Below are 230,686 nucleotides of genomic sequence, written 5' to 3' on the forward strand. Positions count from 1 at the left end.
CGCGGAAGGTCTCCGACAGATAGGCGCCGAAGATGAAGCCCATGGTGAACACACCGGCGATGAACGGGTTGATGTCGATGTACTCGTCGTAGCCGAGCATCGGCGCGACCCGGTTCACCATGTCCTGGCCGCCGTAGAAGATCAGCAGGATCAGCACCAGGTCGGGAATGCCGCGGATCACCGTCGAATAGGTTTCCCCCAGCACCGCCAGCCAGCGCACCGGCGACAGCCGGAACGCCGCGCCGATCAGGCCGAGCACGATCGCCACCGCCATCGAGGTCAGGGCCAGAATCAGGGTGAGCCAGGCGCCCTCGATAATGGACGAGCCGTAGCCGTTGAGCATCCGCTTACCTCATGCGTGCGCCCTGGGGCGCCGGAAATGCAACGCAAAGGTGGCACACGCCAAGCGTCGGCGTGTGCCACCCTTCAACAAGAAATCACGATCTTGCGAGCCAAAGCCTGTTTGAACAGCGCAGACTCACCCGCAGCAGATCGCGGACTTACTTGCCGTAGACGTCGAAGCTGAAGTACTTGTCCTGAATGGCCTTGTACTTGCCGTTCTCGCGGATCGCCAGGATCGCGGCGCTGATCTTGTCGGCCAGCGCCTTGTCGCCCTTGCGCACGGCGATGCCCTGGCCTTCGCCGAAGTACTTCTCTTCGGTGAAATCCGGGCCCACGAAGGCGAAGCCCTTGCCGGCCTCGGTTTTCAGGAAGCCGTCTTCGATGTTCACCGAGTCGGCGATGGTGCCATCCAGGCGGCCGGCACTGAGGTCCAGGAACACTTCGTTCTGCGAGCTGTAACGCACGATCTCGGCACCGGCCGGGGCGAAGACGTCGGTGGCATAGCGGTCATACACGGAAGAGCGCTGCACGCCGATCTTCTTGCCCTTTAGGTCGCTGGCCACGTCGTTCATCACCGCGCCGCTCTTCATCGCCAGCTTGGCGGGGGTGGCGTAGTACTTGCCGGTGAAGTCCACGGCGCGCTTGCGCTCTTCGGTGATCGACATCGACGACAGCACGGCGTCGAACTTGCGCACTTTCAGGGCCGGGATCAGGCCATCGAACTCCTGCTCGATCCACTTGCACTCGACCTTCATTTGTTCACACAGGGCCACACCGATGTCGTAGTCGAAGCCGGTGATGTTGCCGTCGGGAGTCTTGTAGGCGAACGGCGGGTAGGCCGCTTCGATACCGATACGCAGCGCCTTGGCCTCCTGGGCCATGGTCAGCGGCGACAGCAGGGATAGTGCCAGCGCGCCGAGCAGTGCGATCTTCTTCATGGGGAAACTCCTGACTGGGATGGGGTTTCACTGGCCGCAAGGCGGGTAAGCCGGGCCATGGAAGGGTGACGCCGCCAGCGTAACGCAGGGCTGCGGGCGGCGCACGGAAGTGCGGCATTCTAGCGATAGCGCGGCAGGCGATATTTCCCAGATGCGACAACTAATTACAGAAGTCGCAGTGGCACCCTGCAGGCATCTTGACAGAACAAAAAACAGCCAATTACGACTCGCGAGTCCCACTGCCGACAGCCCAACGCAAACGCCCCACGCGGCCAGGCCAGCGTGGGGCGTCCGCAACGGCGCGGTCAGATCAGGCGCAGGCGCTCTGCATCGCCTTGTGGGTGTCGATCAGGTGCTGCACCACGCCCGGGTCGGCCAGGGTGGAGATGTCGCCAAGGCTGTCGTACTCGGCCGTGGCGATCTTGCGCAGGATGCGGCGCATGATCTTGCCCGAACGGGTTTTCGGCAGCCCAGGCGCCCACTGGATCACGTCCGGGGTGGCGATCGGGCCGATTTCCTTGCGGACCCAGGCCTTGAGTTCCTGGCGCAGCTGCTCGGACGGCTCCTGGCCCTGGTTCAGGGTCACGTAGACGTAGATGCCCTGCCCCTTGATGTCGTGCGGTACGCCGACCACCGCCGCTTCGGCGACCTTCGGGTGAGCGACCATGGCGCTTTCCACCTCGGCGGTGCCCATGCGGTGACCCGACACGTTGAGCACGTCGTCGACGCGGCCGGTGATCCACCAGTAGCCGTCTTCGTCGCGGCGTGCGCCGTCGCCGGTGAAGTACATGCCCTTGAAGGTCTTGAAGTAGGTGTCGACGAAACGGTCGTGATCGCCGTACAGGCTGCGCGACTGGCCCGGCCAGGAATCGAGGATCACCAGGTTGCCTTCGGCGGCGCCTTCGATGAGATTGCCCAGGTTGTCGACCAGCGCCGGCACCACGCCGAAGAACGGACGGGTCGCCGAGCCCGGCTTCAGCGCAGTGGCGCCCGGCAACGGGCTGATCAGGATGCCGCCGGTCTCGGTCTGCCACCAGGTGTCGACGATCGGGCAACGCTCCTTGCCGACGTTGCGGTAGTACCAGTCCCAGGCTTCCGGGTTGATCGGTTCACCCACCGAGCCCAGCAGGCGCAAGCTGGAGCCGTCGGCGCCGGCCACGGCCGCCTCGCCCTGGGCCATCATGGCGCGGATCGCGGTCGGTGCGGTGTAGAGGATGTTGACCTTGTGCTTGTCGATGATCTTCGACACACGGGTCACGTCCGGGTAGTTGGGGATGCCTTCGAACAGCAGGGTGGTCGCGCCGTTGGCCAGCGGGCCGTAGACGATGTAGCTGTGGCCGGTGACCCAACCGACGTCGGCGGTGCACCAGTAGACGTCGCCCGGCTTGTAGTCGAACACCCGCTCGTGGGTCAGCGCCGCGTACAGCAGGTAGCCGCCGGTGGTATGCAGCACGCCCTTGGGCTTGCCGGTGGAACCGGAGGTGTAGAGGATGAACAGCGCTTCCTCGGCGCCCATTTCCTTCGGTGCGCAGACGCTGCCGGCGACCTTCATCAGGTCCTCGAACCAGATGTCGCGGTGCTGGTTCCACTTGATGTCGGAGCCGGTGCGCTGCACCACGATGACCTTCTGGATGCTGCGGGTCTCGGGGTTGGTCAGGGCGTCGTCGACGTTGGCCTTGAGCGGGATCTTCTTGCCGCCGCGCAGGCCTTCGTCCGCGGTGATCACCACCTTGGACTGGCAGTCGATGATGCGCCCGGCCAGGGCCTCGGGCGAGAAGCCGCCGAACACCACGGAGTGGATGGCGCCGATGCGTGCACAGGCCAGCATGGCCACCACCGCTTCGGGGATCATCGGCATGTAGATGGTCACCACGTCGCCACGGTGCACGTCCTGGCCACGCAGGGCGTTGGCGAACTTGCACACCTGCTCGTGCAGCTGGCGGTAGGTGATTTCCTTGTGCTCGGACGGGTCGTCGCCTTCCCAGATGATCGCGATCTGATCGCCACGCTCTTCCAGGTGACGGTCCAGGCAGTTGTAGGAGACGTTCAGGGTGCCGTCGGCGAACCATTTGATGTCGACGTGGTGGTCGTCGAAGGAGGTCTGCTTGACCTTGGTGAACGGCTTGATCCAGTCGAGGCGCTGCGCCTGCTCGCGCCAGAAGCCATCGGGGTTGATCACCGACTGCTGGTACATGGCCTTGTAGGTGGCCTCGTCAGTCATCGTATTGGCCGCCACCTCGGGGCGCACGGGATACAGGGACGCAGCACTCATTGAATCACCTCGGCTTTATTAATGTTGTTTTTCTATGCCCACATTTGTAACCATCGCCCTCCCGCTCAACCATTCGACCATGGTCTTAACGCTGCCAGACCTTGGTCGCAGCCCCAGCGGCGGGGCCGTGATAACTCGCGAACTCCACGATAATAGGCGTTTGGCACCAATTGCGAGACGCAGCGAGCATTCTTGTCGGGCGTCTTTCGCTAAGCTCTGCATAGCCATCCTGGACCCCGTAACGCCATGCCCTTCTCCACCCTGCGCACCCGTGGACGCGCCCGGCGCCTGAGCACCTCGCTGGCGGTGGCGGCGCTGCCGCTGCTGCTCGGCATACCGCTGATGTACTGGCAGGCCGCCACGCTGCTGGAAAGCCGCGCCGCCAAAAGCGCAGCCGATGCCCGGAAACAGCTCGACGCCATGCTCGACGATGCAGCCCGCGCCGCTGGCGTGGTGCTGCCGCTCGCCGGGCACCCCTGTGAGGACGTCGCCCAGACCCTGCGCAGCCAGGTGGCCGTCAGCCCCTTCTCGCGCTCGGTCAATCTGGTCGCCGACGGCCTGATCTATTGCACCTCGCTAATGGGCGCCTACGACCGCAACGAGGACACCACCAGCTACGTCAACGGCCAGCTGCGGCTGATGGCCGGCAACGCGGTCACGCCCGATCGCGCCGTGCTGGTCTACCGGCAGGCCGAAGGCGACCGCGGCGTGTTGATCGGCATCGATGGCCAGCACCTGATCAACCTGTTGCAGATCAACGGTCAGGAGGTGTCGCTGCAGATCGCCGTGGGCCAGAGCTGGCTCGCTGCCGATGGCCAGGTAAGCAATGCACCGGCCAACGGCAAGGCCGAATACGCCATTCAGGTCCGCTCCTCGCGCTACCCCTTCCAGGTTGCCGGCGGTTACCCGCCCGGCGCCACCGTACAGTACATGCAGGATCACTATCAGCCGCAGTGGTTGCTGTTCCTGGTCCTGGGCGCCCTGGCGGGCGCCGGCAGCTACCGCCTCAGCCTGCGCGCTACCTCCCCCGGCACGGCGCTCAAGCGCGCCATGGAAGCCGACGAATTCATTCCCCATTACCAGCCGGTGGTGGATGCCGAGACCCGGCAATGGTGCGGCGTCGAGACACTGATGCGCTGGCAGCACCCCAGCGAAGGCCTGGTGCCGCCGAACCAGTTCATCCCCCTGGCCGAACGCCTGGGTTTGATCGTGCCGATGACCCGCACGCTGATGCGCCACATCCGCGAAGACTTCGCCAGCCGCGCCGAACAGCTGCCCATGGGCTTTCATGTCGGCGTCAATATCACCGCGGCGCATTGCCAGGATCTGCAACTGATCGATGAATGCCGCGATTTCCTCGCCGCCTTCACCCCCGGACGGATCACCCTGGTTCTCGAGCTGACCGAACGGCAGATGATCACCCCGACCGCGACCACCGAGCAGTTGTTCGCCGAGCTGCGCCAGCTGGGCGTGCGCATCGCCATCGACGACTTCGGCACCGGCCATTCGAGCCTGGCCTACCTGCGCGAATTTCGGGTCGACGTGCTGAAGATCGATCGCAGCTTCATCTCGATGGTCGACTCACACTCGTTGTCCCGGCACCTGCTCGACAACATCCTCGACCTGGCCACCCGTCTGCAGCTAGACCTGGTCGCCGAGGGCGTGGAAAGCGCCGAACAGGGCCGGTACCTGACGCAACGTGGGGTGCGCTTTCTGCAAGGCTTTCACTTCGCGCGACCGATGCCTGCCGCCCCGCTGTTCGATACGCTGCGCACGCCACCGACACAGCTATAGGAAGAAGAAACCCGGCACTGGGCCGGGTTTCTGGGTCACGGGATGAACCTCAGGACAGTTCCGCTTACATCCCCAGCCAGTTCGGCAGGCCCAGGGAAATGAACGGCACGTAGGTCACCAGGATCAGGAACGCCAGCATCACCAAGAGCCACGGCGACACGGCGCGCACCGTGCGGGTCAGCGGCATGCCGGTGACCGCCGAGGTGACGAACAGGTTGAGCCCGGTCGGCGGGGTAATCAGGCCGATCTCCATGTTCACCACCATGATGATGCCCAGGTGGATCGGGTCGATGCCCAGCTGCATGGCGATCGGAAACAGGATCGGCGCCAGGATCAGGATGATCGCCGACGGCTCCATGAAGGTGCCGGCGACCAGCAGCACGATGTTCACCACGATCAGGAACTCGATGGGGCTGAAGCCCTGATCCACGACCCAGGCGGTGATCGACTGTGGGATCTGCTCGGTGGTCAGCACGTGGGCGAACAGCATGGCGTTGGCGATGATGAACATCAGCACCACGCTGAGCTTGCCGGCCTCGATGAACACCTTCGGGCACTCGCGAACGGTCATGTCCTTGTAGATGAAGATCGCCACGAACGCCGCGTACACCGCCGCCACTGCAGCGGCTTCGGTCGGCGTGAACATGCCCGAGTAGATGCCGCCGAGGATGATCACGATCAGCGCCAGGCCCCAGCCGGCCTTGCGCCCGGCGGTGAGGATCTCGGCCAGCGAGGCGCGCGGCAGCGACGGCATGTTCTTCACTCGGGCGATGATGTAGATGGTGATCATCAGGAACACGCCCAGCAGCAGGCCCGGCACCACGCCGGCCATGAACAGCTTGCCCACCGAGGTCTCGGTCGCGGTGGCGTAGACCACCATGACGATCGACGGCGGAATCAGGATGCCCAGGGTCCCGGCGTTACAGACGATGCCGGCAGCGAACTCCTTCTTGTAGCCCGAGCGCACCATACCGGCGATGACGATCGAGCCGACCGCCGCCACGGTGGCCGGCGACGAACCGCTCAGCGCGGCGAACAGCATGCACGCCAGGATCGCGGCGATGGCCAGGCCGCCCTTGATATGGCCGACGCAGGCGTTGGCGAAATCGATCAATCGGCGGGCCACGCCGCCGCTGGTCATGAACGCGCCGGACAGCAGGAAGAACGGAATGGCCAGCAGCGTGTAGTGCTCGCTGGTCTCGAACAGCTTGATCGCCAGCGAACGCACCGAGTCGTTGCTGAAGAACAGGATGGTCATGGCCCCGGACAAACCCAGGGAAATCGCCACCGGAATGCCGATGAACATCAGCGCGAACAGGGCGACGAACAGAAATGCGATGGTCATCGTTTGGCCTCCGTCTCTTCGGCGAGTTTGATGGCGTCTTCGACTTCGCCGTGACCACCAAAACCAATCTGCTTGTCCTGGATCACCCGCACCAGCACCTGGGCGAAACGCAGGAACATCAACGAGAAGCCAATCGGCACGATCATCACGATGTGCCACTGCTGCACGCCGAAACGGTCCAGGTCCTCGGCACCGGTGCCGAGGGTGAACAGCAGCGCCACCCACTGCTCGCTGGAGTAGGCCATCAGCGCGCAGTAACCCAGGCAGATCACCAGGGCGAAAATCGCCACGGCCTTCTGCAGGGCGGGCTGGAACATGCGCACCAGCAGGTCGACGCCGATGTGCGCACCGATGCGCACACCCCAGGCCAGGCCGACGAAGATCAGCCAGCCGAACATGGCCTTGGTCAGGGCCACGCTCCAGGTCATTTCCTGGGCGACATAGAGGATGCCGTCACCGATGGCGAACAGCGCATCGTTGCCGAACGGCAGGGCATCACCCAGGGCGTAGAAAACACCGTAGAGGTTGTTGAATACCACGTACGAGAAGGTGACCAGGGTCATCGCCGCGAGCAGGAACGCCACGGCGATCTCCTCGAGCTGATCCCACAGGCGCTGCAACGCATTCATCAGCGGTCTCCCAGAGAGAGTTGTTGTAATTGTTTTGCCAAGCCGACTCTAACCCCGGCGTCTGGCGGGCCGTTATTCACGATTGGTAAACGCGGCCTTCGGCCCCGGTGAATAGCTCACGCCGGACGGCGCTCAGTGCTGTCGACACGCCAGGATCGGCAAGATCAAGGCGTAAGCGGCCATTTGTAGGGTGGACGACGCTTGATCCGTCCACCGCTCTGCGATCGCGATGGTGGATGAAAAGAGCGTCATCCACCCTACGTCTCCATCCGCGCTCTAACAGCCGTCGAACATTGCAAAACTCACACCTGTTCGGAGATTTCAATCAGGTTCAGATCCGGATCACGCAGGTACACCGACCTGATCGGGCCCGTGGCGCCGGTGCGCATCACCGGCCCCTCGATGATCGGCCAGCCGACCCGCTGCAAGTGCGCGATCACCTCGTCCAGGGGCTGACTGGCGATAAAGCACAGGTCCAGCGCACCCGGCACCGGCAGGTGAGCCTTGGGCTCGAACTCCTGGCCGCGCACGTGCAGGTTGACCTTCTGGTTGCCGAAGCAGAACGCCTTGCGGCCATTGCCGAAGGTTTCCAGGCGCATGCCCAGCACCTCGACATAGAAATGCGTGGTCGCGTCGGCATCGGTAGCGGTCAGTACCAGATGATCAAGATGATCGAGCATGGCGATCTCCGTTCTAGTTTGCGGCAGCATTGGCCGCCTGGGCCGCCTCGATCAGGTCGCTGCCGATCTTGTCTTCGTACTCCTTCCAGATCGGCTGCATCACCTCGCGCCACTGCTTGCGCTCCTCATCCGTGAGCACGATCAGCTCATGCTTGCCGCCGGCGAGAATCTGCTGCTTGTCCTTCTCGTTGAGCGCCAGCGCCTGGCGATTCACCTCGGCGGTGACTTCGTCGATGATGGTCTTCAGCTCGCCACGTACGTCCTCGGGCAGGCCGTTCCAGAATTTGGCGTTGGTGATCAGCATGTAATTGCCGACCGCGTGGTTGGACTCGATCATGTACTGCTGCACCTCGAAGTGGCGCTGGCTGTAGATGTTCGACCAGGGGTTGTCGGAGGCATTGATCACCCCGGTCTGCAGGCCCTGATAGATCTCGGCGAAAGCCATCTTGCGCGGTACCGCACGCAGGGCGCTGATCTGCGCGGCCTGCAGGTCCGATGGCTGCACGCGGAATTTCAGGCCGCGGGCGTCGCTCGGCAGGTGCAACGGCTTGTTGGCGGTGAACTGGCGCATGCCGTTGAGCCAGTAGGCCAGGCCGAGAATGCCGCTGTTCTCCAGGCTGTGCAGCAGCTCCTGGCCCTTGGGCGATTGCTCGAAACGCTGGGACGCGGCGGCATTGTCGAACAGGAACATCAGGTCGAAGATCTGCACCCGCGGCTGGTATTTCTCCAGCTTCACCGGGGCGGGGGCCAACAGCTGCACGTCACCGAGCAGCAGCGCCTCCATCTCCTTGCCATCGCCGAACAGCGAGGAGTTCGGGTACACCTCCACCCGCGCCTTGCCGGCCAGGCGCTCCTTGACCAGTTTCTGCAGCATGCGCGCGCCCTGCCCCTTGGGCGTCTGGTCGGACGCGACGTGGGCGAACTTGATGACGATTTCCTCGGCCTGAACGGCTGCGCCGAAGGCCATGGCGGTGGACAGCAGCACGCAGGACAGGCTGCGGCAGAGCAAGCGGGACATGAGGCGATCTCCTGTTGTTATTGGTACGGGGGCCTGCGCCCACCGGATGCCTTTGTTCGCGACGAACTCTACTGCAGCCTCGGAGCCGACTAAATTCTTGATTGGCCAAGCCTGCCTTCGCCATTGCCGAAGGCAGAACCGCCGGCCAAGTGATCGACCATCTGCCGGGCGATCAGCGACAGGTTGTCGTAGTGGCGCACGCAGATGTTCAGCTCGCGCACCGCCCAGGCGTCCTCGATCGCCACCGCCCGTACCGCCATGCTCGGCAGATAGGTGCGCACCGCCTGCTCGGGCAGCACGCCGATGCCCAGGCCGGTATGGATCATCCGGCAGATGGCCTCGAAACTGCGCACCTGGATGCGCACCCGCAGATGCACACCGGCCTGCTGCGCGGCCTCGCTGAGCAGGCTGTGCAGCGAGGCCTCCTTTTGCAGGCCGATAAAGTCGTAACCGACGGTTTCCGACAGCGTCACCCGCTCGCGGGCCGCCAGCGGATGCCCGCTGGGTACCACCAGCACCAGGCGGTCGTGACGGTAGGGAAACACCTGCACGCCAGCGGCCGGCACATGGCCGGCGAAGATGCCGATATCGGTCAGCCCTTCGCGCACCGCGTGGATAATCTCGCTGCTGACCCGCTCTTCCAGGTCGATGCGAATCTGCGGGTGCTCGGCGCTGAAGGCCGCCAAGTCCTCGGGCAGAAAGGCGATCACCGCCGAGGTATTGGCGTGGATGCGCACGTGGCCGTTGATCCCCTCGCTGAACTCGCTGAGGTCGGCCTGCATGTGCTGGATGTTGTCCAGCAGGTTGCGCGCATGGTGCAGCAGCGCATCACCGGCCGGCGTCAGCGCCACCCCCTTGGGCTGGCGATACAGCAAGGGCGTGCGCAGGTGCGCCTCGAGGTCGCTGATGCGCTTGCTCACCGCCGCCAGCGCCAGGTGCTCGCGCTCGGCGGCGCGGGTCAGGCTGCGCTCGTCGGCGATGGCGACGAACAATTTGAGGGTGGTGAAATCCACGCGCATGGCAGGCTCCGCTTCGTGGCTGGCGAAAGATCGATGCCCATGGTGAGGGCACTGGACCGCAGTCGGCACCATAAGCCTTCGTGTAGCACGAAGCCAGACTTGGCGATTGACTGATTGCGGTGGGCCGCGCCCTGGGCGATGCTCGGCGCCATCAGACCCCAAGTCATCGGGAAGCCGCACATGCCTGCCAACACAACCGTTGCACCCATGGCCCTGGCCGGCCTCAAGGTCATCGAAATGGGCCAGCTGATCGCCGGGCCGTTCGCCAGCAAGCTGCTCGGCGAATTCGGCGCCGAGGTGATCAAGATCGAGCCGCCGGGCGTCGGCGACCCGCTGCGCAAGTGGCGCAAGATCAAGGACGGCACCTCGCTCTGGTGGCACGTGCAGTCGCGCAACAAGCGCTCACTGACCCTCGACCTGAAGCAGGCCGAAGCCCAGGACATCGTCCGCCAGCTGGTGGCCGAGGCCGACGTCCTGGTGGAGAATTTCCGCCCCGGTACGCTGGAAGGCTGGGGCCTGGGCTACGAGGCGCTGAAGGCGATCAACCCGCGACTGATCATGCTGCGCATCTCCGGCTACGGGCAGACCGGCCCCTACCGCGACCTGCCCGGTTTCGGGGTGATCGGCGAAGCCATGGGTGGCCTGCGCCACCTCTCCGGCTATGCCGGCCAGGCGCCGGTGCGGGTCGGGGTGAGCATCGGTGATTCGCTGTCCTCGCTGTACGGGGTGATTGGCGTGCTGCTGGCCCTGCAGGAGCGGGGGCGCAGCGGCGAAGGCCAGGAGATCGACGTGGCGCTGTACGAGTCGGTGTTCGCCATGATGGAAAGCCTGGTGCCCGAATACGACGCCTTCGGCTACGTCCGCGAACCGGCTGGCAGCGCCCTGCCCGGCATCACGCCGTCCAACTCCTACCCCTGCAACGACGGCCGCTACGTGCTGATCGCCGGCAACGGCGACAGCATCTACAAACGCCTGATGACCCTGATCGGCCGTGACGACCTGGGCAACGACCCACGCCTGGCGCACAACGACGGGCGCAGCCGGCACGCCGAGCTGATCGATACCGCCATCGGCGAATGGACCGCTCAGCGCGGCCGCGACGAGGTGATCGAAGCGCTCAAGGGCGCCCGGGTGCCGGCGGGCTATCCCTACACCGCCGCCGATATCGTCAGCGACCCCCATTACCTGGCGCGGCAGATGATCGAGACGGTGCAGACGCCCGTCGGCCCGCTCAAGGTGCCAGGCGTACTACCCAAACTCAGCCGCACGCCAGGGCGCATCGGTGCAGGCGGCCCGCAGCTCGGCGAGCACAGCGAAGACATCCTCGCCGGGCTCGGCCTGAGCGCCGAACAGGTCGCCGGCCTGCGTGAGCGCGGGATTATCTAGTACTAGCCAGACGCGTAGGGTGGACAACGCGAAGCTTGTCCACCGCCTCTTGCGCCTGCCACAGACCGTAGGCACTGCTCCCAGGTGTCGCCGCGCTCGACCCGGTCTACACCCGACACAATCAGGACCTCCCCATGACCAAACGCCTTTATATCCAGGACGTCGCCACCCGCGACGGCTTCCAGATCGAAGCCAGCTTCGTGCCCACCGACGCCAAGATCGCCTTGATCGACAGGCTGTCGCAAACCGGCCTGGCAAAGATCGAGGTCACCTCCTTCACCTCGCCCAAGGCGATTCCCAATCTGCGCGATGCCGAAGACGTGATGCGCGGCATCAAGCGCGTCGACGGCGTGGAATACACCGTGCTGGTGCCCAACGTGCGCGGCTGCGAGCGGGCGTTGTCCTGCGAAGTGGACGAGATCAACCTGGTGATGTCGGCCAGCGACACCCACGGCCTGGCCAACCTGCGCATGACGCCGGAGCAGTCGCTTGCGCAGTTTCGCGAGATCATCGAGGTCAGCCGTGGTAGCGGCGTGTTTATCAACGCCTCGCTGTCGACCACCTTTGGCTGCCCGTTCGAAGGCGAGGTGGCGGAAACCCGCGTGCATGAGTTGACCGAGCGCTTGCTGGAGATCGGCGTGCAGGGCGTGACCCTGTGCGACACCACCGGCATGGCCGACCCGGCCCAGGTCGAACGCATCTGCCGCGCGTCGCTGCAGCGCTGGCCCGAAGCGGTGTTCACCGCGCACTTTCACAACACCCGCGGCATGGGCCTGGCCAATGCCCTGGCGGCGCTGAACGCCGGCATCGAGCGCTTCGATGCCTCCCTCGGCGGCCTCGGCGGCTGCCCCTATGCGCCAGGCGCCAGCGGCAATATCTGCACCGAGGACCTAGTGCACATGTTCCAGCGCATGGGCCTGCAGACGGGGGTGAATCTGGATCTGCTGCTGGCCGCGGCAGCCACCCTGCCCGAGCTGATCGGCCACGAGGTGCCGGGCGCGATCCTCAAGGCCGGCACTTCAGAACGCCGTTATCCCAAACCGAAATGGATGAGCGAGGCGCAAGCCTGATCGCTCGACCCTAGCCTGCGGTTGAGCGATGCGATACCCAGGACGCTGTTCCCGGGTATCGCTTGGCTCAATACCGGGCTACCTCAATGCCCGCCGCCCGACTCCGCAGCGCCCTTGGCCGAGAACGGCGGCTTGGCCAGGTAGATGATCAGGATCAGGCCGAAGAACAGCCAGCCCATCAGGGTGAAATAGTCCACCGTGGAGAGCATGTAGGCCTGGCTTTCCACCACCTGGTCGATCTGCAGGTAGGCCGATTGCGACGCACCGCCAAGCTGCTCCAGGTACTGATGGGTGGCCGGGTCGTAGGGCGTGACGTGCTCGGTGAGCTGGGCGTGGTGGTAGATCTCCCGGCGGTGCCAGATCCAGGTGGTCAGCGACGAGGCGAAGCTGCCGCCCAGCACGCGCAGGAAGGTGGCCAGGCCCGAGCCGTCGGCGATGTCCTTGGGCGGCAGGCTGGAGAGCAGGATGCTGGTGGTCGGCATGAAGAACAGCGCGATACCCAGGCCCATGAATACCTGCACCTCGGCGATATGCCGGTAGTCCACCTCGGTGTTGAACGAGGCGCGCATGAAGCACGAGGCGCCGATCACCAGGAACGAGCCGCCGGCCAGCAGGCGCAAATCGAACTTGTGGGCGTACTTGCCCACCAGTGGCGACAGGAACAGCGGCAGGATGCCGATCGGCGCAGCCGCCAACCCTGCCCAGATCGGCGTATAGCCCAGCTGGGTCTGCAGCCACTGGGGCAGCAGCAGATTGATGCCGAAGAAGCCCGAGTAGCCGAGCACCAGCGCCAGGGTGCCGAAGGTGAAGTTGCGGTACATGAACAGGCGCAGGTTGATGATCGGATGCTGGTCGGTCAGCTCCCAGATCACCAGGGCCACCAGTGCGATCACCGAGATGGCGGTACCGATCTGGATAAAGGTCGACTCGAACCAGTCCAGGTCGTTGCCCTTGTCGAGCACTACCTGCAGCACGCCGACGCCCAGCACCAGCAGCATCAGCCCCACGTAGTCGATGGGCTGGTGCTCGGTGGTTTCCGGGCGGTTGCGCATCTGCGTCCACACCACCAGGGTGGCGAGGATGCCGATGGGCACGTTGATGAAGAAGATCCACGGCCAGCTGTAGCTGTCGGTGATCCAGCCGCCGGCAATCGGCCCGATGATCGGCGCCACCACCGTGACCATGGCCAGCAGCGCCAGGGCCATGCCCCGCTTGGCGCTGGGAAAGATCGCCAGCAGCAGCGTCTGCGCCATGGGGTACAGCGGCCCGGCGACCAGCCCCTGCAGGGCGCGGAACACCACCAGCTCGGGCATCGAACGGGCGATGCCACACAGGAACGAGGTGATCACGAACAGCACCACCGCGGCGAGGAACAGCTTCACCTCGCCGAAACGCCGCGCCAGCCAGCCGGTCAGCGGCAAGGCGATGGCGTTGCACACGGCGAACGAGGTGATCACCCAGGTGCCCTGCTCCGAGCTGACGCCCAGGTTGCCGGAAATGGTCGGCAGGGCGACGTTGGCGATGGTGGTGTCGAGCACCTGCATGAAGGTCGCCAGGGAGATGCCGATGGTGGCCAGCAGCATGCTGGCCGGGCGGAAATTGGCGTCGCTCATGTCAGCCCTGCTTCGCCTGGGCAGCGCTGGCGTTCTGCGGGCCATTGGCGTGGATGATCCGCTCGATCAGCGCGTCGGCCTCGCCCAGCGGTGCGTCGTAAACGGCGGTGCTGAAGCGCGCGTCCTTGGGCATCTGGGTGGTGAGCTGGGCGCCACTCTGGTCATGCAGGTCGACGGTCACCGTGGTGGACAGGCCGATGCGCAGCGGGTGTTTGTCCAGCGCCTCGTCGTCCAGGCGGATACGCACCGGCAGGCGCTGCACGATCTTGATCCAGTTGCCGCTGGCGTTCTGCGCCGGCAGCAGCGAGAAGGCACTGCCGGTGCCCACGCCGAGGCTTTCCACGTGGCCCTGGTAGGTCACGTCATCGCCGTACAGATCGGCCTCCACGGTCACCGGCTGGCCGATGCGCATCTCGCGCAGCTGGGTTTCCTTGAAGTTGGCGTCGATCCACACCTCGTGCAGCGGCACCACCGCCATCAGCGCCGCGCCGGGCTGGATGCGGCTGCCGACCTGCACCGAGCGACGCGCCACGTAACCGCTGACCGGCGCCACCAGGGTGCTGCGGGCATTGTTGAGAAAGGCCTGGCGCAGCTGCGCGGCGGCGCTCTTCACGTCCGGGTGGGAGGCGATCACGGTGTCGTCGACCAGCGCCTGGTTGGTGTCCAGTTGCTGCTGGGCGGATGTCAGGGCGCTCTGCGCGCTGTTCAGGGTGTCCTGGGCGTGGGCCAGCTCCTCGCGGGAGATCGCGCCTTTGCCGGCCAGGGTCACGCGGCGCTGGTAGTCGGCCTTGGCCCGCTGCACGTCGATCTTGCGCGAGGCCACCTGGGCCTTGTAGCTGTCGACGTTGCTGTACAGCCCACGCACCTGGCGCACCGTACGCGCCAGGTTGGCCTCGGCGCTCTGCTGGGCCACCTGGGTATCGGCCGGGTCGAGCCACACCAGCGGCTGGCCGGCTTCGACGTAGTCGCCGTCGTCCACGGCGATGCGGGTGACGGTGCCGGTGATCTGCGGGGTGATCTGCACCAAGTTGCCGCCCACGTAGGCATCGTCGGTCTCTTCATAGAAGCGCCCGTAGAGTTCGTGGTAGGCGAAGACGGCCGCGCTGCACAGCACGACGATGACGCCGAGGCCAATCAGCAGGCGTTTGCGCTTGCCCGAATTCGGGTTGGCGGAGGTGGCTTGAGAGTCGGTCATGACGAGTACTCAGCGTGCGGAAGTGGATGATTGGGCGGGCGCTTCGAAGCCGCCACCGAGGGCCTGCATCAGCAGCACCGAGGCATCGATACGCTCGGCGCGCAGATCGGCCAGTTGCCGTTCGCTCTGCAGCAACTGCTGCTCGACGCTCAGGGCATCGAGGTAGTTGCCGATGCCATCGGCGTAGCGCTGCATGGCGATGTCGTAGGAACTGCGGGCGATGTCGCGGGCCCGCTGCTGCTGCGCGATCTGCTGCTCGAGAGAACGGATGCGGCTGATGCCGTCAGCGATATCACCAAGGGCGCCGACCAGGGTCTGGTTGTACTGGGCCACGGCCACGTCGTAGTCGGCGTTGCGCCCGGCCAGGGCGGCACGCCGCGCACCGCCGTCGAAGATCGGCAGGCTCAGCGCCGGGCCGACGTTGAAGAAGCGGCTGGCACCGCCGAACACGGCATCACCGAGCAGCGACTTGCTGCCGGCGGCCACGCTCAGGTTGAGGTTGGGATAGAAATCCGCCTTGCTGGCAGCGATGTCGCGGGTGGCGGCTTCGACGCGCCAGCGGGCGGCAACCAGGTCGGGGCGGCGACCAAGCAGTTCGGCCGGTACGTCGGCCGGCAGGCTCACCGCCGCCGGGGCGATCAGTTGTGGGCGGGGCAATGTGGCGCCACGGTCCGGGCCCTGGCCGAGCATCACCGCCAGGCGAATGCGCGCGCTGTCCACCTGCTGGGTGGCGGCGGTCAGGCTGGCTTCGGCGGCGGCTTCCAGGCTCTGGGTCTGTTGCAACTGGTATTCGCTGTCCAGGCCGGCATCGACCCGGCTGCGGGCCAGGTCGAGCATGTCGCGGCTGCGCTTGAGGTCCTGCTCGGCCAGATCCCGGGTGGCGTAGGCGAGGCCAAGGTCGTTGTAGGCGCGGGTGACCTCGGCGGCCAGGGTAAGGCGCGCGCCCTGGCGGTCCACCTCACTGGCGCGGGAACGGCCCAGCGCCGCTTCCCAGGCCGCCCGCTCGCCACCCCACAGGTCGAAACGGTAGCCACCGTCGAGCGACAGGCTGCGCAGGGTGCCGTAACGGCCGCCCTGCCCGCTGGGGTCATCGACCCGCGCCGAACGGGAACGGGTGATAGCGGCATTGGCATCCAGGGTCGGCTGGCGCTGCGCATCGGCGGCCAGCACCGCGGCATTGGCCTGGCGGGCACGGGCATCGGCGACCTGCAGATCCGGGTTGCTGCGCAGCGCTTCTTCGATCAGCGCATCGAGCTGCGGATCGTCCAGGCGGTTCCACCAGTCGCTGGCCGGCCAGGCGGCCGGCGACAGGTTGCCGGTGAAGGTCTGGCCTTGCAGGCTGGCGGCGTCGAGGGTGTGGCCTCTGGTATGCAGGCCGTCCTGGGAGGCGCAGGCAGCCAGCAACAGGGCGCTGAAAATCAGCGACAAGGGGGTACGCAACGGCATGGTGTTCATCATTCTCCTGGCAGCTCTGGCAAGGCGTCGGCGGCCATCAGCATTTTTTTCAGCAGGCGTTGGAATTCCTCGAGTTCGGCGCGGCTCAGGCAGCCGGTCAGCTCGTTGGTGGCGTCGGCGGCGATCTGCGGCACCCGCACGCCAAGGGCATTGCCCGCCTCGGTGAGGGTGAGGCGCACCTGGCGGCGGTCCTCATGGCTGCGCTCGCGGGTCAGCAGGCCCTTCTGTTCCAGGCGGTCGAGCATGCGGGTCATCGCCCCGCTGTCGAGGCTGAGCAGGCGCACCAGGTCGGCGGGCGTGCTGGCGCGGCTCTGGCTGATCAGCAGCACCACCTTGAACTGCGCGGCCGTCACGCCGTGGTCCACCAGATGGCGCTCGAGCATGCGGTCCTTGAGCTGATTGATCAGCGCGATCAGGTGGCCGGGTGAGTGCTGCAGCGAGAATCGCTCGCGGTCGAAATGCGGCATGAGATTTACCTGCCCAGGCAGTGAATGCCCTGCAGATTACTGCCCAGGCAGCGATCAGCCCAATTACATTTCGTAATACTTGTTATCAATTTCGGAAATACTTTGAAATATTCAGGGGTTCTGAAATGACTGGCCAGGGCGGACCGGGTTCAGGGGATTTATGCGGGGAGATTGGAAACGGGAGCCTTTTGCGGGATGCGCTCAAGTCGAGCGAGGTGATGGCAAGGCAGTCGAATAGCCGGCCCTGACCAGCTGATCTATGCGCATAAGAAAGCCGCACCCCGGAGGATGCGGCTTTGATGTTGTGAGCCCCAGGGCGATCACTGCGCCTGGTTGGACGCCTCGGCCGCCTTGATCAGGTCGGCGCCAATATCGCTTTCGAATTTCTTCCACACCGGGCGCATGGCTTCGCGCCATTGCTCGCGCTGCTCGGGGGTCAGCTCGATGATCTCGCTGGTGCCGGCCTTGAGAATGGCCGCACGGGCCTCCTTGTTGAGGTCATCGGCCTGGCGGTTCACCTCGGCGGTGACCTCGACCATGATCTTGTCCAGTTCGCTGCGCACGTCTTCCGGCAGGCCGCTCCAGAACTTGGTGTTGGTGATCACCATGTAGTCGATCAGGCCGTGGTTGGACTCGGTGAAGAACGGCTGCACCTCATGGACCTTCTGGCTGTAGTAGTTCGACCAGGTGTTCTCGGTGCCGTTGACCACGCCGGTCTGCAGGCCCTGGTAGACCTCGGCGAAGCTCATCTTGCGCGGCGCGGCGCGCAGCACCTTGAACTGCTCGTCGAGCACCGCCGACGCCTGCACGCGGAACTTCAGGCCGCGGGCATCCTTGGGCTCGTGCATCGCCTTGTTCGACGACAGCTGCTTGAGGCCGTTGTGCCAGTAGGCCAGGCCGGTGATGCCCTTGCCTTCCATGCTGGTCAGCAGCGCCTTGCCCTGCTCGCTGGCCTGGAAGCGGTCGACCGCCTCCATGTTGTCGAACAGGAACGGCAGATCAAAGATCTGGATGGGCTTGGCGTAGTGCTCGAACTTGGCCAGCGACGGCGCCAGCAACTGCACGTCGCCGAGCAGCAGCGCTTCCATCTCCTTGCCATCGCCGAACAGCGAAGAGTTCGGGTACACCTCGACCTTGACCCGGCCCGGCAAACGCTCCTCGGCGAGCTTCTTGAACATCAACGCGCCCTGCCCCTTGGGCGTGTGTTCGGCGACCACATGGGCGAACTTGATGCTGATGGGCGCCGAGTCGGCGGCGTGCGCACCCCCGGCCACGGAGACGGCGACAGCGCAGACCAGCGCCTTGAGAGAGAGCTTGAGCATGGGTGTACCTCATCTTGTTTTTGTAAGTAGGTAGTGAACGTGCTTATTGCCTGTTTACAACGCGCCGCAGGGGCGCGGAATTCGTGATTGTGCAAAGGCGCGTTCGGCAGTGCCGAACGCGCCCGAGGGATCAGCCCATGCCGCCGGCCCGCGCGACAATGCGTCGGGCGCGCCCGACCACTGGCGCGTCGACCATCTGGCCATCGACCACGAACACCCCGTCACCGCCCTCGCCGGCCTGCAGCACCCGGCGCGCCCAGTCGAGCTCTTCGGCCGAGGGCGCCAGTGCCCCGTGCACCACGGCGACCTGGCTGGGATGGATGCACAGCAGCCCACCAAAGCCCATGTCGCGGGCATCACGGCTGGCGCGGTCAAGGCCGGTCTGGTCCTGAATCGCCGGAAACACGCTATCGAGCGGCGCAGCCAGATTGGCCAGGCGGCTGTGCAGCAGGATTGCGTAGCGGGCCTGATCGAGCAGGCGCTCGGCCGCCGCGGTGCCGCTGTTGAGACCGAGGTCGAGGCCCAGGTCCAGGCCGCCGAAGGACAACCGTTCGACGCCTGGAGCCGCGGCGATGGCCGGCAGTTCGTGCAGGCCACGGGCGCTTTCGATGATCGGCCAGACCGGCTTGCCGGCCGCGGCGACGCGGGCCACTTGCGCGGCACTTTCCACCTTGGGCAGCAACACGCCGATCACCCCGCCATGGCGCTGGCACAGCGCAATATCGGCGGCGTGGCCGACGTGTTCGGGTGAATTGATGCGTACCAGCAGGCGCGCCTCCGGGTTACCCGTCAGAAAGCGCTCGAGGTTGTCCCGCGCTTCGCCCTTGAGGCTTTCCTGCACCGCGTCCTCGAGGTCGACGATGACCACGTCGGCGCTGCTGGCGAGGGCCTTGGGGATGCGCTCGGGTCGCGAGGCGGGAACGAACAATGCGGTACGGATGATTTGTGTGGTCATGGAAGCGGATCCCTGACGTGAATGTGAATGAACAAGGAGGAATGCTGGGCGATAGCCGGCGGTTGTAAGGTAGAAGCGAACGCTCCCTGCGTAGGATGGACAACGCTCTTTTTGTCCACCATTACGATCGCAGAGCGGTGGACGGGTCGGGCCGCGTAGGTGAAGCGTCGGCTACGCGCCCCGGTCCACCCTACGAAAGGCCGCATTCACTAGATACCGACCAACGTCAAATCGCGCCGCTGACCTTCAGGCCCGCTATCGCGGCATCGCCGTAGCCCAACTCTGCCAACAACGCTTCGGTGTGCTCGCCGAGCGCGGGCACGGGGTCCATTCGCGGCGTGAAGGCGCTGTTGCTGCCCGGCGGCAGCAGCGCGGGCAAGCTGCCGGCGGGGCTGTCGACCTGGCGCCAGCGGTCGCGGGCCTTGAGTTGCGGGTGGGCCCAGACGCCGGCCATGTCGTTGACGTGGGCGTTGGCGATCTGCGCCTGTTCCAGCCGTTCGATCACCTGTTCGGCGCTCAGCGCGGCGAAGGTTTCATTGATAATCGAGCGCAGCGTCTCCCGATTGGCCGAGCGTTTGAAGTTGGCCGAGAAGCGCTCGTCCGTAGCCAATTCCGGCTGCAGCAATACCCGCTCGCAGAATGCCTGCCACTCGCGCTCGTTCTGCAGGCCGAGCATCACCGTGCCGCCGTCGCCAGCGGGGAACGGGCCGTAGGGATAGATGGTCGAGTGGGCGGCCCCGGCACGCGGCGGCGGCGTGGCACCGTCGTACGCGTAATACAGGGGATAGCCCATCCACTCGACCAGGCTCTCGAGCATGCTCACGTCGATGCGGCTGCCCAGGCCGGTCCTGCCGCGCAACAGCAGGGCGGTCAGAATGTTGCTGTAGGCGTACATGCCCGCGGCGATATCGGCGATGGAGCAACCGGCCTTGGCCAACTGATCCTCACCCGCGCCGCCGGTCACCGACAGAAAACCGCCCTCGCTCTGGATCAGCAGGTCGTAGGCCTTCTTCTTCTCGTAGCTGCCACCCTCGCCGTAGCCGGAGATGTCGCAGACGATCAGCTTCGGGAAGCGCCCATGCAGCGCCTCGAACGACAGGCCCATGCGCGCCGCCGCGCCCGGTGCCAGGTTCTGTACCAGCACGTCGGCCCTGGCCAGCAGGTTGTCGAGCACCTCGGCGGCATCGTCCTGCTTGAGATCCAGGGTCAGGCTTTCCTTGGAGCGGTTGGTCCACACGAAATGCGAGGCCAGGCCATTGACGCGCTCGTCGTAACCGCGGGCAAAGTCGCCGCTGCCGGGGCGCTCGACCTTGATCACCCGGGCGCCCATGTCGGCAAGCTGACGGGTGCAGAACGGCGCGGCGATGGCGTGTTCGAGGCTGACCACGGTGATGCCATCCAATGGCCGGGGCTGCGTGTTGTTGTTATTCATGACGGTGTTCCCGTTTCAATCGTCCAGATCCGCAGGCTGGGTTGCGTATCGTCGACCCAGCGCAGTATGTCGCTGCCGTCAGGCCAGCTCGCTCAGGTCATCGGTTTGCCGCAGGCGCCAGACCCTGGCGATCAGCTCGCCGGCTTCGTCAGTGCTGCGCTTGCCGGCAAAGGCCAGCAGGCGGCGGAACTTGTCTTCCAGCTCGCCGCGGCTGAGGCTGTTGCCCGGATCGCCCTTGGGCTCGTCGATGGCACCATGCAGCGTGCGACCGTCGGTGGTGAGCACCTCGACCCGGCCCAGCCAGCGCGCCGGATAGGCACCGTCCACCTCGGGGTCCAGACGCATGCTGACCTTATCGCGAAAGGCGGTGACGTCCGCATCGGTCAACGACAGGCTCTCGAATTCGGTGAGCTGCGCCTTGCCATGTACGGCGATCAGGCCGAGCACCGTGCCCATGGAGAACTTGGCCTGGTGCACGGTCTGCGGCACCACCACGCGGCCAAGTACATCGATGGCCCCCTGGTGCACATGGGCGACGACCTGGGTGATATCGCCATGGCGCAGGCCCTCGCGCCCCATCAGGTCGAGCAGCGCATCGGCGGCCGGATGGGTATGCCGGCACGAGGCGTGGAACTTGAACGAGGTTTCCGCCAGCGCCCAGCGGCTGCCGAGACGATCCGACAGCTTGCTCGGGTCGGCGTCGCTGGACATGCCAGCGGCCATGCCCTGCTCGCCCTCGAGAATGTTCTGCGCGCCGGTCAGGCCCTGTTCGGTGAGGTAGGCAGCCAACAGACCGTCGGCGGCGGCCTTGGCGGTGTGCAGTTGCTTTGAGTCGGTGGCGTCGCGCAGGAACTCCCAGAGTCCGGCGGCCTGGGTGCCGGCATTGCCGAGCAGGTGGACGAATTGCCGCTGGTCGAAGTGCAGCAGCTTGCCCACCGCCACGGCGGCCGCCAGGGTGCCGACCGTGGCGGTGGTGTGGAAGATGCGGTAATGGGAGCGACCGAGGAATTCACCGATGCGGATGCCCGCCTCGTAGCCGGCCACTGAGGCCAGCAACAGCTCGCGGCCGGACTTGCCCAGGTCCTGCGCTGCCGCCAGGGCCGCCGGAAAGACCACGGTGGCCGGGTGCAGCACCGAGCTGTTGTGCAGGTCGTCCTGCTCGACCAGGTGGGACGAAGCGCCGTTGACCAGCGCCGCGAAGTACGCCGAAGTCCCGCGCCCATTGACCAGGATGCGCGCCGGGCCATCGGCCGGACCCATCTTCTGCGCATAGGCTTCGAACAGCGGGATCGGCCGCGCGCCCTCACTGGCCAGGGCCGAACCGAGCCAGTCGAGAAACAGATCTTCGGTGCGATCCAATACGTGCTCGGGAATCTGCTCGTAGGAAAGTTCAGCGAGGAACGCGGCCAGTTGCTGAGTATGTGTGCTCATGGTCGAGACCTCAAAAGCTGCGCGGCAGTTCGAGCAGGTGCTCGGCCACGTAGGACATGATCAGGTTGGTGGAGATCGGCGCCACCTGATACAGGCGGGTCTCGCGGAACTTGCGCTCGACGTCGTATTCGTTGGCGAAGCCGAAGCCGCCGTGGGTCTGCAGGCAGGCGTTGGCCGCTGCCCAGGAGGCTTCCGCCGCCAGGTACTTGGCCATGTTGGCGCTGGCCCCGGCATTCTCGCCGCGGTCGTATTGCTCGCAGGCGCGCCATCGCATCAGGTCGGCGGCCTCCACTTCGATATGGGCCTTGGCGATGGGGAACTGCACGCCCTGGTTCTGGCCGATGGGTCGGCCGAACACCACGCGATCACGGGCGTAGGCGCTGGCCTTCTCGATAAACCAGCGCCCGTCGCCGATGCACTCGGCAGCGATCAGCGTGCGCTCGGCATTCAGGCCATCGAGGATGTAGCGAAAGCCCTTGCCCTCCTCGCCGATCAAACTGCTGGCAGGAATTTGCAGGTTGTCGAAGAACAGCTCGTTGGTCTCGTGGTTGACCATGTTGGCGATCGGCTGCACGGTCAGGCCGTTGCCGATGGCCTCGCGCAGATCGACCAGGAAGATCGACATGCCCTCGGATTTCTTCTTCACCTCGGCCAGCGGCGTGGTGCGTGCCAGCAGGATCATCAGGTCGGAGTGCTGGATGCGCGAGATCCATACCTTCTGCCCGTTGATCACGTACGTGTCGCCCTGGCGCACGGCGGTGGTCTTGATCTTGGTGGTGTCGGTGCCGGTGGTCGGCTCGGTCACGCCCATGGATTGCAGGCGCAACTCGCCGCTGGCCAGTTTGGGCAGGTAGTAGCTCTTCTGCTCATCACTGCCGTTACGCAGCAAGGTGAACATGTTGTACATCTGCCCGTGGATGGTGCCGGAGTTGCCACCGCAACGGTTCACTTCCTCGAGGATCACCGAGGCTTCGGCCAGGCCCAGGCCCGAGCCGCCGTACGCTTCCGGAATCATCGCCGACAGCCAACCAGCCTCGGTCATGGCCGCCACGAAGGCTTCCGGAAAGCCCTTCTCCTCATCGATCTTGCGCCAGTATTCGGCGGGGAATTCGGCGCACAGGCCGCGTACGCCCTCACGGATGAAATTCAGTTCTTCATTCTGTTCCGGGGTCATCTCGATTCCTCGATATGTTCTTGTTGTCACGTCCGCAGGCTGCCCGCAAACGCGCTATTCGAATTCCACCTCGGCCTGCTGGGCCATGCCCGCGGCAGTGCCCGCCCACAGCTGGGCCCTGCCCGGTTCACTGATGCGCCCGGCCACCTCGAACGGCTCGGGCGCCACCAGGGGGCGCAACCCTCGATAGGCGAAACGACGCAGCCGCGCCTGGGGCTGGGCACGGCAGAAGGCGCGCAGGTTGAGGGTGGCGATCAGCGGGCCATGCACCACCAGGCCGGCGTAGCCTTCGGTGTCGGTGACATAGGGCCAGTCGTAGTGGATGCGGTGGCCGTTGAAGGTCACCGCGCTGTAGCGAAACAGCAGGGTCGGGCTCGGCACCACGGCCTCGCGCCAGTCACCGGCTGGCAGCGCCTCGCCCGCGCCGCGCTTGGGCGGGCTGGGTTCGCGGTAGACGATGTCCTGCTCCTCGCGGATCGCCAGCTCGCCGTCCTGCAGGTAGTCGTGCTGCACGGTGACGAACAGCAGCGCGCCGGTGCGGCCGTGCTTCTCTTCGATGTGCTTGATGGTCGATACCCGGGTGGCCTCGCCGCCCACGCGCAAGGGCGCAATGAACTCCAGGCGACCGCCGGCCCACATGCGGTTGCGGTTGTCGGCCGGCGGCAGGAAGCCACCGCGTGCCGGATGCCCGTCGCCGCCCAGGCCGCTTTCGGCAATGGGCTCCTGGAAGAACGCCCAGTGCCAGAGTGGCGGCAGGGCTTCGCCATGGGCGGGCGTGTCTTCGCCCAGGGTCGCGGCGATGCGCTTGACCAGGTTGCGGCTCAGTTGATCGTGGGCTTGCTCGGTGCGGCCGATCCAGGCAGAAAAGGCAGAGTCGCTCATCGTGGATTCCAGCTGTCTTGTTATGTGCCGCCAGCATGCAAGCCGATGAATGTTCCGAGAATCCGCATTTATTTAATCCAGCGTTTGGATATGCTGAACGCCGCCTCCAACCCAATGCCGAGCTGCCATGCACTTCGACCTGCCGGATCTGCGCCTCTTCATCCATATCGCCGAATCCCCGAGCCTGACCCAGGGTGCCCGACGTGCCTCGCTGTCGCCGGCGGCGGCCAGTGCGCGCATCAAGGCCCTGGAAGGCCAGCTGGGTACCCGCCTGCTGTACCGCGACAGCCGTGGCGTGGAACTGACCCCGGCCGGCCAGCGCCTGCTGCAGCATGCACGGCTGATCATGCGCCAGGTGGATTACCTGAAAAGCGAATTCACCGAATACGGCAGCGACGCGGCCGGGCATATCCGCATCTTCGCCAACACCACGGCGGTAACCGAATTCCTGCCGGAGGTCCTTGCAGGCTTTCTCGCCGGCCGGCCCGGCGTGACGGTGGACCTGCAGGAGCGCCTGAGCCGCGATATCGTGCGTGGCGTACTCGATGGCGGCGCCGACCTGGGCATCATCGCCGGCCCGGTGGAAGCCGCCGGCCTGCAAGTGCTGCACTTCAGCACCGACCGCCTGGTGCTGGTGGTGCCGGACGGCCACCCGCTGGCCGGCCGCGAACGCGTCAGCCTGCGTGACACCCTGCAGTATCAGCACATCGGCCTGCACGACGGCAGTACCCTGCTGACCTTTTTGCGTGAACACGTGGAAACACTCGGTGGCACCCTGTCGCTGCGCATCCAGATGTCCGGCTTCGAAGCCATCTGCCGCATGGTCGAGGCCAACGTGGGCATCGGCATCATTCCCGAGTCCGCCGCCAGCCGGCACCGCCGCACCATGAAGCTGCGCACCATCGAACTGGAAGAGCCCTGGGCGATCCGCGAGCGCAGCATGTTGGTTCGTGACCTCGAAGCACTGCCCGGCAGCGTCCGGGCGTTGATCGCCACGCTGCTGCCGGAAGCTTGATATCCAGTAGCGTCTTCGCGGCTACGACGCCTTCAGCCTCACTTGCCCACCCCATGCTCACGCAACTTGTTGGCGATGGTGGTGTGGGACACGCCCAGGCGCTTGCCGAGCAGGCGGCTGCTGGGAAACTCGCCGTGCAGGCGTTCCAGTACGGCTTTTTCGAAGCGCCCGACGATGGCGTCCAGTCCGCCTTCCAGCGAGAAGTCGCCCAGCGGCTGCGCCGCGCCGTAGCCTGGTAGGCGGATATGTTCGGGCTTGACCATCGCGCCGTCGCACAGCGACACCGCCTGGAACAGCACGTTCTCCAGCTGCCTGACGTTGCCCGGCCAGTGGTAGCGACCGAGTTTTTCCAACGCAGCCGGCGCCAGACCCGGTAGCGGGCAGCCGATCTGTCGGCTGGCGCGGTCGAGAAAATGCTCGGCCAGGGGCTGCAGGCCATCCAGGCATTCACGCAGCGGCGGGATATGCAGGCTGAGCACGTTGAGGCGATGATAAAGGTCTTCGCGAAACTCGCCACGGGCGCACAGCTCGGAAAGGTCGACCTGGGTGGCGCAGGTCACCCGCACGTCGAGGTACACCTCCTCGTCGCTGCCAACCCGCCGAAAGCAGCCATCCTGCAGGAAGCGCAGCAGCTTGGCCTGCAGGCGCGGGCTCATTTCACCGACGCCATCGAGAAACAGCGTACCGCCCGCGGTCAGCTCCAGCAGGCCCAGCTTGCCTTCGGCGCGGGCGCCCTCGAAGGCGCCGGGGCCGTAGCCGAACAGCTCGGTCTCGGCCATTGACTCGGGCAGGCCGGCGCAATTGAGCGCCATGAATGGCGACTGACCGCGCGGGCTGGCCAGGTGGCAGGCGCGGGCCAGCAGCTCCTTGCCGGTACCGGTTTCGCCTTCGATCAGCAGCGGCGCATCCAGCGGCGCCATACGCCGCGCCTCGCGCACCACGGCCGCCATCACCTTAGAGCTCTGGAAGATGCTGTCGAAGCCACGCAACTCCTGCTTGCGCACCTGATAGATACGCTCGCCGACGCGGTCGGCGCGGTGCAGGGTCAGCACCGCGCCTGCCATGGCTTCGCTGTCATCGTGTTCGCTCTGCAGCGGTGCGATATCGGCGAGAAACACGTCGCCGCAGACCTTCACCCGCAGCCCGTTGATGCGCGAACGATTGGCGCGCACCAGCTCCGGCAGATCGAAATCCTCGATGTAGCGCGACAGCGCGATGCCCGGCACCTCGTCCACCCGCACGCCAAGCAGACCAGCCGCAGCCCGGTTGGCGGCGACGATGCTGCCGCCCATGTCCACGGACAGCACCGGAAACTCCAGGGCGCCGAGCAAGGCATTGAGCTCCAGGTGGCGGCGCTCGCTGGGCATCAGCCCCACGCGCTTGACGCCGAACACGCCGGTGATGGCCTCGAACCTGGCGCGCAGGGCCTGGAACTGCAGGTTGATCAGGTTGGGGCAATGCAGGTAGATGGCGTTGCCCTGCTCGCCGCCGACCTCGCCGCGGGCGACGTTGATGCCGTAGTCGACCAGCAGTTCGAGGATGTCGCGCAGGATGCCCACACGGTTCTGGCAGTGAATCTTGATACGCATGACGGCCGCTCTTGTTATTTTCGTCAAGGTTTCTTGCCAGTCTAGAGGAAGCCGCCCAACCAGGAACAGGCTTTCGCCCATGACGTAATGCTTTCTTTACGAAAACGGCTTCCTATCAGCCCTCGAAACACTGCCCGCGCTCGCCCAAAGCGTGCCCGCCTGGGGCATGCTCGGACCAGCCATGACCCGAACGGATGTGCAGGGAGATCGCCAGATGAAAGCCAGCCAGTACGTTGCCAGGCAGCCTGACGCGAACGGCTTTATCGACTACAGCGAGGTCGAGCATCGCACCTGGCAGACGCTGATCGAGCGTCAGTTGAAGGTGATCGAGCCGCGGGCCTGCCAGGCGTACCTGGACGGCATCGACAAGCTCGCCCTGCCCCGCGACCGCATTCCCCAACTGCCCGATATCAACCGTGTGCTGCAGGCCAGCACCGGCTGGCAGGTCGCCCAGGTGCCGGCGCTGATTCCCTTCCAGCGTTTTTTCGAGCTGCTCGCCAACAAGCAGTTTCCGGTGGCCACCTTTATCCGTACGGTGGAGGATCTCGACTACCTGCAGGAGCCGGATATCTTTCACGAAATCTTCGGCCACTGCCCGCTGCTGACCAATTCCTGGTTCGCCGAATTCACCCATACCTACGGCCGCCTGGGCCTGGCCGCCAGCCCTCAGGAGCGGGTGTTCCTGGCGCGCCTGTACTGGATGACCATCGAGTTCGGCCTGGTGGATACACCGGCCGGTAGGCGCATCTACGGCGGCGGCATTCTCTCCTCGCCCAGGGAGGCGGTGTATTGTCTGTCCAACGAGCCAGAGCACCAGCCGTTCGACCCCGTGGAGGCCATGCGCACGCCCTATCGCATCGACATCCTGCAGCCGCTGTACTTCGTGCTGCCGGACCTGCAACGGCTGTTCGCCCTGGCGCAACAGGACATCATGAGCCTGGTGCAGCAGACCATGGCGCTGGGCCTGCATGCGCCGAAATTTCCACCTAAAGCGGCCTAAGAACCGGCCGTGACGATCAACGTCTAGAGGAACCCTCATGACCGCACTGTCCCAAGCCACCTGCGAAGCCTGCAGCGCCGATGCACCCAAAGTCAGCGAGGCCGAACTGGCGCAGCTGATCAAGGAAATCCCGGACTGGAACATCGAGGTTCGTGACGGCGTGATGCAACTCGAGCGGGCCTACGCCTTCCGCACCTTCAAGCATGCGTTGGCCTTTACCAACGCCGTGGGCGAGATCGCCGAGAGCGAGAACCATCATCCGTCGCTGCTCACCGAATGGGGCAAGGTCACCGTGACCTGGTGGAGCCACTCGATCAAGGGTTTGCACCGCAACGACTTCGTCATGGCCGCGCGCACCGACGAGCTGGCCAAGGCGGCCGAAGGGCGCAAGTGAGATGCCCCGCAAACGGGAAAAACTCGCTCGCCTACGCACCGTGCTGGAGCCTTTCACTGGCCCCGAAAATCGATAGACCGTTCGTCGGTAAAAATAATCCTTTAGTATCATATAGATAGAAAACAACCCCGGAGATCATTGGCGCGCTTCCTGCTTGCCATCGCCGGCATAGTTCCCTAGGGTTGTTCGCCATGTGGTCCTTGATTGCCCCTATCAGCTCGTTGCTGGGTGGGGTTGCATTACTCCTCCTCGGCAATGGTCTGCTCAACACCCTACTGACCCTGCGTGGCGTCGCCGAAGGCTACTCCACCGGGATGCTCGGCCTGATCATGTCCGGGTACTTCGTCGGTTTTCTCCTCGGTACCTGGCTGGCGATTCCGCTGGTGCGCCGCGTTGGGCATATCCGTGCCTTCTCCTTCTGCGCCGCCCTCGCCGCCATCACCGCACTGCTCCATGTGCTGCTCGTCGATCCCTGGGTCTGGCTCGGCCTGCGGGTACTCTACGGCCTGGCGCTGGTCAGCCTGTACATGGTCATCGAGAGCTGGCTCAACGCCCAGGTGCCCAACGACAAACGCGGGCAGATGTTCGCCGTGTACATGGCGGTCAACCTCGGCGCCCTGGCGGCCGCCCAGCAACTGCTGAACCTCGCCGAGCCGACCGACTTCCTGCTGTTCGCCCTGGCGGCCATGCTGATCAGCGCAGCGCTGATGCCCATCACCCTGACCCGCCAGCCCCAGCCCAGCGTGCCGGACACCCTGCACACCAACCTGCGCGCCATCCTCGGCATCGCGCCACTGTCGATTGCCGCAGCCGGCCTTTCCGGCCTGGCCCTGGGTGCGTTCTGGGGCATGGCGCCGGTGTATGCCAGCCTCAACGGCTTCGATGCCCCCGGGGTCGGGCTGATGATGAGCGCCACCATTCTCGGTGGCGCGCTACTGCAATGGCCGATCGGCCGTTTCTCCGACAATCATGACCGGCGCTGGGTGCTGTTCTGGGTGGTCAGCGCGGCGGTGGCCGTCGCTCTGGCAATGAGCCTGTTACCCGCGGGCCGCCCGCTGCTGGGGCTGATGTTCCTGTTCGGTGGGCTGTCGTTCGCCATCTACCCCATCGCCGTGGCGCAGCTGATCGACCAGTTGCACAGCGACGAGATTCTTTCCGGTTCCAGCAGCCTGCTGATGGTCAACGGCGTCGGCTCGGTGTGCGGCCCGCTGCTCGCCGGCCTGTTGATGCAGCACCTGGGCGCCGCCGCACTGCCGCTGTACTTCGCCGCCACCCTGGGGCTGCTGGCGGCCTACACCTTCTATCGCCTGCGTCACGTCAGCGACCTGGTCGCTGGTGAGCAGGCGCATTTCGTGCCGATGTTGCGCACCAGCCACACCGTGCTGGAGCTGATGCCCGATGCACCGCCACCGGCGGACGACATCGACTCGGACAACGATCACCCGGGTGACGAGCGGGAGCCCGTCACCACTTCGTCGTAGGCACATGTCCGCCTACAGAACAGAGGCACCAGCAAGGTGCCCGCTTTACCCGTCGGCTGCTGCCGGCGCTTTGACAGGGAGACTACGCATGCTACTTGCAACCGATCTCGATGGAACCTTTCTCGCCGGTGATCCCGAGGACCGCCTGAGCCTCTACCAGACCATCGCCGCCCACCCGGAAATCCAGCTGGCCTACGTCACCGGGCGCAGCCTCGAAGCGGTCCTGCCGCTGCTGGCCGATCCCACCCTGCCGCAACCGGACTTCATCATCGCCGATGTCGGCGCTACCTTCGTACATGGCGATACCCTGCAACCCATTCAACAGCTGCAGAGCCAGGTCGATGCCCGCTGGCCGGGTGAGAGCCAGGTGGCCCAGGCCCTGGAGGGTTTCGGCCTGGAACGCCAGGACGTGCCCCAGGCGCGCCGCTGCTCGTACTTCTGCACGCCTGAACAGGCCGCCAACCCGGCTCTGGCCGAGGTCGCAGAAACGCTAGGTTGCGATCTGCTGTATTCCGCGGATCGCTACCTCGACTTTCTGCCCAAGGGCGTCAACAAGGGCACCAGCCTCAAGGCGCTGGTCGGCTGGCTGGGGCTCGACGACGGCGAGGTGCTGGCCTGTGGCGACACCCTCAATGACCTGAACATGCTCGACGGCACCTACAAGGGCGTTTGCGTGGGTGAGTCCGAGCCCAACTTAATCAAGGCCACCGAGCATCAATCGTGGATCCTGCAGGCGGACCGCCCGGGCTGCGGCGGCATCCTGCAGGCCTTCGTGCATTTCGGCTTTCTTGGCGAGCACGGCATCGCTGCCGAAAAACGCACCGCTACCAAGCCAGGACGCGCCGAGCTGGTGATGGTCTATCATCGCCTGCCCTACGAGGAACATCGCGGCGCGGACGGCAAGGTGCAGCGCCGCCGCCCGACCTCGCCCAACGGCATCATCCCCACCCTGATGAGTTTCTTCGGCGACGCGCGCCCAGGCTCCTGGGTCGCCTGGGCCGTCGACGAAGGCGGCGACGAGCCCTTCGAAACCCACACCACGGTGGACGCCGAACGCTATCCGAAACTCACCGCCGCCCGGGTGGCGCTGAGCAAGCGGGAAGTCGACATCTTCTACAAGCGTTTCTCCAAGGAAGCCTTCTGGCCGACGCTGCACACCTTCTGGGAGCGCGCCCGCTTCGACGAGGACGACTGGCAGGTGTTTCTCAAGGTCAACCGCGCCTTCGCCGAGCGTACCGCCAAGGAAGCCGCCATCGGTGCCGTGGTCTGGCTGCACGACTACAACCTGTGGATGGTGCCCGGCTACCTGCGCGAACTGCGCCCGGACCTGCGCATCGCCTTCTTTCACCACACCTACTTCCCCTCGGCGGACGTGTTCAACGTGTTGCCGTGGCGCCGGCAGATCATCGGCAGCCTGTTGCAGTGCGATTACATCGGCTTTCATATCCCCCGTCAGGTGGAGAACTTCGTCGACGTGGCCCGGGGCGTCACGCCGCTGCAGACCGTCAGTCGACAGAACTGCGCACCGCGTTTCGTCACCTACGGCTGCGCGGTGGGCCTGGAGCGCATGACCACCGCCGTGGACACCGGCAGCCGGGTGGTCAAGCTCGGCGCCCACCCGGTCGGCCTGGATATCGACCGGGTGCGCAACGCCCTGGCCCAGGACAAGACCCGCGAGCAGATGGCCAACCTGCGCAAGGAACTGAGCGGCATCAAGCTGGTGCTGTCGGTGGAACGCCTGGATTACACCAAGGGCATCCTGGAAAAACTGCAGGCCTACGAGCGCCTGCTGGCCGACAACCCGGAGCTGCACAAGAAGATCACCCTGGTCAGCATCTGCGTGCCGGCCGCCCGGGAGATGACCATCTACGACGAACTGCAGTCGCAGATCGAACAGGCGGTCGGGCGCATCAACGGCCGCTTCGCACGAATCGGCTGGACGCCGGTGCAGTTCTTCTTCCGCAGCTTCCCGTTCGACGAGGTGGTGGCCTGGTACGCCATGGCCGACGTGATGTGGATCACCCCGCTGCGCGACGGCCTCAACCTGGTGGCCAAGGAATTCGTCGCCACCCAGGGGCTGACCGATGGCCAGGGCGTGCTGGCCCTGTCGGAATTCGCCGGCGCCGCCGCCGAGCTCAAGGGCGCGCTGCTGACCAACCCCCACGACACCGCCGACCTGGCGCAAACCTGCTACCTGGCGCTGAACATGCCCAAGGCAGAGGCCAAGGCGCGGCTGCGCGAGCTGTTCGATATCGTCAGCTACAACGACATCCGCCGCTGGGGCGACGAGTTCCTGGCCGGTGTCGCCGAGCCGGAGCCGGTATTGAAGCTGGCGGCGGGCTGAGCCAAGGGAATGGATCTGTGGGAGCGGGCGGGGACGCCCGCTCTCACAAGCTGTGTTCTGCCCTGCTCCATGGCTCGCACCTGATATGCTGCGCGCCACCGCGAGAACGAGACACGCAGCATGAACGACATTCTGATCATCGGTATCGGTGCCGGTGACCCCGACTACCTCACCACCCAGGCGATCAAGGCGCTCAACCGCGCCGACGTGTTCTTCATCCTCGACAAGGGTGAAGCCAAGGACAAACTGATCGCCCTGCGCCGCCTGATCCTCGACCGCTATATAGCGCCGGAGCGCCACTACCGCGTGCTGGAGACGACCAACCCGGAACGCGAGCGCAATGTCGCGGACTACGACGCCAGCATCGACAGCCTCAACCGCGACAAGCAGGCGGTGTTCGAGCAGTTGCTCGGCCAGTTGCAGGACGGTGAAACCGGCGCCTTTCTGGTCTGGGGCGACCCGTCGCTGTACGACAGCACCATCCGCATACTCGACGGGGTGATCGCCAGTGGCATGCCCCTCGACTATGAAGTGATACCCGGCATCACCAGCGTCCAGGCCCTTACCGCCCGCCATCGTATTCCCCTGAACCAGATCGGCCGCGCCGTGCAGATCACCACCGGCCGCCGCCTGCGCGAAGGCTGGCCAGAGGGCGTGGACAGCGTGGTGGTGATGCTCGATGCCGGGGACAGCTATCGCCACCTGATCGACGAAGATCTGCACATCTATTGGGGCGCCTATGTCGGCACGCCGGACGAGATCCTGATCGCCGGCAAGCTGGCCGAGGTGGCCGAGCGGATCGCCACGACCCGCGCTGCAGCGCGCGAGGCCAATGGCTGGATCATGGACAGCTACCTGCTGCGCCGTGGTGGCCGCGAGGCCTGAGCCCAAGCCGACCGCGCCAGGCTGTGATCGCCTATGCGCTCGGCTGCGGCCACGCCCGTGACTTTTCGCGGGCATGGCCCGCTCTCACAGGCAATACACCATTACCACTTGCGTTCGCGTAGCGGGCGTAGGGTGGATGAAGCTTCACCCATCCACCGCTCTGCAATCGCAATGGTGGACAAAAAGAGCGTTGTCCACCCTACGGGAGCGACTGGCTGCTTGCGCGATATGGCAGCCTGCCAAGGTGCCATGATTGGCGCTGATAGATAGGAGATTCGCCTCAGAGACGCTCGCGAAACAACGCCTGGTGCTCGCGGCACTGCTCGGCCGAGAGCATGAACACGCCATGCCCGCCGCGGGAGAAATCCAGCCAGGCGAAATCCACTTCGGGGTACAGCGCCTCGACGTGTACCTGGCTGTTGCCCACCTCGACGATCAGCAGGCCTTTCTCGGTCAGGTGATCGGCCGCTTCGGCCAGCATCCGCCGTACCAGGTCCAGCCCATCGTCACCGCAGGCCAGGCCCATTTCCGGCTCGTGCTGGTACTCGGCCGGCATATCGGCGAAATCCTCGGCATCCACATAGGGCGGGTTGGACAGGATCAGATCGAAGCGCTGGCCTGGCAGCCCGGCAAAACCGTCACCCTGCACGGTGTAGACGCGCTCCTCGAGGCCGTGACGCTCGATATTGCGGTTGGCCACCTCCAGCGCCTCGAAGGACAGGTCACCCAGCACCACTTCGGCGTCGAGGAACTCGTAGGCGCAGGCGATCCCGATGCAGCCCGAGCCGGTGCACAGGTCGAGGATCCGCGCCGGCTCGCCGGCCAGCCAGGGGCTGAAGCGCTGCTCGATCAACTCGCCTATCGGGGAACGGGGCACCAGCACGCGCTCGTCGACGATGAATGGCAAGCCGCAGAACCATGCCTCGCCAAGCAGGTAGGCGGTGGGTACGCGGTCCTCGATGCGGCGCTTGAGCAAGCGCTGCAGGTGCAGGTGTTCATCGTCTTCGAGGCGGCAATCCAGGTAGCCGTCGGCGATTTCCCAGGGCAGATGCAGGGCGCCGAGCACCAGTTGCCGGGCCTCGTCCCAGGCGTTGTCGGTGCCGTGCCCGAAGAACAGCTCCTCGGCCTGAAAACGGCTCACCGCCCAACGAATGTAGTCACGCAGGGTGCGCAGGCGAGTATTCAGGGCTGGGCGGGCATCGGTCACAACAGGGCTCCGGGCAAAAGACGTTAGTCTAGCAGGCCGGCACCGGCATTCCAGCGCCCCGGGGGGAGATTGTCACGGCACTGCGCCGGTGAGCTGAAACGATTCTCCTGGCACCGCTGCGCTGCAACGCAGCAATACCACCAACAGAGAGGTTCACAGCGGCGTCATAGAGGCGGACAATGTGCACCGTTAACCGCGCCAGCAAGGAGTCGTACATGTCGTCCCACCCGCAAACGTTCTATCAGCTCACCGGCCGTGGCCATGCCCCCGCCAGCCTGAGCAATGCGACCCTGCTGGTCATCGATGCCCAGGAAGAGTACCGCAGCGGTGTGGTGCAACTGCCCGGCCTCGACGCGGCGCTGGTGGAGATCGCCAAGCTGCTCGACGCGGTGCGCGCCCAGGGCGGTGCCATCGTGCACATCAAGCACCTGGGCATTCCCGGTGGCCTGCTCGATCCGCGCGGCCCCCGTGGCGATCACTTGCCGGAGGTGGCCCCGCTGCCCGGCGAGATCGTCGTCGAGAAGCGCATGCCGAACGCCTTTTCCGGCACCGAGCTGCACGAGAAGCTGCAGTCGCTCGGCCATCTGGACCTGATCGTGTGCGGTTTCATGACCCACTCGAGCATCAGCACCACCATTCGCGCCACCAAGGACTACGGCTACCGCTGCACCGTGGTCGACGCTGCCTGTGCCACCCGCGACCTGCCGACGCCGGATGGCAAGGTGATCAGCGCCGCCGACATGCACCGCGTGGAAATGATCGCCCTGGCCGACAACTTCGCCGCCTGGGTGCCGGACGCCAACGCCCTGCTGTAATAGCCCGAGCCAAGCTGGATTGCCAGCCCGGTCGAAACGCCGCTCGGGCTGACGCGCTTGGCGCCCCACAGAGGCGAGCCAAGCGCGTATTGCGGGCGAGTGCAGTCTCTTCGTCGATCGTTCCTGCGATGGCGTCCAGCCCTGTATCGCTCTCGATGGCGAGATCCTCGCCGGCTACAGGCCCATGGACGCCGCGTTGTTGTGAACCCGCTACTACACTGCCAGTCATAGCGAGAAGACCCATCGAGGAATTAGCGCATGAAGCAAACAGACGGTTTCAATGCCAGCCACCTGCGCCCTAGACGCCCGGGCAGCTTGCGCTTGCGCTTCGCCGCCTACCTGACGGCGCTGGTCGCGGTGTTCGGCATTCTGCTGATGATGGCCGGCGCGTCGACCCTGCTGGGCCGCCCACCGGCTCTGGGCAGCCTCAACGATTCGACCACCGATGCCAGCGTGCTGCTGGTGCTCGGGCTGGTGCTGTTCTGGGGCGGCGTGCTGGGCTGGCGCAAATCACGGCGCCGCATGCGCCAGCGCAAGGCCGACCTGGCAATGTCGCCACACCTGATGAAGAAACGCGACTGACCCGTCCTGCGCTGCTTGGTAAACTGGGTGCCCGCGCGGAGGCCCCCATGCAAGACGACGACCTTTCCCTGTTCAAAGCCCAGCTGCACGGCGTCAAGCCGATCAAGCACGACCGTGCCGACACCGGTAAGCCGAAGAGCGACCGTGCACGCCTGGCCACCCTGCGCCAGGCCGCGACACAGCGTACCGATACCCTCAAGGTCGATGGCCTGTCCGACCAGTTCGTCATCGATGTCGGCGCCGAGGACGCCCTTTTCTGGGCCGGCAACGGGGTTCAGGACGGCCAGATGCGCAAACTCAAGCTCGGCCAGATTCCCTTCGACGGCAGCCTGGACCTGCATGGCATGAGTGTCGAGAAGGCCCGTGACACCCTCTGGGAATTTCTCGCCGAAGCCACCAAGCTGGAAATCCGCTGCGTGCGGGTCACCCACGGCAAGGCGGTACGCACCGATGGCCGCAAACCGATGATCAAGAGCCACGTGAATACCTGGCTGCGCCAGCATCCGCAGGTGCTGGGGTTCTCCTCATGCATCGCCAAGCACGGCGGTACCGGCGCGGTCTACGTGATGCTCAAGCGCACGATGATGGATGGCCGCGACGAGTGAGGCTGCGCTTGCGGCCACATACGCACGCATAAAAAAACCCGGCCTCGAGCCGGGTTTTTCACATCGCAAGCCTGACGATCAGACCGGCGCCTTGGCGCGGGACTTGTACTCGCCGGTGCGGGTATCGATCTCGATCCAGTCGCCGATTTCGCAGAAGTCGGCAACCTTCACTTCGGTACCGTTGTTCAGCTTGGCAGGCTTCATCACCTTGCCGGACGTGTCGCCACGGGCAGAACCTTCGGTGTAGGCCAGCTGACGCACGATGGTGGTCGGCAGGTCGACGGAGATGACCTTGCCTTCGAAGAACACGGCTTCGCAGACGTCGTTCATGCCTTCTTCGATGAACGGCAGGACGCTTTCCAGGTCTTCGGCGCGCAGCTCGTAGGAGTTGTACTCCGGATCCATGAACACGTAGTCGTCGCCGCTGATGTAGGACAGGTTCACTTCCTTGCGCTCAAGGATGACCGGCTCCATCTTGTCGTCGGCTTTGTAGACGGTTTCGGTCTTGGAGCCGTTGATCAGGTTCTTCAGCTTCATCTTGACGATGGCGCTGTTACGACCGGACTTGGTGAACTCGGCCTTCTGGATCAGCCATGGCTGGCCGTCGATCAGGGCCACGCTGTTAGGCTTCATTTCTTGTGCGGTTTTCATACGAATATCCGGATCTGAATGGATTTACAAAATTCGAGGCCGCGTATCATAGCCAATTTCGGTAAAACTGCACCAGCGCCGCGGCAAGATCTGCACGTACCGCCTGGCGCCTGGCCCAGGCCTGGGCATGGGCGGCCAGTTCATCGGCATGTTGCCGCCAGGCAGTCCAGGCCGGCGCCATCGCCTCACCCGTGTTCCAGGCGTGCCACAGGGCACGCAGCGCGGCCTGGGCCTCGCCTGAAAGCGCCTGGCAGTACAGGGCCATGAAGGCGTCGAGCTTTTCCAGGTGCGCGTCGTCCTGCTGTGCATAGATCTGCCAGACCAGCGGCCGGGCGGCCCACTGCGCCCGCACGAAGGAGTCCTCACCGCGCACCAGGTTGAGATCGCAGCACCAGAGCAGCGCGTCGTATCGATCCTGCTGCATGAACGGCAGCACCTGAACGCTCAAGGCACCGCGCTGCAGCACCCTGCCGGCTTCGAGCGAGTGCCCCGCCCAGCGCTGCAAATCGCCGAGAATCCGCCCTTCCGGCACCAGCAGGTGGGTGGGCAGGTCATCGCCGGCCAAGGCATCCAGCCAGCCGGCCAGCGCGGCGTTCTCATAGGCGAACAGGGAAACCACCCGGGCATTGGCGGCCGGCGTGATGCCCAGGGAGGCGAGGAACCCTGCGCGGGCCGCGCTATCGCCCTGCAGCCTGTCCCGCGCCGCGAGCAGCCCGCGCTCACGCAGCAGCCCGCCGGTGCCGGCGGTGAATCCGGGAAAGAAGAAGAACTTCTGCAAGCCATTGCCCTGCATCGACGGCAGGCCGTGGCATCCTTCGACCCAGCGCTCGGCGCTCAGGTATTCCAGATTCAGCCAGAGCACCGGCGTCTCGCGTGTCGACATCGCCGCCACGTAGTCGGCAGGTAACTCGCAGGCAAAGGCCTCGATCACCACATCGGCCGGCTCGACCGCCTGCCAGGCCGGCGCCCAGTGGCGTACCTCGACCCCGCTCAATCGCTGACAGCCGGCCCCGGCATCGGCCTGCGGGCAGATACGCGCCAGCGCCGCCAGGTCATCGACCCACAGGCGTACATCAGCTCCGTGCTCGGCCACCAGTTGTCGCGCCAGGCGCCAGGTCACGCCGATGTCGCCATAGTTGTCGACGACGCAGCAGAATATGTCCCACTTCATAGCCGCCCCTCCCTTACCGGCCGCTTCAGGCCTGCAACCCGCCTTCACGCTGCTGGGCGTCCATGCTCGTATCGACCACCGGCTCGGCAACCTCGATGCCGGGCACCACATCGGAGAGGTCTTCCTGGCGCTCGTGTTCGAGCGCGCCCTGCACCAGGTCCTCGGTCACCCGCAGCTCCGCGCCGACCATCGAAGCGGGCGTCGCCGGCTCGAATGGTGCCACAGGCTGGGGTGCCGGGCGCAGCTTGCGGCGCCAGAAGAACAGCATCACCAGGCAGCCGTTGAGCAGGCTGAAGGCCAGGAACAACCCGGCGTCGCCGTCGTGCTCCATCAGCGGGGAAATCATCAGCGGGCTGATCGCCGAGCCCAGGGAGTTGATCAACAGCAGCCCTTGCACCATGCGTACCAGCGCCCCGGCCGGGGCGCGGTCCGCCGCATGGCTGACCGCCACCGGGTAGACGGCGAAGACCCCGCCACCGAGCAGGAACAGCAAGACCATCAGCAACAGCGGCGAGGACGGCAGGATCATGATCGCCAGGGAGATCAGCAGGCAGAACAGGCTGAGCACGATCAGCACGCTCTGCCGATCATGCTGGTCGGACCATCGCCCCACCGGGTACTGCAGCAGCATGGCGCCGAGGATCACGCTGGCCATCATCTGCCCGACCTCGCTGACGCTCATGCCCACCCGCTGCAGGTACAGCGGCAGCAGCGAGTAGACCGCGGCGATGGCGATGCCCGAACCGAAGCAGCCGATCACCCCGGTCGGGGTCATGCGGATCAACTGATGCGGCAGCAGCGGCTCGACCTTCTCGACCAATGGCGTCACCCGCGGGATGATGCCCATCGGCAGCACCGACAACGAAGCCAGCAGCCCGGCCACCATAAAGGGCGCGGTGTCACCCCAGGCGTCGATGGCGCCCAGTTGCAGCTGGCCGAGCATGCCGGAGCCGTAGAGCGCCATCATGTACAGCGCCAGCAGACGGCCACGCACCTTCTGGTCGCCGGCCAGCAGCATCCAGCTTTCCACCACCAGGAACACGCCCAGAATCGACCAGCCGGCGATCAGGCGGAAAACGAACCAGGCCCAGGGATCGAAGAACAGCCCCTGCAACAATACGCTGACCGCGGTCAGCGAGGCGAAGCTGCTGTAGGCGCGGATATGGCCGATGCGCAGGATCAGCCGGTCGTTGAACAGCGCGCCCAGGGTCAGGCCGATGAAGTAGGACGCCGAGACGATACCGATCACCGTTGCCGACACCCCCGCCGCATCCAGGCGCAGCGTGGTCAACGACGAAATGAAGCCGTTACCGATACTGATGATGAACAGACCGAGCAGGGGCCCCAGCGCCATGCCAAGCAATTGCGACATAAAAACCTCGGAACGATAACGCCACGGAGCGCATCGAGAACAGTGATATAACCGTTACAGACAACCTAAACCGCACACACAGCTGCGCTCGAGGACAAGCAATGCTTGGCCAATGGGGATGCTTCAGGGAAAGACGCCGTGACAGAAACGCGGACGCTAAAACCCAAATGCCCGAGTGGCTTTTGGTTTTTGTTTGAAGGTGGGGAGCTGAAACGATAGAACCTGACGGGCGCAGGATGCTCCATCAGAGGCCGCGGACGATACACGAGCCGGTGGATGCGGACAATCAGGATGCTTCGCAACTCACCCATGAGCGATGAAAAGCCCTTAACACGACGTACGACTTAGCGTACGATTCAAGCATCCCTAAGAGGCCAATCATCATGCAAATACTTACCGCCAGCGAAGCACGCACCAACCTATATCGTCTGATGGATCAATCCGCCGAATCCCATCAGCCGATTATGATCTCGGGCAAGCGCACCAACTCCGTCCTGGTCTCGGCCGAGGACTGGGAAGCCATCCAGGAAACGCTGTACCTGTTGTCCGTTCCAGGCATGCGCGAATCCATCAAAGAAGGCATGGAAGAGCCGGTAGAGAACTGCGCTAAGGAACTGGACTGGTGACTTGGCAGCTCGCCTTCACGAAACAGGCTCAAAAAGATGCCAAGAAGCTTGCTGCACCAGGCTTGAAGGACAAGGCCAAGGCTTTGCTGAACTTGATACAGGAAAACCCCTTTCAGAACCCACCGCCCTACGAAAAGCTGGTGGGCGATCTGTCCGGCGCCTACTCACGGCGCATCAACATCCAGCACAGGCTCGTTTATCAGGTGCTGCAGGATGAGCACGTGGTCAAGGTGCTACGGCTCTGGACGCATTACGAATAAAGCGCTTTCGACAGTTACCTGGCCTGGAATGCAAAAAGCCCCGAAAACGGTAACGTTTTCAGGGCTCTAAGTATTGCGAAAGTGGCGGTGAAGAAGGGATTCGAACCCTTGATACGGTTTCCCGTATACACACTTTCCAGGCGTGCTCCTTCAACCGCTCGGACACTTCACCGGATCTCGCCAGACATGCTGTCTGTCGAGGCGCGCTAATGTAATCGAAGGTTTGCCCAAAGGCAAAACTTTTTTCAGAAGATTCATGCATTTAAGACAGCGGTAGAAGACCTGAAAGCCATACCCGCGTGAAAAGCCGACTGATCAGGCACTCGCCAGCGCTCTCGATGGCGCTCACGCACTGACAACAAGGGTGATCGGCGCAACCCTTCACCGGTGTCACACTAGAATTCGGCGGGCTCACCTGCAGCCCCAGCACCCAAGCCAGCCACCCTGACTTGCCGGTCACCCTTGGTGCTTTACCAGAGCAGGCCGGATGGGTAACGTCAGCCGCACTTTCACAACAAGGAGTCGACCATGAGCGACCTGATCAGCTACCAACTCGATGACGGCGTCGCCACGCTGACGCTCAACAACGGCAAGGTGAATGCGATCTCGCCAGCGGTGATCGAGGCCTTCAATGCGGCCCTGGATCGCGCAACCCAGGACAAGGCCATCGTCATCCTTACCGGCCAGCCGGGCATTCTCTCCGGCGGCTATGACCTCAAGGTGATGACCTCCGGCCCGCAGAACGCCATCGACCTGGTCGCCGCCGGCTCGACCCTGGCCAGGCGCATGCTCGCCCACCCCTACCCGATCATCGCTGCCTGCCCCGGCCATGCGGTGGCCAAGGGTGCCTTCCTGCTGCTCTCCAGCGATTACCGCATCGGCGTCGAAGGCCCCTTCACCATCGGCCTCAACGAAGTGCAGATCGGCATGACCATGCACCACGTGGGTATCGAGCTGGCCCGCGACCGCCTGCGCAAATCGGCTTTCCATCGTTCGGTGATCAATGGCGAGATGTTCGACCCGCAAAGCGCCATCGACGCCGGCTTCCTCGACAAGGTGGTGCCGGCCGAGCAGTTGCTGGCCGCCGCCCTGGCCGTCGCGGCACAGTTCAAGAAGATCAACATGAACGCCCACCGCAAGACCAAGCTCAAGGTGCGCGCCGCCCTGCTGGAAACCCTCGATAAATCCATCGAGCTGGACAAGCAGCAGTCGCTGTAACGCCCCCAGGCTGGCGTGCGGCCTCCCTGCACGCCAGCCTCTTCGCCGCCCCAGCCGTGCAGATCGGTCACGTGACTGCTGAGCGCGCCGGGATAAGCAGGTAAGCTGCCGCCAACAATCATGCACGGGGCACACCATGGGCGAAGTGGTCGCAGCAGCGGTTTACAGCAAGGGCCGCAAGGTCAGCGATATCCACCTCGACGAAGGCCGGGAATGGGCCTGCAAGCCCGAGCACTTCGTGTGGATCGGCCTGCACGATCCCGGCAGCCAGGAACTCGGCAACCTGCAGCGCCAGTTCAACCTGCATGAACTGGCCCTGGAGGATGCGCTGCAGCGCCACACCCGCCCCAAGCTGGAGATATTCGGCGACGCACTGTTTCTAGTGCTCTATTCGCCCGTGCAGGTCGGCGGTGAACTGACCTTCGTGGAAACCCAGCTGTTCGCCGGCAAGGGCTACGTGATCAGCGCCCGTTACGGCGATTCCGCGCCCTACTCCAAGGTGCGCCAGCGCTGCGAGGCCAGGCCGCTGCTGCTCGAGCACGGCGAGGACTTCGTGCTCTACGCGCTGATCAGCTTCATCATCGAGAACTACCGGCCGCTGATGGACGCCTACTACGCCGAGCTGGAACAGCTCGAGCAGACGGTGCTCGAATGCGCCATGACCCACGGCGAGGTGGTGCGCATCCAGCAGCTGCGTCGTGACCTGCTGCGCCTGCGCCGCAATATCGGCCCGCTGGCGGAGATCTGCCAGGAGCTGCAGCACCTGGACTTCCCCTTTATCGACAAGAATATGCGGCCGTACTTTCGCGACGTGGCGATCCACGTCAATCGCCTGCTCGAAGACCTGACCAACCTGCGGGAAATGGCCGACCACGCCATCGAGATCGGCCTGCTGCTGGAGTCGTCCCGGCAGAGCGTGGTGCAGCGCAAGTTCGCCGCCTGGGCGGCGATCCTGGCCTTCCCCACCGCCGTGGCCGGCATCTACGGCATGAACTTTCACAACATGCCGGAGCTGAGCTGGCAGTACGGCTACTTCGCCGTACTGGGCGTGATCGGCGCAGGCTGCGCGGGCCTGTACGCCAGCTTCCGGCATTACGGCTGGCTGTAGAACCCAGCCGCCGCCTGCCGCGCGATGGCGCTTACTGGCGCATCCCGCGGCCGCTGACCAGCAGGCGCACGCACAGCACATAGAGCAGCGCCGTGGCAACGAGCATAAAGCCGATGGCGGTGCCGATGCTGATGTCCGATACGCCGAGAATGCCGTAGCGGAAGGCATTGACCATGTGCAGCACCGGGTTGGCCAGCGACACCGTCTGCCAGAACGGCGGCAGCAGGCTGATCGAATAGAACACCCCGCCCAGGTAGGTCAGCGGCGTCAGCACGAAGGTCGGGATGATCGAGATATCGTCGAAGTTGCGTGCGAACACCGCGTTGACGAAGCCGCCGAGGGAGAAGATGGTCGCCGTCAGCAGCACCACCAGCACGGTGAGCCCCAGGTGGTGCACCTGCAGGTGGGTGAAGAACAGCGACAGGATGGTGACGATGATGCCGACCGCCAGCCCGCGCAGCACGCCGCCGGTGACGTAGCCGATGAGGATGGTGTGCGGCGACACCGGCGACACCATCAGCTCCTCCACCGAGCGCTGGAACTTGCTGCCGAAGAAGCTCGACACCACGTTGCCGTAGGCGTTGGTGATCACCGACATCATGATCAGCCCCGGCACGATGTACTCCATGTAGGTGAAACCATCCATATCACCGATCTGCCGACCGATCAGGTTGCCGAAGATCACGAAGTACAGAACCATGGTGATCGCCGGCGGCAGCAGGGTCTGCGGCCAGATGCGCATGAAACGGCGGACTTCCCGGTAGACGATGGTGCGCAGGGCCACCAGGTTGGCGCTGAACTCGGACTGCTGGTTCATACCGCCACCTTCGACAGGTTCTTCTCGACCAGGGACACGAACAGCTCCTCCAGGCGGTTGTTCTTGTTACGCAGGCTCAGCACTTCGATATCGTGCGCCGCCAGTTGACGGAACAGCTCGGTGACCCCCTGGCTCTTGTCGACCTGCACCTCCAGGGTGTGGCGATCGACCAGCTTGGCGGGATAGCCCACGAGCGCCGGCACGGCTGCCAGATCGTTCTTCAGGTCCAGCAGGAAGGTCTCGACGTGGAGCTTGCCCAGCAGCGCCTTCATGCTGGTGTTCTCGACGATCCGCCCGTGGTCGATGATGCCGATGTTGCGGCACAGCTGCTCGGCCTCTTCCAGGTAGTGGGTGGTGAGGATGATGGTGATGCCCTGCCCGTTGAGCTCGGTGAGAAAGCTCCACATCGAACGGCGCAGTTCGATGTCGACACCGGCGGTGGGTTCGTCGAGGATCAGCAGGCGCGGCTGGTGCACCAGGGCGCGGGCGATCATCAGCCGGCGCTTCATGCCCCCGGACAGCTCACGAGATGCCACGCCGCGCTTGTCCCACAGCCCCAGCTGGGTGAGGTACTGCTCGGCGCGCTCCTTGGCCAGGCGCGCGGGAATACCGTAGTAGCCGGCCTGGGTCACGACGATGTCAAAGACCTTCTCGAACTGGTTGAAGTTGAATTCCTGGGGCACCACGCCGATGCAGCGCTTGAGCGCCGCGGGCTGGGCATCCAGGTCATGGCCGAACACGCTGACCGTGCCGCTGGATTTGTTCACCAGGGTGGAGAGGATGCCGATGGTGGTGGACTTGCCGGCGCCGTTGGGGCCCAGCAAGGCGAAGAAGTCACCTTCGGCCACATCGAGATCGAGGCCGTGCAAGGCGGTGAAGCCGTTGCCGTAGGTTTTGGTCAGCTGTCGGATCGACAGAGCAGTACTCATAAAGGATATGCACCCATTAAAAAGACAGGGTTTAGAGGGGAATGCCGGGCAAACATTGCAACGTAATTGCCATTCAGGGCGCCTCTAAAAACGTAGGCGAGGCAGTCATCGCAAGGCCTAGGCGGCCCCACAAAAACAGGCGAAAAAGCGGAGTTTACAGCTTGTAAATGAGCATTTTGCGCCTGTTTTCAACGCGGCGATGAAAACGCAGGTAGTTTTTAAAGGTGCCCTCAGGTCAGCTCGGTCATCACCGCACGTTGATAGGCCGGGCGCTCGCGCAAGCGCGCGTACCAGGCCTGCAGGTTGGGCTGCGGCGGGCGCTCGATGGGCATCTCGAACCAGGCGTAGATGAAGCTGCCCAGCGGGATGTCACCCATGGCGAAGCTGTCGCCAGACAGGTAGGGCTGCTCGCCCAGCGCCCGCTCGGGCATTGCCAGCAGATCGCTGCAGCGCTGCCGGGCGGCTTCGATCAGCGCCGTGTTGCGCTGCTCGACCGGGGTTCGCAGCGTGCCCCAGAACAGATCGCGAAATTCGCCGGCAAAGCTGGAGGTCGTCCAGTCCATCCACTTGTCACCGCACGCGCGGCTGGCAGGATCCTCAAGGTACAGACTGCCCGGCCCATAGGCCGCAGCCAGGTAGCGCACGATGGCATTGGATTCCCACAACACCAGGTCGCCGTCCTCGAGCATCGGCACGCGGCCATTGGGATTGCGGGCCAGGTACCCGGGTTGGTCGACCACCCCGAACGCGCCACCGGCCTCGACTCGCTCATAGGCGACGCCGGCCTCTTCGGCACACCACAGCGCCTTGCGTACGTTGCTGGAATTCTTGCGGCCCCATATTTTCAGCATCACCCATCGTCCTTATCAGCGTCCTGCCAGCCAGGAGGCTGACCACCCTACCACTGTGCCGCCAAGAAGAAAGCCAGCCGCGGTGATGTTGGCTATCGACCGGGTTCATAACGCAGGCACCGGCACCACTCGGCGGCTGACCGACAGGTCATCCGCGCAGGCAATTTGTTATACGAACTCGCCGGCCTGCAACGGGGTCACTATCGGGAACGTGACGGGCCACCCCCTGCAGGAAGCGCCCTGTTACGCCCTTGTCGGCAGCTTTCACCCGGGCCGACTACGATTATGGCGGCACACGCCGTTCTGCTGTCGCCATCACGGAGGATTCTGCATGCTCGCTGTCTGGTTGCTCGTTCTGGTCATCGGTACGGCCTATCTGGCCCACCGCCGCACGGCTCCCCTGCCCGCCCTGGCAATCGTTGCCGCCTACCTGCTGATCATGGGCGCCTACAGCCATGCGCCGGGCTGGCTGCTGGCGATCTTCTGGCTGCTGTGGCTGGCGGTCGCCATTCCACTCGCCCTGCCGGAACTGCGCCGCAAGCACTTCACCGCGCCGTTGTTCGCCTGGTTCCAGAAAGTGCTGCCGCCGATGTCCAACACCGAAAAGGACGCCATCGAAGCCGGTACCGTCTGGTGGGACGGCGAGCTGTTCAGCGGCCGCCCGGACTGGGACAAGCTGCTGGCTTACCCGAAAGCTCGGCTGACCGAGGAAGAGCAGGCCTTTATCGACGGCCCCACCGAAGAGCTGTGCGCCATGGTCAGCGAGTGGCAGATCGGCCAGCGCATGGACTTGCCGCCCGAGGCCTGGGCGCACATCAAGCAGCACGGTTTCTTCGCCCTGATCATTCCCAAGGAATACGGCGGCAAGGGGTTCTCCGCCTACGCCCACTCCCAGGTGGCGATGAAGCTGGCGACCCGCAGCGGCGACCTGGCCTCCACCGTGATGGTGCCCAACTCCCTCGGCCCGGCCGAACTGTTGCTGCACTACGGCACCGAACAGCAGCGCAACCACTACCTGCCGCGCCTGGCTCGCGGCGAGGACATTCCCTGCTTCGCCCTCACCGGCCCGCTGGCCGGCTCCGATGCCGGCGCCATGCCCGACAGCGGGGTGATCTGCAAAGGCCAGTGGAACGGCGAGGAAGTCGTCGGCCTGCGCCTGAACTGGGAAAAGCGCTACATCACCCTCGGCCCGGTGGCGACCCTGCTGGGCGTGGCGTTCAAGGCCTATGACCCGGATCACCTGCTCGGTGACAAGGATGAACTGGGCATCAGCCTGGCGCTGATTCCCACCGACACCCCCGGCGTGGACATCGGCCGTCGCCATATACCGCTGGGCGCCGCCTTCATGAACGGGCCCAACTCCGGCAAGGACGTGTTCATCCCGCTGGACTACCTGATCGGCGGCCCCGAGTACCTGGGCAAGGGCTGGATGATGCTGATGAACTGCCTGTCGGTAGGCCGTTCGATTTCTCTGCCGGCGGTGGGCACCGGCGCCGCCAAGTTCACCAGCCTGGTCACCGGCCAGTACAGCCAGGTGCGGGAGCAGTTCAACGTGCCGCTGTCGGCCTTCGAAGGCATTCAGGAGGCCCTGGCACGCATCGGCGGCAACGCCTGGCTGATGGACAGCGCACGCATCCTTACCGCCAACGCGGTGGACCTGGGCGAGAAGCCCTCGGTGCTGTCGGCGATCCTCAAGTACCACCTCACCGAGCGCGGTCGCGAGTGCATCACCCACGCCATGGACGTGCACGGCGGCAAGGGCATCATCATGGGCCCGAGCAACTACCTGGGCCGCTCCTGGCAAGGCGCGCCGATCTTCATCACCGTCGAGGGTGCCAACATCCTCTCGCGCAACCTGATGATCTTCGGCCAGGGCGCCATTCGCTGCCATCCCTACGTGCTCAAGGAAATGGCCCTGGCCGGTCGTGAAGACCGCGACCAGGCGCTACTGGAGTTCGACGACCTGCTGATGCAGCACATCGGCTTCGCCGTCAGCAACGCCGCCAGCACGCTGATCCTGAGCCTCAGCCTGGGCCTGCTCGGCAAAGTGCCGGGGGACCGTATCAGCCGCCCCTACTTCCGCGCCCTCAATCGCCTGAGCGCCGCCTTCGCCATGCTCGCGGACCTGAGCATGATGCTGCTGGGCGGTGAGCTGAAGCGCCGCGAGCGCCTGTCGGCACGCCTCGGTGACGTGCTCAGCCACCTGTACCTGGCCTCGGCGGCGCTCAAGCGCTACCACGACCAGGATTACCCGGAGCACGTCCGTCCGCTGCTGCACTGGGCACTGGAAGAAAGCCTGGGCAAGGCCGAAAGCGCCATCGACGCGTTGCTCAGCAACTTCCCCAACCGTCTGCTCGGCAGTGCCCTGCGGGTGCTGGTATTCCCCTTCGGCCGCCGTCACCAGGGCCCGGACGATCACCTCGACGCCCAGGTCGCGGCGATCATCGGTCGCAACGCCGGCGATCCGGCGCTCGAAGAACTGCTCGAAGGTTGCTTCCGCCCCACCGCCACCGACGATCCGGTCGGCGCCCTGCAACATGCCCTCGACCTGCTGCAGGAAGTCGCGCCCTTGCAGAAGAAGCTGTACAAGGCGGTCAAGGCCGGGCAGGTGCGTGAAACTCCCGGGCAGAGCGAGATCGAGACGGCAGTGGCCGCCGGCGTGCTCAGTGCCGAGGAAGGCCAGCAGCTGCAGCGCGCCGAACAGGCCCGGCGAGTGGTGATCGATGTCGACGACTTCGGCAAGGAGGAGCTGCTGCCCAGCGACGGCAAGGTCAGGTAATCGCAAGGCAGAGACGACAGCGGGCGCCATGGACCTTATACTCCGGCGCCCGTTTCACTTTCAGGATCACCCGGACATGGCCAATCCCCACCTCGACCACCACATCGTCCTGCTCAATCACCTGCGCACCATCCTGGTCGCCCTGGGTGAAGCCGAGCAGATTCTCGATGCCAGCCATGCCAATTTCCTCGAGCGCTACGACGAGCTGCTCGCCGAGCTGCCCGAGGACATGGAGCGCAGCCTGTACCTGGGCCAGGAGCTGATCAGCCAGATCTTCCAGCGCTACCCGCAGATCGCCCACCTGGTGCCGCGCGACCTGCTGTGGTTCTTTGGCGGTGACTGCCTGCACTTCATGCCGGACGAAGAGATCGACCTGTACCAGCAGCTCGACGAGCGCCGCTTCCATGCCGAGGAAAACGACGAGCCGTTCGACTGGAACCAGGAAAAGCAGCTCCTGGCCATGCCGGTCCCTGGCAGCCGCCACTGAAGGGCGGCTAGCCCGCGGCGCAGCCGGCCGCTGATTCACAGCCGCCCGGCCAGCAACCTGCGGCATTCCCCGCTTCAGCTCGCGACGGCGACGTTCTCCACGCTCTGCGCCGCCTGGTAGAGAATCTGCCCGACCAGATCGACCTCCGCCTCGCTGATGATCAGCGGCGGCAGGAACCTGACGGTTGCGCCGTGCCGGCCGCCTAGCTCGACGATCAGGCCACGTTCCAGGCAGGCACGCTGCAACCTGCGCGCCCGCTCGCCATCGGCAGCCGGCTGGTTCAGGCCATCCTGGCTGGCAGGGTCGATGATCTCCATGCCGAGCATCAGACCACGACCGCGCACGTCGCCGATCCAGGCGAACTCGGCCTGCAGCCCATCCAGCAGGCCCTGCAGGCGTGCGCCGACGTTGCCCACATGGCTGCAGATGCCTTCGCGCCGGATGAAGCGCAGGGTGGCATCGCCCGCGGCCATGGCCAGCTGATTGCCACGGAAGGTACCGGCATGGGCGCCGGGCTGCCATTGATCCAGCTCGCCACGGTAGACCACCACCGACAGCGGCAGGCCACCGCCGATGGCCTTCGACAGCGTCACCACATCGGGGGTGATGGCGCTGCGCTCGAAGGCGAACAGATCGCCGGTGCGCCCGATGCCGCACTGGATCTCGTCGAGGATCAGCGGAACAGCGTGCTCACGGGTGATCGCCCGCAGCCCCTGCAGCCAGCGATCGGGGGCGGGAATCACCCCGCCTTCGCCCTGCACCGTTTCCAGGATCATGGCCGCCGGCTGGGTCACGCCGCTTTCCGGGTCGGCGAGCAGGTGGCGAATGTAATGCAGGCTGGCGTCGATCGCCTGCTCGCCGCGCAGGCCGAACGGGCAACGGTAGTCATGGGGATACGGCAGGAACTGCGTACCCGCCAGGAGGCCGCCCAGTGCATTCTTCGGCCCCAGGTTGCCGCTTAGCGACAGGGTGCCGAGGGTCATGCCGTGATAGGCACCGTGGAACGCCAGGATGCTCTGCCGCCCGGTTGCCGTGCGCGACAGCTTGACCGCCGCCTCCACCGCGTCCGCCCCGGTCGGGCCGCAGAACTGGATGCGCGCGTCGCGGCCGAAGTCGCCAGGCAGCAGCCCGAACAGCGTGTCTACGAAGGCATCCTTGATCGGCGTGTTCAGGTCGAGGGTATGCAGCGGGATGCCCGAAGCCAGGGTCTTCTGGATCGCCTCCACGGTCACCGGGTGATTGTGCCCCAGCGCCAGGGTACCGGCCCCGGCCAGGCAATCGACGTACACCTGCCCGCGCGAATCCTCGACATACACCCCCTGGGCCCGCTTGAGCTCCAGCGGTATGCGCCGCGGGTAGCTGCGCGCATTCGACTCACGCTGCATTTGCCGCTGCAGTGCCGGCGTGCTGTCCAGGCAGTAACGCTGGCTGAGTCCGCTGTGCCGGTGCTGGAGTTCGGCCAGGGTGTTGGTCATGTCGGTGATTGCATTCATGCGTGCATCCTCGTGTCGCGCGGATAGCGCGTTATCCGATGCCTGCGGCGGACCCCGCCCAGGCAGAACCAGACAACGAGCCTTGAATGAGTTGCAGGTGGTGGCGCGTGGGCCACCACCTCCCTTCCCTGGCACCGGCCTCCCTTAGAAGTCGTAGCGAGCCGCTACGCCGAGAGTCATCGGAGCACCTACGTCGAGCAGGGTGTCACCCTGGTTGTTGGTGATGTATCGCTCGTCGAACAGATTGCGCACGTAGCCACTGAGCGTCAGATCGCCGATCGGGTATTCGGCGTTCAGGTTCACCAGCGTGACACTGTCGTTGCGACGTACCTTGGTGATCTCACGTGCGCTGTTGGTATCGAAGTTGGAGATGCTCTGCCCCTGATAAACTACGTCGCCGCCGATCATCAGGCCGTTGCCGAAGGTGTAGTTGGCGCCCACGTTGGCCATCTTCTCCGGCGCATTGACGAACTCGTAGCCACTCAGATCCACACCGTCACTCACGAAGGACTTGTACTTGGTGTCGTTGTAGGCGAAGCCTGCATTGACCAGCAGTTGCGAGGTCACCAGGTATTCGGCGGAGAACTCCAGACCGATCATGCGGCTATCGGCGGCGTTGGAAACCTGGGTCGTGTTGTCGGCAATATTGCGGAACGACACCTGCTGGTCTTTCCAGGTGGTGTGATAGAGGTTGGCGGTGGTGCGCAGACGACGATCCAGCCAGTTGCCGCGCCAGGCCAGCTCGTAGGTGCTGGTGAACTCGGGGTCGTAGGTATCGTGGCGGGAACGGGTGCGAATATTGACACCACCACTGCGGTAGCCACGCTGCCAGGTCAGGCCAAGCACCTGGTTCTCGGTGAGGTCATGGCTGATGCCGACTTTCGGCAGCAGCACGCTGGAACTGAGATCCCTGTCTACGATGGGATCGGGAACGGCAACCAAGCGGACCGGGTAGTCGATCTTGGTGTTGTTCTTCTCGTGATCCCAACGCAGGCCGGTGATCAACTGCCAGTCGTCCACGAACTCCCAGTTGAGCTCACCGAAAACGGCATGACTGTCGATTTTGGTCTCGCCCTTCTGGTTCAGCGCGACCGTAGACCCGCTGACCAGCTTGTCGTCGATCTCGCCTTTCGAGCGCCCCAGGTACAGGCCCATGACACCACTGACCCGGTCTGCTGCGTACCCCAGGCGCAACTCCTGGCTACCCAAGGTCTGCTCGTTATGCCGAGGTGCGGTTTGCGTAACGGTCGTGGTGCGGTCGAAATCGAGAATGGAGTCGTACTTGGACCAGGTACCGGAGGTCACGCTGGTCAGGGTCCAGAAGTCGTCCAGGCGATAGTCGACCTTGGCCGTGGCGGTGTTCTGAGCCAGCGTATGCAGGGTTTCGGTATTCTCGTAGAGCTTGTAATAATCGGGTCTGGCATCGCTTGCGGCAACCGCGTTGATGCCACTGCGCTGCTTGGTACGGCTGAAGGTCAGCAGCACGTCCATGTCATCGGATGGCAGGATAAGGAACTTGCCGCGGATATTGGATGAACGGAGTTGATTGGCATCCATGTCCAGAAAGTCGTTCTCGATGTAGCCGTCGGACGTCTGGTAATCGACCGCCAGGCGCCCTGCTACGACACCGTCGATCAAGGAGCCGTTGGCCATGGCCGAGGTCCCGCGCTCGCCATACTTGCCGATATTGCTTCTTACCGAAAAGGCCGGCTCGAAGGTCGGATCCTTGCTTCGCATGATGATGGCACCAGCCAGGGAGTTACGCCCCTGGGTGGTCGACTGGGCACCGCGATAGACCTCAACCTGCTCCATGTCCCAGAGCGCCATGGGATTGAGGGTCAGCAGCCGATTGACCTGGAGCGCATCGTCGACATACACCGAAACCGCGCCGTTCATCGCGGCTGGGCCCTGGTCATCGAAACCACTCACCGGAATGCCGCGAATCCCCCAATTCTCGTTGCCTGACTGGGCATAGACACCCGGCGTGCGATCCAGCACGGCCTGCAGATCCTGGTCACCGTGGCTGCGAATGTCATCCGCGGTCACCACCGCGACACTGGACAGGGTCTTCTCCTCGCTGCGCTGGATCTTCTCCCCCGTGATCATCACCTCCTTGAGTTGAAGCGCTTGCCCACCCTCGCGCTCCTCAGCCGCCAATACCGAGGTCGCGGCCATCAGGCCGGACGCGACGGCAACCGCCAGTGTGCTTTTCCTGAAATTACCCATCTGCCCTAGCTCCTTTGCCCTTGCTTATTTTTGAAGCGAGCGATGCTCGCTCCATCGTCCTCCCCAAGCTTCGGCAGCAGAAGCCAGAAGCTCACAGGTACGAAATATTATTGATTACAAGATAATTTGCAATCCTTACGATAGTCATTATCATTTGATACCTATTCACAAGTAGCCTGGCCGGTGCGCCGCTGCATCGACCTTTGACATAAACCTCTTGATTGGAGGGATGGGCCATGGCCCCTCGTCTACATGGAAGCGCAACGCACACCGCTCTTTTCATCGGCTGCCCTGCGCGACGCATCGCGCGCCCTCTTCGCTCCCTCCTCCACGCTCAGCCCTTGGAGCCGCTGCCACCTGCCGTAAGGACTTTACGCTCATGAATCAGGTTGCCAACATGCGCCCCGCCGCCGCGCCCCTCGCACCTCATGAACTCGACGATTGCATCGTCGCCCCCTTGCTGGACGACAATCCGCTTCCCCTGCTGATCGCCAGCCAGCAAGGCCAGTCGATCCATACCCTGAGCGATGCATTGCGCACGCTTGCCCAGCAGACGCTGAGCACCACCGGCGGCGTCCTGTTTCGCAATTTCAAGGTGCCGACGCCACTGGACTTCAAGCGCTTCGCAGCCAGTTTCGGCATGCCGCTGGGCACCTACGAGTTCGGTTCCACGCCCCGTAGCAAGGTGTTCGCCGGCGTCTATAGCTCGACCGAATACCCGGCTCACCAGAACATCCCCCTGCATAACGAGCAGTCCTATACACGCCAGTGGCCATCGCGCATCTGGTTCCATTGCATGAGGCCGAGCCAGACCGGCGGGGAAACCCCCATCGCCGACAGCCGCCAGGTGTACCAGGCGATCGATCCGGCCATTCGCGAGGAATTCATCGCCAAGGGACTGCTTTACGTACGCAACTACAGCCGTGCCCTCGATCTGCCCTGGCAACAGGTGTTCAACACCGATGAGCGCAGCAAGGTCGAACAGTATTGCCAGTCCCAGGGCATCGACTGGAGCTGGTCGGAGGCCGGCGAACTAAGCACCCGGCAATTGTGCCAGGCCGCTGTCCGCCACCCCCTCAGCCAGGAGTGGGTATGGTTCAACCAGGCCCACCTGTTCCATATCTCCGCCATGGCGCAGGATCTACGTCAGGCCCTGATCGACGCGGTCGGTGAAACGCAATTGCCGCGCAATGTCTATTTTGGCGACGGCACGCCGATTCCCGATGCCACCCTGGATGCCATTCGCGGCGTCTATGCCGATACCTGCGTCGCCTTCCCCTGGCAGAGCGGTGATGTGCTGATGCTCGACAACGTGCTGGTCGCCCATGGCCGCAACCCGTTCAGCGGTGACCGCAAGGTCATCGTGGCGATGGCCTAGGAGCGGACATGGACACTCCAACTCCGCCGCTGCTGCCCCTGAGCGAGCTGGCTGCTCGCTGCGTACGTCAGTCCTTCGCCCAGAGCCGCCTGTGGTTCCTGCACCAGCTAGAGCCCGAACGTGCCCAGCACAACATCCTGATACGCATGGGGCTGCAAGGGCCGCGCCTGCAGCGCGCCCGTCTCAAGGGGGCACTCGACGCACTCTGTCTACGCCACCCGATACTACGCGCCTGTTACCGCACGGCCGAGACCGGCCCCGAGCAGTGGCTCGCCGCCCCACCGTCCATCGACCTCGAACGCCACGATCTCAGCGGCCTGAGCGCCAGCGCGCGCCACACCGTGCTCGAGCGCCTGTTGCACGACCAGCAGAACACGCCCTTCGACCTCGAAGCGGGTCCGGTCATGCGCGCCTGCCTGCTCGATCTCGACGCAGCTTCGCAGGAGCTGATCATCGTCATCCATCACATCGCCTTCGATGGTCGTTCGGGCGAAATCCTCCTGCAGGATCTGGCTCACTACTACGACAGCGAAGAGCCGGGTGCGCCACTGCCCGGAAGCCTGCAATACGCCGATTTCGCGGCCTGGGAACCTGCCTACGTGACCGCACAGCTGATCGAAAGCGAAATCGCTTTCTGGCGCGGCTACCTGGCCGGTATACCGCTGCAGCTGGAGTTCGACCGCCGCGTGCGTAGCGCAGGGCCGGCCCAGGGCGGCCGCTTCGCATTCACCATCCAGGCAGAACAGGTCGAACGGCTCAAGCAGGTCTCTCGGCGCCTGCGCCTGCCCCTGTTCGTGACGCTGACCGGTCTGTTCCAGACCTGGCTGCATTACCTCAGTGGTCAGCATCGCTTTCTCGTCGGCACCGATGTACACGGCCGCGACCTGCCTGTCCTGCAAGACATCTTCGGCTTCTTCGTCAATCAGCTCGCGCTCAAGTGCGAGCTGGAGGATGAGCTGAGCCTGGGCGAGTTGCTGGCACGCACTCGCCAGGCCATTCGCGTGGCCCATGCCCATCGGCAGTTGCCATTCGACCTGCTGGTGTCCCATCTGGCGCCCCAACGCAAGACGGATCGCTCGCCATTGTTCCAGGCCAAGTTCAACTACCAGCGTGACCGCTTCAGCATCGAGGGGCTGGGCCAAGCCCGCCTCGTCAGTACCCAGGTGATCCAGGATCTGGCGGGCTTCGATCTGGTGCTCGACCTGATGCATCGCCACGCCGGTATCGAAGCCACGCTGGAATATGACCGCCGCCTGTTCAGCAGCGACGAGATCGAGCGTTTCGCCAGCCTCTGGCAGGAACTGCTAAGCCAGGTCGACGACCTGATCGAACAACCGCTCGGCGACCTGCGCGCTCGACTGCAACAGTGGGACGACGCCCACCTGCTACGGCAGCAGCACGCACACCACGACCAGGGGCGCGCCCGCCTGGGCAATACCCGCCGCCGCGCCATCAGCCTGTAGCGACAAGGAGCCCGCATGACCGCCATTCCTCCGTCCGGCAACCGTCCCGTCGCCGGTATCCCGCGCCGCAAACCCATCATGGTTTCGCAGCAGAGCATCGTCAGCGAAGACCTCCTGGCACCGGACTGGGACCTGCCCTGGCGGGTCGAACCGAGCCTGCCCGGCGTCGACCTGGTGCAATGGGCCACGCAGAACCGCGAACATCTGGAGCGCATGCTGCTGCAGCACGGCGCCATTCTGCTGCGCGGCTTCGACGTACAGACCACCCGGCACTTCAATGCCGTCATCGACGCCCTGTCGAGCGGCGCCCTGGAGTACATGTTCCGTGCCTCGCCGCGCACCCGGGTAGGCGGCAACATCTATACCTCGACCGACTACCCGGCCGACCAGGTGATCTTCCCGCACAACGAGCACTCCTACTCGCCACGTTTTCCGCTGCGTCTGTTCTTCTACTGCCACCTGCCATCGGAAACCGGTGGGGAAACCCCGATCGGCTCGGTACGCCGGGTCAAGTCACTGATCCCGCAGGAGATCGTCGACACCTTCAGACGCAAGAAGATCCTCTATGTACGCAACTATGGCGACGGCTTCGGCCTGCCCTGGCAGTCGGTGTTCCAGACCGACGACCGCGGCGAAGTGGAGGCCTACTGCGCCTCGGTGGGTATCGAGGTGGAATGGAAGGACGGCAACCGTCTGCGCACCCGTCAGGTCGGCGCCGCCCTGGCTCGCCACCCGCGCACTGGTGAGGAGGTCTGGTTCAACCATGGCACCTTCTTTCACGTCAGCACCCTGCCCGCCGCCATCCGCGACTCACTCGGCGCCGGCTTCTCGGCGATGGACCTGCCCACCAACACCTTCTACGGCGACGGCAGCCCCATCGAGCCGGATGTACTGGAAACCCTGCGCGCTGCCTATCTGGGATCGCTGGTGAAGTTCCACTGGCAGCGCGGCGATGTCCTGCTGCTCGACAACATGCTCGCGGTACATGGCCGGGAACCTTACGGCGGCCCCCGCAAGATCTACACCGGCATGGCCGAAGCCATCGTCGGCAGCGACGTACAGCTCTGATACGTCTCGTCTCCACTTTCGCTCACGAGGAAACGCCATGTCGGCTCTGACAGGTTTTCGCATCTCTCCACAACAGGCCCGGGCCTGGCGCGACGCCCGGCACACCGCAGCGGCCACTGCCGGCAGCTGCCTGGTCGTCGAGGTGGCCCAGGCTCCGTCGGCCGCCGAGATCGACGCACGGCTGCACGCCATGGCCGAGCGCGAGGAGATCCTGCGCACCGTGCTGCATGCCGTGCCCGGCATGGCCCTGCCGATTCAGGTGATTGAGGAGCAGCCGCGCGTCACCTTCGCCGCCGAAGACTGGCGCGACGCAGATGCGGCGCAACGTGCTGCCCGCCTGAGCAAGAGCACGCTGCAAGCGGGCAGCGTGCTCTCGGTGCACTACGTCCGTATTGGGGATGAGCGCTGGTGGCTGTGCCTCGAGGGCGCCGCCAGCGCCCTGGATCTGTCCAGCCTGGCCCTGATCGCCGGCGAACTGCTTGGCGCGGCCCAGGCGGAACGTCTCCAGTACGTCGACTACGCGGAATGGAAGAACGGCCTGCTGGAGGATGAAGCCGACGGCCAGGCCATGCGCTTCTGGCAGCAGATGCGCACGGAGAGCGCCCCCCTGCAACTGCACGGCCTGCAGGCGGCCGGCAATGGCCAGGCGTGCCAGCCGGCATTGCACACCCTCGCCGGATTGCCGGCGCACGCCGAACTGCAGGCGCTGGCATCCCGTGTCGAGCTGAACCTGGACGAGCTGTTGTTCGCCGCCTGGTGCGTGCTGCTGGCTCGGCTGAGCGGGCAGCAACGCATCCAGCTCGGCTGGCACGATGCCGGCCGTGGAGAGGGCCTGGAGCAGGCCCTGGGCCTGTTCGAGCAGTGCCTGCCGGTGCAGGTGGAGGTCGATCTGCAAACGCCATTGGCCTCCCAGGCCGCCGCCCTGCTCGCCCCCCTTCACCAGGCCAGGGGTTGGCGCGATCATTACGACAGCGAGCAATCCTGTGCGCTGTATTTCGCCTGGCGCGAACTCAAAGTATCCGGAAACCTCGGCACGCCGGTCATCGCCACCAGCTTCCAGCCACCCTTCGCGCTCGGTCTGGAATGCCATGCGGGCAGCGACGCAACGCTGGAGCTGCGCCTGGCCTATGACCGCACATGCTTCGATGCCACGGCCATCGCCTGCCTGGAAGAACAATGGACCCGACTGCTGCAGGGGTTGTGTACGCAAGACTCCACTCTCGGGGCCCTGCCCCTGCTCGGCCCCCACCAGGAACAGAGCCTGCAAGCCAGCGCCACATCGGCAGAGGTACGCGATGCAAGCGTGCTCGCGCTGCTCGAAGAACGTGCCCAGGCCAATCCCGATGCCCCGGCACTGGTCGATGGTGGAGGTCTGACCCGCTATGGCGAGCTGCTGGCCCAGGTCGACACCCTGGCTCGGCGCCTGCGCGCCGCGGGCGTGCAAAGCGGCGACGTGGTCGGCATCCTCATGCGGCGCGAGCGCCAGGCCATCGTCGCCATGCTGGCCGCCCTGAAGGCCGGCGCAGCCTACCTGCCCCTCGACCCGGCCTACCCCGGCGAGCGCCTGAGCTACATGCTCGACAACAGTTCGGCGGGCCTGCTGCTCACCACCCAAGCGCTGCAGGACAGCGTCACCAGCAGCGTGCCCACCTTGCTGCTGGACGCTGCCAGCGAGATGGCAGGCGCCGATGCCGAGCCACTGCCGGCTGTCAGCGGCGAGCAAACCGCCTACCTGATCTACACCTCGGGCTCTTCCGGTCAACCCAAGGGCGTGCCGATCAGCCATGCTGCCCTGAGCCGTTCGACCCAGGTGCGCATGGCCTTCTACCCCGAGCCGGTGCAGGCCTACCTGCTGCTTTCGTCGTTGTCCTTCGACAGCTCCGTGGCCGGTATCTACTGGACGCTGTGCCAGGGCGGTCTGCTGGTGCTGCCGGCCAGCGGCGAGGAACTGGATCTGGAAGTGCTGGCCGCCCTGATCGAGCGCCATCGCGTCAGCCACAGCCTGTCGTTGCCGTCGCTTTACGAGACGCTGCTGGACTATTGCGACGCCGCCACCCTGGCCCATCTGCGCACCTGGATCGTGGCCGGAGAACCCTGCATACCACGCGTGCTCGACAAGCACCGCAACAAGGTGGGGCACGCACAACTGGTCAACGAATACGGGCCGACCGAAGCCACCGTCTGGGCCACCGCCGAGGTACTCAGCGATGCAGCACCCGGCGCGGCCACCATCAGCATCGGTCGGCCCATTCCCGGCATGGGCCTGTGGCTGCTGAAAGAACACGGCCAGCCGGCCGCCATCGGCGAGCCCGGCGAGATCCACCTCGGCGGCCCGACCCTGACCAGCGGCTACCTGGGTCTGCCCGAGCAGACCGCCAGCGCCTTCGTGCATTACCCGCACATCGCGTCTGGGCAACGCCTGTACCGCACCGGTGACCTGGCCCGACGCCATGTCGACGGCCGCCTGGACTTCCTCGGGCGCCGTGACCAGCAGATCAAGATTCGCGGCCACCGCGTCGAACGCGGCGAGATCGAGCGCGTGCTGCAGAGCCATTCGGAGGTGCGCGAAGCGGTGGTGATCGCCCAGGTTCAAGAAGGCAGCGCCCGCCTGATCGCCTACTTCACCGACCGCCACGGCTATGTTCCCGAGGCCCAGGCGCTGAGCAGTTTCATCAACGATCGCCTGCCCAGCTACATGGTGCCGGCCGCCTTCGTGCATCTCTCGGCCATGCCGCACACGCCCAACGGCAAGCTCGACCTCAACGCCCTGCCCGACCCGGACGACCTGGTCGCGGCCAGCGCCGCCTACGTGGCGCCGCGCGACGAAATGGAAACAGCGCTGGCCGCTATCTGCCAGCAGGTGCTCAAGCGCGAACGCATCGGCGTACAGGACAACTTCTTCCAGATCGGCGGCGACTCGATCCTCAGCCTGCAGATCGTCTCGCGCGCCAACCAGCAAGGCATCCGCCTCAGCGCCAAGCAGATATTCGAGAGCGAGACCATCGAGCGCATGGCTCAGGTCGCCACCCGTGGCGCACCCGAGAGCGAAGCGCCAGTGACTGCCACAGCCGAGGGCGCCAGGGCAGCCGGCACGGCTGCCGACTTCCCCCTGGCCGACCTCGACGATGCCGCCTTTGGCGACCTGCTCGCGGAACTCAATTCGACCGACTGAACCGGGGCCCTGCCTGGCTGCCCCCTTCACCCATTCAAGTAGCGAAGGTCATCTGGATGACGAACAAGACCGCACACCACCTCGAAGATGTCTACCCACTGTCACCGCTGCAGCAGGGCATGCTGTTCCAGAGCCTGCTGCACCAGGAATCCGGGGTGTACCTGATGCAGGATCGCTACCGTATCGGCGGCGAGCTGTCGGTGGAGGCGTTCCTCGAGGCCTGGCGGCAAGTGATCGGTGCCCACCCGGCACTGCGCACCAGCTTCCTGTGGAAGACCCAGAAACAGCCATTGCAGGTGGTTCATCGCCAGATCGCCGACCCGGTCGAATACATCGATCTCGAAGGCCTCGCCCCCGAGCAGCAGGAGGCCCATATCCAGGCCCTGCTGGAACAGGAGCAGCGCAACGGTTTCAACCTGGCCAAACCACCGCTAATCCGCATGCGCCTGGTACGCCTGGGCGCCGGGCGCCACGAAATGATCCGCAGCTTCCATCACATCCTGATGGACGCCTGGTGCATCTCGCTGATCATGGTCGACTTCATCGACGCCTACGCGGCCTTGCGCCAGGGGCGGGCAGCGAGCGTGCGCAAGCCGCGTCCGTACCGTGACTACATCGCCTGGCTGCAGCAACAGAGCCTGCCCGAAGCGCAGGCCTTCTGGCAGCAGCAACTGCAGGGCCTCGACGCACCGACGCCATTGGTGATCGAACGCCACACCCGGCAGAGCCAGTACCGCGAAGCGGTGCTGGTCGACGACACCCTGATCCGTTTCGACGCCCAGCAGACCCGCGAGCTGACGCACTTCTGCCAATCCCGGCGGATCACCCCCAATACCCTGTTCCAGGGCGCCTGGGCCTTGCTGCTGAGCCGCTACAGCGGCCTGCGCGACGTGCTCTTCGGCGTCACCGTGTCCGGTCGCCCGCCGCAACTGGCCGGCGTCGAGGACATGATCGGGCTGTTCATCAACACCCTGCCTTTGCGCGTGCGCATCGACGAGCAGCAAGACCGCACCTCCTGGTTGCAGGCTCTGCAACGCCATAACCTGGCATTGCGCGAGTTCGAGCACAGCGCCCTGGTGGACATCCAGGGCTGGAGCGATTTCCCGCGCGGCGAGGAGCTGTTCGACAGCATCCTGGTCTACGAGAACGCGCCCATCGACGACAAGCTGTTCAGCGGCGAGCTGAGCTTCAGCCTGGACGACATGGAGCACAGCGTGCACACCCACTACGGCCTCACCGTCGTGGTCATGCCCGGCGAGCGCCTGGCCGTGCGCATCTCCTATGATCGCCGGCGCTTCGCCCTTGACAGCATCGAGCGTCTGCTCGGCCACCTGCGCCAGATCGTTCTCGGCATTCTCGCCGAGCCCACCGCCAGCCTGGCCTCGCTGCAGGTGCTGAGCACAGAGGAGCGCCAGACGCTGCTGGTGGACTGGAACGACACCGCACAGAGGTTCCCGCTGGATCGCACCTACGCCAGCCTGTTCGCCGAACAGGTGGCGCGCCAGCCGCACAAGGCCGCCGTGGTCTGCGCGGGCGAGTCGCTCAGCTATGCCGAGCTGGACGCCCGCGCCAGCCGCCTCGCCGCCGCGCTGATCGAGGCCGGCGCCGGCCCCGACCTCCCCGTGGCGCTGCTGGCCGAACGCGGCCTGGCCCATCTCACCGCGCTGATCGCCATTCTCAAGGCCGGCGCCTGCTACCTGCCGCTGGAGGTCAAGCACCCGGCGCAGCGCCTGACGGAAATCCTCGCACTGAGCCAGGCACCACTGATGCTGGTCGGTGACAGTCAGGGAGCGCTGGCCGACGCGCTGTGCACCAACCTCGGCCAGGCTGCGCCGCAGTGCATCGGCATCGAAGCCCGCTGGCTGCAAGGTGAGGCTCCCATCCTCGCGCCGCGCGGCACGCCGGACGACCTCGCCTACGTGATCTTCACCTCAGGCTCCACCGGCACGCCCAAGGGCGCCCTGGTGGAACAGCGCGGCATGCTCAACAACATGCTCGGCAAGGTGCCGACCCTCGGCCTCGGCGAGCATGACCGCATTGCCCAGACCGCCTCGGTGGCCTTCGACATCTCGGTCTGGCAGTTGCTCGCCGCGCCGCTGGTCGGTGCCACCGTGCATATCCTCCCGGATGCCGTCAGCCATGATCCCGAGCGCCTGCTGCAAGCCCTGCAGGACGAGCGCCTGACGCTGTGGGAGGCAGTGCCGGCGGTGATTCGCGGCGTGCTCGCCGCCAGCACGCCGACCACCCATCTCGAGAGCCTGCGCTGGTTGCTGCCCACCGGCGAGGCCCTGCCGCCGGCCCTGTGCCGCGACTGGTTCGCCCGTTTTCCCCACGTGCCGTTGATGAATGCCTACGGCCCGGCAGAGTGCGCTGACGACGTGGCGTTCCACGCCATCACCGCCGCGTCCGACGAACAGGCCCAGGCCATGCCCATCGGCCGGCCGACGCCGAACACCGAGCTGTACGTGCTCGACGATGCCCTGCGCCCGGTGCCGGTAGGCGTTCCTGGCGAAATCTGCGTGGCCGGCGCCGGTGTCGGCCGCGGTTATCTCAATGACGCCGAGCGCACCCGTGCCGTCTTCGTCGACCACCCGCTGCGCCCCGGCGCACGCTTCTACCGCACCGGCGACCTCGGCCGCTACCGTGCCGACGGCGTGATCGAATTCCTCGGCCGCCGCGACCAGCAGGTGAAGATCCGCGGCCATCGCATCGAACTGGGCGAGATCGAGGCCAAACTGCAGCAGCACCCGTCCGTGAAAGCCGCCGCCGTGGTGGTGCATGCCGATGCCCGTGGCGAGGCGCAACTGGTGGGCTACTGGGTCGCGCATGAAGGCCATGACCTCGATGCCACAGCGCTGAAACAGGCGCTCGACGGCCAGCTACCGACCTACATGGTGCCGCAGCACCTCGTCCAGCTCGACGCTCTGCCCCTCAACGCCAACGGCAAGGTCGACCGCAAACACCTGGCGCAACGCGAACTGGATTGCAGCGCGGGAGCTGGCGATGCCACGCCACCGGCCACTGCCACCGAGCAGGCGCTGCACGGCATCTGGCGGGACGTTCTGGCACTGGAGCACTTCGGCGTCACCGACAGTTTCTTCGCCCTCGGTGGCCACTCGCTGCTGGCCACCCAGGTGCTGTCGCGCATCCGCGCCACCTTCGCCGTCGAGCTACCGCTCAAGGCCCTGTTCGAGTCCCCCAGCGTGCGCCAGTTGGCGCAGGCCATCGACCAGCAGAAGCGCCTCCAGGACGGCGAACAGCCAGCATCCGAAGACATCGTGGCGGCGCCGCGGCCCGAGCGTCTGCCGCTGTCCTTCGCCCAGCAGCGCCTGTGGTTCGTCGAGCAACTGAACCCCGGCAGTGCCCATTTCAACATCCCCTTCGCCCTGCGCCTGAGCGGTGATCTCGATGTCGAGGCCCTGCGCGCTAGCTTCCAGTGGCTGATCGAACGCCACGAAGTGCTGCGCACCGCCTTCCCCAGCAATGGCGGGCAACCCTGCCAGCGCATCGTCGAGACATCGACCTTCGAGCTGCCACTCGCCGATTTCGCAGAGGCCAGCGAAGCTGCCGTACAACGCGAACTGCAAGCCTGGTTCGCCCGGCCCTTCGACCTGCTGCAGCCGCCGTTGCTGCGCGCCCGCCTGTTGCGCCTGGGCGCACGCGAGCATGTACTGGCCATCACCCTGCACCATCTGGTGTCCGATGCCTGGTCGGCCACCCTGGCCCTGCGCGAGCTGACCCAGTTCTATGCCGCCCTGCACGCCGGCCAGGCGCCGCAACTGGCGCCGCTGACGATCCAGTACGCCGACTACAGCTTGTGGCAACAGCAACGCCTGCAACCGGCGGCGCTGCAACCGCACCTGGACTACTGGCAGAAGCAACTGGCCCGCGATGACGACAGCGACTACCTGCTGGAGCTGCCCACCGACCGGCCGCGCCCGACCGCCCAGTCGCACCGCAGCGGCATGCTCGCCACCCGCCTGTCGCCGCAGGCCAGCGAGCGTGCCCGCGCACTGGCGGCCCGCCTGCAGCAATCCACCTACAGCCTGGTGTTCGCCGCCTTCGCCACCTTCCTGCACCGCATGAGCGGCCAGGACGACCTGATCCTCGGTACCCCGGTGTCCAATCGCGACCGCGAGCAAACCCAGTCGCTGCTCGGCATCCTGCTCAACAACCTGCCGATCCGCGTGCGCTTCCAGGGCCAGTCGAGCTTCGCCGAACTGGCCCGACAGGTCAGCGAAACCCTGCTCGAGGCCCAGCGTCACCAAGACCTGCCCTTCGAGCGCCTGGTCGACCACCTGGCGTTGCCACGCCGCCTCAGCCATGCCCCGCTGTTCCAGGTGATGATCGCCCAGCAACTGCCGATGGAGCGCCGGGTACGCTTCCCCGACCTCGATTTCGAGGTGCTGGACACCCCACTGAGTCATTCGGAATACGACCTCGACCTGCACATCGTCGCGCCAGCGCAGGGCGCCATCGAACTCAACCTGATGTTCGCCCTCGACCTGTTCGAGCCGGCCACCGCCGAGCGCTGGCTGCAGCGCTTCGTGCAGCTATTCGAGAACATGCTGGAAGCACCCGAGCGGCCGCTGGGCGAGCATCGCCTGCTCGATGCGCGGGAATGGCAGCGCACCCTGCACGAGTGGAATGACAGTGCCTGCGAACTGCCGTCCATGCCGAGCATCCTCGATGCCTTTGAGGCGCAGGTGGCACGTTCGCCGCAGGCAGTGGCGGTGCAACAGCGCACGCTCAGCCTCAGCTACGCCGAGCTCGATGCCCAGGCCAACCGCCTGGCCCACCATCTGCGTGGGCAAGGCATAGGCAGCGGCCACTGGGTCGCCCTGTGCCTGGACAAGACCCCGGAGCTGGCGGTGGCCATACTCGCGGTGCTCAAGTGCGGCGCAGCCTACGTGCCGATCGACAGCGCCTATCCGCTAGAACGTATCCGCTACATCCTTGAGGACTGCGCAAGCAGCCTGCTGCTCACCGATGCCGAGCTGGCGGCCCGCCACGCCGACCTGCCGATACGCCAACTGGTGCTGGAGCACCTGCAAGCGGAGCTGGCCCGGCAACCGAGCAGCGCCCCCACGCGCAGCCTCGACGGCACCGCGCCCTTCTATGCCATCTACACCTCCGGTTCCACCGGCCAACCCAAGGGCGCGGTGGTCACCCATGGCGGCGTGCGCAACCTGCAGCACTGGTACCTGCGCACACTGGGCTGGCGCCAGGGCGACAAGGTGCTGCTGGCCAGCGCTACCGGCTTCGACCTGACCCAGAAGAATATCTTCGCGCCCCTGCTGTCCGGCGCCACGCTGGTCATGCCCAGCGCCCGGGGTTACGAGCTGCAGGCGCTGCTGCAGGACATCCGCGAGCAGCACATCACCCTGCTCAACGGCGCCCCCAGCGCGTTCTACCCGCTGCTGGATCTCGCCGCCGCCGAGCACTGGCGCGACCTGGCCAGCCTGCGTGCGCTGGTACTGGGTGGCGAGCCGATCCGCATGGAACGCCTGCGGCCCTGGCTCGACAGCGGCAATGGTCACTGCCGGGTGCTCAACAGCTACGGCCCCACCGAATGCACCGACGTGGTCGCCTGGCACGAGGTGGACGGCGAGGCGGCGGATGCCGCGCTGCCCATTGGCCGCCCGGTGGACAACACCCAGCTCTACGTCCTCGACCGCTACGACCAGCCGCTACCGGTGGGCGTGCCCGGTGAGATCTGCGTGGCCGGCGCTGGCGTCGGCCCAGGCTACCTGCACCGTGAGGCGCTGACCGCTGCCACCTTCGTCGCCAACCCCTTCGGCCCTGGGCGCTTGTACCGCACCGGCGACCTGGGCCGTTACCGGGCCAATGGCGAACTCGAATTCCTCGGCCGCAAGGACTTCCAGATCAAGCTGCGCGGCCTGCGCATCGAACCTGGCGAGATCGAACAGGCACTGCTGCGTCTGGACGGCGTGCGCGACAGCCTGGTGCTGGTGCGTGACGAGCGCCTGCTGGCCTACGTGCTCACCGATGGCGGCGCGGCTGTACAGCATGACTGGCGTGAACGGCTGGCACGCTTCATCCCCACCTACATGCTGCCGCAGGCGCTGCTGGCCCTGGCCGAGTGGCCATTGAGCGCCAACGGCAAGATCGACCGCCGCGCCCTGCCACAGCCCGAAGCCGAGCATGACGCGCTGCTGCAGGCGCCCCAGGGCGAGCACGAGCAACGCCTGGCCACGCTGTGGGCCGAGACCCTGCAAGTGCCTGTGGAGCAGATCGGCCGGCAGTCCAACTTCTTCCACCTGGGCGGGCACTCCCTGCTCGCCACCGTGCTGCTGACCCGTATCGCCGAGGCCTTCGCCAGCGCGCCGAGGTTGCGCGACCTGTTCGAACGGGCGACCCTGGCCGAGCAGGCACAGTTGATCGCGGCCGCGAGCGAGCAGCCGGCCTCGGCCTTGCCGACACTGCAGGCCGGGCCACATCCGCAGCGCCTGCCGCTGTCGTTCGAGCAGCAGCGCCTGTGGTTCCTCGAGCAACTGGCGCCCGGTTCGGGCGAATACAGCATCAACACGGCGCTGACCCTCACCGGCGAGCTCGATGTCGAGGCCTTGCGCCAGGCCTTCGAGACGCTGGTAGAACGCCATGCCATCCTGCGCAGCCGCCTGCTGGACGACGACCAGGGCGGCCAGTTGCTGATCGATGCGCCAAGCCGTTTCGAGCTGGCCGTGGAGGACTATGCCGGCGAACCAGCCGATTGGGCCGAGTACCAGCGCCAGGCCGCCGAGGCCGAGTCCGCACGCGCCTTCGACCTGACCCAGGAGCACCCGTTGCGGGTGCGTCTGCTGTGGCATGCTGGTGCCAACCAGGCCCTGCTACTGCTCGGCCTGCACCACTGCGCCGCCGACGGCTGGTCGGTGCAGGTCCTGCTCGACGAACTGGCCGCCAGCTACCACGCCGCACGGGAAGGCCGGCACGCGGAGCTGCCGGCGTTGCCGGTGCAATACATCGACTATGCCCTGTGGCAACGCAGCGAGGCGCGTCAGCAGGTCTATCGCCAGCAACTGGAGTACTGGCAGAACCGCCTGGAAAACGGCGACTACCGCCTCGAACTGCCCACCGACCTGCCGCGCCCGGCGCACCTGGACAACCGCGCCGGCACCTGCTTCGCCCAGGTACCGGCAGCCCTGGCCGAGCGCCTGCGGCGCTTCGCCCAGGAGCGCCAGGTCACCCCGTTCGTGCTGCTGCTGGCCGGCCTCAAGCTGTTCCTCGGGCGCTACAGCGGGCAGCAGGATCTGCGCATCGGCACGCCGGTGGCCAACCGCCGCCTGCAAGCCGTGCAGCCGTTGATCGGCTGCTTCGTCAATACCCTGGTGATCCGCTCCGAGCTCACCCCCACGCAGCGCTTCGGCGACTACCTGGCCCAGCTCAGGCAAACCGTGCTGGACGCTCAGGAACATCAGGACGTGCCCTTCGAGCAGGTGGTCGAACACCTGGCACCGGAACGCGACCTGGCGCACACGCCGCTGTTCCAGGTGGCCTTCGTCATGCAGAACAGCACGCGCGCCTCGCTCGACTGGCCAGACCTGCGTCTGCAGCCCCTGGATATCCGCTCGCCTGCGGCCAAGTTCGACCAGAACTGGGAAGTGCACGACGACGGCGAACACCTCTCGGTGATGCTGGAATACCGCGCCAGCCTGTTCCACGAATCGACCATGCAGGCCTGGCTGGGCCAGTGGCTGGCCTTCCTGGAACAGTTGCCGCAAGCCGTGGACACGCCGCTCGCCCAACTCACGCCCTTGAGCGAAGCGGATCGCCAGCGCCAGTTGCAGCACTGGAACGACACCACGCGCCACTACCCTGGCCCCGCCACCCTGAGCGAGGCCCTGGCCCGCCAGGTACGGAACAGCCCGGAGGCGCCAGCGCTGGTCTACGAGGGCGAAACCCTCAGCTACGCCACCCTGCACCAGCGCGCCGACCAGTTGGCACAGGCCCTGGTGGCCCAGGGCATCGGCCGCGAACAGGTGGTCGCCGTATGCATGGAGCGCAGCATCGATCTGGTGGTAGCCCTGCTGGGCATCGTCAAGGCCGGCGCCGCCTACCTGCCGCTGGATCCGCACCTGCCAGCAACGCGGTTGGCCTTCCTGCTGGAAGATGCCGCCTGCCCGCTGGTGCTGACCCACGCCACCTGGCGTGAACGCCTGCCCGAGCCGGTGCCGGCCTGGTGTCTGGAGCAGCCGCTGCCGGTGCAGGCGTCCACCGCCAGGCCACCGGCCAACCAGCCCGACGACCTGCTGTACCTGCTCTACACCTCCGGCTCCACCGGCCAGCCCAAGGGTGTGCTCAACGAGCACGGCGCCCTGATGAACCGCCTGCACTGGATGCAGGACGCCTTCGCCATTGGCGCAGGTGACCGGGTGCTGCAGAAGACCCCTTACGGCTTCGACGTGTCGGTGTGGGAATTCTTCTGGCCGCTGATCACCGGCGCCTGTCTGGTACTGGCACGTCCCGGCGGCCATCAGGACAGCGGCTACCTGATGGAGCTGATCCAGCGCGAGCGCATCACCACCCTGCACTTCGTGCCCTCGATGCTGCAGGCTTTCGTCAGCGAGCCAGGCCTGGAAGATTGCACCTCGTTGCGTCAGGTCTTCGCCAGTGGCGAGGCCTTGCCGCTGGCCCTGCAACAACGCTTCCAGGCGCGCCATCCGGCACGCCTGATCAACCTCTACGGCCCCACCGAAGCCGCCATCGACGTCAGTTGCTGGATCTGCGACCCGGCCTCGACCCTGGGCTTCGTGCCCATCGGCAAGCCCATCGCCAACCTCAGGCTGTACATCCTCGATGCGCAGCTCAACCCGCTGCCGGTGGGCGCGGTCGGTGAGCTGTACATTGGGGGCGTCGGCCTGGCCCGTGGCTACCTGAACCGCCCGGAGCTGACCGCGGCGGCCTTCGTCGACAGCCCCTTCGCGCCCGGCCAGCGCCTGTACCGCACCGGCGACCGCTGCCGCTTCCTGGCCGACGGCAACATCCAGTACCTGGGTCGCCTCGACCACCAGGTCAAGCTGCGCGGCCAGCGCATCGAACTGGGTGAGATCGACGCCACCCTGCTCGCCCAACCCGGCGTACGCGAGGCCGTGACCGTGCTGCGCGACGACCTCGCCACGCCCCAACTGGTGGCCTACCTGGTGGCAGGCGAAAGCGGACTGGACGTCGCCCGGCTGCAGGCCGAGCTGGCGCAGGCGCTGCCGGCGCACATGCTGCCGAGCGTGCTGGTGGAGCTGGCGGCATTGCCGCTCAACGCGAACGGCAAGCTGGATCGCAAGCAACTGCCACGACCCCAGCTGGAGCAGGCCGAGGCGGCGCTCGAAGCGCCGCAAGGCGAGGTCGAGCGGCGCATGGCAGCACGCTGGGCGGAGTTGCTGGAAGTGCCGGTCGAACTGATCGGCCGCGACAGCCACTTCTTCCGCCTGGGTGGGCATTCGCTGCTGGCCACCCTGCTGCTCGCCCGGCTGCGCCAGGAATACGGCCAGGCGCCGGCCCTGCGGCAGTTGTTCGAGCAGCCGACGCTGCGCTCCTTCAGCGCCCTGCTCGGCACCTCGACGACCCGCGCGGCCGCCGAGCTGACGCCACAGCCACGCCCCGAGCGCCTGCCGCTGTCCTATGCCCAGCAACGCCTGTGGTTCCTCGAACAGCTCAACCCGCACGCCGCCGAGTACAACATCACCTCGGCGGTGGAACTCAGCGGTCCGGTACGCCTCGACTGGCTGCAGCAGGGGCTGGCCGAGATCATCGCCCGTCACGAGGTGCTGCGCGGTCGCCTGCTGGAGCGCGGCCAGGGCGCCGAGCTGTTGATTGATACGCACAGCCGCACGCAACTGGCCATCGAAACGCTGGACGAAGCGGACTGGGATGCCCAGGTCGCTCGGCGTATCGACGAGGAATCCCGGCAACCCTTCGACCTGGCCACCGGCCCGCTGATTCGCGGCTGCCTGCTGCACACCGAACGCCGCACCCTGTTGCTCCTGACTTTGCATCACACGGTGGCCGACGACTGGTCGATGCAATGCCTGATCGACGAGCTGGCCGAACTCTATCGCGCCCGCAGCGAGCAGCGCGAGGCACGCTTGCCGGCCCTGCCGGTGCAGTACGTCGACTACGCGCTCTGGCAGCGCCTGCCGGAGCAGGCCGAGCGCTACCGCCAGCAGTTGCAGTACTGGCAGAGCACCCTCGGCGATGGCGACTATCAACTGGAGCTGCCCACCGACCATCCGCGCCGTGCCGAGCCCGACAGCGCCAGCGGCTTCCATGCCCTGGTGCTGCCCGATGCCCTCGTCCAGCGCCTGCGGCAGACCGCTCGGCAGCAGGGCGTGACGCTCTACGTGCTGTTGCTGGCAGCGACCCAGGTATTGCTCGGTCGCCTGGCCGGTCAACGCGACGTGCGTATCGGTACCGCCGTGGCCAACCGCTACCTGGCCCAGACCCAGGCGCTGATCGGCTGCTTCGTCAACACCCTGGTGATCCGCGCCGAGGTCGACCCGCACCAGGCGTTCGAGCACTTCCTGAAACAGGTCGGCGAACGCGTGCTCGCTGCCCAGGAGCATCAGGAGGTGCCGTTCGAGCAGGTGGTCGATGCTCTCGTCAGCGAACGCGACATGACCCGCACGCCGCTGTTCCAGGTGCTGTTCGCCATGCAGAACGCGCGCCTGCGCAGCGACGCCTGGGCACCGCTGCGGTTGCGCGAAAGGGAGGTGCCCTCCAACGCGTCGAGTTTCGACCTGAGTTGGGAAGTGCACGATGACGGCCAACGCCTGTCGCTGCGCCTGAAGTACAAGCGCCAGTTGTTCGAGGCCGACACCATCATGCGCTGGGCCGATACCTGGCAGCAGTTGCTGGGCGAAATCAGCAGCCGCCCCCTGGCGAAGCTGGGCGAGCTGGATCTGCTCGGCGGCGCCGAGCGCGACCAGCAGTTGCAGCAGTGGAATGCCACCGCCAAGACCTACAGCGGCCCCCATAGCCTGGCCCAGGCCCTGGCCGAGCAGGCCATGCGTAGCCCGGATGCGCCAGCGCTGGTCTACGCCGAGCAGCGACTCAGCTATGCCCAGCTGCACGCCCGCAGCGGTGCCGTGGCCCGCGCGCTACGCGAACGCGGCGTGGGCCGCGAGCAGGTGGTCGCGGTGTGCATGCAGCGCTCGGTGGAAATGGTCGTCGCCCTGCTCGGCATCGTCCGTGCCGGTGCCGCCTACCTGCCGTTCGACCCGGAGTTGCCGCCAGCACGCCTGGCGCTGATGCTGGACGATGCCAGCCCGGCCCTGACCCTGGTGCAAGCGGGCACGGCGTCCTGCCTGCCGGCCGGCACGCCACACTGGTGCCTGGATGTCTCGACGCTGGAAGACGGCCCGCAGCCCGAGCCGATCAACCAGCCCGGCGACCTCGCCTACGTCATCTACACCTCGGGCTCCACCGGCCAGCCCAAGGGTGTGCTCAACGAGCATGGCGCGCTGATGAACCGCCTGTACTGGATGCAGGACGCCTTCCCCATCGGCGCCGACGACCGCGTGCTGCAGAAGACCCCCTACAGCTTCGACGTGTCGGTGTGGGAGTTCTTCTGGCCGCTGATCACCGGCGCCTGCCTGGTGGTCGCCAAGCCCGACGGCCATCGTGACAGCCATTACCTGGCCGAACTGATCCAGCGCGAACGCATCACCACCCTGCACTTCGTACCCTCGATGCTGCAGGCCTTCGTCGGCGAGCCGCAGCTGCCACGCTGCACCTCGCTGCGCCAGGTGTTCGCCAGCGGCGAAGCCTTGCCGCTGGAGTTGCAGCAACGCTTCCAGGCGCGTCATCCGGCACGCCTGATCAACCTCTACGGCCCCACCGAGGCGGCCATCGACGTCAGTTGCTGGATCTGCGATCCGACCTCGACCCTGGGCTTCGTGCCCATCGGCAAGCCCATCGCCAACCTCAGGCTGTACATCCTCGACGAGGCGCTTGCGCCGCTGCCGATCGGCGCGGTGGGCGAGCTGTACATCGGCGGTGCCGGCCTGGCCCGTGGCTACCTGAACCGGCCGCAGCTGACCGCCGAGCGCTTCGTGGACAGCCCGTTCGACGCCGGCCAGCGCCTGTATCGCACCGGCGACCGCTGCCGCTTCCTGGCCGACGGCAACATCCAGTACCTGGGTCGTCTCGACCATCAGGTCAAGCTGCGCGGCCTGCGCATCGAGCTGGGCGAGATCGATGCCGCCCTGCTCGACCAACCCGGCATCGAGGCAGCGGTCACCGTGCTGCGCGAGGACCTGGCCACGCCGCAACTGGTCGCCTACCTCTGCAGCCCCGAGGCCCTGGATGTCGAAGCACTCAAGCAGGTCCTGAGTCAGAACCTGCCGGCGCATATGGTGCCGGCGTTCATGGTGCAGTTGCCGGCCCTGCCCCTGAGCAGCAACGGCAAGATCGACCGCAAGGCCCTGCCCAAGCCGCAAGTGGAACACCAGGCCCGTCAGCAGCGGGCACCGAGCAATACCACCGAAGAGGTGCTGTGCCGCCTGCTCGGCGAACTGCTCGGCATCGAAGCCCCGAGCGTCGACGACAACTTCTTCGCCCTCGGCGGCGATTCCATCCTGGGTTTGCAGTTCATCGCCCAGGCCCGCGCCCAGGGTATCGGCCTGACGCCGCGTCAGTTGTTCCAGCAGCGCACCCTGGCCGACCTCGCCCTGGTCGCCACCCCGGTCGAGCAGTGCCAGGCCGAGCAAGGCGTGCTGGAAGGCGAGGCGCCCCTGCTGCCGATCCAGCACTGGCTGCTGGCCCCCCCCCTGGCCGAGCCTGGCCACTGGAACCAGTCGGTCCTGCTCAAGCCCAGCCGCCCCCTGCAGGCCGAGGCGCTGCAGCGCACCTTGCAACTGCTGGTCGAGCAGCACGACGCGCTGCGCCTGCGCTTCACCCGTGCAGGCGGTCAGTGGCGCCAGCACTATGCCGATGCTCGGCAGGCCGTGGGCTTCGCTCAGGTTCGCCTGGCCGAGCCCTGCACGGCGCAGGCCCTGCGTGATTGCATCGCCGAACGGGTCGAGGCGACCTTCGACCTGGCCAATGGCCCGCTGATCCGCGCCTTGCTGATCGACCTGGCCGACGGCCAGCAGCGTCTCTATCTGGTCGCTCATCACCTGGTGGTGGATGCGGTGTCCTGGCGCCTGCTGCTGGAAGACTTCAGCCAGCTCTACCCGCGCCTGGCTGCCGGCCAGAGCGCCGAGCTGCCGGCCAAGACCAGTTCCTACCGGCAGTGGGGCCAGCGCCTCTGGCAACAGGCCGTCAGCCCGACGGTGCAGGCGCAGCGCGACTACTGGCTGCAACAGATACGCCCCGGGCAATTGCCGGCCGATCAGCCGCAGGCCGACAACCGCGTGGCCGACGAAGTGAGCCTGAGCGCCCTGCTGAGCGTCGAGGAAACCCAGGCGCTGCAACAGGCACAGGGCAGCTACCGCACCCAGGGCCATGAACTGCTGCTCGCCGCCCTGGCCGGCGCGCTGCACCAATGCTCGGGCGCCACGGCCATCGGCATCGACCTGGAAGGCCATGGCCGCGATGCCGCCTTCACTGAGCTGGATGTCAGCCGCACGGTGGGTTGGTTCACCCAGCTCTACCCGGTGCGCCTGGAGCTGCCACAGGGCGGCGACACCGGCGCCCTGATCGTCGCGGTCAAGGAGCAGTTGCGCGCCGCCGCCGACCAGGCCATGGGCTATGGCCTGCTGCGCCACCAGGCCGAGACGCCGCTGCCGGCGCACCGCCATTCGCTGCTGTTCAACTACCTGGGCCAGCTCGACGGCGTCGAGGGCGGCGGTCTGCTGCAACTGAGCGACGAACCGCTGCCGCCGACCGTCGCCGCCGACTCGCCGCGCAGCCACGACCTGGAAGTGGTGCTGGCGATCATCGGCGGGCGTCTGCAGGTGGAGATGAAGTTCGCCGGCCTGCGTTATGCAGAGGCCAGCCGCGAGCGCCTGCTGCAGGCCTACCTCGCGCACCTGCGCACGGTCATCGGCCACTGCCAGGGCAACCAGACGGGGCAATTGTCGCCAACCGACTTCCCGCTGGCCAAGGCGCTGAACCAGAAGAACCTGGACACCCTGCTGAGCAAACTCAAGAGCAAACCGATCTCGCAGAGCTAGCAGGCGTTGCGCCGGCAGCCTTAGGGCACCGGCGCCCGCCCTGCACTCCACACGTTTTCACGGCCTACGGACTGGAACCAGAATCATGAGCAACATCGAGGACATCTACTCCCTCTCGCCCACCCAGCACGGTCTGCTGTTCCACAGCGTCTATGAACCGGATTCGCGCGTGTACTACCAGCAGCTCAGTCTGGACATGACCGGGCCGCTCGACACCGACGCCTTCCGCCGTGCCTGGCAGGCGCTCATGCAGCGCCATGCGGTACTGCGCACCGCCTTTCTCTGGGAGGACCTGGACGACGCCTACCAGGTGGTGCAGCACGAAGTCCCCCTGCCGCTGAGCGAGCTGGACTGGCGCGACCGCGACGAGGCCGACGAGGCGCTGCGCCAGTGCGCACAGCAGGAGCGCGACCAGGCGCTGGAACTCAACGACGCACCGCTGATGCGCCTGTGCCTGGTGCGCCTGCCGGAACAGCGCTGGCATCTGATCTGGACCTTCCACCATATCCTCATGGACGGCTGGAGCGTCGGCGTCGCCATCCAGGAATGGCTGGCCCTCTACTACCAGCAGGTGCGCGGCGACAACGCCGGCCTGCCGCCAAGCCGCAGCTACCGCGACTACATCGCCTGGCTCGCCGAACAGGACGTCCAGGCCACCGAGCACTTCTGGCGCGAACAACTGCAGGACTTCAGCGAACCCACGCCCCTGCCGAGCTTCGCCGCGCCGCCCGAGGCGCCGCAGGCGCACCCCTACGCCGAGCGCGAAACCCGCCTGGACGCCGCCGAGACCGAACGGCTGAACCAGTTCGCGCGCAGCCAGCACCTGACCGTCAACACATTGATCCAGGGCGCCTGGGCGCTGCTGCTGGGGCAACACGCCGGGCGTGACGAGGTGGTCTACGGCGTCACCGTCGCCGGTCGCCCGGACGGCTTGGCCGGTGTCGACAGCATGGTCGGCCTGTTCATCAACACCCTGCCGCTGCGTGTGCGCCTGGACGACGACCGCACCCTCGGCGACTGGCTGCAGGATCTGCAGCGTTGCAACAGCGACCTGCGCCAGCACGCTTACCTGCCGCTGAGCCGCCTCAAACCGCTGAGCCAGGTGCCGGCCGAGCGCGCCCTGTTCGATTCGATCCTGGTGTTCGAGAACTTCCCCGTCACCGATGCGCTCAACCAGGATGCCGAGGGCCTGCGCTTCAGCGCCCCGCCAGAGCAGCGCCGGGCCGATGGCATCCGCCTGACCCAGGGCCGCAACCATTTCCCGCTGTCGCTGATCGTGGTGCCGGGTGAGCGCCTTCAATACCTGTTCAGCTACGACCGCAGCCGCTTCAGCGATGCCGAGATCGCCCTGCTCAGCGCCCAGTTGCGTGCGCTGCTGCTGGCCATGGCCAAGCAACCGCAAGCCAAGGTGCAGGCGCTGGACTGGCTGAGCGCGGAAGAACGTCTGCGCCTGGAAGCCCACGGCCAGGGCGCGCACCTGGCGGTCGCCGCCAGCACCCTGCAGCAACGCTTCGTCGACGCTGCAAAACGCCATCCCGAGCGCCTGGCCGTGCAGGATCGTTCCCGTGCCCTGAGCTATGCCGAACTGGATGCCGAGGCCAACCGCCTGGCCCATCGCCTGCACGCTCAGGGGATCGGCAGCGGCCAGTTGCTCGCCCTGGCTCTGGAGCGCAGCGTCGACTTCGTGGTGGCGCTGCTGGCCACCCTCAAGTGCGGCGCCGCCTACCTGCCGCTGGATCTCAAGCAACCCGCCGGGCGCCTGGCGGACATTCTCCAGGACAGCCGCGCCGATCTGCTGATCAGCCAGCGCGCCCTGGAGCCGCGCCTGCCCCGCAGCGAAAGCCCGGCCCGGCTGTGGCTGGACGATGAGGCAGACGCCATCGCCGCCCTGCCCAGCACGGCGGTACAGGCGGGCGACGATGCGGACGCCCCGGCCTACGTCATCTACACCTCCGGCTCCACCGGCACGCCCAAGGGCGTGGTGGTCGAGCACCGCGCCATCGTCGGCTACCTCGCCGCCGTCGCCGAGCTGCTCGATCCGCCTCCAGCGGCGCGCTATGGCCTGCTTTCGACGGTGGCGGCCGACCTCGGCCATACCCAACTGTTCGGCGCGCTGTGCAACGGCGGCAGCCTGATCCTGGTCGACGAAGACACCAGCTTCGATCCGCTGGCCCTGGCCGACTTCCTCGGCGAGCACCCGGTGGATGTGTTGAAGATCACCCCCGGCCATCTGCAGGGCCTGCTCCAGGCCCACCCCGACCCACGCCTGCTGCCGCGCGAACGCCTGGTATTCGGTGGCGACGCGCTCAAGCCCGAGCTGCTGCGCCAGGTAGGCGCCCTGGCGCCGACCTTGCGCCTGTTCAACCACTATGGCCCGAGCGAGGCCACGGTGGGGGCCCTGGCCACCCCGCTGGCAGCCGACATCGGGCTGGTCCCCCTCGGTCGTCCCCTGGCCAACCGCCGCCTGCGGGTGGTCGACGGCAATGGCCGCCAAGTGGCCATCGGCGTTCCCGGCGAGCTGTGGATCGCCGGCGATCTGGCCCGCGGCTATCTGCACCGCGCCGACCTCACCGCCGAGCGCTTCGTCGACAGCGACGGGCAACGCTGGTACCGCACCGGCGACCGTGTGCGCTGGCTGGCCGACGGCCAGTTGGCCTTCCTTGGTCGCGTCGACAACCAGGTCAAGATCCGTGGCAACCGCATCGAGCTGGGTGAGGTGGAGGCGCAGATCCGCCGTCTCTCGCCGCTGATTGAACAGGTGCTGGTGCGCGTGCTGGAGGTGGACGCCACACCGCGCCTGGTGGCCTACGTGGTGGCCAGCCAGTCGCTGTCGGCCAGCAAGCTGTGCGACGACCTGGGCCGCCGCGTGCCGGACTACATGGTGCCGGCCCACGTCATCACCCTCGACGCCATCCCCCTGACCGCCAACGGCAAGCCGGACCTGCGTCAACTGCCGCTGCCCAGTGCACCGGCTGCGGACGCCGCCAGCCACGTCGCACCACGCAATGAGGTCGAGGCGCTGCTCGCGCGTATCTGGCAGGAGGTGCTGAAGGTCGAACAGGTCGGGGTGCACGATAACTTCTTCAGCCTCGGCGGCGACTCGATTCTCAACCTGCAGATCATCGCCCGTGCCAACCAGCAGGGCTTGAAACTGACCCCCAAGCAACTGTTCGAGAACCGCACCATCGCCGACATCGCCCAAGTGCTCGGTGCCGGCGCCGAAAGCGCCGCCGCCCGGCAACAGGGCGACGGTTTCGCCATCCCCCTGAGCGCCGGCCAACGTGCGCGCCTGGAAAGTGCGCTGCAGCCTAGCTGGCGTTGCCTGAGCATCGACGGCGAGCTGCCTGCCGCCCACCTGGCCCAGGCCCTGACGGCGCTGCAAGGCCATCACCAGGCGTTGCGCCTGGCCCTGCAACGCAGCGCCGATGGCGAGTGGCAACAGCGGGTACTGAGCACGCCCGCCACCATCGAAGTCAGCGAGTGCACGTACCATGACGAGCCCCTGCAAACGCTGGCCGAGGCCACCTTCACTCGCCTCGACCTGGCCGCCGGGCAGGGCCTGCACGCCAGCCTGCTGCACGGCGCGGCAGGCGCTCGGCTGCTGCTGGTCGCTCACCCGCTGTGCCTCGACGAAGCGGCCTGGCCCCTGCTGCTCGCCGACCTCAACCTGGCACTCACACAACTGCGCTACCAACGGCCGCTGCGCCTGTCCTACAGCGGCGGCGAACTCGGCGCCTGGTGCGAACACCAGCAGCAGGACGCCAGCAGCGAGCGCCTGGACGAAGTCTGGGAACACTGGCTGCAATTCGCCGGGCTGGAGCTGCCCGTCCTCGATCTCTCCGGCCAGCAGGATGGACAGGCACAAGAGCGCCTGGACGCGGACACCTCGGCACGCCTCAAGCGCCTGGTCGACACCCTGCAACTGGACTGGGAGGTGCTGCTGGCCAGCAGCCTGGTCGACCGTCTGGGTGCTGAAAGTGGTGCACCGCTGGCCCTGACCGTGCAGGCCGGGCGCCCGGACGCCAACCGCCTGCCGCTGCAGGCGCCGATCGCCCTGGCGGACCTGGACCCGGCGCGGATGCTGGGCACGCTGACCCTGCCAGTGCCCTTCTACCTGCAGGCCCCGAGCGGTGACGCACTGGCTCGTCTGCAAGACCTGGCCGCGCAGTTGCACTCCTATCCGCAGTTCGGCGCGGACTATGCCACCCTGCGCCACCTGGCGGACAACCCCTACCTGCTGGAACCCCTGCGCGAGCTGCCGACGCCGGCCCTCGCCCTGCGCTGGCTCGGCGATTGGGACGCGCACCGCGAGGCACAGGCGGTGCTCGCCGACATCCAGGCCGCCAGCCATGAACCGACCCTGGCCGAAGGGCTGACCCTCGACGCGTGCTGGCATGAGAACAGCCTGCACCTGCGCGGCGAAGGGCCATTGGCCTGCACCTGGCTGCCTGGCCTGGTGGCACATCTGCGGGCCCTTGCAGCGCTGGCCGACAGCGCCGAGCTGCGTCCCGCCAGTTCGGCCTTCCCGCTGTGCCATGGGCAGGCCGCCACCCTGGCCAGCGAGCCGCTGCCCTGGGAACGCCTGGAAGATCTCTACCCGCTCTCGCCCATGCAGCAGGGCATGCTGCTGCACACCTTGCTGCAACCGCACAGCGGCATCTACCTGATGCAGCAGCGCTACAGCTGGGACGGCGAGTTGCAGCGGCCGGCCATGGAGCGTGCCTGGAAGCTGTTCCTCGAACGCCACCCGATGCTGCGCACGGCGTTCTGGTGGCAGGAAGACCATGAGCCGTTGCAGTGCGTCTATCGCGATACCGAGCTGGCCTTCGAGTGGTATGACTGGCGTCACCTCGATGCCGAGCGTCAGCGCGAAGCGATGGATGCCGTACTGGCCGACGAACGCCAACGCGGCTTCGACATGAGCCGCGCGCCACTCACCTACCTGCGTGTGTTCCAGTTGGCCGAGCAGCGCTTCAGCATGGTGCGCAGCTTCCACCACATCCTCACCGATGCCTGGTGCTTCGGCCTGTTGATGGAAGACCTGCTGGCCATCTATCAGGCCCTGGCGCGTGGCGAAGCGGTGGCGCGTCCACGCTGGCGCCCGTTCCGTGGCTACATGAGCTGGCTCACCCGCCAGGACATGGACGCTGCGCAATCCTTCTGGCGGAGCGAACTGGCGGGTTTCGAGGCGCCCACGCCGCTGCAGGTCGATCTGCCCGTGGCCCAGCCGGATCGTGCGCCGGACGTGGTCGGCGACTGCAACACCACGCTCAGCGTGGCGAGCACCCAGCGCCTGCAGCAACTCTGCCAGACGCACCAGCTCACTCCCAACACCTGGATCCAGGGCGCCTGGGCCTTGCTGCTGTCGCGCTACAGCGGCAACCGCGACGTGCTCTTCGGCGTCACCGTGGCCGGGCGCCCCACCGCGCTGGCCGGGGTCGAGGAAATGGTCGGCCTGTTCATCAACAGCCTGCCGCTGCGGGTCGACGTCGACCCCGAGCGCCCGGTGATCGACTGGCTGCAGGCGCTGCTGTCACACAACGCCGAGCTGCGCGACCATGAATACGCGCCGCTGGTGGAGATCCAGCGGGGCAGCGAGATTCCCCGTGGGCAACAGTTGTTCGACAGCCTGGTGGTGTTCGAGAACGCCCCGCTGGACGTCGCCAGCGTGCGGCTCGACGGCTTCAGCATCGACATCTACGAAGACCGCGTGCACACCAACTTCCCGATGACGGTGGTGCTCTATCCGGGCGACCGCCTGGGTATCCGCCTGTCCTATGATCAGGGCCGCTTCAGTGCGGACACCGTGCAGCGCATGCTCGGCCATCTGGTGCACCTGCTCGGTGAGATGCTCGAGCAACCCGAGGCGCCGCTCGGCCACCTGCAGATGCTGCCCGCGGCCGAGCGCCGGCAACTGCTGGTGGAGTGGAACGACAGCGCCGTCGACTTCCCGCTGCAGCGCAGCTACGCCGCCCTGTTCGCCGATCAGGTGCGCGCCCATCCGCAACGCCTGGCTGCAGTCTGCGCCGGAGAAACGCTCAGCTACGCCGAACTGGACCGGCGCAGCAACGCCATCGCCCACGCCCTGCAGCAGGCCGGTGCCGGCCCGGATACCCTGGTTGCCCTGGCCGCCGAGCGGGGCCTGGCGCTGCTGTGCATGATGATCGCCACACTCAGGGCCGGCGCCGCCTTCCAGGCACTGGACATCCAGCACCCGCCGCAGCGACTGGGCGAACTGCTGGAGCTGAGCGGCGCGCCGCTGCTGCTGGTGGACGAGAAGGCCAGCGGGCTGCTCGACCGGGTACTGGCAGGCGTCGCACGGCAGCCTGGCTGCCTGGTGGTGCAGGAGCTGTGGCAAGGCGACGCGGCGCCAGTGCAGTACGCCCATCGTCCCGACCAGCTCGCCTACGTGATCTTCACCTCCGGCTCCACCGGTACGCCCAAGGGCGCCCTGGTGGAGCAACGCGGCATGCTCAACAACATCTTCGGCAAGGTGCCGACCCTGGGCCTGTGCAGCGAGGATCGCATCGCCCAGACCGCCTCGCCGGCCTTCGATATCTCGATCTGGCAGTTCCTCGCCGCGCCTATCGTCGGCGCCACCGTGCACATCCTGCCGGATGCCGTCGCCCAGGATCCGGCCGCCCTGCTCGATGCCATCGAGACCCAGCGCCTGAACCTGCTCGAGGCGGTGCCCGCGCTGATTCGCGGCCTGCTGCAGGAAGCCGGCCCGCAGCACCAGCTCGGCAGCCTGCGCTGGCTGTTGCCGACCGGTGAGGCGCTGCCACCGGCACTGGCCCGCGACTGGCGCAACCGCTTCCCCGGCACCCCGCTGATGAATGCCTACGGCCCGGCCGAGTGCTCCGACGACGTGGCCTTCCACGCCATACACGAGGCGTCGGAAAGCGACTGCGCGCACATGCCGATCGGCCGGCCGACCGCCAACAACCAGCTCTATATCCTCGATGCCGACCTGCGCCCGCAGCCCATCGGCGTGCCGGGCGAGCTGTGCGTCGCCGGCGTGGGTGTCGGCCGCGGCTACCTGGGCGATGCCGAGCGCACCCGCGCGGCCTTCGTCGAGCATCCGTTCGAGCCCGGCGCGCGCTTCTACCGCACCGGTGATATCGGCCGCTACCGCGCCGACGGTGTGATCGAATATCTCGGCCGCCGCGACCAGCAGGTGAAGATCCGTGGCCACCGCATCGAACTGGGCGAGATCGAGAACCGCCTGATGCGCCACCCGCAGGTCGACAGCGCTGTGGTACTGGCCCTGCCGGACGCCCGCGGCGACCTGCAACTGCTGGCCTGCTACGTGCCCCGCGACGCCGCGCTGGACGCTGCCACGGCGCAGGCACTGCTGGTCGAGCACCTGCGCGGGCAACTGGCGAGCTACATGGTTCCTGGCCACTGGCGTCACCTGGAAAGCCTGCCGCTGAATGCCAACGGCAAGGTCGACCGCCGTGCACTGGCCGCCCTGGGCCTGCCCAGCGAGGCATCCGCCCAGGCCCAGGTAGCCCCACGCACGCCCACCGAGCAGGCCCTGGCCGAACTCTGGCAGGACCTGCTCGGCCTGACCTCGCTGGGCGTCGACGACGACTTCTTCGCCCTCGGCGGTCATTCGCTGCTGGCCACCCAGGTGGTCGCACGCATCCGTCGCCGACTCGCCGTCGAACTGCCGCTGCGCGCCCTGTTCGAGCATCGCACCGTGGCCGAGCTGGCCAAGGTGGTGGATGCCCAGACGCCCAATGCGGCCGCCACCGTCGAGGAGATCGTGGCGGTGTCTCGCAGCCAGGCGCTGCCGCTGTCCTACGCGCAGCAGCGCCTGTGGTTCCTCGACAGGCTGGAAGGCCCCAGCGCGGCCTACAACCTCTCCACCGCGGTACGCCTGGAGGGCGAGCTGGATGTCGAGGCGCTGCACGCCGCCCTGCAGCATGTACTGGATCGCCACGAGTCGCTGCGCACCGGCTTCATCCTCGACGGCGACACGCCGCGCCAGGTCATAGCCGACGCGGTGCGCCTGGAACTGCCATTGCAATCGCTGGCAGCGAGTGACCACGCGCAGTTGCAGCAATGCATCGACGAGGAAGCCGCGCGCCCCTTCGACCTCCAGCGCCCACCCATGCTGCGCGCACGCCTGCTGCGCCTGGGCGAGAAACGCCATGTGCTGCAGTTCACCCTGCACCATATCGCCACCGATGCCTGGTCCATGGGCATCCTGGTCGAAGAAGCCATCGCCGCCTACAGCGCTTACCGCAGCGGACAGGCACCGGCACTGGCGGCACTGCCCATCCAGTACGCCGACTATGCCCATTGGCAGCGCAGCCCCGCGCAGCAGCAGCGCCTGGCGCGCGACGTCGACTTCTGGCGCAGCCAGTTGCAGGGCGCACCGATGCTGCTGCGCCTGCCGCTGGACAAGCCGCGCCCGGCGCAGGCCGACTATCAGGGTGCAGCACTGCGCCAGACCCTGCCCAGGGCCCAGGCCGAACGCCTGCAAGCCTATGCACAGACGCAGCGCGCCACGCTGTTCATGGTGCTGCTCAATGCCTTCAACTGCCTGCTGCAACGGGTCACCGGCGACGACGACTTCCTGGTCGGCACCGATCTGGCCAACCGTGAGCAGCCCGCCCTGGAGCGCTTGATCGGCTTCTTCGTCAACGTGCTGCCACTGCGCGCGCGGCTCGACCCGGCGCAGGATTTCAACGCCCGCCTGCAACGCCTGCGCGACGATACCCTGGCCGCCTTCCAGCACCAGCAGGTGCCGTTCGACAAGCTGGTCGAGACCCTGCAGCCACCGCGCCAGGCCGGCGTCAACCCGCTGGTGCAGGCGCTGTTCGTCCTGCAGAACACGCCCCGCTCATCCGCCGAACTGCCCGGCCTGCACGTCGAGCACCTGGCCCCGCGCCAGGAAACCAGCAAGTTCGACCTGGCCCTGTTCGCCGAGGAAGACCAACAGGGCCTGACCCTGCGCTGGGTGTACCGCACCAGCCTGTTCCAGGCAGACACCATCGAGCAATTGCAGCGGGGCTTCGATGCGTTGCTGCAACGGCTCATCGAGGCCCCCGAACACGCCCTGCAAGGCTGGGACTGGCACCTGCACAGCCCGGCCGTCACGGAGAACACTGCCATGTACGATGCATCCACCCAGGACGAGGCAAGCCGCGCCTCGCGCAAGCTGTCCAAACTGAGCAAGCTCAAGCAAACCCGTGCCACTGCCGTCAGCCAGCGCCCCGAGGAACAGGTTCGCAGCGCGCCACTGGCAGCCGAACGCGCCCTGCCGCTGCTGATCGAGCCACGCCTCGGCGAGCTGGACCCAGTGATCTGGGCGCAGCAGGCCCGTGGCTGGATCGGCGAACAACTGCGGCGCCACGGCGGCCTGTTGTTCCGTGGCTTCGACCTGCCGGACGCCAGCGCCTTCGAGCAGTTCGCCCAGGCCATCGAACCCGATCTCTACGGCACCTACGGCGACCTGCCGAAGAACAACTCGGGCAAGAACATCTACCACTCCACGCCCTACCCGGAGCAGCACATGATCCTGTTCCACAACGAGAGCTCGCACCTCGCACAGTGGCCGCGCAAGCAATGGTTCTACTGCGACAAACCCGCACCGCAGGGCGGCTGCACCCCCATCGTCGACTGCCGCGAGGTGCTCGCCCGCCTGCCGCAACCGATCGTCGAGAAGCTGCACACCCAGGGCCTGCTCTACGTTCGTCACTTCACCGACAAGCTCGATGTGCGTTGGCAGGACTTCTTCAAGACCGAACACCGCGATGAGGTCGAGCAGCGTTGCCGCGAGGCCGGCACCCAGTGGCATTGGCTCGGCGAGGATGGCCTACGCATCGCCCAGCGCTGCCCGGCCATCGTCCACCACCCGGACACCGGCGAGGCATCCTTCTTCAACCAGGTACAACTGCATCACCCGGCCTGCCTGGAGCCGGAGGTACGCAGCAACCTGCTGGAACTGTTCGGCCCCGAGCACCTGCCACGCAACGTCTGCTATGGCGATGGCAGCCCCATCGAGGACGAGGTGATGGCCGAGATCGGCCGGGTCTACGAGGCCTGCGCCGTGCGCTTCGCCTGGCAGAAGGGCGATGTGGTGATGCTCGACAACATGCTGGTCGCCCATGCCCGCGACCCCTTCGAGGGCGAACGCAAGATCTGCGTCGCCATGGGCCAGATGATGCGCCGCGAGGAACTCGATGCGCTCGCGAAAAACACCACGCGTGCTGAGCTGGCGCTGGAGGAGAGTCGCTGATGGAACAATTCCAGCTTTCACCGCAACAGCGCCTGCGCTGGCAGTCGGGCCTGCCTGCCGCCTCGCTGACACTCGATCTGCACGGTGCGGTCGACCTGTCGGAGCTGCATGGCCGCCTGCAGGCCCTGGTGGCACGCCATGAGGCACTGCGCCTGCGGCTGTGCCCCTCGCCGGGGCTGCGCGTGCCCCTGCAACGGATCGTGCCGCCGAGCGAGGCGGTACATGCCGAAACCGGCGTGCGCCTGGAGTGCCAGGTGCTGGGCAGCGAGCACCAGCGCCTGCACCTGCAGTTGCCGGCACTGAGCGCCGACCGGGGTACCCTGCTGCGTCTGGCCAGGGCGCTGGCGTGCGAGGCGCAGGCGGACGACGAGGACATGAGCTACACCCAGTACAGCGCCTGGCTGTACGAACTGCAGGACGAGGAAGACGCCGAGCTGGGTCGCCGCTACTGGCGTGAGCAAGCCTTGGGCGAGCATGAGTCGGGCGAACTGCCCTATCGTCAGGTGCACCTGCAAGCCACGGCAGGCCATCTGATCGCTCAACTGGAGGGTACGCCGGAACTGACGACGCGGCTCGAAACCTTCTGCCGTCAGCACCAGGTGACTCCCGCCGAGGTCCTGCTGACGGCCTGGTGCGCCCTGCTGCAACGTCTGACGCCGGGCGACGCGCCGGCCCTGACGATGAACTGGGTGCACGACTGCCGCGACGATTACGACGAACTGGCCGGCTGCTGGGGCGCGTTCGCCAAGTCCCTGCCCCTGGCCTGGCGCTTTTCGCTGCACACCCGCTTCGCCGAGGCACTCGACGGCGTGCAGCGGCTGTGCGACCGCGCACGCGAATGGCAGGAGTACTGCGACATCACCAGCGATCCCTCGCCAGATGCCAGGCGCTACGGCTTCGAGTGGGGCGGCCAGCTACCCCAGGCGCTGCCGATGGCGGGCAAGTCGGGCGTGCAGCTCTCGGTGCTGGAACTGAACTCACCGGCCCAGGCCTTCGACCTGTTGCTCACCCCGGAGGCCTTTCGCGACAGGCAAGGCGCCATCGTCTACCGCTTCAATCTCGCCTTCGCCAACACCGGCTACAGCCTGCAGAGCGCCCGGGTGCTGCTGGAGCAATACCGCTCCTTGCTGCTCGCCGCCCTCGACGATCCTGAACAACGGCTACAGGCGCTGCCGCTGCACAGCCCGAGTTTCGACGCCACCCTGGCCGCTGTGCAGGGCCAGCGCAGCGAACTACCCGACCCGGCCTTCATGGCCTTCCCCCTGCGTTTCAGCCAGCAAGCATCACGCTTCGCCGAACGCCTGGCGCTGTGCGACGCCCGCCAGCAGTTGACCTATGCGCAACTGGAGGCGCGCAGCAACCAACTGGCGCGTTTTCTCAACGCACGCGGCATCGGTGCGGAGGATCGCGTGGCCCTGCACCTGGAGCGCAATGCCGACGCCATCGTCGCCATGCTCGGCGTGCTCAAGAGTGGCGCGGCCTTCCTGCCCTTGGACAACCAGCAGCCGCTGGCCCGCAGCCAGGCGATCCTGGCCGCCGCCCAGCCGGCCTTCCTGCTCATCGACGGCAGTGCCCCGGCACCGGCGCAAGCCGGCCTGGAGAGCCTCGACCTGGGTGACCTGCCACGCTGGCAGCACCTGCCGGACGGCCCGCTGGAGCTGTCCGTTGTCGCCCACAGCGCCGCCTACGTGCTGCACACCTCCGGCAGCACCGGCACGCCCAAGGGCGTGGTGATCGAACATCGCCAGCTCGGCAGCTACGTGGACAGCCTGCTCCGGCGCCTGGCGCTGGCTCCCGGCGAGCGCAGCGCACTGGTCACCTCGCTGGCCGCCGACCTCAGCTATACCCTGCTGTTCCCGGCCTTGCTCAGCGGCGGTGAGCTGCACGTGGTGGACAAGGCCACCAGCCTCGATGCGGCAACCTGGGCGGCCTACCAGGCACGTCATCCGATCGATCACCTGAAAACCGTGCCCTCGTTGCTAGACGCCTGGCTCGCCCACAGTGCGGCCGCCGCCACCCTGCCGCGCAGGCAACTGATCCTGGGCGGCGAGCACAGCCCGCAACGCCTGCTGCAGAGCCTGCGGCGCCTCGCCCCCACACTGACGGTGTACAACCACTACGGCCCGACCGAAACCACCATCGGCGTGCTCATGCATCGCCTCGACCCGGCCATCGACTACCGCCACCTGCCCCTCGACGACCGCCTGGACGGCATGCGCACCTATCTGCTCGACGAGCAGGGCAACCACGCTGCGCCCGGCCAGGCCGCCGAGCTCTATCTCGCCGGGCCGCAACTGGCACGCGGCTACCTGGACGAACAGCAGACCCGGGAGCGCTTCGGCGACCACCCGCAGCTACCCGGTGAGCGCCTCTATCGCACCGGTGATCGCGCGCGCTACCGCCCGGACGGCAGCCTGGAGATCATCGGTCGCGTCGACCGCCAGGTGAAGATCCGTGGCTTTCGCGTCGAACTCGACGATATCGAGGCACAGCTCGCCCGCCTGCCCGGTGTGGCCCAGGCCGCCGTCACCTGCGTGGCACGTGGCCCCTTCGATCAGCAGTTGTTCGCCTTCCTCACCCTCGAACACGGCCAGGCCAGCACGCTCGCCCAGCTTCAGCACCAGGCGCAGGAGCGTCTGCTGGAGCACATGCAGCCGGCCTTGCGCCTGGTCGATGGCCTGCCACTGCTGGGCAACGGCAAGCTGGATCGCAAGACCCTCGCCCAGTGGGCCGAACAGACGCTCGACCAGGTCGGCGACAGCCTGCCGCGCACACCGCTGGAGCAGTTGCTGGCAGAGATCTGGGCCGGAGTGCTGGGTCTGGAACGGGTCGGCATCGAGGACGATTTCTTCGCCCTCGGCGGCCACTCGCTGGCGGCGGTGAAGCTGGCCAGCCGCCTGCAGAATGCGCTGGGCACGGCGGTGCCGGTCAATGCCGTGTTCAATGCGCCGAGCGTGGCGCGTTTCGCCGAACTGGTGCAGGCACAGATGCAACTCTCGCCACTGGTATCGCTGTCGCGAGCCGATGAAGCGAAAGGCGACCTGTTCTGCTTCCACCCGTCCACCGGCCATGTGCAGGACTACCGCGTTCTGAGCGACGTATTGGTCGATTGGAACCTCTGGGGCCTGCAGGCCACCTATCTGGCCGAGGGCAGCCCGCAGCCAGGGCGCGACACGCTCGAGGCCCTGGCCGCGGTGTACGTCGAGCAGTTGCGCCGGCAGCAGCCTCACGGCCCGTACCATCTGCTCGGCTGGTCGCTCGGCGGCCTGCTGGCCTTCTGCGCGGCGGCGCAACTGGAGCAGGCCGGCGAGGAAGTCGCGTTTCTCGCCATCGTCGACTCGCAGACCCAGCGCAGCACAGCGACGCAAAGCCTGGAGGCGTTGTTGCAAGCGGCCGCCGAACGACTCGACGCCGGGAGCCAGCAGCGGCTGTCGGCGTTGACCGAGGCGGCGCGCGCTCACCTGCTCGAGCGCACGCCAGACGAATGGCCACTGGCCCTTGCGCAGTGGGCTCGCCAGCAGGGCCTGCACCTGGCAGGCGACAGTTGGGAGCAACTGGAATACCGTTTGCGCCAGCATGCCCACACCCAGATGCTGATCGGCACCTTCCGGCCTGCCACGCTACGCTGCCCGCTGCACCTCTGGTGGGCCAGCGCGACCCTGCAGGCCGAAGACTTCAGCGCGCCGGACTGGCGCAACCTCAGCCAAGGCCCGAGCTGCGAGCAGACCGTTGCCGCGCAACACCTGGACATTCTGCGTCAGGAAGCCTGGCAACGGGCCCTGGTCGAGCGCCTGGCCAACCTGGGTACGCCACGGCGTGAACCTCTAGACCACGAGATGACTTGAGATGGATCTGTTACTGCTACTGGCGCGACGTTCCTGGCGCACCCTGCTGATCGCCACCGCCACCGGCCTGGCCTGCGGCCTGGCAGCCGCCGGTCTGATCGCCAACATCAACCACTCCCTGGCCGGCTTCAGCCAGTTGCGCCCGGCCGATGGGCTGCTGTTCGCCGGCCTGGTGGTGCTGGTCGTCAGCGGACGCATCGTCTCCGACGTGAGCCTGTTGCGCCTCGGGCAGACGGCGGTCAGCGACATGCGCCTGCACCTGAGCGGCAAGCTGATCGATACCCCCTACCCACGCCTGCAACGCCTGGGCAAGCACCGCCTGCTGGCGATGCTCACCGACGATACGCAGACCATCAGCCAGGCGGTAGAGCTGGTGCCCATCCTCCTGGTCAACAGCGGCATCGTGCTGGCCTGCCTGGGTTACTTGGGCTGGCTCAGCCTGCCGTTGCTGGGGCTGACCACGGCACTGATCCTGCTCGGCGCGGCAAGTTTCCACTGGCCGCAGCGCAAGGCGCTGACCTCCATCGGCAAGGCGCGGGAGCTGAAGGATCAGCTGTTCGACCAGTACCGCCTGCTCACCGACGGCAGCAAGGAACTGCAGCTCAACCACTCGCGGCGCCTGCAGTTCTTCGAGCGCCTGCTCTACCCCATCAGCCAGCAGTACCGCCGCGACTTCGTGCGCGGCATGAGCATCTACGCCCTGGTGCTCAACTGGGGTAACGGCATCTTCTACCTGCTGATCGGCACGGTGCTGTTCCTGGCACCACAGTTCATCGATCTTGGTGCGACCCTGGTGACCGGTTATATCCTCACCCTGCTGTACATGATCACGCCGCTGTCCGAGCTGATGAATGCCCTGCCCACCCTGGGCCGGGCCAGCGTCTCGCTGCGCAAGATCCGCGCACTAGAAGGACAGCTGGAAGTCGCCGGCACACCGGCGGATACCCTGTCGCCGGCCCGACACGTGGCACGCTTGCAATGCCGCGAGGTGCGCCACAGCTATTACCGCGAGGGGGAGGACGGCCGTTTCACCCTCGGCCCGTTCGACCTCGAGCTGCGCGCTGGCGAGGTGGTCTTCATCACCGGTGGCAACGGCAGCGGCAAGACCACCCTGGCCCTGCTGCTGACCGGCCTCTATCAACCCGAAGGCGGCGACTTGCTGCTCGACGAGCAGGTATCCGCGAGCACCCAGAATCATCTCTACCGCCAGCATTTCTCGGCGATCTTCACCGACTTCTGCCTGTTCGAGCACCTGCTCGACGGCGATAACCCACACCTGATGCAGCAAGCCCGTGACTACCTGGCGCACCTGCAACTGGCGCACAAGGTCAATATCGAAGGCGGTCGCCTGTCCACCCTCGACCTCTCCACCGGCCAGCGCAAGCGCCTGGCCCTGCTGGCTGCCTACCTCGACGACCGCCCCTGCTACCTGTTCGACGAATGGGCGGCGGACCAGGACCCGGTGTTCAAGCGCTTCTTCTACACCAGGATCCTTCCCGATCTGCGCCAGCGTGGAAAACTGGTGATCGTGATCTCCCACGACGACGCCTACTTCCACCTGGCCGACCGGCTGATCAAGGTGAACCAGGGCTGCGTGTCCGAAACCGGCACCGAGCCGCTCGCGGCTGCGGCCTACTGAGGAGGCAGGTCATGCATGCCCAGGTTCTGTCCGAGCAACGCCTTCCTGACTCGTCATGGATCCAGACCCGCCCGCTGCCCAGCGCGCGCCTGCGCCTGTTCTGCTTCCCCTTCGCCGGTGGCAGCGCCGGCAGCTTCATCCCCTGGTTCGCGAAACTGGCGCCGAGCATCCAGCTTTGCGCCATTCAGCTACCAGGACGTGGCGCACGCTTCGGCGAGCCGCCGCTGGATGACTTCGCCCAGTTGCTCGAGCAACTGGGCCAGGTCATCGCCCGGCACGACGACCGCCCCTATGCCTTCTTCGGCCACAGCCTCGGCGCCCTGGTCGCCTTCGAGCTGGCCCACCACTGCGTCAGACGCGGCCTGGCCTCTCCCCGCCATCTGTTCGTCTCGGCCAGCGGCGCGCCGCGCCACCGCGTCGGGGCACCGCGCTACCACCTGCTCAGTGACGGTGAACTGCTGGGCAAGCTGCGTGACTACGCCGGCACCCCGCCCGAAGTGCTGGCCAATCAGGAACTGATGACCTTGCTGCTACCGGCCATCCGCGCCGATTTCGCCCTGCTGAGCCGCTACCGCTACCAGCAGCGCCCACGCCTCGACGTACCCATGAGCGTGCTGGCCGGGCATGACGATGCCCATGTGGGTCGGGAAACGCTGCACGACTGGCAGATGGAAACCAGAGCCGGCTGCGAATTGCACGGCTTCGAGGGCGGGCATTTCTTCGCCTTCGAGCAGCCGGAACAGGTAGTGGAACTGGTGAAGCGTCGGTTGGGAGTTGCCGAGACGATTGCGTAGCCCGAGCGAGCTAGCCCTCGGCCCCGTAGATATAACGCAGATAGCTCGCCTGCTCCGCCTGGGGCAGGCGATGCAGCTTCGGGCAGGACTCGCACAGCACCTGCGGCTTGCCGGCTACTGGAGCATGCAACTGGTAGTGCAGGCAGCAATGGCGGCGCAAGGGGATGCGAGCACAGACCTCGGGCGCCGGCGAGTCGACCATCCACTGCAGGCTTCTGGGCTTCAGCCGTCCGTCAGCGACCACGGCACGCTCCAGCCAGCGGTGAGCCTCGGCGAATCCCTCACGCTCGAGGTTGGGGTCGATGCGGGCGAAGGCGCCATCCCAGATGGCGGCGAAGTTGCCCCATAGCACCTTCGGTGCCAGCCCACCCCAGGCGGCAATGCTGGTGAACAGCGGTTCCAGGTGCTCATGCAGCAGACGCGCCCAGTAGTCATCACGCTGCCGGGCGGCAAGTGAGGCCTGTGGCGTCGGCAGCCACAAAGCGCGGGGCTGGCCCGCGTCATGCAACAAGGCGACTTCCCGCTCCCAGAAGGCGATGGTCAGGTCACGCGTCAACACGGCCGCCAGCGTGGCCGGCAGCATGACGCTGAAGTAATTCATCGACCACTGGGAGGCGACTGGGGGGCGCTTGATGCCGGGATAGAGTTCGGCGAAACGTTCGAGCATAGGGTGCAGCACCCTGGGGTCTGCAAGGTCGGCCAGCGGCACCGAAGTGCGCCCTTGGCTTTCCACCTGGATCACGCGCTGGATGGGCGGCCATGCTTGGCACAGCCAGTCCGGTAGTTCGATGGCCTGCCTCCGCCACGCTGGGTCAAACCGATGAGAACGATTAGCGTTGATGGTATAGCCGCCCCTCTATAAACTCAACGCGTTTCACGCCGGGCAACTCGAGGCCACATGCAGACATTACGTGATTTCTGGTTGCTCGCCCGGCCGTTCTGGTCGTCTGCCGAAAAACGCCCCGCCCTCCTGCTGTTGTTCGGCACGATCCTGATGAACCTGTGCCTGGTCGGGGTCAACCTGCTGTACAACTTCTGGAACCTGCATTTCTACAATGCGCTGCAGGCCCTCGATTACGACGCCTTCCTGATCGGTGGCATACAGTTTCTCTTCCTGCAGATGGGCCTGGCCGTCTTCACCGTGGCCGCCTTCCATTTCCAGCAGAAACTCACCCTGCGCTGGCGCCGCTGGGCCACCGAGAACACCTTGCAACTCTGGCTGCAGCGCCAGCGTTACCTCAAGCTGCAGTTGACGGCCCCGGAAACGGACAACCCCGATCAGCGCATCGCCGACGACATCAACCTGTTCATCACCATGTCGCTGAAACTCAGCCTGGGCCTGATGACCGCCCTGCTGTCGCTGTTCTCCTTCCTGCACATTCTCTGGCAGGCATCGAGTCTTGTGCGTATCCCCATCGCGGGGGAGGAACTGGTGATTCCCGGCCTGCTGGTATGGGCCGCGCTGCTCTATTCCATCCTCGGTACTGGCGGCGCCTTCTGGCTGGGGCGCGCATTGCCACGCCTGAATTTCATCCAGCAGCGTCGTGAGGCGGATTTTCGCTTCGCCATGATGCGCCTGCGGGAAAACGCCGAAGCCGTTGCCCAGTATCGGGGCGAAAGCGAAGAGCACGCTCGTTTCAGCCAGCGCCTGGGGGCGGCACTGGAGAATTTCTGGTCCCTGGTAAAACAGCAGAAGATCGTGCTCGGCTACTCCACCTTCTACATGCGCAGCGCCATGATCATTCCCATGTTCATCATGGCGCCCCAGTTCTTCGCCGGTGCCTTCCCCCTGGGCCGCCTGACCCAGCTCAGCGCCGCCTTTGGCGAGGTTCACGAGGCCATGGCCTATCTGGTCAAGGTATTTCCCGAGCTTGCCGAATGGAAATCGGTGGTCGACCGCCTGATCGGTTTCCAGCAACGCCTGGATGGTATCGGCAACGAGAACGGCCTAGACCTTGAATACCAGGCGGAGGGCTTCGACGTGCAGGATCTGTCGCTGTGGCTGCCCAATGGCAGGCGGCTGCTCAAAGGTTTCGACCTGCACCTGCAACCCGGTGAGCGCCTGCTGATCCAGGCACCGTCCGGCTTCGGCAAATCCACGCTGATCCGCGCCCTGACCGGCATCTGGAACCATGCCAGCGGCGTGGTGCGCTACGACCTGGGCAGCACCCTTACCCTGGCGCAGAAGCCCTACCTGCCCCTCGGCACCCTGCGCGACATGCTCTGGTATCCGTCAGCGCCACACCCTGAAGAAGATCCGCGACTGCTGGCGGCGATGCATCAATGCGACATCGGCCACCTGAGCGAACGGCTTGATGCCGAACTCGACTGGTCACAGACCCTGAGCATTGGCGAACAGCAGCGTTGTGCCTTCGTGCGCGCCCTGCTGCTCCAACCAAAGGTACTGTTCCTGGATGAAAGCAGCTCGGCACTGGACGAAGCGAGCGAAAGGAACTGTTATCAGCAATTGCGCCATGCCTTGCCGGACGCCATCGTGATCAGCGTCGGGCATCGGGCATCGCTGGCCGCCCTGCATGGCAAGACCCTGGACCTCGACCACGACGCGAAAAGTGGCGACGGGGCTCGCCAGCACATCGCCAATAGCCCAACACCCTGCCGACAGGCGCACAGTTCCACCTCGTGATGGCCTCGGTAAGCAGCGCGGTGTACGACATCGACAGGCACGGCGACGCCGAGACGCCCAGACAAAGATCGGTGCCTGATTCGTAACTTGGAGGGCGATAAACGCAAAACCGCCAATCATCCCAGCCATAACAGGGCTGGTTTGATCGGCGGTTAGCTTTTTCTGGACATCCAGCAGAACGGCATCGACCTGCTGAGCGACAGACTACAGACCTTGGATCGTCCGTAGTGAAGAATTGGAGCGGGAAACGAGACTCGAACTCGCGACCCCGACCTTGGCAAGGTCGTGCTCTACCAACTGAGCTATTCCCGCATTTACAACAAATTGGCGTCCCCTAGGGGACTCGAACCCCTGTTACCGCCGTGAAAGGGCGGTGTCCTAGGCCACTAGACGAAGGGGACCTGGAACTTCTTACCGCGATCCAGCTGCCAGGCTGGATCCAGAATCTGGAGCGGGAAACGAGACTCGAACTCGCGACCCCGACCTTGGCAAGGTCGTGCTCTACCAACTGAGCTATTCCCGCAATCTTTTGCTGCTCCACTTCTTTTGGAAGTGGCGTCCCCTAGGGGACTCGAACCCCTGTTACCGCCGTGAAAGGGCGGTGTCCTAGGCCACTAGACGAAGGGGACGTTGCCCGAAATTTCCGGCTTCCCCGCTGTGCTTTTCAGCATTACCGTGGAAGTGGCGCGCATTCTATGGAGCCTTTCAACACTCGTCAACCTCTCATATAAAATTTTTTAAAATCAACGACTTCACCCGGATTCCGGCATCGCGCGCGCAGTACAAACCAATGCTGCCTGCTTTAATGCAGCAGGCCGGCGTCGCGCGCCCTCGCCTAATGCGCGCAATGATGGCAGAACGCGAGTAAACTGGTCGGCATTGACAGGCAGCCCCGGCTCGCGGGTCGCTGCGCCCTGCACAACGGCATTCGAGAGGTTAAGACGATGTCCTCGCTCGTGATCACCATGGCGATAATCGGCGGTATCACGCTGTTGGTGCTGCTGGCCTACCTGAATCAACTGGCCGAAAACAACAAGCGCAAGAAATCGCGCCTGAAAGCTGACCTGGCCGAACGCTATCGACGTGTTGCCGACCTCAACGAACAGTTCGCCGGCCAGTTCATGAGCCCCGAGCTCAAGTTGTTGCTGTGCCGCCTGCAGCTGCAGTTCGCCGAACGCATCCTGGAAGTCGACAAGCAGGACAGCGTCTACCTGACCATGGCCGAGGAACTGCGCAAGATGATCGCCCTGGGCCAGGACATTCCGGTACGCAATGCGCCTTTCCATGTGACCGATGATGCCAAGGCCACTCAGGTACGCGCACAGCTGGAGGCGCTGCACGGTCAGGTCGGCAAACTGGCGCAGACCGGCATGCTGCCCGTGGAGGAAGCCAAGCAGTGGGCCAAGGACATTCGCCACATGCTGGTGCAGCTGTATATAGACCTGTACGGCAACCAGGCCAAACAGGCGCTGCAGCAGCAACAGGCCGGGCACGCGCGGCTGGCCTTGGAGCGCGGCGTGCAGTTTCTGCAGAAGCAGGCCGACACTGCGCGCTACCAGGCGGTCCTGGCGCAATTCCAGAAGCAGCTCGAGCGTGTCAATGCCATGCTGGTCAGCTCACAGGCACCTGGCGACGACGCCAACAGCGAGCTGACCGAGGGGCTCAAGTCGATGGAAGACGACGGCGACTGGAAGAAGAAGGCACTGTACGACTGAGAGGCCTGCGCCTCTCAGCCCTCAGCAATCACTGGCGCGCAGCAGCACGGCGGCCAAGCCTTCGATACCGCGCTGATCCGCCTCGCTGAAACGCCCTACCCGCGGGCTGTCCAGATCCAGCACACCGATCAACCGGCCCTCCTTGATCAAGGGCACCACCAGCTCGCTGTTCGAGGCGCTGTCGCAGGCGATATGGCCCGGGAACGCATGCACATCCGCCACCCGCTGGGTTTGCCGCGATGCCGCCGCAGCGCCGCACACGCCGCGGCCAAAGGCGATGCGCACGCAGGCCACCTTGCCCTGGAACGGGCCGAGCACCAGCTCGTCATCCTTCACTAGATAGAAACCGGCCCAGTTCAGCCCCTCCAGCTCGTGATAGACGAAAGCGCTGAACTGCGCGGCATTGGCGATGAAATCCCGCTCGCCAGACAGCAGGGCCTCCAGCTGGGCGGTCATCAGGGCGTAACCGTCCAGACCGGAACCGGTCTGACTCAAATCGATCATTGCGAAGTCTCCAGTAACTGCAGCCCGACCCATTGGCGGGCGAACTGATAGGCGCAGCGGCCATTACGATTACCACGGCCGGTGGCCCAGCGCACGGCGAGCTTTTCCAGCTCCTCGCTCCACTGCCACTGCAGGCCGGCCTGCTGCGCCTGGACCTCGATCCAGTGGCGCACCACATCCAGGTAATGCTGCTGGGTGAAGGGGTAGAAGGAAAGCCACAGGCCGAAGCGGTCCGACAGGGCGATCTTGTCCTCGACGGCCTCGTTGGGGTGCAGCTCGCCGTCGACCATCCTGGTATTGGCGTTGTCGCTCTCGCGCTCCGGCACCAGATGCCGGCGGTTGGACGTGGCATACAGCAGCACGTTTTCCGGCGAACGCTCCAGCGAACCGTCGAGCACGCTCTTGAGCACCCGGTAATCACCCTCGCCCGCCTCGAACGACAGGTCGTCGCAGAACAGAACGAAGCGCTGCGGCAGCTTCATCAGTTGCTCGACCACCCGCGGCAAATCAGCCAGGTGATCACGCTCGATCTCGATCAAGCGCAGCCCGGCGCCGGCATGCTCGGCCAGCAGGGCACGGACCAGCGACGACTTGCCGGTGCCACGCGCGCCCCACAGCAACGCATGGTTGGCCGGCATGCCCTGCACGAACTGCCGGGTGTTGCGCGCCAGCTGCTCGCGCTGGGTATCGACGCCGATAAGGTCGGACAGCTTCATGTCCAGGCTCACCTTGAGCGGCTGCAGGTAGCCCGAGCGGCCCTCGCGCTGCCAGCGCGCGGCCAGGGTATGACGCCAGTCCAGCGGCTCGCGAACAGCCGGCAACAGCGGTTCGAGGCGGGTCAGCACGCTTTCGGCGCGGCCCAGAAAATCGGTAATACGGGAATCCACGTAGCAGCTCCTCGAGTATTCAGTCTGTGAGGCAGGTGTGCCGAAAAACAGGCCAGATCGTCTATGCTTGGGCAGCGATCGGAACGAGACAGCGCCACCCAATATGGAAATACCACTCAGACAGCGACTGTCATTCAAGCAGGCAGGCCTCACCGTTCTCGTCGCGTTCATTCTGGGCGCATTGCTCAGCCTGGTGCAGATCGGCGTCGATTATGCCAGTGAAGACGCGGCCATCAACCGCGAGATTCGTGCGCTGATGGAGATCAGCCATAACCCGGCCGCCAGAATCGCCTACAACATCGATGCCGAACTCGCCCAGGAGCTGGTGGTGGGCTTGCGCCGCTCGCCCGCGGTAATCGGTGCGCGCATCGTCGACAGCAACGGCGAAGTGCTGGCCAGTGCCACCCAGCCATCCATGCAGAGCCGCTACCGGCTGTTCAGCGATTTCCTGTTCGGCAGCAGCCGCCATTTCGAGACCAAGCTCTCGGTCGATCACGCGCCGGACGAACAGCTCGGCATGCTGCAACTGGACATCGACACCTATGCCTTCGGCAGCAACTTTCTCAAGCGTTCGGTGCTCACCATGGTCAACGGTTTCACCCGCAGCCTACTGCTGTCGGTGATCCTGCTGGTGCTGTTCTATTTCATGCTGACCAAGCCGCTCACCCAGGTGATCCAGGCGCTCGCCGGCCGCGACTTGCGCACGCCCGACCGCACCCAGCTGCCCTGCCCGCCCGGCCACGAAAGCGACGAGATCGGCGTACTGGTCAAGGTCGCCAACCGCCAGTTCGCCAGCATCGCCACCGAGATCGAGCACCGGCGCACCGCCGAGGATCGCCTGACCGACTACCTGGGGGAACTGGAGGCCATCGTTTCGGCGCGCACCGTCGAGCTGAAGGCGGCCAACAGCCGCCTCAGCCGCTCCAACCACGAGCTGGAGCAGGCCCGCCGCGACGCCCTGGCCATGGCCCAGGCGCGCTCGATCTTCCTGGCCAACATGAGCCACGAAATCCGCACCCCGCTCAATGGCTTGCTGGGCATGCTCGCCCTGTCGCTGGAAGGGCCGCTGAACAGCGAACAACGCCAGCAGCTGTCCATCGCCCACGACTCGGGCAAGGTGCTGGTGGACCTGCTCAACGATATCCTCGACCTGTCGAAATTCGAGGCCGGCCAGCTGGAACTCGAACGTATCGCCTTCGACCTCGGCGCCCTGGTGGAAGGCACCGCCAGCCTGCTGTCGCAAAATGCCCAGAGCGGCGTGGAGCTGACCTGCCTGATCGATCCCCGGCTACCTGCCCAGGTGCTCGGCGACCCGACCCGTGTCCGACAGATCGTCAGCAATCTGCTGTCCAACGCCCTGAAATTCACCCGCGAGGGCCGGGTCGACATCCGTATCGGCGCTGAAGGCGAACGCATCCGTATCGAGGTCTGCGACACCGGCATCGGTATCGCCGAGGATGCCCAGGCGCGCATCTTCCAGCCGTTCACCCAGGCCGGCGCCAACATCACCCGGCAGTTCGGCGGCACCGGGCTGGGGCTGGCACTGACCCGCCGCCTCTGCGAGGCGATGCAGGGCACCCTCGAGTTGCAGTCCACACCGGGCAGCGGCAGTCGCTTCAGCGCCATTCTGCCGCTGCCAAGCCTGGAAGCGCCGCTGCCGGCGCCGCAGTTGCGCGGGCGCGTGCTGGCGATCTGCGCTGCCGACACCGGTCTGGCCGAATTGCTGCCGCTGCTGATCGGCAGCTGGGGGCTGGACTACCGCCGCCTGGACAGCGCCCGGGATGCCGAGGATATCCCCGCCGACGTGATCATCAGCGACTGCCCCAGCTGCATGGAAAGGCTGCGCCAGCAGACGGCGACCCCCATCATCCTGGTCACCGCCTATGGCAGCTTCCTGGACAGCGCCCAGGCTGCAGCGCTCGCGCCCCTGGAACAGGTCGCCAGGCCGCTGACCCGGCAGCACCTGCTGCAGGCGCTGAATCACGCGCTGAAGCGGCCATCCGACGACTCGGCTGGCGCGCCCAAGCCGATCCCCAGCGACCGCAAACCGGCGCGCGTGTTGCTGGTCGAGGACAATCCGGTCAACCAGCTGGTCGCCAAGGGCATGCTGGCCAAACAGGGCCTCGAGGTGGTGCTGGCCAACAACGGCCAGCAGGCCCTGGAGCGGCTGCAGGAAGAAGCCTTCGAGCTGGTGCTGATGGACTGCAACATGCCGGTCATGGATGGCTACGAGGCCAGCCGCCGCATTCGGCAAAACCCGGCCTGGCAGCAGCTGCCGATCATCGCGCTGACCGCCAATGCCCTGTCGGACGAGCGCGAGCGCTGCCTGGCAGCAGGCATGAGCGATTACCTGGCCAAGCCGTTCCGCCGTGAAGAGCTGCTCGCCCTGCTCGACCAGTGGCTGCCCGCCTGAGCGGCGGCCGGCTACTAGGGTAACGGCTCGGCCAAGCGCTGCAGCAGCATGTCCAGCTGGGCGCGCAGGGGCTCCAGCTGCCTGGTATCGACGCCATGCTCGCAGAGCAACTGCTGCTTGAGAACCGGCACGCGGCGGCGTAGCTCGCGCCCTTGCGTGCTGAGGCAAAGGTGCATCTCGCGCTCGTCCACGGCGCTACGCCGGCGCTCCACCAGGCCTGCCGCCTGCAGGCGCTTGAGCAGTGGGGTCAAAGTGCCCGAATCGAGCAGCAGGCGTTCGCCCAGGGCCTTGACCGTCGGCTGCGCCGGCGCTGCCTCGTCCCATTCCCAGAGCACCAACATCACCAGGTACTGCGGGTAGGTCAGTTGCAGGCCGTCGAGCATCGGCTTGTAGGCACGTATCACCTGGCGGGACGCCGCGTACAGCTTGAAGCACAGCTGCCGGTCGAGGGCCAGATCATCCATCGGTGAGCGCGTCGATAGCCGCCTGCAGCGCCTCAGGCTTGGTGGTCGGTGCGTAACGGCTGACCTGACGACCATCGCCGCTGATCAGGAACTTGGTGAAATTCCACTTGATCCGCTGGGTGCCGAGCAAGCCAGGCGCCTGGCGCTTGAGCTGCACGAACAGGGGATGCGCCGCCGGGCCATTGACCTCCACCTTGCGAAACAGCGGGAAGCTCACGCCAAAATTCAGCTCGCAGAAACTGGAGATCGCCTGCTCGTCGCCCGGCTCCTGCTTGCCGAACTGGTTGCAGGGAAAGCCCAGCACCACCAGCCCCTTGTCGCGGTAGCGCTGCCAGAGCGCTTCGAGCCCCTGGTACTGCGGCGTAAAACCGCACTGGCTGGCGGTATTGACCACCAGGATGGCCTTGGCGCCGAAATCGCCCAGGCGCTTCTGTTCGCCGCTGATGGTGGTGCAAGGTATGGCCAGCAGGTCTTGGCTCATGGCGTCAGCGCTCTTCTCGAGAATGGAGCGAAAAGAGTAGCTAGCAATTGAATTGCACACAATCTGACTCACCCAAGAACAGGCCCGCCATCAGCGCAGCTGATGGCGAGCCTGCCGCTTACGCCTCGCGCGGCACGTGCTTGAGCGACACCGAATTGATGCAGTAGCGCAACCCGGTCGGCCGCGGGCCGTCGGGAAACACGTGGCCCAGGTGGGCTTCACAGTTGCTGCAGCGCACTTCGATGCGGTGCATGCCATGGCTGAAGTCGTCCAGTTCGGTGATCACCTGGTCGTCGAGCGGCTGGAAGTAACTCGGCCAGCCGCAGCCGGAGTCGAACTTGGCGTCCGAGTCGAACAGCGGCGTGCCGCAGCACACGCACTGATAGACGCCCGGCACCTTGCTGTCGTGGTACTCACCGGTGAACGGCCGTTCGGTGCCGCCCAGGCGGCAGACGTTGAACTGTGCGTCCGTCAGCTCCTCGCGCCAGGTTTCCAGGGGTTTTTCGAGCTTGCTCACAGGCCGTCCTCCTCGGGATAAAAAAGCCCTATCTGTATCTTTGCCCGATCCAGGCTGACACGTATGATTCGACACCTCAACCCGCCACGGCTCGCCGCCGCCTCGGCCCCTTGCAGGCCGCCTTTCTTCGATTCGGGATTCTTCACCATGCAGGTCAGCAAATCCAACAAGCTCGCCAACGTCTGCTACGACATTCGCGGCCCGGTGCTCAAGCACGCCAAGCGTCTGGAAGAGGAAGGCCAGCGCATCCTCAAGCTGAACATCGGCAACCCGGCGCCGTTCGGTTTCGAAGCCCCCGAGGAAATCCTCCAGGACGTGATTCGCAACCTGCCCACGGCCCAAGGCTACAGCGATTCCAAGGGCCTGTTCAGCGCGCGCAAGGCAGTGATGCAGTACTGCCAGCAGAAGCAGATCGAAGGCGTCGGCATCGAGGACATCTACCTGGGCAACGGTGTGTCCGAGCTGATCGTCATGGCCATGCAGGCGCTGCTCAACAACGCTGACGAAGTGCTGATCCCGGCGCCCGACTACCCCCTGTGGACCGCTGCCGTGGCGCTCTCCGGTGGCAAGCCGGTGCATTACCTGTGCGACGAGCAGGCCGGCTGGTTCCCGGACATCGCCGACATGCGCGCCAAGATCACCCCGAACACCAAGGCGCTGGTGCTGATCAACCCGAACAACCCCACCGGCGCCGTGTATTCGCGCGAGGTGCTGCAGGACATCGTCGAACTGGCCCGCCAGCACAACCTGGTGATCTTCTCCGACGAGATCTACGACAAGATCCTCTATGACGAAGCCCAGCACATCTCCACCGCCTCCCTGGCGCCGGACGTGCTGTGCCTGACCTTCAACGGCCTGTCCAAGTCCTACCGGGTGGCCGGCTTCCGCTCCGGCTGGGTGATCATTTCCGGTCCCAAGCATCAGGCCAAGAGTTATATCGAAGGCATCGACATCCTGGCCAACATGCGCCTGTGCGCCAACGTGCCCAGCCAGCATGCGATCCAGACCGCACTGGGGGGCTACCAGAGCATCAACGACCTGGTGCTGCCCAATGGCCGCCTGCTGGAACAGCGCAACCGCACCTGGGAGCTGCTCAACGACATTCCCGGCGTCAGTTGCGTGAAACCCATGGGCGCCCTGTACGCCTTTCCGAAGATCGACCCCAAGGTCTGCCCGATCCACAACGACGAGAAGTTTGTCCTCGACCTGCTGCTCTCCGAGAAGCTGCTGGTCGTCCAGGGCACCGCGTTCAACTGGCCGTGGCCGGACCACTTCCGGGTGGTCACCCTGCCCCGCGTCGACGACCTGGAACAGGCGATCGGTCGTATCGGCAGCTTCCTCAAGACCTACCGCCAGTAACCCGCGCCAGCGCGGATGCCGGCCCGGGCATCCGCCTCCACCGTTGCTAGAGCACGAGCCCATGGACCTGCAGATAGACGACTTCTACAAGGATGCCGCCAGCGGCTTGCTGATGCTCTACCAGGCCTTTCCGCGCAAGGCCTCGCTGTACGTGGAAGACCTGATCGGCCGCGAGGAGCCGGACGAGTTCGGCTTACCGAGCAAGCGCCACCAGGCCTGCCTGGGCGCGCTGTTGTGGCTGGCGGAAGAAGGCTACCTGCGCTACGAATCCACCATCGGCTATGACGCCCTCGATCAGGCGGTGCTGAGCGAGAAGGGCTTCCTGCGCCTGTCGCGCGGCATCCCGCGGGCGGTCAACGAGGGTGAAGCCGTGCCGCCTGCGGTGGATCGGGTGCAGGCGACCCTGGCCTTTCAACTGCGCGACGCGCTCGCCCAGCAACATGGTGAACGGATTGCACGACTGACTCGCCAGCTGTTCGAACAGCGCCCGGCTGCGTCTGGCTGAGGGCCGTCGGCCCGCCGGCCACGCCTGGCAAGCGGCGGTTTTTCTCGGCCGCGATTGAAATAATCGCGAAAAAGCCCATCTAAGCATTGTCGCCCATGCACGACCGTTTGCAGCGGACGGGCCAGGCGACACAGTTTGAAATAGTGACTCGGTTGAATCGCCATAGGGCGCGCCCTTATATAGCCGCCGTAATGAGCCTGTCTTTACTCGTGAGGAGTCGTTTCACACCATGATGCGCATTATGTTGTTCCTGGCTACCAACTTGGCGGTACTGGTTATCGCCAGCATCACCCTCAAACTGCTGGGGGTTGATCGCTTCACCGGCCAGAACCACGGCAGCCTGCTGATATTCTGCGCCGTCTTTGGTTTTGCCGGCTCGCTGGTCTCGCTGTTCCTGTCCAAATGGATGGCGAAGATGAGCACCGGTACCGAAATCATCACTCAACCGCGTACCCGCCACGAGCAGTGGCTGCTGCAGACCGTCGAAGAATTGTCGCGCGATGCCGGTATCAAGATGCCGGAAGTGGGTATCTTCCCGGCCTACGAGTCCAACGCCTTCGCCACCGGCTGGAACAAGAACGACGCACTGGTCGCCGTCAGCCAGGGCCTGCTCGAGCGCTTCTCGCCCGATGAGGTGCGCGCCGTGCTGGCCCACGAGATCGGCCACGTGGCCAATGGCGACATGGTGACCCTGGCGCTGATCCAGGGCGTGGTGAACACCTTCGTGATGTTCTTCGCACGTATCTTCGGCAACTTCGTCGACAAGGCGATTCTGAAGAACGAAGACGGCCATGGCATCGGCTACTTCGTGGCGACCATCTTCGCCGAACTGGTACTCGGTATCCTGGCCAGCATCATCGTCATGTGGTTCTCGCGCAAACGCGAGTACAAGGCCGACGAAGCCGGTGCACGACTGGCCGGCAAGGGCGCGATGATCGCCGCCCTGCAGCGCCTGCGTGCCGAACAGGGTGTGCCGGTGCAGATGCCCGACAGCCTGACCGCCTTCGGTATCAACGGTGGCCTGAAGAACGGCCTGGCGGGCCTGCTGATGACCCACCCGCCGCTGGAAGAGCGTATCGAAGCCCTGCGTCGCCTGGGCTGATCGAAGCGCGAAGAAAAGGCGACCCGAGGGTCGCCTTTTTCATGTCCGCGATTCGCCTCAGAGCAGGCGCAGGTGGTAAGCCCGCTCATCCATGCGCGACAGGCCCCGAGCCCTGAAACGGTCTTCCAGGGCATCCTGGCTTTCCAGCAATTCGCTCTCCCATACTTTGCCGCTCCAGCTGCGCACCTCGGCGTCACTTACCGAGAACGGCGGGCCGTCCATCAGCGCCTGATCGTAATCCAGGGTCACCAGCAGGCCGTGGCTTTCCGGCAGCAGGATCTGCTGCAGGTGGCGCACGTAGCGCTCACGCATCTCGGCCGGCAACGCAATCAGCGCCGCACGGTCATAGAAAAGCGCGCAGCCGGGCATATGGCGCGCTTCGAAGGCGAAGAAATCGCCACAGAACAGTTCGACCCGGCCATGCCGATACACCTTGAAGGCATCCTCCTGGGTGATCAGCGGCTCGACGCCCTGCTCGGCGAAGAACGCCGCGACCGCCACTTCGGCCAATTCCACGCCCACCACCCGATGCCCCCGCGCCGCCAGCCAGGCGATGTCCAGACTCTTGCCGCATAGCGGCACCAGCACCGGCGCGTCGCTCGCTGCGGCCACCGTGGGCCAGTGGCGCTGTAGCAAGCCATTGACCTGCCGGGCGTGAAAGCCGATCTGATCGGCGTGCCAGCGTTGCAGCCAGAATGATTCCTGCATGTTTTATCCTCAAGCCATCAAGAAAACAGATAACACCGAGCAGACTTTAGCCGTTGTTAGGCCAACTTGGCTGATGGATCATGATGACGCCACTAGGAGACCACCATGCAGCCCAGCCTGTTCATTTCCCACGGTTCGCCCATGCTTGCCCTGCAACCCGGCGCCAGCGGCCCCGCCCTTACTCGCCTCGCCGCCCAGCTGCAACGCCCGGAGGCGATCGTGGTGGTATCGGCCCATTGGGAAAGCGAGGCGTTGCAGGTGATGAGCAATGCGCAACCGCCAACCTGGCATGACTTCGGCGGCTTTCCTGCCGAGCTCTACCAGGTGCAGTACCCGGCGCCCGGCAATCCACAGCTGGCCGAGGACATCGTCCAGCGCCTGCGGGCAGCCGGCCTGGCCGCGCAGACCGATGAGCGCCGGCCTTTCGATCATGGCAGCTGGGTGCCGCTGTCGCTGCTCTATCCCGAGGCGAACATTCCAGTGCTGCAGGTTTCCCTGCCCAGCCGCCAGGGTCCGGCGCTGCAACTGCGGGTCGGCGAAGCGCTGGCCGGGCTGCGCGAGCGCAACGTGCTGCTGATCGGCTCGGGCAGCATCACCCACAACCTGGGCGAGCTGGACTGGCGCTCCACCGGGGACGAGGCAGCGCCCTGGGCCCTGGCGTTTCGCGACTGGATGGTCGAACGGTTGCGCGAAGACGATCTGGCGGCACTGCTCGACTACCGTCGTCAGGCCCCCCACGCGCGGCGCAACCACCCCAGCGACGAACACCTGCTGCCGCTGTTCTTCGCCCGCGGTGCCGGCGGCACCTTCGCCATCGAGCACCAGGGCTTCACCCTGGGCGCCCTGGGCATGGATATCTACAGCTTTGCCTGAAGGCAGCTCTGCTCCAGGGTACTGAGCAGCACCTGCACCTTGGTGATCGACTCCTGATACTCGGCCTGCCAGGCCGAGTCGGCGACGATACCGCCGCCGCCCCAGCAACTGATCACGCCGTCCTTGGCCAGCAGGCTGCGGATGGCGATGGAGCTGTCCATCTCGCCGCGCACGTCCAGGTACAGCAGCGAGCCGCAATAAGGTCCACGGCGCGTCGGTTCGAGCTCGTCGATGATCTGCATAGCGCGGATCTTCGGTGCACCGGTGATGGAGCCCCCCGGAAAGGCGCCCAGCAGCAGGTCCAGGGCGTCCTTGGCAGCGGCCAGCTCACCGGTCACCGCGCTGACCAGGTGGTGCACGTTGGGGTAGCTCTCCAGGGCGAACAGTTCGGGCACGCGCACCGAGCCGATACGGCAGCTACGCCCGAGGTCGTTGCGCAGCAGATCGACGATCATCAGGTTCTCGGCGCGATCCTTGCTGCTGGCGAGCAGCGCCTGGGCATTGCTGGCATCCTCCTGAGCATCACGGCCGCGGGGCTGGGTGCCCTTGATCGGCCGCGTTTCCACTAGCCCTCCATTGACCCGGATGAAACGCTCCGGCGACAGGCTCAGCAAGGCGCCGCCACCGGGCAGGCTCAGATAGCCGGCGAACGGCGTTGGGCAGACAGCCCGCAATGCGCCATAGGCCTGCCAGGGAGCGCCCTGATAGCGGGCCTGGAAGCGCTGCGCATAGTTGACCTGATAGCAGTCACCGGAGGCGATATAGGCCTGGATCCTGCCGATGGCCTCGGCGTAGCGCTGCGGATCGATATTCGCCTGAAACGGCGCCAGCAGCGCGAAGGCGGGCTGCTCCGGGACCTCAGCGGGGGGATGCTCGAACAGCGCCAGCAGGCGCGCCTGCTCGCCCGCCGGTAGCGAGGGATGTAACACCAGTTGGCTGGTACCCGCCTGGTGGTCGCTGATCAGCGCCCAGCCATACAGGCCGAACAGCGCATCGCCAAAGCCCAGGTCATCACCGGCCTGCACAGGCAGCGCTTCGATACGGCGGCCGAAATCGTAGGCCAGGTAACCGAGCAGGCCGCCAGCGAACGGCAGCTCGACACCTGGCGGCATTTCGGCGGGCCCCAGTGCTGCGAGCTGCTCGCGCAGGCGCGCGAAGAACGCAGCGCCCGACTCACCCTGCCCTGGCGCCAGCTGGGCCAGCGGCCAGGCACTGAGCAGATCATAGCGCCCACGGGTCGCCACCGGCCGACCGGCATCCAGCAACACAGCGCCCGGCGCCTGGCGCACGGCCTGGAAATAGACGGCTGGGTCGGCCTGATAGGGCAGCGGATGGACAAGACAGGTAGGCATTTAGGGCATCACGAAAACAGGGACGGCCGATTGTAGAGCCGCTGGCAGGTTCGTCCTAGGCCCGGCAAGCGACGGTTCAGGTTCCAGAAACGACTCGGGGGAGCCATTGGCTCCCCCGAATCAGTGCTGCATGACCGGATCAGTCTTCGCGGTAGCGACGCAGCTTCAGCGGCTTGCCGGCAACGCGGGTGTCCTTGAGCTTGGTCAGCAGACGCTCGAGGCCATCTTCCGGCAGCTCCACCAGGCTGAAGCTCTCGCGGATCTGGATGCGGCCGATGGCTTCACGGGCCAGGCCACCCTCGTTGAGGATCGCGCCCAGCAGGTTCTTGGCGGCGATACCGTCACGGGCACCCAGGGCGGTACGGCAGCGCGCACGGCCTTCGGCCAGCGGCATCGGCGCACGACGCTCGCGCGGCTCACCGCTGCGCTCGCCATCACGCTCACGACGCTCGCGGGGAGCACCACCGACGCCCGGCACCAGCGGCTGCTCGCGCTCGACGCTGGCCAGATCCAGGGCCTGGCCGTTGGTGGCCTTCTTCAGCAGCGCAGCGGCCAGGGCACGCGGGCTGCAGCCGATATCGGCGGTCAGGCGGTCGAGCAGATCGCCATGGCTGGCTTCGGCGTCGGCAACCAGCGGCGCCAGGCTGTTGGTGAGTTTCTTGATGCGCGCATCCAGCACCTGCTGGGCGTTGGGCAGCTTGACCTCGCCAACCTTCTGGCCGGTGACGCGCTCGATCACCTGCAGCATGCGGCGCTCACGCGGCGTGACCAGCAGCAGCGCACGGCCATCGCGACCGGCGCGGCCGGTACGGCCGATACGGTGCACGTAGGACTCGGGGTCGTACGGCATGTCCACGTTGAACACGTGGGTGATGCGCGGCACGTCGATACCACGGGCGGCGACGTCGGTGGCCACGACGATGTCCAGACGGCCATCCTTGAGCGACTCGATGACACGCTCACGCTGGTTCTGGGCGATGTCGCCGTTCAGTGCAGCGGCCTTGAAACCCTTGGCTTCCAGCGCGGCGGCCAGGTCCAGGGTGGCTTGCTTGGTGCGCACGAAGGCGATCAGCGCGTCGAACTCCTCGACTTCCAGCAAACGCAGTACGGCGTTGGTCTTCTGATCGGCGTGGATCATCAGGTGCGCCTGCTCGATGCGCGACACGGTCTGGGTCTTGGCAGCGATCTTGATGTGCTGCGGCTCGCGCAGGTGCTTCTCGGCGATGGCGCGGATCGAGTGCGGCAGGGTCGCGGAGAACAGCACGCTCTGGCGGCTCTCGGGCATGGCCTCGAAGATCACTTCGAGGTCATCCATGAAGCCCAGCTTGAGCATTTCGTCCGCTTCGTCGAGTACCAGGTACTGGATGGTCGACAGTACTTTCTCGTCGCGACGCAGATGGTCGACCAGACGGCCCGGGGTGGCGACGATGACCTGCGCGCCCTGGCGAATGGCTTTGAGCTGCGGGCCCATCGGTGCGCCACCGTAGACGGCGACCACGTTAAGGCCAGGCATCTGCTTGGAGTAGGTTTCGAAGGCGGTGGCAACCTGCAGAGCGAGTTCGCGCGTCGGGGCGAGGATCAGCGCCTGGGGCTCACGCTTGGCCGGGTCGATCTTCGACAGGATCGGCAATGCGAAGGCGGCGGTCTTGCCGGTGCCGGTCTGCGCCTGGCCGATCATGTCCTGGCCGGAGAGGATCACCGGGATGGCCTGCGACTGAATGGGCGACGGCTCTTCGTAACCGACGGCGGTCAGCGCGGCGAGAATATTGGAATGAAGTCCGAGTGCGGCGAAGCCGCCGATTTCCTGGGTCATGGGTCTGCCTCTGAGTGCATCCGCAAAGACCCATGTTCCAAAGCTGCGCATGCCATGTAGGACCTTGTGGGTCACCCTGGCAGCCTGGTCGGCGGGGATTTGCGAAAACGTGGTGAAAAGTGAATCGTCAAGATAGCCCGCTTGGCGGACTGGCTGCCGGAAAGCTTCCGGGCGAGTTGCACTACTTGAACGTGGCCATGAATTGGCCGGCGCGTACTATACCGGAATTCATACAGACGTGTGCGCTTTTTCACACAATAAAACAGGTGTTCGGCAGGCAGCGCACGGCTCGCGACAGTATGTCGCAGCCGTGCCGATGCTGATCGAGCGGTCAGGCTCTGCCGGTGAGCTGCGCTTCGATCGCCGCCTTGTCGACGACCGACCAGACTTCGCCGACCTTGCCGTCACGAAAGGCATAGAACACGTTCTCGCTGAAGGCCACCTTGCGGCCATTGACCGGCACATCGAGAAACCGGCCTTTCGGGGTGCAGTGAAAATCCAGGCGGCAGGCGATCATCGCTTCCTCGCAGGTCAACAGGCGGATGTTGAACTGCAGATCGGGTATCTCCTGGTAGTCACGCTCGAGCATCTCGCGGTAGCCATCGAGGCCCAGGCGCCGCCCGTTATGCACCACATCGTGGTGAACGAACTGCCCCAGGTTCGCCCAGTCCTGCCGGTTGAGGCAGTCGATATAGGCGCGATACACCGTGGGAAGATCTTGATCGCTCATGACAGGGCTCCGTCGCGAAGACTTGGGGGGATTCGCCTGCGCAGGCGACGGTGGGCGGCGCGCTGAGCAGGCGAGGCCCTAAAGGGACAGCGCCGCTGACGGTTAATTCCTGCCTTGGCTGAGGCGACCTTGGAACCTATTCATAATCTTTCAGCCCAGGCTCCCCCGATTCTGGCAGCCAAGTGTGGCAAAAGCAGACGGTGAATGCGTGGTTTTGTGGGAGGGGCTTTAGCCCCGAGCTCTTTGCTTACATTAATAAAAACTCGCGGCTAAAGCCGCTCCCACGCGGTCGCTGGGCGACCGCCTCTGCCTTGTAGTTGCCGCTTCACGAGCATGAAGATCGTGAACAGGCTCTTAGGTCGCCATGCGGACGGCATCGATCAACGGCTGCAGCGAATAGCCGAGCTGTGCCTGCAGGGTCTGGGCGCGCCGGCTCACCGCCTCGCGGTCGAACTGCTGGTCCAGCTCGGCCGGCACCAGCACCACCACGTTGCCCTCCACCACCGGGCATTCCCAGTAGTGGCGATGATAAAGGCCGCGCAGCAGCGCAGCGCCCAACGGCTTGCCGTCGTCGCCGGCCCACTGGTTGATGATCAGCCAGCCGCCCGGATTGAGCTTGGCCCGGCAGTCATCGAGAAAACGCCAGGCCAGGTGGCCGACGCCGGGGCCGGTGTCGGTATACAGGTCGACGAAGATCAGGTCCGCGGTTTCCGCGCTGGGCAGCAACTGCATGGCATCGCCGATGCGCACCGTCAGGCGCTCATCGTCTTCGAGCCCCAGGTACTGTATGGCCAGGCGCGGCACGTCGGGGCGCAATTCGATGGTCTCGACATCGTTCAGAGGCAGAAAGCGCAGGCAGGCCTGAGTCAGGGTGCCGGCGCCCAGCCCCAGAAACAGCGCGCTTTCCGGCGCCTCATGGCACAGCGCACCGACGAACATGGCGCGGGTGTAGTCGTACTCCAGCCAGCTCGGGTCGGCGGTGAACACGCAGCTCTGCTCGATCGACTCACCGAACTCGAGAAACCGGTACTCGCCGACCTCGACCACGCGGATCACCCCGAAGGCATCGTGCACCTCGGCCAGCACCACTTCGTCCTTCATCTCCTCCACCGGAGGCAAGCCAGGCATGCGCAGATTCTCCACCGTCGCGTTCCCCGGCTGAGGCCGGGCTAGAAGGCGATTGTCGGCGATGGGGCGCGGTCAGGTCACGCGCTAAATGCCATCGGTTTTTGCCGGGCGCCATGCTCGGAGCCGGTCAGCGATCGGTTACCATGCCCCATCGCCAACAAGAGAAGCCGCCATGAGTCAGCCCTGGAGCCCCGACAGCTGGAGAAGCCGCCCCATCCAGCAACAACCTCAGTACCCGGACGCCGCCAAGCTCGCCCAGGTCGAGCAGACCCTGGCGAGCTTCCCGCCCCTGGTATTCGCCGGCGAGGCGCGCGAGCTGCGCAAGCAGTTCGCCGAGGTGACCCAGGGCCGCGCCTTCCTGCTGCAGGGCGGCGACTGCGCCGAGAGTTTCGCCGAATTCAGCGCCGCGAAGATCCGCGACACCTTCAAGGTGCTGCTGCAGATGGCCATCGTCATGACCTTCGCCGCCGGTTGCCCGGTGGTGAAGGTCGGGCGCATGGCCGGTCAGTTCGCCAAGCCGCGCTCGGCCAACGACGAGACCCTCGACGGGGTCACCCTGCCCGCCTACCGCGGCGATATCGTCAACGGCATCGGCTTCGACGCGGCCAGCCGCACGCCCGACCCGCAGCGCCTGCTGCAGGCCTACCACCAGTCCACCGCCTCGCTGAACCTGTTGCGCGCCTTCGCCCAGGGCGGTTTCGCCGACCTGCACCAGGTGCACGGCTGGAACCTGGACTTCATCGCCAACTCGGCGCTGGCGCAGAAATACCACCAACTGGCCGACCGCATCGACGAGACCCTGGCCTTCATGCGCGCCTGCGGGATGGACAGCGCGGCCCAGGTGCGCGAGACCAGTTTCTTCACCGCCCACGAAGCCCTGCTGCTCAACTACGAGGAAGCCTTCGTGCGCCGCGACAGCCTGACCGGCGACTTCTACGACTGCTCGGCGCACATGCTGTGGATCGGCGACCGCACCCGCCAGGTGGACGGTGCCCATGTGGAATTCCTGCGCGGCGTCGGCAACCCGATCGGCGTCAAGGTCGGCCCGAGCATGACCGACGAGGACCTGATTCGCCTGATCGACATCCTCAACCCGGACAACGACCCGGGCCGCCTCAACCTGATCGTGCGCATGGGTGCCGACAAGGTCGAGGCCGGCCTGCCGAGGCTGATCCGTACCGTGCAGCGCGAAGGCCGCCAGGTACTGTGGAGCAGCGACCCGATGCACGGCAACACCATCAAGGCCTCGAGCGGCTACAAGACCCGGGATTTCGCGCAGATACTCGCCGAGGTGCGGCAGTTCTTCGCCGTCCACCACGCCGAGGGCAGCTATGCCGGCGGCATCCATATCGAGATGACCGGCCAGGACGTGACCGAGTGCATCGGTGGCGCCAAACCGATCACCGAGGCCGGTCTGTCGGACCGTTATCACACCCACTGCGACCCACGAATGAACGCCGATCAGTCCCTGGAACTGGCGTTCATGATCGCCGAGACGCTCAAGCAGGTGCGCCGCTGAACCGCGCGTTAACCTGAACCAAGCGCAGCGACGGGCGGTCTTCAGCACAAGGCCTCGATACCTCGATCGACGCGAGGCCCATCACTCGATAGAAGGAGTCGCACATGCCCTGGTATGCCTGGTTGATCCTGATTCTGGCGATCGGCTCCATCGTCGGTGGCCTGCTGATGCTGCGCGACAGTGCCAAGAAGCTGCCGCTCAGCGACGAGCAGCTCAAACGCATCCACGAACGCGAAATCGAGCAGAACGCCAAGGACGCGCAAGATCGTTGATCACCTGCACAAGCTGACCCCGCGACCCGGTAAACTGCGCCTCCACCCCGGAGGCGCAATGCCGTTATTACCCCGCCTGTTACTGCCCTGCTGCCCGTTATCGGCGGGTGTGCTCATGGGTCATATCCAGCCCATCGGCCTGCTGTGGGCCCTGCTGTTCATTGCGCTGGTGCTGCTGCCCACGCGCCTGCCCAACGGGCTGTGGAGCATGCTGGTGGCAGTCGCCAGCGTACTGCTGGCAGCCCACCTGCTGCCTGGCTTTCGGCCTTGGGAAATTGCCCAGCCGCAGCGCATCAGCGCGGACGCCGCGCCTTACCAGCTGAGGCTGTCATGGGACAAGTTGCTGGTGGGCTGCACCCTGCTCGCCTGGTGGCTGGGCCTGCCACCGAGGCCGGGGCCACGGCCCGCTTTCGTGGTGCCGATATTCATCGTCACCCTACTGGCGGTTCCGGGCCTTGCGCTGCTGCTGGGCGTGGTCGCCTGGCAACCGAAGTGGCCGGAGCTGCTCGGCGCCTGGCTGGCGGTCAACCTGGTCGTCGCGGTACTGGCCGAAGAATTGCTGTTTCGCGGTTTGCTGCAGGCGCGCCTGGTGAGCAGGCTGGGGACATGGCCGGGATTACTGGTGACGGCGCTGCTGTTCGGCGCCGTGCATATCCCCTTCAGCCCGACCTTTGCAATGGTGGCTGCGGTAGCGGGGTTGGGTTATGGCCTGGTCATGCAGGTCAGCGGCCGGTTGAGCCTGGCCATCGCCCTGCACGGGCTGGTCAATCTGGTGCATTTCACCTTGCTGAGCTACCCGCTGCGTATCGTCTAGGCAAACCCGCTAGCGGCGAAACTCGAACTGCAGTTCGGCACCCTCGACGGCATTCCAGTATTCGGAGCCCAGTTCGCCAGTCAACAGCTTGCCGCTGACCTGGAAGGGGTTGAGCGCGGATTTACGCTCTTCGAAGAACGCCGGCAGGATCGGCGGCGCACCGTCGGTCGCGGCCTTGTCTTCGGCATCCAGCGCGGCAGCCAGCTCGGGCGGCAGGCTGAGGTCCAGCTTGGTCTTGGGCGGCGTCTGGACGACCTTCTGCGCAGCCTTCTCGGGCTTGGCACGCTGGGCGATCTTCTTCGGCTCGGCAGGTACCGGTTTCTGCACCACCTCAGGCTGCGGCTGGGCCGGCGGCTGGACAGGCGGTGCCTCGACCTGTGCGGCCGGTGGCTCGTGCTTCCCGACCGGCTGAGCCGGCTTGGCGGGCTCGACGGCCACTGCCGGCTCACTGTCCTTGCGCGGCACGTCCTTGCCCTGCTCATCGGATCCACAGGCACTGAGCAGCACGGCAAGACACAGCGGCAACAACAGATAGCGCATCGAAATCCTCGCATCGGTTCGTATAACGATAGTCCTGCATTCTAAAACGACTGGACGATAACGCCAGCCAGTCTGCCGAATGGCAGTGCCACCCGTCGCTCGCGCGCCATCATTCCCTGGATAGACGGCGCAGCTCGGCCTCCACATCCAGGGTCGGATGCTCCGCCTGCAGGCGGTCGACGCGCTGCTGCGCCTGCTCTGCCTCACCCCGCTCACGCAGCTCGGCGATCTCGCGCAGTGCGGCCAGCACGTGCGCAGGCAGCGGCGCCGCCTCCGCCGCCATGCGTGCCATGATTCGAGGGGCTTCACTCATCTCGGCCATCGGTGCCGGGCTGGCAGGGGCCTGCAAGGCCATGGGTGCCTGCCGCTGCATCGAGGCCGGCGGTGCGTCGTAGCGACTTGGCGCTTGCTCGAGGGTCTGCAGGCTCAGCCCGAGCCCCATGCCCAGCAGCGCCAGGCAACCAAAGGCGGCTGACCAGCGTCCCCGCGCCGAAGCCCCCCCTAGTGCGCGACGCAGTCGTGCCCAGAAGCCCTCCGGCGGGTGCCGCCTGGCCGCGGCCGCTTCGCCAGCTGCCGCCAGGATCCGTGCGTCCAGCGCCGGCCCTGGCCGCTCGCCGCTGTGCTCTCGGACGTGACGCAGCAAGCGCTCATCGTGATCATTCATGGTGCTACCTCTTCGGCCGTGCTGAGCAGGCGGCGCATTTTCTGCAGCGCATAACGCAGGCGGCTTTTTACCGTTTCTGCCGGTGTGCGGGTCAGCTCGGCGATCTCGTGCAGCTCCAGGTCGCCGTGGGCGCGCAACAGGAACACCTCGCGCTGCTCGGCCGGCAAGTCGGCAAGCGCCGCCTGGATGCGCGCCTGATCCTGGCTGAGGCTGAGCTGCCGCTCAGGGTCCGGCTCGGCCATGGCCTGGTCGTGCAGTTGCTCGTCGAACGCCTCTTCGCGCTGTTGGCGCTTGCCCTGCTTGCGCCAGTGGTCGATCAGGCGATTGCGCGCGATCTGGTACAGCCAGGTCTTGAACAGCACCGCCGCTTCACGCTGCAACGACTCGCTGCGAATCAGGCTCATCCAGGTCTCCTGAAACACCTCCTCGGCGACCGCCTGATCGCCGCACAAGCCCATGAGGAAGCGAAACAGCCCCAGGCGATGGCGCTCATAGAGTTGCGTGAAGGCTGCAGCGTCGCCGGCTCGGTAGCGCCGCAAGAGGTCGGCGTCGGCGGGCTCGGCGCTGGGAGGTTGGGCAGTCACACTTACTCGGCTCCAGAGGTGCGGGAGTCGACAGTTTGCAGGCTTTGCGCCAGTTCCACCAGTTGCAGGAACTCGTTGCGCAGGCCGAATGGATCATCGCCACGGCTGCCCCGCGCCAGCGCCGCAGTGGCCGCCCAGTCGAAATGGCCGGTGTACTGGCCCCCGCTCAGTTGCTGGGCGAACGCGGCGACGGCGGCGGCGAAACGCAGGTCCTCACTGGCGTCGCTGATCGGCGTGAAGGACCCGGGCGCCTGAATGGCGGTTTCCAGCAGCCGACTGCGGTTCTGCTCGGGCGTCTTGTAACGGATGCGCAGCCAGGCCAGTTCGCTATGGTCCGCAGGTGTTTGCGCCGCTTGCCGATAGCGCAGCGGCTCCAGCCAACCCGGGTTGCCGACCGGCACGATTTCGTACAGCGCGGTCACGCTGTGCCCGGCGCCGATATCCCCCGCATCGACCTTGTCGTTGCTGAAGTCCTCGCGCTTCAAGGCGCGATTCTCGTAGCCGAGCAGGCGATATTCGCTGACCTGGGCCGGGTTGAACTCGACCTGGACCTTCACGTCCCGCGCCACCGTGGCCAGGGTCGAACTGAGCTGCTCGACCAGCACCTTGCGCGCCTCACGCAGGTTGTCGATATAGGCGTAGTTGCCGTCGCCGGCGTCGGCCAGCTGCTCCATCAGGTGCTCGTTGTAGTTGCCGGTGCCGAAGCCCAGGGTGGTCAGCGAGATGCCGGTCTTGCGCTTGGCGGCCGCCAGCGCCTTGAGGCTGTCGAAATCGCTGACACCGACATTGAAGTCACCATCGGTGGCCAGCAGGATGCGGTTGATACCGCCCTTGATGAAGCCCTGCTGCGCCTGCCGATAGGCCAGCTGGATGCCCGACTCCCCCGCCGTCGAACCGCCGGCGCGCAGTTGCTCGATCGCCCCACGGATCTGCGCCTTTTGCGAGCCAGCCGTCGGCTCCAGCACTACGCTGGAGTCCCCGGCGTAGACCACCAGCGAAACACGGTCCTGGGCACGCAACTGGTCCACCAGCAGCTTCAGGGTGCTCTGCACCAGCGGCAGGCCGTCGGGGCGATCCATGGAGCCGGACACATCGACCAGAAACACCAGGTTGGCGGCCGGCAGTTGGGCAACCTGCATGTCGGAGGCTTTTATGGCGATGCGCAGCAGGCGGCTCTGGGAATTCCAGGGTGTTACAGCCAGCTCCGTGCCGACCCCGAACGGCGCGTTGCCTGTGGGCAAGGGATAGGCATAGGGGAAGTAGTTGACCAGCTCCTCCAGACGCACGGCCTCGGCGGGCGGCAGGCGGCCTTCGTTGAGGAAGCGGCGCACGTTGGCGTAGCTGCCGGTGTCCACATCGATGCTGAAGGTCGACACCGGCGCCTCGGCAACCGACCGAACGGGGTTGGCAGCCAGGCGCTGATATTGTTCGCGGCTGGCTTCTGGCTGCGGCCAATACGCGTACTCGCGCGCAGCCGGTGCAGCCAGGCGGGTGGTCATCGGCGCCGGGACGATGGCTGGCGCGATGGGAGGCGTTTCAGCGCTCTGTGCCGGCTTGGCTAGCGACTCTTGCGAAGGGTTCTGCCCGGCACTGCAGGCGGTCAGCGACAGCACGATGCTGCCGGCGATGCTGTACGACACGAAGCGGGAACGGCTGCCCATGGTGTTTCTCCTGGATCGAAAGAGCGCTCTGATCCAGTAGACGCAGGGGGCCGGCCATTCGGGTTAACGCGATGCGGGTTGCCTCAGCCCGCTTCCTGACACAGCTGGGTGGCCAGCATGCCCAGGGTCATCAGCGCGCGCTCCGCCTCGCGGTTCCACGGAATGCCGCAGTTGATGCGCACGCAGTGGTTGAACTGCTCGGTATTGCTGAAGATCAGCCCCGGGGCGATGCTGATGCCCTGCTGCAGCGCGCTGATGTGCAGGTCCTTGGTATTGACCCGCGCCGGCAGGCTGACCCAGAGGATGAAGCCACCGTTGGGCCGGGTAATCTGCGTGCCTTCGGGGAAATACTGCTGGATGGCCAGCTGGAAGGCGCTGAGATTCTTGCGGTACTCCTGGCGGATATGCCGCAGATGACGGTCATAGCCGCCGTTCTCCAGGTAGGCGGCAACGGCCATCTGGGTGACGCTGCACGCCGAATGGGTGGTGAACATCTGCAGGCGCTGCACCTCGTCCTGGTACTTGCCGGCGATGATCCAGCCGATCCGCACACCGGGCGACAGGGTTTTCGAGAAGCTCGAGCAATACACCACGCGCCCTTCCAGATCGCCGGCCTTGAGCGCCTTGGTACGGCCCTGTTCGAACATCAGCTCGCCGTAGATATCGTCCTCGATGATCTGGATGTCGAAATCGCTGGCCAGGCGCAGCAGCTGCTTCTGCCGCGCTTCGGGAATGGTGCCACCCAAGGGGTTGCTCAGGCGCGCGGTCAGCACCAGCGCCTTGATCGGCCATTGGCTGGCCGCCAGTTGCAATGCCTCGACGCTGATCCCGGTGGTCGGGTCGCTGGGGATTTCGATGACCTTGAGGCCCAGCAGGTCGGCCAGTTGCAGCAGGCCGTAGTAGGTCGGCGACTCGGTGGCGATCAGGTCGCCCGGTTGCGTCAGCACCCGCAGGCTCATCTGCAGGGCATCGACGCAACCATGGGTGATCACCACTTCGGAAGGGTCGACCAGCACACCGGCATCGCGCATGCGAATCGCCACCTGACGGCGCAGCGGCTCGAATCCCGGGCTGAACATGTAGCTGAACGCCCGCGGGCTCTGGAAACGGGTGACCTTGGCGAGCTGCTGGTGCAGCGCACGCACCGGCAGGTAATCGACATGAGGCACCGCTGCACCGAGCGGAAACACGCCTTCGCGACGTGCTTCGCCGAGCACCTGGTTGATGATGCTGCTGCGCGTCACCAGGCCAGGCCGCTCGACCCGGGCGATATCCGGCGTGTCGGCGGTCAGCGCCGGCGTCTGGTGCACGTAGAAGCCGGATTGCGGCCGGGCGCGGATCAGGCCGAGATCCTCCAGGTTGGCATAGGCCTGCAGCACCGTGGCATGGCTGACGCTGAGCTGCGCGCTCATCTTGCGTACCGAGGGCACCCGCTCGCCAGGCTGATAGACGCCGCGGCGGATGTCATCCGCCAGCTGTTGAGCGATACGCTGATAAAGCAACAGATTGGTCATGGCCGTTTCTTCCCGGTACTGAACCATAACAGTAGTTCATCAAAATGTTTCTGTACCGGTACAGCCTTGAAATATCTGGACGATACACTCACGCCACGGGCAATAAAAAACCCCGCCCTGTTATCCAGTGGCGGGGTTTCGCGACAACCGACTCAGCGCGTGGCGCCCAGACGCCCCTGCTCATCGGAGAACAGGATCTCCACCCGCCTGTTCTGCGCGCGCCCCTTGGCCGAGGCGTTTTCCGCCACCGGGAAGCTCTCGCCGAAGCCCTGCACCTCGATACGCTTGGCATCGATGCCCAGGTCGATCAGCGCATCGGCGACGGTTTGCGCCCGGGCTCGGGACAGCGCCAGGTTCTCTTCACGCTTGCCGCTGCTGTCGCTATAGCCTTCGATGCGCACGGTACGCCGCCCATTGAGCTGGAGAAACTGCACCAGCTTGAGCACGGTGCGGTTGGCACTGGCCTTGAGACGCGCTTCGCCGGCATCGAACAGCACGTCACCCAGGGTCATCACCAGGCCACGATCGGTTTGCGCCGTGGCCAGGTTGACGATCTGCTCTTCCAGCCAGGCGTTCTGCTCCTGCACGCTGACCAGCTTGGCCTCGCGCAACGCCAGTTGCAGACGCTGTCGCTCCAGTTCCAGGCGCGCCGCTCGCTCCTGATCCAGGGCCAGCTTGGCATGCTCGCGGGCGATCTCGCTGTAGCGCTGGCTCAGGTAGGCGTAGTGGGCGACATCGTCGGCGCTGCCCCAGTAGCCCGCAAGCCGCTCGGCCCGGCCCAGGGACTCGCCGGCGCGAATCACGTCCTTGGGCGCGCTGCGCAGTACCTGCGGATCCTCCTTCACGGCCTGAAAGCTGGCACGGGCCGCGTCCAGCTCGGCCGTGTGCTCGTCCCCGAGGCCGGCACAACCGGCCATGGCCAGGCTCATCAGCGCCAGCGCGCCAACACGTAGCGGGCTCATGGCATGGCTCCCAGCTGATCACGCAAACGCCCGATACGGCGGTTGAGTTCGGTCAACTGCACCTGGCTGCGCAGCGTCAGCACCCGGGCTTCGGCCAAGCGTGCATCCAGCTCGGCCTGTTCGGCCTGCACCCGCGCCGTGCGGTAGGCGCCCGCTGCCATGGCGGCCTGGGCCTGGGCGAGTTTTTCTTCGGCCTGGCTCAACTCGGCAACGGTGTCGCCGGCGGCCACGGTACGCGCCTGCTCGACCACCTGTTCGGTCAGACGCATCTGCTCGGTCGGTGCGGGGTCGCTGGCACAGCCCTGAAGCAACAGCAGCGCCAGAGCGGCGCCGGTATATCGATAGATCACGGGTACGTCCTACTGATTCGGAACACTGGCAGCCGCTGCGGGCTGTTGCTCCTTCCAGCGCTGCAAGTTGCGCTGCAGAAGGGTTTGCGGCATGCCGGCGGCGGTGAATTCTGTCATTTTTTTGGCCAGCTGTCCGCGCAGCCAGGCGTCATTGCACGCCGAGTTGTGCGACAGCGCCAGGTGCAGGCCTTCGCTGGACACCGGCGGGTCGAGCACCTGCAGGTCGTCCTGCAGGCCCAGGGTCGAGGCCAGCGCCTGCCCCGGGTAGCGCTCGTAGAGCACGTAATCGGTACGCTCGAGCAACAGTTTCTGGAACGCCTGGCTGAGGCTGGAAACGCCTTCCAGGGTCAGGTTATCGCGGGCGTAGGCATCGAAGGCCTGACCGAAGCTGTTGTTGACCAGGGTGTCGCCGGTACGCCCCTGCAGGTCGGCCCAGCTGGCGTATGGGAATTCCTGCCCCTTGCGCACCCACACCACGCTCGGCGTGGACAGAAAAGCCGGGTGCACGAAGTCCATGGTCTCCAGGCGCGGCACGGTTAGAAAAGCGCCGGCCAGCATGTCGACGCGCCCGGTGCGCACCTCCTCCTGGGCCCGCGACCAGGGCCCGGCATAGATCACCTCGATGCCGACGCCAAGATCCTCGGCCACCGCCTTGAGCAGATCGACCGTGGCGCCGATCAGCTTTTCCGGATTCTGCGGGTCACGCCACAGGTAGGGCGGATACTCGGGGTTGCCCGTGGCCACCAGCCGCTCGCACTTGCCGGCGGCCTGGGCGCCGCCAGCCAGCAACATGGCGGCGCCCACCCATAGCCCAGCCCAGCCAAAACCTCGCTTACCCATTGGCACACTCTCGATTCCGATGCAGCCGGCCATCCACCAGCCGGAGATTCATGACATGCTAGCTCATACGATCTCGATAATCAGCGATAAGACGCCGCATGAAGAAATTGATCCCTGCCCTGTTCGTTCTCCTGGCCGTTGCTGCCGGCACCCTTGTGTACCTCTCGCCAGCGGCGCAGTTGACGGTCTACCAGGGCGTCGAACAGTGGCGCGCGGGGCTGCACGAGCGCAGCGTCAGCGCAGGCGATCTCAAGCTCAGCTACTACGAAGGCGGCCCCCAGGGCGCCGAGACCGTGCTGCTGGTGCATGGCTTTGGCGCGGACAAGAGCACCTGGCTATGGTTCGCCCGGGCGCTGACCGAGCGCTATCACGTGGTTGCCGTCGACCTGCCCGGCTTCGGCGCCAGCGACCGGCCCCATGGCAGCTATGACGTCGGCACCCAGACCGAGCGCCTGGCGGCGTTCGTCGATGCCCTGGGCATCCGCCGCCTGCACCTGGCCGGCCACTCCATGGGCGGGCATATCGCCGCGCTGTATGCGGCCCGCTACCCCGCACAGGTGACCAGCCTGGCGCTGATCGCCAATGCCGGGGTCAGTGCGCCGAGACGCAGCGCGTTTTTCCAGCGCCTCGAAGAACAGGGCGACAATCCGCTGCTGGTGGCCAGCGCACCGCAATTCGACGAGTTGCTCGACTGGCTGTTCGTCGCACCGCCGCAACTGCCCGAGCGTCTTCATCAGTACCTCGCACAACGCGCCGTTGCCGACAGCGCCCACCAGCGAGAAATATTCGAGCACCTGCAGCAGCGCTATCTGCCGCTGGAGCCCGAATTACCGAGGATCACCGCCCCGACGCTGCTGCTGTGGGGCGACCAGGACCGAATCCTCGATGTGTCGAGCATCGAGACGATGAAACCGCTGCTCAAGGATGCGAGCGTGGTGATCATAAAAGACTGCGGCCACGCGCCCATACTCGAGCGCCCGGAAGAAAGCGCTGCTGCTTATCTGAAGTTCATCGACCAGGCGAGCCAGCGTGCCGCTCAAGCACGACAGGCAGCGACCACAAATCAATAGACGGTCGCTTTCCGACAGCCAATAAAAAACCCGCTCGATGAGCGGGTTTTTCGTTGCGGGGAAAGCGGATCAGACCAGCTTTTCCAGCTCCGGTACGGCTTCGAACAGGTCGGCCACCAGGCCATAATCGGCCACCTGGAAGATCGGCGCCTCTTCGTCCTTGTTGATCGCCACGATCACCTTGGAGTCCTTCATGCCCGCCAGGTGCTGGATGGCACCACTGATGCCGACCGCGATGTACAGCTGCGGCGCGACGATCTTGCCGGTCTGGCCGACCTGCATGTCGTTGGGCACGAAGCCGGCGTCCACGGCAGCGCGGGAAGCACCCACTGCCGCGCCGAGCTTGTCGGCCAGGGTGTACAGGTGCTTGAAGTTGTCACCGTTCTGCATGCCGCGGCCGCCGGACACGACGATCTTGGCAGCGGTCAGCTCCGGACGGTCGGACTTGGCCAGCTCTTCACCGACGAATGCCGACTTGCCGGCGTCGCCACCGGCCGACACGTTCTCGATGGCAGCGGAGCCGCCTTCGGCCGCCACGGCGTCGAAGCCGGTGGCACGCACGGTGATCACTTTCACCGCAGCCGAGGACTGCACGGTGGCGATGGCGTTGCCGGCATAGATCGGCCGCTTGAAGGTGTCCGGGCTTTCCACGGAAACGATCTCGGAGATCTGGTCGACGTCCAGCTGCGCGGCGACGCGGGGCAGGATGTTCTTGCCGTTGCTGGTAGCGGCAGCCAGTACGTGGCTGTAGCTCTTGCCCAGCTCGGCCACCAGCGGCGCGACGTTTTCCGGCAGCTGATGAGCGAACGCAGCGTTGTCGGCGACCAGCACCTTGGCCACGCCAGCGATCTTGGCAGCGGCTTCGGCAACGGCGCCAACGCCCTGGCCGGCGACCAGTACGTGGATGTCGCCACCGATCTTCTGGGCAGCGGCAACGGTGTTCAGGGTGGCAGGTGCCAACACGGAATTGGTATTTTCAGCGATTACCAGGATAGTCATCAGATCACCTTCGCTTCGGTTTTCAGTTTCTCGACCAGTTCGGCGACCGACTTGACCTTGATACCGGCGCCACGTGCCGCAGGCGCCTCGACCTTGATGGTCTTGACGGTGGACGCGGTGGAAACGCCCAGCGCGTCGGGGGTCAGGGTTTCCAGCGGCTTCTTCTTGGCCTTCATGATGTTGGGCAGCGAGGCGTAGCGCGGCTCGTTCAGGCGCAGGTCGGTAGTGACGATGGCCGGCAGGTTCAGGGCCACGGTCTGCAGACCGCCATCGATCTCACGGGTCACGTTGGCCTTGTCGCCATTGACTTCCACCTTGGAGGCGAAGGTGCCCTGGGCGTAGCCGGTCAGCGCGGCGAGCATCTGGCCGGTCTGGTTGTTGTCGCTGTCGATGGCCTGCTTGCCGAGAATGACCAGCTGCGGCTGCTCCTTGTCGACCACGGCCTTGAGCAGCTTGGCGACGGCCAGGGAGTTCAGCTCGTCGGCGGACTCGACCAGGATGGCACGATCGGCACCCAGCGCCAGGGCGGTACGCAGTTGCTCCTGGGCCTGGGTCGGGCCGATGGAAACCACCACGATCTCACTGGCCACACCCTTCTCTTTCAGGCGCACGGCTTCTTCAACGGCGATTTCACAGAAAGGGTTCATCGACATCTTGACGTTGGCAAGATCGACGCCACTGTTGTCCGGTTTGACGCGAACCTTGACGTTGTAATCGACCACTCGTTTGACAGCTACAAGAACCTTCATGGATTCCTCGTTACTCTCCGGTGAATAGGAATGTCGCCAGAAGCGAGCATGCGGGTGATGCAGACAAGCAGGACGCGAGCGACCTTCAGCCCAGACGGCGAGCGCAAAACCGCCCGTATCTTGACCGTACGACCCAACTCGGTCAATACGACTGGCTGCGAGCCATTCGTGTTGTAGCCGGATTCTAGCAGGCCTACAGAAAATTCAAACAAACGTTTGTATTGGCCCTGATCCGGGCTCGCTATATACTGCGCGGGCGCGCCTCGGGAAGGATGCCGGCCCGCCATGAAAATTAGAGAGCCCAGATGAGGAGATAGCCCGTGGAACGCGAATTTATGGAGTTCGACGTCGTCATCGTCGGCGCCGGCCCTGCCGGTCTGTCCGCCGCTTGTCGCCTGAAGCAGAAGGCCGCCGAGGCTGGCCAGGAAATCAGCGTCTGCGTGGTCGAGAAAGGCTCCGAGGTGGGTGCCCACATCCTCTCCGGCGCGGTATTCGAACCGCGTGCCCTCGACGAGCTGTTTCCCGACTGGAAAGCGCTGGGCGCCCCGCTCAACACCCCGGTCAAGGGTGACGACATCTACGTGCTCAAGGATGCCGACAGCGCCGTCAAGGTGCCGGGCTTCTTCGTGCCCAAGACCATGCACAACGAAGGCAACTATATCATCTCGCTGGCCAACCTGTGCCGCTGGCTGGCCCAGCAGGCCGAGAACCTCGGGGTGGAAATCTACCCGGGTTTCGCCGCTCAGGAGGCACTGATCGACGAGAACGGCGTGGTGCGCGGCATCGTCACCGGCGACCTGGGTGTCGACCGTGAAGGCAATCCGAAGGAAGGCTACTACACCCCCGGCATGGAACTGCGTGGCAAGTACACGCTGTTCGCCGAAGGCTGCCGCGGCCATATCGGCAAGCAGCTGATCAAGAAGTACAACCTGGACAGCGAAGCCGACGCCCAACACTACGGCATCGGCATCAAGGAAATCTGGGACATCGACCCGAGCAAGCACCAACAGGGCCTGGTGGTGCACACCGCCGGCTGGCCGATGGACATCATGGGCACCGAGAACACCGGTGGCTCCTTCCTCTATCACCTGGAAAACAACCAGGTGGTGGTCGGCCTGATCGTCGACCTGTCCTACGCCAACCCGCACCTGTCGCCGTTCGACGAATTCCAGCGCCTCAAGCATCACCCGGTGCTCAAGCAGTACCTGGAAGGCGGCAAGCGCGTCGCCTATGGCGCCCGCGCCATCGCCAAGGGCGGCCTGAATTCGCTGCCGAAGATGGTCTTCCCGGGCGGTGCGCTGATCGGCTGCGACCTGGGCACCCTCAACTTCGCCAAGATCAAGGGCAGCCACACCGCCATGAAGTCCGGCATGCTGGCCGCCGAGGCCATCGCCGAAGCCCTGGCCGCCGGCCGCGAGGGCGGCGACGAACTGCGCAGCTACGTAGACGGCTTCAAGGCCAGCTGGCTGTACGACGAATTGTTCCGCAGCCGCAACTTCGGTGCGGCGATCCACAAGTACGGCGCGGTGATCGGCGGCGGCATCAACTGGGTCGACCAGAATCTGTTCGGCGGCAAGGCGCCCTTCACCCTGCACGACAACAAGCCGGACTACGCCTGCCTCAAGCTGGCTGCCGACTGCAAGAAGATCGACTACCCGAAACCGGATGGCAAACTCAGCTTCGACAAGCTCAGCTCGGTGTTCCTCTCCAACACCAACCATGAAGAAGAGCAGCCTTGTCACCTGAAGCTCAGCGACCCGAGCATCCCGATCGACAAGAACCTGCCGCTGTACGACGAACCGGCGCAGCGCTACTGCCCGGCCGGCGTGTACGAGGTGGTGGCCAACGACGATGGCGGCAAGCGCTTCCAGATCAACGCGCAGAACTGCGTGCACTGCAAGACCTGCGATATCAAGGATCCGGCCCAGAACATCACCTGGGTGGCGCCGGAAGGCACCGGTGGCCCCAACTATCCGAATATGTAGTACAAAAAAGGCTCCCTCGGGAGCCTTTTTCTTGCTGCTACTCCAGCGGCCCGATGGGAAAGAACACCCCGCCACTCCACACGCCCAGCCAGGGCTGGCCATCGATTTCGCGGGTCTGCGCCAGCTCCACCAACTGATAGAACACGTTGCGGTGGATCAGCGCTTCCAGGTTGGCGCGGATATGCACATAGGGCGATGGTTCCTGAGTTCGCCCATCGAGCTCGACGCGCAGCGGATGCTCGCCCCCCGCCTCCACCTCGTCGCCAACATTGGTGACGAACTTCAGCATCTGGGCTTCGCCCTGCCCGCTCACCTGCAGCGACACCGCCACGAAGGGGGCGTCGTCGACGGTGATACCGACCTTCTCCACCGGCGTGACCAGAAAGTAGTCATCGCCATCGCGGCGAATGATGGTCGAGAACAGCCGCACCATCGCCGGCCGGCCGATTGGCGTGCCCATGTAGAACCATGAGCCGTCGCGGGCGATACGCATGTCGATATCGCCACAGAAATCGGGGTTCCACAGGTGCACCGGGGGCATGCCCTTGCTGCCTGCGGGCGGAATCTGCGCCAGCAGATCGCCGGCCTTGTCGCCCTCGCTCATGACCTCTCCCGGTTAACGGCTGAAACCCAGCAGTGTACGCGCATAATCCTCGAGCGGCGCCCGGATCAGGTCTTCGGGGCGGGCGTCGTAAAAGGTCAGGAACCCGCCGCGGCTACGGATGCGCGCGGTGTCCACCAGAAAACGGGTGTTGGTTTCGATCAGCATCAGCTGCAGCACGCTGCGGTCGGTGCCCAGCCGCTCGAACTCTTCCTGGTCTTCCCATTCTTCCAGGGTGCCGATGCGGTCATCGGCGTAGGCGAAACGGGTGTAGAGCAGATAATGAGCGCCGGCGGCACGGGCCTCACCCAGCGCCTCGTCGAGGCCGACCGGCGCTCTGGCCCGACGAACCATGGGGAAGTACTCGACGAAGCCGCGAAACGCTTCCTCGGCCACCACGTTGGGCCGCGGATAGGCATGCTTGCCGTTGGGGGTGAACGGCCCCTGGGCGATGTAGATGAACGAATCGGGCTGCAAGCGCCAGGATGCCGAGCGGCGGATCTTGCTGTAGTCCAGCACGCCGGCATCGCGCAGGTGGTAGGTGGCGCCATCGGCCATGTCGCTGACGTTCATGCAGCCGGTCAGGCTGAGCAGCAGGGCCAGGGCGAGCAGGTTACGCATAAGAAATCTCCCGACACCGGCGACGGAAAACCGGCGAATGACTGCTCCAAGCAGGTTTCGCGCCAGGAGAGGCGCGCGACCGGGGCAGGTCGCGCAGCAACTCAGGCGGGAGGCGTTTCGCTGTCGCGCTTGCGCTTGTTGCCCATGCGCACGCCGATGTCCATCAGGAACTGGAAGAAGCCTTCCTGATCCTCGAGCACGTTGCTCCAGAACGGCGAGTGGTAGAGCGCCACGGCACCATGCACCAGCGCCCAGGCCGCGCAGTAGTGGAAGTACGGCGGCACGTCTTCGAGCTTGCCCTCGGCGATGCGCCCCTTGATCAGCTGGGTCAGGCGTTCGAAATTCGATGCGCGGATGGCGTGCAACTGCTCCACCAGTTCGGGCACCTGGTTGCCCTTGACCACCTTCTCTTCCAGGCGGTCGAACAGGCGGTAGCGCTGCGGGTCGCGCATGCGGAATTCGAAGTAGGCGCGCGACAGCGCTTCCTTGTCGCGATCGATATCGGACGAATGCAGCAGCTCGTTCAGGTCACGCTCGTAGTCGAGCATCAGGCGCAGGTAGATTTCCGCCTTGGATTTGAAATGCTTGTAGATGGTGCCCTTGCCGATGCCCACGGCGTCGGCAATCATCTCCACGGTCACGCTGTCCTCACCCTGCTCGAGGAAGAGTTTCAGAGCGATATCGAGAATCTCCTGCTCGCGGCGGCGAAACTCACGGATCTTGCGGGGTTCTTTCTGCATAGGGAAATGACAAGGTCGGAATTCAAGTCCGCTATTATGCCCAACTAACGCCAAATTGCACGGATCACGCGACATGAATGCCATCATCGACGAGTTTCCCCAGCCGGCCGATCTGTACTACCTGAATCATGCTGCGGTCGCCCCCTGGCCGGCGCGTAGTGCGCGGGCCGTGGAGCGTTTTGCCCGGGAGAATATCGCTACCGGCGCCCGCGACTATTCGCAATGGCTGGTTACCGAACGCACCCTGCGCGAGCGCCTGGCGCGCTTGCTCAACGCGGCCTCGCGCGCCGATATCGCACTGGTCAAGAACACCTCCGAAGCCCTGTCGTTCGTGGCCTTCGGCCTGGACTGGCACGACGGCGACCAGGTCATCATCAGCAGCGAAGAATTCCCCTCCAACCGCATCGTCTGGGAAGCGCTGCGCCCACGGGGCGTGGAAGTGGTGCAGGTCGATCTGCAGGGTGGCGATGCCGAAGGCGCCCTGCTCGCCGCCTGCACACCGCGCACCCGCCTGATGGCCATCAGCGCCGTGCAGTACGCCAGCGGCCTGCGCCTGGACCTGGAGCGCCTGGGCATCGGCTGTGAACAGCGCGGCGTGCTGCTGTGCATCGATGCCATCCAGCAACTGGGCGCCCTGGCCATGGACGTGCAGCGCAGCCGCTGCGCCTTCGCCATGGCCGACGGCCACAAGTGGATGCTCGGCCCGGAAGGCCTGGGCGTGTTCTATTGCCGCCAGGATCTGCGTGAGCGGCTGGCCCTGCACGAATACGGCTGGCACATGCTGGAAAACGCCGGCGACTATGACCGCGACGACTGGGCGCCGGCCCGCAGCGCCCGCCGCTTCGAGTGCGGCAGCCCCAACATGCTCGGTGCCATGGCCCTGGAGGCCAGCCTGTCGCTGCTCGAGGAAGTGGGCATGACGCAGGTCGAACGGGCGCTGCACGAGCGCGTGCAGTGGCTGCTCGATGGCCTGAACGAAATGCCGGGCGTGCGCCTGCTCAGCGCCCAGGCACCTGACCGGCGCGCCGGCATCGTCACCTTCACCGCAGACGCCTGGGACAATCGCCAATTGCACGAACGCCTCAAGGGCGAACAGATCATCTGCGCCCAGCGCGGCGGCGGCATTCGCCTGTCACCGCATTTCTATACCGAAGCACGGGTGATCGAACAGAGTCTGCAGCGCCTGCGGGCGATCCTCAGCGAATAGGCACTCAGAGTCGGCAGGAGTATTCCAAATCCGTTTAAAGACGCCATGGACGATGGCCGCGGATGACCAATACTCAATCGTACCGGTGCGGCATATTCCCCCAAGTGTCGCAGCGGCCGAAGTGCCGAGGACCGCGCACTTCGTTCGACTCCTAATGGTCTTGACCCGGATTCCGTCCCGAAGCCGGGTTTTTTTGGCTCTTCGCATAGTTTGGGAAAGTTAGGGTTGCTACCGGACTGGCAAGTTTGTGTGAGCTGTCGATAACTCGGCACCTTCCATTAGCGCGCCGCCTGGCCGGATGGGTTTCGCCCCTTACGGGCGAGTCACTTTCTCTTGCTTGCCCAAGAGAAAGTAACCAAAGAGAAGGGCACCCCACCATCCGGCCCCGGCTGCGCCGCGGTTCCCTCGCTCCATCACCACTCCAGGGGCACGCTGCGAAGGGCCATCCCTGGCCCATCGCAGCTCTCGCGACATCCATGTCGCTCAACCCCTTACGTGGCGATTCCACTCGGCCTCCTGAAGGGGATTTAGGCGTCGTCTGTGAGATCGGGCTTCAAGAGCAAAAGCCAAACGCTACCGAATTTGATCTTGCGCAGATATCACAGGCTCGCGACATGGTCCCCGTCAGGAGGCCGAGTGGAGGTGTTGCGTAGGGGAGCGAGCCGCATGGATGCGGCGAGAGGCTTAATGGGCCAGGGATGGCCCATGTAAGCCGGCCCCCGGAGCGGCGCCGGAGCGAGGGAAGTTTCGCGCAGCGAAACCCGGATGTCGGGGTGCCCTTCTTTGGCACACCTTTCTTGGGCAAGCAAGAAAGGTGTGGCGCCCGTAGGGGGCGCAACAAAGAGGCTCAGTAAACGCGGTAATGGATAGTGTGATGCCAGTAAGTGATACGCACACAGACTTGCCAGTCCGGCGTCAAGCCTATCCTCCCCGCGAAAATGCGGAGAACCTCTTTTGCCCACTCTCTGGCGGCCGGCCTTGCATCGGCGCAAACGACGGCAGAGCCGCTCGCGGTTTTCCTGGCTGCCTCAGGCGCCAGGAGCGACTCGTGCCAGCGGGAACAACCGCCTGAAGTTGTCCCCGGTCTGCTGCGCCAGGGTTTCGTAGCTGACGCCACGCAGGGTTGCCAGGTACTCGGCGACGTCACGCACGTACGCCGGCAGGTTCGGCTTGCCACGGTGCGGCACCGGCGCCAGGTACGGCGAATCGGTCTCCACCAGCAGGCGGTCGGCCGGCACCTGGCGGGCGACCTCGCGCAGCGCCTCGGCGTTGCGGAAGGTGACGATGCCGGACAGCGAAATGTAGAAACCGATGTCCAGCGCCGCCCTGGCCATTTCCCAGTCCTCGGTGAAGCAGTGCAGCACGCCGCCCTGGGGCAGCGCGGCTTCGCGCAGCAGACTCAGGGTATCGGCACGCGCTTCGCGGGTATGCACGATTACCGGCTTGCCGGTGATCTGCGCGGCCTGCAGGTGCAGGCGAAACGCCTCCTGCTGCAGCTCGGCCGCTTCGGGCTCGTAGTGATAGTCCAGACCGGTCTCGCCGATGGCCACCACACCGGGATGGTCGAGTTCAGCGAGCAGCCAGTCGAGCGCCGGCGCGCTGCCGGGCTCGAGATCCAGCGGGTGGATGCCGACGGAGCAGTCGACATCGGCGTAGCGCCCCGCCAGTTCACGCACGGCAGCGGCATTGTCGGCGCTCACGCCGATGCACAGGAAGTGGCCGACGCCACGGGCACGGGCGGCCGCCAGCGCGTCGTCCAGAGAACCGCCATGGGCGGCCAGGTCGAGACGATCGAGGTGGCAGTGGGAATCGATGAGCATAAATCAGAACCTTGAGCGGCAGGCGGGATGCGCAGGGGGCGCGGCAGGCAAACAGGCCCGCCAGAGCTGCGCGAATGGGCCGCTATTACATCGTATGGGTGGGGCGATCGGACTTGAGGGCGCCGGCCAGGTAGGTCTCGATCTTGTTGCGAGCGGTGTTGTCGCCTTCGTTGAACTGCACGCCTACGCCAGCGGCGCGGTTGCCCTGGGCGCCTTTCGGGGTGATCCACACCACTTTGCCAGCCACCGGGATCTTTTCCGGCTCGTCCATCAGGTTGAGCAGCATGAACACTTCATCACCGAGCTTGTAGCTCTTGTTGGTGGGAATGAACAGGCCGCCATTCTTGATGAAGGGCATGTAGGCGGCATACAGCACGGACTTGTCCTTGATGGTCAGGGACAGGATGCCGTTACGGGGTCCCAGATTAGGTGGCAAGTTCATGCGTGATTCCTGAAGTCATGACGTGAGCCCGATTCTAGCCCGGTCCAGGCAGGCTTGCCCACTGCACCAGCAAGGCTTCGAGAAGCAGCACACGGTTGAGGTTGGCTTTGCCCAACACTTTCTGGCGCTGCTGCAGCAGCCACTCCTGGATGGCCAGCACCTTGGCCTGGGAAGACTTCTGCGCCAGGTACTGCACCACCTTGGCCATGTCCGCCGGGCCAAGGCCCTGCTCGTCCTGGGCCAGCTGATAACGCAGGGTCAGGTGGGCCCAGTCGCAGAACCAGTCGAACAACAGCGGCAGTGGCACGTCCTTCCAGGCTTCGGCCAACTGGCTGGCCGAGGCCTGCTGCTTGTGCAGCTTCTTGACGCCGTCGACCACCAGGGCGCGCTGCTCGCGTACGCCCTGCTCCTGCAGCCTGGCAGCGGCCAGCGGAGAGCCCGCCGCCAGGTACAGCAGCTCGCGGATGTCCTGTTCGCTGCTACCGGGCAGGGTTTCGCTCAACCAGTGCAGGCTCATCGCCTCGCTGGGCAACGGGCAGGCCTGCTGCACGCAGCGGCTCTTGATGGTCGGCAGCAGGCGGCTCGGCTGGTGGCTGATCAACAGCAGCACGGTATCGCCGGACGGCTCTTCGAGGCTTTTCAGCAGCGCGTTGGCAGCATTGAGGTTCATCGCCTCGGTGGGTTCGAGCAGCACCACCTTGCGCCCGCCCAGTTGCGCGGTCTGCACCACGAAGTTGACCAGCGCACGCACCTGGTCGACCTTGATCGGCTTGTCGGCCTCCTCCGGCTCGAGCACGTAGTTGTCCGGGTGGCTGCCAGCGGCCAGCAGGTGGCACGACTTGCATTGCCCGCACGGTTGCAGATCCACCGGCGACTTGCACAGCAGCAAGGCCATCAGGCGCTCGGCCAGGGCGCGCTTGCCGATACCGGCCGGGCCATGCAGCAGATAGGCGTGGGCATGCTGGGTGCGCCCGGCCAGTTGCTGCCAGAGCGCCGCCTGCCAGGGGTAGACGTCAGCCACGCTGCAACTCCAGCAGCTGCGGCAGCAACGCATCCAGGTCCCGCTGCACGGCATCCAGGGACTGCGACGCATCGACAATGCGGTAACGCGCAGGCGCCGCCTGGGCACGCTGCAGGTAGGTGGCACGTACCGCTTCGAAGAAGGCGCGGCCTTCCTGCTCGAAGCGATCCAGGCGACCGCGCGCGGCGGCGCGGGACAGGCCCACCGCCACCGGCAGATCGAACACCAGGGTCAGGTCCGGGCGCAGCGCACCCTGGACGAAATCCTCCAGCTGGGCGATGCGCTGCACATCCAGGCCGCGGCCACCACCCTGGTAGGCATAAGTGGCATCGGTGAAACGATCGCAGAGCACCACCGCGCCGCGCTGCAGGGCGGGCACTATGACCTGGGCCAGGTGCTGGGCACGGGCGGCGAACACCAGCAGCAGCTCGGTATCGCTGGCCATGGTTTCATCACTGGGCGCCAGCAGCAGTTCGCGCACCCGCTCGGCCAGCGGCGTGCCACCCGGCTCGCGGGTCAGCAGCACGTCGATCCCTTGCTCGCGCAAACGCGCTGCCAGGTACTCGCGATTGGTGCTCTTGCCGGCGCCCTCGGGGCCTTCCAGGGTGATAAACAAGCCGCTCACGGGGTGTCCTTTTCGCTGGTCTGGGGAATCGGCGCGGGGCTGGACCGGTAGTCCGCGCGGCGCTTCAACTGATACTCGCGCACGGCGCGATTGTGCTCTTCGAGGGTTTCCGAGAACACGTGGCTGCCGTCGCCACGCGCCACGAAATACAGGGTCTTGCCATCGACCGGGTGCAGGGCCGCATGGATCGCCTCACGGCCGACCAGGGCGATCGGCGTCGGTGGCATGCCATCGATGGTGTAGGTGTTGTAAGGCGTGGGTTCGCGCAGGTGAGCACGGGTAATGCGCCCCTGATAGCGCTCGCCGAGGCCGAAGATCACCGTCGGGTCGGTCTGCAGGCGCATGCCGATGGCCAGGCGCCGCACGAACACCCCGGCGATCTCGCCACGCTCCTCGGGCACCCCGGTTTCCTTCTCGATCATCGAGGCCATGATCAGCGCCTCGTAGGCGTCCTTGTAGGGCAGCCCGTCGGCACGTTTCTGCCACTCCTCGTCGAGCACCACCTGCAGGCGCTTGTGGGCCTGCTTGAGCAGGTCCAGGTCGCTCATGCCGCGCACGTAGCGGTAGGTATCGGGGAAGAAGCGCCCTTCGGGGTTCTGATCAGGCTGGCCAAGCCTGGCCATGATCTCGGCGTCGCTCAGATCGCTCAGGGTCAATTGCAGCTTGTCCTGGCGTGCCAGGGCGGCGCGTACCTGGCGGAAGGTCCAGCCCTCCACCAGCGTCAGGCTGTACTGCACCACCTCGCCACGGCGCCACAGGTCGAGCATGTCGCGCACCCGCAGGTCGGGGGTCAGGCGGTACTCGCCGCTATGCAGCGGCTGGCCCTGCAGGTTGAAGCGCCAGTACAGGCGCAGCCAGAAGGCGCCGTCGATCACGCCGTCGGCCTCCAGGCGATTGAGCACGCCACCGGGCGTAGCCCCGGCCGGCACTTCGATCAGGCGCTCTTCGCCAAGGGTCAGCGGCTGCTCCAGTGCGCGATGCTGCTGCCAGGCGACCAGGCCGAGGGTCAGGCCGGCCAGCACCACGACGATTTCGAGCATCAACAGTAGTTTGCGAATCACGAATCAGCGGTCCAGTAGATGACGGGCAAGGGCCTGCAGTTTACGGGTGAGCGGGCCCACCGGCCAGTGACGCGCTTGCAGCTGCCGCACTGGCCACACGCCGTACAGGCTGTTGCAGAGAAAGACTTCATCGGCGCCCAGCAGTTCGTCCAGTTCGATGTCGCGGACCTGGCAGGCGATGCCCAGCGCCTGTGCCTGTTCGAGCAGCTCGGCACGCATCACCCCAGCCACCCCGCAACGCTGCAGGTCAGGCGTGACCAGCACGCCGCCCGTGACCAGAAACAGGTTGCTGAACACCCCTTCGATCACCCGCCCTGACACATCGCGCATCAATCCTTCGGCGTGCCCGGCATCCTGCCACTCGGCGCGTGCCAGTACCTGCTCCAGGCGATTGAGGTGCTTGAGACCGGCAAGCAGCGGCTGCTCGGCCAGGCGTGTGGTGCAGGGATACAGGCACACGCCCTGCTCGGCGTGCTGCCCGGGATAGGCCGGCATGGCGGCGGACTGCAGGACATGCCGCGGCGAACCCGTCGACGGCGCATAGCCGCGCTGGCCATCACCCCGGGTGACGATCAACTTGGCGACGCCCTGCCCCAGCTCGGCACAGAAGGCCGCCAGCTCGCTGCGCAGCCGATCGGCATCCAGCCTGATATGCAAGCGTTCGCAACCGGCCGTGACCCGCGCCAGATGCCGCTCCAGCAGCACCGGACGGCCACCGCGCACGGCCATGGTTTCGAACAGGCCGTCACCGTAGGCCAGGCCGCGGTCCACCAGCGGCAGCGACGCCGCTGGCTGACCGTCGACCCAGTGCGGCATCAGTCGGCGTACCGACGGAATACCAGGGAGCCGTTGGTGCCACCGAACCCGAAGGAGTTGGACAGCACCACGTCCATCGGCATCTTGCGCGCTTCATGAGGCACGAAGTCCAGGTCGCAGCCTTCGTCCGGCTGGTCCAGGTTGATGGTCGGCGGCGCGATCTGGTCACGCAGCGCCAGCACGCTGAAGATCGCCTCCACCGCACCGGCGGCGCCCAGCAGGTGGCCGGTCATGGACTTGGTCGAACTGACCGCCAGCTTGTGTGCGTGCTCGCCGAACACGGTCTTGATCGCTGCCACTTCCGCCTTGTCGCCCGCCGAGGTCGAGGTGCCGTGGGCGTTGATGTACTGCACCGCGGACGGTTCGATACCGGCATCGCGCAGGGCGTTGGCCATGCAGCGCGCGGCACCGGCGCCATCTTCGGGTGGCGAGGTCATGTGGAAGGCGTCGCCGCTCATACCGAAGCCGATCAGCTCGGCATAAATGGTCGCGCCGCGGGCCTTGGCATGCTCGAGCTCTTCGAGCACCAGAGCGCCGGCGCCGTCGGAGAGCACGAAGCCGTCACGGTCCTTGTCCCACGGACGGCTTGCCTTGGTCGGCTCGTCGTTGCGGGTGGACATCGCCCGCGCTGCGCCGAAGCCGCCCAGCCCAAGGCCACAGGCGGCCATTTCGGCGCCACCGGCGATCATCACGTCCGCCTCGCCATAGGCGATGTTGCGCGCGGCCATGCCGATGCAGTGGGTGCCGGTGGTGCACGCCGTGGAAATGGCGTAGTTGGGGCCCTGCAGACCCAGGTGGATCGACAGGAAACCGGAAATCATGTTGATGATCGAGCCTGGCACGAAGAACGGCGAAATGCGCCGTGGCCCCTGCTCGTGCAGCGATTTGCAGTTGTTCTCGATGTTGGTCAGGCCGCCGATGCCGGAGCCCATGGCCACACCGATACGGTCACGGTTGGCGTCCGTGACTTCCAGGCCGGAATCGCGGGCGGCCTGGAAGCAGGCGGCCAGGCCGTACTGGATGAACAGGTCGAGCTTGCGCGCCTCTTTGGGCGACAGATAGGGCTCGACATCGAAATTCTTCACCGAGCCGCCGATGCGGGTCGAAAAAGCGGAAAGATCCATGTGTTCGATCAGGCCGATACCACTGCGGCCGGCCAGAATGCCCTGCCAGCTGCTCGGCACATCGTTACCCAGCGGCGACAACATGCCCATACCGGTAACCACGACGCGTCTACGCGACACAGCAATCTCCTCTTATCAGGTTTTTCGACGCCGCGATGCACCTGGCAAACCGTTGCCCAGGCCGTCGATCATCCGGCGATTGGCTCAGGGTAGTCGGTACCCGAGCGGGAAGACGCCCAAGGGCGCTCTTGCAAACTTTTTACAGCGAGCCTTCAAAGAAAAGCCGCACGCCTTTGCAGACGTGCGGCTTTTCCGATTCGGGAAGCGACGAACTGCTTACTGAGCGTGAGCAGTAACGTAGTCGATGGCTTCCTGAACAGTGGTGATCTTCTCGGCTTGTTCGTCCGGGATCTCGGTCTCGAATTCTTCCTCGAGAGCCATCACCAGCTCAACGGTGTCAAGCGAGTCGGCACCCAGGTCTTCAACGAAGGAAGCGCTGTTGGTTACTTCTTCTTCCTTCACGCCCAGTTGCTCGGCAACGATTTTCTTGACGCGTTCTTCGATGGTGCTCACGTGTTATCACTCCTATTGGACAAATCCAGCCAGCTGGTTGTGCCGGCAAGTGTATAGAAAGGGTTTTCAGCTTTTCAAGCTGAAAGCCGGTGGCGCCCACGGAAATACGCCAACGATTCGATCTGCAAACTGACTGCTTTACCACCAGGTTCGCATCGAATCGTCGACGATCGCCGACGACGCGCCTTTATTCAGCTCATGTACATCCCGCCGTTCACAGGGATAGTAGCCCCTGTGACGTAAGCTGCACCATCGGAAGCAAGGAAAGAAACCACGTTGGCGATTTCCTGCGCCTGCCCCAGACGGCCCAGCGGAATCTGTGTCAGCAGCGCCTCACGTTGCGCTTCGGGCAATTCACGGGTCATGTCGGTATCGATGAAACCCGGTGCCACGGCGTTCACCGTGATCGAGCGCGAGCCCACTTCACGGGCCAGCGCCCGGCCAAAACCTTCCAGGCCGGCCTTGGCGGCTGCATAGTTCACCTGCCCGGCGTTGCCCATGGCACCCACCACCGAACCGATGTTGATGATACGCCCGAAACGGGCCTTGGTCATGCCGCGCAGCACGGCCTTCGACAGGCGATACAGGCTGTTGAGGTTGGTATCGATCACGTCGTACCACTCGTCGTCCTTCATGCGCAGCATCAGGTTGTCGCGGGTGATACCGGCGTTGTTGACCAACACCAGCACCTGGCCGAAATCCTTCTGGATCTTCTCCAGGGTCGCCGCAACGGATTCGTCGTTGCTGACGTTGAGCATCAGGCCGGTGCCTTCAATGCCGTTTTCCTTGAGGGTCGCGGCGATGCGCTCGGCACCCGCCTCGGACGTGGCGGTACCGATCACCACGGCGCCCTGGCGGCCCAACTCCAGGGCGATGGCCTGGCCAATACCACGGCTGGCACCGGTGACCAGTGCAACCTTACCTTGCAGACTCATAGCATTCTCCCTTGTTCAGGACTGTACGGCGGCCAGTGCGGCACGCGCAGCGGCAAAGCTTTCGGGGGTGTCGAGGTTATGGGTGTTGACGCCCTTGACACACCGCTTGTTGAGGCCCGAGAGCACTTTGCCCGGGCCACATTCGACCAGATCGGTAACGCCCTGCTCGCCGAGGCGAACGATGGACTCGACCCAACGCACCGGGCTGTACAGCTGAGCCAGCAGGTCGCGCTTGAGGGTATCCAGGTCCGCCACCACGGCCGCGCTGACGTTCTGTACCAGCGGAATCTGCGGCGCCTGCCAGGCGCTGGCGTTGACCGCCTCGGCAAAGCGCTCGGCAGCCGGGCGCATCAGCTCGCAGTGCGACGGCACACTGACCGGCAGTGGCAGCGCACGCTTGGCGCCACGGGCCTTGCAGGCCTCGACGGCACGAGCGACAGCGGCCGCGGAGCCGGCGATGACCACCTGCCCCGGTGCGTTGTAGTTCACCGCGCTGACCACATCGCCCTGGGCCGCTTCGGCGCAGGCTGCCTGCACGTCGGCATCTTCCAGGCCGATGATCGCCGCCATGCCGCCCTGCCCGGCCGGTACGGCCTGCTGCATCAGCTGGCCACGCAGCTCGACCAGCTTGACCGCTTCGGCAAAGCCGACGGCGCCCGCGGCGACCAGCGCGCTGTATTCACCCAGGCTGTGACCGGCGACGAATGCCGGGCGCGCGCCACCTTCGGCCAGCCACAGGCGCCACAGGGCGATGGAGGCGGCGAGGATCGCGGGCTGGGTCTTGTCGGTCTGGTTGAGCTGCTCTTCCGGGCCCTGCTGGGTCAATGCCCACAGGTCATAACCCAGGGCACTAGAAGCTTCGCCGAAGGTATCGAGGACCAGCGCGTGCTCGGCGCCGTGTCCGGCCAACATGGTCAGCGCTTGCGAGCCCTGACCGGGAAAGACGAATGCGAGGGATGCAGACATGGAACGGTTCCCTTAGTGATCTTCTCGTCGAAAAATTTACGCCCGCCACTCGCGAGCGCTGGAAAACTGACACCTTGGATGGCTGGCCATCCCGAGCGGTCACATATTACGGATCAAGTGCTCGATTCGACCACCCAGTCGCGCCGGCAAATTCTCCTGCACATCAGTCATCGCCCGGCGAATGGCGCTCTTTATACCATCCGGCCCGGCACTGCCGTGGCTCTTCACCACGATGCCCTGCAAGCCGAGAAAACTGGCGCCATTGTGACGCGCCGGCGCCAGTTCGCCCCGCAAACGGCGCAGCAGCGGCAAAGCCAGAAGGCCGGCGACACGCCCCAACAAAGTGCTGCGAAACAGCGCCTCGAGCCGTGACACGATCATGGTCACCAGCCCTTCACTGGACTTGAGCAGGGCATTGCCGACGAAACCGTCGCACACCAGCACATCGGCCTCGCCGCCATACAGGCCATCGCCTTCGACGAAACCGACGTAGTTGAGGCCGTCGACGCCCTCGAGCAGCGCCGCGGCCTGCTTGACCTGCTGGTTACCCTTGGTCTCTTCGCTGCCCACGTTGAGCAAACCGACACGCGGCGCCTGGGCACCCTGTACCTCGGCGGCCACCGCGCCCATGATCGCGAACTGGCACAGCTGCTCGGCCGTGCAATCGACGTTGGCGCCCAGGTCCAGCAACAGGCACACGCCGTTGCGGCTGGGAATGGCGGCGATCATCGCCGGCCGATCGATACCCGGCAGGGTTTTCAGCACGTGCCGCGACAACGCCATCAGCGCACCGGTATTACCCGCACTCACGCAGGCATGGGCCCGCCCGTCGCGCACCGCCTCCAGCGCCACGCGCATCGAGGAATCCGGCTTGCCGCGCAGGGCCTGCCCGGGGCGCTCGCCCATCTCGATGCTTTGCGCCGCGTGCTCGACGCGCAGGCGTGCGCGATCGACGCCGGGGATACCAGCGAGCAGTTCTTCGATCAGGGGGGCTTGGCCGACGAGGACCAGGTGCAGCGAGGGGAATTCGGCCAGACAGGCGACGCTGGCTGGAACAATGCAGTGGGGACCGAAGTCCCCACCCATTGCATCAATCGCGATGATCGGAGCGGACAAGATTTACTCGTCAGCGCCCTTGTCGATCACTTTGCGACCACGGTAAACGCCTTCCGGCGATACGTGGTGACGCAGGTGAACTTCACCGGTGCTCTTCTCAACGGACAGAGCGTTACCCTCGAGCGCGTCATGCGAACGACGCATGTCACGGGCGGAACGGGATTTTTTGTTCTGCTGAACAGCCATACTAGTTAACTCCTAAACGTTTGGGTCACGCTTTAACTGTGCCAATACACTGAACGGGTTGGACCGCGTCACCTCGTCCTCGCTCGGCTCGGGCTCATCGAGGCCCGCCGGCTGCTGGCAATCTTTCGGGTCATGCATCGGCACGATGGGCAAGGCGAGCAACAGCTCATCCTCGACCAAGGCCAACAGATCCAGAGGATCTTCACCCATTTCCAGTACGTCATAGCCTTGCGGCACGGACTGGGTATTCGCGCCTTCCTTCACCACAGCGTAATCACACTCGCTGAGGATCGGTAAGGTGACCTGATCCAGACACCGCTGGCAAACCATCTTGACTTCGACCTCAAGCTGGCTGTGGATGACCACAGCATGGCGCTCGTCACGCTCGAAGCTGAGCTTCACGCGAACGTTGCCGCCATTATCGGCGAGAGGGTCGCAGAGCCTCGACAAATCGGCTAACGGCAATTCACCCTGGAGGGTGGCGCCGCGGTCAGCGAGTTTGCGTGGATCAACGTGAGGTGGAATCGGGCCATTTGACATAGGCGCCGCATTCTATGGATGCAACCGTGCGCTGTCAAAGGAAATTCCGCCTGTCCAGCACCTTGGCCGACGACTAGAATCGGCGCTCCGTTCCGCACGAGGTCAATGCCCATGCCGCCCCTGATTCTCGCCTCCAGTTCCCCCTACCGCCGCGAGCTGCTGAGCCGCCTGCGCCAGCCCTTCGAATGGGCCGCGCCGAGTATCGACGAGTCGCGCCAGGCTGGCGAGCCAGCCGAGGATCTGGTGCGCCGCCTGGCCCGGGAAAAGGCCGCAGCATTGGCCGAGCGATTCCCCACCCACCTGATCATCGGTTCCGACCAGGTGGCCGTGCTCGACGGCCAGGTGCTCGGCAAGCCCCACGGCTTCGAACGCGCCCACGCCCAGCTCAGCGCCGCCAGCGGCAAGAGCGTGACCTTCCTGACCGGCCTGGCGCTGCTCGACAGCAGCAGCGGCGCCTGCCAGGTCGATTGCGTGCCTTATACGGTGCATTTTCGCACCTTGAGCAGCGAACAGATCGCCCGCTACCTGAATGCCGAGGAGCCCTACGACTGCGCCGGCAGCTTCAAGGCCGAAGGCCTGGGCATCAGCCTGTTTCGCAGTACCGAAGGCAGTGACGTCAACAGCCTGATCGGCCTGCCGCTGATTCGCCTGGTCGAAATGCTCGACCAGGCCGGCATCGAGATACCCTGAAACGCTTTCTTACAACTGCTGAAGATGCCGGACAACGGGGCCTGCCTGATACCGGCATTGAGCCAGCGCAAGGCTTTCAGGGCTTTGTCAGGGCCGATGCCCCCGATCATCGGCAGATGCATCTAAGCTAATGCCGTTAAATTATTGGCTTGGCTTTTTTTAGATCATCTAGCTTGCCTCTACCGGATCACCGGACACCCTGCTGACCCCAGACCATTGTCCCGTGACCCGCCTCATCCCAGGCTGGCACGCCCTGATGAGGCTTTCTTGTATGTCACCCATTCCCCTGCGCATCCCTACCCGCTTCCCGTCTTCCGTGCGGCCGCGGCCTGCCGGAACCTGTGCCCCGCAGACAGCAGCCGGCCTCTTCGATTGCCCGGTGAGCTGATCGGTATTCGCCGCCGAGTCGAAGCTCGCCGACAAAAACCCACTTCACCAGCCTTCAAGCCCCTGCAGCCAGCACAAGACAACCACTGAAAGATCCTCACGACGCCAATTGCATCAGATGAAAAGGAGCCTCACATGCACATTCGTTCCCTGTTCAGCGCCGGCGTGATCGCCGTCGCCAGCCTGTTGTCCGCGCCCGCCTGGGCGGCGAGCGAATTCCTGGTCACCACCGACTGGCTGGAGCAGAATCTCGACAACCCCAAGGTGCGCATCATCGAAGTCAGCGTAGTACCGGGTCTCTATGAGCGCGGTCATATTCCCGGCGCGGTCAACCTGGCCTGGCACAGCGACCTGGTCGACCCGGTCAAGCGCGATATCGCCAGCCAGCCAGCCCTGCAGGACCTGCTGCGCAAATCCGGCGTGTCGGACGACACCACTACCATCCTCTACGGCGACAACAACAACTGGTTCGCCGCCTGGGGCGCCTGGGTGTTCGATGTCTACGGTGTGGAGAACGTCAAGCTGCTCGACGGCGGACGGGGCAAGTGGGAAGCGGAGAACCGTGCCCTGAGCAACCGCGCCAGCAGCCCGGGCAACGGCAACGTCACCCTCAAGGCTGCCAACAAGGAGCTGCGCGCCTTCCTGCCGGACGTGCTCGCCGCTGCCGAGAAACGCAGCGATGACCAGTTGGTGGATATCCGTTCCGCCGATGAATACAACGGCAAGGTCTTCGCGCCCCAGGGCGTCCAGGAGCTGGCCGTGCGCGCCGGTCACGTACCCGGCGCCGTCAACGTTCCATGGGGCCAGGCTGTCGCCGCCGATGGCACCTTCAAGTCTGCCGAGGAGTTGAAGAAGGTCTACGCCGCCGTGGGCATCGACGGCAGCAAACCGATCATCACCTACTGCCGGATCGGCGAGCGCTCCAGCCACACCTGGTTCGCCCTGAAGAAGATTCTTGGTTACGAGGTGCGCAATTACGACGGCTCCTGGACCGAATACGGCAATGCCGTTGGGGTTCCCGTGGTCAACGTCGCCGGCACAGTCTGGGGTGGCAAGTAACCCACGGGAGACACCCTTTAACGGGGCGGACGCGCCAGGCATGGCGCCCGCCCCTTTGTTTATGGGCGCCCTGCTCCGGGAGTTGCCCGACTCGACATTCGCCCCACTCCCTCAGAGCCTGTTCAAAGTCTTGCGAGCTAGAGCAATGCAAGGCCTAGGCGGCCCCACAAAAACAGGCGAGGACGCGGAGTTTACGAGCTGTAAATGAGCAGTCCGAGCCTGTTTTTAACGCCGCAGTGCCGACGCGCAGCAGACTTTGAACAGGTTCTCAGCGGACAACCGTCAATGGAGCAACCTTGCATGCTTACCTTGCGTACCGGCAGCGCTACCCTGATTCTGGTCGCTCTGGCCGTAGCCGCCTGGTTGCTGGCTACGCCGAGCAACGAAGGGCGCGCCCTGAGCTTTTCCCTGCTGGCGGGCGGCTTGTTTGGCGTGCTGCTACAGCGTTCGCGCTTCTGTTTCTTCTGCGTCAGCCGTGACTTCATCGAACGCCGGGACCCGCGCGGGCTGCTCGGCATTCTCGCCGCGCTGGCGGTCGGCACCCTGGGGTATCACGCGGCCTTTGGCGCTTTTCTACCGGATCCGGCCAACGGCCGCCTGCCGCCAGACGCCCATATCGGCCCACTGAGCTGGGTGCTGGCGCTGGGCGCCAGCCTGTTTGGCCTGGGCATGGCGATTTCCGGCTCGTGCATCAGTGCCCACCTGTATCGCCTGGGCGAAGGTGCACTGGCCTCGGTACTCGCCCTGTTCGGCGCACTGTTTGGCTTCTTTCTGGGGTTCCTGAGCTGGAACACCCTGTACCTGGCGAGTATCCAGGAGGCACCGGTGATCTGGCTGCCGGCCAGGCTCGACTATGGCGGCTCGTTGCTGCTGCAATTGGCGCTGCTTGGCGGCCTGGCGCATCTGCTGCTGCGCTACCGCAAGGGTGAAGAGCCCGGACAACCGGGCAGCAGCCTGCGCCAGTTGTTATTAGGCGCACGCTGGCCGACCTGGATTGGTGGCATCCTGATCGGCACGCTGGCCCTGGCGGCCTATCTGCGCGTCGGCCCGCTGGGGGTAACCGCCGAGCTCGGCAGCCTGTCGCGCACCGCTGCCAACGGCCTGGGCTGGCTGCCCGAGCGCCTGGAAGGTCTGGACGGTTTTTCCGGTTGCGCCACCGCGGTTAAGGAGACCCTGCTGTCGAACAACGGCCTGTTCATCATCGGCCTGGTCTTCGCCGCCTGGGCGTGCGCCCTGCTCGCTGGCGATTGCGCGCCGCGCTGGCCAGGGATACGGGAAGCGCTACGCAACTTCATCGGCGGCATACTGCTCGGCCTAGGCGGCATGCTCGCCCTGGGCTGCACCGTCGGTACCCTGCTCTCCGGCATCATGGCCGGCGCCGCCTCTGGCTGGCTGTTCGCGGTGTTCTGTTTCATCGGCCTGATCGCCGGGCTGCGCCTGCGCAGGGTGATTGGCTAGAGACGACTCGTGGAGCATGAACCGCAGGGTGGAAAACGCTTTACCCCTCCACCGTTCAATCGCAACGGTGGACAAAAAGAGCGTTGTCCACCCTACGGTCTGCAGTTTGAGGTCGAACGCCTATTCTGTGGGAGGGCGCCATGCGCCCGATTCGCGGGCATGGCCCGCTCCCACAGGGCGGGATGAGTCAAGCAAATAGGCAGGTAGCCGCTACGGCGCACCGGCAACCAACCGCTCCCACAGCCCGCTGCGCCGTTCCACGCGGCGCCCGATGGCCGCCTCGAAAATACCAGCGCGGCTTTCGATCAGGCTGAAGCAATCCCGGGCGCGGGTGATGCCGGTGTACACCAGCTCCTTGGTCAGCACCGGGTTGAGGGTATCCGGCAGCACCAGGGCGCAGTGGGCGAACTCAGAGCCCTGGGATTTGTGCACGGTCATGGCGAACACGGTTTCCACCGCACCCAGGCGGCTGGGCAGGATCGAGCGCAGCTCGCCCGAGCCATCGTTGCGCGGAAACACCACGCGCAGCGCCGAGCGCAACAGCCCGCCCGCCTCCAGGGCCGGCTCGGGCAAGCGCAGGGCGATGCCGATATCGCCGTTCATCAGGCCCAGGCCGTAGTCGTTGCGGGTGACCAGCACCGGGCGGCCTTCGTACCAGCCGTGCTCCTGTTCGATCAGCCCGCGTTGCAGCAGTGCATGGGCGATGCGCCCGTTGAGCGCCTCGACGCCCCAGGGGCCCTTGCGCACCGCACACAACAACTGGAACTGGTCGAATGCCGCCAGCACCGCGGCTGCCCAGGCATTCCAGCGCTCCTCGCCATCCTGCAAACCCGGCCGCTGCTCACGCAGAACGCCCAGGTAATCGGCATAGCCCAGCGGGCGCCCTTGGCCGCCGGGCAAGCCATCGAGCAGCAGGCGTTCGAAGGCACGGTCCTGCTCGCCCGTCAGACGCAACTGATGCAGGTCCGTCCCGCCGGCGGCCAGCACCTCGCGGGCCTCCAGGGCCGCACCACGATTCACCGCCAGGGCCAGGCGGCCGATGCCGGAGCCCCCGGCGAAGCGCCGGGAGTGGCGGAGCATGACGATATGCTGCGACAGCGCCTGCTCACCCGGCCGCAGCCCGGCCCCTTCGAGATGCTCGCCGGTCTGCTGCGCCAGCCAGGCACGGGTGGCCTCGCTGTAGCCGCCGGCTTCGGCATCGCGGCACAGATCACCGAGCACCGCGCCGGCCTCCACCGAGGCCAGCTGATCCTTGTCGCCGAGCAGGATCAGCCGCGCATGCATCGGCAGCGCGTCGAGCAGGTTGGCCATCATTTCCAGGTCGATCATCGACGCTTCGTCGACCACAAGCACGTCCAGTGGCAGCGGGTTGGCCGCGTGGTGACGGAAGTGCCGGCTATCCGGCCGGCTGCCCAGCAGGCGGTGCAGCGTGGTGACGGTATTGGGAATCTGCCCGCGCACCGCCTCGCTGACCGGCAGGGTCGCCACCTGGGCGCCGATGGATTCGGTCAGCCGCGCAGCGGCCTTGCCGGTCGGCGCGGCCAGGCTCAGGCGCAAGGGTGCACCGCGGTCCAGGGCGGCAGCCTGCAGCAGCGCCAGCAGGCGCACCACGGTGGTGGTCTTGCCGGTGCCGGGGCCGCCGGTGATCAGGGTGAAGCGCCCCCGCGCCGCCAGGGCGCAGGCCAGCTTCTGCCAGTCGGTGAGGCGCTGACCGCCCAGCTGCAACGGCTCGGGGAACAGTACCGCCAGGCGCTGAGCGAGATCGGCCGGTGCATCCGCCGGGGCCTGCAGGCGCTCGCCGATATCCTCGGCAACGCCGCGCTCGTAATCCCAGTAACGGCGCAGGTACAGGCAGCTGCCGCGCAGCACCAGCGGCGCGACTTCATCCTCGGCATCGTGCAGCAGGGCACTGCTGGCACAGGCCGCCAGCCAGGCGTCGACGCCCAGGCCGGCCAGCACCTCGGAAGGCAGCAGGCTGACGCCCTCGGCATCCTCGCCCTCCGGCGGCAGCGATAACGCCGAATCCGGATCGGCCAGGGTGGTCTGCAGGTCGAGGCACACATGGCCCTGGCCCAGTTGATGGCTGGCCAGCGCCGCCGCCAGCAACAGCAACGGCGACGCCTGGGGGTCCAGCTCGGCGAAGAAATGCGCCAGGGTACGGTCCAGCTCGCGCAGCCAGCCCCGCTCGCTCCAGGCGGCGAGCAGTTCGAACAGCGCGTCGCGGTTTTCCAGCATCGGCGTCATGCCGGCTCCTCCACCGGCTCGCCGAGAAACAGCGCATCCAGCCTTTCGATCAACGCCCGCTGCGGGCGCGCCAGGTATTGGCCCGCGCCCGGCGCCCGCAGGAACAGGTACAGCGCGCCGCCCATATGGATGTCGTAGTCGTAATCGGTCAGGCGTAGCCGCAGGTGGCGATGCAGGGCCAGCACGTAGAGCACGTACTGCAGGTCATAGCGATGGCTGGCCACGGCGGCGCTCATGGCCTCGGGGGTATAGGCCTGTTCGTCGGCGCCCAGCCAGTTGGACTTGTAGTCGACCACGTAGTAACGCCCCTCATGCTCGAACACCAGGTCGATAAAGCCCTTGAACATGCCGTTGAGGGTATCGGGGCTCAATACCGGGCGCGCCACGCCAGGCATCTCGAAATGCCGCACCAGGGCATCCAGGCGCAGCACGTCGACCCGCCGCGCCTCGAACCAGAACTCCAGCTCTGCCTGGTATTCGTGCAGTTGCGCCAGGCTTACCGCATTTCCGCTGCCGAGCGCCATAGGCTGCACCAGCAGGCCCTGCAGCCACAGCCACAGGGGCTCGATCCAGGTTTGCAGGCCGCGCCGCTGGCAACGTCGCGCCAGGTGCTCACGCAGCACCTCAGGCGCTGCCGCCATGGCCGCGAAGCCTTCGGCGGCGGCGATTTCCAGCAGGCCATGGAGAAAGGTGCCGGGGTTCGGCCCACGGGGAAAGCGGTGCAGGCCCTGGGCCGAAAGCGGAATCTGCTCCAGCGCCAGGGCCGGATTCTCATCGTCGCTGGCGATCTGCACGGCCGAGCTGTCCGGCGAGACGTCGTCGTGGCGATCCACTGAACTGGCCTCGCCCTCCTCCATGCGCAAGGCGCTGTAGGAGGCGATCCACCAGTGTTCGGCGGCGCGGCGCGACGGCGTACGCCACTGCGGCTCGAAGACGTCGGCATCCTGGGCACGGTACGTCTGGTCACTGGCTTCGGGGGCCGGCAATGCCACGCAGCGCGGTGGATCGGCCAGCGGGCTCAGCCAATCGATCAGTTGCACACTCTGAGCCAGGGGCTGACCCGCGCCGAGCAGGTAACCCAGGGCGCTCTGGTGCAGGCGCGAGGTCTTGGCGGTGCCGATCTTCAGGTCCGCCACCCCCAACCAGCAGGCGTGCCGCGCCCGGGTCAGCGCCACGTAGAGCAGGCGCAGGTCTTCACCCAGGCGCTCGCGCTCGGCCTGTTCCAGGCTCTCTTCATCAGGCTTGAGCAGCAAGCGGCGGCGCTCGCCGTCGTGCACCTGCACCGGTTTCTTGTCGTCCAGCGGGCGGAAGGAACAGATAAAGGGCAGGAACACCAGCGGGTATTCCAGGCCCTTGGATTTGTGGATGGTCACCACGCGCACCAGGGCATCGTCGCTTTCCAGGCGCAGCACCTGCTCCTCGGCCGCCTGGCCGCGCCCGGCCAGCGATTCGCCCAGATGGCGGATCAACGCCAGCTCGCCGTCCAGCTCGGCGGCGGCCAGCTGCAGCAACTCGGCCAGGTGCAGCAGGTTGGTCAACACCCGTTCGCCGTCAGGGCGGCTCATCAGCCGTTGCGGCAGGCCGAAATCCTGCAACAACTGGCGCAGCATCGGCAGTACGCCCTGGCGTTGCCAGCGCTGGCGGTAACCCCGAAACTGCATGACCCGCGCCTCCCAGAAGCGCTCGTCGAGGTTCAACTGCTCCAGCTCGCTGAGGCTCAGGCCCAGGGTCGCACTGGCCAGCGCCGCGCGCAGCGGGCGGTCCTGATCGGGCTCGGCGCAGGCGCGCAGCCACAGCAACAGGTCATGGGCTTCCACGGTGGCGTACACCGAATCCTTGTCGGATAGGTACACGCTGCGCACGCCGCGGGCTGCCAACTCGCCACGAATCGCCTGGGCTTCCTTGAAATCACGCACCAACACGGCGATATCGCTGGGTCGCAGGGCGGTCAGCGTATCGCCCTGGAGAAAGCCGGCGCGCTGCTGTTGGCCAAGCACCAGCAGGCGGACGATCTCGCTTGCCGCGCTGGCGGCCAGGGCGTCCAGATAGCGGCCCTTGGCGATGGCTTCGTCGCTGGGCAGGTGCCAGAGGTTGAGGGCTGGCTGGGCATGCCCCTCGACGGTCCAGACTTCCTTGCGGCCCTGGGCGCCGACCGGAATGAACGGCAGGTCATCGCGCAGCAGAAAGGCGCCCTGCCCGTCTTCACGGGATTCGGCCAGCCCGAACAAGCCGTTGACCGCCGCCACCATGGGCTCGCTGGAGCGGAAGTTGGTGTCCAGGTTGTAATGCCGCCCGGCGGTGGCGCGGCGGGCGCGCAGGTAGGTGTGGATGTCGGCACCACGGAACGAATAGATGGCCTGCTTGGGGTCGCCGATCATAAACAGGCCGCAGTCGTCGCGATTGGCCTCGACCTGATACAGCGTGTCGAAGATGCGGTACTGCAGCGGATCGGTGTCCTGGAATTCGTCGATCAGCGCCACCGGGAACTGCTGGCGAATCACCTCGGCCAGGCGCGGGCCGCTGTCGCCCTGCAGCGCGTCGTCCAGGCGGGTGAGCATGTCGTCGAAGCCCATCTCGGCGCGCTGGCGTTTCTCGCGGTCGAAGCGCTGGCGGATCCAGGCGGCGGCGTGGCGCAGCGCGGCATCGTTCGGTGCAGGCAAGGCGTCGAGTTCGGCCTTGAGCGTGGCCATGGCGTCCAAGGCCGGATGCGCGGGCGGCGCGCCGACCTTCCAGGCTTCGGCCAGGCCCTCCGGGGTCAGGCGGCTAAAACCGGTGCCGATATCCAGCACCTCGTCATCGCCATGGGCCCAGGTACGCAGCTTGTCGAGCCAGGGTTTGTAGTAGCGTGCCTGCAGCTTGCGGGCATCGACCTGCTTGTCGGCCGCGGCCTGATCGAGCAGGCCCTGCAGGGCATCCGCCCAAGCGCCCCAGGGCTGCTTCAGAGCGAGCAGCGCGCGCTGGCGGTCCTGCAAGGTGGCGTCCAGCAGATCGCCCAGCGCCAGCGCAACACCGACATCGTGCTCGCCGAGCAGCGGGCGGATGCGCTGGCCGAGCACGTCCGGCTCGCCCCAGTTCTCCGCCACCCAGTCGAGGGCCAGGCCCTGCAGCGGATAGCAATGCTGACGCCAATAGTCGCGCACCACTTCGGCGAGCAGTTCACTGTGGTCGGTTTCCAGGGTCTGGCTGAACAGGCTGCCGCTGTCGAAGGCGTGCTCGCGCAGCATGCGCTGGCACCAGCCGTGGATGGTCGACACCGCTGCCTCGTCCATCCACTGCGCGGCCAGCTCCAGGCGCCGGGCGCACTCGGGCCATTCGGCCGAAGCGAAGTCGGCCTTGAGGGTCGCCAGCAAGGCGTCGCCTCCGGCATCGCCGCGAAATACCGTGGCCGCCTCCACCAGGCGCGCGCGAATGCGGTCACGCAGTTCGCGGGTGGCGGCGTCGGTAAAGGTCACCACGAGAATCTGCGGTGGCAGCAGCGGCTCGCGAAAGGCCGCCTCGCCGCCATGACGCAGGATCAGGCGCAGGTACAGCGCCGAGATGGTGTAGGTCTTGCCGGTGCCGGCGCTGGCCTCGATCAGGCGGCTGCCGTGCAGGGGAAAGCTGAGCGCCAAGGGGCGTACTGGCTGACTCATGGCTGATCGTCCTGAAGTTCGCTGATCGCCGCCTCGAACAGCGACTGGTAAAGCGCGGCGCCCCACTGGGCGAACCGGCCATCGCCCAGCAAGGCGTCGAAGTCCGGGTACTGGCGGGCCAGGCTGGCGCTCTGCTGCACTTCGCCGGTGGTGCTGTGGCCATCGCCTTCGTAGACCTTGCGGGCAGCCTCCGCGGCCTTGTCTTCATCCCCGCTCTTGTCGAGCTGGGCGAACCAGGCTGCGACCGTTCCGATCGCCACCGGCAGCGGTACCTGCATGCCAACGGCGTAGGCATCGAGCCACTGGCGCAGCAGCTGTTCAGCCTCGGCCTGGGTCAACGGCGCGAAGGCCAGGCGCACGTCCTCGGCGACCAGCAGCGTGGTCAGCGGATGGCCGCAGGCGGCGGCCGCCACATGGCTGACCCAGGGCCTGAGCAGACGGTGCCACTTGTAGGAGCGGTCCTTGCGCTTCAGCCCGCCGGGCTGCAGCTCCAGGCGTGCCAGAGCGTCGCCGTTCGCGTGCAGATCGCCGAGCCAGTCCTCCAGTGCCAGGCCAGCGTGGGCGAAGCTCAGGCGCACCGGCGACGGCAACCGCTCGGGCCAGCGCGCCAGCAGCGCGGCGTACCCCTGCAGCTGCGCCGGCAAGGGTTCGAGCAACTGGGCGCCCAGGCGCTTACCGAACCCGGCCACCGGCAACCGACCACTTCGCTGGATGCGCCGCGCGGCCCGCTGCAGTGCCGCGTCGACGCCTTGGTCTTCCTGCAGCGCCAGGGCGGCGGCCTGCAGCAGCGCCTGCTGGATCTGGTGGCGCTGCAAGCCATCCAGGGCGAACGGCTCGGCATCCAGCTCGGCCTGCTCGGCTTCGTCCAGGTGCACCTTGAGACGCCCGGTGAAGAACTGCTTGACCGGGTCGCGCAGGAAACGCTGCAGGGTTTCCAGGCTCAGCGCGTCGTCCGCCACATAGGCGCCCAGCGGCTGCTCGCTGGCCGGCGCCAGCGGCGCCCGGTGGGAGGCGGCCCATTCGTGCACGTAGCTGAACAGCGGCCCATCTGCGCAGAAGTAGCGGCGGCTGAAGGGCTGCAGCGGGTGCTCGGTGGTCAGGGCGTGGAGCAGATCGCCGCCATCGGCCAGGCGCCAGGCGCTGGCCAGGTGATCGCGCAACTGGCCGACCAGCACCGACGGCGGGCGCTCGGTGTTGTCACGAATGCTGCGCCCTACCCAGCTGATGGTCAGGCGCTCGCGCACCGCCAGCAGCGCTTCGAGCAGCAGGTAACGGTCGTCCTCGCGACGCGAGCGGTCGCCGGGGCGGTAGTCGCCGCCCATCAGGTCGAAGTCCAGCGGCGCCTGGCTGCGCGGGTAATCACCATCGTTCATGCCCAGCAGGCACAGGTGCCGGAACGGAATGGCGCGCATCGGCATCAGCGTGCAGACGTTCACCGCACCGGCCAGGAAGCGCTGGCTGAGGCCGCCCTGGTCCAGCCCGCCCAGCCAGGCCTCGCGCACCACGGCCAGCGGCAGGGCTTCCTCCAGGCTGGCCGCTTCGCACAGCTCCAGCCAACCCTCCAGGGCATCCTGGGCCTGGTTGCGCAGCACCTCGTCGCGCTCGTCCTGGGGCAGGAAGAAGGCCTCCAGCAGCGCCCGCAGGCGCTCGCCCCAGGCCACCGGCAGCAGGGTTTCGGCGAGGCGCTGGCCGTGCAGCTCCAGCGCATCGAGCAGCCGGGTCAGCGGGCCGATCAGCGCGGCATCCAGACCGCCGATCTCGTCGAAGGGCTCGATGCCCGCCCGCGCCCCGGCCCCGCCCACGGCGTAGCCGAGCAGCATGCGGCGCAGGCCGAAGCGCCAGCTGTTCTGCTCCAGGCCGGCGCCCAGGCCGAGGCCTTCGCGCTGCTCGGCATCCAGGCCCCAGCGCACGCCGGCGCCTTCCAGCCAGCGGCGCAGCAGCGGCAGTTGCTCGTCGGCGATGGCGAAGCGCGCCCGCACTGCCGCCACGTCGAGCAGGTCGAGGATCTCGCTGACGCTGAAGCGGCTGTCGGGCAGGCGCAGCAGGTGTTCCAGGGCGATCACCAGGGGCTCCTTGCCGCGCAGGCCCTGGTCGGCCAGGGTGAAGGGAATGAAGCGCGGATCGTCGCCCGCGAACTGGCCGAACACCGCGCGGATATGCGCGGCGTAGGTGTTGACGTCCGGCACCATGACGATGATGTCCCGCGGGCGCAGGGTCGGGTCTGCGCTGAACGCCGCCAGGAGCTGATCGTGCAGCACCTCGACCTCGCGTTGGGCGCTGTGGGCGACATGAAAGCGCAGCGAATGGTCCCTGGCCGGGTCGACTGCCGGCCAGTGGGTGCGGCTCTCCTCGACCGGGCGCAGGTCGAGGATGTCGTTGTGCAGCTGGCCGAGCAGTGTGTCTTCGCTCATCGCGCTGAACAGGTCGATGCGCTCGAACTGTTCGCGGTAGCGCCGCGGCTCGTCGTACTGGTCGAGCAGGTTGATGTAGTCGCGGCCCTGCTTGCCCCAGGAGGCCAGCAGCGGCTGGCCATGCTGGTGCAGCGTATCGACGTCGAACAGGCCAAGCTGGCCGACCGGCCCCGCCTGGCCGCCGGCCTTGCGCTTCTGGCGGCGGTACTCGTGGCGCAGCAGGTCCTTGTCCTCGACGATATCGCCCCAGTGGTGCTGGGACGGGTTGTGCACGTAGAGCATCACCTGGCTGAAGCGCGCCATGGCCGCCAGCGCCTCGAGCATCTGCGCCGGCAACGAGGAAATACCGAATACCGTGACCCGCCGTGGCAGGCCGCGGGGCGGCGCATCCAGCTCGGCCAGCTTGGCGACGAAGCGCGGGTGCACCCCGGCGCGGCTCTGGGACAGATGCTCCTCACCGACATCGGCCAACAGCGTGCGCCATAGCAGCGGCTGCCACAGCGCGCTTTCATCGAGGGGCTTCACGCCGCCACGGGCGTTGCGCAATTGATCGTGCCCCTGGGCCCAGTCCGCCAGCCAGTCGGCGCGGTACACCTGGTACTGGTCGAACAGGTCGGCCAGGCGCTCGGCCAGCTGGTGGCGCTTGCGCAGGTCGGCGTCATCCGCCAGAAAGCGCCGCAGCGGCGCGAAGCAGGGCTCGTCGAGCAGGCCCGGCAGCATGCGCATCAGCCGCCAGGTCAGCGGCGCCTTGTCCAGCGGCGACTGCTGGGGAATCGCCTCGCTGCCCAGCACCGTACGGTAGGCCTGCCAGAGAAAGCGCGCCGGCAGGCTGACGTCGGTGGCCGCGGCGATGCCGCAGCCGTCCTGCTCGGCCAGCGCCAGCTTCAGCCACTGGGCGATGCCGTTGCTCTGCACCAGCAGCACTTCGTTCTCCAGCGGGCGCAGCGGGTACCGACGCATCCACTCCACCGCCAGGGCGCGCAGCTCCTCGAGGCGGTTGCCATGGATAACGATCAGACCGGGGTTAAGCGCCGACATGCAGGGTTCCTGGGTGCAGAATCACACCGCGAATGATGACAGAGCATGGCGACGAGGTGTGATGCCGCGGTGGATTTTAGCGCCCAGGACGTTTTGATACGGGCACCCTGCCCTCAGCCCACATCCTTGCGCGTAGTGCGCTCGTTGCTGATCCGCGCGCGGCGGAAATTCCAGCCCAGGAACAGGCGCGAGGCCAGGTTGTCGCGGCTGTGGGGTTCGCCGTAGTGCAGCAGCACGGTGGAGCGCAGCGCCTTGGGGTCGCAGGGCTCGTTGGCGTGCAGCGAGCGATAGCCCCAGAAGAAGTAGGCATTGCCGGGCACGATCTTGATGGTAACGGGGTTCAGCCAGCCGCGCTTGACCGCGAAGGTGATCAGCTTCTGGGTCAGGGTGTTCTGCATCAGCGCCTTTTCCAGAATGTTGACATACAGGTTGGAGCGGATGGCGCGCAGGTTCGGAAAGAAGATGAAGTCGCCGCAGTAGCGGCCCTCGGTGGGCGTGACCAGTGGAATCAGGGCCGTCAGCGCTGCGGCGTCATAGTGGAAGTAGTAGGACTCGCGCTTGCCCGTGAGCCCCTGCAAACAGCGCAACGCGGGAAAGATGTCGGGCGAGCGCGGTGGCTGGCCAATGCCGCCCTGGTACAGCTGCCGGAACAGGTCCTTGACCTGGGGCGAGACGCTCATCTGCTCGAAGATGCTGCCCTTCACGGCAGCCTGGCCCTGCAGGGCGAAGTATTCGTGCTCATGGCGCTCCACCTCGTGGTTCACATGGGCACGGGCGGCCTGGAGCTGCTCGTCGGTGAGAAACCCTTCGATAACGGCATACCCCTGCTGCTCCATCTCCTGGAGCAGGCGGGGCACCACCTGCGGGTCGGCTTTGGCGAAGTCGGGCATCGGTGCGGCGTCCTTAGCTGATGGCGGCAGTCAGGCTAATGGCAACTCGGCGCGAGGCGCTTGTTGAGTCACCTGCAGTTGATACAGGTTCTCACTTTGTAGCCGTTTGAATGCTGCTCACCCGCTTTGGCGCGCGCTTTCTGACGAATGGGTACTGGCCAGAAGATGGCCAGGGCGCTTCGCTCAGGGCTGTCTGGCCGACCAGCGCGTGCGTATTTCGCCGCTATCCAGGCCCTGTACCGAATTGCCGAAAGCGTCCCTGGCGTTCAGGTCGGCGCCCTTCTTCGCCAGGTCATCGAGCATGTCCTTGCGCTGGAACAGTGCCGCGTACATGGCCGCCGTCTGGCCGCTGTCGTTGCGCTGGTCCGGGCTGCAGTCGGCCTCGAGCAGGCGTTTGGCGATGCGTACCTCGCCCTTGAAGATCGCCCCCATCAGCGCGGTGTTGCCACGCCGATCCTGGGCACAGGCGTCCGCCCCTGCGCCCAGCAGGCGCTCCACCGCCTGGCGATGGCCGTGATAGGCCGCCAGGATCAGTGCGGTGTAGCCCTTCTCGTCGGCGCTATCGAGGTTGTAACCGGCAGCGATGAACTCATCGAGCATCGCCACGTTGCCCTCGCGGGCGGCCTGGAAGTAGTAGTCGCGCAATTGCGCCTGGACGCGCTCGGCATCCGCCGCTGGCGTGGCGGCCAGCAATGGGGCTGCAACGCTCAGCGCCAGGGCGAAACAGAGGGGTCGCAACATGATGTCCTCCCGTACGGCCTGGGGCCGCTTCCGGTTCGCAAGTCGCGACGCACGGCCCGGGACGGGGCCGCGCGTCACGCCCTGAGGGCTCAGTCCTGCAGCTTGGCAGCCAGCGCCTTGACCCGCGCCAGGTCGCCACCGGCCACCTCTGTCAGGCCTTCGCCATACTGCGCATCGGCCTTGTAGAAGAACGACAGCATGATGTGCTTGCTCTCGTCTTCGGCCTCGGCCAGGGCGCCGCCCAGGCTGGCGATCAGGTCGCCCTGCATCTTCTTGTCGTAGGAGCGGTACAGCTCGCCGGCCTGCTTGAAGTTCTGCTCACGCTGGATCTTCTTCTGCTCGGTGCTGCCGCTCAGTGGCAGGTTGCTGTAGCGCGCATGCTCGCTGGCCGGCCGCGGATTGATGCGGCTGGGCTCGTAGTTCACCTCGGTGGTGGTGTGGCCGATGTTCGCCGCGCCATCCTGGTTGCCGTTGTTGACCGGCACCTTGGCCTGGTTGATCGGCAGGAAGGCGTGGTTGGCGCCCAGGCGATACATCTGCGTATCGGCATAGGAGAACAGCCGGCCCTGCAGCAGGCGATCCTCGGAAGGCTCGATGCCCGGCACCAGGTTGGACGGCGCCATGGCCACCTGCTCGGTTTCCTGGAACACGTTGTCCGGGTTCCTGTTGAGGACCATCTGGCCGATTTTCCGGTAGGGCACGTCCGGCCAGATCTTGGTGGCGTCCAGCGGATCGAAGTCGTACTTGGCCAGGTCAGCCGGTTCGAGCATCTGGATGTACAGGTCCCACTTGGGGTAGTCGCCGGCGTTGATCGTGGTGATCAGGTCGCGGCTCATGTGGTTGAAGTCCTTGCCCTGGATCTGCTCGGTCTGCTTGGGGTCGTTGTTCTTGATGCCTTGCAGGCTGCGCCACTGGAACTTGACGTAGCGGTATTCGTTCTTGGCGTTGACCAGCTTGTAGGCGTGCACGCTGTTGCCGTTCATCTGCCGGTAGTTGGCCGGCGTGCCCTCGTTGGAATACAGCAGGGTCAGGGTGCGGGTGGCTTCCGGTACGTGGCTGAAGAAATCGAACTGGGTGCGGTTGCTGCCGTAGTTGGTATTCGGGTCGGGCTTGAAGGCGTGCACCATGTCCGGGAACTTGATGGCGTCACGGATGAAGAAGGTCGGGAAGTTGTTGCCGACCAGGTCCCAGTTGCCTTCGCTGGTGTAGAACTTGGTGGCGAAGCCGCGCGGGTCCCGCAGGGTTTCCGGCGAATGGTTGCCATGCACCACGCTGGAGAAGCGCACGAACACCGGGGTGGTGGTGCCCTTGCTGAACACCTTGGCGCGGGTCAGGTCGGAGATGTCCGCCGTGGCGGTGAACTCGCCATGGGCACCGGTGCCGCGGGCATGCACCACGCGCTCGGGAATGCGCTCGCGGTCGAAACGCTGCAGTTTCTGGATCAGTTGCACGTCCTGCAGCAGGGTCGGGCCCGTGCTGCCGGCGGTCTGCGAATTCTGGTTATCGCCTACCGGTGCGCCGTTGTCGCGGGTCAACGGCGCCGCCTGGGCCGACAGACTGAACAGCGAAGCGGACAAGGCCGCAGTCATCAAACCAAGGGCGGGCGCCCATGCGGTCGTGGGTTTCATCGGTGAATCCTCGTCGTTTTTATGAGTACTCGCGCGTCATGCGCTCGTACCAAACTACGAGAGGCCCGCCGCTTCGCTAAATTGGAAAAAGGCAGTGCCTTGATAGGCAATGCTTATTACCCGATAGAGCCAGGTCGTGGTAAGCGAAGCGGCGCGTCACCCCACGTATCGGTGTCGACCGCGGCGCAGAGGATGCGACCTTGCCGCCAGCGGCGGCAGAGGTTACTGCGCGGATAGCGGCTAACCCGCTATCCGCCACGCATCACACCCGGAAGTGGCTGACCATGGTCTGCAGCTGATTGCCCAGGCGCGCCAGCTCGACGCTCGAGGCGGCGGTTTCTTCGCTGGCCTCGGCGGTCTGCTCGGAGATATCGCGCACGTTAACCACGCTGCGGCTGATCTCCTCGGCCACCGCGCCCTGCTGCTCGGCAGCGGCGGCGATCTGCTGGTTCATCGCCTGGATATTGGAGACCCGGCTGGTGATCGCGCCCAGCGCCTCACCGGCGCGGCGGGTCAGCGCCACGCTGCTGTCGGTCAGTTCGCGGCTGCCCTGCATGATCACCGCCACCTGCTGGGTGCCGCGCTGCAGACCGGCGATCAGGCCTTCGATCTCCTCGGTGGACTTCTGCGTGCGCTGGGCCAGGCCCCGCACCTCGTCCGCCACCACGGCGAAACCGCGCCCGGCCTCCCCGGCCCGCGCCGCCTCGATGGCCGCGTTGAGGGCCAGCAGATTGGTCTGCTCCGCCACCGTCTTGATCACATCCATCACCCCGCCGATCTTGTCGCTTTCGCTCTGCAGCTCGCCCATGGCCTCGCTGGAGCGGCTCACCTCGGCTGCCAGACGCTCGATCTGGGCCACCGTCTCGGCGACCACGCGATCGCCCTGGCTGGCCTCGCGATCGGCATCCACGGCGGCCTGGGAGGCCTCGGCGGCACTGCGCGCGACCTCCTGCACGGTGGCGGACATTTCCTGCATGGCGGTGGCCACCTGATCGGTTTCCACCTTCTGGCTGTTCACCCCGGCACTGGTCTGTTCGGTCACCGCAGACAGCTGCTCGGCCGCGCTGGCGATCTGGGTAACGCCATCGCGAATGCCGCCGATCAACTCGCGCAAGGTGCTGCCCATACGCTGAATGCCCTGTTGCAGCACGCCCAGTTCGTCGCGACGGCTGACCTGCAGGGTCTGGCTGAGGTCGCCGCCGGCGATGCGTTCGACGGCCTCGAGGGTTTCCTGCAGCGGCCGGGTGATCTGCCGGGTGATCAGCCAGGCCGAGAGAATGCCCACCAGCAGTGCCAGCAGGGTGGCGACGATCATCATCTGGTTGGCCCAGGTGGTGTCGCGATCACGCAGGGTGGCCTGCATGGCCAGCAGCGCATCGCTGCCCCTGACGATCTCCTGCACCTGCTCGGTCATGGCATCGCGCAGCTGCAGACGCTCGGCGGTTGCCGTGCGGTAGGCATCCAGCAGGCTGCGATAGGCGGTGACCGTGGATTGCAGTTGCTGGATCTGCTCACGGTACTCGCCGACAAACACGCTGGTCAGGCCCCCGATGCCCTGATCGACACGTTCGATCTGCTGATTCAGCGCCAGCTCGGTGCGCTCGTTGACATCCGCGGTGTAACCGAGCACGCGGTAGCGCAGGGTCTGCACGTCATCCTTGGTACGGGCGATGGCCTGGTAACGGGCGAAGCCCGCCTCGTCACCGGCCGCATTGCGTGCCACCTCATCCCTGACGCGGTCGATCAACTCGCCCGCGCGATCCGCCATGTCGACCATTTCGGCACGGGTGTTGTTGACGATGGCATAGGTGGCGTTGGTCTTGTCGTAGGCCTTCTGGTACTGCTCGATCAACTCGATCTGCTGCTTGATCAGCCGTACGTTCTCGGGGTTCTGGAAGTGCGGCAGCATTTCCTGCTGCCGTTGGGAGAGCGCACGGATCTCCTGCTGTACCTTGTCGGCTTCCGCTGCCCCACCATTGGAGAGCAGGTACTGCAGGCGCGCCACGCGCAGATCGGTGAGGGTATGGGTGAGTTCGTTGACGTCGGTCATGCGCTCGCTGCGCTGCACCACGCTGCCCAGGCTGCTCCAGCCGACCAGGGCCAGGGCCATGGTCAGAAGCAACACCAGGCCGAAGCCCAGGGCCAGTTTGAGGGTGACGCTGATATTGCCAAACCATGTATTCATGGGTCGCTCCAACTACTCGAATGGATGATCAAGGAAGTGTCCGATGGCCCGACTGCTCGCGGTGCGCAGGATCGCTCGGCCAGCCTGTCGCCGCATGGGTGCCAGCACCGCACGCGTCAACAGGATCACTAGATGGCACATTGATATCACATTGACGCAGGCTGCGTGCCTTGGTTCAAACAATTTGCGGCGCCCCACGTCTAGGACGGGCCTGGCGCCCCTGTTGGGAGGGGACGTGATCGAGGTCGACCCAATCGCCGGCCCGGCGGTCTGAAGCGATAGAGGCCGGTTTTCGGAGTGAAAAAATGACCGCGTTCGATTGGCAGCGCATGCTGCTGGGTGATGTGCCTTTGCTGTTTCTGGGCGAAGTGGCGCTGCGCGCGCTGTTCGCTTTCGTGGTGGTGTTCGTGTTCCTCAAGGTCAGCGGCCGGCGTGGTATTCGCCAGTTGTCGCTGTTCGAGCTGGTGGTGATTCTCACCCTCGGCTCGGCCGCCGGCGACGTGTCGTTCTACGACGACGTGCCCCTGCTACCGGTGGCCATGGTGTTCGTCACCCTGCTGGTGCTGTACCGCGCCACGGTGACGATGATGCGCCGCAGCGAGCGCGTCTCCGACTGGATGGAGGGCAAGCCGGTAACCATCATCAAGGACGGCCTCTACGAGCTGAACAGCCTGGACCACCTGAACATCTCCTCCGACGAATTCTTCATGGAGCTGCGCCAGCAGGGTGTCGAGCACCTCGGCCAGGTGCGCCTGGGCATTCTGGAAACCGATGGTGACATGAGCCTGTACTTCTACCCCGCCGAAGCCGTGAAACCCGGCCTCTCGGTGCTGCCCGGCGAGCACCGCAGCGAGTACCAGCAGGTGCCTCAGGCCGGCACCTATGCCTGCGTGCGCTGCGGCCACACGCAATCGATGACCAGCGGGCAGGAAGCCAGCTGCCCGCGCTGCACGCAACGCACCTGGTCGCCGGCGCTGAGCCACGAGCGGCTGCGCTGACGACGCGGCAGCCCGGCCGAAAAAATCACCTGAACGGATCGCCGCCGCAGTGCCTCTACCGTGCTATCGCGCCGGCATCAGGCGCCTCAAGCAGAAAGGCCCGCACCATGACCTCATTTCTGATCGGCTCGGCAGTGGTATTGCTGGTACTGTTCGTGATCGGCCTGTACTCCGGCGTCACCCTGCTCCACGAACTCGAATGACGCGCTGCCTGCCAAGGCCTCGTGCCGCGGCCACTGCGCCTACCGGAGCCGCTCTTGCCCAGGCGCTGCGGCACCCCGCTTCACCGCCCCGGGTGACACCCCCAGCGCGCGCTTGAAGGCGCGGCTGAAGGCCGCCAGCGAGCCATAACCGAGCGCCTCGGCCACCCGCTCGACCGCCACCTGCTCATCAGCCAGGCGCTGCAGTGCCAGGCGCATTCGCAAATCGGTCAGGTAGCGTAACGGGGCCACACCCAGCCCGCGCACAAAGCGCTGCGCGAACACCGAGCGCGATTGCCCGGCCTCGCTAGCCAGCGTTGCCACGGTCCACGGTCGCTCCGGGTGCCGGTGCATCGCCAGCAGCGCCCTGCTCAAGCGCGGGTCGTGCAAGGCGCCGATGTAACCGCCCGCCTCGGCACCGAGGCCGGTCACCCAACCGCGCACGATCAACGCCGCCACCACTTCGGCCAGCCGCGCCAGGATGCCGCCATGGCCGGCCAGCAGCAGCAGGGACTCGCGCTCCATCGCCTCGAGCAGTGGGCGAATCTCCGGGGCGCTGTCCTGCAGGGTCTCGACGCGCATTACCTCAGGCATGGCCACCACCAGCGGCTGCATGCCGCCCAGCTCCAGCTGCATGCAGCAACTGAAGAGCAGCGTCGCCTGTGGGTCGCACGGCTGATCCTCGGCCGCCAGACACGGGTCGAATGCCTGGATGGCGCCGCTGCCAACCTGCGGCCCGGCCAGCAGCGCGTGCCGGCCACCGCGGGGCAGCAGCACCGCATCACCACTTTGCAGGCAATGCATGTCGCCACCCGGGCTGCGCAGCCAGACTGGCCCACGCGCCACGAAATGAAACTGCCCGCGCCCCGGTTGGTTGCTGAAGCCGAGGCCGCCTGCGGGCGGCAGCGACAGACGGCGGAACTGCACACCACACAGGCGCATGCCGCCCAGCAGCTCGCTGATCAGGTCACTCGCGCTCATGGTGGCTCCCTGGATAATCAGGACGATCGATCAACAATCAAGAATGAAATATCATGGATCGTCCCAGATCAGCGCCCTAGACTCAACGCCATTCGTTCAGCCCAGGAGCGCCCATGCATCCATCACACCTTTCCAGAGCCGTGCGCGGTCTCTGCCTCGCATTGTTGCTTGCAGCGCTTTCCAGTGCCGCTTTCGCCACCGGGAAACACTACCGCGTCACCACGCCCGATGGCCTGCACCTGGCCGTTCAGGAAACCGGCAACCCCGCGGGCCAACCCATAGTGTTCATCCATGGCCTGCTGGGCAGCCGCCTGAACTGGCAACGGCAAATCGACAGCCCACAGCTGCAGGACTACCGGCTGATCACCTACGACCTGCGTGGCCATGGGCTCTCCGACAAACCGGCAGACAGCAGCGCCTACAGCGATGGCCGCCGCTACGCCGATGATCTGGCCGCGGTGCTCGCCGCAACGGGGGCCAATCAGCCGGTGCTGGTGGGCTGGTCCCTGGGCGGGCTGGTGATGTCCGATTACCTGGCCGCGTATGGTGATGGCGCGATCCGCGGCGCGGTCTACGTCAATGCCGTCATCGAACTGAGCGAAGCGCTGATCACCCCGCAGCCCGAGGTATACGCCGGCCTGGCCTCGAGCGACCTGAAAAGCCATCTCGACGCCCTGCGCGCCTTTGTACGCCTGTGCTTCCACACCCAGCCAGACGCCGCCAGCATGGAGGTGCTGATGGCCAATGCGGCGATGGCCTCCTGGCCGATGACCCGCGCCATTCCAGGCATGAGCAGCGCCGCTGCCGAGGGGCTGCCCAAGGCGCAGGTTCCGTTGCTGCTGCTCTATGGCGCCCGGGACCAGCTCGTGCAGGTGCAGCCGAGCATCGCCCGCGCCCAGACGCTCAACCCGCGAGCGCAGTCGAAACGTTATGAGCAGTCGGGGCACGCGCCCTTTCTCGAAGAGGCCGAGCGCTTCAACCGGGACCTGGCGAACTTCGTGAAGGCTGCCGCAGCCGGCCGATAGACGTGAAAAAGCCCGGCCATCCCTGGTCGGGCTTTCACACCGGGCTCGGGACGCGGGCCGGCGGCCCGGAGCTTACTGGGCGAACGGCGCGGGCACGCCGCTGCCGGAGCCCTTGCGCTGGCAATAGGCGGTAGGCTGCATCAGACCGAAGCTGGCGACGGTGAAGGCGCCGCCGCTGGCGCCACTGGCCACCGTGCAGTTGTAGTCGCCGGAGCCGGTGCGCGCCACGTAGTAGGTCTGCATGGAGTCGCTGCGTACGTTGCCGACGCTGCTCACCACCTCGCCGAGATTGGTCTCGGCGAGCGTCTTGAGCTTGTCTTCGGAGGGTTTGATGTTACTGCAACCAGCGAGGGCGACGGACAGGGCGCCGAGCAGCGCGAAGGTGACCGGAGAACGCAGTTTCATGGTGTGCTTCCTTGGGATTGTAGTGGTGCTCCACAACCAACGGTTGCCTCGCCGCAATGGCGCAAGGGCTTGAAAACGTTGGGGATACCACCAGACCTTAACCCTGCCTCGAGGCCCGGTCATTAGCACAGGCGTGCTAATGGCACTATGAGACCGGGCGCCACCCTTGGCTGCACTTCGCACCACTCAAGCCACCGCAGGCTACCCCGCTCAGCTGTCCACCACCTTGTAGTCCTCGGCCTTGAGCGGCTGCACGCCGCCGGCCCGGGTGATGCCGTACAGCACTACGCCGGCCAGCAACAGCGCGCCCGCACGCAGCCAGGTTTGCACATCCTGCTGGGTCATCAGCAGCAGGCACGAGGCCACGCCCAGCACCGGCACCCAGGTCGGCACGCGGAAGTGCTCCTGCGCCACCTTGTCACGGCGCAACACCAGCACCGCCAGGTTGGTGCTGATGAACACGAACAGCAACAGCAGCACCACGGTCTGCGCCAGAGTCGCCAGGGAGCCGGTCAGCGTCAGCACGATGGCCACCAGGGTGGTCGCCGCGATGGCTGCCGCCGGGGTGCGCCGCTGTGCCAGCACGCCGCCCAGCACGCTCGGCAGCAGCCGTTGGTGGGCCATGCCATAGGCCAGGCGGCTGGCCATGATCATGGTCAGCAAGGCACCGTTGGCCACGGCGATCAACGCAATGAAGGCGAACAGCTGCGGCGGGATACCCAGGCCCGACGCCTTCACCACCTCCAGCAGCGGCGCCGTGGAGTTGGCCAGCTGTTCGACGGGCATCACCACCGCCGCACCGATGGATACCGCCATGTAGATGGCGCCGGCGATGATCAGCGCAGCGAACAGCGCCCGGGGGTAGGTCTTGCGTACGTCACGAATCTCTTCGGCGAGGTTGGCCGAGGTCTCGAAACCGACGAATGAATAGAACGCCAGCAGCGCCGCTCCCAGCACCGCAAAGGCCGGGTTGACCCCGGACTTGAATTCCACCACCCGGCTGAAGTCCCCTTCACCGCCGCGCAAGAACCACGCCGCGGCGACTATCACCAGCAGCAGCCCGGACAGCTCGATGGTGGTCATCACCAGGTTGGCCGACAGCGACTCCTTGATGCCCCGCGCATTGAGCAGGCCGATCACCACCAGGAAAATCAGCGCCGCCACATGGGCGGGAATATCGATGAAGGCCGCCAGGTAATCCCCGGCGAACGCCAGGGACAGCCCCGCCGCGCTGGTCACCGCTGCCGCCAGCATGCAGAAGCCCACCAGAAAGGACACCAGTGGCGACTTGTAGGCCCTCGCCGCGAATACCGCCGACGCACCGGCATGGGGGTACTTGGTGACCAGCTCGGCATAGGAGCCCGCGGTGAGCAAGGCAAAACCCAGGGCCACCAGCAAGGCGACCCAGACCGCACCGCCCACCTCGCCGGCAATCACCCCGGCCAGGGCATACACCCCGGCGCCGAGCACGTCCCCGAGGATGAACAAGGTCAGCATCGAGCCGGTGATGGCGCGTTTCAGGGGTGGGCTTGGCGGGGTATTGGCGGTGGGCATCGTTCACGTCCTGTTGGTAGTGCGCAGGGGCGGCGACAGCCGCCTGCAGACCGGTCAAGGCTGACCGTTACATTTTGAAAGATGCCGCCCACCGGCAAAGATTCAACAAGCCAGCCAGCCGGTATGCCGGGGCCAGGACCTGATTGGAGCGCAAAGGACGAGTCGAGCGGTTTTGCCGGCAAGCCCTACGGCTGGCGGGAGCGTAGGCGTTGCCGGGTGACTGCACCCGCCCACCCCGATCGTTGCAACGGAATAGACGGCGCCAGGAAAGACCACCACCGACCTGCTTCTGTGGGAGCGCGCCATGGGCGGAAAATCAGGGGCGAGGCCCTTTCTCGGATGGGTGGTCCTTCGACTGGGTCGGGCCAGGTAGGTGAAACCCCATGGAGATTTCGCCGGGTTTCACCGGAGGCTAGCGCCTGCAGATCGACAACCGACGCTTAGCGCTCATTCGTTCTGGCGGTGCCGTTTTCACGCTCGTCCAGGGAATCCTGATCCGAACCCGGGTTGCCCGCCGGCGGGTTCCACTCCACCCGGTTCTTCTTCGCCTCGGCTTCGTTGCTGCCCTGCTTGGGTTCCGACTTGGCCTTTTCCAGCCCCGAGCCGTGCCCTGCGCCGGTATCCACTCCCTTGTCGCTGGAGGACTCGAAGGCGGATTCTGATTGGTTATGTTCGACTGCCATGACAACACTCCCGTAACGACGCAGGACATCTGCGCATACCGTTCTGAAAGGCCGCCCGGGCCCGGAGTGCAATGCTTTCGACAGGCGGCAGCGCCAGCGAACAGCGAGACGGACGGCGCGTTGCGTGGCTGAAGCAATTGCCAGGGCCGCCGATAACCTGCCAGTCCCTATTCAAATGGCTGTTCTCATGTTCAATCGGCTCTCCATCCAGTTCAAGCTGACCGCCCTCGCCGGCCTCTGCCTGTTCCTGGTCGTATCCCTGCTGGTACTCGTTTCCCAGTTCTATGCGGCGCGCAGCAGCGATGTCGTCAAAGGCACCAGTTTCCAAATGCTCGGCGATTCCGCGCAACTGCGGCTGCAGGCCATCGGCGAGGCACAGGCGCAAAGCATGCGCAGCGAGTTCCTCGAGGTTTACCTGTACGGCATCGGCCTCGCCAAACAGGTCGAGCTGCTACGTAAACAACACGCCAAGGGTGTGCTCAGCGCCGCGGCGCTGCGTAGCGACCTGACCGCCGTGCTGGCCGATGCGCTGAAAGCGCGCCCCGAATCCCTGGGTATCTACATCGCCTTCGAGCCCAACGGCCTGGATGGCCAGGATGCAGCCTTCATCGACGACGAAGCCGCCAGCAGCAACGAGATAGGCCGCTTCGCGCTCTACTGGGCGCAGAGCACACCCGGCGCGTTCGAAGCCGAGGTGATGACCGAACAGGAGTTGGCCGACACCACCCCCGGCCCCAGCGGTGCAGCCTACAACGCGTGGTACAGCTGCCCGCTCAGGACCGCCACGGCGTGCCTGCTCGACCCTTACGTCGACCAGGTGAATGACCAGCCCGTGCTGATGACCAGCGTGGCCCTGCCCCTGCAGGACGGCGGCAAGGTGATCGGCGTGATCGGTATCGACATCAGCCTGGCCGCGCTGCAAGCGTTGGCCGAATCCGCGAACCGCAGCCTGTATGACGGCCAGGGCGACATCAGTATCATCAGCCCCGCCGGGCTGCTGGCGGCGTACACCCGGGACGCGACCCAGCTCGGCAAGCCTCTGGACAACGCCGCCCAGGCCCAGGCCAGCGCACTGCGACAGGCGCTGCAGGCCGGCCAGCCTTCGGTGGTCTCGAGTGAGCAGTCCCTGGGCGTCATGCAGCCCGTGCAGCCGATTCCCGGCGCCAAGACCTGGGGCGTTCTGATCCAGGCGCCGAAACCGGTGGTGCTCACCCGCGCCCTGGCCCTCGCCGACACCCTCGAGGCGCAGCGTACCCGCGACAGCGTGATCTCCTGGCTGGTGGGCATCGGCGCCATCGTGCTGGGCCTGGTGCTCATGAACATCATGGCGCGCCGCGTCACCCGCCCGATCCTGTCGGTCGCCGATAGGCTCGACGATATCGCCAGCGGCGAAGGTGACCTGACCCGCCGTCTCCAGTACCCACGGCAGGACGAACTCGGTCGCCTGGCCGATGGCTTCAATCATTTCCTCGACAAGCTGCAGCCGATCGTGGCCAAGGTGAAGGACTCGGTGCAGTCCGCCCGCCAGACCGCCGACCAGTCGGCCGGCATCGCCACCCGTACCAGCCAGGGCATGCAAGCGCAGCTCAGCGAAGTCGAGCAGGTGGCAACCGCCTCCAATGAAATGAGCGCGACTGCCCAGGCCGTGGCGCAGAACGCATCCGAGGCCGCCGCCGCGGCACGCAGCGCCGATGAAGCGACCCGCGAAGGCCTCCAGGTGGTCGACCAGACCACCCAGCGTATCGAGCGGCTGGCCCATGACCTCGGCACCGCCATGCGCGACGTCGAAGGCCTGGCGGCCAGCAGCGAGCAGATCGGCTCGGTGCTCGAAGCCATTCGCAGCATCGCCGAGCAAACCAACCTCCTTGCCCTCAACGCTGCCATCGAAGCCGCACGTGCCGGTGAAGCCGGCCGTGGCTTCGCGGTCGTCGCCGATGAGGTCAGAAGCCTCGCCACCCGCACCCAGGTCTCGATCGAGGAGATCCGCCAGGTCATCGAACGCCTGCAGCAAGGCACCCGCGACGTGGTGGAATCCATGCACGACGGCCACCTCCAGGCGCAGGACAACGTCAGCCACGTCGCCCTCGCCGTCAGCGCCCTCAAGCGTATCGGCGATGCGGTCTCGGTGATCACCAGCATGAACCTGCAAATCGCCAGCGCCGCCGAAGAGCAAAGCGCCGTCGCCGAGGAGATCAACCGCAACGTGTCGGGCATTCGCGACGTCACCGAATCGCTGGCCGAACAGGCGGACGAGTCCGCCCAGGTCAGCCGCTCGCTGAATGCCCTGGCCAACCACCAGCAGGGGTTGATGGACCAGTTCAAGGTCTAGGGTCGTAGCGAAAAGGCAGCCGGATAGCATCGTCGCAACAAGCCGTGGTGGTTTGTTGCGAGGCTGCTGCAGACCGGACGTAAGAACGGCGCCGGAGCGTGCAACATATCCTGCCCTGCTTCGGCGACCAACACGGCCCCTATCGAAACCGCAGGAACCGGGCCGTTGACCGCCCCGCCATCAGCCTCCACCCAAGACGATTGAATACCCCATGCGGCCTATAAGGAATACCAACAGGATCAGGAAGAAGACGCGAATGAACCCACTGCAATAACGAAGTGCCAGGAACACACCTGTAAGCGCCCCTGCGATATTACATAAACCCACCACGCCGCCGATCAGCCACAACACGTTGCCCGAGGGTATGAAAAAGAACAGCGCAGCGCTAAAGGTTCCCAGGTTCACCAGCTTGGCGCAGGCCGATGCGTTGAGAAAATCGAAACCGAAGTATCTGACGAACACGAACAGCAGAAGACTTCCGCTGCCAGGCCCGAATAGGCCATCGTAAAACCCCAGCAATGTGCCAAAACAGGAGTTGGGCGTTGACCTGTTCATACGCAAAGGCCGTGGGCTCATCATCAGCCCATCAGGGGAGTTATTTCTCGGTTATGTGAACAGGATTCTAGCTGTTTGTCAGGAGGCGCAAAGAGCGCTCGACCCCGAAGCGCCTCCAGCAGGCGTGCTGAAAATAAGTGCCATCGAATCGGCGGCGACGGGCCGTCTACCGGCCCTGCTGTCCCGCTACCACGCACATTACCCAAAGGTGCACATGCAATTCGGCACCGATACATGGTCAAACCTGGTTACGGACGTCGTCGACCACAAGCTGGACGGTGCCATAATTGCTGTAAACAGCAATCACCCTGATATCGGCAAACAGGAAATATATAAAGAACCCCTGGTATTGATCGCCTCAATGTCGCTGGGCGAAATTACCTCGCCACAGGATCTCAACAACCTCAATATCTTCATGTGGCCTGAGGGCTGCCCTTATCGCCAGGCACTCGAGAATTGGTTGAAGGCTGCCAAGGTATCGACACCCATCACAAGCATAGCGAGTTATGGCACCATTCTTGGGTGCGTGAGTGCCGGCGCGGGGGTTTCCTTAGTCCCGACAGGGGTGTTCGAGCAATACCAGAAAATTGGCAATATAAAAGGCTATACCTTCGAATCCCTTGCGCCGATACAGAACTACTTCGTCTGGAACAAGAATGTTGGCTTCCATCGCGCCAGAGATGCATTCGCAGAACTGATGTCAGACACGTTCAGAACAATCTAGCGAACCAGGCTCTGCACCGACAAACGCCCTATCCTGCAGCCCCGTCACGAGGTAGGTCGAACGGCTTCGCGCCTATCGAGTGAGACGCCTAACGCTTTTCAGGCGGCGGCTGCTTATGCGGCGCATTCCCCGCCTCGGGAACCGCACAGCTCTGCCCTTTACAGCGGGCGGCACCATCAGGGTGAGGCAGCCATGCCAGGTGCGGGCGCCAGCGGCAGAAAAGCCGGTAGGCGACGTTCAGCACCGGCCTGGCCCAGCGCCATGACAGGGGCGCAGCCCAGAAGCCGAGACCAGCGGCGCGCCAGCTCCACAGGGTTGCATCCAGGCCGGTGACCCAGGTCCCGTCGGCAAACCTGGCGTGCAGCAATGACTCCATCTGCGCAAAGGTGAGGGCCATGGATTCGGGCTCGAAACCTTCTTCGCGGATATCCACGAAACGCAGGCGCTCGGGGGCCGCACGCCCGCGCAGGGTGTTTATCTCCCGGGCGCAGAGTGGGCACTCGCCATCAAAGTAGAGGGTCAGCGGCCACGTTGGCTTTCTGTCCATTAACGATCAGCCCTGTCACGATTTTCCATACCATATGCTCAGGATCCCAAGCCGACAATCATCACCTCGGATAGATGCAGATCTTGCCTCCGAGACGGTCGGCCCCTCCCCCAATCAACCGCTATTGCCGGCAATGGTCAGGTAATCCGTATAGAGCTGCGGCGCGCCTGAAAAAGATGCCAGCTCGCGCCACTCTTCGTTCATGCGCTCCGCGTCCTGGTGCTCGCGTACGAACTGGAGTGCCCGCTCGGTAGAGACATCGAGTTCCGGGTGGAAGGCATTGAGGGATTCCAGGCTTTCGATTTCCAGCATGACCACGTATTGATCGATGCGGCTGCCCCCCTGGCATTTCAGCATATGGAATTTCCAGCCCGGATAGTCGGCGATTCGGTCGATGTTGCCGGCGATGAACTGTTCGAAGGTCGCCGGGGATACGCCGGGGCGCAGCGCCAGGTTATGAATGCCGATGACCCTAGCAACGGGTTTCTGCCCGGCCAGCGTCTGGTAGTTGGGCCCCTCCGGCAGCGTGCTGCGGGTATTCTCGGCGACCTGCGCGTAGTGCGAAAAGATGGTGGGCCGCTCGGAGAAGGTCGCGAAGGTCTTCCATTGCGCGATCAGCTCCAGGGCCTGGGGGCGCTGCTGCCAGAAGGCCTGGGCCAGCGCGGTGTGATCGCCGTTGGCGTCGATATAGCGGGCGTAGTCTTCGGCGCTGGGTGCTTCATGCAGCATCAGGTATTGATGCTGCCGCTCACCGCGCAAGCCTTTGAGCAGCGTCCATTGCCAGCCGGGGTAAGCCGGAATCTGGATGCCGCGTTCACGGGCGAAGGCTTCGAAATGCGCGGCGGTGACGCCTTTCTTCAGATTGAGGCCGATGTAGTGCAGGCTGAATACAGGCCCGGATACGTTGTTCATGGGGACTCCCTGGTAGTTAGCGACAGGACACGATGAAAGGCCCTCGGCCTCGCGGGCAGCAATGCGCGGCGTAAGGAACAGCGATCAGCCGGCACCGTGACGGGCAATGCGTCGGGCACTGGCACAAATCAGCAACATGATCACGATCCCCGCGGCGAAGGCCGCGGTCAGGCTCCAGTGCCGGGCCACCACGCCAATCAATGCCGGGCCGCTCAGCAGGCCCGTGTAGCCGATCAAGGTGACCGCAGACAGGGCGAAGCTCGACGCAACCCCGGGCTGGTTGCCAGCGGCGGTGAACAGGATGGGCACGATATTGGACAGGCCGATGCCGGTAAGCACGAAGCCCGCCAGCGCAACGCCTGGCAGATCGACGGCCACGACCAGCAGCAGCCCCAGCGAGGCGCAGGCGCCGCCCAGCATCAGCATGCGCTGGCGACCATGGGCGTTGACCAGACGGTCGCCATACAACCGGCACACGGCGACGGCGATCGCATACAGCGTAAAACCGACCCCGGCATGGCTCTTGTCCAACCCGCGCTCGGTGTGCAGGAACACCGCCGACCAATCCAGCATGGCCCCCTCGATCATGAACACGAAGAAGCACAGCACGGCGATAAACAGAACCCCGGGATGGGACAGCGCCTGCAAGGTGCCGCCGGACTCGCCGCTGTCCCTCACCCGCCTGGCCAGCAGGTGGCCGCGGGCAGCCAGGGTGAACAGCGCGATCAGCACCACGATCAGGCCGATGGCCTGCAGCGGCGTCAGCCCGGCCCACAACAGCAGGGTGACCCCGCCGGCACCGGCCACGCTGCCGATGCTGTAGAACCCATGGAAGCCGGACATTCTGGCCTGCCCGCTTTCACGCTCGACGATGACCGCCTGGGCATTCATCGACACATCCAGCAGGCCATTGGCCGCGCCGAACACCAGTAACACGGCCGCCATTTCCCAAACGGAGCTGGCAAGCATCATCAAGGGCAGCACCACACAGAAGATCGCCGCGCAGCTCAGGATCAGCGTCTTGCAACCGAACCTGGCGATCGCACGACCTGCCAGCGGCATCACCAGCATGGCGCCCGCGGCGATACAGAACAGCAACAGGCCCAACGTGCCTTCATCGATGGCCAGGTGGGTTTTGACGAAAGGAATCAGCGGCGCCCAGGACGCCATGCCAAGCCCGGCGACAAAGAAGATATGGCGGGTGGCACGCTGCTGGAGGCGATTGGTGGCGACACTCGGGCAGGCTGCATTCATGGCACGAGACTCTAGGTTCTTGTAGGCGGCGCTGGCCACGCTTGCACTGCAGCGCGGCCCACCGCGGTTTGCCAGGGCAAGGAAACGCCTGCGCTCAGCTCAGGCTCTGCGCCACCGACAAGTAATCGGTATAGATCTGCGGCGAGCCGGAGAACGACGCGAGCCGCTTCCACTCTTCGTACATCTGCTTGGTGTCGCGATGCGCCTGGGCAAACAGAGCCGCCTGGTCGGTGGCGATATCCGGCTCCGGGTAGAACACGTCGAGCGCCTGCAGGCTGGCTATCTCCATCATCACCACGTACTGATCCAGCCGGTTGCCCCGCTCGCCCTTGAGCAAATGGAATTTCCAGTCGGGATAGTCTTCGATACGGTGATGGTTCTCGGCGATAAAGGTCTCGAAGCTGTGCGCCTCGACGTCTTCGCGCAGCGCCAGGTTGTGAATCCCGATGACCCGCGCTACCGGCTCCTGGCCGGCGCGCGCCTGGTAACGCGGGCCGCGGGGCACGTCGCTCCTGGTGTTCTCGGCCAGCAATCGGTAATCGGTGTAGAGGGTCGGCCGTTCACTGAAGGTGGCGTAGCGCTTCCACTGGCCGAGAATATCCAGGGCCTCCGGGCGCTCGTGCCAGAACTGGCGAGCCAGCGGGGTCTTGTTGCCCTCGGCGGTCAGGTACAGGTCGCGCTGCGCGGCGCTCTGTATTTCGAAAAGCATCAGGTACTGCCCGGCCCGCTCGCCGCGCAGGCCGCGCAATAGGGTCCAGCTCCAGCCGGGATAACAGGGAATGTGCACGCCCTTTTCCTGCACGAAGCGTTCGAATTGTTCGGGCGTTACCCCGGCCTCGGTATCGATGGCGATGTAGTAGAAGCTGAACACCGGCGCGGCTGAAGCGTCTGGCTGTGTCATTGGCTGGCCCTCCTCAGGCATGGGGCTCGACGAACTGGGTATTGATGATGGCCTCGACCAGGGTCACGCCGTTGGGCGTCAGGCTGACCACGTCGCCCTGCACGGTGACCAGGGCCTTTTCCACCAGCGTATCCAGGGTGCGGCTGATGATCGGGTTGTCGTAAAGACTTCTGCCTTCGAAACGTTGCCTGAACACCTGGTCGTCTACGGGCACGAGCGTGGAAAGCGCCATCTTGAAGGCATTGACTTCACGCTGCAGGGGCGACACGCCGCGGCTCCCTTCGATGGGCAGGCGGTCTTGGTCGAGCGCTTCCTTGTACGCCTTGTAGCCGGTGATGTTGATCGCCTCGGCGCGGGTGCACTTCGAGCTGCCGCCAAGGCCGATCGCCACCTCCGGGTACTGGGTCGGCAGGTCGGTAATGATCCCCTTCCACTTCTCCGCCTGCAGGTGGTTCTGGTGGAAGTACATGGTCGGGTGTTCGCGATAGCCCGAGGTGAGGTAGCGCTCGACCAGCTCGCGCATCTGGTACTGCTTGCCCAGGCCGGGAAAGGTCATGCTGTCGGTGCCGATCAGGCCCTTGCGTTGCCAGTGGCTTTGCCGCTCGCCGGAAACCCCGGTGCGGGTTTTCATGAACTCTTCCATGTGCAGCTTGGTGATGACCACATGGGAAAGTTCGAGTTCGAGGACCTTCTCCAGGTCGTACTTAACATCGTCCACGCCCTGCCCCAGCATGCCGTAGATGAGGTCGACACTGACCCACTCCAGGCCGATCTCCCGGGCATGCAGGATGGTCTGCACGCACTCTTCGGCCGAATGCATGCGCCCGCAGGCGGAGATGATGCGGTCGTCGAAGGACTGCGCGCCAAAGCTGATCTTGGTGAAGCCGAGCTCCTTCAACAGCAGCAGGTAGTCGCGCGTCAGGGTGCCCGGCTCGCCTTCGAAGCGCATGGTGGCGGCCGAGAAGTTGAAATGGCTCAGGTAGAAATCCATCAGGCGGCGCAGCTCGGGCTCGGGCAGCAGCGACGGCGTTCCGCCGAAGATATTGAATTCGCCCACCTCGGCGTTGGCCAGGCTGGGGACCTTCTGCAGCCACATCCTGGCTTCCTTGATGTTGTAGTCCACCAGGTCGACGAACACCTGTTGCGACGACGCCGCCTTGGGATTGAGGATGACCGTGGGGTACTGGCAGAAGTGGCAGCGGTAGCGACAGGTGGGGATGTAGGCCCACAGGTGAATCTGCCGGGCCTGGCCGATTTCACGGTCCATGTCCGCGAAGAAGCCCTCCAGCGGATAGTCGGCGATATCGCCAGGAAACACGTGGCAGCCGAAGGGATCGTTGAATACGTAGTCCAGCATGGCGCTGTTCTGCGGGCGGGAGAGAAACTCGTGGACCCGGGGCAGCGGATAGTTGGGGTCGATATCGTTCAGTGAGTTCAGCGCTTCGAGGTTCATCAGAACACCCCGCCGTTGGCAAAGTAGTTGTGGGCTTCGCCGGACTCGCGGTCCTCGCAGAAGTAGTAGACGAAGCGATGGAAATCCTCGGGCCTCACGGCCGCGAAACACTCGGGCAAGGCCGGTGGGTAGCCGATGTCCTCGCCTACCGCACGGCGCAACGCGCTGAACAGCTCTTCGCGAAACTCGAAATACAGGCGATAGGCCGGCGTCTTGTAGGCATGGATGGGCTTGAAATCGATGACCCGTGATTCGTATTTGATTTCGTGGATGCGCTGGTAAAGACGGTCAGCCAGCGGCCCGCCGAAGAACTCACGTACGGCGCTGTTTTCCAGCAGGATATGGGGGTTGAGCAAGGCCGGCAGCACGATGTTCTTGGGCACGTAATCCTTGATCGAGTATTCCCAGGCCTGCCGCGACTGCTCGGTGCTGGTGTCGGCCAGGGTGGGCAGCTGCCGCTCCACGTCCGGGCGCACGTCCTTCATGATGATGATGCCATCCTGGCCATAGGCCTTGCCGGTTATGACTTCCTCCAGAATGGTGTCGACGCGGCGGCTGTTGATTTCGATGCGCGACTCATGGGCGTAGACGGGTTTGCCACCCCAGGCGATGACCCGGATGCCGAAGTCCCAGTCATCGGAGAGGTGCTCCACGAAACGGCCGTTCTGCAGCTGGTAGAAGATCTCGATGCCGCCTACCTTGTCGTAGAGCGCGCGCTCGACGGCAAAGCCCTTGCCGTCGGGAAAGCCACCGAAAAGCGAGAACGACATCGCGCGGCAACGCAGCGTCTTGTCGATTTCGGCGTACAGGTTCGGCCGGGTACTAAAGGCGGCCTGGTTGTAGTAGTAGTTACAGGTGCCGAGGTCGGCGTTTTCATCGACCATCTTTCTGATCAGCGCGTGCAGCCACAATGGGTCCACCGTGCAGTCGGCATCGGCGGACGCGATGTAGTGCCTGCTGCTGGTGCCCAGACGCAGGTCACGCTGCTTCGAGCGCACGCTGGCATAGTCCATGCCGCGTTTGCGCGCCGATGAAACGCCCTGCACGCGCTCCTCGATGACGTGAATATCCAGGGCCGGATTGCGCGCCCTGAAGGCATTGATTTTCTCTACCGAGTCATCGCTGGAGTTGTTGTCGACGATGATCAGCTCGTAACTGTCATGAGTGATCAGGCCGTCCCGCGTCTGCTGCTGGAACAGCGACTCCAGCACGCTGTCGATGCGGTCACGCTCGTTATAAACCGGCAGCACGACCGATACAAAAATGGTGTCACGCATAGTTCCTCCAGGTTCATTCAAATCGAGCATGCCGGCAACGTTGTTGGCGAGCACGCGCTGGCCAATAGCGAAGTTTCTGCGCGCCATGTCCTGCATCAGTAACTTGTCGTTCAGCAGGCGATAAATGTCATCGACGAACTGTTCATCCGGTAGTCCATCATTGGTTTGCGAAATATTCATGATCGGCGCTTCGAATCCGTGCCGGCCATACACTTCCTGGTAATACTCATAGCGGGTGGTGATGTAGCAACGCTGGTTGCTGATGGACTCGCCTATGGGGTTGCCGTAACTGTCATAGCCCCAGGACGTCAGGAAGGAAACCAGATCGCAGGAACCATAAAGATCCTCGATGGTGATCGCGTTCTGCTTCGACGGCATGCAAGCGTGGGATAACGAGCCGATGAACTTCACGAACGGCTCGATGTTCAGTTCCCTGACCTGTTCATTCAACGCGGCAAAGTACGCCGGATGCTCCTGGGGGTCGCCGGCGACCACCAGATACACCTTGCGTCCGCTGCCGCGCTGGGCGAACAGCTGGTTCAGCCGGTAGACCAACCAGATGTCGCGATCCTGGCGTTTTTGCGGAATGATGCGCGTGGTGCGGGCGATCAGCACGTCGCTATCGCGGATATCCAGGCCTTCCCTGATGTTGCGGTACGTGTCTTGTCGGTCAAAGTCGTAGGTGTTCTTGCGCACCTCGACCTGCACCTGATGATCGCACCATTGCTCGAGCTGGTTCTTCAGGTGGTTATTGAGGGTCACGTAGCGGATATGGGGCGAGCGCACCGGCTTGACGGCATGGGGGTAAGGCTCGGGGCCGTACTTCATGATGGCCTTTTCGCTGTTCCACATCAGGTCGTGATCACGCCAGATCACGAAACTCCCCAGGCCATGTTCCCTGCCATAGGTGGCGATGGCCTGGTACAGCGCCCGGGTGTAGATGATGTTTTCCGGCAGCGTGCCGTTCTCGACGATCACATAGCGGATGGCGAGAGATTCCCACAACGCGATGATTCGCTGGGCCAAAGCCTGTGATGCTTCATCCACCGCCGCGAGAAGTTGCTCTTCCTGCTCAGCCGAAACAGAAACTCGTTGTCCGATCAGCACGTCATGCAAGTGCGTGATGAAAGGCACCGTGTAATGGGGAACGGCCTCGATGCCCTCGACACGAACAAGGGTGAACACACCCTGGTAGATATCGTTCTCTTCTTCGTATGGCTTGTTGAAGTTGCCTTTATCGACCTTTATGTCGTAACCCACATCCAGATAACAAGCGATGTCATTACGTCGGAGTCGCTTGGCCACTTTCAGGGCCTCGACGGTAATACCCGATACCGCGACGGCATCGAATGATATGAAAATAGCCCCCGGTTGCATTGTTCTACTCCTTCAGTCTTTCAGGGTTTTATTTATCACCACGAACTAAAGAACCAAATTCAGAGAACAGTTACCCACCGAATGCATCGTCGGAAATAACGAAGGTGTTGAACAACTTATGGCAAGTGTTCTGCGAGGCACTAATAAGTGCGGTTCATCGGGAGACGATAGGGAGCATTGCCTCCGGCTCTACCAACCGCCGGAGGCATGACTCAGTCGATCGGCACGCCGCGCTTCAGCCGGTTTCAGCCAACGGCACTTCCACCGGCGTCAGCACATGCACCACGCCCTTGCCCAGCACCATTACCGCGGGCATGCCAGGCGCCTCCAGGGCCGGCTGGTCGAGCTGAGCAGCATCGCGCAGTTGCACGCGGATGCGGGTAATCGCGACGCGCTCTTGCGAGGTCAGGTTTTTTCCGCCGCCCAGGGCTTCGACGACGTTGGCCGGCAGCAGTGTTTCGGTCGCCGTGGTCACCTTGGGCTCGTCCGGCACCAGATCCGGCGTCAGGGCCTTCCAGAAGGCACTTTGCAATTTATTGAACATGCTCAGCTCTCCAGTACAGGTGACAGGGGTAACGGCGATGGCCGCCATGACAGCAGGGCTTCGCGAACCTGCCCGGCGCTTTCCAGCGTCAGCGCCTGGCGGGCGATGGCCTCGCAGTCGCTGAGCTGCACGTCGCGAATCGCTGCCTTGATGGCGGGAATCAGCGGCACGCTGGCCGACAGCTCATCCACCCCCAGGCCCAGTAACAGCGGCACGGCCAAAGGTTCCGAGGCCATGGCGCCGCAGACGCCGACCCACTTGCCATGGGCGTGGGCGGCTTTCACCGTGGTCGCGATCAGGCGCAGCACCGAGGGGTGAAAGCTGTCGGCCTGGCTGGCCAGGCGTGGGTGGTCGCGATCCATCGCCAGGGTGTACTGGGTCAGGTCGTTGGTGCCGATGGAAAAGAAGTCGACTTGCGGCGCGAACACATCGGCCATCAATGCCGCGGACGGCACCTCGATCATGATGCCGAGCTTGGGCAGCGTGGTGAGGCCGATGCTCGCCGCTTCCTCTTCGAGGATCTGCCGGGCCAGGCGCAATTCGGACAGCTGGCTGACCATCGGCAACATGATGTGCAGGCGCGCCAGCGCGCAGCTCGCCAGAATGGCGCGGAATTGCTCGCGCAGCAGTTGCGGGCGCTCCAGGCACAGACGAACCCCGCGCATGCCCAGGAAGGGGTTGGCCTCGGCCTCCATCGGCACATAGGCCAGCGGCTTGTCACCGCCAACGTCCAGGGTGCGCACCACCAGGTTACGCTCCGGCCCCATGGCCCGCGCAATGGCGCTATAGGTGGCCGCCTGTTCGTCCTGGCTGGGCGCACTGCTGCGCTCCAGGTAAAGGAACTCCGAACGCAGCAGCCCTACCCCTTCACCGCCCAGCTCAATGGCCTGCTCGGCCTCCGCCAGCGAGGCGATATTGGCCGTGACCTCGAAGCGATGGCCATCGCGGGTGGTGGCGGCCAGCGAGGCCTGCTCGAGGTCGCGCTGCTGGCGCAGGGTTCGTTGCTCGCGCTCGGCCTGCAATTGCTCGATGGAAACGGGATCGGGGTCCAGGTGCAGCTCGCCCTTGTCGGCATCGAGCAGTACCCGGGTGCCGTCGGCCAGGGCAAGCACCTCGGCCGGCAGCCCGCAGACTGCCGGCAGCCCCAGCGCACGGGCCAGGATCGCGACGTGACTGGTGGCCCCGCCGCCGACCGTGGCAAAGCCCACCACCTTGCTGGTATCCAGTGCCGCGGTCTGCGACGGGGTCAGTTGCTCGGCCACCAGAATGGCCTGGTCAGGCAGCTCCCAGGCGCTGTCTTGCACATCCAGCATCAGCTTGAGCACCCGCTGCCCGACATCGGCGAGGTCCAGGGCACGTTCGGCCAGGAACCGGTTGCCGCTGGCCTTGAACAGCTCGGCGGTCGCTTCGGTCACCGAGTTCCAGGCGAAGGCGGCGCTTTTGCCCTGGTTGATCAACAACCGGGCCTGCTCCAGCAGGCTCGGATCCTCCAGCAGTTCCTGATGGGCCTTGAAGATCTCCTCCTGGGCCTCGCTTGCCGCCTCATCACGCAGTTTCTGCAAGGCAGCCAACGCCCCGGCCAGCGCACGATCCAGGGTTTGCAGCTCGGCCCGAGGGTCGCCGGCGGCCTCGGTAATCTCCAGCTTGCGCTCGACAACCTGAACCACCTGCCCGAGGGCAGAGCCTGCTGAAGCACAGACGCCCTGCAACGACATGGCCGAGGGCTTCGCTACCGGCGCCGCTTCAATGGCCGGTGCGCTGGCCGCGACCGGTGCCACGGATTCCCCGCAGCCATCGGCCAGCAACTCGGCAAGCGTCTCGATGGCCGCAGCGGCATCCTCACCAGTGGCGCTGATGGTCAGAACGTCGCCAAGGGCCGGCTGCATGGCCATGATCGCCACCAGGGATTTGCCGTTGGCGCTGTCCTGCTGCCGGTGCAGGCGGATATCCGCCTTGAAGCCCTTGGCGGCCTGGGCGAACACCGCTGCAGGCCGGGCGTGCAGGCCATTGGCATTGGGCAGGCTGATCGGCTGCGAGACCAGCGCCTCCCCTTCATTCACCGGCGCATCGTCCGCCAGCCCGACGTGGCCAAGCTCCAGCAACGGCTGGCCACCGACTACCCTGGCGCTGTCGCCGGTAAGCATGTTGAACGGCTCGGCGCTGACCACCAGCATCAGCGTCAGCAGGCTGCGCGCATGCACGGCGATATGGTCGGCATCGAACTCGATCAACGCCTGGCCAGCCTCGACACGCTGGTCTTTTTCGACCAGCGCGGTGAATCCCTTGCCGGCCAGGTTCACGGTGTCCAGGCCGATATGCAGCAGGATCTGCGCGCCGCCCTCATGGGTAATGGTGATGGCGTGGCCACTGGCTTGCAGGTCGCTGACCACGCCCGCCAGGGGCGCGCACAGAGTCTGCGAAGTGGGGTCGATGCACAGGCCATCGCCGATCACCCGATTGGCGAACACCGGGTCAGGCACATGATCAAGGGGCACCAGCACCCCGGAGAGCGGTGCCAGCAATTGCAAGGGTTGAGGTACGGTCATGGCTTCACCTGCGGTTTTGTTCTTGGAATGCATGGCGTAACTGGGTTGTTCGGGGTCGAGCGCCGCGCGGCGACTCGGGCATGCGCGGCACCGCCCTCGATCAGCTGTCTGCAAGGTGCAAAACGAAGGACTCATAAGGCCTGAGATACAGCTGACGCCCCCGTGGTTCGCAGTCCGGGTAATTGCTGATCACCACCCGCTGACGACTGGCGGTATCGATCACCCGCTCAGGCAGCTCGACTTCGCACGAGGTGCCATAGAAGTTGTTCACCACCAACAGCCGTTCATGGGCGCTTTCACTTTCGCGCAGATAGATCCACACCTGCTCATGCTCCGGCAGCAGCTGGCGATAGACGCCCTGCTGGATCAGCGGCTCCTGACGGCGCAAGCCGACCAGCTGGCGGTAGTAGTGCAGCACCGACGTGGGATCGTCGAACTGGTTGGCGACGTTTATCTGCTTGGCATTGCCAGGCACGCCGATCCAGGGTTCGGCGCTGCTGAACCCGGCGTTCGCCTCGCTATTCCACTGCATCGGCGTGCGCCCGTTGTCGCGAGACTTCTGCATGATGGTGGCCATGATCGATGCAGGGCTTTCGCCAGCGTTGCGTTTGAGGCGGTAGATATTCAGGCTCTCGACATCACGGTACTGCTCGATGCTGTCGAAGCCCGGGTTGGTCATGCCCAGCTCCTCGCCCTGATAGATGAAGGGCGTGCCCTGCAGGAAATGCAGCGCAGTGGCGAGCATCTTGGCGGAAACCACGCGGTATTCGCCGTCATCGCCGAAACGCGACACCACCCGCGGCTGGTCATGGTTACACCAGAACAAGGCGTTCCAGCCGCCGCCGGCTTGCATGCCGGTTTGCCAGTCGGAGAGGATGCGCTTGAGCGCCAGGAAGTCGAAATCGGCCTGCACCCACTTCTGCTGGTTGGGGTAGTCCACCTTCAGGTGGTGGAAATTGAAGGTCATCGACAACTCTTTCGAGTCCGGGCGCGAATAGCGGATGCAGTGTTCGAGCGAGGTGGACGACATCTCGCCGACGTTGATCAGCTCATGGCCTTCGAACACCTCGCGGTGCATTTCCTGCAGGTACTCGTGCACGTTCGGGCCGTCGGTATAGAAGCGCCGCCCGTCGCTGGCGTCCTCGGGAAAATCGGCCGGCTTGGAGATCAGGTTGATCACGTCCAGGCGGAAGCCGCCCACGCCCTTGTCGCGCCAGAAGCGCATCATCTTGAAGACTTCCTGGCGCACCTTGGGGTTGTCCCAGTTGAGGTCGGCCTGGGTGTGGTCGAACAGGTGCAGGTAGTACTGCCCGGTCTGCGCCTCGTATTCCCAGGCCGAGCCGCCGAACTTCGACTCCCAGTTGTTCGGCTGGTCGCGCCAGATGTAGAAGTCGCGGTACGGGCTGTCGAGGCTGCTGCGCGCCTGCTGAAACCACACGTGCTCGATGGAGGTGTGGTTGACCACGATATCGAGCATCAACTTGATGCCGCGCTTGCCGGCTTCGGCGATCAGCAGCTCGCAGTCGGCCATGGTGCCGTAGCTGGGGTCGATGGCGTAGTAGTCGCTGATGTCGTAACCGTTGTCCCGTTGTGGCGAGCGCAGGAACGGCGTGAGCCACAGGTAGTCGACACCCAGCCATTGCAGGTAATCGAGCTTGGCCACCACACCGAGCAGGTCGCCGGTGGGGTTGCCGGCTTGGCTGTAAAAGCTCTTCGGGTAGATCTGGTAAATCACCGAATGCTGCCAGTCTTGCATGGCGCTATTCCTTCATCTGTTTTAGAACAACGAGCGGCACGCCATGGCGCTGCCGCTCGCCAAGCGGTGGCTCAAGCGACCCGGTAGCCGGGGCGGACGATCTTCACGCTGAGGGCGCAGGTGAGCAGGAACGGCACCGCGATGGCGATGACCATGCCCACGATGAACACCGGGATGTACTGCGGCATGATGGAAATGAACCCGGGCAGGCCGCCGACGCCGATGGCCGATGACTGCACCTTGTTCAGCGAAAGGAAGATGCAGCCCATGGCCGAGCCCACCAGGGCGGCGTAGAACGGGTACTTGTAGCGCAGGTTGATGCCGAACATCGCCGGCTCGGTAATGCCGAAGTACGCGGAAATCGCCGAGGTGGAGGCCATGCTCTTGTCCCGCACGTTGCGGGTCATGTAGAACACCCCGAGCGCGGCGCTGCCCTGGGCCAGGTTGGACATCACGATCATCGGCCAGATGAAGGTGCCACCCTGGGTGGAGATCAATTGCAGGTCCACGCCCAGGAACATGTGGTGCATGCCGGTGATCACCAGCGGCGCGAACAGCATGCCGAAGATCGCCCCGCCGATCAGCGGCGCGAAATCGAACAGCATCACCACGCCCTCGGTGATGAGGATGCCCAGGTGGCGGGTTACCGGGCCGATCAGCGCCAGCGCCAATACGCCGGTGATGACGATGGTGGTGATCGGCACCACCAGCAGCTGGATGGCATTGGGCACCCGGGCACGCAGCCATTTTTCGATCACGCTCATCACATAGGCGGCCAGCAGGATCGGCAGGATCTGCCCCTGGTAGCCGACCTTCTCGATCTTGAACCAGCCGAAGATATCGAAGTACGGCATGCCCTGATCGCCCAGGCCGGCGACCACCTTGCCGTAGTTCCAGGCATTGAGCAGGTCCGGGTGAACCAGCATCAGGCCCAGCACGATGCCGAGGATTTCACTGCCGCCGAAGCGCTTCGCCGCCGACCAGCCGACCAGCGCCGGCAGGAACACGAACGAGGTGTTGGCCATCAGGTTGATCAGGCTCCACACGCCATCCAGCGACGGGTAGGCCTCCAGCAGGGTGACCCCTTCGATGAACATGCCCTTGGCGCCGATCAGGTTGTTCACGCCCATCAGCAAGCCGGCAATGATCAGCGCCGGCAGGATGGGCATGAACACGTCGGAGAGGATGCGCACCAGGCGCTGCATGCCGTTGATCTTGGCAGCGCTCTGCTGCTTGAGATCGGCGATGGTCATGGCCGCCAGGCCGGTCTGCTCGCGCAGCGCGGCATAGACCTTCTCCACATCACCGGGCCCGATCACCACCTGGTACAGGCCGCCGGTGAAGAACGAGCCCTTGACCAGATCGATCTGGTTCAAGGTCCCCACGTCGACCTTCTTGGGGTCTTTAAGGGACAGGCGCAGGCGCGTCACGCAATGGGCGGCCTGCTCGACATTATCGACGCCGCCGAGGCTCTGCAGCACGTCGCGGGCAATGGCTGAATAATCGTGACTCATGCGCTTGTTATCCTTCGAGGATTTTGTTTTTGGAGAGCGGCATAGGTAGCAACCTGACAAGACCATACTCGTACATACGAGTTAGATCAACAACTCGTATAGACCAGTTTAGCCATATTTGCCAAGATGCCAGTTCCCGGAGCAGCGCCGACCACGGCCCCGCTCCCTCAACCGTAGACAAAGCGCCACGCGCTCCCTAAGGTTTCTCGCTTGACTACGACCCGGCACCGAGCCTGCACATGAGCAAATACAGCCAGATCTACAGCGATCTGCTTGCCAGCATCACCAGCGAACGCCTTGAGCGCGGCGCCCGCCTGCCCTCGGAAACCGAGCTGATGGAGCACTACCAGACCAGCCGCGGCACCGTGCGCAAGGCCATCGAGCAATTGCAGGAACGCGGCTTCGCGCAGAAGATCCACGGCAAGGGCACCTTCGTGCTGTCACGCGCGCCCATCGAATTCCAGCTCGGCGGCATCGTCAGCTTTCAGGAGACCTACCCCCGGCTGGGCGGCAACGTGCGCACCGAGGTGGTCGAACTCAGCCAGCTACCGCTGGAAGGCAGCCTCTGCGAGCACATCCAGGCCGAACAAGGCACCCTGATCACCCGCATCAAACGGGTCAGGCGTATCGATGGCCGGCGGGTGATCCTGGATATCAACCACTTCGTCGCCGACCTGATTCCCGGCCTGGATCGCAGCATCGCCGAGCATTCGATTTACCAATACATCGAAAAGACCCTGCAGCTGCAGATCAGCTATTCGCAACGAACCATCGAAGCCGTGCCCCGCGGCGCGGACGACCTCAAGCATCTCGACCTGGACGACCAGAGCCACGTGATCGTCGTCAGCAACCAGACCTTTCTGCAGGATGGCCGACAGTTCGAGTACACCCAGTCCCGGCATACGCTCGATAAGTTTTACTTTTCGGATGTGGCGCGGAGGTAGGGTGCTTAGTGGCCTGCCATGACTTACGCCAATTTGGCGAAGACAATCACCACATAGGTGTCCGGATTCGCCAGCGATGGTGGTATTAAGGTCAGCAAGGCTATTTCTTGAAGGCCCAACTCCAAGCACGAGAGCACAGGCAAAAAATTACGTAGCCGAACAGAAGCATTGCGGTGCCCAGAAACATCATCACTGCGAGCGCCTGCATATCTTTCGAAAACTGAGCTGCCGGAATGTAACAATCCGCACCAAAGCCGCGGCAGCCCAAGCTGATGGCGCGCAGCCCGAATGTAAAATACAGGCCAACCGCTGCAGCTAAAACGACGAAGAAACCGCTGATCACGATTAGTGCTCGATTCACGTCCAGCTTCCTTGTAAGCATTCCAAAGCAATCGAATGCCACACGTAATGGCTAACGACCTGCCTAGGTTTTGTACGAAAAGTAGGTGTGGGTAGAATTTCCGCCATGATTGGCTGGAGGCCCGCATGGCAAAGCGTTACGAACTCTCCGACGCATCGTGGGAATTGATCAAGTATCTGGTTTCTCCAGAGCAGAAAATGGGTCGCCCACGGAGTGATGATCGCCTGGTACTCCATGCAATCCTGTGGATCCTCTGCTCGGGCGCTGCCTGGCGTGATCTGCCGAAACGCTTTGGGCCTTAGTAAACGGTGTATCAGCGTTTTCGTGGCTGGCGCGACGACGGTACGTTCGACCGGATACTGGAGCACTTGCATATCCGATTAAACCGGGAGGGACTGATGATCTGGACACCTGGATGATCGATTCCGCTGCGGTACGCGCAACCCGAGCCTCTTCAGGCGCCGGAAAAAGAGGCCTGAAGAACCGCTAGACCATGCTCTGGGACGTAGTCGAGGCGGCGTTCCTACCAAGATTCACATGATCTGTGACGCCAATGGCGTTCCATTAGGCTTCATTCTTTCGCCAGGGCAAGCCAGCGATATCGCCTATGCCCAGCCGTTGCTGGATCAGGTGCGAACTCCCGGTAAGCCGGGGCGTCCACGTAAACACAGTCACTGGTTACTGGCTGACAAAGCCTGTGACGCGCAACACCTGCGCCATTACTGCGACCGTTACCGAATATAGCCGGTGATCCCGCTGAGTGCGATGCCACGCAAGCCTCGGCCTGGCTTGCCCCGACTCTTTGATCGTCCAAAGTATCGGCAACGTACCATCATTGAGCGGATGTTTGGCTGGCTGAAATAGAACCGCAGAGTAGGCACTCGCTACGACAAGCTGGCGAGAAGCTATTCAGCCATGGTCACGCTGGCCTGCAGCCTGCGTTGCATCCGGCAATACTTTTCGTACAAACCTAGGCTGCTGCCCGGTATGCGGCTCTGTTGTTCACTAGGTTGATAGAACGTTTGAAGAGGGATAGGCCGGGTAAATGAGGCCGCGGAGCGCAACCTATATGGCCCCATGTTAATGAAAAAGCATGAACCCGCCGAATAGCACTAGGGCTATTCCTGACCCCTTGTTTATTATTGCTCTGGAAACTTCGTTCTTATACATCACGGCAGAAAACAATGTGTAAGCAACCAGGGTGGAAGAAGTAAAAAAAGCAAAAGTGAAAGTCATCGTTACTAGCTGCGGCGCTATCGCGTAGTCTTTCGAAAGGAACTGGGGGAAAAAAGAAGCTATGAAAATGAAGATTTTTGGATTGCTTATGGATATTAGTGCTGCCTCGATTAAACATGTCATATAGCTTTTTCTTACCTTGCCATTCTCAATGGCTTGAAAATCGCTAGAAAGCAATATCTTCATTCCGATGTATATTAAATATAGAGCCCCGAGCGTTTTGATGATAAATATAGCTTTGTCGTTGTTAAGTATAACTAGCCCTGACGATGCCATTGCGCAAATAATAAATATCGATAATGTGTTTCCTAGTATAGAAGCTGTTGAAAGTTTGAAGCCATTGTTTCCAGATAGCCTCATTGCATGAATAACACTTGGGCCAGGGGAAGCGGCAGAGATAAAGGCGGAGAGGCAAAATATGAGCCAGGAGTCAAACGGCATAGCTAATTCCTGATTTTGATACATGGGAGCCGGACGCCCGGCTCCAGATTTTTATTCTACAGCGCCGCTTCTTATGTTCGCTTGATCTCTTTTTTTGAATTTGCTTTATTGTAAATCAAATAATCGCCAATAAATATGGCATCAAGCCCGCTCTCATATAGGCATTCAATGCAGTCAGCAGGGGAGCTAACGATTGGCTTTCCTTTCGTGTTTAACGAGGTGTTCAATACCATAGGGATTCCGGATAGCTTATGGTACTCACTTATCAGGTCGTAATATTTTTTATTGTCTTCGCGGGAAACAGTCTGAACTCGCGCAGTGCCATCGACGTGGCTAATAGCGGCAACCAAATCTCTATATTTTTCACGAACCTTCATAGTGATTAGCATAAATGGCGAAGGAGCGGGCACATGGAACCAATCTGCTGCATGCTCAGATAAGACAGATGGAGCCAATGGTCTCCAGCTTTCTCTTTGCTTAACGATATTAACTCGATCTCGTACAGCTGCCGACGTCGGAGCCGCAAGTATTGACCTATTGCCAAGGGCACGAGGGCCAAACTCCATTTTACCTTGGCACCAACCAATCACCATTCCAGAGTTTATTAATTTCGCGGCGTCCTGGTGAGGGTTTTCTACTATTTCAAATGGGATCTTTTCGGAGGTGAGATAGCTTTCGATCTCATTAGATGAGAAGTGCGGCCCTAAATATACCTGTTCTTTGACTACTGGTCGCGTCTCTTGATCACCTACGTGCAATAGCATAGCGGCACCGATAGCTGCTCCAGCATCATTGGCGGCTGGTTGAATATAAATATTCTCAACGAAGTCAAGCTCGGCGATAAGTCCGTTAGCGTTGCAGTTAAGTGCCACACCACCAGCTAAACAAAAGTTGTGATTACCAGTTTTTTTGTAAAGGTCTTCTGCAAGGAATACGAAAGCTTTTTCTATTGCTTTCTGCACTGCATATGCGAGATCTTTAGACTTGTCCGAAAACGCTTTTTTGTCGGCAATATTTTTTAGCTCACGCATTGCCTCTCTATCTATGAAGTAACTGTCGCCAGCAAACCTGAGAACACTGTCGATGATTGATACTCGCCCGGATCCGTACGAGGCAAGGCCCATCGTTTTGCCTTCCTGACCTATGTACGAGTACAGTCCACATAGGCTAGTGATGTATGTGTATAAGTGACCCAGTGAGTCTTTGATAGGGTAGCTTTTTAATTTCTCAATTGATATCCCATTACCATGGTACAACGAGGTTGCCTCATCTTCGCCACGACCATCTGCTATCAATATATTTGAGCGATCAAATCCGCTTGAGAAAAATGTACCCGCAGCATGGCACAGATGGTGGCGGACACTAATAAAATTTCCAAGTCCACTTTCCCGCATGCTTTGTATAGCATGCCTATAGGTTGAAAGGTTTCGCGTGATCTGTGTCATTTGCCCTAGAGCATGCGTATCGTCGTGATTAACTGTGTTCTGCTCAAATGGCCTGTTGTTTGCGATGAATGACGAGTAGTCAAACGTAACGCCAATATTTTTTACGTTTTCTAATTTTAACCCAGCTTCTTTTAGGCAGAAATCAATTGCTTCGTGTGGAAAGTTCGTTGAGTGGCGGATGCCATCGAACCGCTCTTGTTCGACCGCGGCAACTAAAACTCCATCGTATAGAATGGCAGCAGATGTATCATGAAGAAGGTTTACACCCAGGTAAGCATTTTTAATGGTCATTATATCGTCCTTGAGTTTTGATGTTATGGTTTGGCGAAGTAGATAGTTAGGGCCGGCACTGAGATGTACTTGATGATTTTTGATAAGAGGAAGTTGCTTTGGTTAGATTCAATCCCCAATGAATAACGCGGGCTTGGAGGTCTACTGGAATCAGGGCTATGACGAAGCTAGAGCATTCAAAAGGACTGCTATATAGCGAGCTTAACTTTTCGGATATCTAAAAGAAATTGCACCTGCTCAATTCAGGTGCATTTCCTCCTAGAAGGAATGGTCACCAATGGCTCCTACAGCACGCCAAACACTAACCATGTCTTTTTCATCTGCAAGATCACAATGCCGTGACCCGTATACTCGTTTTAGCCAACGCCGTCCTTCAACAGCGCCACGGCCATGTATGCATCGATAGTTATTGAATACGAGAAGATCTCCTGGCTCCAAGACGATGTCTATTGCAACTGCTTCAGCAGCCTCTATCCATGCGGCGACTGCCGTTTCTGCCTCATGATTTTCCGCAATAGTATAGATTGCACAACGAGACTCTTCGTACCCATCTATCTGCTTCAAGAATGGAGATGGTGGTGTATAAAGTGTATATCCATTCAAAGCAAATGAATCATCATGTTTATAAGTAAACAACGGTCGGCGCAGAATGCTGATAATTTCACTTGGCAGAAATTTATTTACCTCGTCGACTACCGCCACACGAGTAGCTGCTCCAGCGTCGTTATTAAGCGCAATAAGTGCTGCCGCCTCTGGTCGCGCTTGCCGAGGAAGAAAAGGGCTTTCTACATGTAGATTGAATTTGACCCTACCTGCGTTAGACAAGGTCTTTTCCCAACCTGCGATAGGGTGAACGTCTTGTAGAATTGCACCTTCCTTTTCCTCCGGATAGCCGAAGTGCCGAAGACCAATCGCATGAGTGATTCCTACTAGAACCGCATCAGTCAGTTCAGCGCTACCGACCTCCCATTCGTCGGCCAAGAGGTTAATTGGCAGATTCTTTAAAACTGCGAAAGGGCGGCGCGACTCAAAAATACGCTTATACAATAAATCTACTGGGACGCCGGAACGCAGAACAATCTCTGCATAACGTTTGTCACTTCTGTCAAAACCGGTTTTCAGTGCAGATGAAAGCTGTGCCCTCAGTTCGTCACGAACAGTATCGCTAATTGTGGAGATTACAACGTCAGTGGTTTTCATGTCAGTCCCTTAACAGTCAAAAAGTCACGATTGCTGCATATACTAGTGTTGAGCCACAGGCAGTGAGCATCAACCCGGTGCGTGTAAATAAGGTGGCAAAGGCAGCGACCAAGATGCTAGCTATTGCCGCCGTCGCCATAATATTTACTTCGACCCATATCAAATATACAGAAAAGTTTATGAAGACGGCCATCGGAAGCGCCTGTTCAGTGATCTTTCTTCCTGATGGTGATAATTTTAGATTAATAAACGCCGGTGCTACTCGAACCAGCAGGCTCGTTATGATAAGCGCAATAACTACTAAAGCATGATCATTAAGGTTCATACGTTAACCTGCTAAGTCTCCAAGTACTGAACGCAATACTTGGTAGCCAGAACCAAGATTTACCTAATAGTGCAATAAAAGCTAGGGCTGCCGCGATACAAAGTGCTATCTCAATGAGGCGGCGTTCCCAGGGAGCAGATATACGGGGTACGCGACTTTTTAGCTGCTCGAACGAAAGCACTAAGAGAACTATGCTTGCCGGAAAGCCCAGGTTCATCTCAGGGCTGAACCAGCTTGCGGGGATTAGCGCAGCAAACAATGCTCCTGCGAAGGTAGACGATACCCACGCGAGATAGATTGTTAGTCGCGTGCTGAAAACTGCAGCTAATTGATCCCTCTCCTGTTCAAGTGCGTAGGCTTCGTCACCAACTAAATGTGCCATGAATGCCCGGGGTACAGGACGTGTTGGAAGGCGAGCCAACGTTGTGATAACTATTGGTATATATCGGCAGTTAATAGATATCGCAACGATGAGCATCGTGAGAAACCCTATTCCTTGCTCGGCAAGGGGCAGCAAGGCGAACTGCCCGCTGCCTGAGTAGCCCATAGCACTGAGCAACAAGACTTCGAATGGAGTCCAGTTGGATTGGGAGGCCAGAACCCCGAACAGCATGCCTGTGGGAGCGACAGCTAAGGCGGTTGGCAGGGCTCTACGAAATGCCATCCAGGCATATAGGACTGGTGACGATTGGACTTGGACGGTCATGGCGTTTTCAGTAATGAGCTTGTTGCTAAGGCAAGGCGTTCGTGAGTTGGCCCATAGGATCGTTTATGCCATGGACTGATTTCGATCACCCAAATATCTCTGTAGCCATCGGAGCCTTCGGCGGGTGTGATATTTGAGGCATAGTGAATGTAGCGTTCATCATCAATTAGCACAGCCTGATTTTCTTCAAGCAAAGCGCGATGAACAATTTCATTGGATGCAGGATCAATAATTTGTGTTTCTCCCCCCTCAACGTTATGGCGCTTTGCTACAACGATAACGCTGAATTGGTGACCATCACGATGCGGCCCTTCGGGAACCGTCACCCCATTAAACTCGGAGTTCACAATGACCCTGATCTGGTTCACGTTGACGTGGTAACTTTCTGAAAAATCAACAGGCAAGCTATCGAGAACAGCAGTTACCAGGGGAGTGGGGTCGCACTCTAGCTGTTCTCTGTGGCGTAAGACACCTCCTGCTTCAGCAAGACGGATGAATTCAGCGGATTGGATATATTTCCGTTTCGGAAGTAATGCGTAAATCCACTGGCCTTCCTCCCAGTAGGTGAAGTATTGATTCAAGCGGATGTTTCGTAGTCTCTTCAAGCTATGTCCATCGCGTGGCATAGAGTTGAAAGATTCAATTACTTTTTCAGACATCTCTGGTGTGTTAATGATGTCGTAACCAAATTTCGAAAATTGGCTGTTGTTAGCAATAGCTTTGGCTTCAGATGCGATTCCCATGATTTATCTCATTTTATGCAGGTTGGAGATCGAAAGTAGCTATTTCAAAAGGCTGAAGAGCATCAATGTGTTTTCGCGTAATACCGCGATAGAAATCACAAGCTGCTGGTTCTACTACGTCAATGGCCGCGTACTTCTTCTCTAAAGGGCCTAGGCAAAGACCAGCGCAGAAACCTTCGATCTCGCAGCCCCTGCAAAAATCAGGGTTCTCATGCCGTAACTGTGCATGCTCGATATAGGCCGGAGCATCCAAAAGCTCGGGGCCTAACTCAATTGAACCTAATAGTGTAGATCCGGCTTTGCAGGCGAACACGGATCCATTCGGTTCAATACTAAATTGTGCACCCTTTGCTGAGCAGTTCTTAAAGCCCCGCTCGGCCACAGCATCATGTCCCAAGAGTACTTGAAATATCTGGTGCCAATAACCTGTTAAGACCACGCCCCTTTGACGACCATATTCAACAACTTTCCAAAGGCGATCTACGATATTCTCTGCCCCGAACGTGCTATAGAAGGTCGGATCAAAATCTACAACAACGCCAATCTCCCAGGCCCCCACATCGACCGCTAGATCGACGATAGACTCGTTAAAGTCATCCCAAGTTGCCGATGTCAGTGCAGCGTTGATCGCGATGCGGTTGCCTTTAGCTTGTAGTTGCCGCAGGCCTTGCATCACAACTGGTGTGCTGTCGTCACCATTTTTTAATGGTCTGCTTGGGCTAGTGGGTGAGTCGAAACTTACGCATACTGCTACCTGATGGCGGGCGAATTTTTCCGCCACTTCTTCAGTTATAAGCGATCCATTGGTAACAGTGGAGTACGAAATATGCATGCCATCTTTGGAGCCATCCCCAAAGCGATCCAACACCGCATCAATTGCCTTCCAGTTTAATAACGGCTCACCACCAAAGAATTGAACCATTACTCTATACATGCCACCCGCTCGGGACGCAGCTAGCGCCTTTTCTACATAATACACGGCATCTTGAGGTTTCATATGCCGATTTTTTTTGTCAAATTGATGCTCGAACCTTTCCTTGGAGGCATACATCGAGTTGTTGATGTCTACTTTGATCTCGTCCTGAGCAACAACTCGAATCAGCTCTACTTTTGCTACCTCTTCTTCAACAGACATCTCCTTGCCTTGAATACCCTCAAAACAATAGGTGCATCCAAAGTTACAAGCATTCGCGAGAATCAGCTGGATAATATTAACTTTTTTCTCGACTGGCCTACTTTCAGACAGGTTCTGTTCTTCTTCATGGATTAAGAAGCCGCGAGCGGCTAGCTGCTGGATTAGCTCGGCCTCCCTTGTGGGGGCTTCTAGTTCAATCCATGAGCTAGGGATCATACGTCCATTCTTGAAGCTCTCTAAGACGTCGACTGCTGCTTTATCAAGCATGCATAGCCCGCCTCTCTGCCGATGGTAGACTGACGTACGGTCGTCCATTCGTCTAAGAACTACATCTCTGGAAAGGGTATATTTATTTTTTTCCATCAGTCAGGCCCTGATTTATTCCTTTAAATTTGGAGAGCACGTCGCGCTGGGCGCGACGTGCAAAGCCTTACTTGCTCAAGCAGTCTTTGAGGCGGCTGCGTTGGCTGGTGGAGAGCGTACCGCCAACGGTGCCACCGACAGTACCGCCGACGGTACCACCAACAGTACCGCCAACGGTGCCACCGACAGTACCGCCAACGGTGCCACCGACAGTGCCGCCAATAGTGGAAATGCTAATAGAGTTTTTCATGGTAATTCCTCTTTACGCTGATTATGGGCCGAACTTGACCCGTTGAATGCACTCTCGATATCGATCATGCAAACTCTGGTCACGAAGTTGGTAGCCAATCGAACGCAGCGGGATAGAGGCGTTCGCACATGTTCGAGGAGTGATCGAACATTTTCCTTGTGCGCTACTTTGAGTAGCTAACATTGTGAGTCAGCAATACTCAGGTCGTGAAAATCCTTTAAGCACTAAGCTCTAGATGAAAATACGCTGATTGAGAAAGTCACCGCTGGAAAGTGATGGGCAGCAGGAGACCTCAAACGGATATTCGAAAATGTCTTTTCGGATTTCTTGAGGGGGAGATGAGATAGGGGGAAGTCGAACTAGATGTTGCGCAATATAAATTTTGATATGACATCAGGCTTCGTCCTTTGAATTTCTACATCCTGTGTCGATCATAAAACGCATTTTTTATTGATGTCAATCAAAAATGGGCTCATTTTTTCATGAACATCAATCTAGGTGTTTTATTTTTTTATCATTTTAAAACAGTTGCTTACATGTGATCGCCCTGTTGTGGTGCGAATATTTTGCTCTGTTATGGTGCAATAGTCGCAAAGAAATTCGAGACGAAACATGGTCGACTTTAGGCATTGCCCTGACGAACGTAGCTTCTCGCTGGAACGTAGCTGAGCGATCTTCAACATATGGGAGCTGGCAGGAAATGGTCGGCATATCTGATTCTCTAGGTTTTGTACGAAAAGTATTGCCGCATGCAATGCAGGCTGCAGGCCAGCGTGACCATGGCTGAAAAGCTTCTCGCCAGCTTGTCGTAGCGAGTGCCTATTCTGCGGTTCTCTGTCAACCAGCCAAACATCCGCTCAATGATGTTGCGCTGCCGATACTTTGGACGATCAAAGAGTCGGGGCAAGCCAGGCCGACGCTTGCGTGGCATGGAACGCAGCGGGATCACCGGCTGTATTCGGTAACGGTCGCAGTAATGGCGCAGGTGTGCCGCCTCAACTACATCCCAGAGCATGGTCTAGCGGTTCTTCAAGCCCCCTTTTTTCCGGCACCTGAAGAGGCTCGGGTTGCGCGTACCGTAGTGGAATCGATCATCCAGGTGGCCAGATCGATCAGTCCCTCCCGGTTTAATCGGATGTGCAAGCGCTCCAGTATCCGGTCGAACGTACCGTCGTCACGCCAGTCACGAAAACGCTGATACACCGTTGACCAAGGCCCAAAGCGTTCCGGCAGATCACGCCAGGCAACGCCCGAGCAGAGGATCCAAAGGATTGCGTGGAGTACTAGGCAATCATCACTGCGTGGGCGACCATTTCTGTTCTGGAGAAACCAGATCCTAGATCAAGTTCCACGATGCGTCGGAGAGTTCGTAACGCTTTACCATGCGGGCCTCCAGCCAATCATGGCGAAAATTTTACCCGCACCTACTTTTCGTAAAAACCTAGGGTGGAAAGCCAGCAAAAACCTCCCTAAGCACGAGCCTTATAGGCTCTAAAGTGTCATGTGGAGTCCGCCTAACCATGCTCCCTCGAACCGTGCCAAGCGAATGGCGCACCGCTTCCATCCCATCGGTTCAAAGGCCAGAGAGATGTTGACTTCTACTTTTCTTGGATGTTGAATCCGCCCCTTATTTCCACCCCCTCTCTCAAGTGGTGAACGAAGTGCCCTGCTCCAGCCAACAAGCCTGATACCGACGACGGTCCATCGTGCCTGATGGCTGCCTGCGCACCTGCGTGGCCGCTTCCCACATTTTGCCCGCCTGAACCCTTGTCGTCGGTTTTCCCAATTGCAATGGAGAAAACCCATGAACATGGATTTCCGCGCCTATGCGCAAAACCTCGAGCTACACAAATACCCACGCACGCCCCACCTGGAGAGCTCTCGCCTGCAGCCGGGCGATACCGATAGCGATCAAGTCTGTTATGCCTCGCTGAGCGGGCAATGGCTGGTCGTCGAGGAAAAACTGGACGGCGCCAATGCCGGCATCAGTTTCTCCGCGGCCGGTGAATTGCTGCTGCAATCGCGTGGCCACTACCTGACCGGTGGCGGTCGGGAGCGCCAGTTCAACCTCTTCAAGCAGTGGGCCGTGGCCCACGAAGACTGGTTGATGAGCCGCCTTGAAGACCGCTACGTGCTGTTCGGCGAGTGGATGCACAAGAAGCATTCGGTGTTCTACGACCGCCTGCCGCACTTCTTCTGCGAGTTCGACATCTGGGACCGGGCCCATGGCCTGTTCCTGTCGACCACCGCCCGGCGCCAGCTGCTGCGCGACGGCCCGGTGCTGTCGGTGCCGGTGCTTCATGAAGGGCTGGCACCAGCGCGGCTCAAGGATCTGCTTGAGCTGCTCGGCGACTCGCTGGCCAAGTCGCCGGCATGGCGCAGCGCCTTCGAAGCCACGGTGCAGCGCGAAGGCCTGGACCTGGAACGGGCCTGGCGGCAGTGCGACAAGTCGACGGTGATGGAAGGCCTGTACCTGAAGCTCGAAGACGAGAAACAAATCAACGGACGCCTCAAGTGGGTTCGCCAGGACTTCGTCCAGGCGATCCTCGAAGCGGACCAGCATCATGCGAACCAGCCATTCATTCCCAATCTGCTGGCCGACGGGGTAGATCTCTATGCCCCTCGCCTGTCGATGGACTGGGATGGCCAGCGATCTGGTTATTGAAGGAGAACAACAAAATGGACATTCGACAACTGCAAAGCCTGGTTCCAGAACCGGGCCAGCGCTTCGACGCGAAGGCATGCCTGGAGGCGATTCCGGCCCTGCAACGTTTGGCCAGCACGCCCCAGGATCCGCACTACCACGCCGAGGGCGACGTATGGATCCACACCTGCATGGTGGTCGAGGCGCTGCTAGCGCAACCGCGCTATCAGCAGGCTACCGAGGAGCAGCGCTTGGTGCTGTTCCTGGCCGCGCTATTGCACGACATCTCGAAGCCGGACACTACGGTGATCGATACAGAAACCGGGCGCATCGGCCAGCCTGGCCACTCGCGACGCGGCGCCGTGGATGCACGCCTGCTGTTGTGGCGGGCAGGCATGCACTTCGAGTTGCGCGAGCAGGTCTGCCGCATCATCTCGGTACACCAATTGCCGTTCTTCGCGCTGTCGGGCAATCGCAGCGGGCAGAGCCCGGAGTTCATTCTGCACAAGCTGTCGTGGGAGCTGCCAGTGTGGATGCTTTGCGCAGTCGCGGAAGCGGACATGCAGGGACGCACCTACGTGGGCAAGCAGGCCGTGCTCGACGAGATCGAGCTGTTTCGCGAACTGGCCGCCGAGGAAGGCTGCCTGTATGGGCCACGGGCATTCGTCGATGACTACACCCGTATCCAGTACTTCCGCGGTGCCCGGGTGCATCCCGACTACCCGCTGCATGAGCCGGAGGGCTCGCGGGTCATCATGCTGTCCGGCATGCCGGCCAGTGGCAAGAACACCTGGGTGGCCAAACACCACCCGGATCTGCCGGTGATCTCCTTCGACGACGCCCGCGAGGCCCTGGGCCTGCGCCATGGTGAGAACGAAGGCGCCGCTGCGCACTTCGCCATCGACCGGGCCAAGTCATTGCTGCGCGAGAAACAGCCCTTTGTCTGGAACTCCACGCACCTCTCGGCACAGATGCGCAAGAAGACCCTCGATCTGCTGTACGCCTACCAGGCTAAGGTGCAGATCCAGTATCTGGAGATGCCCGAGAAAGAGGTCTACCGGCGTAACACCCGGCGCGACACCAGCCTGCGTAACGACGATATCCGCCGCATGCTGTTCAAATGGGAGGTGCCACTGCCAAGCGAGGCGCATCAAGTTGACTACTCGTGTGAATCTGGTGCGCTGTAACTGATGCTTGAGAGCGCTGCGCCTAAGTGCATGCACCGCCCAGGCGATATCGGATGGACGACCACTGATTTTCAGCAATAAGCCCCTTGGCAAGTACTGCCATTGCTACAGATTGCAGAAGAAACCAGATGATATTCGGGCCCCTTACCACCAACATGCGCAGCAGTAAAACCAGGGTGCTGTTTCTGTCCAGAGCATGGAGCTACCCCTGGGCAATCTAGAACGCTGCCCGTTCATCACAAAGAACCTGCATGAAATCTGAAACTTTTTGACATTTGAATTTATATCAAACTCCGGTAGCGGCAGATTGTTGAACATCCGCTACTGCTTCGTACATTAGGGCTATGTCCCAAGGCTTGGAAATGAACGTGGAGTGCTGGGGTATCTCGTCCCTGCACAGCATTTGATGCCCAGAGGTCAGTATCACCGGCAATAAGGGCCAGCGATTCCAGACAATCTGCGCCAGCTGCCAACCATCCAGCGAGCCCGGCATGCGGATGTCGGTCAGCAATAAATCGATACCCCCATACCCCAGATGTTCAAGCGCGGTATCTGCCGATGCACACTCGATCACCTCAACGCTCAGGGGCGCAATCAATTCCACCAGCAGTTGCCGAAGGATCAGCTCGTCTTCAACGAGCAATACGGTGAAGGTCATATGCTTTACCTGTTGCTCCAATGGAGGTTAGGGCGCAGCGCACGCTTCGAGTGTCAAAAAGTGGATAGGCGGTCACAACCCAACTGAAACGGTCTTACGGGCCGCTACGCTTCACGTGGCGTGACCGACACAATCCGCCCGGCGGTCATCTTTGAGCCTGAACCTCACGGCCTCGCCCCTTCTCGGATGAAGTAGGCCAACTGCTTGGCCTAACTCGAGGTACACCGCAATGAAAGTCATTAATCTCAAAGATGGGACACCCCATTACCAAGGCAACCCAGGCTACATACCGCCTCATGCTCTTGTTACGGCTGGACGCGAGCACGGTTCGGTCAGCGCGATCGCGAGGCCCATGGCCCAGCAACCAGGCAGAGAGCACGGTAATGAAAATGAGGACGAGCCGGAACCAGGTACTGGTACGGAAAGCGAGCCGAACTCGCTCCCAGACGAAGCGCCCGCTGTAGAGCCCGAAGATTTAGACGGCAACAAGGCAGGGCTGGGTACCAGGCCGGCTTAGCTTCAAGCCAACCAACGAGATGTTGCCTGCACCACCAAGCGCCCGACTCTGATGCCGGGCGTTTCATTTGCAGCGGCCACAGGCAGCACCTATCCGTCCATGCTCACGACGCACAAGCGCCACTATCCGGGCAGGCTCACTTGAAAGGTAGTGCCGTCTCCAATAGTCGACGCCACGTCGATCTGGCCACCATGTGCCCCCACAATCTGCAACGTGATATAGAGCCCCAACCCCATTCCAGCCAAGGGCCCCAAGTCGCTCACTACAGATTGCGAGAATCGCCCCATCGGATTGAATATAAAGGGCAATACGTCTTCGGCAATGGGTTGGCCCCAGTTATGAACGCTGAAGACATGTGCCTCTGCGTTGGACGTGACAGCCACCGTGACGGGTGCCCCCGCCTTGCCATGATGAACCGCATTGCTGATCAAATTGGAGAACACCTGTTCGATACGCGCCTCATCGAAACGCCCCACTGCGGCGCCGACGGTCTCGCAACAAATCTCCGAAAGCGGATGCGCAGCCCGCGCTTCGCTGACAATCCGCTTGCATACCGCGACCAGATCCACGGTCTGAAACCGCACTGGCAACGTCGTCCCAAGGTGTGAGCGGGCGAAGTCGAGCAAATCTCCTACGATTCGGTTGGCGCGCTCGGCACTGACATGAATCTGCCCCGCAATAGCCGCAGATTTATCGCCGCGCTCTGTGTTGCGAAGCAGCATTTCTGCTCCCAGCAAAATAGCGCCCAGCGGGTTGCGCAGATCATGCCCTAGTATGCCTAGGAACAGCGTGCGGGAAGCGTCCAAGGCACGGGAGTAATTGGCGATGGACTCTGTCAGGGCCTGGTCAATAGCTTCGTGGAAGCGCGCCAGGTCTTCGATCTCCACCGCCTCTCCCGCCTTTATTCGGCCCATCCACAAAGTCAGTACGCTGGTTCTCAGCGCCCGGTACTCGGAGGCCATCTGGTCGAGCGTGAAGCCGGCCATGAGCCGCGTGACGGCATGCGTCTCCGCTGCTGTCTGTCTATCCCTGACAGGGCCATTGCCCAGGGATTTATCCAGTTGCTGATGTTTGCTCTGCGGCGTATCGAGGTCATTAACGATGGCCTGCAATATCTGCCAGGCATGATCGCGCAAGGCCTCGGTGTCCAGCGCCTTGCCGGGAACGGTGATGGTCCGCGCAAAGTCCTCCCAAGCCTGCAGGATAGGCTCAACATTTTCATCAATGAACGTGGACAGTCGCATGCTGTGATCCCAGTGCTAATGCACGATTTCATTGAGGGCAATCGCTGCCGTCCATCAGTAAAGCACGTATAAAGAGAGGCTCCTAGTAAGGAGAGAAAACTGATTACAGCTCACTCCATCACAGCAGACCGCCCAAGTGAGGCCCTTTCTACTTACTTGCAGGTATTCAAAGAAAATGCGCCACATAACTTTTACGCTAAGGCTGCAACGCGAAAATGTACCCACCGTTAGCTGCCGTGAGGGGCTGCATTCAGCAACGTTTTGGTGTCTCGCAGTTTGTGCAAGCGCGCCGATAGCTCATGGCTTGAATGCTCTTGGGCGAGATAAAGGCGTTGCCGATTATGTTGCGCAATCTGCAGCCCGAAGCCCTGAATAAACAGACCATGGTTGCTGGGAATAGAGGATGTCTGAAGTAAACCGCAACCGCAGAACTGTTGTTATGTGCGCTAGCAGACAGACGCACTGCCGGGAGAATTTCACACTGGCTCGGTACACCTTCCTCATTCGTCCCGCCTGCAACGCTTGCGCGACATGCATCTCTGCAACGTTATCCACGCTTCACGTTGCGCTAGGAAAATATGGAAAGGCAATGGCTTCGAGCAATCCAACGGTTGTGGCGGCCCACGCCGCGCACCTTCGAATACGAGCCGGCCCTGCGCGCGGAACTGTTTAGCGCAGAACAGATGGCCGCACACGGTGCCCATTTGGCCCAACAGCATCACCTTAGCTCCGCCCCCACCTCCGACGCCCTCCTTCATCGCCTTTCTGAAAACGCCGCCGTACTGGCCAGCAGTTGCCAGGCCATGAGCGCAGCAGCGCTCTCCAACCAACGCGCGACGCCTGCTGCAGAGTGGCTGCTGGACAACTTCTATCTAGTCGAAGAGCAGATCCGTACGGCGCAGAAACATCTGCCCAAAGGCTACTGCCGCGAACTGCCCGGCCTGGATGACGGGCCCTCACGGACGCTGCCTCGGGTCTACGACATTGCCCTGGAAACCATCGCCCATGGTGATGGCCGGGTCGATAGCGACAGCCTGAGCCGTTTCGTGGCGGCCTACCAAGTGATCACACCGCTGACGCTGGGCGAGCTATGGGGCATTCCCATCATGCTGCGTTTGGCATTGATCGAGAACCTGCGACGGGTCGCGTCCCGGGTTATGGCCAGCTGGAGCGACCGCAGTCTCGCCAACGACTGGGCAGATCGATTGGTTTCAACCGCCGAGCTCGACGCCAAGAACGTGGTGCTGCTGGTGGCCGACATGGCGCGCTCTGCGCCACCGATGACCAGTGCTTTCGTGGCCGAGCTGGCGCGGCGCCTGCAAGGCCAGAGCACGGCACTGATACTGCCGATGACCTGGGTCGAGCAGGCTCTGGCCGAATCCGGCCAGAGCGTCGAACGGCTGATTCACCTCGACGCTCAGTTGCAAGCGACAGAGCAAGTGTCGATCAGCAACAGCATCAACAGCCTGCGCCTGCTCTCTTCGCTGGACTGGCGCGAGTTCGTCGAACTCATGAGCGGCGTCGAGCACGCCCTTGGCGAAGACCCGTCTGCGGTCTATCCCAGCATGGATTTCGCCACCCGCGACCATTACCGCCACGTCGTCGAGCGTCTGGCGCGCTGTTGCCGATACTCGCAGGTCGAGATCGCCCGGGCGGCCGTCGCCCTGTGCCATACGGCAGCGGATGAAGACCCGCTGAAGCGACACGTTGGCTTCTACCTGTTGGGCCCCGGGCTGGTCGATCTGGAGCAGCAACTGGGCGCGCGGCGATCCCCGGCCGAGCGCTGCCGGCGCGTGCTGCGCAAGTCGCCGCTGGCGTTTTTCATGACGCCAGTGGTGGCGCTCAGCGTTCTGCTGGCCTGGCCCTTCTACAGCATGCTGCGCGCCGACGGCTGGGGCCCATGGGCATTGCTGCTACTCAGCGTGCCGACGCTGGTGATGACCAGCCACCTGGCCATCGCGCTGGTCAACCGTCTGGTCACCCTCAACCTGCCAGCAGACATCCTGCCGCGCCTCGATTACAGCGCCGGCATTCCCCCCCAAGCGCGTACGCTGGTGGTAGTGCCGACGCTGATCGGCAGCGCTCAGGATGTTGAAGAGCTGGTGGACGGCCTGGAGATACGGTTTCTCGCCAACCGTGATGCCAACCTGCATTTCGCCCTGCTCACCGATTTCATGGATGCCCAGAGCGAGGTGCTCGACGGCGATGCGCCCCTGCTGCAACAAGCCAGCCTGGCGGTCGCAGCGCTCAACCTGAAATACCCCGAAACGGCTGCGTCGCGCTTCTTCCTGCTGCATCGGCCACGACGCTGGAACGGCACCGAGCAACGCTGGATGGGCCATGAGCGCAAACGTGGCAAGATCGCCGAGCTCAATGCCCTGTTGCGAGGTCATGGCCACGAGCGGTTTTCCCTGATCGTCGGCGATATCGACGCGCTACCGAGGATCGAATACGTCATCGCGCTGGACACTGACACCCAGCTGCCACGCGATGTGGCTCGGCAGCTCCTCGGCGCAATCTGCCACCCGCTCAACCAGGCACGCTTCGACCCGCAGCACAATCGCATTGTCAGTGGGTATGCCATCCTGCAACCGCGGGTGGGCATCAGCCTGCCGAGCATCGCCCGCTCCACTTACGCGCAACTGTTTGGCAGCGATGCGGGGATGGACCCTTACACCCGTTCTGTATCCGACGTGTACCAGGATCTGTTCGGCAACGGCTCGTTCATCGGCAAGGGTATCTACGCCGTGGACGCTTTCGAGCAGGCCCTGCAGGGCTGCTTTCCCGACAACTGCATTCTCAGTCACGACCTGATCGAGGGCTGTTACGCCCGCTCTGGGCTGATCAGCGACGTACAGCTGTACGAGGAACACCCGGCGCGCTACAGCGCCAATGCCAAGCGCCGGCATCGCTGGATTCGCGGAGACTGGCAGCTGTTGCCCTGGCTGATGCCCTGGACACCGAAATCCGGCGGCGGCCTGGAGCGCAACCGTCTGACCGATCTGGCCTGCTGGAAGATCGTCGATAACCTGCGCCGCAGCCTGGAGCCGGCGGCCTTTCTGTGCATGCTGCTCTGGGGCTGGTTCGCCACCACCCAGCCACTGCTGTGGAGCCTGGGTGTGTTCCTGCTGATCATCGCCCAGCCACTGATCAGTACCCTGTTGGCGTTGCTGCACAAAGCCCACGACATCAACCTCGGTCAGCACCTGAAGGTCACCCTTCGCGATGCGGCCCAGGACTTCAGTCGTGCGTTGCTGACTTTGGCGTGGCTGCCCTTCGAAGCCTTCAGCAGCCTGGATGCGATCGCTCGTACCCTGTGGCGCATGACGATCAGCCAGCGCCGCCTGCTGCAATGGAACCCTTCGCGAGAAGTGGAGCGCAGCAGTCGCAACGACCTGCCGGGGTTGTACCGGCTGATGTGGGTCGCGCCGCTGCTGGCGGTCGCCGTCGCCGTACTGCTGTCTGGTCAGCCCGTGGTGCTGGCCATCGCCATGCCCTTCCTGCTGGCCTGGCTGCTGGCGCCTGCCATCGCCTTCTGGCTGAGCAGGACGGCGGTCTATGTCGCCTATGCACCATCGCTCGAGGATCAGCAGTTTCTACGTCGCCTGGCGCGCAGGACCTGGGCCTTCTTCGACGATCATGTGGGCCCTGCGGACAACTGGCTGCCACCGGACAACATTCAGGAGCGGCCAACGGCGGTGACCGCCCACCGAACATCGCCGACCAACATGGGCATGGCGTTGCTGTCGCACCTGGCCGCTCACGACTTCGCCTATCTCAGTGGCGGCCGCCTGCTCGCGCGGCTGGATAACGCCCTGACCAGCATGTCGCGGCTGGAGCGCCATCGCCGCCACTTCTACAACTGGTACGACACCCAGACGCTGCAACCGCTGCCGCCACGCTACGTTTCCACCGTAGACAGCGGCAACCTGGCCGGTCTGCTACTGACGTTGCGGCCAGGCCTGTACGAGTTGCCGAACGCAGCATTGCTCAGCCCGAACTGGCGCCGAGGCGTGGCCGACAGCCTTGGCGTGCTGCATGAAGCACTGCTGGCCGGCGGCCTGGACGAGCACTTGCTCGATGAAGCCTTCAGCGAGCTTGCCCCGGCACCGGCTCTCGAAGCCGAGAGCCTGTCTGATATCAGCGCCGTCCTGCAGCGCCTGATCGCTCTGGCCCAGGGGCTGCGATCCACTCTGTCAGCGGCTGTCGAGGCCGATTACTGGCGCCAGGCACTGCTCGCCCATTGCCAGGATCTGCATGACGAACTGGCTTGCCTGACCCTGCCCGGCGACCCTCCAGCCTCGGGCAGCTGGCATGAGCTGGCGCAGCTCGATGCAGCGCAATGGCCGACTGCCGAGCAGGCCCAGGTACGCGCTGTGATCGCCCACGCCAGCGAACGCATCGCCACGGCGCTGCGCCTGGCGGATCTGGCGGCCGAGCTGGCGGACATGGACTTCACCTTCCTGTACGACGCGCAACGCGAACTGCTGGCCATTGGTTACAACGCCGATGACCAGCGTCTGGATGGCGCCTACTACGACCTGCTGGCCTCGGAAGCGCGGCTGACCAATTACGTGGTCATCGCCCAGGGGCAGCTTCCTCAGGAAAGCTGGTTCACCCTGGGCCGTTTGTTGACCAGCAATGGCGGGGTTCCCGTGCTGTTGTCCTGGACCGGCTCGATGTTCGAGTACCTGATGCCAATGTTGATCATGCCCAGCTATGCCGACACCCTGCTCGACCAGACCTGTCGCGCCGCGGTCGTGCGGCAGATCGAATACGGCCAGCAACTGGGCCTGCCGTGGGGCGTATCCGAGTCCGGCTACAGCACCCTGGACGCACAACTGAACTATCAGTACCGAGCCTTCGGCGTGCCCGGCCTGGGTCTCAAACGCGGGCTTGGCGAAGACGTGGTGATGGCGCCTTATGCTTCGGTATTGGCCCTGATGGTCGCCCCCGAGGTGGCCTGCAAGAATCTCCAGCGCCTGGCCGACATGGGCATGGCAGGCCGATACGGTCTGTACGAAGCCATCGACTTCACCAGCGCCCGACTGCCACCGGGGCAGAGCGCGACCGTTATTCAGTCCTTCATGGCCCACCATCAGGGCATGAGCCTGCTGTCGCTGACCCATGTGCTGCAGGGTCGCCCTATGCAACGCCGCTTCGAGGCCGATCCGCAATTCCAGGCCACCGCCCTGCTGCTGCAGGAGCGGGTGCCGAAAAGCGCCGCGCAGTACCTGCACACCGCCAATGCGTCGCTGGAAGGCAAGGTCGCCCGGGTCAACGAGAACAAGCTGCGGGTCTACACCGATCCGGGGCGCCGGCATCCGGCCGTGCAACTGCTTTCCAACGGCCGTTACCACGTGATGATCAGCAATGCCGGCGGTGGCTACAGCCGGTGCGACGATATGGCGGTCACCCGTTGGCACGAGGACATTACCTGCGACAACACCGGTACCTTCTGCTACCTGCGTGACGTCGACAGCGGTGATTTCTGGTCCTCGGCGCACCAGCCGACCTTGCGTGCGACACAAAGCTTCGAAGCGATCTTCACCGACGCCCGAGCCGAATTTCGCGTGCGAGAACGGGACTTCGATGCCCACACCGAGATCGTCGTTTCCCCTGAGGACGACATCGAACTGCGGCGCCTGCATATCAGCAACCGAGGTGCGCAGCGTCGCACCTTGGAACTCACCAGCTACGCAGAGGTGGTCCTGGCTCCGGCCCTCAGCGACGCCCTGCATCCTGCCTTCAGCAAACTGTTCGTACAGAGTGAATTGCTCACTCCATTGCAGGCGATCCTGTGCAGCCGGCGGCCCCGTTCCAGCGAAGAGAAGGTGCCGTGGCTCTGCCATCTGCTGGCGGCGCATGAGGTGGACATCACGGCGATCTCCTATGAAACCGACCGGGCCCGCTTTATCGGTCGCGGGCGCAACCTGACACACCCTGCGGCGATGGACACCGAGACGCTGTCCGGCACGGCCGGGGCGGTACTCGACCCCATCGTGGCGATCCGCTGTCGGATCACCCTGGATCCAGGCCAGACCGCCACCATCGACCTGGTAACAGGCGTCAGTGACAGCCGTGACGGTTGCCTGCAGCTGATCAACAAGTACCGTGATCGGCACCTGGCCGACCGTGTCTTCGACCTGGCCTGGACCCACAGCCAGGTGCTGCTGCGCCAACTCAACACCTCCCATGCCGATGCCCGCCTGTTCGAGCAGATGGCTGCGTCGATCATCTATACCAACCCTTCGCTGCGCGCTGCTCCAAGCGTTCTGGCGGCCAACCAGCGCAACCAGAGCGGCCTGTGGGGCCAGGCGATTTCCGGCGACCGGCCCATCGTGCTGCTGCAGATTTCCGCGACCGCGCATATCGACCTGGTGCGCCAACTGGTACAGGCCCACGCCTATTGGCGGCACAAGGGCATGATCGTCGACCTGGTGATCTGGAACGAAGACCAGGCCGGTTACCGCCAGGATCTGCAGGACGTGATCATGGGCCTGGTCGCCTCGGGCAGCGAGGCGCATTTGCTGGACAGGCCTGGCGGCATTTTTGTGCGCCCCGCCCAGCAACTTTCCAACGAAGACCGCGTGCTAATGCTGGCCGTAGCCCACCTGGTGCTCAGCGACGAGCGCGGCAGCCTTGCCGAGCAGGTTCATCGACGCCGGGCAGAACCCGCACTGCCCGCCTTCGATGCCAGCCTGTTGCTCAGGCCAGCGCCGCCAGTGGTGATTCCACTAGCTGACTCGTCGCTGATCTTGAGCAATCCCCATGGCGGTTTCAGCGCAGACGGCAAGGAGTACGTCATCCACTGCCAATCCGGTCAGCCTACGCCTGCACCCTGGGTCAACGTGCTGGCCAACCCGAACTTCGGCAGCGTGATTTCAGAGAGTGGCAGCGCCTATACCTGGCATGAAAACGCCCACGAGTTCCGCCTGACTCCATGGCGCAACGACCCGGTCAGCGACCCGGGTGACGAGGCCATCTACCTGCGCGACGAAGACAGCGGCCATTACTGGTCGCCAACGCTACTGCCACGCCCCGGTAAAGGCGCTTACGTCACGCGCCACGGTTTCGGCTACAGCGTCTTCGAACACGAGGAAGACGGGATTCGCAGCGAGCTGTGGGTCTACGTATCGCTGCAGGATCCGGTGAAGTTCTCGCACCTGAAAATCCACAATGTCTCCGGCCGAGCACGGCGCCTGTCGGTCACCGGCTACGTGGCCTGGGTACTGGGTGATCTGCGGGAAAAATCGGCCATGCATGTGGTCAGCGAGGCTGATCCGAACAGTGGTGCACTGTTCGCGCGCAATGCCTACTCCATCGAATTCCCGGGCCGGGTGGCCTTTTTCGACACCGATGCACCACTGGCCAGCAGTACCGCCGGCCGTGGTGATTTCATCGGCCGTAACGGTAACCTCAGCGCCCCCGCAGCCATGGCCCAGCCGCAGCTGTCAGGGCGCAGCGGGCCAGGGCTCGACCCGTGCGCGGCCCTGCGGGTCGATCTGCACCTGGCGCCGGATGAACAACGCAGCGTGACCTTCCGCCTCGGCGCCGCCCGGGACGCTCAGACCGCCTCTCGCCTGGTGCAGCGCATGCGTGGCAGCAGCGTCGCCACGGCCGAGCTCGAGCGCGTGCGCGATCATTGGCAGGAAACCCTTAGCAAGGTGCAGATCGAAACCCCAGAGCCGGCCGTGGACGTGATGGTCAATGGCTGGCTGATGTATCAGGTAATCGCTTGCCGCTTCTGGGCTCGCAGCGGTTACTACCAGTCCGGCGGTGCTTTCGGCTTCCGTGATCAGTTGCAGGACAGCATGGCCATGCTGCATGCAGACCCGGCGGCGGTTCGCCAGCACCTGCTGCTGTGCGCCGCCCATCAGTTCGTCGAAGGCGATGTGCAGCACTGGTGGCACCCGCCACTGGATCGCGGTGTGCGTACCGGCTGCTCCGACGACTACCTGTGGCTGGCCCAGGCGACCAGCCGCTACGTAGAGGTCAGCGGTGATCAAAGCGTGTTGGCGGAAACCGTGGGCTACCTGGAAGGCCGCTTGCTAAACAGCGGTGAGGAATCCTATTACGACCTGCCGCACCACGCCCCCCTGCAGGAAACCCTCTACCAGCACTGCGTGAGGGCCATCGAGCACAGCCTGGCACGGGGCGCTCACGGCCTGCCCCTGATGGGGCACGGCGACTGGAACGACGGCATGAACCGCGTCGGCGAAGGGGGCAATGGTGAAAGCGTCTGGCTGGGTTTCTTCGGCTACGACGTGCTGCGCCGCTTCGCCATTACCGCCCTGCTCCACGGGGACGCCGAATTTGCCAAGCGCTGCGACGAACAGGCCGACGCCCTGAGACTGAGCCTCGACGCCCACGCCTGGGATGGCGACTGGTACCGCCGTGCCTACTTCGACGATGGCAAACCATTGGGCTCAGCCAGCAACGACGAGTGTCGCATCGACTCCATCGCCCAGAGCTGGTCGGTGCTGTCTGGCGCGGCACCCGATCAGCGCCGACGCACGGCCATGGATTCACTGGAACGGCATCTGCTGCGCCGTGACATCGGCCTGGTGCAGCTGCTTGCGCCACCGTTCGACCAAGGCGTTCTCGACCCCGGCTACATCAAGGGCTATGTGCCCGGCGTGCGCGAGAATGGCGGCCAGTACACCCACGCGGCGGTGTGGGCAAGCATGGCCTTCGCCGAACTGGGCGACAGCGCCCGGGCGTGGGAGCTGCTGCACCTGATCAACCCGGTCAGCCACGGCAACAGCGCCGTGGCCATCGCCACTTACAAGGTCGAGCCCTATGTGGTGGCCGCCGATGTCTACGGCATGCCGCCGCATGAAGGCCGTGGCGGGTGGAGCTGGTACACCGGCTCGGCCGGTTGGATGTACCGGCTGATCGTCGAGTCACTGCTCGGTCTGCAGCGCAGCGGTACGCAGTTGCGCATGCAGCCGGTACTGCCGGCGGGCTGGCGCGGATTCAGCCTGCGCTACCGCTTTGGCTCCGCGACCTACCGAATCGTCCTGTTTTGTAATGCGTCAGGCGATGCGACCGTGCACCTGGATGGCACACTGCTGCAGGGCGACAGCATTACCTTGATCGATGACGGCGTGGAGCATCGGGTAGAGATTCAATGGCCAGACCAGATCCTGGCACACGACGGGCGCTGGATGGACACTCACAGCAGGCCCCCTAACGCGATAAGGCACGAGGAACGACAATGGACAGACCATTGAGCACGATCATTGAAGGGAAATGGAAGCGGTTGGTAGGGCCGGCGCATATCATCTGGCACGAACTCACGCGCAACGAACTGCTCAAGTCTGGCGGCGATCTGGACAAGCTCACCACGCTGGTCCACAGCCGCTGCGACATGACGCACGATGAAGCACGCAAGCAGGTCGTGAGTTTCTTCGAGCGGCACCGCACTACCTGACCGACAACCTGCCCAGGAGATCGCCATGCTCGCTGCCTACTTCGTCGTCGCACAGAGTTCGGGCAACATCATCCGGGTCACTCGTCGCGACGTCCGCCCGGACGACTCGGCGACCATCACCCACGTTCACGCCTCATCAAACCAGCTCAAGTGTTATCAGCGCTTGTTCGACAGGGGCCAGGATCTGATCAGCATCGACAGCCTGCGGCAAGGCACCTGGACGACTATGTGCGGCAACGAACCGAGCCAGGCGTTTGCGAAGCGTATAGTGAAGGGTTAATTAGAATAAATTGCCAAGGGATTCCATGCCCGACGACTACATGCCGCAGCAGAACCACTTGTTGGCTGCTTTGCCTGGCGAAGTCCAGCAGAGGCTCTTTTCACACCTGGAGCACGTCTCCCTGCCGCTCGGGCAAGTGCTCTATGAGTCCGGGGAATCCGTGCGTCATGTGTATTTCCCCACCGATTCCATCGTCTCCCTGCTCAATGTCATGGAAAATGGTGCCTGCGCGGAAATTGCCGTGGTCGGTAACGAAGGGCTGGTGGGCATCTCGCTATTTATGGGCGGTGAGAGCACCCCAAGCCGTGCGGTGGTGCAAAGTGGTGGCTATGCCTTTCGCCTGCCGGCACCGCGCCTGAAGGAAGAATTCAATCGCCATGGCGAGTTTCTGGTGCTGATGCTGCGCTACACCCAGGCCCTGATCACCCAGATGTCGCAGACCGCGGTGTGTAACCGCCATCATTCGATTGACCAGCAGCTATGCCGCTGGCTGTTGTTGTCACTCGATCGCCTGCCCGGTAACCAACTGACCATGACCCAGGAATTGATTGCCAACATGCTCGGCGTACGCCGCGAGGGTGTTACCGAGGCGGCTGGCAAGCTGCAACGCCAGGGGGTGATCAAATACAGCCGTGGTCACATTACGGTGCTTAATCGCAAACAACTGGAACAACTGAGTTGCGAATGTTATGCCGTGGTAAAAAGGGAAACTGATCGATTGCTATCCTATATGTCGTTACACAGCTGAGCACGTTCACATCTTGGTAATCGAGCATCCAGAGAAGATCGCATACCTGGCTACTATCAGCCTGACTCGCCCCCTCTGCCCCATCTCCCCTACAGCCCTGACGACGCACAATCTCTGCATTTCACTCACAACGCATTAGCAAGTGCCTATTTATATATGAATATTCAGTTTTGGCCACCCGCACACTCAGCACCAATCAATACAACAACGTCCAGCTCAAAGCGCTCATCCTGGCTGACCTCGAATCGACCTTACGAGTCCTAGTGAAGCAGCCAGATCTTTTCCCCCATCTCGCCCTGCTTAACACTACCGACCAATAATCGGACGTCCAGTATGCAAAAGTAAGTGCGAGGACTTTGTCCTTAACTCATGGTGACGTCAGGCTATTCTGCATCTATTAGCTCTTGAACCCTTGTGGTGAGTGAGTCCACTGAGAATGGCTTGGTTATCACCTGCATCCCTGGCTGCAGATGCCCGTCCCCGATGGCAGCATTTGCTGCGTACCCGGTTATGAAAAGTGTTTTGAGACCTGGGCGAAGCTCTCGGCCGGCATCAGCCATTTGCCGCCCATTCATACCGCCAGGAAGACCTACATCGCTGATCAGCAGATCGATATGAACATCAGAGCGCAGCACCTTGAGGCCAGCAACGCTATCAGCTGCCTCGATCACCGAGTAGCCTCGCTCGCTCAACGCCTCGACCAACAGGATGCGAATCGTCGGCTCATCATCGACGACGAGTATCGTTTCGCCGCGTTCTGAAAGCTCCACGGCACTGGAATAGAGCTCCTCGCGCGCTGCGTCCACGCTGCCGAAGTATCGTGGGAGATAGAGAGTCAGGGTCGTCCCGACACCCACTTCGGAGCGGATACGTGCCTGTCCACCTGACTGTTTCGCGAAACCATAGATCATCGACAGACCCAGGCCCGTGCCATGCCCTATCGGTTTCGTCGTAAAAAATGGGTCGAAGGCCTTGGCGATCACCTCGGGCGTCATGCCCACACCCGTGTCGGTGACGCTCAAGGCAAGGTACTGCCCTTCGGTGAGATCATGGGTTCGAGCAACTTCACGGTCCATCCAGCGGTTGGCCGTTTCAATCTTTATTCGCCCCCCGCTGGGCATTGCGTCGCGGGCGTTGATGCACAGATTGAGCAGCGCGTTTTCAAGTTGGCTAGCGTCGACCTTCACCGGCCAGATGTCAGTCGCTCCGACAGTCTCGAGCGTGATACTCGGGCCTACCGTACGCTGTATGAGCTCGGCCATGCCCTCCAGCAGCGTATTCACGTCGGTGGGGCGCGGATCGAGCGTTTGCCTACGGGAAAACGCCAAGAGACGGTGCGTCAGCGCAGCGGCGCGCCTGGAAGCGCCCTGGGCCGTCAGAATATACTTTTCCAGCTCTGCCACTCGGCCTTGAGCGATGCGCACAGCCATCATTTCCAAAGACCCGGAGATCCCTGCCAGCAGATTGTTGAAATCGTGAGCCAGGCCACCCGTAAGCTGACCAACCGCTTCCATTTTTTGCGACTGGCGCAGTTTTTCCTCAGCCTGCATAAGGTCTGCAGTACGTTCAGCAACGCGCTGTTCCAAGGTGTCGTTAAGCGATCTTAGCGCCGCCGTCGCGCTGTCTCGCTCATCCATGAGCGCTCGACGCTCCTCAACATCGATCAGCACCCCTGGGAAGTTCAGCGCAGTGCCATCGTCGTCCAGCTCGACACGCCCATTCGCCTCAATCCAGTAATATTTCCCCTCCGTACGCTTAACACGGTACTGATGGGAAAAAGCTCCTCCTCGGACAAGTACGTCGTCGATTGCAGCAATGACGCCCTCTCGATCATCTGGGTGAACAGTCGCGATAATTTGTTCAAGGCTAAGCCCCTTGAACCCAAGTGCAGGGTCAAGCCCAAAGGCTTCGGCAAATGCTTTGTCCACGGTGAAACGATCAGTCGGTACGTGCCAATGCCAGGTGCCGATGATCGCACCTGCTGCCAATGCGAGCTGGACGCGCTCAATATTCTCGCGGGCAAGCGCCTCACTGACCTGCAGGCGCTCCTGTGCGTTGCGCCTAGCTGTCACGTCATTGAAAAAGACGCCTAACTGTCTCTCCGAGGGGTCGCCCACTGGCACAGCCTTGACGTCAAACCATCGCTCGAATGTGTTGGCGTAGCTTTCAAAAGTTAGGGGCTCACGTGTTTTAGCGACATGCCCGTAGGTATCAAACCAGAACTGCTCCAGCTCCGGCGCATACTCGGTTACCCACTTGCCGAGCAAGTTGACTCCCGACTCACGCTCGAACGCCGGGTTAACCTCAAGGAATCGGTAATCGACAGGATTATCCTGCGCATCGAACTTGACCTCGACGATGGCAAAGGCCGTCTCGATCGTCTCCACGATCGTCCTGAAACGTTCTTCGCTCTTGCGAAGCGCCGTTTCCGATTTACGCCTGGAAGTGAGGTCGAGCATTGCCCCGATCATGCGCAGTGCCTTGCCATCACTGCCACGGATGACGTGGCCACGGTCTAACACTTCTGCGTAGGAACCGTCATGACGATAAAAGCGATACTCATCACTCCAGGAGCTGCCTTCGCCATCGATGACAGCGTGGATGGAGTTGTAGATGCGGTCCCTGTCATCCGGGTGTATCTGCTGCAACCACCAGTCGCCAGTGGATTCCAATGCAGCTAGCGAGTGGCCATAAGCATCGGCAAGCGCATCATTCCAGAGAACATGGTTGGCCGTCAGATCCCAATCCCAGATAGCGTCATTGGTCGCCTTGGCTGCCAGGCGATAACGCTCCTTGGTTTCTTCCATCGCACGGTTGTCTACGTACTCCTTGGTACGATCGCGCAGGATCGTCATGAAGCCCAGGTGCGTCTGTTTTTCCGAGTAAAGCGGCAGGGTCTCGCCAGATACCCAGATAGACTGACCGTCCTTGCGCAGGTGCCAACGCTCATTGGAGGCATAGCCCAGCTCGAGCGCGCGCTGCATCTCGGCCTCGACCAATCCATCGTCTCGATCTTGGGCGATATAGATACGCGCCACGCTTTGGCCGAACATCTCCTCCGCGCTCCAGCCCATCACATGAACCGCTGCGCTGTTCCAGCCGGTAATCGTGCCGGCAGGGTCGGTCAGGATGATCGCGAGGTCGACAGCGCTGTCGAAAACAGCCTTCTGACGAGCTGCGTTCTGGGCGGATGCTGCTTGTGCTTTACGGTTACTTTCATCCAGCGTTTCAGGCTGGGCGCGATATGCTTTGAGGGCCTCGCGCAGACGCTCAACCTCGGACTCAAGCTCCTCACGGGTAAGGCTTTTCAGGATGTGACCCTCACTAGAAGCACAACAGGCGCAGTTACCTTTAAACGTCTTAACCGATCATTAGGTTGCACGATGAGTCATTATCGTCGGCAGCGCTCCCTTCTGTAAAAGCTTTGACGATTTCAACAGCATAAATATCAGACACTCGCGGCATAGCACCTCAATGGGCGCATGGCGCGCTACTGCCCACTAATCCGTATCCTGACAATATCAAAGCCACCACTTGCCAGCTCAGCCATGGTCATTCAGATGGCTCTGCGTCCCGGACTTTTCCATAGAGATGGTGGATCGCGGCTGCGATGAGTGTTTCATTACGAAGCTGAAGGTTGGATAACCTGAGATTAACTAATGTATGTCCTTCTTTGTCATAGCAAGTGATCGCCAGGCCCTCCGCCGACACATGGATGATGCCATTACGATCCAGAGTTCCCTGCTTTTGACGATTCTGAGACGGTGCGGCCATGGTAAACCTCGCTGCGATGCTAACTCTGAGCAAGGCCATTTTTTTGCGTTCAGCCTTTTGGCTGAACGGACTTTTAGCAACCGCTTCGCTTCAGCCTCGCCGATTTTAGCTACACTTTCAGCGCTCAACCCAGCTAGCCAGCGCTATTGACTAGAGCTTTCCAGTTCTTTGAGGCCAATCTTGGCCGGGCGGCGCGCTCATCCGAGCTCGTATGAAGCAGTTAACGTAGCTGGAAATTGTCGGCGACTGATGGAGGGAGAAAGCAAACATCGCCCTCGCAGAGACTGACTGCAAAGGGCTCTCAAGTCGTATTGGTACTGCCCTGTTCAGCAATGGAGTAGCGGCTCCTGTAAGCAGGAGCCGCACTGGAGGCTTTCTATCCGCTAGCTCACCCGGAACCGACCCACCAGCCCCTGCTGCTGCTCCGCAAGTCGAGCAAGCTCACGGCTGGTGATTGCTGTCTGCTCAGCACCAGCACTTACCTGAATCACCAGCGTATTGATTTCGGTGACGTTGCGGTGGATTTCCTCGGCGACCTGACTCTGCTGCTCTGCGGCTGAAGCAACTTGGATATTGCTGTCGCTGATATTTGCAATGCCTTCGGCGATCTCCTCCAAAAGCTCACCCGCGCGGACGATGTTGGTCGCACCCTCCTGAGCCTTACCTAGCGTTTCCTGCATCGAATTGGAAGCACGTTCGGACCCGGATTGCAGGTTGGCGATCATATTCTGAATGCTGACGGTAGAATCCTGAGTTTTCTTCGCCAGATTACGAACTTCGTCGGCGACCACCGCAAAACCTCGTCCCTGCTCACCTGCCCGGGCGGCTTCAATAGCGGCGTTCAGCGCCAGCAAGTTTGTCTGCTCCGCTACACCACGAATCACATCAAGTACCGAAGAGATAGAATCACTTTCACCCTTCAGCTCATCAATGATCTGTGATGTCTCATGCGCTTGCACCTCAAGTCCTTTGATCAAACCAATGGTTTTCTCGATCTCGGCCTTTCCCTGCACCGTACTGACATTGACACGCTGAGACATCTCGGCCGCGTCGTTTATGCTACGTGCTACATCTTTGACAGTTGAACTCATCTCACTGATAGCAGTGACCACCTGGTCGGTTCCCTGACGCTGCTGTGCCACATTATTGCTGGTCTGCAGAGCCACAGCAGAAGATTGCTCCGCCGCAGTCGCGACCTGCGCAGTGGCGCCTCCGATCTCGCTGATCACCTCGCTGATATGCAAGGCCATATTGTCCAAATTGCGCGATATCTCCCCAAACTCGTCTTTGCCCGTGTAAGAAGTTCTGGCTGTCAGGTCACGCCTGGAAAGGGAGACAAGAGTTCGATTAAGGTCGACTACTGCAATTTTGATGTTGTGAATAATTGTCCAGGCCAGCCACAACACAGCAATCAACATCACAATAACGGCAACTATTGCCAGATACAAACTGTCTTGAGCATTGCTACGTTCGGTATCAGCAAGACCAACGACCACTTGGGCCAACTCTGACTCAACTTTTGCCATCATGTCGATTCGACTGGTAGAAAGGTTGAACCATTGTTCCGGATTGATATTTAGTGGGTTGCCCAAGGGGGTATCAAATCCGAGCTTTTGCAGGCGAGCAACCTCAACGGATGCCGGTTGTTGGAGAACAGCATCCAACTTGTTTTTGAACTCTTCAGGAGCCCATCGCTGGAATGCTTCAAAATAGCCAGAGAACTCACCCATGTTCCGGCTAAAACGGGACAAAAGGGGTGCATCAAAACGGTTCTGATTAAACGCTAGACCTAGCAGGACGCGCTCACGACCCGAACGTTCTTTCATGTCGAAGAACTGGTTGAGTGAACTCAGCGCACGTAATATTTCAGGATCTTCGATGGTGGTTTCCAGTGAATAAGAGAAACCAATCAATTTTCTAATAAGATCGGTGAACTGAGCGCCTGACTCGGTATTATTTATAGCAAGCGAGTCCACTTTCTGACGCAGCGCAGTCAGATCATCCATGGCGCGCAGCATTGCGTCGGGGGCCGGAAGATCCTCTGTAGGCTGAGCGCGCATCACTGTCATTGCTTTGTCTGTTTCCTCACGCAAGCTTTTCAGCTTGTCCTGCATGGTCTTGCCCGCACTGCCCAGAAACACACCACTGGCACCGCGCTCACGCTGGATGGTCGTTACGACATCGCTCATGTTTTTAGCCGCACTGGTAGCAGCCACTGCGCGATCCATCGCGCCTACAGTCTCAACCTTGTGCGCAACGAAAATTCCCGCGAAGGTTAAAAAACCCGCCAGCGGTAACATCAAAATAAGGAGCAACTTTGCACTCAAAGAAGCATTTTTAAGCATGGCAGACCTCATAAATTAAAGACGTTAGGTAGAGCTACCTCGGGCAGACGTTCTTTGACGTCGACGTTTTATTAGGCCTAAGATTTTTTAATTAGCAGCCTGCCGTGGCGAACCTCCTCCATCCGGACCATTAAGGCCGTAGGTGGTGAAACCTTACATACTCATTCGACTCAATAAGTGGCTGATGCGTGGATAAGCAAGAATTGCCGTCACACATAAATATTTCAAAAATGGAACAGATATAACTGGAGAAGCCTCAATTTAGGTTGAGCCAACCTCGTAGCAAGATCGTAAACCCAGCGAGAGCCGCGACTTATTAGAAAGGCGCAACCTACTGGTCAGCCACATGGCTGGAGCAATGATAATCATGATTTTTCACTGACCTCATAAGGCCAGGTTTGGTATTTACGACGCTCACAGCGGCTTCTTTTGCAGGCCGGCCTGATGCCGGCATAGAACTCAGCTGTAGCGCCCACCATCAGGATAGCAATAAGCCATCGTTGATGGTACAGCTATGACTGACCCTCATTAGGAAGGTTGCAGAAAAAATTCCCCCGAGATCAATACGCATTCGCAGTGGTCTGGCCGACTTGGCGGCCGACCGGTGCGCTCCTAGTTCGAGGCAAGCAGGATGATCGGCGAGCCGCTCTGCTGACCTGCCGACTTTATGAAAGCTTTGCGGGCGGATTGCTGTGAAATTCAATACGCCCTAAATCTCACCGGCGAGCAACCTGATCGCCAAAAGCCTTGTCCACGCACGCACAGCGCTTTTGGCTAGCTCAAATCGGCCTGCGGCTAAACTCCGAACCACGTCTTTTGCTCACCTACAATTGCCCGCCTTGTGAAAACCCGACGCTATAGCCTCGGCCTCTGACCCGAACGACACTTGGTTCTTTGCTGAAACCTGCCCATAACTTGGGCAGCCGCTAGGCAGGTGATAAACCCCACTTCGCCGATTGCCGACCACCTCTCCACTGGCTACCGCTGCCGGGGTGACAGCTTTAGTTTCCTGGGTCTTGGCCACCTGCCCTGTTGCTGACTTGCGAGCGTTACGGGGCCCTACGCCCTCGCCTGTTGGCTTATAGCCAAGTGCCCATGAGCGCTCACCAGTCACGAACTTGTTCGGGTAGCTGTAGTGGTCTACTAACCCCGGACACTTTTTTAGGCGAAGATGATCGCCATGCAGAGGTGTTCGATGAGCAGACAACGACGTACTTTCACCCCCGCCTTCAAGCGTGAGGCTGCCAGCTTGGTGCTCGACCAAGGTTACAGCTGCCCTGACGCTGCCAAATCCCTCTATGTGGGCGAGACCGCATTACGGCGCTGGGTTGCCCAGTTGCAGCTTGAGCGTGGAGGCGTTACGCCTTCTGCCAAGGCGCTGACGCCCGAGCAGCAGACGATCCAGGAGCTGCAGGCCCGTATCAACCGGCTGGAGCTTGAGAAAAAAATCTTAAAGGAGGCCACTGCGCTCTTGATGGCCGAGGAGCACGGGCGCAGACGTTGAAGTCGATTTGGCAGTTGGCCAAGCATTACCCTGTTCGACTGTTGTGTTCGGTCTTCGAACTGCCCCGCTCGTGTTACTACGCCTATCTGGCACGACGGCGTCGCATCGATGTACGCCGAGTGAGTTTGCGCAGCCGCATCAACGAGCTGTTCAGCCAAAGCCGTAGCTCAGCAGGTAGTCGCAGTATCGTTGCCATGCTCAAGGACGAAGGCACCAAGGTCGGTCGCTTCAAGGTTAGAGGCTTGATGAAGGAGCAGGGATTGATCAGCAAGCAGCCAGGTTCTCATGCTTACAAAAAGTCCACCGTCGAACGTCCTGACATTCCCAATATCCTCGACCGGCAGTTCACCGTTGCAGCGCCAAACAGGGTCTGGTGCGGCGATATCACCTATATCTGGACGCAGGGTAAATGGAGCTATCTGGCCGTCGTCCTGGACTTGTACAGCCGTAGAGTGGTGGGCTGGGCGATGTCTGCCAAGCCCGATGCCGACTTGGTCATCAAAGCGCTCGACAGAGCTTACGAAATGCGTGGCAGGCCGCAGGGTGTCCTGTTTCATAGCGACCAGGGCAGCCAATATGGCAGCCGTAGTTTCCGTCAGCGGCTCTGGCGCTATCGGATGACGCAGAGCATGAGCCGACGTGGAAACTGCTACGACAACGCCCCCATGGAGCGGCTGTTTCGCAGCTTGAAGACGGAGTGGGTACCAACGGTGGGTTACATGACGACAGCGCTGGCTGAGCAGGATATTGGCCGCTATCTCATGCAACGCTACAACTGGACAAGGCCGCATCAGCACAACGGCTTCGTGTCGCCGGCGATTGCGGAAGAAAAACTCAATTCTGTGTCCGGGGATTGTTGACCACTACAACCAGGACTGGAACTAGGTTGCAGGGGTACGTCTTCGGAAGACACTCATCAATCCTTAAGCCTGATATCACCGCAACAGCCAACGGCAGGCCATACGCCACGATCCATCAGGTCAAACCGAATCAAAACGGTTGTTGTACCAAACCCTCCGCAGCCCCCTCCACCACGTTGTTCGCCCAGCGAGCAGCGGACAGCATCTGCAGCACGGATCAGGGCCGATAAGGAGGCGACATTCATGCCCGCATCATCTGAACAGATAGCCGCACGCTTGATCACCTGCGCACCCCGAATCCTGCGAGCCAGTGCGGCTCCCGCTTACCTCGGCATGTGCCGCACTGAATTCACTAAAACTGTCCGGCCATATGTACGTGAATTTCGAATAGGTGTGCAGGGCATCGGCTTTGATCGCGAAGAGCTGGATGCCTGGGCCGACGCCTACATAGACAGGGCCAGCATTGAAAAGGAAGGCGCCACGGGACATGATCACTCTCGCAGCGAGCGCCGAGGAGATAAACCATGGCGCGAAAAACCATCACGGGCCTCTACCAAAGGAATGGGATCTGGCACATCGACAAGGTCTTCAGAGGTCAGCGAATTCAGGAAAGCACTGGATCAAGCGATAGGAAGGAGGCAGAGCAATATCTGATACACAAGCTGGAGAAGCTGCGGGAACAGAAGATCTATGGTGTCCGAACGATCAGGACTTGGCGGGAGGCGGCTACGCGCTACCTGATCGAGTACAAGGATCAGCCATCTATAGGCCTCACGGCCATCTATCTGGAGCAGTTGGACCCTTACATTGGCGACCAGCCTCTGACTCATGTCGATGACGAGACATTGGCTCCCTACGTTAGGGATCGGCTCAAGAGCAGCACCACCAGCGACGGTAAATCGAAGCCAGGCGTTTCACACCGCACGGTGAACATTGCCCTAGAACGCGTCATACGCATCTTGAATCTATGCGCCCGAAAATGGCGTGATGAGCAGAAGCGTCCCTGGCTCGACGTAGTACCGATGATCACCAAGCTGGAAGAGAAGAAAACCAGACGCATGCCCTACCCGATGTCCTGGGAAGAGCAGTCGATTCTCTTCGCCGAACTGCCTGATCATTTGCGCCGCATGGCCCTGTACAAGGTCAACAGCGGTTCACGAGAGCAGGAAGTCGTGAAGCTTCGTTGGGATTGGGAGATACCGATTCCTGAGCTCAACACCAGCGTATTTCTCATACCGGCGGATTTTGGTGGCCGGCATGAGAGCTCCGGGGTCAAGAACGGCGACGAGCGCCTCGTTGTACTCAACAACGTAGCCAAGTCGGTCATCGAGGGACAGCGTGGGCTTGATCCGGTTTGGGTATTTCCTTACGGACAACCCGATCAAAACGGCAAGGCCACTCCCGTTCACCGGATGAACGATTCGGCATGGAAGAAAGCCAGGGTCAGAGCAGCGAAGAAGTTCCAAGAGCGTTTTCTTCGCCCTGCCCCAGCTGGATTTGCTTCGATCCGCGTTCACGATCTGAAGCACACCTTCGGTCGAAGACTTCGAGCAGCAGGGGTAACGGAGGAGGACAGGAAGGCTCTGCTGGGCCACAAGAACGGCAGCATCACCAGTCACTACTCGGCCGCCGAGCTGGGCAAACTGATCGATGAAGCCAACAGGATTTCGGCTACCGACTCGCGCGGGCCGGTCCTGACAATTTTGAGGAGGATGGCAGGATGAAAAAAGCCCCGCAAAAGTCCCTGACACAAAAAAGCCTGGTCATCACTGACCAGGCTCTAATGTAGGGATTTGTTGGTCGGGACGGAGTGATTCGAACACTCGACCCCTTGCACCCCATGCAAGTGCGCTACCGGGCTGCGCTACGCCCCGACGGGTGTTGCTGATGCCTTCGGGATTAGCCGAAAGCGGGAGAGACTATAAACTAAGCATCTGAATTGTGGAAGGTTTTTCTTCGAATTCATTTGCGCAGGACGTGGAGTACATCTTCCAGCTCGGCGATCATCTGCTTGATGAGCTGCTTGTACTGGGTGGTGTCGTCCTTGGCTTCTTCGCCGGTGAGGCGCAGGCGTGCGCCACCGATGGTGAAGCCCTGGTCGTACAGCAAGGCGCGGATCTGGCGGATCATCAGCACGTCCTGGCGCTGATAGTACCGACGGTTGCCACGACGCTTGACCGGGTTGAGCTGTGGAAACTCCTGCTCCCAGTAACGAAGCACGTGCGGTTTGACCGCACAGAGTTCACTGACCTCGCCGATGGTGAAGTACCGCTTGCCGGGTATGACAGGCAGTTCGTCGTTATGACTTGGTTCCAGCATAGGCTTCAACCCTGGCTTTGAGCTTCTGGCCGGGGCGGAAGGTCACGACACGGCGGGCCGTGATCGGGATCTCCTCCCCTGTTTTTGGATTACGACCGGGGCGCTGACGCTTATCGCGCAGATCGAAGTTACCGAAGCCTGAGAGCTTCACCTGCTCATTGAGTTCCAGTGCCTGGCGGATTTCTTCGAAGAAGAGTTCCACCAGTTCCTTGGCTTCTCGCTTGTTCAGGCCCAGCTCATCGTACAGACGTTCGGCCATCTCAGCTTTCGTCAGTGCCCCCATACGCTAGTTCCTTAACGTGGCGTTGAACCTTTGTTCCAGGGAGGTGAGGATGTTTTGCGTGGCGGTGCTCACCTCATCGTCATTTAGAGTGCGCGATGGATGCTGCCAGGTCAAGCCGACCGCCAGGCTTTTTCTAAGCGGATCAATACCTTTACCCTGATAAACATCAAACAACCTGAGGTCGGTGAGCCACTCGCCGGCCTGCTCGCGAATGTCGGCCAACAGGTTCTGGGCCGGCACGTCACGGTCGACCAGCAGCGCCAGGTCGCGGCGCACTTCGGGGAAGCGCGACAGTTCCTTGAACGCCGGCATGCGGCCCGCGGTGATTTCGCTCAGCAGCAGCTCGAACAGGAACAGCGGCTGATCCAGGCCGAGGGTCTTGGCCAGTTCCGGGTGGATGGCACCCAGGTAGCCGACCAGGCGACCGTCACGCTCGATGCGGGCGGTCTGGCCCGGGTGCAGGGCACTGTGCTCGCCCGGCACGAAAGCGAAGCTGGCGGCATCGCCTGCAGCGGCCAGCAGGGCTTCCACGTCGGCCTTGGCGTCGAAGAAGTCGACGCTGTCACGACCATGGGCCCAGCTTTCCGGCAGGCGGCTGCCGGTGATCACGCCAGCGAGCATCGGCTCCTGCTTGAGCTCGTCCAGCTGACCGACGAAGCGCAGGCCGCTTTCGAACAGGCGCACGCGCGACTGCTGGCGGTTGAGGTTGTGCTCCACCGCCTTGACCAGGCCCGGCCACAGCGAGGCGCGCATGGCGGCCATGTCGGCAGAAATCGGGTTGGCCAGGGTCAGCGGCTTGACGCCCGGGCTGAACAGCTCGAACAGCTTGGGATCGATGAAGCTGTAGGTGATCGCTTCCTGGTAACCACGGGCCACCAGCAGGCGGCGCAGCACCGGCAGGTCAGCCACGGCCTCGGCCTTGGTCTGCGGCGCCAGGCGCGCTTGCGGGTAACGCACCGGCAGGCGGTTGTAGCCATACAGGCGGGCCAGCTCTTCGATCAGGTCGACTTCCAGGCTGATATCGAAGCGGTGGCTCGGCACCTTGACCTGCCACTGCCCTGCTCCGCCCTCGATACCCAGGCCCAGGGCGCCCAGCAGTTTGACGATCACTTCATCTTCGAGCTTGAGGCCGAGCATCTGCTCGACACGCTCGGCACGCAGGCTGATCGGTGCGATGTTCGGCAGTTGCGCCTCGTCGACCGCCTCGATGATCGGGCCGGCTTCGCCGCCGACGATCTCCAGCAGCAGCGCCGTGGCGCGCTCCATGGCTTCGCGGGCCAGTTGCGAGTCCACACCACGCTCGAAGCGGTGCGAGGAGTCGGTGTGCAGGCCGTAGGAACGGGCCTTGCCAGCCACGGCGATGGTGTCGAAGAAGGCGCTTTCCAGGAACAGGTCGCGAGTGGTGGCGCTGACGCCACTGTGCTCGCCGCCCATCACGCCGGCGATGGCCAGGGCGCGCTGGTGGTCGGCGATCACCAGGGTGTCGGCACGCAGGGTGACTTCCTGGCCGTCGAGCAGCACCAGCTTCTCACCCTCTTCGGCCATGCGCACGCGAATGCCGCCCTGGATCACGTCCAGGTCGAAGGCGTGCATCGGCTGGCCGAGTTCGAGCATCACGTAGTTGGTGACGTCGACGGCGGCATCGATGCTGCGCACCTCGGCGCGGCGCAGGCGCTCGACCATCCAGCGCGGGGTCGGCTTGGACAGGTCGACGTTGCGCACCACGCGCCCCAGGTAACGCGGGCAGGCCTGCGGAGCCAGCACTTCGACCGGGCGCACTTCATCGTGGGCCGGGGCGACTGCAGCGACCTGTGGGCGAGTGACCGGAGCGTCGTACAGGGCGCCGACTTCACGGGCGAGCCCCGCCAGGGACAGGCAATCGCCGCGGTTGGGCGTGAGGTCGACCTCGATGCTGACATCGTTGAGTTCGAAGTACTCGCGGATGTCCTGGCCCACCGGCGCGTCGGCCGGCAGTTCCAGCAGGCCGTCGTTGTCTTCGCTGATCTGCAGCTCGGAGGCCGAGCAGAGCATGCCGTTGGACTCGACGCCGCGCAGCTTGGCTTTCTTGATCTTGAAGTCGCCGGGCAGTTCGGCGCCGATGGTGGCAAACGGGATCTTCAGGCCGGGGCGCACGTTGGGCGCGCCGCACACCACCTGGAAGGTTTCGCTGCCGTTGCTGACCTGGCACACGCGCAGCTTGTCGGCATCGGGGTGCTGCTCGGTGCTCAGCACCTCACCGACGATCACGCCGCTGAAGGCACCGGCCACGGGGCTGACGCTGTCGACTTCCAGGCCGGCCATGGACAGGCGCGCGACCAGTTCGTCACGGCTAGCCTGGGGGCTCACCCAGCTGCGCAGCCACTGTTCACTGAATTTCATGTTGTCTGTTCTCCTGATCGAATTCGATTACGAAACTGCTGAGGGCTAGCGAAATTGCGCCAGGAACCGCAGGTCGTTATCGAAGAACAGCCGTAAATCGTTGACGCCGTAGCGCAGCATGGCCAGGCGCTCGACGCCCATGCCGAAGGCGAAGCCGGAGTATTTTTCCGGGTCGATGCCGCTCATGCGCAGCACGTTGGGGTGCACCATGCCGCAGCCCATCACTTCCAGCCAGCCGGTCTGCTTGCACACGCGGCAGCCTTTGCCGCTGCACATCACGCACTGCATGTCGACTTCGGCCGACGGCTCGGTGAACGGGAAGAAAGAGGGGCGGAAACGCACGCCCAGGGGCTTTTCGAAGAACACCCGGAGGAATTCCTCGATGGTGCCCTTGAGGTCGGCGAAGCTCACGCCCTCGTCGACCAGCAGGCCTTCGACCTGGTGGAACATCGGGGAGTGGGTGATATCGGAATCGCAACGGTACACGCGGCCCGGGCAGACGATCCGGATCGGCGGCTGCTGGGACTCCATGGTGCGAACCTGTACCGGCGAGGTATGGGTGCGCAGCAGCATGTTGGCGTTGAAATAGAAGGTGTCGTGCATGGCACGCGCCGGGTGGTGGCCCGGAATGTTGAGCGCCTCGAAGTTGTGGTAGTCGTTCTCCACTTCGGGGCCTTCGGCGATGCCGTAACCAATGCGGGTAAAGAACTGCTCTACGCGCTCCAGGGTACGGGTAACCGGGTGCAGGCCGCCCGATGCCTGGCCACGGCCCGGCAGGGTGACATCGATACGTTCGGCGGCGAGCTTGGCACTCAGGGCCGCCGACTCGAGAATCTCTTTACGGTTGTTGAGGGCGTCCTGGACGCGCTCCTTGGCCGAGTTGATCAGCGCGCCCGCCTTGGGGCGTTCTTCGGCAGACAGGTTGCCCAGAGTCTTCATGACCTGGGTCAGCTCGCCTTTCTTGCCCAGATAGTGAACCCGCAGTTGTTCCAGGGCGTTCACATCGTCGGTGTGACTGACAGCCTCGAGCGCTTGCGAGACCAGCACATCCAGATTTTCCATTTACAGACTCCAGATACGAAACAGGGGAAGAGCTTGAAGGCTCTTCCCCTGTCGATGACGTTTAGAGTCGACCTGCGGGTTACGCCTGTCGCCTCTACTGCACCGGGAAACCCGGTGATTGTCGGGGACTTAAGCCAGTACGGCTTTCGCTTTCTCGACAATCGCAGCAAACGCCGCTTTTTCGTTCACTGCCAGATCAGCCAGAACCTTGCGGTCGATCTCGATCGACGCTTTTTTCAAGCCAGCGATCAGACGGCTGTAGGACAGACCGTTGATGCGAGCACCAGCGTTGATACGAGCGATCCACAGAGCGCGGAACTGACGCTTCTTCTGGCGACGGTCACGGTAGGCGTATTGACCCGCCTTGATGACAGCCTGCTTGGCAACACGGAATACACGCGAACGTGCGCCGTAGTAGCCTTTAGCCAGTTTCAGGATTTTTTTGTGACGAGCACGAGCGATAACGCCACGCTTAACACGAGCCATGAGTAATTTCCTCTATCTTGACCGAGATTAACGAACGCGCAGCATGCGCTCGACTTTTGCCTTGTCCGACGGATGCATCAGTTCGCTACCGCGAAGTTGACGCTTACGCTTGGTGGACATCTTGGTCAGGATGTGGCTCTTGAAAGCATGCTTGTGCTTGAAGCCCGCAGCCGTTTTGAGAAAGCGCTTGGCAGCGCCGCTCTTGGTTTTCATCTTTGGCATGTTCGTAACTCCGCATTCAGTTGATATAGATAACCATAAGGCCTGCCGTGCCCTGGAGGTTATTTCTTGCGTTTGGGAGCGATGACCATCATTAGCTGGCGTCCTTCCATCTTAGGATGCTGTTCGACGGTACCGTGTTCGGCGAGGTCGGTTTCGACCCGCTTCAACAGTTCCATACCCAGCTCCTGGTGGGCCATCTCACGACCGCGGAATCTCAGAGAGATCTTGGCCTTGTCCCCTTCCATCAGGAAACGTACCAGGTTGCGTAGTTTTACCTGGTAATCCCCTTCTTCCGTCCCTGGACGAAACTTGATTTCCTTGATCTGCTGCTGGTGCTGGTTCTTCTTGGCCGCGGCAGCCTGCTTCTTCTTCTCGAACAGGTGCTTGCCGTAGTCCATGATCCTGCACACAGGCGGCTGGGCGTCGGCAGAGATTTCTACCAGGTCCAGCTTGGCCTCTTCAGCGATCCTAAGCGCTTCATCAATAGAGACGATGCCAATTTGCTCACCGTCAGCGCCAATTAACCGAACCTCGCGTGCCGAGATATTCTCGTTGATCGGAGCCTTCGGGGCGCCTCGTTTATCTTGTCTCATATCACGCTTAATAATGATTACTCCAATTCTTGGCGACCACGCCGGGAAACCGCTTGCGCGAGCAATTCAGTGAATTGAGCGACGGGCATGGAGCCCAGATCGGCACCCTCACGAGTGCGCACAGCGACAGTTCTTGTCTCGACTTCCCGATCGCCGATCACCAGCAGATAGGGAACCTTGAGCAAAGTATGCTCACGGATTTTAAAGCCAATCTTCTCGTTCCTCAAGTCTGACTTGGCACGAAATCCGTTTTGATTCAACGTTTTTTCCACCTCGAGGGCGAAATCGGCCTGCTTGTCGGTGATGTTCATGATCACCGCCTGGGTCGGCGCCAGCCACGCCGGGAACACGCCGGCGTAGTGCTCGATCAGCATGCCGATGAAGCGCTCGAAGGAACCGAGGATGGCGCGGTGCAGCATGACCGGGCGCACGCGGCTGTTGTCTTCGGCGATGTAGCTGGCGTCCAGGCGCTCCGGCAGGTTCGGGTCGTACTGCAGGGTACCGCACTGCCAGTTACGGCCGAGACAATCGCGCAGGGTGAACTCGATCTTCGGGCCGTAGAACGCGCCCTCGCCCGGCTGGTATTCCCACTCCAGGCCGGATTCGTTCAGGGCATCGGCCAGGGCGCCTTCGGCGCGATCCCACAGCTCTTCGGAGCCCACGCGCTTGGCCGGGCGAGTCGACAGCTTCATGGCGATGTCGGTGAAGCCGAAGTCCTTGTAGACGTCCAGGGTCAGCTTGATGAAATCGGCCGCTTCCTTCTTCACCTGTTCTTCGGTGCAGAAGATATGCGCGTCGTCCTGCACGAAGCCACGTACGCGCATGATGCCGTGCAGCGCGCCGGACGGCTCGTTGCGGTGGCAGGCACCGAACTCGGCGAGGCGCAGCGGCAGGTCACGGTAGGATTTGAGACCCTGGTTGAACACCTGCACGTGGCACGGGCAGTTCATCGGCTTCACCGCGTAGTCACGGCTTTCCGAGGAGGTGGTGAACATGTTCTCGGCGTAGTTGGACCAGTGGCCGGAACGCTCCCAGAGGATGCGGTCGACGACCTGCGGGGTCTTGATTTCCGAGTAGCCGTTCTCGCGCTGCACCTGGCGCATGTACTGCTCGAGCACCTGGTAGACGGTCCAGCCGTTGGCGTGCCAGAACACCATGCCCGGCGCTTCTTCCTGCAGGTGGAAGAGGTCGAGCTGCTTGCCGATCTTGCGGTGGTCGCGCTTCTCGGCTTCCTCGATGCGCTGGATGTAGGCCGCCAGCTGCTTCTTGTCCGCCCAGGCCGTGCCGTACACGCGCTGCAGCTGCTCGTTCTTGGCGTCGCCACGCCAGTAGGCGCCGGACAGCTTGGTCAGTTTGAACGCCTTGAGGAAGCGGGTGTTGGGCACGTGGGGACCACGGCACATGTCCACGTACTCTTCGTGGTAGTACAGGCCCATGGCCTGCTCGTCCGGCATGTCGTCGACCAGGCGCAGCTTGTAGTCTTCGCCACGGGACTTGAACACCTCGATGACGTCGGCCCGCGGCGTCACCTTCTTGATGACGTCGTAATCCTTGTCGATCAGCTCCTTCATGCGCGCTTCGATGGCGGTCACGTCGTCAGGCGTGAAGGGGCGCTCGTAGGCGATGTCGTAATAGAAGCCATCGTCGATGACCGGGCCAATGACCATGCGCGCAGTCGGGTACAGTTGCTTGACCGCGTGGCCGACCAGGTGGGCGCAGGAGTGGCGGATGATCTCGACACCCTCCTGGTCCTTCGGCGTGATGATCTGCAGGGTCGCGTCGTTTTCGATCAGGTCGCAGGCGTCGACCAGGCGGCCGTCGACCTTGCCGGCGACGGTGGCCTTGGCCAGACCGGCACCAATGGATTGCGCCACCTCGAGTACGGAAACCGGGTGATCGAACGAACGCTGACTGCCATCGGGAAGAGTAATGGTGGGCATGGCGCCTCCTCTCCTAGTGGTGACCTCTACCAAAGGCCACATGGGTTGGGATGAGCCAGTAAGCGATCCGGTGGCGTATCTGCCATACAGAGGCAGGGGCCGTGAGGCCAACCGAGAACGAACCGCAGTCACTGGAGGGTGTGAAACGGTGGATGCTTTCAGAATCGAGCGGGCCTGACAAGGCAAACCGGCCATTTTCGAAAATTTCCGAAACGGCGAGCGCGGCTCACGACCCAAACGCAAAAAAGACGAGCAAAAAAAATGGTCGCCGAAGCGACCATTTAAAGAATTTGGTAGGCACAATTGGATTCGAACCAACGACCCCCACCATGTCAAGGTGGTGCTCTAACCAACTGAGCTATGTGCCTGCTGTGGGTGCGCATTCTACGGAGCCGCGCAGAAGAGTCAACACCTTTTTCCGCTAACTGACTAAAAAAACTGAGTTTTTTTGATTTGGTGGGTGGAATTGCCTTGCTACCCGGCGTAGACCGATCTGCGCTCCCTGAGTATCGCTTCGCTCAACCCAGGCTACAAGGAGGGTATTGCGTCGAGAGTGAAAAGCTCTACGGGTCTGCCTGGTATCTCGGCTGCGGTATTGATGGGCTGTCGCCTACGCGGCCCGGCCCATCCTACGAGTCAGCGTTGTAGGGCGTACTCGCGAAGCAGTACGCCTTCAAAGGGCCCGGCGCGGGTTGAGGCGTCGAACCGGGCGTGAACCGGCGGACTGTTCGCTGACGCTCCTGAGTCCGCCCTACGGACTACGGGCGGCCGGCGTTTCACCGCCCTACGGACCAACCTGTGGGAGCGGGCGGGGACGCCTAGTTCATGCCCGCGAAGTTCGCAGGGCTGGCACGCTCCCAGAGAGGGTGTGTTTTCCGGATCAGTGCGGGCTCGCGCCCTCCTCTATAGACACAAACAAAAACGGCGCCGATGGGCGCCGTTCGTTCTCCCGCAAGTACCGCTACTGAACCGGGCAGGCCACAGGTATCGCGCACTGCTCGCTGGCAGTGCCCTGCTTGCCGACGGCATTGAAGCGCTTGTCATCCGGCGCCAGGCGCTGGGCGCACTGGCGGGCGCTGGTGGCTTCGGCCTTGCAGCCGCGCTCGTCGAGCACCTGGGACAGGTTGAACCAGCCGGGCGCGAAATCCGCCTGGCGGCTGACGCTCTCGCGAAACGCCGCCTCGGCACCGCGCAGGTCGCCACCCGCATAACGGCTGTTGGCCAGGGCGAACCAGGCCACGGCCTGCTCGGGCCAGCGCTGGGTCGCGGTGCGGTAGGCGTGCTGGGCGACATCCTTGCGGCCGACCTCTTCCAGATCCGCCGCGGCCTTGAGCCATACGGTCGGCTCGGCCGTGGCCGGCAAGGTATCCGGCGGTACGGTCACCACCGCCCAGCGGTTGCCACGGGCCCAGGTCTTGTCGAAGGCGGCGAACTCGGTCACCCAGCGCCGCGTGGTACCGGAGCGCAGGATGAGTTTCTCTTCACGACGGTCGTAGCCCACCAGCACCGCGAAATGCCACTGCGGGTACCAGTCGAAACCCAGGTTCTGCAGCACCAGCACGGGGTTGCCGGCAGCCACCTCGGCGAGCAGCGAGTCGAGCCTGGGCTTCAGCGGGTAGACGAGCAGGTCGTGGGCACGCGCCGCGGCGACCATCTCGACCTGCAGGCTGCCCTCACGACCGGGAATGTAGACCTGGTCCTGCAGGAAGCCCGGCGTGGTCAGCACACCGCGCTGGTTGAGCATGGTCGCCAGGGCGGCCGGCCCACACTGGTAAGCGGTCTGCGGATAGAAGGGAACGCTGCTGAGTTCGACCCGCTCAGGCAGGCGCTGGGCCTCCGGTGACAACACCGGAGACCTGGCGCATGCGCTGAGCAGGACGATCAGAAGTGAAGCGCAGAGCAGTCTTAACGATTTACGCATTTCACGAAACTGAAGATGTCGGTGGCGCAGAGCATATCGGTGATGATGAAGATCACCAAGAACAACACGATGATGCCGACCACACCGGCACCTGCCGGCGCTTCGGACAGTTGCTGGTTGAATTGCGCGAGTTCGGCGCTGGTCAGGTTGTTGATGCGGTTCTCTACCTGATCACGCTCCACACCCATGGCGAGCAGCTTGTCCTTGACCTGCTGATCATCGAGCATCGACAGCAGTTGCTGACGGTCGACCTGCTGTTGCTGTTCGGTCAGCACTTCACCCGTGCCGATCATCGCGGCATTGGCGAGTGGAACCTGGGCGATCATCAGGACATGGAACACTGCCAGCATGGCAGCCAGACGACGAAAGAACGGGGATTTGGTCATTTTGGTATCTCCTTATCAACCATCATCCTAGACCCATGTGGCACACAGCCAGTTCCGCCTATATCTGCAAGTTGTTCGCCCTATCCTGCAGCCCAGTGAATACGGGGCCTAAAGCTGCCTGAGACAACCCCGTGTCGGGGCCATTTTGCATTGCGCAGAAGCTCATGCCAGGGTGCTCAATTCGCTGCTCAGATAATCGAGAAAACAGGTGATGCGCGAGGTGAGCGCGGTGTTGTGGTAGTAGACGGCGTGGATCGGCTGGCGAGCCTCCACGGTGTGCTCGGCCAGTACCTGCACCAGGTCGCCACGGCCGCGGTCCAGGTGGGTCATGAAGTCCGCCAGGCAGACGATGCCCACCCCTTCCAGGGCCAGTTGCCGCAAGGTTTCGCCGCTGGAGGCCTGCAGGGTCGGCACGATGTCCAGACTTTCGCCTCCGGCGTGGCGCAGCGGCCACCGGTTGAGGCTATCGGGCTGGGTAAAGCCAAGCAGGCTGTGGCCTGGCAGCGCCTCGACGTTATCCGGCGCGCCGTGGGCGGCGAGGTAGGCAGGACTGGCCAGCACCCGCAGGCGACTGCTGCCCAGCGGCCGTGCATGCAGGGTCGAGTCGCGCAATTGGCCGATACGGATGGCCACGTCGGTGCGCTGCTCGATCAGGTCGATGATCTGGTCGCTGCTGTGCAGTTCCAGCTCGATGTTCGGGTAGCGCTCGCGAAAGCCTTTTATCAATGGCACCACCGCATGCAGCACGAACGGCGCCGCAGCGTTGACCCGCAAGCGACCGGCCGGCGTCTGCCGGCGCACACGCATCTGCTCCTCGGCCTCCTCGACGCTGGCGATGATGCGCCGCGCCTGAAGCAGAAAGGCCTGCCCTTCTTCGGTCAACTCCAGACGCCGGGTGGTGCGCTGCAGCAGCGTGACGTCGAGCTTTTCTTCCAGCCGGCTGAGAGCGCGGCTGATGCCCGAGGCGGTCTGGCCCAATTGCTGCGCTGCGGCGCTGATCGAGCCGGCGGCGACGACGGTGCTGAAGGCGAGGAGTTCGTCGAGGGAGGTTTTCATGGCGGTATTCGTGACCAGGCAGCAAATATGTTTGCCATGAAACGCGCTTTTTCCGCACAAGTCCATGGCACACACTGGCCCAAGAAACCCGAAACCACCCACGGGCAGTGCGGTCAGCTACTGACAGCCACCCGCTAGACAGGAGCGACACATGAAGCAGATTCCCGCCCTCGGCCTCGGCACCTTTCGCCTCAAGGACCAGCAAGTCATCGACTCGGTGCGCAACGGTCTGGAGCTCGGCTACCGGCATATCGATACCGCGCAGATCTATGGCAACGAGGCCGAAGTCGGCCAGGCCATCGCCGAAAGCAGCGTGCCGCGCAGCGAACTGTTCGTCACTACCAAGATCTGGACCGACAACCTGGGTGCCGACAAGCTGATCCCCAGCCTCGAGGAGAGCCTGCGCAAACTGCGCATGGAGCAGGTCGACCTGACCCTGATCCACTGGCCTTCGCCCAAGGATGAAATCCAGGTGGCCGAATACATGGCCGCCCTGCTGGAAGCCAAGGCTGCTGGCCTGACTGCGCAACTGGGCGTGTCGAACTTCACCAACGCTCATCTGCAGCAGGCCATGGAAGTGGTCGGTGCCGAGCAGATCGCTACCCATCAGGTGGAAATTCATCCCTTCCTGCAGAACCGCAAGGTGGTCGAATTCGCCCAGGAGCACGGCATTCACCTGACCGCCTATATGCCGCTGGCCTATGGCAAGGTGATGACCGATCCGGTGATCCAGGAGATCGCCAGCCGGCATGCCGCCAACCCGGCCCAGGTGGCATTGGCCTGGTCGCTGCAGCAGGGCTTCGCGGTGATCCCCTCGTCGACCAAGCGCGCTAATCTGGAAAGCAACCTGAGTGCGCTGAAACTCACCCTCAGCGAACAGGACATGGCCGCCATCGCCGGGCTAGAACGCGGCGAGCGCCTGGCCAATCCGGACTTCGCCCCGCGGTGGGATTGAGCGCCCGGCTCAGAGCCTGTTCACGATCTTTATGCGCCTGAGGCAGCTGCTCATCCGGCGATGCTGCTTTTGTAGGAGGGGCTTTAGCCCCGAGTTCTTTACGCCCTCATAAAGCTCGGGGCTAAAGCCCCTCCTACAAGTTACGCGAACGGCCGCTACCGCCAATTAACTGCCAAAATCGGCGAATCTGGGCTGAAAGCTTATGAGCAGGCTCTTAGAAGTCGACCTTGCCCCTACCCGCCTTGATCGCCCCGCGCTTGGTCTTGCCTTCCAGCCGGCGCTTCTTGGAACCCAGGGTCGGCTTGGTCGGGCGGCGGGCCTTCTCGGTCTTGCCGGCCGACCGAATCAGTTCGGCCAGGCGCTCCAGGGCGTCGGCGCGGTTCTGCTCCTGGGTGCGGTATTGCTGGGCCTTGATGATCACCACGCCATCGGCGGTGATGCGGCTGTCACGCAGGGCCAGCAGCCGTTCCTTGTAGAACGGCGGCAATGAGGACGCCTGGCTGTCGAAGCGCAGGTGCATGGCACTCGACACCTTATTGACGTTCTGCCCGCCGGCGCCCTGGGCGCGGATGGCGGTGAGTTCGACTTCATCCTCGGGCAGATGAACGCTGTTGGAGATGACCAGCATGGGGGGCCTTGTTTGCGGTGGGCGTGCAGGATAGCCCAGGGTAGACGCCAGGATGACTGAAACCTTTGCTTGAAATTTCCCTCTACGCCCAATCGGATGCTCGCGTAAGTTAAGCGGCCCGCCCTCACCCCCTGCGAGCACACCCATGGATTCGATCACCCAGGCCGTACTTGGCGCCAGCATCCAGGGGGCGCTGCTGGGCCGCTGGCAGGGGCGCAAGGCCCTGTTGTATGGCGCCGTGCTGGGTACCCTGCCGGATCTCGACGTGGTCATCGACTACGGCGACTCGGTGGCGGCGATGACCTACCACCGCGGCTTCAGCCATTCGCTGTTGGTGCTGACCGGCTTTGCCCTGCTGCTGACCTGGCTGCTGCGACAATGGCGGCCCAACCCGGGCTATTCGTCACGAAGGCTGTTCCTGGCGATCTGGCTGGTGCTGATCACCCACCCCCTTCTCGATGCGTTCACCAGCTACGGCACGCAGCTGCTCTGGCCCTTCGCGCCGACGCCGGCGGCCTGGTCGAGCATCTTCATCATCGACCCAATCTACAGTCTGCCGCTGCTGGGCGCGGTGATCTACGGGCTGATCGCCGGCCTCAAGGACAAGGCCAACCCGGTGGTCAACTGGGCCCTGGCGTTTTCCACGGTCTATCTCGCCTCGACCCTGGGCGGCAAGTACATGGCCGAACACCGCGTGGAGCAGGAACTGGCGCGCCAGGGTATCGAGGCCGAAGCCATCTTCAGCTCGCCAACCCCCTTCAACACCCTGCTGTGGCGCGTGGTGGCGATCGAGGGCGAGGATTACCACGAAGCGCTGGTCGGCTGGTTCGACAGCGCACCGCCGGTGCTGGAACGCATGCCCCGCGGGGCGGCGCTGGGCCAGGCCCTGGATGACTCGCCTGCCCATCAGCGGCTGAAATGGTTCACCAATGACGTGCTGCGTTACGACCGCATCGGCGATCACCTGGTGGTGACCGACATTCGCCTGGGCATGACCGGCTTTCACCCGTTCCGCTTCGACTTCGCCCACTGGCAGAACGGCGCCTGGCAGGTACAGCCCTATATCGAACGCTGGCCCTCGGAGCGCGGCGACCTGCAGCGCCTGGCCCTGCTCTGGCAACGTATCTGGCAGCCGACGACGCCCGTACCTCTGGCCTTGTGGGCCAGCGAGCTGAGCCTCGATCCAGAAGGTGATGGCCCGCCCGATAGCGGCCTGGCCCCAGGCCGCAAAGCCGCCAGCTCCGCAGGCGACAAAGGCGACCCGGCGCTGTAACGGTACCGGGCTGCGATAGGCGGGAAAGCGCCCCGGGTATCCCAGGCTCGACCCGGGCTACCCATGCAGCCCGTAAAATGAGCCCGGGCCGTAGCCGGGGTTGAGCGAAGCGATACCCGGGAAACCTGTTCCCGGGCAACTGCCTCCTCAGGTCCGGAACTGCCGCACCAGGCCCTGCAGTTCGACGCCCAGGCGTGCCAGTTCGGCGCTCGAGGTGGCGGTCTGCTGGCTGGCGCTGGCGCTCTGCTCGCCGATATCACGCACCCGGGTCACGCTCTCGCTGATGGTCTCGGCCACGGCGCTCTGTTCTTCCGCGGCGGCGGCGATCTGCTGGTTCATCTGCTCGATGGTACTCACCGCCTGGGTGATGCGCCCCAGGGCATCACCGGCCTCCCCCGCCAGGGCCACGGTGCGCTGGGTCAGCTCACGGCTGCCCTCCATCTGCGTGGCGGCGCCATTGGCCAGGCGCTGCAGG

171 protein-coding genes, 7 tRNA genes and 6 pseudogenes (2 of these 184 only partly in view) are annotated in these 230,686 nt (G+C 63.7%); 61 read left to right on the top strand and 123 right to left on the bottom strand.

Features of this window, described 5'->3' with window-relative positions:
• The 3 genes from K8U54_RS00255 to acs all read right to left on the bottom strand — a co-directional run.
• Positions 1 to 343 carry the 5' end (the start) of an ABC transporter permease gene (locus K8U54_RS00255; RefSeq protein WP_249908368.1) on the bottom strand. 347 nt of this gene lie to the left of the window's left edge, so the window shows 343 of its 690 coding nt (coding positions 1-343); the start codon lies at positions 341 to 343; the stop codon falls past the left edge of the window.
• Between the two features lie 157 nt (positions 344 to 500).
• Positions 501 to 1,280 carry an ABC transporter substrate-binding protein gene (locus K8U54_RS00260; RefSeq protein WP_249908369.1) on the bottom strand — a complete coding sequence of 260 codons (780 nt, stop codon included), beginning with the start codon at positions 1,278 to 1,280 and terminating at the stop codon, positions 501 to 503.
• Positions 1,281 to 1,590: 310 nt separating this feature from the next.
• The gene (acs, locus tag K8U54_RS00265) at positions 1,591 to 3,552 is read right to left on the bottom strand and encodes an acetate--CoA ligase (protein ID WP_249908370.1); all 1,962 of its coding nucleotides are present in this window, start codon (positions 3,550 to 3,552) and stop codon (positions 1,591 to 1,593) included.
• A gap of 246 nt (positions 3,553 to 3,798) precedes the next feature.
• Between acs and K8U54_RS00270 the strand changes: the two genes are divergently transcribed.
• Positions 3,799 to 5,346 carry an EAL domain-containing protein gene (locus K8U54_RS00270; protein ID WP_249908371.1) on the top strand — a complete coding sequence of 516 codons (1,548 nt, stop codon included), beginning with the start codon at positions 3,799 to 3,801 and terminating at the stop codon, positions 5,344 to 5,346.
• A gap of 64 nt (positions 5,347 to 5,410) precedes the next feature.
• Here K8U54_RS00270 and dctM read toward each other — a convergent pair whose 3' ends face one another.
• The 5 genes from dctM to K8U54_RS00295 all read right to left on the bottom strand — a co-directional run bounded on the left by dctM (position 5,411) and on the right by K8U54_RS00295 (position 10,037).
• A complete protein-coding gene (gene dctM, locus K8U54_RS00275) occupies positions 5,411 to 6,691 on the bottom strand; it encodes a C4-dicarboxylate TRAP transporter large permease protein DctM (protein ID WP_249908372.1) in 1,281 nt (426 codons plus the stop codon).
• Positions 6,688 to 7,320 (bottom strand): TRAP transporter small permease, encoded by a 633-nt coding sequence (locus tag K8U54_RS00280; RefSeq protein WP_249908373.1) that lies wholly within the window; start codon positions 7,318 to 7,320, stop codon positions 6,688 to 6,690. The genes dctM and K8U54_RS00280 overlap by 4 nt, the downstream gene beginning before the upstream one ends.
• Positions 7,321 to 7,622: 302 nt before the next feature.
• Positions 7,623 to 8,000: a VOC family protein gene (locus K8U54_RS00285; RefSeq protein ID WP_249908374.1), complete on the bottom strand. Its 378-nt coding sequence runs from the start codon at positions 7,998 to 8,000 to the stop codon at positions 7,623 to 7,625.
• A 13-nt stretch (positions 8,001 to 8,013) separates the two neighbouring features.
• A complete protein-coding gene (locus K8U54_RS00290; protein ID WP_283939390.1) occupies positions 8,014 to 9,018 on the bottom strand; it encodes a DctP family TRAP transporter solute-binding subunit in 1,005 nt (334 codons plus the stop codon).
• 89 nt (positions 9,019 to 9,107) lie between these two features.
• Entirely contained in the window at positions 9,108 to 10,037 is a 930-nt protein-coding gene (locus tag K8U54_RS00295) for a LysR family transcriptional regulator (protein WP_249908375.1), read from the bottom strand.
• A gap of 180 nt (positions 10,038 to 10,217) precedes the next feature.
• Here K8U54_RS00295 and K8U54_RS00300 point away from each other — a divergent pair, with 180 nt between their 5' ends.
• On the top strand, positions 10,218 to 11,423 hold the full coding sequence (locus K8U54_RS00300) for a CaiB/BaiF CoA transferase family protein (RefSeq protein ID WP_249908376.1): 1,206 nt from the start codon (positions 10,218 to 10,220) through the stop codon (positions 11,421 to 11,423).
• A gap of 134 nt (positions 11,424 to 11,557) precedes the next feature.
• The gene (locus K8U54_RS00305) at positions 11,558 to 12,493 is read left to right on the top strand and encodes a hydroxymethylglutaryl-CoA lyase (RefSeq protein ID WP_249908377.1); all 936 of its coding nucleotides are present in this window, start codon (positions 11,558 to 11,560) and stop codon (positions 12,491 to 12,493) included.
• 83 nt (positions 12,494 to 12,576) lie between these two features.
• On the opposite strand, the gene K8U54_RS00310 is transcribed toward K8U54_RS00305, so the two are convergent.
• From K8U54_RS00310 to K8U54_RS00355, 10 genes are all read right to left on the bottom strand, one after another.
• Entirely contained in the window at positions 12,577 to 14,106 is a 1,530-nt protein-coding gene (locus tag K8U54_RS00310) for a DHA2 family efflux MFS transporter permease subunit (protein ID WP_249908378.1), read from the bottom strand.
• A 1-nt stretch (position 14,107) separates the two neighbouring features.
• Positions 14,108 to 15,301 (bottom strand): efflux RND transporter periplasmic adaptor subunit, encoded by a 1,194-nt coding sequence (locus K8U54_RS00315; RefSeq protein WP_249908379.1) that lies wholly within the window; start codon positions 15,299 to 15,301, stop codon positions 14,108 to 14,110.
• Between the two features lie 9 nt (positions 15,302 to 15,310).
• A complete protein-coding gene (locus K8U54_RS00320; protein ID WP_249908380.1) occupies positions 15,311 to 16,756 on the bottom strand; it encodes an efflux transporter outer membrane subunit in 1,446 nt (481 codons plus the stop codon).
• Positions 16,756 to 17,223, bottom strand: a complete 468-nt coding sequence (locus K8U54_RS00325; RefSeq protein WP_249908381.1) for a MarR family winged helix-turn-helix transcriptional regulator — start codon at positions 17,221 to 17,223, stop codon at positions 16,756 to 16,758. Before K8U54_RS00325 ends, K8U54_RS00320 begins: the two co-directional genes overlap by 1 nt.
• Before the next feature lie 320 nt (positions 17,224 to 17,543).
• Positions 17,544 to 18,545 (bottom strand): TRAP transporter substrate-binding protein, encoded by a 1,002-nt coding sequence (locus K8U54_RS00330; protein WP_249908382.1) that lies wholly within the window; start codon positions 18,543 to 18,545, stop codon positions 17,544 to 17,546.
• 130 nt (positions 18,546 to 18,675) lie between these two features.
• Positions 18,676 to 19,500: an HpcH/HpaI aldolase/citrate lyase family protein gene (locus tag K8U54_RS00335; RefSeq protein ID WP_249908383.1), complete on the bottom strand. Its 825-nt coding sequence runs from the start codon at positions 19,498 to 19,500 to the stop codon at positions 18,676 to 18,678.
• A 226-nt stretch (positions 19,501 to 19,726) separates the two neighbouring features.
• Positions 19,727 to 20,932 (bottom strand): CaiB/BaiF CoA transferase family protein, encoded by a 1,206-nt coding sequence (locus tag K8U54_RS00340; protein ID WP_249908384.1) that lies wholly within the window; start codon positions 20,930 to 20,932, stop codon positions 19,727 to 19,729.
• 78 nt (positions 20,933 to 21,010) lie between these two features.
• Complete coding sequence (locus tag K8U54_RS00345; protein WP_249908385.1) at positions 21,011 to 22,363, bottom strand: MmgE/PrpD family protein; 1,353 nt, start codon at positions 22,361 to 22,363, stop codon at positions 21,011 to 21,013.
• Between the two features lie 10 nt (positions 22,364 to 22,373).
• Complete coding sequence (locus K8U54_RS00350) at positions 22,374 to 23,537, bottom strand: acyl-CoA dehydrogenase family protein (RefSeq protein WP_249908386.1); 1,164 nt, start codon at positions 23,535 to 23,537, stop codon at positions 22,374 to 22,376.
• 54 nt (positions 23,538 to 23,591) lie between these two features.
• Positions 23,592 to 24,419, bottom strand: coding sequence for an FAS1-like dehydratase domain-containing protein (locus K8U54_RS00355; protein WP_249908387.1), 828 nt, complete (start codon positions 24,417 to 24,419; stop codon positions 23,592 to 23,594).
• Between the two features lie 127 nt (positions 24,420 to 24,546).
• Between K8U54_RS00355 and K8U54_RS00360 the strand changes: the two genes are divergently transcribed.
• Positions 24,547 to 25,434 (top strand): LysR substrate-binding domain-containing protein, encoded by an 888-nt coding sequence (locus K8U54_RS00360; RefSeq protein ID WP_249908388.1) that lies wholly within the window; start codon positions 24,547 to 24,549, stop codon positions 25,432 to 25,434.
• 38 nt (positions 25,435 to 25,472) lie between these two features.
• Here the strand turns inward: K8U54_RS00360 and K8U54_RS00365 are convergent, their stop codons facing one another.
• Complete coding sequence (locus tag K8U54_RS00365) at positions 25,473 to 27,023, bottom strand: sigma-54-dependent transcriptional regulator (protein ID WP_249908389.1); 1,551 nt, start codon at positions 27,021 to 27,023, stop codon at positions 25,473 to 25,475.
• A 214-nt stretch (positions 27,024 to 27,237) separates the two neighbouring features.
• On the opposite strand from K8U54_RS00365, the gene phhA reads away from it, so the two are divergent.
• The 5 genes from phhA to cobF all read left to right on the top strand — a co-directional run bounded on the left by phhA (position 27,238) and on the right by cobF (position 33,127).
• Positions 27,238 to 28,023, top strand: coding sequence for a phenylalanine 4-monooxygenase (gene phhA, locus K8U54_RS00370; RefSeq protein ID WP_249908390.1), 786 nt, complete (start codon positions 27,238 to 27,240; stop codon positions 28,021 to 28,023).
• Between the two features lie 37 nt (positions 28,024 to 28,060).
• Positions 28,061 to 28,417: a 4a-hydroxytetrahydrobiopterin dehydratase gene (locus tag K8U54_RS00375; protein WP_249908391.1), complete on the top strand. Its 357-nt coding sequence runs from the start codon at positions 28,061 to 28,063 to the stop codon at positions 28,415 to 28,417.
• A 191-nt stretch (positions 28,418 to 28,608) separates the two neighbouring features.
• On the top strand, positions 28,609 to 29,898 hold the full coding sequence (locus tag K8U54_RS00380) for an MFS transporter (protein WP_249908392.1): 1,290 nt from the start codon (positions 28,609 to 28,611) through the stop codon (positions 29,896 to 29,898).
• An 88-nt stretch (positions 29,899 to 29,986) separates the two neighbouring features.
• A complete protein-coding gene (gene ggpS, locus K8U54_RS00385; RefSeq protein WP_249908393.1) occupies positions 29,987 to 32,242 on the top strand; it encodes a glucosylglycerol-phosphate synthase in 2,256 nt (751 codons plus the stop codon).
• A gap of 120 nt (positions 32,243 to 32,362) precedes the next feature.
• A complete protein-coding gene (gene cobF / locus K8U54_RS00390; protein ID WP_249908394.1) occupies positions 32,363 to 33,127 on the top strand; it encodes a precorrin-6A synthase (deacetylating) in 765 nt (254 codons plus the stop codon).
• Between the two features lie 280 nt (positions 33,128 to 33,407).
• Here the strand turns inward: cobF and prmB are convergent, their stop codons facing one another.
• The gene (gene prmB / locus K8U54_RS00395; RefSeq protein ID WP_249910363.1) at positions 33,408 to 34,313 is read right to left on the bottom strand and encodes a 50S ribosomal protein L3 N(5)-glutamine methyltransferase; all 906 of its coding nucleotides are present in this window, start codon (positions 34,311 to 34,313) and stop codon (positions 33,408 to 33,410) included.
• A gap of 236 nt (positions 34,314 to 34,549) precedes the next feature.
• Between prmB and K8U54_RS00400 the strand changes: the two genes are divergently transcribed.
• The 3 genes from K8U54_RS00400 to K8U54_RS00410 all read left to right on the top strand — a co-directional run bounded on the left by K8U54_RS00400 (position 34,550) and on the right by K8U54_RS00410 (position 36,336).
• Positions 34,550 to 35,149, top strand: coding sequence for a cysteine hydrolase family protein (locus tag K8U54_RS00400; RefSeq protein WP_070888226.1), 600 nt, complete (start codon positions 34,550 to 34,552; stop codon positions 35,147 to 35,149).
• A gap of 258 nt (positions 35,150 to 35,407) precedes the next feature.
• On the top strand, positions 35,408 to 35,731 hold the full coding sequence (locus K8U54_RS00405) for a hypothetical protein (protein WP_249908395.1): 324 nt from the start codon (positions 35,408 to 35,410) through the stop codon (positions 35,729 to 35,731).
• A 47-nt stretch (positions 35,732 to 35,778) separates the two neighbouring features.
• Positions 35,779 to 36,336 (top strand): Smr/MutS family protein, encoded by a 558-nt coding sequence (locus K8U54_RS00410; protein WP_249908396.1) that lies wholly within the window; start codon positions 35,779 to 35,781, stop codon positions 36,334 to 36,336.
• 78 nt (positions 36,337 to 36,414) lie between these two features.
• Here the strand turns inward: K8U54_RS00410 and efp are convergent, their stop codons facing one another.
• The 3 genes from efp to K8U54_RS00425 are packed head-to-tail and all read right to left on the bottom strand — an operon-like array spanning position 36,415 to position 39,530.
• On the bottom strand, positions 36,415 to 36,987 hold the full coding sequence (efp, locus tag K8U54_RS00415) for an elongation factor P (protein WP_070888229.1): 573 nt from the start codon (positions 36,985 to 36,987) through the stop codon (positions 36,415 to 36,417).
• A gap of 46 nt (positions 36,988 to 37,033) precedes the next feature.
• Positions 37,034 to 38,158, bottom strand: a complete 1,125-nt coding sequence (gene earP, locus K8U54_RS00420) for an elongation factor P maturation arginine rhamnosyltransferase EarP (protein ID WP_249908397.1) — start codon at positions 38,156 to 38,158, stop codon at positions 37,034 to 37,036.
• A 25-nt stretch (positions 38,159 to 38,183) separates the two neighbouring features.
• Positions 38,184 to 39,530 carry an MFS transporter gene (locus tag K8U54_RS00425; protein WP_249908398.1) on the bottom strand — a complete coding sequence of 449 codons (1,347 nt, stop codon included), beginning with the start codon at positions 39,528 to 39,530 and terminating at the stop codon, positions 38,184 to 38,186.
• 383 nt (positions 39,531 to 39,913) lie between these two features.
• On the opposite strand from K8U54_RS00425, the gene K8U54_RS00430 reads away from it, so the two are divergent.
• Together K8U54_RS00430 and K8U54_RS00435 are read left to right on the top strand one after the other, a co-directional pair.
• The gene (locus tag K8U54_RS00430; RefSeq protein WP_249908399.1) at positions 39,914 to 40,156 is read left to right on the top strand and encodes a type II toxin-antitoxin system Phd/YefM family antitoxin; all 243 of its coding nucleotides are present in this window, start codon (positions 39,914 to 39,916) and stop codon (positions 40,154 to 40,156) included.
• Positions 40,153 to 40,416, top strand: coding sequence for a Txe/YoeB family addiction module toxin (locus K8U54_RS00435; RefSeq protein ID WP_249908400.1), 264 nt, complete (start codon positions 40,153 to 40,155; stop codon positions 40,414 to 40,416). The genes K8U54_RS00430 and K8U54_RS00435 overlap by 4 nt, the downstream gene beginning before the upstream one ends.
• Before the next feature lie 82 nt (positions 40,417 to 40,498).
• Here the strand turns inward: K8U54_RS00435 and K8U54_RS00440 are convergent.
• Positions 40,499 to 40,588 (bottom strand) — tRNA-Ser (locus K8U54_RS00440).
• Between the two features lie 356 nt (positions 40,589 to 40,944).
• On the opposite strand from K8U54_RS00440, the gene K8U54_RS00445 reads away from it, so the two are divergent.
• Both K8U54_RS00445 and K8U54_RS00450 read left to right on the top strand, forming a co-directional pair.
• The gene (locus K8U54_RS00445) at positions 40,945 to 41,634 is read left to right on the top strand and encodes a crotonase/enoyl-CoA hydratase family protein (RefSeq protein WP_249908401.1); all 690 of its coding nucleotides are present in this window, start codon (positions 40,945 to 40,947) and stop codon (positions 41,632 to 41,634) included.
• Between the two features lie 136 nt (positions 41,635 to 41,770).
• Complete coding sequence (locus K8U54_RS00450; protein ID WP_249908402.1) at positions 41,771 to 42,742, top strand: magnesium and cobalt transport protein CorA; 972 nt, start codon at positions 41,771 to 41,773, stop codon at positions 42,740 to 42,742.
• 31 nt (positions 42,743 to 42,773) lie between these two features.
• On the opposite strand, the gene K8U54_RS00455 is transcribed toward K8U54_RS00450, so the two are convergent.
• The 3 genes from K8U54_RS00455 to K8U54_RS00465 form a co-directional block, all read right to left on the bottom strand.
• Positions 42,774 to 43,559 carry an ABC transporter permease gene (locus K8U54_RS00455; RefSeq protein ID WP_249908403.1) on the bottom strand — a complete coding sequence of 262 codons (786 nt, stop codon included), beginning with the start codon at positions 43,557 to 43,559 and terminating at the stop codon, positions 42,774 to 42,776.
• Positions 43,556 to 44,488 carry an ABC transporter ATP-binding protein gene (locus tag K8U54_RS00460; protein WP_249908404.1) on the bottom strand — a complete coding sequence of 311 codons (933 nt, stop codon included), beginning with the start codon at positions 44,486 to 44,488 and terminating at the stop codon, positions 43,556 to 43,558. Before K8U54_RS00460 ends, K8U54_RS00455 begins: the two co-directional genes overlap by 4 nt.
• A gap of 230 nt (positions 44,489 to 44,718) precedes the next feature.
• Entirely contained in the window at positions 44,719 to 45,339 is a 621-nt protein-coding gene (locus tag K8U54_RS00465) for a glutathione S-transferase family protein (RefSeq protein WP_249908405.1), read from the bottom strand.
• A 331-nt stretch (positions 45,340 to 45,670) separates the two neighbouring features.
• Between K8U54_RS00465 and K8U54_RS00470 the strand changes: the two genes are divergently transcribed.
• Positions 45,671 to 48,118, top strand: coding sequence for an acyl-CoA dehydrogenase (locus K8U54_RS00470; RefSeq protein ID WP_249908406.1), 2,448 nt, complete (start codon positions 45,671 to 45,673; stop codon positions 48,116 to 48,118).
• Positions 48,119 to 48,194: 76 nt separating this feature from the next.
• On the top strand, positions 48,195 to 48,605 hold the full coding sequence (locus K8U54_RS00475; RefSeq protein ID WP_249908407.1) for a PA2817 family protein: 411 nt from the start codon (positions 48,195 to 48,197) through the stop codon (positions 48,603 to 48,605).
• Positions 48,606 to 48,679: 74 nt separating this feature from the next.
• Here K8U54_RS00475 and K8U54_RS00480 read toward each other — a convergent pair whose 3' ends face one another.
• Both K8U54_RS00480 and K8U54_RS00485 read right to left on the bottom strand, forming a co-directional pair.
• The gene (locus K8U54_RS00480) at positions 48,680 to 50,080 is read right to left on the bottom strand and encodes a diaminobutyrate--2-oxoglutarate transaminase (protein ID WP_434060003.1); all 1,401 of its coding nucleotides are present in this window, start codon (positions 50,078 to 50,080) and stop codon (positions 48,680 to 48,682) included.
• A gap of 162 nt (positions 50,081 to 50,242) precedes the next feature.
• Complete coding sequence (locus tag K8U54_RS00485) at positions 50,243 to 52,324, bottom strand: TonB-dependent receptor (protein WP_249908409.1); 2,082 nt, start codon at positions 52,322 to 52,324, stop codon at positions 50,243 to 50,245.
• Between the two features lie 379 nt (positions 52,325 to 52,703).
• On the opposite strand from K8U54_RS00485, the gene K8U54_RS00490 reads away from it, so the two are divergent.
• The 9 genes from K8U54_RS00490 (at position 52,704) to K8U54_RS00530 (ending at position 90,061) form a co-directional block, all read left to right on the top strand.
• Positions 52,704 to 53,702 carry a TauD/TfdA family dioxygenase gene (locus tag K8U54_RS00490; RefSeq protein WP_249908410.1) on the top strand — a complete coding sequence of 333 codons (999 nt, stop codon included), beginning with the start codon at positions 52,704 to 52,706 and terminating at the stop codon, positions 53,700 to 53,702.
• 8 nt (positions 53,703 to 53,710) lie between these two features.
• Positions 53,711 to 55,165 (top strand): condensation domain-containing protein, encoded by a 1,455-nt coding sequence (locus K8U54_RS00495; protein WP_249908411.1) that lies wholly within the window; start codon positions 53,711 to 53,713, stop codon positions 55,163 to 55,165.
• A 15-nt stretch (positions 55,166 to 55,180) separates the two neighbouring features.
• Entirely contained in the window at positions 55,181 to 56,233 is a 1,053-nt protein-coding gene (locus K8U54_RS00500; protein WP_249908412.1) for a TauD/TfdA family dioxygenase, read from the top strand.
• A 37-nt stretch (positions 56,234 to 56,270) separates the two neighbouring features.
• A complete protein-coding gene (locus K8U54_RS00505; protein ID WP_249908413.1) occupies positions 56,271 to 59,405 on the top strand; it encodes a non-ribosomal peptide synthetase in 3,135 nt (1,044 codons plus the stop codon).
• Positions 59,406 to 59,461: 56 nt separating this feature from the next.
• Entirely contained in the window at positions 59,462 to 73,534 is a 14,073-nt protein-coding gene (locus tag K8U54_RS00510) for a non-ribosomal peptide synthase/polyketide synthase (RefSeq protein WP_249908414.1), read from the top strand.
• Positions 73,535 to 73,619: 85 nt separating this feature from the next.
• Positions 73,620 to 83,783 carry a non-ribosomal peptide synthetase gene (locus K8U54_RS00515; protein WP_249908415.1) on the top strand — a complete coding sequence of 3,388 codons (10,164 nt, stop codon included), beginning with the start codon at positions 73,620 to 73,622 and terminating at the stop codon, positions 83,781 to 83,783.
• On the top strand, positions 83,783 to 87,628 hold the full coding sequence (locus K8U54_RS00520) for a non-ribosomal peptide synthetase (RefSeq protein WP_249908416.1): 3,846 nt from the start codon (positions 83,783 to 83,785) through the stop codon (positions 87,626 to 87,628). Before K8U54_RS00515 ends, K8U54_RS00520 begins: the two co-directional genes overlap by 1 nt.
• A 1-nt stretch (position 87,629) precedes the next feature.
• Complete coding sequence (locus K8U54_RS00525) at positions 87,630 to 89,267, top strand: cyclic peptide export ABC transporter (protein ID WP_249908417.1); 1,638 nt, start codon at positions 87,630 to 87,632, stop codon at positions 89,265 to 89,267.
• A gap of 11 nt (positions 89,268 to 89,278) precedes the next feature.
• On the top strand, positions 89,279 to 90,061 hold the full coding sequence (locus K8U54_RS00530; RefSeq protein ID WP_249908418.1) for a thioesterase II family protein: 783 nt from the start codon (positions 89,279 to 89,281) through the stop codon (positions 90,059 to 90,061).
• A 10-nt stretch (positions 90,062 to 90,071) separates the two neighbouring features.
• Here K8U54_RS00530 and fhuF read toward each other — a convergent pair whose 3' ends face one another.
• Positions 90,072 to 90,728 carry a siderophore-iron reductase FhuF gene (fhuF, locus tag K8U54_RS00535; protein ID WP_249908419.1) on the bottom strand — a complete coding sequence of 219 codons (657 nt, stop codon included), beginning with the start codon at positions 90,726 to 90,728 and terminating at the stop codon, positions 90,072 to 90,074.
• Positions 90,729 to 90,959: 231 nt separating this feature from the next.
• Here fhuF and K8U54_RS00540 point away from each other — a divergent pair, with 231 nt between their 5' ends.
• Positions 90,960 to 92,705: an ABC transporter ATP-binding protein/permease gene (locus K8U54_RS00540; RefSeq protein ID WP_249908420.1), complete on the top strand. Its 1,746-nt coding sequence runs from the start codon at positions 90,960 to 90,962 to the stop codon at positions 92,703 to 92,705.
• A 236-nt stretch (positions 92,706 to 92,941) separates the two neighbouring features.
• On the opposite strand, the gene K8U54_RS00545 is transcribed toward K8U54_RS00540, so the two are convergent.
• The 4 genes from K8U54_RS00545 to K8U54_RS00560 form a co-directional block, all read right to left on the bottom strand.
• Positions 92,942 to 93,017: transfer RNA gene (locus K8U54_RS00545), tRNA-Gly, on the bottom strand.
• 13 nt (positions 93,018 to 93,030) lie between these two features.
• Positions 93,031 to 93,106, bottom strand: a tRNA-Glu gene (locus tag K8U54_RS00550).
• 46 nt (positions 93,107 to 93,152) lie between these two features.
• Positions 93,153 to 93,228 (bottom strand) — tRNA-Gly (locus tag K8U54_RS00555).
• A gap of 30 nt (positions 93,229 to 93,258) precedes the next feature.
• Positions 93,259 to 93,334, bottom strand: a tRNA-Glu gene (locus K8U54_RS00560).
• A gap of 315 nt (positions 93,335 to 93,649) precedes the next feature.
• Here K8U54_RS00560 and K8U54_RS00565 point away from each other — a divergent pair.
• Positions 93,650 to 94,420: a hypothetical protein gene (locus K8U54_RS00565; RefSeq protein WP_249908421.1), complete on the top strand. Its 771-nt coding sequence runs from the start codon at positions 93,650 to 93,652 to the stop codon at positions 94,418 to 94,420.
• A 21-nt stretch (positions 94,421 to 94,441) separates the two neighbouring features.
• On the opposite strand, the gene K8U54_RS00570 is transcribed toward K8U54_RS00565, so the two are convergent.
• Both K8U54_RS00570 and K8U54_RS00575 read right to left on the bottom strand, forming a co-directional pair.
• Entirely contained in the window at positions 94,442 to 94,924 is a 483-nt protein-coding gene (locus tag K8U54_RS00570; protein ID WP_249908422.1) for a GAF domain-containing protein, read from the bottom strand.
• On the bottom strand, positions 94,921 to 95,811 hold the full coding sequence (locus K8U54_RS00575) for an ATP-binding protein (protein ID WP_249908423.1): 891 nt from the start codon (positions 95,809 to 95,811) through the stop codon (positions 94,921 to 94,923). Before K8U54_RS00575 ends, K8U54_RS00570 begins: the two co-directional genes overlap by 4 nt.
• 103 nt (positions 95,812 to 95,914) lie before the next feature.
• Here K8U54_RS00575 and K8U54_RS00580 point away from each other — a divergent pair, with 103 nt between their 5' ends.
• Entirely contained in the window at positions 95,915 to 98,224 is a 2,310-nt protein-coding gene (locus K8U54_RS00580) for a hybrid sensor histidine kinase/response regulator (RefSeq protein ID WP_249908424.1), read from the top strand.
• A 14-nt stretch (positions 98,225 to 98,238) separates the two neighbouring features.
• Here the strand turns inward: K8U54_RS00580 and K8U54_RS00585 are convergent, their stop codons facing one another.
• The 3 genes from K8U54_RS00585 to msrB all read right to left on the bottom strand — a co-directional run bounded on the left by K8U54_RS00585 (position 98,239) and on the right by msrB (position 99,686).
• Positions 98,239 to 98,688: a MarR family winged helix-turn-helix transcriptional regulator gene (locus K8U54_RS00585; RefSeq protein ID WP_249908425.1), complete on the bottom strand. Its 450-nt coding sequence runs from the start codon at positions 98,686 to 98,688 to the stop codon at positions 98,239 to 98,241.
• Complete coding sequence (locus tag K8U54_RS00590) at positions 98,681 to 99,169, bottom strand: glutathione peroxidase (RefSeq protein ID WP_249908426.1); 489 nt, start codon at positions 99,167 to 99,169, stop codon at positions 98,681 to 98,683. The genes K8U54_RS00585 and K8U54_RS00590 overlap by 8 nt, the downstream gene beginning before the upstream one ends.
• A 118-nt stretch (positions 99,170 to 99,287) precedes the next feature.
• The gene (msrB, locus tag K8U54_RS00595; RefSeq protein WP_070888195.1) at positions 99,288 to 99,686 is read right to left on the bottom strand and encodes a peptide-methionine (R)-S-oxide reductase MsrB; all 399 of its coding nucleotides are present in this window, start codon (positions 99,684 to 99,686) and stop codon (positions 99,288 to 99,290) included.
• A 147-nt stretch (positions 99,687 to 99,833) separates the two neighbouring features.
• Between msrB and K8U54_RS00600 the strand changes: the two genes are divergently transcribed.
• The 3 genes from K8U54_RS00600 (at position 99,834) to htpX (ending at position 102,652) form a co-directional block, all read left to right on the top strand.
• On the top strand, positions 99,834 to 101,045 hold the full coding sequence (locus K8U54_RS00600) for a pyridoxal phosphate-dependent aminotransferase (RefSeq protein ID WP_249908427.1): 1,212 nt from the start codon (positions 99,834 to 99,836) through the stop codon (positions 101,043 to 101,045).
• Between the two features lie 61 nt (positions 101,046 to 101,106).
• On the top strand, positions 101,107 to 101,550 hold the full coding sequence (locus K8U54_RS00605) for a hypothetical protein (RefSeq protein WP_249908428.1): 444 nt from the start codon (positions 101,107 to 101,109) through the stop codon (positions 101,548 to 101,550).
• Positions 101,551 to 101,779: 229 nt separating this feature from the next.
• On the top strand, positions 101,780 to 102,652 hold the full coding sequence (htpX, locus tag K8U54_RS00610; protein WP_027906469.1) for a protease HtpX: 873 nt from the start codon (positions 101,780 to 101,782) through the stop codon (positions 102,650 to 102,652).
• Between the two features lie 57 nt (positions 102,653 to 102,709).
• Here the strand turns inward: htpX and K8U54_RS00615 are convergent, their stop codons facing one another.
• On the bottom strand, positions 102,710 to 103,360 hold the full coding sequence (locus tag K8U54_RS00615) for a thiopurine S-methyltransferase (protein ID WP_249908429.1): 651 nt from the start codon (positions 103,358 to 103,360) through the stop codon (positions 102,710 to 102,712).
• Positions 103,361 to 103,465: 105 nt separating this feature from the next.
• On the opposite strand from K8U54_RS00615, the gene K8U54_RS00620 reads away from it, so the two are divergent.
• Positions 103,466 to 104,233, top strand: a complete 768-nt coding sequence (locus tag K8U54_RS00620; protein WP_249908430.1) for a DODA-type extradiol aromatic ring-opening family dioxygenase — start codon at positions 103,466 to 103,468, stop codon at positions 104,231 to 104,233.
• On the opposite strand, the gene pabB is transcribed toward K8U54_RS00620, so the two are convergent.
• The 4 genes and pseudogenes from pabB to K8U54_RS00640 all read right to left on the bottom strand — a co-directional run bounded on the left by pabB (position 104,218) and on the right by K8U54_RS00640 (position 109,256).
• Positions 104,218 to 105,585 carry an aminodeoxychorismate synthase component I gene (gene pabB / locus K8U54_RS00625; protein WP_249908431.1) on the bottom strand — a complete coding sequence of 456 codons (1,368 nt, stop codon included), beginning with the start codon at positions 105,583 to 105,585 and terminating at the stop codon, positions 104,218 to 104,220. The two genes, K8U54_RS00620 and pabB, sit on opposite strands and share 16 nt — an antisense overlap.
• A gap of 139 nt (positions 105,586 to 105,724) precedes the next feature.
• Positions 105,725 to 107,432 (bottom strand): annotated as a pseudogene (locus K8U54_RS00630) (DEAD/DEAH box helicase).
• A 297-nt stretch (positions 107,433 to 107,729) separates the two neighbouring features.
• Positions 107,730 to 108,128, bottom strand: a complete 399-nt coding sequence (locus K8U54_RS00635; RefSeq protein WP_249908432.1) for an ester cyclase — start codon at positions 108,126 to 108,128, stop codon at positions 107,730 to 107,732.
• A gap of 354 nt (positions 108,129 to 108,482) precedes the next feature.
• A complete protein-coding gene (locus K8U54_RS00640; protein ID WP_434059971.1) occupies positions 108,483 to 109,256 on the bottom strand; it encodes a spermidine synthase in 774 nt (257 codons plus the stop codon).
• 172 nt (positions 109,257 to 109,428) lie between these two features.
• Between K8U54_RS00640 and K8U54_RS00645 the strand changes: the two genes are divergently transcribed.
• From K8U54_RS00645 to K8U54_RS00655, 3 genes are all read left to right on the top strand, one after another.
• Positions 109,429 to 110,775: a class II 3-deoxy-7-phosphoheptulonate synthase gene (locus tag K8U54_RS00645; protein ID WP_249908433.1), complete on the top strand. Its 1,347-nt coding sequence runs from the start codon at positions 109,429 to 109,431 to the stop codon at positions 110,773 to 110,775.
• Positions 110,776 to 110,879: 104 nt separating this feature from the next.
• Positions 110,880 to 111,047 carry a DUF2897 family protein gene (locus K8U54_RS00650; RefSeq protein WP_249908434.1) on the top strand — a complete coding sequence of 56 codons (168 nt, stop codon included), beginning with the start codon at positions 110,880 to 110,882 and terminating at the stop codon, positions 111,045 to 111,047.
• 58 nt (positions 111,048 to 111,105) lie between these two features.
• The gene (locus tag K8U54_RS00655) at positions 111,106 to 111,861 is read left to right on the top strand and encodes a CPBP family intramembrane glutamic endopeptidase (RefSeq protein WP_249908435.1); all 756 of its coding nucleotides are present in this window, start codon (positions 111,106 to 111,108) and stop codon (positions 111,859 to 111,861) included.
• A 9-nt stretch (positions 111,862 to 111,870) separates the two neighbouring features.
• Here K8U54_RS00655 and K8U54_RS00660 read toward each other — a convergent pair whose 3' ends face one another.
• The 8 genes from K8U54_RS00660 to K8U54_RS00695 form a co-directional block, all read right to left on the bottom strand.
• On the bottom strand, positions 111,871 to 112,401 hold the full coding sequence (locus K8U54_RS00660) for a hypothetical protein (RefSeq protein WP_249908436.1): 531 nt from the start codon (positions 112,399 to 112,401) through the stop codon (positions 111,871 to 111,873).
• 109 nt (positions 112,402 to 112,510) lie between these two features.
• On the bottom strand, positions 112,511 to 113,065 hold the full coding sequence (locus tag K8U54_RS00665; protein WP_249908437.1) for a hypothetical protein: 555 nt from the start codon (positions 113,063 to 113,065) through the stop codon (positions 112,511 to 112,513).
• A complete protein-coding gene (locus K8U54_RS00670; RefSeq protein WP_249908438.1) occupies positions 113,062 to 113,649 on the bottom strand; it encodes an RNA polymerase sigma factor in 588 nt (195 codons plus the stop codon). The genes K8U54_RS00665 and K8U54_RS00670 overlap by 4 nt, the downstream gene beginning before the upstream one ends.
• 2 nt (positions 113,650 to 113,651) lie before the next feature.
• Positions 113,652 to 115,310, bottom strand: a complete 1,659-nt coding sequence (locus tag K8U54_RS00675; protein ID WP_249908439.1) for a vWA domain-containing protein — start codon at positions 115,308 to 115,310, stop codon at positions 113,652 to 113,654.
• 83 nt (positions 115,311 to 115,393) lie between these two features.
• Positions 115,394 to 116,824: a PLP-dependent aminotransferase family protein gene (locus K8U54_RS00680; RefSeq protein ID WP_249908440.1), complete on the bottom strand. Its 1,431-nt coding sequence runs from the start codon at positions 116,822 to 116,824 to the stop codon at positions 115,394 to 115,396.
• 152 nt (positions 116,825 to 116,976) lie between these two features.
• A complete protein-coding gene (locus tag K8U54_RS00685; protein WP_434059972.1) occupies positions 116,977 to 117,786 on the bottom strand; it encodes an OmpA family protein in 810 nt (269 codons plus the stop codon).
• The gene (locus K8U54_RS00690) at positions 117,783 to 118,136 is read right to left on the bottom strand and encodes a DUF4398 domain-containing protein (RefSeq protein ID WP_249908441.1); all 354 of its coding nucleotides are present in this window, start codon (positions 118,134 to 118,136) and stop codon (positions 117,783 to 117,785) included. The genes K8U54_RS00685 and K8U54_RS00690 overlap by 4 nt, the downstream gene beginning before the upstream one ends.
• Positions 118,137 to 118,145: 9 nt before the next feature.
• A complete protein-coding gene (locus K8U54_RS00695) occupies positions 118,146 to 118,976 on the bottom strand; it encodes a substrate-binding periplasmic protein (RefSeq protein ID WP_434059973.1) in 831 nt (276 codons plus the stop codon).
• Between the two features lie 98 nt (positions 118,977 to 119,074).
• Here K8U54_RS00695 and K8U54_RS00700 point away from each other — a divergent pair, with 98 nt between their 5' ends.
• The gene (locus K8U54_RS00700) at positions 119,075 to 120,046 is read left to right on the top strand and encodes an alpha/beta fold hydrolase (protein ID WP_249908442.1); all 972 of its coding nucleotides are present in this window, start codon (positions 119,075 to 119,077) and stop codon (positions 120,044 to 120,046) included.
• A gap of 69 nt (positions 120,047 to 120,115) precedes the next feature.
• Here K8U54_RS00700 and K8U54_RS00705 read toward each other — a convergent pair whose 3' ends face one another.
• Entirely contained in the window at positions 120,116 to 121,045 is a 930-nt protein-coding gene (locus tag K8U54_RS00705) for an electron transfer flavoprotein subunit alpha/FixB family protein (protein WP_111464576.1), read from the bottom strand.
• On the bottom strand, positions 121,045 to 121,794 hold the full coding sequence (locus K8U54_RS00710) for an electron transfer flavoprotein subunit beta/FixA family protein (protein ID WP_070888175.1): 750 nt from the start codon (positions 121,792 to 121,794) through the stop codon (positions 121,045 to 121,047). The genes K8U54_RS00705 and K8U54_RS00710 overlap by 1 nt, the downstream gene beginning before the upstream one ends.
• A 320-nt stretch (positions 121,795 to 122,114) precedes the next feature.
• Between K8U54_RS00710 and K8U54_RS00715 the strand changes: the two genes are divergently transcribed.
• A complete protein-coding gene (locus K8U54_RS00715) occupies positions 122,115 to 123,779 on the top strand; it encodes an electron transfer flavoprotein-ubiquinone oxidoreductase (protein WP_249908443.1) in 1,665 nt (554 codons plus the stop codon).
• A gap of 37 nt (positions 123,780 to 123,816) precedes the next feature.
• On the opposite strand, the gene K8U54_RS00720 is transcribed toward K8U54_RS00715, so the two are convergent.
• The 3 genes from K8U54_RS00720 to K8U54_RS00730 form a co-directional block, all read right to left on the bottom strand.
• Positions 123,817 to 124,383: a DUF1285 domain-containing protein gene (locus tag K8U54_RS00720; RefSeq protein WP_249908444.1), complete on the bottom strand. Its 567-nt coding sequence runs from the start codon at positions 124,381 to 124,383 to the stop codon at positions 123,817 to 123,819.
• Between the two features lie 12 nt (positions 124,384 to 124,395).
• A complete protein-coding gene (locus tag K8U54_RS00725; RefSeq protein ID WP_249908445.1) occupies positions 124,396 to 125,001 on the bottom strand; it encodes a DUF4823 domain-containing protein in 606 nt (201 codons plus the stop codon).
• 101 nt (positions 125,002 to 125,102) lie between these two features.
• On the bottom strand, positions 125,103 to 125,741 hold the full coding sequence (locus K8U54_RS00730; RefSeq protein ID WP_075959504.1) for a TetR/AcrR family transcriptional regulator: 639 nt from the start codon (positions 125,739 to 125,741) through the stop codon (positions 125,103 to 125,105).
• Positions 125,742 to 125,814: 73 nt separating this feature from the next.
• Here K8U54_RS00730 and K8U54_RS00735 point away from each other — a divergent pair, with 73 nt between their 5' ends.
• Positions 125,815 to 126,948, top strand: coding sequence for an aminotransferase class V-fold PLP-dependent enzyme (locus K8U54_RS00735; protein WP_249908446.1), 1,134 nt, complete (start codon positions 125,815 to 125,817; stop codon positions 126,946 to 126,948).
• A 1,028-nt stretch (positions 126,949 to 127,976) separates the two neighbouring features.
• Here K8U54_RS00735 and K8U54_RS00740 read toward each other — a convergent pair.
• The 13 genes from K8U54_RS00740 to K8U54_RS00800 form a co-directional block, all read right to left on the bottom strand.
• Positions 127,977 to 128,768 carry a TatD family hydrolase gene (locus tag K8U54_RS00740; protein WP_249908447.1) on the bottom strand — a complete coding sequence of 264 codons (792 nt, stop codon included), beginning with the start codon at positions 128,766 to 128,768 and terminating at the stop codon, positions 127,977 to 127,979.
• A gap of 85 nt (positions 128,769 to 128,853) precedes the next feature.
• Positions 128,854 to 129,210, bottom strand: coding sequence for a PilZ domain-containing protein (locus K8U54_RS00745; protein WP_013791815.1), 357 nt, complete (start codon positions 129,208 to 129,210; stop codon positions 128,854 to 128,856).
• Positions 129,211 to 129,244: 34 nt separating this feature from the next.
• Positions 129,245 to 130,231, bottom strand: a complete 987-nt coding sequence (locus K8U54_RS00750; protein ID WP_249908448.1) for a DNA polymerase III subunit delta' — start codon at positions 130,229 to 130,231, stop codon at positions 129,245 to 129,247.
• On the bottom strand, positions 130,224 to 130,856 hold the full coding sequence (gene tmk / locus K8U54_RS00755; RefSeq protein ID WP_249908449.1) for a dTMP kinase: 633 nt from the start codon (positions 130,854 to 130,856) through the stop codon (positions 130,224 to 130,226). The genes K8U54_RS00750 and tmk overlap by 8 nt, the downstream gene beginning before the upstream one ends.
• Complete coding sequence (gene mltG / locus K8U54_RS00760; protein ID WP_249908450.1) at positions 130,853 to 131,917, bottom strand: endolytic transglycosylase MltG; 1,065 nt, start codon at positions 131,915 to 131,917, stop codon at positions 130,853 to 130,855. The genes tmk and mltG overlap by 4 nt, the downstream gene beginning before the upstream one ends.
• 3 nt (positions 131,918 to 131,920) lie before the next feature.
• Positions 131,921 to 132,733, bottom strand: coding sequence for an aminodeoxychorismate lyase (pabC, locus tag K8U54_RS00765; RefSeq protein WP_249908451.1), 813 nt, complete (start codon positions 132,731 to 132,733; stop codon positions 131,921 to 131,923).
• Complete coding sequence (gene fabF / locus K8U54_RS00770) at positions 132,733 to 133,977, bottom strand: beta-ketoacyl-ACP synthase II (RefSeq protein ID WP_147176523.1); 1,245 nt, start codon at positions 133,975 to 133,977, stop codon at positions 132,733 to 132,735. Before fabF ends, pabC begins: the two co-directional genes overlap by 1 nt.
• Positions 133,978 to 134,193: 216 nt before the next feature.
• Complete coding sequence (gene acpP / locus K8U54_RS00775; protein WP_003245177.1) at positions 134,194 to 134,430, bottom strand: acyl carrier protein; 237 nt, start codon at positions 134,428 to 134,430, stop codon at positions 134,194 to 134,196.
• Positions 134,431 to 134,621: 191 nt separating this feature from the next.
• On the bottom strand, positions 134,622 to 135,365 hold the full coding sequence (gene fabG / locus K8U54_RS00780; RefSeq protein WP_042556697.1) for a 3-oxoacyl-ACP reductase FabG: 744 nt from the start codon (positions 135,363 to 135,365) through the stop codon (positions 134,622 to 134,624).
• A 15-nt stretch (positions 135,366 to 135,380) separates the two neighbouring features.
• The gene (fabD, locus tag K8U54_RS00785; RefSeq protein WP_249908452.1) at positions 135,381 to 136,331 is read right to left on the bottom strand and encodes an ACP S-malonyltransferase; all 951 of its coding nucleotides are present in this window, start codon (positions 136,329 to 136,331) and stop codon (positions 135,381 to 135,383) included.
• Positions 136,332 to 136,430: 99 nt separating this feature from the next.
• Positions 136,431 to 137,447: a phosphate acyltransferase PlsX gene (plsX, locus tag K8U54_RS00790; RefSeq protein WP_249908453.1), complete on the bottom strand. Its 1,017-nt coding sequence runs from the start codon at positions 137,445 to 137,447 to the stop codon at positions 136,431 to 136,433.
• A gap of 3 nt (positions 137,448 to 137,450) precedes the next feature.
• The gene (gene rpmF / locus K8U54_RS00795; RefSeq protein WP_025167420.1) at positions 137,451 to 137,633 is read right to left on the bottom strand and encodes a 50S ribosomal protein L32; all 183 of its coding nucleotides are present in this window, start codon (positions 137,631 to 137,633) and stop codon (positions 137,451 to 137,453) included.
• Positions 137,634 to 137,645: 12 nt separating this feature from the next.
• On the bottom strand, positions 137,646 to 138,173 hold the full coding sequence (locus K8U54_RS00800) for a YceD family protein (protein ID WP_249908454.1): 528 nt from the start codon (positions 138,171 to 138,173) through the stop codon (positions 137,646 to 137,648).
• A 111-nt stretch (positions 138,174 to 138,284) separates the two neighbouring features.
• On the opposite strand from K8U54_RS00800, the gene K8U54_RS00805 reads away from it, so the two are divergent.
• The 3 genes from K8U54_RS00805 to K8U54_RS00815 all read left to right on the top strand — a co-directional run bounded on the left by K8U54_RS00805 (position 138,285) and on the right by K8U54_RS00815 (position 141,767).
• Positions 138,285 to 138,863: a Maf family protein gene (locus K8U54_RS00805; protein WP_249908455.1), complete on the top strand. Its 579-nt coding sequence runs from the start codon at positions 138,285 to 138,287 to the stop codon at positions 138,861 to 138,863.
• A 522-nt stretch (positions 138,864 to 139,385) separates the two neighbouring features.
• On the top strand, positions 139,386 to 140,309 hold the full coding sequence (locus tag K8U54_RS00810) for a sulfurtransferase (protein WP_249908456.1): 924 nt from the start codon (positions 139,386 to 139,388) through the stop codon (positions 140,307 to 140,309).
• Positions 140,310 to 140,609: 300 nt separating this feature from the next.
• Entirely contained in the window at positions 140,610 to 141,767 is a 1,158-nt protein-coding gene (locus K8U54_RS00815; protein WP_249908457.1) for a YeeE/YedE family protein, read from the top strand.
• Between the two features lie 210 nt (positions 141,768 to 141,977).
• Here K8U54_RS00815 and recD read toward each other — a convergent pair whose 3' ends face one another.
• The 7 genes from recD to K8U54_RS00850 all read right to left on the bottom strand — a co-directional run bounded on the left by recD (position 141,978) and on the right by K8U54_RS00850 (position 156,536).
• Positions 141,978 to 144,011, bottom strand: a complete 2,034-nt coding sequence (recD, locus tag K8U54_RS00820; RefSeq protein WP_249908458.1) for an exodeoxyribonuclease V subunit alpha — start codon at positions 144,009 to 144,011, stop codon at positions 141,978 to 141,980.
• On the bottom strand, positions 144,008 to 147,643 hold the full coding sequence (gene recB / locus K8U54_RS00825) for an exodeoxyribonuclease V subunit beta (RefSeq protein WP_249908459.1): 3,636 nt from the start codon (positions 147,641 to 147,643) through the stop codon (positions 144,008 to 144,010). The genes recD and recB overlap by 4 nt, the downstream gene beginning before the upstream one ends.
• Positions 147,640 to 151,092 carry an exodeoxyribonuclease V subunit gamma gene (gene recC, locus K8U54_RS00830; protein ID WP_249908460.1) on the bottom strand — a complete coding sequence of 1,151 codons (3,453 nt, stop codon included), beginning with the start codon at positions 151,090 to 151,092 and terminating at the stop codon, positions 147,640 to 147,642. The genes recB and recC overlap by 4 nt, the downstream gene beginning before the upstream one ends.
• Positions 151,093 to 151,205: 113 nt before the next feature.
• Positions 151,206 to 151,982: a hypothetical protein gene (locus K8U54_RS00835; protein WP_249908461.1), complete on the bottom strand. Its 777-nt coding sequence runs from the start codon at positions 151,980 to 151,982 to the stop codon at positions 151,206 to 151,208.
• 183 nt (positions 151,983 to 152,165) lie between these two features.
• Positions 152,166 to 152,723, bottom strand: a complete 558-nt coding sequence (locus K8U54_RS00840) for an ankyrin repeat domain-containing protein (RefSeq protein WP_249908462.1) — start codon at positions 152,721 to 152,723, stop codon at positions 152,166 to 152,168.
• An 89-nt stretch (positions 152,724 to 152,812) separates the two neighbouring features.
• Positions 152,813 to 154,312 carry a catalase gene (locus K8U54_RS00845; RefSeq protein ID WP_434060004.1) on the bottom strand — a complete coding sequence of 500 codons (1,500 nt, stop codon included), beginning with the start codon at positions 154,310 to 154,312 and terminating at the stop codon, positions 152,813 to 152,815.
• Between the two features lie 301 nt (positions 154,313 to 154,613).
• Positions 154,614 to 156,536, bottom strand: a complete 1,923-nt coding sequence (locus K8U54_RS00850; RefSeq protein WP_249908464.1) for a methyl-accepting chemotaxis protein — start codon at positions 156,534 to 156,536, stop codon at positions 154,614 to 154,616.
• 305 nt (positions 156,537 to 156,841) lie between these two features.
• Between K8U54_RS00850 and K8U54_RS00855 the strand changes: the two genes are divergently transcribed.
• Positions 156,842 to 157,534, top strand: coding sequence for a YetF domain-containing protein (locus K8U54_RS00855; RefSeq protein WP_249908465.1), 693 nt, complete (start codon positions 156,842 to 156,844; stop codon positions 157,532 to 157,534).
• A gap of 242 nt (positions 157,535 to 157,776) precedes the next feature.
• On the opposite strand, the gene K8U54_RS00860 is transcribed toward K8U54_RS00855, so the two are convergent.
• The gene (locus K8U54_RS00860; protein WP_249908466.1) at positions 157,777 to 158,715 is read right to left on the bottom strand and encodes an AraC family transcriptional regulator; all 939 of its coding nucleotides are present in this window, start codon (positions 158,713 to 158,715) and stop codon (positions 157,777 to 157,779) included.
• A 113-nt stretch (positions 158,716 to 158,828) separates the two neighbouring features.
• Between K8U54_RS00860 and K8U54_RS00865 the strand changes: the two genes are divergently transcribed.
• Positions 158,829 to 159,740: an alpha/beta fold hydrolase gene (locus K8U54_RS00865; RefSeq protein ID WP_249908467.1), complete on the top strand. Its 912-nt coding sequence runs from the start codon at positions 158,829 to 158,831 to the stop codon at positions 159,738 to 159,740.
• A gap of 72 nt (positions 159,741 to 159,812) precedes the next feature.
• Here the strand turns inward: K8U54_RS00865 and K8U54_RS00870 are convergent, their stop codons facing one another.
• The 3 genes from K8U54_RS00870 to K8U54_RS00880 all read right to left on the bottom strand — a co-directional run bounded on the left by K8U54_RS00870 (position 159,813) and on the right by K8U54_RS00880 (position 162,382).
• Positions 159,813 to 160,145, bottom strand: a complete 333-nt coding sequence (locus K8U54_RS00870; protein WP_249908468.1) for a hypothetical protein — start codon at positions 160,143 to 160,145, stop codon at positions 159,813 to 159,815.
• 210 nt (positions 160,146 to 160,355) lie between these two features.
• Positions 160,356 to 161,699 carry an APC family permease gene (locus K8U54_RS00875; RefSeq protein ID WP_249908469.1) on the bottom strand — a complete coding sequence of 448 codons (1,344 nt, stop codon included), beginning with the start codon at positions 161,697 to 161,699 and terminating at the stop codon, positions 160,356 to 160,358.
• 440 nt (positions 161,700 to 162,139) lie between these two features.
• Positions 162,140 to 162,382 (bottom strand): hypothetical protein, encoded by a 243-nt coding sequence (locus K8U54_RS00880; protein ID WP_249908470.1) that lies wholly within the window; start codon positions 162,380 to 162,382, stop codon positions 162,140 to 162,142.
• A gap of 388 nt (positions 162,383 to 162,770) precedes the next feature.
• Between K8U54_RS00880 and K8U54_RS25255 the strand changes: the two are divergent.
• Positions 162,771 to 163,805: pseudogene (locus K8U54_RS25255) on the top strand (PDC sensor domain-containing protein); the annotation flags it as partial.
• A 312-nt stretch (positions 163,806 to 164,117) separates the two neighbouring features.
• Positions 164,118 to 164,711, top strand: a pseudogene (locus tag K8U54_RS25260) (methyl-accepting chemotaxis protein); the annotation flags it as partial.
• Positions 164,712 to 164,891: 180 nt separating this feature from the next.
• Here the strand turns inward: K8U54_RS25260 and K8U54_RS00890 are convergent.
• Positions 164,892 to 165,290 carry a sulfite exporter TauE/SafE family protein gene (locus tag K8U54_RS00890; protein ID WP_349654559.1) on the bottom strand — a complete coding sequence of 133 codons (399 nt, stop codon included), beginning with the start codon at positions 165,288 to 165,290 and terminating at the stop codon, positions 164,892 to 164,894.
• On the opposite strand from K8U54_RS00890, the gene K8U54_RS00895 reads away from it, so the two are divergent.
• Positions 165,247 to 165,990, top strand: coding sequence for a LysR substrate-binding domain-containing protein (locus K8U54_RS00895; protein WP_249908473.1), 744 nt, complete (start codon positions 165,247 to 165,249; stop codon positions 165,988 to 165,990). The genes K8U54_RS00890 and K8U54_RS00895 overlap by 44 nt on opposite strands.
• An 88-nt stretch (positions 165,991 to 166,078) precedes the next feature.
• Here K8U54_RS00895 and K8U54_RS00900 read toward each other — a convergent pair whose 3' ends face one another.
• From K8U54_RS00900 to K8U54_RS00925, 6 genes are all read right to left on the bottom strand, one after another.
• Positions 166,079 to 166,537 carry a thiol-disulfide oxidoreductase DCC family protein gene (locus tag K8U54_RS00900; protein ID WP_249908474.1) on the bottom strand — a complete coding sequence of 153 codons (459 nt, stop codon included), beginning with the start codon at positions 166,535 to 166,537 and terminating at the stop codon, positions 166,079 to 166,081.
• A gap of 114 nt (positions 166,538 to 166,651) precedes the next feature.
• On the bottom strand, positions 166,652 to 167,449 hold the full coding sequence (locus K8U54_RS00905; protein WP_249908475.1) for a hypothetical protein: 798 nt from the start codon (positions 167,447 to 167,449) through the stop codon (positions 166,652 to 166,654).
• Between the two features lie 84 nt (positions 167,450 to 167,533).
• Positions 167,534 to 168,703 carry an MFS transporter gene (locus K8U54_RS00910; protein ID WP_249908476.1) on the bottom strand — a complete coding sequence of 390 codons (1,170 nt, stop codon included), beginning with the start codon at positions 168,701 to 168,703 and terminating at the stop codon, positions 167,534 to 167,536.
• 94 nt (positions 168,704 to 168,797) lie between these two features.
• The gene (locus tag K8U54_RS00915) at positions 168,798 to 169,604 is read right to left on the bottom strand and encodes a hypothetical protein (RefSeq protein WP_249908477.1); all 807 of its coding nucleotides are present in this window, start codon (positions 169,602 to 169,604) and stop codon (positions 168,798 to 168,800) included.
• Between the two features lie 13 nt (positions 169,605 to 169,617).
• Complete coding sequence (locus K8U54_RS00920) at positions 169,618 to 171,057, bottom strand: radical SAM protein (RefSeq protein WP_249908478.1); 1,440 nt, start codon at positions 171,055 to 171,057, stop codon at positions 169,618 to 169,620.
• On the bottom strand, positions 171,057 to 173,339 hold the full coding sequence (locus K8U54_RS00925; protein ID WP_249908479.1) for a glycosyltransferase: 2,283 nt from the start codon (positions 173,337 to 173,339) through the stop codon (positions 171,057 to 171,059). Before K8U54_RS00925 ends, K8U54_RS00920 begins: the two co-directional genes overlap by 1 nt.
• Before the next feature lie 87 nt (positions 173,340 to 173,426).
• On the opposite strand from K8U54_RS00925, the gene K8U54_RS00930 reads away from it, so the two are divergent.
• Positions 173,427 to 173,687, top strand: a complete 261-nt coding sequence (locus K8U54_RS00930) for a hypothetical protein (RefSeq protein ID WP_249908480.1) — start codon at positions 173,427 to 173,429, stop codon at positions 173,685 to 173,687.
• A 259-nt stretch (positions 173,688 to 173,946) separates the two neighbouring features.
• Here K8U54_RS00930 and K8U54_RS00935 read toward each other — a convergent pair whose 3' ends face one another.
• The 4 genes from K8U54_RS00935 to treP form a co-directional block, all read right to left on the bottom strand.
• Entirely contained in the window at positions 173,947 to 174,255 is a 309-nt protein-coding gene (locus K8U54_RS00935; protein ID WP_249908481.1) for a PTS transporter subunit EIIB, read from the bottom strand.
• Positions 174,256 to 174,257: 2 nt separating this feature from the next.
• Positions 174,258 to 176,801, bottom strand: coding sequence for a phosphoenolpyruvate--protein phosphotransferase (ptsP, locus tag K8U54_RS00940; protein WP_249908482.1), 2,544 nt, complete (start codon positions 176,799 to 176,801; stop codon positions 174,258 to 174,260).
• A 100-nt stretch (positions 176,802 to 176,901) separates the two neighbouring features.
• Positions 176,902 to 178,557, bottom strand: a complete 1,656-nt coding sequence (gene treC, locus K8U54_RS00945) for an alpha,alpha-phosphotrehalase (protein ID WP_249908483.1) — start codon at positions 178,555 to 178,557, stop codon at positions 176,902 to 176,904.
• A 71-nt stretch (positions 178,558 to 178,628) separates the two neighbouring features.
• Complete coding sequence (gene treP, locus K8U54_RS00950; RefSeq protein WP_111464508.1) at positions 178,629 to 180,071, bottom strand: PTS system trehalose-specific EIIBC component; 1,443 nt, start codon at positions 180,069 to 180,071, stop codon at positions 178,629 to 178,631.
• A 239-nt stretch (positions 180,072 to 180,310) separates the two neighbouring features.
• On the opposite strand from treP, the gene treR reads away from it, so the two are divergent.
• Positions 180,311 to 181,015, top strand: coding sequence for a trehalose operon repressor (gene treR / locus K8U54_RS00955; protein ID WP_111464506.1), 705 nt, complete (start codon positions 180,311 to 180,313; stop codon positions 181,013 to 181,015).
• Positions 181,016 to 181,115: 100 nt separating this feature from the next.
• On the opposite strand, the gene K8U54_RS00960 is transcribed toward treR, so the two are convergent.
• Positions 181,116 to 181,376, bottom strand: coding sequence for a hypothetical protein (locus tag K8U54_RS00960; RefSeq protein WP_249908484.1), 261 nt, complete (start codon positions 181,374 to 181,376; stop codon positions 181,116 to 181,118).
• Between the two features lie 125 nt (positions 181,377 to 181,501).
• On the opposite strand from K8U54_RS00960, the pseudogene K8U54_RS00965 reads away from it, so the two are divergent.
• Positions 181,502 to 182,390 (top strand): annotated as a pseudogene (locus K8U54_RS00965) (IS5 family transposase).
• Positions 182,391 to 182,456: 66 nt separating this feature from the next.
• On the opposite strand, the gene K8U54_RS00970 reads toward K8U54_RS00965, so the two are convergent.
• The 9 genes and pseudogenes from K8U54_RS00970 to K8U54_RS01005 all read right to left on the bottom strand — a co-directional run bounded on the left by K8U54_RS00970 (position 182,457) and on the right by K8U54_RS01005 (position 190,844).
• The gene (locus tag K8U54_RS00970) at positions 182,457 to 183,053 is read right to left on the bottom strand and encodes a LysE family translocator (RefSeq protein WP_249908485.1); all 597 of its coding nucleotides are present in this window, start codon (positions 183,051 to 183,053) and stop codon (positions 182,457 to 182,459) included.
• Positions 183,054 to 183,124: 71 nt separating this feature from the next.
• Entirely contained in the window at positions 183,125 to 184,789 is a 1,665-nt protein-coding gene (locus K8U54_RS00975; RefSeq protein ID WP_249908486.1) for a carbamoyltransferase family protein, read from the bottom strand.
• 258 nt (positions 184,790 to 185,047) lie between these two features.
• Positions 185,048 to 185,989: a TauD/TfdA family dioxygenase gene (locus K8U54_RS00980; RefSeq protein WP_249908487.1), complete on the bottom strand. Its 942-nt coding sequence runs from the start codon at positions 185,987 to 185,989 to the stop codon at positions 185,048 to 185,050.
• 16 nt (positions 185,990 to 186,005) lie between these two features.
• Positions 186,006 to 186,314, bottom strand: coding sequence for a hypothetical protein (locus K8U54_RS00985; RefSeq protein WP_249908488.1), 309 nt, complete (start codon positions 186,312 to 186,314; stop codon positions 186,006 to 186,008).
• The gene (locus K8U54_RS25265; RefSeq protein WP_434059974.1) at positions 186,304 to 187,020 is read right to left on the bottom strand and encodes an AzlC family ABC transporter permease; all 717 of its coding nucleotides are present in this window, start codon (positions 187,018 to 187,020) and stop codon (positions 186,304 to 186,306) included. Before K8U54_RS25265 ends, K8U54_RS00985 begins: the two co-directional genes overlap by 11 nt.
• Positions 187,017 to 187,763 (bottom strand): 2OG-Fe dioxygenase family protein, encoded by a 747-nt coding sequence (locus K8U54_RS00990; protein ID WP_249908489.1) that lies wholly within the window; start codon positions 187,761 to 187,763, stop codon positions 187,017 to 187,019. The genes K8U54_RS25265 and K8U54_RS00990 overlap by 4 nt, the downstream gene beginning before the upstream one ends.
• 13 nt (positions 187,764 to 187,776) lie before the next feature.
• Entirely contained in the window at positions 187,777 to 189,165 is a 1,389-nt protein-coding gene (locus tag K8U54_RS00995; protein WP_249908490.1) for a radical SAM/SPASM domain-containing protein, read from the bottom strand.
• Positions 189,166 to 189,328: 163 nt separating this feature from the next.
• Positions 189,329 to 189,511 (bottom strand): hypothetical protein, encoded by a 183-nt coding sequence (locus K8U54_RS01000; protein WP_111465141.1) that lies wholly within the window; start codon positions 189,509 to 189,511, stop codon positions 189,329 to 189,331.
• Positions 189,512 to 190,232: 721 nt separating this feature from the next.
• Positions 190,233 to 190,844 (bottom strand): annotated as a pseudogene (locus tag K8U54_RS01005) (transposase).
• Between the two features lie 471 nt (positions 190,845 to 191,315).
• Here K8U54_RS01005 and K8U54_RS01010 point away from each other — a divergent pair.
• Both K8U54_RS01010 and K8U54_RS01015 read left to right on the top strand, forming a co-directional pair.
• Positions 191,316 to 192,176, top strand: coding sequence for an RNA ligase family protein (locus K8U54_RS01010; RefSeq protein WP_249908491.1), 861 nt, complete (start codon positions 191,316 to 191,318; stop codon positions 192,174 to 192,176).
• Between the two features lie 14 nt (positions 192,177 to 192,190).
• The gene (locus K8U54_RS01015; RefSeq protein WP_192291090.1) at positions 192,191 to 193,342 is read left to right on the top strand and encodes an AAA family ATPase; all 1,152 of its coding nucleotides are present in this window, start codon (positions 192,191 to 192,193) and stop codon (positions 193,340 to 193,342) included.
• 286 nt (positions 193,343 to 193,628) lie between these two features.
• On the opposite strand, the gene K8U54_RS01020 is transcribed toward K8U54_RS01015, so the two are convergent.
• Positions 193,629 to 194,000, bottom strand: a complete 372-nt coding sequence (locus K8U54_RS01020; RefSeq protein ID WP_013791294.1) for a response regulator — start codon at positions 193,998 to 194,000, stop codon at positions 193,629 to 193,631.
• 639 nt (positions 194,001 to 194,639) lie between these two features.
• Positions 194,640 to 195,761 (bottom strand): sensor histidine kinase, encoded by a 1,122-nt coding sequence (locus tag K8U54_RS01025; RefSeq protein WP_192291092.1) that lies wholly within the window; start codon positions 195,759 to 195,761, stop codon positions 194,640 to 194,642.
• Between the two features lie 578 nt (positions 195,762 to 196,339).
• On the opposite strand from K8U54_RS01025, the gene K8U54_RS01030 reads away from it, so the two are divergent.
• The 4 genes from K8U54_RS01030 to K8U54_RS01045 are packed head-to-tail and all read left to right on the top strand — an operon-like array spanning position 196,340 to position 206,225.
• On the top strand, positions 196,340 to 204,997 hold the full coding sequence (locus tag K8U54_RS01030; protein ID WP_249908492.1) for a GH36-type glycosyl hydrolase domain-containing protein: 8,658 nt from the start codon (positions 196,340 to 196,342) through the stop codon (positions 204,995 to 204,997).
• On the top strand, positions 204,982 to 205,197 hold the full coding sequence (locus K8U54_RS01035) for a CsbD family protein (protein ID WP_027910094.1): 216 nt from the start codon (positions 204,982 to 204,984) through the stop codon (positions 205,195 to 205,197). The genes K8U54_RS01030 and K8U54_RS01035 overlap by 16 nt, the downstream gene beginning before the upstream one ends.
• 25 nt (positions 205,198 to 205,222) lie before the next feature.
• A complete protein-coding gene (locus tag K8U54_RS01040; protein WP_013791291.1) occupies positions 205,223 to 205,477 on the top strand; it encodes a hypothetical protein in 255 nt (84 codons plus the stop codon).
• A gap of 25 nt (positions 205,478 to 205,502) precedes the next feature.
• Entirely contained in the window at positions 205,503 to 206,225 is a 723-nt protein-coding gene (locus K8U54_RS01045; protein ID WP_249908493.1) for a Crp/Fnr family transcriptional regulator, read from the top strand.
• 383 nt (positions 206,226 to 206,608) lie between these two features.
• Here K8U54_RS01045 and K8U54_RS01050 read toward each other — a convergent pair whose 3' ends face one another.
• The 4 genes and pseudogenes from K8U54_RS01050 to K8U54_RS25270 all read right to left on the bottom strand — a co-directional run.
• Entirely contained in the window at positions 206,609 to 209,449 is a 2,841-nt protein-coding gene (locus K8U54_RS01050) for a PAS domain-containing hybrid sensor histidine kinase/response regulator (RefSeq protein WP_249910367.1), read from the bottom strand.
• Between the two features lie 328 nt (positions 209,450 to 209,777).
• Positions 209,778 to 209,999: a hypothetical protein gene (locus tag K8U54_RS01055; RefSeq protein ID WP_013791288.1), complete on the bottom strand. Its 222-nt coding sequence runs from the start codon at positions 209,997 to 209,999 to the stop codon at positions 209,778 to 209,780.
• Positions 210,000 to 210,382: 383 nt separating this feature from the next.
• Positions 210,383 to 212,299: a methyl-accepting chemotaxis protein gene (locus K8U54_RS01060; RefSeq protein ID WP_249910368.1), complete on the bottom strand. Its 1,917-nt coding sequence runs from the start codon at positions 212,297 to 212,299 to the stop codon at positions 210,383 to 210,385.
• Between the two features lie 865 nt (positions 212,300 to 213,164).
• Positions 213,165 to 213,311: pseudogene (locus tag K8U54_RS25270) on the bottom strand (sunset domain-containing protein); the annotation flags it as partial.
• 228 nt (positions 213,312 to 213,539) lie between these two features.
• Between K8U54_RS25270 and K8U54_RS01065 the strand changes: the two are divergent.
• Positions 213,540 to 214,708, top strand: a protein-coding gene (locus tag K8U54_RS01065) for an IS3 family transposase (protein ID WP_249908494.1) whose coding sequence is annotated in 2 segments (ribosomal slippage) — positions 213,540 to 213,801 and positions 213,801 to 214,708 — 1,170 coding nt in all. Because the reading frame shifts where the segments join, the coding sequence is not laid out codon by codon here.
• 524 nt (positions 214,709 to 215,232) lie between these two features.
• The gene (locus K8U54_RS01075) at positions 215,233 to 216,432 is read left to right on the top strand and encodes a tyrosine-type recombinase/integrase (RefSeq protein ID WP_349654560.1); all 1,200 of its coding nucleotides are present in this window, start codon (positions 215,233 to 215,235) and stop codon (positions 216,430 to 216,432) included.
• Positions 216,433 to 216,505: 73 nt separating this feature from the next.
• On the opposite strand, the gene K8U54_RS01080 is transcribed toward K8U54_RS01075, so the two are convergent.
• From K8U54_RS01080 to K8U54_RS01140, 13 genes are all read right to left on the bottom strand, one after another.
• Positions 216,506 to 216,582 (bottom strand) — tRNA-Pro (locus K8U54_RS01080).
• Between the two features lie 88 nt (positions 216,583 to 216,670).
• On the bottom strand, positions 216,671 to 217,027 hold the full coding sequence (locus K8U54_RS01085) for a MerR family transcriptional regulator (protein WP_013791840.1): 357 nt from the start codon (positions 217,025 to 217,027) through the stop codon (positions 216,671 to 216,673).
• Positions 217,008 to 217,310 carry an integration host factor subunit alpha gene (gene ihfA, locus K8U54_RS01090; protein ID WP_013791841.1) on the bottom strand — a complete coding sequence of 101 codons (303 nt, stop codon included), beginning with the start codon at positions 217,308 to 217,310 and terminating at the stop codon, positions 217,008 to 217,010. Before ihfA ends, K8U54_RS01085 begins: the two co-directional genes overlap by 20 nt.
• Positions 217,311 to 217,313: 3 nt before the next feature.
• On the bottom strand, positions 217,314 to 219,689 hold the full coding sequence (pheT, locus tag K8U54_RS01095) for a phenylalanine--tRNA ligase subunit beta (RefSeq protein ID WP_249908495.1): 2,376 nt from the start codon (positions 219,687 to 219,689) through the stop codon (positions 217,314 to 217,316).
• 45 nt (positions 219,690 to 219,734) lie between these two features.
• Positions 219,735 to 220,751 carry a phenylalanine--tRNA ligase subunit alpha gene (gene pheS, locus K8U54_RS01100; RefSeq protein ID WP_249908496.1) on the bottom strand — a complete coding sequence of 339 codons (1,017 nt, stop codon included), beginning with the start codon at positions 220,749 to 220,751 and terminating at the stop codon, positions 219,735 to 219,737.
• A gap of 129 nt (positions 220,752 to 220,880) precedes the next feature.
• Positions 220,881 to 221,237, bottom strand: a complete 357-nt coding sequence (rplT, locus tag K8U54_RS01105) for a 50S ribosomal protein L20 (protein ID WP_013791844.1) — start codon at positions 221,235 to 221,237, stop codon at positions 220,881 to 220,883.
• A gap of 27 nt (positions 221,238 to 221,264) precedes the next feature.
• The gene (rpmI, locus tag K8U54_RS01110; RefSeq protein ID WP_013791845.1) at positions 221,265 to 221,459 is read right to left on the bottom strand and encodes a 50S ribosomal protein L35; all 195 of its coding nucleotides are present in this window, start codon (positions 221,457 to 221,459) and stop codon (positions 221,265 to 221,267) included.
• A gap of 59 nt (positions 221,460 to 221,518) precedes the next feature.
• On the bottom strand, positions 221,519 to 222,070 hold the full coding sequence (infC, locus tag K8U54_RS01115) for a translation initiation factor IF-3 (protein WP_177323633.1): 552 nt from the start codon (positions 222,068 to 222,070) through the stop codon (positions 221,519 to 221,521).
• The gene (gene thrS, locus K8U54_RS01120) at positions 222,070 to 223,992 is read right to left on the bottom strand and encodes a threonine--tRNA ligase (protein WP_249908497.1); all 1,923 of its coding nucleotides are present in this window, start codon (positions 223,990 to 223,992) and stop codon (positions 222,070 to 222,072) included. The genes infC and thrS overlap by 1 nt, the downstream gene beginning before the upstream one ends.
• 291 nt (positions 223,993 to 224,283) lie before the next feature.
• A tRNA-Val gene (locus K8U54_RS01125) sits at positions 224,284 to 224,360 on the bottom strand.
• A 593-nt stretch (positions 224,361 to 224,953) separates the two neighbouring features.
• Positions 224,954 to 225,913: a PA2778 family cysteine peptidase gene (locus tag K8U54_RS01130; RefSeq protein WP_249908498.1), complete on the bottom strand. Its 960-nt coding sequence runs from the start codon at positions 225,911 to 225,913 to the stop codon at positions 224,954 to 224,956.
• Entirely contained in the window at positions 225,898 to 226,299 is a 402-nt protein-coding gene (locus K8U54_RS01135) for a PA2779 family protein (protein ID WP_070887000.1), read from the bottom strand. Before K8U54_RS01135 ends, K8U54_RS01130 begins: the two co-directional genes overlap by 16 nt.
• Positions 226,300 to 226,461: 162 nt before the next feature.
• Positions 226,462 to 227,355 (bottom strand): LysR family transcriptional regulator, encoded by an 894-nt coding sequence (locus K8U54_RS01140; protein ID WP_249908499.1) that lies wholly within the window; start codon positions 227,353 to 227,355, stop codon positions 226,462 to 226,464.
• Positions 227,356 to 227,506: 151 nt separating this feature from the next.
• On the opposite strand from K8U54_RS01140, the gene dkgB reads away from it, so the two are divergent.
• Positions 227,507 to 228,310 carry a 2,5-didehydrogluconate reductase DkgB gene (gene dkgB, locus K8U54_RS01145; RefSeq protein WP_249908500.1) on the top strand — a complete coding sequence of 268 codons (804 nt, stop codon included), beginning with the start codon at positions 227,507 to 227,509 and terminating at the stop codon, positions 228,308 to 228,310.
• Positions 228,311 to 228,524: 214 nt separating this feature from the next.
• Here the strand turns inward: dkgB and arfB are convergent, their stop codons facing one another.
• Entirely contained in the window at positions 228,525 to 228,938 is a 414-nt protein-coding gene (arfB, locus tag K8U54_RS01150) for an alternative ribosome rescue aminoacyl-tRNA hydrolase ArfB (protein WP_074879916.1), read from the bottom strand.
• 145 nt (positions 228,939 to 229,083) lie between these two features.
• On the opposite strand from arfB, the gene K8U54_RS01155 reads away from it, so the two are divergent.
• Entirely contained in the window at positions 229,084 to 230,211 is a 1,128-nt protein-coding gene (locus tag K8U54_RS01155; RefSeq protein ID WP_249908501.1) for a metal-dependent hydrolase, read from the top strand.
• A gap of 147 nt (positions 230,212 to 230,358) precedes the next feature.
• On the opposite strand, the gene K8U54_RS25275 is transcribed toward K8U54_RS01155, so the two are convergent.
• On the bottom strand, positions 230,359 to 230,686 hold the final stretch of the coding sequence (locus tag K8U54_RS25275; RefSeq protein ID WP_434060005.1) for a methyl-accepting chemotaxis protein. The gene runs 545 nt beyond the window's last position; the window shows 328 of its 873 coding nt (coding positions 546-873); its start codon lies off the right edge, out of view — the gene reads right to left on this strand; the stop codon is at positions 230,359 to 230,361.

This window comes from Pseudomonas fulva, assembly GCF_023517795.1.
GTDB lineage: Bacteria > Pseudomonadota > Gammaproteobacteria > Pseudomonadales > Pseudomonadaceae > Aquipseudomonas > Aquipseudomonas fulva_D.

Coding starts and splice junctions, on each gene's coding strand:
- K8U54_RS00260 (WP_249908369.1), bottom strand. CDS start 1,280: ATGAAGAAGATCGCACTGCTCGGCGCGCTGGCACTATCCCTGCTGTCG.
- acs (WP_249908370.1), bottom strand. CDS start 3,552: ATGAGTGCTGCGTCCCTGTATCCCGTGCGCCCCGAGGTGGCGGCCAAT.
- K8U54_RS00270 (WP_249908371.1), top strand. CDS start 3,799: ATGCCCTTCTCCACCCTGCGCACCCGTGGACGCGCCCGGCGCCTGAGC.
- dctM (WP_249908372.1), bottom strand. CDS start 6,691: ATGACCATCGCATTTCTGTTCGTCGCCCTGTTCGCGCTGATGTTCATC.
- K8U54_RS00280 (WP_249908373.1), bottom strand. CDS start 7,320: ATGAATGCGTTGCAGCGCCTGTGGGATCAGCTCGAGGAGATCGCCGTG.
- K8U54_RS00285 (WP_249908374.1), bottom strand. CDS start 8,000: ATGCTCGATCATCTTGATCATCTGGTACTGACCGCTACCGATGCCGAC.
- K8U54_RS00290 (WP_283939390.1), bottom strand. CDS start 9,018: ATGTCCCGCTTGCTCTGCCGCAGCCTGTCCTGCGTGCTGCTGTCCACC.
- K8U54_RS00295 (WP_249908375.1), bottom strand. CDS start 10,037: ATGCGCGTGGATTTCACCACCCTCAAATTGTTCGTCGCCATCGCCGAC.
- K8U54_RS00300 (WP_249908376.1), top strand. CDS start 10,218: ATGCCTGCCAACACAACCGTTGCACCCATGGCCCTGGCCGGCCTCAAG.
- K8U54_RS00305 (WP_249908377.1), top strand. CDS start 11,558: ATGACCAAACGCCTTTATATCCAGGACGTCGCCACCCGCGACGGCTTC.
- K8U54_RS00310 (WP_249908378.1), bottom strand. CDS start 14,106: ATGAGCGACGCCAATTTCCGCCCGGCCAGCATGCTGCTGGCCACCATC.
- K8U54_RS00315 (WP_249908379.1), bottom strand. CDS start 15,301: ATGACCGACTCTCAAGCCACCTCCGCCAACCCGAATTCGGGCAAGCGC.
- K8U54_RS00320 (WP_249908380.1), bottom strand. CDS start 16,756: ATGAACACCATGCCGTTGCGTACCCCCTTGTCGCTGATTTTCAGCGCC.
- K8U54_RS00325 (WP_249908381.1), bottom strand. CDS start 17,223: ATGCCGCATTTCGACCGCGAGCGATTCTCGCTGCAGCACTCACCCGGC.
- K8U54_RS00330 (WP_249908382.1), bottom strand. CDS start 18,545: ATGCTCAAGCTCTCTCTCAAGGCGCTGGTCTGCGCTGTCGCCGTCTCC.
- K8U54_RS00335 (WP_249908383.1), bottom strand. CDS start 19,500: ATGACCACACAAATCATCCGTACCGCATTGTTCGTTCCCGCCTCGCGA.
- K8U54_RS00340 (WP_249908384.1), bottom strand. CDS start 20,932: ATGAATAACAACAACACGCAGCCCCGGCCATTGGATGGCATCACCGTG.
- K8U54_RS00345 (WP_249908385.1), bottom strand. CDS start 22,363: ATGAGCACACATACTCAGCAACTGGCCGCGTTCCTCGCTGAACTTTCC.
- K8U54_RS00350 (WP_249908386.1), bottom strand. CDS start 23,537: ATGACCCCGGAACAGAATGAAGAACTGAATTTCATCCGTGAGGGCGTA.
- K8U54_RS00355 (WP_249908387.1), bottom strand. CDS start 24,419: ATGAGCGACTCTGCCTTTTCTGCCTGGATCGGCCGCACCGAGCAAGCC.
- K8U54_RS00360 (WP_249908388.1), top strand. CDS start 24,547: ATGCACTTCGACCTGCCGGATCTGCGCCTCTTCATCCATATCGCCGAA.
- K8U54_RS00365 (WP_249908389.1), bottom strand. CDS start 27,023: ATGCGTATCAAGATTCACTGCCAGAACCGTGTGGGCATCCTGCGCGAC.
- phhA (WP_249908390.1), top strand. CDS start 27,238: ATGAAAGCCAGCCAGTACGTTGCCAGGCAGCCTGACGCGAACGGCTTT.
- K8U54_RS00375 (WP_249908391.1), top strand. CDS start 28,061: ATGACCGCACTGTCCCAAGCCACCTGCGAAGCCTGCAGCGCCGATGCA.
- K8U54_RS00380 (WP_249908392.1), top strand. CDS start 28,609: ATGTGGTCCTTGATTGCCCCTATCAGCTCGTTGCTGGGTGGGGTTGCA.
- ggpS (WP_249908393.1), top strand. CDS start 29,987: ATGCTACTTGCAACCGATCTCGATGGAACCTTTCTCGCCGGTGATCCC.
- cobF (WP_249908394.1), top strand. CDS start 32,363: ATGAACGACATTCTGATCATCGGTATCGGTGCCGGTGACCCCGACTAC.
- K8U54_RS00400 (WP_070888226.1), top strand. CDS start 34,550: ATGTCGTCCCACCCGCAAACGTTCTATCAGCTCACCGGCCGTGGCCAT.
- K8U54_RS00405 (WP_249908395.1), top strand. CDS start 35,408: ATGAAGCAAACAGACGGTTTCAATGCCAGCCACCTGCGCCCTAGACGC.
- K8U54_RS00410 (WP_249908396.1), top strand. CDS start 35,779: ATGCAAGACGACGACCTTTCCCTGTTCAAAGCCCAGCTGCACGGCGTC.
- efp (WP_070888229.1), bottom strand. CDS start 36,987: ATGAAAACCGCACAAGAAATGAAGCCTAACAGCGTGGCCCTGATCGAC.
- earP (WP_249908397.1), bottom strand. CDS start 38,158: ATGAAGTGGGACATATTCTGCTGCGTCGTCGACAACTATGGCGACATC.
- K8U54_RS00425 (WP_249908398.1), bottom strand. CDS start 39,530: ATGTCGCAATTGCTTGGCATGGCGCTGGGGCCCCTGCTCGGTCTGTTC.
- K8U54_RS00430 (WP_249908399.1), top strand. CDS start 39,914: ATGCAAATACTTACCGCCAGCGAAGCACGCACCAACCTATATCGTCTG.
- K8U54_RS00445 (WP_249908401.1), top strand. CDS start 40,945: ATGAGCGACCTGATCAGCTACCAACTCGATGACGGCGTCGCCACGCTG.
- K8U54_RS00450 (WP_249908402.1), top strand. CDS start 41,771: ATGGGCGAAGTGGTCGCAGCAGCGGTTTACAGCAAGGGCCGCAAGGTC.
- K8U54_RS00455 (WP_249908403.1), bottom strand. CDS start 43,559: ATGAACCAGCAGTCCGAGTTCAGCGCCAACCTGGTGGCCCTGCGCACC.
- K8U54_RS00460 (WP_249908404.1), bottom strand. CDS start 44,488: ATGAGTACTGCTCTGTCGATCCGACAGCTGACCAAAACCTACGGCAAC.
- K8U54_RS00465 (WP_249908405.1), bottom strand. CDS start 45,339: ATGCTGAAAATATGGGGCCGCAAGAATTCCAGCAACGTACGCAAGGCG.
- K8U54_RS00470 (WP_249908406.1), top strand. CDS start 45,671: ATGCTCGCTGTCTGGTTGCTCGTTCTGGTCATCGGTACGGCCTATCTG.
- K8U54_RS00475 (WP_249908407.1), top strand. CDS start 48,195: ATGGCCAATCCCCACCTCGACCACCACATCGTCCTGCTCAATCACCTG.
- K8U54_RS00480 (WP_434060003.1), bottom strand. CDS start 50,080: ATGACCAACACCCTGGCCGAACTCCAGCACCGGCACAGCGGACTCAGC.
- K8U54_RS00485 (WP_249908409.1), bottom strand. CDS start 52,324: ATGGGTAATTTCAGGAAAAGCACACTGGCGGTTGCCGTCGCGTCCGGC.
- K8U54_RS00490 (WP_249908410.1), top strand. CDS start 52,704: ATGAATCAGGTTGCCAACATGCGCCCCGCCGCCGCGCCCCTCGCACCT.
- K8U54_RS00495 (WP_249908411.1), top strand. CDS start 53,711: ATGGACACTCCAACTCCGCCGCTGCTGCCCCTGAGCGAGCTGGCTGCT.
- K8U54_RS00500 (WP_249908412.1), top strand. CDS start 55,181: ATGACCGCCATTCCTCCGTCCGGCAACCGTCCCGTCGCCGGTATCCCG.
- K8U54_RS00505 (WP_249908413.1), top strand. CDS start 56,271: ATGTCGGCTCTGACAGGTTTTCGCATCTCTCCACAACAGGCCCGGGCC.
- K8U54_RS00510 (WP_249908414.1), top strand. CDS start 59,462: ATGACGAACAAGACCGCACACCACCTCGAAGATGTCTACCCACTGTCA.
- K8U54_RS00515 (WP_249908415.1), top strand. CDS start 73,620: ATGAGCAACATCGAGGACATCTACTCCCTCTCGCCCACCCAGCACGGT.
- K8U54_RS00520 (WP_249908416.1), top strand. CDS start 83,783: ATGGAACAATTCCAGCTTTCACCGCAACAGCGCCTGCGCTGGCAGTCG.
- K8U54_RS00525 (WP_249908417.1), top strand. CDS start 87,630: ATGGATCTGTTACTGCTACTGGCGCGACGTTCCTGGCGCACCCTGCTG.
- K8U54_RS00530 (WP_249908418.1), top strand. CDS start 89,279: ATGCATGCCCAGGTTCTGTCCGAGCAACGCCTTCCTGACTCGTCATGG.
- fhuF (WP_249908419.1), bottom strand. CDS start 90,728: ATGCTCGAACGTTTCGCCGAACTCTATCCCGGCATCAAGCGCCCCCCA.
- K8U54_RS00540 (WP_249908420.1), top strand. CDS start 90,960: ATGCAGACATTACGTGATTTCTGGTTGCTCGCCCGGCCGTTCTGGTCG.
- K8U54_RS00565 (WP_249908421.1), top strand. CDS start 93,650: ATGTCCTCGCTCGTGATCACCATGGCGATAATCGGCGGTATCACGCTG.
- K8U54_RS00570 (WP_249908422.1), bottom strand. CDS start 94,924: ATGATCGATTTGAGTCAGACCGGTTCCGGTCTGGACGGTTACGCCCTG.
- K8U54_RS00580 (WP_249908424.1), top strand. CDS start 95,915: ATGGAAATACCACTCAGACAGCGACTGTCATTCAAGCAGGCAGGCCTC.
- K8U54_RS00585 (WP_249908425.1), bottom strand. CDS start 98,688: ATGGATGATCTGGCCCTCGACCGGCAGCTGTGCTTCAAGCTGTACGCG.
- K8U54_RS00590 (WP_249908426.1), bottom strand. CDS start 99,169: ATGAGCCAAGACCTGCTGGCCATACCTTGCACCACCATCAGCGGCGAA.
- K8U54_RS00600 (WP_249908427.1), top strand. CDS start 99,834: ATGCAGGTCAGCAAATCCAACAAGCTCGCCAACGTCTGCTACGACATT.
- K8U54_RS00605 (WP_249908428.1), top strand. CDS start 101,107: ATGGACCTGCAGATAGACGACTTCTACAAGGATGCCGCCAGCGGCTTG.
- htpX (WP_027906469.1), top strand. CDS start 101,780: ATGATGCGCATTATGTTGTTCCTGGCTACCAACTTGGCGGTACTGGTT.
- K8U54_RS00615 (WP_249908429.1), bottom strand. CDS start 103,360: ATGCAGGAATCATTCTGGCTGCAACGCTGGCACGCCGATCAGATCGGC.
- K8U54_RS00620 (WP_249908430.1), top strand. CDS start 103,466: ATGCAGCCCAGCCTGTTCATTTCCCACGGTTCGCCCATGCTTGCCCTG.
- pabB (WP_249908431.1), bottom strand. CDS start 105,585: ATGCCTACCTGTCTTGTCCATCCGCTGCCCTATCAGGCCGACCCAGCC.
- K8U54_RS00635 (WP_249908432.1), bottom strand. CDS start 108,128: ATGAGCGATCAAGATCTTCCCACGGTGTATCGCGCCTATATCGACTGC.
- K8U54_RS00640 (WP_434059971.1), bottom strand. CDS start 109,256: ATGCCTGGCTTGCCTCCGGTGGAGGAGATGAAGGACGAAGTGGTGCTG.
- K8U54_RS00645 (WP_249908433.1), top strand. CDS start 109,429: ATGAGTCAGCCCTGGAGCCCCGACAGCTGGAGAAGCCGCCCCATCCAG.
- K8U54_RS00650 (WP_249908434.1), top strand. CDS start 110,880: ATGCCCTGGTATGCCTGGTTGATCCTGATTCTGGCGATCGGCTCCATC.
- K8U54_RS00655 (WP_249908435.1), top strand. CDS start 111,106: ATGCCGTTATTACCCCGCCTGTTACTGCCCTGCTGCCCGTTATCGGCG.
- K8U54_RS00660 (WP_249908436.1), bottom strand. CDS start 112,401: ATGCGCTATCTGTTGTTGCCGCTGTGTCTTGCCGTGCTGCTCAGTGCC.
- K8U54_RS00665 (WP_249908437.1), bottom strand. CDS start 113,065: ATGAATGATCACGATGAGCGCTTGCTGCGTCACGTCCGAGAGCACAGC.
- K8U54_RS00675 (WP_249908439.1), bottom strand. CDS start 115,310: ATGGGCAGCCGTTCCCGCTTCGTGTCGTACAGCATCGCCGGCAGCATC.
- K8U54_RS00680 (WP_249908440.1), bottom strand. CDS start 116,824: ATGACCAATCTGTTGCTTTATCAGCGTATCGCTCAACAGCTGGCGGAT.
- K8U54_RS00685 (WP_434059972.1), bottom strand. CDS start 117,786: ATGAGCCCGCTACGTGTTGGCGCGCTGGCGCTGATGAGCCTGGCCATG.
- K8U54_RS00695 (WP_434059973.1), bottom strand. CDS start 118,976: ATGGGTAAGCGAGGTTTTGGCTGGGCTGGGCTATGGGTGGGCGCCGCC.
- K8U54_RS00700 (WP_249908442.1), top strand. CDS start 119,075: ATGAAGAAATTGATCCCTGCCCTGTTCGTTCTCCTGGCCGTTGCTGCC.
- K8U54_RS00705 (WP_111464576.1), bottom strand. CDS start 121,045: ATGACTATCCTGGTAATCGCTGAAAATACCAATTCCGTGTTGGCACCT.
- K8U54_RS00710 (WP_070888175.1), bottom strand. CDS start 121,794: ATGAAGGTTCTTGTAGCTGTCAAACGAGTGGTCGATTACAACGTCAAG.
- K8U54_RS00720 (WP_249908444.1), bottom strand. CDS start 124,383: ATGAGCGAGGGCGACAAGGCCGGCGATCTGCTGGCGCAGATTCCGCCC.
- K8U54_RS00725 (WP_249908445.1), bottom strand. CDS start 125,001: ATGCGTAACCTGCTCGCCCTGGCCCTGCTGCTCAGCCTGACCGGCTGC.
- K8U54_RS00730 (WP_075959504.1), bottom strand. CDS start 125,741: ATGCAGAAAGAACCCCGCAAGATCCGTGAGTTTCGCCGCCGCGAGCAG.
- K8U54_RS00735 (WP_249908446.1), top strand. CDS start 125,815: ATGAATGCCATCATCGACGAGTTTCCCCAGCCGGCCGATCTGTACTAC.
- K8U54_RS00740 (WP_249908447.1), bottom strand. CDS start 128,768: ATGCTCATCGATTCCCACTGCCACCTCGATCGTCTCGACCTGGCCGCC.
- K8U54_RS00745 (WP_013791815.1), bottom strand. CDS start 129,210: ATGAACTTGCCACCTAATCTGGGACCCCGTAACGGCATCCTGTCCCTG.
- pabC (WP_249908451.1), bottom strand. CDS start 132,733: ATGCCGCACTGGGTCGACGGTCAGCCAGCGGCGTCGCTGCCGCTGGTG.
- fabG (WP_042556697.1), bottom strand. CDS start 135,365: ATGAGTCTGCAAGGTAAGGTTGCACTGGTCACCGGTGCCAGCCGTGGT.
- fabD (WP_249908452.1), bottom strand. CDS start 136,331: ATGTCTGCATCCCTCGCATTCGTCTTTCCCGGTCAGGGCTCGCAAGCG.
- rpmF (WP_025167420.1), bottom strand. CDS start 137,633: ATGGCTGTTCAGCAGAACAAAAAATCCCGTTCCGCCCGTGACATGCGT.
- K8U54_RS00800 (WP_249908454.1), bottom strand. CDS start 138,173: ATGTCAAATGGCCCGATTCCACCTCACGTTGATCCACGCAAACTCGCT.
- K8U54_RS00805 (WP_249908455.1), top strand. CDS start 138,285: ATGCCGCCCCTGATTCTCGCCTCCAGTTCCCCCTACCGCCGCGAGCTG.
- K8U54_RS00810 (WP_249908456.1), top strand. CDS start 139,386: ATGCACATTCGTTCCCTGTTCAGCGCCGGCGTGATCGCCGTCGCCAGC.
- K8U54_RS00815 (WP_249908457.1), top strand. CDS start 140,610: ATGCTTACCTTGCGTACCGGCAGCGCTACCCTGATTCTGGTCGCTCTG.
- recD (WP_249908458.1), bottom strand. CDS start 144,011: ATGACGCCGATGCTGGAAAACCGCGACGCGCTGTTCGAACTGCTCGCC.
- recB (WP_249908459.1), bottom strand. CDS start 147,643: ATGAGTCAGCCAGTACGCCCCTTGGCGCTCAGCTTTCCCCTGCACGGC.
- recC (WP_249908460.1), bottom strand. CDS start 151,092: ATGTCGGCGCTTAACCCCGGTCTGATCGTTATCCATGGCAACCGCCTC.
- K8U54_RS00835 (WP_249908461.1), bottom strand. CDS start 151,982: ATGCCCGACTTCGCCAAAGCCGACCCGCAGGTGGTGCCCCGCCTGCTC.
- K8U54_RS00840 (WP_249908462.1), bottom strand. CDS start 152,723: ATGTTGCGACCCCTCTGTTTCGCCCTGGCGCTGAGCGTTGCAGCCCCA.
- K8U54_RS00845 (WP_434060004.1), bottom strand. CDS start 154,312: ATGACTGCGGCCTTGTCCGCTTCGCTGTTCAGTCTGTCGGCCCAGGCG.
- K8U54_RS00850 (WP_249908464.1), bottom strand. CDS start 156,536: ATGAATACATGGTTTGGCAATATCAGCGTCACCCTCAAACTGGCCCTG.
- K8U54_RS00855 (WP_249908465.1), top strand. CDS start 156,842: ATGACCGCGTTCGATTGGCAGCGCATGCTGCTGGGTGATGTGCCTTTG.
- K8U54_RS00860 (WP_249908466.1), bottom strand. CDS start 158,715: ATGAGCGCGAGTGACCTGATCAGCGAGCTGCTGGGCGGCATGCGCCTG.
- K8U54_RS00865 (WP_249908467.1), top strand. CDS start 158,829: ATGCATCCATCACACCTTTCCAGAGCCGTGCGCGGTCTCTGCCTCGCA.
- K8U54_RS00870 (WP_249908468.1), bottom strand. CDS start 160,145: ATGAAACTGCGTTCTCCGGTCACCTTCGCGCTGCTCGGCGCCCTGTCC.
- K8U54_RS00875 (WP_249908469.1), bottom strand. CDS start 161,699: ATGCCCACCGCCAATACCCCGCCAAGCCCACCCCTGAAACGCGCCATC.
- K8U54_RS00880 (WP_249908470.1), bottom strand. CDS start 162,382: ATGGCAGTCGAACATAACCAATCAGAATCCGCCTTCGAGTCCTCCAGC.
- K8U54_RS00890 (WP_349654559.1), bottom strand. CDS start 165,290: ATGATGAGCCCACGGCCTTTGCGTATGAACAGGTCAACGCCCAACTCC.
- K8U54_RS00900 (WP_249908474.1), bottom strand. CDS start 166,537: ATGGACAGAAAGCCAACGTGGCCGCTGACCCTCTACTTTGATGGCGAG.
- K8U54_RS00905 (WP_249908475.1), bottom strand. CDS start 167,449: ATGAACAACGTATCCGGGCCTGTATTCAGCCTGCACTACATCGGCCTC.
- K8U54_RS00910 (WP_249908476.1), bottom strand. CDS start 168,703: ATGAATGCAGCCTGCCCGAGTGTCGCCACCAATCGCCTCCAGCAGCGT.
- K8U54_RS00915 (WP_249908477.1), bottom strand. CDS start 169,604: ATGACACAGCCAGACGCTTCAGCCGCGCCGGTGTTCAGCTTCTACTAC.
- K8U54_RS00920 (WP_249908478.1), bottom strand. CDS start 171,057: ATGAACCTCGAAGCGCTGAACTCACTGAACGATATCGACCCCAACTAT.
- K8U54_RS00935 (WP_249908481.1), bottom strand. CDS start 174,255: ATGTTCAATAAATTGCAAAGTGCCTTCTGGAAGGCCCTGACGCCGGAT.
- ptsP (WP_249908482.1), bottom strand. CDS start 176,801: ATGACCGTACCTCAACCCTTGCAATTGCTGGCACCGCTCTCCGGGGTG.
- treC (WP_249908483.1), bottom strand. CDS start 178,557: ATGCAAGACTGGCAGCATTCGGTGATTTACCAGATCTACCCGAAGAGC.
- treP (WP_111464508.1), bottom strand. CDS start 180,071: ATGAGTCACGATTATTCAGCCATTGCCCGCGACGTGCTGCAGAGCCTC.
- treR (WP_111464506.1), top strand. CDS start 180,311: ATGAGCAAATACAGCCAGATCTACAGCGATCTGCTTGCCAGCATCACC.
- K8U54_RS00970 (WP_249908485.1), bottom strand. CDS start 183,053: ATGCCGTTTGACTCCTGGCTCATATTTTGCCTCTCCGCCTTTATCTCT.
- K8U54_RS00975 (WP_249908486.1), bottom strand. CDS start 184,789: ATGACCATTAAAAATGCTTACCTGGGTGTAAACCTTCTTCATGATACA.
- K8U54_RS00980 (WP_249908487.1), bottom strand. CDS start 185,989: ATGAAAACCACTGACGTTGTAATCTCCACAATTAGCGATACTGTTCGT.
- K8U54_RS00985 (WP_249908488.1), bottom strand. CDS start 186,314: ATGAACCTTAATGATCATGCTTTAGTAGTTATTGCGCTTATCATAACG.
- K8U54_RS25265 (WP_434059974.1), bottom strand. CDS start 187,020: ATGACCGTCCAAGTCCAATCGTCACCAGTCCTATATGCCTGGATGGCA.
- K8U54_RS00990 (WP_249908489.1), bottom strand. CDS start 187,763: ATGGGAATCGCATCTGAAGCCAAAGCTATTGCTAACAACAGCCAATTT.
- K8U54_RS00995 (WP_249908490.1), bottom strand. CDS start 189,165: ATGCTTGATAAAGCAGCAGTCGACGTCTTAGAGAGCTTCAAGAATGGA.
- K8U54_RS01000 (WP_111465141.1), bottom strand. CDS start 189,511: ATGAAAAACTCTATTAGCATTTCCACTATTGGCGGCACTGTCGGTGGC.
- K8U54_RS01010 (WP_249908491.1), top strand. CDS start 191,316: ATGAACATGGATTTCCGCGCCTATGCGCAAAACCTCGAGCTACACAAA.
- K8U54_RS01015 (WP_192291090.1), top strand. CDS start 192,191: ATGGACATTCGACAACTGCAAAGCCTGGTTCCAGAACCGGGCCAGCGC.
- K8U54_RS01020 (WP_013791294.1), bottom strand. CDS start 194,000: ATGACCTTCACCGTATTGCTCGTTGAAGACGAGCTGATCCTTCGGCAA.
- K8U54_RS01025 (WP_192291092.1), bottom strand. CDS start 195,761: ATGCGACTGTCCACGTTCATTGATGAAAATGTTGAGCCTATCCTGCAG.
- K8U54_RS01030 (WP_249908492.1), top strand. CDS start 196,340: ATGGAAAGGCAATGGCTTCGAGCAATCCAACGGTTGTGGCGGCCCACG.
- K8U54_RS01035 (WP_027910094.1), top strand. CDS start 204,982: ATGGACAGACCATTGAGCACGATCATTGAAGGGAAATGGAAGCGGTTG.
- K8U54_RS01040 (WP_013791291.1), top strand. CDS start 205,223: ATGCTCGCTGCCTACTTCGTCGTCGCACAGAGTTCGGGCAACATCATC.
- K8U54_RS01045 (WP_249908493.1), top strand. CDS start 205,503: ATGCCCGACGACTACATGCCGCAGCAGAACCACTTGTTGGCTGCTTTG.
- K8U54_RS01055 (WP_013791288.1), bottom strand. CDS start 209,999: ATGGCCGCACCGTCTCAGAATCGTCAAAAGCAGGGAACTCTGGATCGT.
- K8U54_RS01060 (WP_249910368.1), bottom strand. CDS start 212,299: ATGTTACCGCTGGCGGGTTTTTTAACCTTCGCGGGAATTTTCGTTGCG.
- K8U54_RS01075 (WP_349654560.1), top strand. CDS start 215,233: ATGGCGCGAAAAACCATCACGGGCCTCTACCAAAGGAATGGGATCTGG.
- K8U54_RS01085 (WP_013791840.1), bottom strand. CDS start 217,027: ATGCTGGAACCAAGTCATAACGACGAACTGCCTGTCATACCCGGCAAG.
- ihfA (WP_013791841.1), bottom strand. CDS start 217,310: ATGGGGGCACTGACGAAAGCTGAGATGGCCGAACGTCTGTACGATGAG.
- pheT (WP_249908495.1), bottom strand. CDS start 219,689: ATGAAATTCAGTGAACAGTGGCTGCGCAGCTGGGTGAGCCCCCAGGCT.
- pheS (WP_249908496.1), bottom strand. CDS start 220,751: ATGGAAAATCTGGATGTGCTGGTCTCGCAAGCGCTCGAGGCTGTCAGT.
- rplT (WP_013791844.1), bottom strand. CDS start 221,237: ATGGCTCGTGTTAAGCGTGGCGTTATCGCTCGTGCTCGTCACAAAAAA.
- rpmI (WP_013791845.1), bottom strand. CDS start 221,459: ATGCCAAAGATGAAAACCAAGAGCGGCGCTGCCAAGCGCTTTCTCAAA.
- thrS (WP_249908497.1), bottom strand. CDS start 223,992: ATGCCCACCATTACTCTTCCCGATGGCAGTCAGCGTTCGTTCGATCAC.
- K8U54_RS01130 (WP_249908498.1), bottom strand. CDS start 225,913: ATGCGTAAATCGTTAAGACTGCTCTGCGCTTCACTTCTGATCGTCCTG.
- K8U54_RS01135 (WP_070887000.1), bottom strand. CDS start 226,299: ATGACCAAATCCCCGTTCTTTCGTCGTCTGGCTGCCATGCTGGCAGTG.
- K8U54_RS01140 (WP_249908499.1), bottom strand. CDS start 227,355: ATGAAAACCTCCCTCGACGAACTCCTCGCCTTCAGCACCGTCGTCGCC.
- dkgB (WP_249908500.1), top strand. CDS start 227,507: ATGAAGCAGATTCCCGCCCTCGGCCTCGGCACCTTTCGCCTCAAGGAC.
- arfB (WP_074879916.1), bottom strand. CDS start 228,938: ATGCTGGTCATCTCCAACAGCGTTCATCTGCCCGAGGATGAAGTCGAA.
- K8U54_RS01155 (WP_249908501.1), top strand. CDS start 229,084: ATGGATTCGATCACCCAGGCCGTACTTGGCGCCAGCATCCAGGGGGCG.